Origin of the sequence: Luteimonas changyuni, from assembly GCF_039548395.1 — a bacterium.
Lineage (GTDB): Bacteria > Pseudomonadota > Gammaproteobacteria > Xanthomonadales > Xanthomonadaceae > Luteimonas.
The window spans coordinates 1-161,939 of the sequence record NZ_JBCLUZ010000005.1 but is presented as its reverse complement, the minus strand read 5'-3'; the positions used below and the strand labels follow the sequence as shown (position 1 = coordinate 161,939).

Here is a 161,939-nt window from a genome sequence, read left to right as displayed (position 1 = left end):
CAGGGGGGATGCCCAGAGCCGGCCATGGATGGCCGGCGGCCGGAACTGGGAGCAGGATGCGCATATTCCGGCTGGGCATCCCCCCTGCCTCCACGGCGGGCAGCGCGCAACCTCCCGGACTCCCTCCCGGAACAATCCACGGCTATAGCCGCGATTGCCCGCCCCTACGCCCGACTGTGCTGCTGTCTGGCCAAATCGATCGCGGCTATAGCCGCTCCCACAGAAGCCCGGAAGCCGGAAAGCCCAGAAGCCCGGAAGCCCGGAAGCCCGGAAGCCGGAAAGCCCGGAAGCCCGGGAGCCCCTCAGTCTTCGCCGGGGGCGTCGGGCAGATCGCGCAACAGGTTGTCGATGCGCTCGCCGCGGTCCACCGAATCGTCGTAATGGAAGTGCAGCTCCGGCACGTGGCGCATCTTCACCGCGCGCGCGAGCCGGTAGCGGATCTCGGGCGCCACCGCCTTCAGGCCCTTGAGCGCCTCGGCGGCGCGCTCGGACTGCAGGGCGGTCACGAACACCTTGGCGTGTGCCATGTCGCGCGTGACCTCGACGTCGGACACACTCACCGACGGCAGCCCGTGCTCGCCCACCGCTTCGCGAACCAGGGTGCCCAGCTCCCTGCGGAGCTGGGCGGAAACGCGATCGGTGCGGTGGAAGGTCTTCTGCGACATCAGAGCGTGCGCTGCACTTCGACGCGCTCGAAGCACTCGATCTTGTCGCCCGGCTTGATGTCGTTGTAGGCCTTCACGCCGATGCCGCACTCGGTGTTGACGCGCACCTCGTCGACGTTCTCCTTGAAGCGGCGCAGCGATTCCAGCTCGCCCTCGAAGATGACGACTTCGTCGCGCAGAACGCGGATCGGCTTGTTGCGACGGACCACGCCCTCGATGACCATGCTGCCGGCGACGGCACCGAACTTGGAGCTGCGGAAGACCTCGCGGACCTCGGCGGTGCCGATGATCTCTTCACGGATTTCAACGCCAAGGATGCCGGACGCGACCTGCTTCACCTGGTCGATGACGTCATAGATGATCGAGAAGTAGCGCAGGTCCAGACCGCTGCCTTCGATCACCTTGCGTGCCGATGCGTCGGCACGGACGTTGAAGCCGATGATCGTCGCCTTGGACGTGGCGGCGGAGTTGGCATCGGACTCGGTGATGCCGCCCACGCCCGAGCGGATGATGTTCACCCGGATGTCGTCGTTGGACAGCGCCGTGAGCGCCTGGCGCAGTGCTTCCACCGAACCCTGGACGTCGGCCTTGATGACCAGCGGCAGCTCGAGCTGCTGGCCGCCGCCCATCTGCGCCATGATGTCTTCCATGCGGTTGCCCGCGGCCTGCACCAGGCGCAGTTCACGGCGCTTGGACTCGCGCTGCTGCGCGACTTCCTTGGCCAGGCGCTCGTCGTCGACGACCACGAAATCGTCGCCGGCGTCGGGCACGCCCGACAGGCCGACCACCTGCACCGGAATGGATGGACCCGCCGAAGGCACCTGGCCACCGGTTTCGTCGAACAGTGCGCGCACGCGACCGTATTCCACGCCGCAGACCAGGAAGTCACCCTTGTTGAGCAGGCCCTGCTGAACCAGCACCGTCGCCACCGGGCCGCGGCCCTTGTCGAGCGAGGACTCGATGACCGTGCCGCTGGCACGTCCTTCGCCGATCGCCTTGAGCTCCAGCACTTCGGACTGCAGGTTGATCGCATCGAGCAGGTCGTCGACGCCGTCGCCGGTCTTGGCCGACAGCTCCACCATCTGCGTGTCGCCGCCGAACTCTTCGGCCACGACGTCATGGGACAGCAGTTCGTTCTTGATCCGCGAAGGATCGGCTTCGGACTTGTCGATCTTGTTGATCGCCACGATCAGGGGCACATTCGCCGCCTTCGCGTGCTGGATCGCCTCGATCGTCTGCGGCATCACGCCGTCGTCGGCGGCCACCACCAGCACCACGAGGTCGGTGATCTTGGCGCCGCGCGCGCGCATCGACGTGAACGCGGCGTGGCCCGGGGTGTCGAGGAAGCTGATGACGCCCTTGGGCGTTTCGACGTGGTACGCGCCGATGTGCTGGGTGATGCCGCCGGCCTCGCCCGTGGCGATCTTGGTGCGGCGGATGTAGTCGAGCAGCGAGGTCTTGCCGTGGTCGACGTGGCCCATGATGGTCACGACCGGCGGACGCGGCGTCTGGTCGCCGGTGATCTCTTCGACGTGTGCGAGCAGCTCGCTCTCGGCGTCGTCGGCATCGGCACGCACGGCCTGGTGGCCGAGCTCTTCGGTGACCAGTGCCGCGGTGTCGTGGTCGATGGACTGGGTGATGGTGGCCATCACGCCCATCTTGAACAGCGCTTTGACCACGTCGCCGCCCTTCATCGCCAGCTTCTGGGCCAGATCGGCGACGGTGATGGCCTCGCCGATCGCGACCTCGCGCACGACCGGCGCGGTCGGACGGGTGAAGCCGGTACCGGTGCGCGACTGGTCGCGCTGCTGGCCACGCTGCGCGCCACGCTTGGGGCGTGCGGTGCTGCGGCGCGCCCGGTCGGCGGGCGACAGGTGCATCTGCCCGGCAAAGCGTGCGGCGGCGCCTTCCTCGTCCTCGGGGCCGGCAGCCATTGCATGCGAACCCCGGTGCTTGCCCTTGGCCGCGCTGCGATCGTCGCGCGCGGGAGCCGGCTTGGGATGGCCATGGCCGTGCGCCTTGCGCGGAGCAGCCTCTTCGGTCGCGACCGCCGCCACCGCGGCCTCGGCCTCGGTGCGCACGCGCTCGGCCTCTTCAAGCTCGCGACGCTTGGCTTCCTCGGCCTCTTCCACGCGACGGCGGTCGGCGTCGGCAAGGCGCTGCTGCTCGTCGAGGTTGCGCTGGCGCGACTCCTCGAGCTTGCGCAGGATCTCGGCGCGCTCGTCGTCCTCTCCACCGCCCGCGGCACCGCCGGCCTCGGGCTTGACCAGGGTGACCTTCTTGCGCACGACCACGTCGACGGTCGGCTTGTTGCGACCGCCGCCCACGGTGAGCGTGCTCTTGCGCTGGAGGGTGATCTTCTTGGGTGCGACCGGATCCACGGCGCCCTTCTCGGCACGGCCATGGGTGCGGCGCAGGAAGCCCAGGAGCTTCACCTTTTCGGTACTGGTCACGACCTGGTCGGGATCGTTGAACGGCATGCCCGCTTCGGACAGCTGTTCAAGCAGTTTCTCGACCGGCGTGTTCACCAGTGCGGCCAGCTTGCGGATGGTGGTTTGCTGCGACATTCGGATTCCGGTTCCTCTGGCGTCGGCACATGCCGCGCTATGGATGGATCAATTCTGGGTGCTTGCCATGCTCGGGGGCCGTGACGGCCCCGGTCTGTCAGCCTTCGCTTTCCAGGCGCGCGATCTCACCCGCGCGCGCGGCAAGCACCAGCGCTGCGGCACGCGCTTGGTCAAGGCCCTCGATGCCGAACTCCAGCACCTCGTCGACCGCGAGGTCGGACAGGTCCTCGGCGGTGCACACGCCGTTGGCGGCGAGCGCGAAGGCGATTTCGTCATCCATGCCTTCAAGCGCGAGCATGTCGTCGGCCGGAACGTTGTCACCGAGGTCCTCTTCGACCGCCAGAGCGTCGTTGAGCAGCGCATCGCGGGCACGGGCGCGAAGTTCCTCGACGATGTCCTCGTCGAAGCCCTCGACAGCCAGCAGCTCGCCGACCGGCACGTAGGCGATTTCCTCGACCGTGCTGAAACCCTCGGCCACCAGGATGCCGGCGATTTCCTCGTCGACTTCGAGCTTGTCCTGGAACAGGGCGCGCGCCGTCGACTGCTCGGCCTCCGACTTCGCGGTGACCTGGTCCTGGGTCATCACGTTGAGCTGCCAGCCCGACAGGCGGCTGGCCAGGCGCACGTTCTGGCCGCCCTTGCCGATGGCCTGGGCCAGGCGGTCCTCGGCGACCGCGAGGTCCATCGAGTGCTTGTCCTCGTCGACCACGATCGACTGCACCTCGGCCGGCGCCATGGCGTTGATCACGAACTGCGCCGGATTGTCCGACCACAGCACGATGTCGACGCGCTCGCCGTTGAGCTCGTTGGACACCGCCTGCACGCGCGAACCGCGCATGCCGATGCAGGCGCCGATCGGATCGGTGCGGGTGTCGTAGGCGACCACGGCGATCTTGGCGCGGTCGCCCGGATCACGCGCGCAGGCCTTGATCTCGACCAGGCCCTGGCCGACTTCCGGCACTTCGAGCTTGAACAGTTCGATCATGAACTCCGGCGCCGCACGGCTGATGAAGAGCTGCGGGCCGCGCGGCTCGGTGCGCACGTCGTACAGGTAGCCGCGGATGCGGTCGCCGGCGCGAACGACGTCGCGCGGGATCGCCTTGTCCTTGGGGATGAAGGCTTCGGCGTTGCCACCGAGGTCGACGAAGACGTTGCCGCGCTCGACGCGCTTGACCACGCCGGTGACCAGCTCGCCCACGCGGTCTTTCCACGCATCGACGACCTGCTGGCGCTCGGCCTCGCGCACGCGCTGCACGATCACCTGCTTGGCGGCCTGGGCGGCGATGCGGCCGAAGTCGACGTTCTCGATCTGCTCTTCGATGTAGTCGCCGATCTCGACGCCCTCGGCTTCGTCGATCGCGTCCATCATGCGGATCTGGCGGTCCGGCGACTCCATCACCACGTCATCGGCCACGACCTCCCAGCGGCGGAAGGTCTCGTAGTTGCCGTCCTTGGAATCGATGGCAACGCGGGTCAGCACGTCCTGCTCGAGGTAGCGCTTCTTGGCCGCGGTGGCCAGGGCCGCTTCGAGGGCTTCGAGGATCACCGACTCCGGCACGCCCTTCTCATGGGCGACCGCATCGACGACCAGCAACAGTTCCTTGCTCATCTTCTCTATTACTCCGCACGGGACGGCTTCGACGCCGCCGGCTTGTTGTTGGTTGTTTGTTTGCCGCCAGGCTTGCTCTTGCCCTTGCCAGGGCGCGCATCGCGCCCGGAGGCGTCCTTCGCAGGCCCGTAGCCAAGCGCCACCCAGTCGGGCACCAGGCGCGCCTTGTCGATGTTGTCGGCGGCGACCGCGAACGGCCGGCCGTCGAGCTCGAACGTGACCGTGTCGCCCTCCACCGCGGCAATCCGCCCCAGCAGCCTGCGGCGGCCGTCCTGCGGCAGCTTCAGGCTGACCTTGGCCTGTTCGCCGAGGAAGCGTTCGAAGTGCGCCGGGGTGAACAGCATCCGGTCGACGCCGGGCGACGACACCTCGAGCGTGTAGTTGCTGCTGATCGGATCCTCGACGTCGAGCTGGGCGGAGACCTCGCGGCTGACCGCCTCGCAGTCCTCGATGCCGACACCCTGGCCATCAGCGGCCGGATCGGCGCCGGGACGGTCGATGTACAGGCGCAGCATCGCGCCGCCGCCGGGCGACGGCAGGTACTCCACGCCCAGCAGCTCCAGGCCGAGGGCGGCAACGGTCGGCGAAAGGAGATTCGCGATGTCGGTCGACTTGTCGGCCACGATGCCTCCTCTGTCCTGGTCCATTGCCTGCCGCGCCGGGCGCAAAAAATAAAAAAGGGCCCGGCGGGCCCCTTGTCCGATACTGCTGGATCCGGTGCCGGCGCGCCTCGTTGCGCACCGCGCGAGCCCGATTCCCGCAATCGAAAAAAGCCTCCTGGGAGGCTCTCCGTCGACCGCGAAAAGCTTGCAGCGGTGCCGGACCGGCGCCGATGGCGCCTGCGATGGTCCTGCAGGTTCCGCTGAGCCGCTGGAGTATATGCCCAGGCCCGGCGTATCGCAAGCCGGGAGTGCCCGCCCCGGTGCCGCGCTGCGGGGCCCGGCCGGGCGCTCATCGGTTAACCTTGCCGCAGTCCCCGCAACAGGTACAGGCTTGATGAAACGCTCCAGAAAGACCGCCCTCGTGCTGATGGGCTCGGCACCGCTGCTCCTGGTCGCCTGCGCGCAGCAGCCCGAGGTGCAGACGTCGGAAGGCCTGTTCACGTCGGTCGAAGCCTGCGCCACCGAAACCATGAACCCGTCGATGTGTCGCCAGGCCTTCGACCAGGCACAGTCACAGGCCGACGCCGTGGCACCGCGCTATGCCTCGACCGCCGAGTGCGAGGCCGAGTTCGGGGAAGGCCAGTGTGCGACCCGGCAGCAGGCCGGCGGCGGCAGCTTCGTCGGCCCGATGATGGCCGGCTTCTTCCTGTCGCAGATGATGAACACCCGCGGCGGTGCCATGGCGCCCGCGCCGGGCGCCGGCCCGGCGGCGGCAACGGCCGGCGCCACGCGCGCCGCACCCGCCTTCCTCTCCAACCAGTCGGGCTGGCTGCGCCCGCAGGCCGGGCCCGGCGGCGCCACCGCGCTGGCCCGCAGCAGCCTGCAGCCCGACCGCGCGCCGACCGTGCGCCGCGGCGGCTTCGGCCGCGCAGGCGCCGGCCGCAGCGCCGGCGGCTGATGCGCCGCGTTCCGATCGAGGCGCGCCCGGACTGGCGGCGGCGCGCCGAAGACTGCGGTTTCGCCTTCCACACCATCGACGGCGACGCCTACTGGGACGAGAGCGTGTACTACGCCTTCACCCTGCAACAGGTCGAGGACGACATCGAGGATCCCACCGCCGAGCTGCATGCGATGGCGATGGACCTGGCCGGTGAAGCCGCCGGGAGCCAGGAACTGATGGAGCGGCTCGCGATCCCCGCGCACGCGCAGGACCAGGTCGCCGAAAGCTGGCGGCGGCGCGATCCGCACCTCTACGGCAGGATCGACCTCGCCTACGACGGCCGAGGGCCTGCAAAGCTGTACGAGTTCAACTACGACACTCCGACATCGCTGTTCGAAGCCGCGTTCTTCCAGTGGGACTGGCTGGAGCGCCAGCGCGAGACCGGCGCCCTCGCCCCCGGTGCCGACCAGTTCAACGCGATCCACGAAGCGCTGGTCGCGCGCTTCATCGAGATCGGCAGCCGCCTTCCGCTGCCGCTGTACTTCGCCGCATCGCAGGGCAGCCCCGAGGACCAGGGCACCGTCGATTACCTGCGCGACTGCGCCGCCCAGGCCGGCATCGAATCCGGCTCGGTGGCAATGGAAGACATCGGCCTTTCCGCCGACGGGCGCTTCACCGCTGGCGACGACGTGCTGATCGCCAGCCTGTTCAAGCTGTATCCACTCGAAGACCTGTTCGCCGACGAGTTCGCGCAGGCCCTGCCAGGCTCCGGCCTCCGGCTGCTGGAGCCGGCGTGGAAGCTGCTGCTCAGCAACAAGGGCGCGCTGCCGCTGCTGTGGGACCGCCATCGTGGCCATCCCAACCTGCTGCCGGCGGAGTTCGACGACGGCGGCGCGCTGCCGCCGGGCTGGGTTCGCAAGCCGCTGTTCTCGCGCGAGGGCGCGAACATCGAGATGCACTTCGCCGACGGCCGCACCCTGCAGCAGCCCGGACCCTACGGTGGTCCCTCGATCCGCCAGGCGCTGCATCCACTGCCCGAACACGGCGCTGCGTATCCGCTGATCGGCAGCTGGGTGGTTGGCGACCTTGCCTGCGGCATGGGCATCCGCGAAGACGATTCACCGATCACGCGCGACAGCGCGCGCTTCGTCCCCCATGCGATCGTCGGCGAAGGTCGCGGACAGCGGATGGTGCTGGAAGCCTGAGACGCACAGCGCGAAACAAGGGGCGCACAAAAGCAAACGGCGCCCCTGTTTCCAGGAACGCCGCCGCAGGTATAAATGGTAGCGGGGGCAGGATTTGAACCTGCGACCTTCGGGTTATGAGCCCGACGAGCTGCCAGACTGCTCCACCCCGCACCAGAGCCGACTATTATGAAGCAGAGTCGGATTTCTTGCAAGCCATGATCGCACTTCGCGACATGGCCATGCCTTCGATCAGGCGAACGCCGCCTGGCACCACGCCATCACCGGGTTCCAGGCAATGCCCAGCACCAGCAGCGCAAGCGCATTGGCGCCGAACAGCAGCTTCAGCGGGCCGTTGTCACGTACTTCGATGGCCACGCCTTCGGGCTCGTCGAAGTACATCACCTTGATCACGCGCAGGTAGTAGAACGCACCCACCACCGCGAACACGATGCCGACGATCGCAAGCCACAGCATGTCGCCGCCGATCGCCGCGCGCAGCACCACCAGCTTCGCCCAGAAGCCGAGGAACGGCGGCACGCCGGCCAGCGAGGCCATGATCACAAGCACCATCGCCGCCATCCACGGGCTGCGGGCGTTGAGACCCTTGAAGTCGCTGATGCGGTCGGCTTCGAAGCCGCGCCTGGACAGCATCACGATGGCGCCGAAGCCGGCCGCGGCCATGATCGCGTAGCTGATGGCGTAGAACATCGCCGCCGCATAGCCCTCGGCGTCGCCGCCTGCCAGGCCCAGCAGCAGGAAGCCGACGTGCGACACCGTCGAGTACGCAAGCATGCGCTTGAGGTTCGTCTGGGCGATCGCGAACACGTTGCCGACCACCAGCGACAGCGCGGCAAGCAGGGCCACCATCACCTGCCACTGGTCCTGCAGCGGGCCAAGGCCGGACTCGAGCAGCCGGTATGCCATGCCGAACACGGCGAGCTTGGGCGCGGAGCCGATGAACAGGGTCATCGGCGTGGGCGCGCCGTGATACGCATCGGGAAGCCACATGTGGAACGGCGCTGCGCCGAATTTGAAGCAGACACCCACCACCAGGAACACGGTGCCGGTCAGCAGCAGGGTACGGGTACCGCCGTCGACGATGGCCGCAGCATTGCTGATCGTTGCCAGGTCCAGGCTGCCGGTGGCGCCGTAGACCAGCGACATGCCGAACAGCAGCAGGCCCGAGGCCAGCGAGCCGAGCACGAAGTACTTCATTGCGGCTTCCGAGCCGGTCGCGTTGTCGCGGTCGAAGGCGACCAGCGTGTACTGGCACAGCGCGAGCAGCTCGAGGCCGACGTAGATCGTGGTCAGGTTCGGCGCGGAAACCAACAGCATCATGCCGAGCGTGGCGAACAGCATGAGCACCGGCAGCTCGCCCTTGTACAGGCCGCGCTCGCGCATGAACGGCCAGGCATAGCCCAGGGCCATCGCGGTCAGCAGCAGGATGCACACCTTGAGCACGTCGGCAACGGTGTCGCGGACGAACATGTCGGCCAGCACCATGCCGTGGCCACCCACGCCCATCACGATCATCGCCGCGGCGCCAAGCAGCACCACCACGGCAAGGCCGTGGGTCACCACGCGGCGGCGCTCGCCCATGAACAGGTCCAGCATCAGCAGCGCGAACGCGCCGATCACCACCACGAACTCGGGCGCCAGCGGCGCGAGGTCGGCCAGCGTCCGGACGGGAGGGGTCATAGCTCCAGGCATCATCGCGTCGTGTTCCTCAAAGCTTGCTGTTGGCGAGCATGCCCGCCAGCTGCGCGATGGACGGTTCCATCAGGTCGGTCAGGGGCCTGGGCCAGAGGCCGATCAGCAGCACGCCGGCGGCAAACACGCCCAGCACCAGGGCTTCGCGGCCGGTGATGTCCTTCATCGCGGCAACGTGCGAGTTGCCGACCTCGCCGTACATCACGCGCTTCACCAGCCACAGCGTGTAGCCGGCGCCCAGGATCAGGGTCAGGGCGGCCACGAAGGCGATCAGGGGATGGCTCTGGAACGAGGCCAGGATGACCATGAATTCGCCAACAAAGCCCGAGGTACCCGGCAGGCCCGAGTTGGCGAAGGCGAACAGCACGAAGAACGCTGCAAACCAGGGCATGACGTTGGCCACGCCGCCGTAGTCGCTGATCCTGCGCGTGTGCATGCGGTCGTACAGCACGCCCACGCAGGTGAACATCGCGCCTGAAACAAAGCCGTGCGAAACCATCTGCACCATCGCGCCCTGCAAGCCGAGTCGCGCGGCCTCCGGGTTGCTGTCGCGCACCAGCGCGAAGGCGATGAAGATGCCCAGGGTGACGAAGCCCATATGCGAGACCGACGAGTAGGCGATCAGCTTCTTCATGTCCTGCTGGACCAGCGCCACCAGGCCGACGTAGATCACCGCCACCAGCGACAGCGCGATCACCAGCCATGCCCATTCGTGGCCGGCGTCGGGGACGATCGGCAGGCTGAAGCGCAGGAAGCCGTAGCCGCCGATCTTCAGCATGATCGCCGCCAGGATCACCGAGCCGCCGGTGGGCGCTTCGACGTGCGCGTCCGGAAGCCATGTGTGCACCGGGAACATCGGCACCTTGACCGCGAACGCGATTAGGAAGGCGAAGAACAGCCACATCTGCTCGGTGGCGTCGAGCGGCAGCGCGTACAGGTCGGAAAGCTGCCAGCTGCCGGCCTGCAGGTACAGATACACCAGCCCGACCAGCATGAACACAGAGCCGAGGAAGGTGTACAGGAAGAATTTCACCGACGCGTATACGCGCCGCGGGCCGCCCCAGACGCCGATGATGATGAACATCGGGATCAGCATGCCTTCGAAGAAGACATAGAAAAGCATCGCGTCCATCGCCGAGAACACGCCGATCATCAGGCCCTCGAGGATCAGCATCGCCGCGTAGTACTGGCTGACGCGCTTGTCGATCGAGGTCCAGGAACTGATGACCACCAGCGTGGTGACCAGGGTGGTCAGCAGGATCAGCGCGACCGAGATGCCGTCGGCACCCAGGTGGTACTGGATGTCATAGGCCGGGATCCACTCCCGGGCCTCGACGAACTGCATCGTGGCCGCCGCCGCCGAAGCGTCGTAGCCGGTGAGCAGCGGGATGCTGATCGCGAACGCCACCAGGGCGATCGCCAGCGACAGCCAGCGCGCGGCGCCGGCACGATTACCAAGAGCGAGCACCAGCGCGCCGCCGAAGATCGGCAGCCAGATGAGGATGCTGAGGAGAGGCCAGTTCGACACGTATCGTCTTCCGTCAGGTCCAGTAGTGGATGAGCACGGCCAGGAGCACGATCAGGCCGACGATCATCGCGAATGCATAGTCGTACAGGCGCCCCGACTGCAGGCGGCGGACAACGCCCGCAAGCAGGCCGACGCCGCCGGCGGTACCGTTCACGAGCACGCCGTCGACCACCTTGCTGTCGACCGCGTTCGACGCCTTGCCAAGCTGCAGGCTGCCGCCCGCCAGGCCACCGATCCAGAAATCGTCGGCCCAGTACTTGTTCTCCAGCACCTTCACCGGCAGCGCGAACACGCGGCGTGCCTTCGCAGCCAGCTCCGGGCGCCACCAGTACATGACGGTCGCGAGGGCGAAGCCGGCGAACGTCAGCCAGAACGCAGGCGTCATGAAGCCGTGCAGCGCGAATGCGACCGGACCATGCCAGAGGTCGGCGGCCACCGCTGCGAGGGTGTCGTTCTGCGGCAGAAGGTCGATGGCGCCGAGGAAGAACGGCATCACCTGCTCCGTACCCGACCAGTCGGTGCCGAACAGCATCGGGCCGGCGGTGAAGAAGCCGATCGCGATCGACGGGATCGCCAGCAGCACCAGCGGCAGGGTCACCACCCAGGGCGACTCGCGCGGTTCGTGCGCGCCGTGGTGGCCGTGGTCGTCATCAGGGCCGTGCCCGTGGTCATCGGCGTGCGCGTCGCGGAAGCGCTCGCGCCCGAAGAAGGTCATGTACAGCAGGCGGAAGCTGTAGAACGAGGTCACGAACGCGCCCAGCAGCACCGCCCAGTAGCCATAGGTACCGATCCAGCCCATGCCTTCGGCACCGTATTTGGCGGCCTCGATGATCGTGTCCTTGGAGTAGAAGCCGCTGAAGAACGGCGTCGCCACCAGGGCCAGGGTACCGATCAGCATGGTGATGAAGGTCACCGGCATGTACTTGCGCAGGCCGCCCATGCGGCGCATGTCCTGCTGGTGGTGCATGGCGATGATCACCGAGCCCGCGCCGAGGAACAGCAGCGCCTTGAAGAAGGCGTGGGTCATCAGGTGGAACACCGCGGCCGAGTACGCCGACACGCCCAGCGCCACGGTCATGTAGCCCAGCTGCGACAGCGTGGAGTACGCAACCACGCGCTTGATGTCGTTCTGCACGATGCCGATCAGGCCGGTGAAGAAGGCCGTGGTGGCGCCGATGAAGAGGATGAACTGCAGCGCGGTCTGGCTGAGTTCGAACAGCGGCGACATGCGCGCCACCATGAAGATGCCGGCGGTGACCATGGTCGCGGCGTGGATCAGCGCCGAGATCGGGGTCGGGCCTTCCATCGAGTCCGGGAGCCACACGTGCAGCGGCACCTGCGCCGACTTGCCCATGGCGCCCACGAACAGGCAGATGCAGATCACCGTCGCGACCGACCAGGCGTGGCCTTCGAAGATCTCGACCATCTGGCCGCCGCCGATCGTCGGGCCGGCGTTGGCGAACACGGTCGCGTAGTCGAGCGTGCCGAACCAGTACGCGACGCCGGCGATGCCCAGCAGCATGCCGAAATCGCCGACACGATTGACCAGGAAGGCCTTCAGGTTCGCGAACACCGCGGTCGGGCGCTTGAACCAGAAGCCGATCAGCAGGTACGACACCACGCCCACCGCTTCCCAGCCGAAGAACAGCTGCAGGAAGTTGTTGGCCATCACCAGCGCCAGCATCGAGAAGGTGAACAGGCTGATGTAGCTGAAGAAGCGCTGGTAGCCCGGGTCGTCGGCCATGTAGCCGATGGTGTAGATGTGCACCAGCAGCGACACGAAGGTCACCACCACCATCATCATCGCCGTCAGCCGGTCGACCAGGAAGCCGATGTGGATCTCGTAGCCGGCGACCTGGAACCAGGTGTAGAGGTTCTCGTTGAAGGGCGATGCGCCCTGCCCCATCAGCTGCCACAGCACGTAGCACGACAGCGCGCAGCTGATCGCCACGCCGAGGATGGTGACCGACTGTGCCCCGACGCGGCCCACCTGGCGGCCGAACAGGCCGGCGACGATGGCGCCGAACAGCGGCGCCAGGACGATCGCGAGCAGTACGCTCTTGGAGAGAACGATTTCCATGCCAGGCATTTCGTCAGCCCTTCAGCGTGTCGAGTTCGGCGACGTTGATGGTGCGCCGGTTGCGGAACAGGGTGACCAGGATCGCGAGGCCGATCGCGGCCTCGGCCGCGGCCACGGTGAGGATGAAGAACACGAACACCTGGCCGGCGGCGTCGCCGAACTCGCGCGAGAACGCGACGAAGTTGATGTTCACCGAGAGCAGCATCAGCTCGATGCACATCAGCAGGATGATCACGTTCTTGCGATTGAGGAAGATGCCCGCGACGCTGATGCAGAACAGCGCGGCGGCAAGCGCGAGGTAGTGTCCGAGGGCGAGGCCCTGGCCGAGGAACTCCATTACTTCTCCTCCCCGTCGGTGCCGGCATTGGCCGCCGGCGCGTCGTCGGCGACGTGCACGGAGCTGGGCATGTCGACCATGCGCAGGCGGTCGCCGGGACGCGTACGCACCTGCACGCCGGGAATCTGGTGTTTGGTGCCCTCGCGGCGGCGCAAGGTCAGCGTGACCGCGGCGATCACGGCCACGGTCAGGACCACCGCGGCGATCTCGAACGGCAGCAGGAAGTCCGTGAACAGCCGCCGGGCGATCCACACCGTGTTGGGCACGCCCTCGGCCTCGATCGGATCCGCCGCGAACGGCGTCTCGACGAAGGCCATGATCCCGATCAGCGACAGCAGCTCCAGCAGCATCACCACCGCCACGAGCAGGCCCACCGGCAGGTAGCGCACGTAGCCCTCGTTGATCGGCGCCAGGTCGACGTCGAGCATCATCACCACAAACAGGAACAGGACCATCACCGCGCCGACGTAGACCAGCACCAGGGCGACGCCCAGGAACTCGGCGCCGGCGATGATCCAGGTGACCGCCACGCTGAAGAAGGTCAGCACCAGGAACAGGGCCGAATGCACCGGGCTGCGCGAGCCGATCACGCCGACCGCGGCGGCCACCGCAACGGCCGCGAATGCAAGGAATGCGAGCTGTACGAAGTCCATGGCTTACCTGTATGCCGCGTCGGCGGCGCGACGCTCTGCGATTTCCGTTTCGAGGCGGTCGCCCAGCGCCAGCAGCTGCGACTTGGTGACGACGTTCTCGCCACGGTTCTCGAAATGGTATTCGTGGATGTGGGTCTCGACGATCGAGTCCACCGGGCACGACTCCTCGCAGAAGCCGCAGAAAATGCACTTGAACAGGTCGATTTCGTAGCGCGTGGTGCGCCGCGTGTTGTCCTCGCGCTGTTCGGAATCGATGGTGATGGCCAGCGCCGGACACACGGCCTCGCACAGCTTGCAGGCGATGCAGCGTTCTTCGCCGTTCGGGTAGCGGCGCAGCGCGTGCAGCCCGCGGAAGCGCGCGGACTGCGGGATCTTCTCCATCGGGTACATCATCGTGTACTTGGGGCGCCAGAGGTACTGGAACGTCAGCTTCAGGCCGCTGATGATCTCGATCAGCAGCAGGCTCCTGGCCCAGGAAACGAACTTGCCCATCACGCACCTGCCTCGAACACGCCGAAGTACGCCATCAACGCCGTCACCGCGATCCAGGCGATGGACAGCGGAATGAACACCTTCCAGCCCAGGCGCATGATCTGGTCGTAGCGGTAGCGCGGGAACGTCGCGCGGGACCAGACAAAGCAGCTGGCGAAGAAGAACATCTTGGCAAACAGCCACCACCAGCCGTCACCCAGCAGCACCGAGAGCACCGGGATGTCGGGGACCCAGGCCGCCGGGATCGGCGACAGCCAGCCGCCAAGGAAGAAGATCACCGTGAGAATGCTCACCAGCAGCATGTTCGCGTACTCGGCCAGGAAGAACAGCGCGAACACCGCGCCCGAGTATTCGACCATGTGGCCGGCGACGATCTCGCTCTCGCCCTCGACGACGTCGAAGGGCGCGCGGTTGGTCTCGGCCACGCCTGACACGAAATAGATGATGAACAGCGGCAGCAGCGGCACCCAGAACCACTCGAGGAAGCCGGAGTTGCCCGACTGCGCCATCACGATCTCGCTGAGGTTGAGGCTGCCTGCGGCAACCATCACGCCGACCAGGGCGAAGCCCATCGCGATCTCGTAGCTCACCACCTGCGCCGCCGATCGCATCGCGCCCAGGAAGGCGTACTTCGAGTTCGAGGCCCAGCCGGCGATGATCACGCCGTATACGCCCAGCGAGGTCATCGCCAGCAGGTACAGGATGCCGGCGTTGGCATTGGAGAGCACCAGCTGCGCATCGAACGGCACCACCGCCCAGGCCGCGAACGCCGGCGCCAGGGTGATCAGCGGCGCCAGGATGTACAGCACCTTGTGCGCTTGCGCCGGCTGGATGACTTCCTTGAACAGCAGCTTGAAGACGTCTGCGAAAGCCTGCAGCACGCCGAAGCCGACGTACATCGGCCCGTGGCGCACATGCATCCAGGCGATCAGCTTGCGCTCCCAGACCACGTAGAAGGCGACGGCGATGATCACCGGCATCGCGATCGCCAGGATCAGCAGCACCAGCCAGATGACGGTGCCGATGGCGCCGAGCGAATCGAGCCAGGCGCGGAAGGGTTCGAGCCAGCCGAGGAGCACGGTGCTCGTATTGGTCGTCGTCGTGCTCATGCGGCCTCCACCCGCACCGCGCCGGTGCCGAGCGCCGCGGTGGCGCCATAGCCGGATTCGATCAGGGCGGCGCCGCGGGCCACGCCGGTGCTGACGGCCACCTGCAGGGTTCCCGTTCCGGTGCCATTGGATACGCGCGCCATGGCGCCCTCACGCAGGCCTGCGGCGGATGCATCGTCGGGGTTGAGCGTGATGCGCGGACCAACCGTGAGCGGGTGCGCCTGGAGGGCAGCGGCGCGACGGGTCACGCCGTCGACGCGGTAGATCGCCTGCGACACCGCCAGCTCGAGGCCTTCGCCCGCGGCTGCAACGGCTTCACCGCGTGCGACGTCGACCTGGCGCGGCACCATCAGCGCACGCGCACCGGCGAAGTCGGTGAAATCGAAGCCGTCGAGGCCGAGGAGGCCGCCAAGCGCACGGAGTGCCTTCCAGCCCGGACGCGCTTCGCCCGGCAGCTTGCCGCCGGCGACGCTGCGCTGGTCGCGACCGTCGACGTTGGTCAGGGTGGCGTCGAGCTCGGGCAGCAGTCCGATCGGCAGGATCACATCGGCAACGCGGCGCGTGGATGCGCACGCGAAGTGGCTGAAGGCCACCACCTGCGCAGCACCCAGGGCCTGCATCGCCTTCGCCTGGTCGGCGAAGTCCAGCCCCGGCTCGATGCCGTAGAGGACGTAGCCGGCGCGCGGCTGGGCGAGCATGGCGCCGGCGTCACGCGAGGCCGGCAGCACGCCGTGGCGGGCAAGCCCGACCGCGTTCGCGCCCTGTGGCACGCGGCACAGCGCGGCGTTGATTCGACCGGCGAAACCGGCCGCGGCGGTGCGGATTGCGGCGGCGTGGATACCGCATTCGGCAACCGCGCCCACGATGACGACCGGCCGCGCAGCGCCCTGCAGCGCATCGGCCAGTTCGGCGGACGCCAGCGCATCGGCGATCTTCGACGGCGCCACGATCGCCTTGTGGCTGATATCGAAGGTGAAGTCGAAGTCCACCGGATTGACCACGTGCACCTTGGCACCCGCGCGCCATGCCTTGCGGACGCGCTGGTGGACCAGCGGCAGCTCATGGCGCAGGTTGCTGCCGACGATGACGATGGCGTCGGCCTTCTCGATGTCGTCGACCGGCATGCCGAAGACCTCGGCCACGGCGCCGTCGGAGAGGTCATGCTGGGCGATGCGGTGGTCGAGGTTGCCGGTGCCCAGGGCCTCGGCCAGGCGGGCGACCAGGGCACCCTCCTCGTTCGAGGTTGCCGGGTGCACCAGGATGCCGAGGTCGTCGGCGGCGTTGTCGCGCAGGATCTGCGCGGCCTTCGCCAGCGCTTCGTCCCAGCTCGCCTCGCGCCAGTCGGCATCGTCACCGTTGCTTGCTACGCGCAGCAGCGGACGCATCGCGCGATCCTCTGCGTACAGGCCCTGGTGCGAATAGCGGTCGCGGTCGGACAGCCAGCACTCGTTGACCGCTTCGTTGTCGCGCGGCACCGTGCGCATCACTTCGCCGCGGCGGGTGTGCAGGAACAGGTTGCTGCCGAGCGCGTCGTGGTAGCCCAGCGACTCGCGCGCGATCAGCTCCCAGGGACGGGCGCGGAAGCGGAACACCTTGTTGGTCAGCGCGCCCACCGGGCAGACGTCGATCACGTTGCCCGAGAGCTCGGTGGTCAGCGGCTTGCCGTCGTAGGTGCCGATTTCGAGGCTCTCGCCACGCTGCATGCCGCCCAGCTCGTAGGTCCCGGCGATTTCCGCGGTGACGCGGATGCAGCGCGTGCAGTGGATGCAGCGCGTCATCTCGGTGGCCACCAGCGGACCGAGGTCCTCGTCGGCGACCGAACGCTTGCGCTCGACAAAGCGGCTCACCGAGCGGCCGTAGCCCAGCGACAGGTCCTGCAGCTCGCACTCGCCACCCTGGTCACATACCGGGCAGTCGAGCGGATGGTTGATCAGCAGGAACTCCATCACGTTGCGCTGCGACCGCAGCGCCTTTTCGCTGCGCGTCTGCACGCGCATGCCGTCCATCACCGGCGTGGCGCAGGCCGGCGCAGGCTTGCCCATCTTCTCAACGTCGACCAGGCACATGCGGCAGTTCGCCGCGATGGCAAGCTTGTCGTGGTAGCAGAAGCGCGGGATCGGGATGCCGGCCTTGTCGGCGGCCTGGATGATCATCGAGCCCTTGGGCGCGGCCATCTCCACGTCGTCGATGAAGACGGTGACGTGGTCGGGCGGCAGGTTCGGGTTCACCGGCTGCGCGCTCATGCCGCGACCTCCGGGTTGGCGTCGACGATCGAGCGGCCGTGCTCGATGAAGTATTCGAATTCGTGCCAGAAGTGGCGCAGGAAGCCCTGCACCGGCCATGCGGCCGCTTCACCGAAGGCGCAGATGGTGTGGCCCTCGATCTGGCCGGCGGACTCGCGCAGCATCTCGACGTCGGCCATCGTGGCCTTGCCCTCGACCATGCGCGACACCATGCGGTACATCCAGCCCGTGCCTTCGCGGCAGGGCGTGCACTGGCCGCAGGATTCCTGCCAGTAGAAGCGCGAGATGCGCTGGCAGGCGCGGACCATGCAGGTGCTGTCGTCCATCACGATCACCGCACCCGAACCCAGTCCGGAACCCGCCTTCTGCAGCGCGTCGTAATCCATGGTCAGGCCCATCATGGTGTCGCCCGGCAGCACCGGCATCGACGAGCCGCCCGGGATCACGCCCTTGAGCGTGCGCCCCGGGCGCAGGCCGCCGGCCATTTCCAGCAGGTCGGCGAACGAGGTGCCGAGGCGGACTTCGTAGTTGCCCGGCTTCATCACGTGACCGGACACCGAGAAGATCTTGCAGCCGCCGTTGTTGGGCTTGCCCAGGCCGGCGAACCACTCGGGGCCGTTGCGGATGATCGCCGGCACCGAGGCATAGGTTTCGGTGTTGTTGATCGTGGTCGGCTTGCCGTACAGGCCGAAGTTGGCCGGGAACGGCGGCTTGTAGCGCGGCTGGCCCTTCTTGCCTTCCAGCGACTCCATCAGCGCGGTTTCTTCGCCGCAGATGTAGGCGCCGGCGCCCAGCGCGTTGTGGATGTCGATGTCCACGCCGCTGCCGAGGATGTCACGGCCCAGCCAGCCGTGCGCATAGGCCTCGGCCAGCGCCTCTTCAAGATGCTCGAAGGGCTCGTGGTGGAACTCGCCGCGCAGGTAGTTGTAGGCGACCGTGGACCCGGTGGCGTAGCAGGCGATCGCCATGCCCTCGATCACCGAATGCGGGTTGTAGCGCAGGATGTCGCGGTCCTTGCAGGTGCCCGGCTCCGACTCGTCGGAGTTGCAGAGGATGTACTTCTGCACGTCGCCCTTGGGCATGAAGCTCCACTTCAGGCCGGTCGGGAAGCCGGCGCCGCCGCGGCCGCGAAGGCCCGACTGCTTGACCATCTCGACGACGTCGGCCGGCGGGATCTTCTCGCTCAGCAGCTTGCGCAGCGCCTGGTAGCCGCCGGTCTTCAGGTAGTTTTCGTACGACCACGGCTTGTCGAAATGCAGCGTGGTGTAGACGGCCTGGTGCTCCTTCGGCGCGGGGCCGACGGGGCCGTAGCCTTCGGAGACGTGGGTGTTGTGATGCGCCATGCCTGCGTCCAGCCTCACTTCAATCCGTCGAGCAGCTCGTCCACCTTCGCGGTGTCCAGCTTCTCGTGGTAATGGCCGTTGATCACGACCACGGGGGCGCCGCAGCACGCGGCCACGCATTCTTCCTCGCGCTTGAGGTAGACGCGGCCATCGGCGGTGGATTCACCCACCTTGCAGCCGAGCTTCTTCTCGGCGTGCGCGACCAGGTCCTCGGCACCGTTCAGCCAGCAGCTGATGTTGGTGCAGAAGGCGACGTTGTGACGGCCGACTTCCTTCGTCTCGAACATCGAATAGAAGGTCGCGACCTCGTACGCCCACACCGGCGGGATGCCGATGTAACCGGCCACGCCGGCGATGAGCTCGTCGGTCAGGAAACCGCCGTTCTGCTGCTGGGTGGCGAACAGGCCCTGGATCACGGCCGAACGCTTGCGATCGGGCGGGAACTTGGCCACCCAATGGTCGATGTGCGCGCGCGTCTCGTCGCTGAGCACGACCATCGGGTCGACATTGCGCGCGTTCTCGAAGTTGCCGGTTGCTTTCATCGGTCCACTTCTCCGAAGACGAGGTCATAGGTGCCGACCATCGCCACCACGTCGGACAGCATGTGTCCCTTCACCACGGCATCCATCGACGACAGGTGCGCGAAGCCGGGCGCGCGCAGGTGCACGCGGAAGGGCTTGTTGGCACCGTCCGAGACCAGGTAGCAGCCGAACTCGCCCTTGGGCGCCTCGACGGCCTGGTAGGTCTGGCCGGCAGGTACGCAATAGCCTTCGGAGAACAGCTTGAAGTGGTGGATCAGGGCTTCCATGTCGTCCTTCATCTCCTCGCGGGAGGGAGGGGCGACCTTGAAATTGTCGACCATCACCAGGCCAGGATTGGCGCGCAGCCAGTCCACGCACTGGGCGATGATGCGGTTGGATTCGCGCATCTCGGCAACGCGCACCAGATACCGGTCGTAGCAATCGCCGTTGGTGCCCACCGGGATCCTGAAGTCGACCTGGTCGTACTTCGCGTAGGGCTGCTTCTTGCGCAGGTCCCACTCGATGCCCGATCCGCGCAGCATCACGCCCGACATGCCCAGGGCCATGGCCTGCTCCGGCGGAATCACGCCGATGCCGACGGTGCGCTGCTTCCAGATGCGGTTCTCGGTCAGCAGGGTCTCGTATTCGTCGATGCGCGACGGGAAGTCCTTGGTGAACGCTTCCAGGAAGTCGAGCATCGACCCTTCGCGCCACTCGTTGAAGCGCTTGAGCTTGGCGCCCTTGCGCCACGGCGACTCGCGGTACTTCGGCATGTGGTCGGGGAGGTCCCGGTACACGCCGCCGGGGCGGTAATAGGTCGCGTGCATGCGCGCGCCGCTGACCGCCTCGTAGACGTCCATCAGCTCTTCGCGCTCGCGGAACGAGTACAGCATCACCGCCATCGCGCCGAGGTCGAGGCCGTTGGAGCCGATCCACATCAGGTGGTTCAGCAGCCGCGTGATCTCGTCGAACATCGTGCGGATCCACTGCGCCCGCTCCGGTGCCTCGATGCCCAGCAGCTTCTCGATCGCGAGCACGTAGGCATGCTCGTTGCACATCATCGACACATAGTCGAGGCGGTCCATGTAGCCGATCGACTGGTTGAACGGCTTGGACTCCGCCAGCTTTTCCGTGCCGCGGTGGAGCAGGCCCACGTGCGGATCGACGCGCTGCACGACTTCGCCGTCCATTTCCAGGATCAGGCGCAGCACGCCATGGGCAGCCGGATGCTGGGGACCGAAGTTCAGCGTGTAGTTGCGGATCTCCTGGCGCGCCTCCGCCGGGTTGCTGGCCAGCAGTTCGCTTGGGGGCTGCATGCTCACTTGGCGTCTCCTGCCGGCGCGACGCCGCGCACGGGACCGACCTTCAGGTCGCGTGCCTCGCCGCGCGCGGTCGCGAGACGGGCGTCGTCGCGGATCACGCGAGGCACCAGCACGCGCGGCTCGACCGAAGTCACCGGCTCATAGATCACGCGCTGCTTTTCGGCGTCGTAGCGGACTTCGACGTTGCCGATCAGCGGGAAGTCCTTGCGGAACGGATGGCCGATGAAGCCGTAGTCGGTGAGCAGGCGCCGCAGGTCGGGATGGCCGGGGAACACGATGCCGAACATGTCGAACGCCTCGCGCTCGAACCAGTTCACGCCTTCCCAGACGTCGCACAGGGAGTCGACCATCGGCAGCACATCATCCGGCGCATGGCAGGTCACGCGCAGGCGGCGGTTGTTGGCGATCGAAAGCAGCTGCACCACGACCGAAAAGCGGTTCTCGGGCAGCGGGATCGCGCCAACGCCATCGGGATCATCAAGCTGCTGGCTGGGCGTCTCGCCGTAGCGGAAGCGGCCGGGACCCTTGCCCTCGACGCCGCGGCTGAAGCCCTCGGAGGAGGAATTGGTGTCCCACTCGTCGGTGCCGTAGCCCAGGTGGTCTACGCCACAGAGGTCGATCAGGACCTCGAAGCCGAACTCGTCGCGCAGCACGCGGCAGCCTTCGCGCCATTCGGCGGCGCCCAGCACCAGGCCGACTTCGCCGCGCGGCAGCGCGACCTCGACGAAGCCCTGCGGGAAGCGCGCGTGCAGGCGCGTGGCAAACGCCGTCGCGGACTCAGACATTGCGCTGTCCCGTCTTTACGTCGCCGAAGTTGGTGGAACGGCGGATCTTGCGCTGCAGCTGCAGGATGCCGTGCACCAGGGCCTCGGCCGTCGGCGGGCAGCCCGGCACGTAGATGTCGACCGGCACCACGCGGTCGCAGCCGCGCACCACCGCGTACGAGTAGTGGTAGTAGCCGCCGCCGTTGGCGCAGCTGCCCATGGAGATGACCCACTTGGGGTTGGGCATCTGGTCGTAGACCTTGCGCAGCGCCGGGGCCATCTTGTTGACCAGGGTGCCGGCCACGATCATCACGTCGGACTGGCGCGGCGACGGACGGAAGATCACGCCGTAGCGGTCCATGTCGATGCGCGCAGCGCCCGCGTGCATCATCTCCACCGCGCAGCAGGCCAGGCCGAAGGTCACCGGCCACATCGAACCGGTACGCGCCCAGTTGAGCAGGATGTCCGAACTGGTGGTGACAAAGCCCTGCTCGAGCAGCGGATTCTCGCCCTCCGGTCGCAGGATGTCGTCGACGCGCCCCTCGGGCAGCGGGTTGCTCGCCGCATTCGCAAGGCTGCGGGCCGCCTGGATCACTCCCATTCGAGCGCTCCCTTCTTCCAAACGTAAATGAAACCGATCAGCAGCATGCCGACGAAAATGCCCATCTCGATCAGGCCAAGCACGCCGAGTTCGCGGAACACGGTGGCCCAAGGCACGATGAAGATGATTTCCAGGTCGAAGACGATGAACTGGATGGCGATCAGGTAGTAGCGGATGTCGAACTGCATCCGCGAGTCTTCGAACGGGGCGAAGCCGCATTCGTAGGCCGTGAGCTTCTCGGCGTTGTAGAACTTCGGGCCCAGGGCATTGCCTATGACGACCAGGGCAATGCCGATTCCGGTGGCGACAAACAGAAACAGCAGGGTCGGCAGGTATTCGGCCAGCACGGTGTTCCCTCGGCTACGGGGTGCATGCGCGCCCCTTTGCTAGGTGCCAGGCGCGACCGTGACCGGCCGCGCCTGGCGCTTGTATGGTGCCCAAGGGGGGACTCGAACCCCCACGACCTAAGCCGCTACCACCTCAAGGTAGTGCGTCTACCAATTCCGCCACCTGGGCAAATTTTTACACTGTCTCCGCACGCTTGTACGAAGGCGCGATATTGTAATCGCTATCAGCCGCCCTGCGGGACTTCCTGCCCCGTTTCCCCCTGTGCGGGGGGCGGTACGGCGGGCGGCTGGGCCTCGGGCGCGGCCGGGACCGCGGAGCCGGGTGCCGCGGGCGCCGTGCCCGGAGCCGCAGGCACTTCGCCGGGGGCCGCGGGCGCGGAGGGGATTTCGGACATCACGCCCAGGTCCACCGCGGAAGGGCCCGCCTGGGTTGCCATCCTCGTGGCCTGCCAGGCCATGAACAGGGTCAGCGCGAAGAACACGATGGCCAGCCACTTGGTGGACTTGCTGAGGAAGTTGGAGGCGCCACGCGCACCGAAGACGGTGGCGGATGCACCGCCGCCGAAGCCCGACCCTGCCTGTGCGCCCGCGCCACGCTGCATGAGGATCAGCGCGATCAGCGAGAGGGCGACGAGCACGAAGGCGATATTGAGGATGAGTTGCAGCATGGTTCCGTTCTCTTGGGCCCGGCGGTCAGCGCGCCGCCGCGGCCACGATGGCCATGAAGTCCGTGGCCACCAGCGAGGCTCCGCCGATAAGGCCTCCATCGACGTCGGCCATGGCGAACAGCTCGGCGGCGTTGGCGGGCTTCACACTGCCGCCGTAGAGGATCGGCAGTGAATTTCCAATGGTAGCACCCCGTGCGGCAACCTCGCTACGGATGAACGCATGGACCTCCTGCGCCTGCTGCGGCGTGGCGGTCAGCCCGGTGCCGATGGCCCACACCGGCTCGTAGGCGACCACGGCGGTTTCGAAGCCTTCCGCGCCCACGAGATCGAGCACCGGGCGCAGCTGGCCGGCGATCACCGACTCGGTCGAGCCGCCTTCGCGGTCTTCGCGCGACTCGCCGACGCAGAGGATCGGGCGCAGGCCGGCAGCCAGCGCCGCGGCGAACTTGCGCGCGACCAGCGCGCTGTCCTCGGCGTGGTACTGGCGCCGCTCAGAATGACCGACCAGCGCGAAGCGCGCGCCGACGTCGGCCAGCATCGCGGCGGAGATTTCGCCGGTGTATGCGCCATCGGCATGGGCGCTCACGTCCTGCCCGCCGAAGCCGATGCCACGCGCGCCCCAGGCGGACACGAGGCCTTCCAGATGGGTCGCAGGCGGCAGCACCACGATGTCCACGCCAGCGGCCGGCAGGCCCGCGGCCATGTCGGCCAGCAGGGTTGCGGCGGAGCCGCGGCTGCCGTTGAGCTTCCAGTTGCCGGCGACGATGCGTGCGCGCATGTTCAGACCTCGGGATATGGCGGGGCCGCAGAGTCTAGGCCTTCGCGCACGTTCCTGCATGCGCGCGCAGCACCCGCGCTCAGGCCAGCTTGATCTCGCGCAGCCGCTCTTCCAGGTAGCCGTGGGCCGTGATCGGCTCCGGGTAGCGGCTGGGGTTGTCGGCGGTCACGCAGGAAGGCAGCACGTCGATCAGGAAGTCCGGGTTCGGATGCAGGAAGAACGGCACCGAATAGCGCGGCTGGCGCGCAAGTTCGCCCGGCGGATTGACCACGCGGTGGATCGTGGACGGATACACGTGGTTGGTCAGGCGCTGCAGCATGTCGCCGATATTGACCACGATGGTGTCGGCGTCGGCGGTGAACGGCACCCACTCGCCCTCGTGCGAACGCACCTCGAGGCCGGCGGCGCTGGCGCCGACCAGCAGCGTGATCAGGTTGATGTCGCCGTGGGCGCCGGCGCGCACGTTGGGGATGTCGTCGGCGGTGATCGGCGGGTAGTGGATCGGGCGCAGGATCGAATTGCCGAAGTCGGTCTTGTCGGCGAACCAGTGCTCCGGCAGGTCGATGTGCAGGGCCAGCGCGCGCAGCACCTGCGAGCCGAGCGCATCCAGCGCCTGGTAGAGCGCATAACCCTTGTCGCGGAACGTCGGCACCTCGGCCGGCCACTGGTTGGGCGGCATCACGTCGCGGTAGCCGGAGTCATCGGCGATCTCGCGGCCGATGTGCCAGAACTCCTTGAGGTCGAAGTGCTTCGAATCCTTCGCCGTCTCCACGCCAAAGGGCGTGTAGCCGCGGGCACCGCCGCCGCCGGGCACGTGGTAGGCCTTCTTGGCATCCTCGGGCAGCGCGAAGAAGGCCTTGAAGGCCTCGTAGGCTTCGGCGATCAAGTCCTGCGGGATGCCGTGGTTGCGGATGCCGGCAAAGCCCCACTCGCGGTACGCGGCGCCCAGCTCATCGACGAAGGCCTGGCGGTCTTCCGGGCTGGCGGGATGGGTGAAGCGGCGGATGTCGAGGGTGGGGATTCGCGGTGCCATGGTTCGCTCAGGAAGGCGCGCCCGGGGTGGGGACGCTGAAGGCCCATGATACCGCCCGCATTCGCCCGGTTGCGCCGTTCCTGCCCAGCCTTTCCGTCGCTGCATGGGAGCCACCCCAAGGTCGATCGCGGCCACGGCCGCTCGCACATGTGCATCGCCCAGGCGACCGGCTGCGGTCGCTCCCACATGCGCGCCACTCAGGCGACGGCGCGCACCGCGGCGGCAAGCTGCTCCAGGGTCGCTGTCACCAGCGCCTCGTCATCGGCTTCGACGGTCACGCGGACCACGGGCTCGGTGCCCGAAGGGCGCAGGAACGCCCTGCCCCGCCCTTCCACGGCGCGCTGGGCTTCGGCCAGCGCCGCCTTGACGCTGTCGACCTCCACCGGCCGCGAACCGCTGGCGACGCGCACGTTGATCGTGCGCTGGGGCACCTTGCGCAGGTCGCGCAGGGCATAGGCCAGGGACATGCCTCGCCGGTGCAGCACTTCCAGCACCTGCAGGGCGCTGACGATGCCGTCGCCGGTGGTGGAGCGGTCCAGGCACAGCAGGTGGCCGGACGCCTCGCCGCCCAGGACGCCGCCGCGCTCCACCAGGGCCTGGTGCACATAGCGGTCGCCCACCCTGGTGCGGATGAACTCGATGTCGCGGGCGGCCAGCGCCTGCTCAAGCGCGAAGTTCGTCATCAGCGTGCCGGCCACGGGGCCGCGCAGGCGGCCGCTTTCCTTCCAGTCGCAGGCCAGCAGGTAGACCAGGTCATCGCCGTCGCGCACCTGGCCGTCGCCATCGACGAACACCACCCGGTCGCCGTCGCCGTCGAAGGCGATGCCGAGCTCGGCCCCGGACTCGCGCACGCGCGCGGCCAGGCCTTCAGGCCAGGTGGAGCCGACGCCGTCGTTGATGTTGACGCCGTTGGGGTCGACGCCGATGGTTTCGACCCGCGCGCCCAGCTCGCGCAGCACCATCGGCCCGATCTGGTAGGTGGCGCCGTGCGCGCAGTCGACCACGATGCGCATGCCGTCGAGATCGAAGCTGCGCGGCACCGACCCTTTGCAGGCCTCGACATAGCGGCCAACGGCATCGCGGGTGCGGATCGCCTTGCCGAGCCTGTCGGAGGCCACGGTGCGAAAGGGCTGGTCCAGCGCCGATTCGATGGCAAGTTCGGTGGCGTCGTCGAGCTTCTCGCCCATGGCCGAGAAGAACTTGATGCCGTTGTCGTGGTGCGGGTTGTGCGACGCCGAGATCACGATGCCGCCGTCGGCCCGCATCGAGTGCGTGAGGTGCGCGACCGCCGGCGTCGGCATCGGCCCCATCAGCTGCACGTCGACGCCTGCAGCGACCAGGCCGGCCTCGAGCGCGGCCTCGAACATGTAGTTCGAGATCCGCGTGTCCTTGCCGATGATCACCACCGGCTTGCGCCACTCGCCGCCGTCCTTGACGCGTGCGGTCAGCGCGTGGCCGTAGGCGTTGCCCAGGCGCAGCATGAAGTCGGCCGAGATCGGGCCTTCGCCGACCCGTCCGCGGATGCCGTCGGTGCCGAACCAGCGGCGCGCGCCGCCGGCTGTCGCACTGCGCTGCGCGCTCATTGGGCGGCCTCGTCGGCCTGCTCGGCGGGCGGCGCCGGCTGGCGCATCAACATCGCCAGCAGCGAAGCAATGCGCGCGCGCAGCTCGCGGCGGTCGCAGATCTGGTCGATGGCGCCGTGCTCGACCAGGAACTCGGAGCGCTGGAAACCTTCCGGAAGCGTCTCGCGCACGGTCTGTTCGATCACGCGCGGGCCGGCGAAGCCGATCAGGGCCTTGGGTTCGGCGAGGTTGATGTCGCCGAGCATCGCGAACGACGCCGAGACGCCGCCGGTGGTCGGATGGGTCATCACCGAAACATAGGGAAGCCCCGCCGCGCGCAGGCGGCCGAGCGCGGCCGAGGTCTTGGCCATCTGCATCAGCGAAAACAGGCTCTCCTGCATGCGCGCGCCGCCGCTGGCGGAGAAGTTCACGAAGGGCGAGCCGATCTCGAGCGCGCGTTCGGCGCCCAGCGTAAAGCGCTCGCCCACGACCGAACCCATCGAGCCGCCCATGTAGGCGAAGTCGAATGCGCTGGCCACGATCGGGCTGCCTTTCAGCCGGCCTTCCATCGCGATCAGCGCGTCGCGCTCGCCGGTGGCTTTCTGCGCGGCCTTGATGCGGTCGGCATAGCGCTTCTGGTCACGGAAGCGGAGTACGTCGACCGGGCCGAGCGCGGCGCCGATCTCGCGGCCGCTGCCGGCGTCGAGGAAGGCGGCCAGCCGCGCGCGGGCGCGGATGGGCATGTGATGGGCGCACTTCGGACAGACCTCGAGGTTCTCCTCAAGCTCCGGGCGGTAAAGCACCGCGCCGCAGCTGTCGCACTTCTCCCACAGCCCCTCGGGCACGCTGCGCTTGCGTGCGGGGCCGCCCTCGGTGCGGATGCGGGCAGGCATGATTTTCTTCAGCCAGGACATGCGTTTGCTGTGATCCTTTGCGGACTGGGCCGCGAACCGGGGGAGTTTAGCCCACTGTCCCGCCGGCGCCCGCATCCAGCGCCCGGCGCAGCGGGGCCAGGAAATCCGCGGCGGCCGCGGCGGCGGCACCACTGCCGGCAGCGGCCATCACCTTGACCAGGGCGCTGCCGACCACCACGCCGTCGGCATCCACGGCCATGGCCGCGGCGCTGGCGGCATCGTGGATACCGAAGCCGGCCACCACCGGCACGGGGCTGAGGGCGCGGATGGCGCGCAGGTGCGCGGCCGCGGCAGCGGCGTCCAGGCGGGCGGAATCGCCGGTCACCCCGGCAAAGCTGACGTAGTACAGGTAGCCCTGCGCGAGCGAGCAGAGCATCTGGACGCGCTCCGGATCCGTGGTCGGCGATGCCAGCAGCACCAGGGCCACGCCGCGGGCGGAGAACGCATCGCGGAACCCGGCGGCCTCCTCCGGCGGGAGGTCGACCAGCAGCACGCCATCGACTCCGGCATCGGCGGCGGCAGCGGCAAAGGCCGCGGCACCGCGGATCTCCACCGGGTTCAGATAACCCATCAGCGTCACCGGAGTGTCGTCGTCGCGCTCGCGGAACTCGCGCACGCGCTCCAGCACCCAGGCCATGCCGGCGCCGCGCGCGAGCGCACGCTCCGAGCTGCGCTGGATGGTCGGGCCGTCCGCCATCGGATCGGAAAACGGCACGCCGAGTTCGATCGCATCGGCACCGGCCTCGACCATGGCGTGCATCACCGGCACCGTATCTTCCAGCGACGGATCACCCGCGGTGATGAAGGGCACCAGGGCCTTGCGTCCGGCGGCGCGCAGGGCGGCGAAGCGGCGCGCGATCCGCGGCGCGACTTCGACGACGCTCATACCTCCACTCCTTCGCGCGCGGCGATGGTGTGCACGTCCTTGTCGCCGCGCCCTGACAGGTTGCACAGCACCAGCGCGTCCTTCGGCATGTCGCGCGCGAGCTTGATCGCCTGCGCCACCGCGTGGCTGGATTCCAGCGCGGCGAGGATGCCTTCGGTGCGCGCCAGCAAATGGAATGCCTCCAGCGCCTCGTCGTCGCTCACGCCGACATAGGTGGCGCGGCCGGTATCGGCGAGGAAGGCGTGCTCGGGCCCGACGCCGGGATAGTCCAGCCCGGCGGAGACGGAGTGGGTTTCGATCACCTGGCCATCGTCGTCGCAGAGCACATAGGTGCGGTTGCCGTGCAGCACGCCCACGCGCCCGGCCGAAATGGACGCCGCGTGCCGGCCGCTGTCCATGCCCTCGCCCGCCGCCTCGGCGCCGACCAGGCGCACGTCGCGGTCGTTGAGGAAGGCGTGGAAGATGCCGATCGCGTTGCTGCCGCCGCCGACGCAGGCGGTGACCACGTCCGGCAGGCAGCCGTGCCGCTTCAGCATCTGTGCGCGCGCCTCCTTGCCGACCACCGCATTGAAGTCGCGCACCATGCGCGGGTACGGGTCGGGGCCGGCCACCGTGCCGATGATGTAGAAGGTGTCGCGGACGTTGGTCACCCAGTCGCGCATGGCCTCGTTGAGCGCATCCTTGAGCGTCGCCGAGCCGCTGGTCACCGGCACCACCGTCGCACCCAGCAGCTTCATGCGGTAGACATTGATCTTCTGGCGCTCGATGTCGGTCGCGCCCATGTAGACCACGCACTCCAGGCCCAGGCGCGCGGCGACCGTGGCGCTGGCCACGCCGTGCTGGCCGGCACCGGTCTCGGCGATGATCCGGGTCTTGCCCATGCGGCTGGCGAGCAGCGCCTGGCCGATCGTGTTGTTGATCTTGTGCGCGCCGGTGTGGTTCAGGTCCTCGCGCTTGAGCAGGATGCGCGCGCCGCCGACGTGGCGCGTGAGGCCCACGGCCTCGTAGATCGGACTCGGCCGGCCGACGTAATCGGCCAGGTCGGCTTCGAACGCGGCGACGAAGGCCGGATCGCCGCGCGCCGCGTCATAGGCCGCGGCCAGCTCCCGCAGCGGCCCGGCCAGGGTCTCGGCGACGAAGCGGCCGCCGTGGCGGCCGAAGTGGCCGCGGGCGTCGGGGAAGGCATGGAAATCGGCCGGCATGTCACTCATCACGCATCTCCAGAACTGCTTCTTCATCATCATCATCGGCGCGGCAATCGCTGCGACGCACCTCGGCCACGAATGCGCGCATCAGGTCCCCGTCCTTTTGACCGGGCGCGGACTCGATGCCGCTGCTTACATCCACGCCCCACGGCATGGTTGCGGCCACCGCATCATGGACGTTGCCGGGCGAAAGCCCACCGGACAGCAGCAGCGGCCGGGTCAGCGCGCGCGGCAGGGCCGACCAGTCGAAGGCGCGCCCGCTGCCGCCGTCATGGCCGCCGCCATGGCTGTCGAACAGGAACGCCGACGCACCCGGGAAGGCGGCCACCAGGGCCGGCCCTTCCACCGCGGTCCCGGCGCCCATGCCTACCGCCTTGAGATACGGCAGCCCGAAGCGGCGGCAGAAGGCATCGTCCTCATCGCCGTGGAACTGCAGCAGGCTTGGCTTCACCTGCTTCACCACCTCGCGGACCTCGTCGGCGGGGTTGTCACGGAACACCGCGACCGCGTCGACCAGCGGCGCCAGCGCCTCGCGCAGGGCGCGGGCCTCGGCGACGTGGAGCCTGCGCGTACTGCCGCGGGCGAAGACGAAGCCGATGGCGTCGACGCCGAGCTCGCTCGCGAGGCGGACGTCGCCGGCGCGGGTCAGGCCGCAGAATTTGATGCGCGTACGGAAGAGGGTGCGTGGCATGTCAGGGTCGTGGCAGGGGAAGGGGTCCCGGCACGGCGCCGGGGCCATCCAGCGTGACTTCCGGAGGGAGGCCGCAATCTGCCGGATAGAGGGGCCCGAGGAAGACCAGGCCGCCCGACGGCGCGGTCGGGCCGGCACGCCTGCGGTCACGCGCGTCCAGCACCTCCGCGATCCACTGCTCCGGACGGCGGCCGCCGCCCACTTCCAGCAGCGATCCGACGATGTTGCGGACCATATGATGCAGGAAGGCGTTGGCCTGGACGTCGACCACCACCACGTCGCCCTCGCGCGTCACGCTGATCCGCTGCAGGTCGCGGCGGGCGTGTGGCGCCTGGCAGTGCACCGTCCGGAAAGAAGTGAAGTCGAGCTCGCCGACCAGGGCCTGGGCGGCGCGATGCATGGCATCGGCGTCCAGCGGATGCCGGCTCCAGGCCAGGTACTGGTGGCCCAGCGCGGGCCGGACCGGACGGTTGAGGATGCTGTAGCGGTAGCGGCGGGCGCGTGCGGAGAAGCGCGCGCTGAAGTCGTCGCCAACCTCGCGGCACCAGCGCACCGCCATCGACGGCGGCAGCAGCGAGGTCGTACCCAGCATCCAGCTGCGCGGATCGCGCGCGGCTTCGCTGTCGAAATGCACGACCTGGCAGCGCGCGTGGACGCCGGAATCGGTGCGCCCGGAACAGATGGTCGCTACCGGCGCATCCGCCACTTTCGACAGCGCCGCCTCCAGCGTCGCCTGCAGGGTCCGCGCGCCGCCGGCACCGGCGTCACCCAGTCGCTGCCAGCCCAGGAAGTCGCTGCCGTCGTATTCGGTGCCCAGTGCGTAGCGCATGGTGTGCGATGACCGGCCGCGCCGCGCACAGTCGCGGCGGCGACACAGGCGTCAGGCGATTCCTTCCAGCAGGCGCGAGGCCTCCGCGCGCGCCGCGTGGTCGCCGGCATCGACGACTTCCTGCAGCAGGTCGCGGGCGGTGTCGACGTCGCCGAGGTCGAGGTAGGCGCGCGCCAGCTCGATGCGCTCCGCGCCGCCTGGTGACGGGTTGAGCGAGGCGATCACCGCGGCATCATCGGCGTCGCGGTCGCGGTCGATGTCGGTATCGGCGTCGGTGTCGGTGTCGGTGTCGGTGTCGGCATGCGTGGGGACGTGCTCTGGCACGAACTTGGCCACGGGCACAGCCTTGGCCACCGGCACGACTACATCGGTGCTTGCCGCCGCGTCCGCGTGCCATGCCGGCGTCGCCGGACGTGGCGCCGCGGGCACCTGCTGCGGGGCGTCGGCAGGCGACTCGCCTTCCGCCGGCGACGACGACGCGGCTGCCAGGGCGGCAGCGTCAAAGCGCGGCCGCGGCGTCGGCTTCGGCGCGCGACGGATCAGCATCCAGGCCACCGCGGCGACCAGCAGCAGGCCCAGGCCGATCCACGCCCACGGCAGGCCGCCAGCTTCGGCCGCAGCCGGCGGCGCCTCGGCAGCAGGCTCGGAGGTGGCCGAAAGGCGCTCCTGGACCGCGGCCAGCTCGCTGTCCTTCATCGTGATCAGCTGCGCCTGCTGCGCCTGCAGGCGCTCGAGGTCCGCGACGCGGGCCTTGAGTTCGTCCACCTCGGCCTCGCGTGCGGCCAGGGTTTCCTGGCTCTGGTGCAGTTCCTGTTGCATTTCCTGTCGCAGCATTTCGCCCTCGCCACCGGCCTGGATGCCGGATCGTATGCCTGCCTGCTGCCCGCCGGCCGCCGACGGCGGCACGATTTCCAGGCGCGCGTCCGCGGTACGTGCCACGGCGTCCGGCTGCGGGCCGGCTTCGCCTTCGCCCGCCGGCCCGGGCGCTGGGGCCTCGGGGGCCTCGGCGGCGGCGGGCGCGTCCATGACCGCTTCGGGCTGCGGTGCCGGACGCGTCATGTCGCGCCAGGCCGCCACCTGCTCGCGCATCAGCGCGCGTGACTCGCGCAGGTCCAGCCCGGCGATCTCGCTGCGGTCCGGGATGCGCAATACCGCGCCCTGGCGCACCAGGTTGAGGTTGCTGGCGATGAAGGCTTCGGGATTGGCGCGGAACAGCGCCACGATTGCCTGCTCGCGGGTGACGCCGTCGCCGACAAGCTGCGCGGCGATCGCGCCAAGCGTCTCGCCCGCCTGCACCGGGCCGTACTCGCCGGGAGGCGCGGATGCCTGCGCGGGCAGTGCCGCCGGCATCGGCGCCGGTGTTGCCACCGGTGCGGGCGCGATGGCGGGAGGGGTCGCAGCTTCGTCGGCCACGGCAGCGTCAGCGCGTTCGGCGGCAGCGGCGGCAGCGTCCGCAGCGGTTTCATCGACCGCGACGGCTTCATCCGTCGGTGCGATGTCGTCAGACCCGGGCGCCGCCGCAGCCTCCGGCGAACGCACGATGGTGTTCGCCGGCGCGGCGACCGGCGCTTCGATGGCCGGCTGTGCCGGCGCGGCCACGGTCTGCGGCGTATCGACCAGCGCGGAGTACTCGCGCACCAGGCGCCCCTGCCCCCAGTCGACCTCGACCAGGAAGGTCAGCATCGGCTGGGTGACGGGTTCGCGCGTGGTGACGCGGATCACCGGGTTGCCGCGGGCGTCGAGCGCCACCGCGAACTCCAGCCCCGCGACCACGCTGTCCGGCGCCGGGAGGCCGATGCGCCGGAACGTGTCCGGCGACGCCAGGCCCGCGCGCAGCTGGTCGAGTTCGCCGGAATCGCTGGAGATCACCTGGATCTCGGCCAGCAGCGGCTGGCCGGCGCGCGACTTGACCTCGATCCGGCCCAGGCCCAGCGCAAGCACCTGGCCCGCGAACAGCGCCAACAGCAGGCCGCACATGGCGGCCCAGCGGATTGCTCGCATCATTCGCGGTGTCGTGTGCACTCGTTCCCCCATTGCATCGCGTGGACTCTAGCGGCCCGCGGCCTTGGATGGCAACGCGGGAGCTGCATCAGCGCTCGCCGATCACCAGTTCCGCGACCTGCACCGCATTCAAGGCCGCGCCCTTGCGGATGTTGTCGGCCACCACCCACAGGTCGAGTCCACGCGGGTGCGAGAGATCCTCGCGGATGCGACCGACAAAGACCGGATCACTGCCCGACGCGTGCGTGACCGGCGTCGGATAGCCACCGGCAACGCGCTCATCGACCACCTCGACCCCGGGCGCCGCTTCCAGCAGCGCGCGCGCTTCGGCGGCGCTGATCTTTTCGCGGGTTTCAATATGCAGCGCCTCGGCGTGGCCGTAGAACACCGGCACCCGCACCGCGGTCGGGTTCACCTGGATGCTGTCGTCGCCCAGGATCCTGCGCGTCTCCCAGACCAGCTTCATCTCCTCGCGGGTGAAGCCGTTGTCCATGAATTCGTCGATCTGCGGGATCAGGTTGAAGGCGATCTGCACCGGGAAATGCGCCGGCTCGGCGCCGCGGAAGCCCAGCAGCGACGCGGTCTGTCGGCCGAGTTCCTCGAGCGCCACGCGGCCCGCGCCGGACACCGACTGGTAGGTCGCGACGTTGATGCGCTCGATGCCGACCTTGCGGTGGATCGGCGCAAGCGCCACCAGCATCTGCATGGTCGAACAGTTGGGGTTGGCGATGATGCCGCGCGGGCGAAGCCTGACGGCTTCGGGATTGACCTCGCTGACCACCAGCGGCACGTCCCCGTCCTGGCGGAACGCCGATGAATTGTCGATCACCACGGCGCCGGCGGCGGCGAATTTCGGCGCGTACTCCTTCGAAACCGCCGCGCCCGCGGAGAACAGGGCGATGTCGACGCCGGCAGGATCGAAAGTCGCCAGGTCGCGGACCACCACCTCGTCGTCGCCGAAAGCGACCGTTCCGCCGGCCGAGCGCTCGCTCGCCAGCGCCACCATCTCCCTGACCGGGAACCCGCGTTCGGCGAGGATCGAGAGCATCGCCTCGCCCACCGCGCCGGTTGCGCCGACCACGGCCACCTTGTATTGCCTGCCCATGGAGACTCCGTTCGTTGAGGGCGCGACGGGGGCCGCGCAGCCGGGCATTATCGCGCGCGGCCGGCGGAATGTGCGGAGCACCGGTCAGCCGCGGCGCGCAGGCCCGGATCCAGCGCGATGCGCTCGTCGAAAACGAAGCAGCGGCCTTCATATCCGGCGCCGCCCGTGGCTTCGAAGTAGCCGAGGATCCCGCCGTCGAGCTGCAGGGCGTGGCCGAAGCCCGCGTCGCGCATCCAGCGCACGGCCTTTTCGCAGCGGATGCCGCCGGTGCAGAACCCGACCACGATGGCATCGGCGAGCGCCTCGCGGTGCGGCACGAGGGCCGCCGGCAGGTCGGTGAAGTTGTCGATCGGCAGCGTGAGCGCGCCGGCGAACGTGCCGTGGCCGACTTCTTCGCGGTTGCGGGTGTCGAGCAGCACCAGCCGCCGACCGTCGTCGTCACGTCCGCGCGCGATCCAGCGCGCCAGGTCCGCAGGCGCCACCGCGGGCGCACGCCCGTCCAGTGGCGAGACCCCATCGCGGCGGAAGCTGATGATCTCGGGCTTGTGCTTGACCTTCAGGCGCGCGAACGGCTGCGTGTGGCTGCGGCTGGACTTGGCCTGCAGGCCAGCGAAGCGCGCATCGCCGCGCAGCAGCGCAAGGAAGGCGCCGATGCCGGCCTCGCTGCCGGCCAGGAACAGATTGATGCCCTCGTCCGCGACCAGCACGGTCCCGAGCAGATCCTGCGCTTCGGCCCAGGCACGGATACGCACGACCAGGGCGGCGGGATCGTCGACAACGACGAAATGATAGGCGGCGATGCTGGTGTACATCGGCTCATTCTACGGAATGCGTGCTGCGGCAGCCGCCACGCCCGGTTTCAGGCAGCGGCTGAAGTGACCGGATTCGGCGGCCGTCCGGCATCGGGGCCGACGCCCATCGCCGCGATCAGGTTGTCCACCGCAAGCGAGACCATCGCGCGCCGCGTGGGCAGGCTCGCACTGGCGATATGCGGCGTCAGCACCACGTTGCGGCAGGCGGTGAGCCGCGGGTTCACCACGGGCTCGCCCTCGAAGACGTCCAGCCCGGCAGCCGCCAGGCGCCCGTCCTGCAGCGCCTCGGCAAGCGCGTCCTCATCGATCAGGCCGCCGCGCGCGATGTTGGTCAGCGTGGCGCCGGGCTTCATCCGCGCCAACGCCGCGGCGTCGATGATGTGGCGGTTGGCCGCCGTGTACGGCAGCACCAGCACCAGGTGGTCGGCCGCCGCCAGCAGCGCGTCGCGCTCCACCCAGGTCGCGGCGCAGTCGCGTTCGACCGCCGCCGGCAGCCTGCTGCGGTTGTGGTACAGCACGCGCATGCCGAAGCCGCGCGCGCGCCGCGCGATGCCCTGCCCGATCCGGCCCATGCCAAGGATGCCCAGGGTGCTGCCGTGGATCTCCGCGCCAAGCAGCTCGTGGAAGCCCCAGCCCTGCCAGTTCCCTGCGCGCAGCCAGTGCTCGGCCTCGGTGATCCGCCGCGCCGCGGCCATCATCAGCGCGAAGCCGAAGTCCGCCGTGGTTTCGGTCAGCACGTCCGGCGTGTTGGTGGCGACGATGCCGCGGGCGGCCAGCGCCGCCACATCAAGGTTGTTGTAGCCCACGCCGACGTTGGCGATCGCGCGCAGCCTTGCCGCCCCAGCGACTTCGGCCGCGCCGATGCGGTCGTTCAGCGTGACCAGGGCGCCGTCGGCATCGGCCAACGCGGCCGCGATCGCTTCCGGCGCATGGTCGCTGATGTCAGGCGTGCGGCTGACGTCGAACCACTGCTCCAGCCGCGCCTCGATATCGCCGTACAGCGGCTGCGACACCCATACCCTGGGGCGGGCGTCAGCCATGGCCGTTCCCGTCCGGCGACCCCGGGATGCGCGGCGCCACCGCGCCGACATCGCCACACTGGGCGCGATGGCGCAGCGCCTGGTCCATCAGCTCCAGCGCCAGCATCGCCTCGCAGATCGGGGTCGCGCGGATGCCCACGCAGGGGTCGTGGCGGCCGGTGGTCACGATGTCCACGACCCCGCCTTCGACGTCCACGCCCGGCACCGGCAGGCGCAGGCTCGAGGTCGGCTTGAAGGCCACCGAGCACACGAGCTGCTGGCCGCTGCTGATGCCGCCCAGCACGCCGCCGGCGTGGTTGGACAGGAAGCCGTCCGGGGTCATTGCGTCCCGGTGCTCGCTGCCCTTCTGCGCCACGCAGGCGAAGCCGGCGCCGATCTCCACGCCCTTGACCGCGTTGATCGACATCATCGCCGCGGCGATGCCGGCATCGAGCTTGCCGTAGACCGGCTCGCCCCAGCCGGGCGGGACGCCGTCGGCGACCACGGCAACCCGCGCGCCGACGGAATCCCCGGACTTGCGCAGCGCATCCATGTACGCCTCGAGCTCTGCAACCTGCGCCGCATCGGGCCAGAAGAAGGCGTTGCCCTCGACCGCGTTCCAGTCATGGGCCTGCGGCTCGAGATCACCGATCTGCGCGAGATGGCCGCGCACGCCGACGCCGTGGCGCTCGGCCAGCCATTTCTTCGCGATCACGCCCGCGGCCACGCGCATCGTGGTCTCGCGCGCGGAGCTGCGTCCGCCGCCGCGCGGATCGCGGATGCCGTATTTCTGCCAGTAGGTGTAATCGGCGTGCCCGGGGCGGAACTGCGTCGCGATGCGCTCGTAATCGCGACTGCGCGCGTCCGAGTTGCGGATCAGCAGGGCGATCGGGGTGCCCGTCGTCAGGCCCCCGTACACGCCCGACAGGATCTCGACCACGTCGTCCTCGCGGCGCGCGGAGGTATGCCGCGACCGCCCGCTGGCGCGACGTTCCAGGTCGTGTGCGAAGTCGTCCGGTGCCAGCGCGATGCCCGGCGGGCAGCCATCGACCACGCAGCCGATCGCCGGCCCGTGGGATTCGCCGAAGGTGGTGACGCGCAGCAGTTGGCCGAAGGTGTTCAGGGACGTGCCCCGCAAGGATCCGGCTGGCCCGCTGGCATGTGCATCAGAACAGGCTGTCCGGCTCGCTGCCGGTGGCGCCTGCGCCCGCTGCGGTCGCGCCCGTCGCCATCGCAGGAGCCGCGGCCGCGCCGCGCTCCCGCTCCGCCGCCAGCGCGGTGATCCGCGCGCTGTGGCTGACCAGGTCATGGCGCTCGACCACGAACACGCCCATCTGCCCGACCTTGAACTCCACCCACATCAGCGGCAGCTCCGGCAGCAGCTTGGACAGCGCGCGCTCCGCCTCGCCGACCTCGCAGATCAGCACGCCCTCGTCGGACAGGTGCAGCGGCGCATCGCGCAGGATCTTCAGCACCAGGTCCAGGCCGTCGTCGCCGGCGCGCAGGCCCATCTCGGGCTCGTGCGAATATTCGCGCGGCAGCGCGTCGGTTTCGGCGTTGGTGACGTAGGGAGGATTGCTGACGATCAGGTCGTAGTGCTCGCCCTGTACTGCAGAGAACAGGTCAGACCTGAGCAGGCGGACGTTGTCGGTCATCAATCGGCGCTCGTTCTCGCGCGCCAGCGACAGGGCCTCGTCGCTGAGGTCGACGCCATCGACATGCCAGTCCGGGTTGTAATGCGCCATGGCAATGGCGATGCAGCCGGAGCCGGTGCACAGGTCCAGCGCGCGGCGCACTTCGCGGCCGGCGAGCCAGGGCTCGAAGCCCGATTCGATCAGCTCGGCGATCGGCGAACGCGGCACCAGGGCGCGGCTGTCGCTCTTGAAGCTCAGGCCCGCGAACCAGGCTTCGCCGCACAGGTAGGCCGCAGGCACGCGCTCCTCGATCCGACGGATGAACAGCGCGAGCACGTCTTCCTTCTCGGCTTCGGTCACCCGCGCGGTGCCGTAGACCGGGCTCAGGTCGTGCGGCAGGTGCAGCGCGTGCAGGGTGAGCTGGGTCGCTTCATCCAGGGCGTTGTCGTAGCTGTGGCCGAAGGTCAGCCCGGCCGCGTTGAAGCGGCTGGCACCGTAGCGGATCAGGTCGATGATGGTCTGGAGCTGTTGGGTGGTCATGGCGCGCGTTCACGGCGCTTTCGCCGGGGCGGGCAGTATAGCGAAGCGGCCGCGCCCTCCGGCGCGGCCCGTTATCATGTCCGGTCACTCCCGGCGTCCGAGGCACCATGTTCAACCGCACCGTCCTGATCGTGCTCGTGGCCGCGCTTGCCGCCGGCCTCGGCCTTGTCGCCTCGCAGAAGTGGTTTGGCGGCAACAGCGCCCCGGCCCATCCCGAACTCGAGACCGTGCGCCTGTTCCCGCAGGCCCGCGAGCTGCCGCCGTTCGCACTGCAGCAGTCCGACGGCACCCAGCTGGTTCCCGGCGAGCTGCACGGCCACTGGACCCTGGTGTTCCTCGGCTTCACCCACTGCCCGGACGTCTGCCCGACCACGCTGGCCGACCTGTCGCGGGCGCAGAAGGAATGGGAACCGCTGCCCGAGGCCAGGCGGCCGCGGGTGCTCTTCGTCTCGGTCGACCCCGAGCGCGACAGCCCCGACCGCATCGGCGAATACGCGGCCTTCTTCCATCGCGACACCCTCGCTGCAACCGCCGACATCCCCGCGCTGGAGGAGTTCGCGCGCTCGCTGTCGCTGGTGTTCATGAAGGTCCCGGCCGCCGACGGCGCTCCGGCCGACCAGTACACGATCGACCACTCGGCCGCGCTGGCCCTGCTTGATCCCGCCGGGCGGATGGCGGGCGTGATCCAGGGGCCGCTCGACCCGGCGGCCATCGCCGCCGACCTGACCACCCTCACCGGAGCATCGCCACAGTGAGCCTGGTCACCCGGCTGAGCTACGCCCTGCCCCACCGCCTGCTGTCGGGGGCCGCGCGCCGTCTCGCGTATTCGGACAATCCCAGGCTGCGCCGCTGGCTGATCGACACGGTGGTGCGCCGTTTCGGCGTGGACCTGTCCGAGGCGGCGAATGCCGATGCGGCCTCCTACCCCACCTTCAACGCGTTCTTCACCCGGGCGCTGCGTGCGGATGCGCGCGTGGCCGACCCCGATCCGGCCGCCATCCTGATGCCGGCCGACGGCCGCATCAGCCAGTGCGGCCCGATCCGCGGCGGGAGGATCTTCCAGGCCAAGGGCCAGTCCTTCACCGCGGCCGAATTGCTGGCCGACGAGGTCGCCGCCGCGCCCTATGCCGATGGCCTGTTCGCCACTGTCTACCTCTCGCCGCGCGACTACCACCGGGTGCACATGCCCTGGGACGGCCGCCTCCTGCGCACGGTCCACGTTCCCGGCCGCTTGTTCAGCGTCGGCCCGGCGGCCGTGGCCCGCGTGCCGCGGCTGTTCGCGCGCAACGAGCGCCTGGTCTGCCACTTCGCCACCGACTTCGGGCCGATGGCCGTGGTGATGGTCGGTGCGCTGTTGGTTTCAGGCGTGGAGACCGTCTGGAGCGGCGAGGAAATTCCCGCCTATGGCGACCGCGTGGCCAGCAAGGACTACGTGGGCGAGACGGTGGACCTCGCGCGTTTCGAGGAAATGGCGCGCTTCAACTACGGTTCCACCGTGATCGTGCTGCTGCCCCCGGGCGTCGCCGAACTGGCGCCCGGACTTGGCGCGGAAACCCCGGTGACGCTGGGCCAGCGGCTGGCCACGCGCACGAGCTGACGCCGCGAAGGCGCTGCGGAGCGTAGAATCCCACACCCCACCAGGCCATACGGCCCACCAGAGGCCGCTTGATGAGTTCCGAAGCCCCCACCGCGCTGTTCACCGATCTCGGCCTGCCGCAGCCGCTGCTGCAGGCATTGGCCGCCGTCGGCTACGAAGCCCCCTCGCCGATCCAGGCCGCGACCATCCCGCCCTTGATGGCCGGCCGCGACGTGCTCGGCCAGGCCCAGACCGGCACCGGCAAGACCGCCGCCTTCGCCCTGCCGGCGATGGCGCGCCTTGACCCCGCCGCGCGCAAGCCGCAGGTGCTGGTGCTGGCACCGACCCGCGAACTCGCGATCCAGGTCGCCGAAGCCTTCCAGACCTATGCCGCCTTCCTGCCCGGTTTCCAGGTGCTGCCGATCTACGGCGGCCAGGGCTACGGCCCGCAGCTGCAGGCCCTGCGCCGCGGCGTGCAGGTGATCGTGGGCACGCCGGGACGGGTGATCGACCACATGGAAAAGGGATCGCTGGACCTGTCCGAACTGCGCATGCTGGTCCTCGACGAGGCCGACGAGATGCTGCGCATGGGCTTCATCGACGACGTCGAGTCGGTGCTTGCGCGCACCCCGGAGACGCGCCAGGTGGCGCTGTTTTCGGCCACCATGCCGCCGCAGATCCGGCGAATCGCGCAGAAGTACCTGCGCGACCCGGTCGAAGTCGCGATCAAGTCCGCGACCAGCACCACGCTCAACACCCGCCAGCGCTACTGGATGGTCAGCGGCACCAACAAGCTCGACGCGCTGACCCGGATCCTCGAGGCCGAACCCTTCGACGGCATGATCGTGTTCGCGCGCACCAAGCTCGCCACCGAAGACCTGGCCTCGCGCCTGCAGGCGCGCGGCTTCTCCGCCGCCGCGATCAACGGCGACATCGTCCAGGCCCAGCGCGAGCGCACCATCGCGCAGCTGAAGGACGGCAAGATCGACATCCTGGTGGCGACCGACGTCGCCGCGCGCGGGCTCGACGTCGACCGCATCAGCCACGTGCTGAACTACGACGTGCCCTACGACACCGAGAGCTACGTCCACCGCATCGGCCGCACCGGCCGCGCCGGGCGCAGCGGCGAGGCGATCCTGTTCATCGCCCCGCGCGAACGCAACATGCTGCGTTCGATCGAGCGCGCCACGCGCCAGCCGATCGAGCAGATGGAACTGCCGAGCGTGGAGACCGTCAACGACGCCCGCATCGGCAAGTTCAAGCAGTCGATCACCGACACCCTGGCCGCCGGCGAGCTCGGCCTTTTCCAGTCGCTGGTCGAGGACTACGAGCGCGAATTCAACGTGCCCGCGATCGAAGTCGCCGCGGCGCTGGCGAAGATGGCGCGCGGCGACGTGCCGCTGCTGCTCGATCCGCCGCGCGCGAAGCCCGCGCCCTCCCCGACGGCCTTCGGCCAGGAGCGCGAATATCGCGAACGCCCTGCCCGCCACGAGCGCGCCGACCGCGGCGAGCGCCCCGCGTTCCCGAAGAAGGAGCGCGTGGCACGCGCAGCGTCGCCGGGCATGCAGACGTTCCGCGTCGAGGTCGGCTACGACCACGGCGTGAAGCCGGGCAACATCGTCGGTGCGATCGCCAACGAGGCCGCGCTCGAGTCCAAGCACATCGGCCGTATCGAGATCTTCGAGGACCACAGCCTGATCGAGCTGCCCGAGGGCATGCCCGAGCCGACCATGACCCACCTCAAGGGCGTCTGGTGCGCGGGCCAGCAGCTGCGCATCACCCGCGACGGCGAAGCGCCGGACACCGCCGGCGGCAAGGGCGCCGGCCGCAAGCCGTTCGAGAAGAAGCCCTTCGCGAAAAAGCCGTTCCCGCCGCGCAAGCCGCACCGCAAGGGCCCACAGCCCGAGTAACGCGGCCCGAGTCGCTGTGTCCGCCACAGCCTGCGCCGCTCGCTGCATTTGCCGCTGCATTTGCCGCTGTGGGAGCCGCTGTGGGAGCCGCTGTGGCGTACCGCCGTGGCAGCCGCTGCGGCGTACCGCTGCGGCAGCCGTTGTGGCGTGCCGCTGTAGCGTGGTGCCGCTATGGCAGCCGCTGTAGCGTGCCGTTGTGGGAGCCGCTATAGCGGCGATCGCGGCCATGGCCGCTCCCACGAAGGCAGGGGCTGGTCGCAATGCTGGCCGCTTCTGCCGACGAGAGCCGGGACCCTCAGGGGCCGAGGACGTGGATCACTTCCTCGAGCGGTGGCCAACCCAACATCGGCGCCAGCCACCAGTACGCGGCCACCACGATCAGCGCCCACAGGGCCAGCTTCAGCACCACGCCTGCGACCTTGAACGCGAGGTACAGGCCGATGACGACCGCGACGATTCCGAGCCAGGTCACGGTCGCATCCGGGCGCAAAGCGCGGCCTTGGACGGAAGACGGCGAGGATTGAGGGTCTGGTCGCGCATCCGCGCATTCTACGTGGCGGTGCGCTATCGCACGTACGCATGCGCGACCACACCCACCACGCAGCGCTCCGCCTCGGCGGGTTCGGGGCTCGCGGACGTTGGGCCGGCGACCTTCCACCAAACCCTCGACCATGGCGTGGAAGGTGCCCGTGCCACACCCCGCCGCACAACGCCCCCGGGCTATCCTGTCGCGATGACGATTTCCTGCGACGTGCTGGTCATCGGGGCCGGCGCCGCCGGGCTCATGTGTGCGATGACCGCGGGCCAGCGCGGCCGGCGCGTGCGAGTGCTCGAGCGCGCCAACAAGCCCGGCAAGAAAATCCTGATGTCCGGGGGCGGCCGCTGCAACTTCACCAATACCGGCACCGGGCCGGCGAATTTCATCTCGGCCAACCCGCACTTCTGCAAGTCCGCGCTGGCGCGCTATACGCCCGCCGACTTCGTGGAGCTGGTCGATCGCCACGGTATCGCCTGGCACGAGAAGGAGCTCGGCCAGCTGTTCTGCGACGACTCGGCCAAGCTCATCGTGCGCATGCTGCTGAACGAATGCACTTATGCCGGCGTCGACGTCGACATCGGCTGCGATGTACAGAGCGTCACGCGCACGGACAGCGGGTTCCTGGTCGCGACCACGCGCGGACAGGTGGCCGCCGGGTCGCTCGTGGTCGCCAGCGGCGGCCTCTCGATCCCCAGCCTGGGCGGCAGCGGCCTCGGCTACGGGCTGGCGCGGCAGTTCGGGCACGCGGTGCTGCCCACGCGCGCCGGCCTGGCGCCGCTGGTGCTCACCGGCAGCCATTCCGAGCGCCTTCAGGGCCTGAGCGGCGTCGCGCTGGAGGTCGAGGCTTCGAGTCGCGGACAGTCGTTCCGCAACGCCATGCTGGTTACCCATCGCGGCCTCAGCGGCCCGGCGATCCTGCAGGTCTCGTCGTACTGGGATGCCGGCGAACCGCTGTCGATCGACCTGCTTCCCGGCACCGATGCGCTGGCATTTCTGCGCGAACAGCGCGCGGCGCACCCGGCAACCGAGCTGCGCAACGTGCTCGCCGACCGCATGCCGCGCCGCTTCGCCCAGCGCCTGTGCGAACACTGGCTGGGCGACCGGCCGCTGCGGCAGTTCGATGAGCCTGCGCTCGCGCGCGCCGCGGCCGCGCTCTCGGCCTGGCCGGTCGTGGCCAGCGGCACCGAGGGCTATCGCACCGCCGAAGTCACCTTGGGCGGCGTCGACACCGACGGCCTGTCCTCGTCGACCATGATGTCGCGGCGGGTGCCGGGGCTGTTCTTCATCGGCGAAGTCGTGGACGTCACCGGCTGGCTGGGCGGGTACAACTTCCAGTGGGCCTGGGCATCGGGCCGCGCAGCCGGTGGCGTCGCCTGACAGGCTCTGCCGCCCGGGAGCCCGGGATCAGGCTTCGGCCTCGTAGCTGGCCGCAGCGCACAGCTGGGTGTCCTGGGCGGCGGCGGCCGGAATGCCGTCCCCCTGCAGGGCGATCAGCTTGACCACGCGCATGCCCTGCTCGACATAGCTCGCCAGCGCCAGGAAACCGGTCTTCATGCTGCCGCAGAACGCCTGGCCATCATCGGCGCGGGTTTCGTCCAGCACCCGGCGGAGCTCCACCGGATGCCGGGCGTCGACCATCATCACGTCCGCGTAGCGCTGCCCGGCGCTGAACTCGTCGCCGCCGTGGACGATGGCAACGCGCTCGGTCACGAAGACGGCGCCGCTGGCACCACTGATGCGGGCGTCGCCGATCTCGAGCGTACCGGTCATGGCAGCGCTGACACGGTCGGCGGCGACGAAGCGGCCGAGCGCCACCGGCTGCAGCGTGGGAGGTGCGGCGCGTTCGATGGGTGCGTTGGCGGTATCGGGTTCCAGCGATGCGCGGGGCGCCGGCGGCGGAGCGCTGGTCACCGGTGGCTGGGCGTCGCCGGGCGCCGCGGCAGCACCGTCATCCCGCGCGCAGCCGACGGCCGCGACGCCCACGGCGCAGGCAAACAGGATCCATGCGATGGCGGAGCGGCAGCTGCGAAGGTTCAATCGGGAATCCGGCGTCAAGAAGCACAGGCGCCAATGATAATCGTCCGGCGTTCAGTGCGCGTCAGGGGTTGACCCGAGGTCGGGTGGTGGAGACGGGAGCTCGGGCGTGGTCTCGCTGAGGATCCGCAGGCTCTCCTCTTCGCGGCGACGGCGCTCCGCGACAGCCTCGGGACCTTCCGCCTCCTGCGCGCCATAGGCGTCAGCCGGGGCGAGTGGCCGCATCGACGTGCCTGAAAACCAGCGCGGCTGCCCGGCTTCGCCCGTGGCCATGTCCCGCCTGCATTCAAGCTGTATCGAATCGGCGCCAACGCTGCCGCCGGCAACCTCCTGCACCCTCACGGCAAGCCCGGACACATCGCCGTGCGTGGCCAGCCGACGACAGGCCGCGGACACCGTGGACTGCCCCGCGCCGCGCGCCGACACCACCAGCAGCATGGTCATGCGATCGATCCAGCCCGCAGCATTCACGCCCGGCATCGCCGCCACATCGCGGCGCGCCGCCTCGCGGCGCACGGCGCTGCCGCGGTCTGCCAGCAGGATTTCGCGATGCACCTGGGCACCGAGATCCGCCAGCCGCGCAGCCGCACGCGCGCCGTCGCCGGCGCGTGCGTCGCGGCCGATGGCTTCGACCTCATCGGCCGCCGCCGCTTCTGCATGGCGGTCCGCGGCCGCTGGCGGAGCCGCCACCAGCGATCGCTGAGGCTGCTGCGGCACCATGGCGACGGCAGGCTCGGCTGCCGCTGCCGGCACCGCCGGTGCTCCGGTCGCCTGCGAACGCGCCGCGGACGGCCCAGCGTCCGGACCCAGCCAGTCGCGCACCTGCCGGTATCCGAACCAGGGCAACACCAGCACCAGCACCACCGCGATCCGGAAGGCGACACGGCCCTGGCGCGTCCTGCGATGTGCAGAACGATCCGGCCAGCGCGCCTTCGCGCGGCGCTCCGGATTCACTTCCAGGCTTGCCACAGCAGCACCACCGGCAGCGCCGCCAGTGCGAGCAGCAGCACGATGCCCACGGCCGCGCGCGCCACCCGACCCGGCTCGTTGCGCAGCACGTCGGCAAAGGTCTCGCCGCTGCCCGTGCGCAACGCCTCGGCGCGCTCGGCGCGGGCGCGGGCCTGGCGCGCGGCCTGGTATTCGTCCATCAGCCGGCGCGCGCGCGGATAGTCCGCGTCGTCGCTGACCCAGATGCCGCCGTATGAAATGCCCCAGCGGCTGGGCCGGGTCTCATGGAACCCGATGTCGTTGGCGTCCAGGAACCCGCGGACCTCGTCCGCCTCGTCCTCCGGGACCATCCTCATGTTGAGCAGCAGCTTGGCCATGGTGTCGAAGGATACCCGCCGCCCTTGACCGTGGTACGAAAACGATTTGCCGGCAGGCCGCCACGCCGGCGGCCCGCGGCTCAGCCGCCCGTGGCCAGGCGGCGGCGCAGGTTGGCGCGTGCCGCGGCATCAAGGCGCTGGTGGAAGTACGCGCTGAGGTAGATCCGATCGCGGCGCAGGAGGCCACGCAGGAAGCGCCGTCGATTGATGCGATACAACACGCCCGGGACGGCGTCGCGGTATTCCTCGTCGATGGCACGGTCGTAGGCGTCAAAGGCAGCGGCATCGGCCCCGAGGATGGCCATGTCGCAATCCAGGAAGTGACGGCGGTCATCGCCATCCGGGCCTTCGCCAAGCGCGTCCGGACGCAGGCTGCCGTGGCGGGCGGTCAGTTCGATCAGATCGACGACCCGTCCCGCGTCGATCGCGGCATCGGGCAGCCAGCGTGCAATTTCCTGCGCGGCCAGGCGTGCCGAACGGGCCTCGTTGTCCCGGCGGCCGGCGTCATGGATGGCGTCGTGGTAGAGCATGGCAAGCCAGGCTTCGCGCGGGCGCGCCCAGCCCGGTCCCGCGGCAACCTCATCGAAATGGCCAAGCAGCGCCTCGACGTGGCCGAAGTGGTGGTAGGCGCGCGGCGGAGTCGCATAGGCGGCACGCAGCCGTTCGAGCATCCCCGGAGGCAGCGCGATCAACTGGCGCACGCCATCTCCGAACCCAGCCGCAGTTCCCGTGCCACCTGCTCGAAGGCCGGGGCAAGTTCCCGCCAGGCCTCTTCGCCGAACACCGCGCGCGCGGCATCCAGGGTGGCGGCGTCGCCGCGCGGTTGATCGCCCGCCCACGCGAACACCACGCGGTTGCTCATCTCCGCTTCCTGCACCACCAGCACGCGGTCGACACCGAAGGCCTCCCGGAGCTGCATGATGTACGGCGCGCAGCCGTCGCCGTGCAAGTTTGCGGCCATCACGCCACCCGCGGCCAGGGCATCGCGGCAGGCGCGGAGGAACGCCGGCGTCGTCAGGGCCTCCGGAATGCCGGCGGCGTCGTAGCCATCGACCAGGAGCAGGTCGTAGCGCGCGGGCCGTGCAGCGATGAAGCGGGCGCCGTCGTCGAACGCAACCTCCAGGCGCGCATCGTCATCGGGAATCCCGAAGCTGCGACGCAGCGCGATCACCCCCGGATGGTTCTCCACCACTTCCAGCCGCGCTCCTTGCAAGTGGCGGTGGAGGAACTTCACCTGCGAGCCGCCGCCAAGGCCGACGATGCCGATGCGTCGCGGCCGCGGCTGCCACAGCAACGCTGCCAGCATGGTCCTGGTGTAGTCGATCAGCAGCCGGTCGGGCGAGTCGCCTAGCATCCGGCTCTGCGTCTGGCCGCGTCGGAAGTGCAGCGAAACATAGCCCTTGTACCGGTGCAGCCGCGCCGGCGGAAGCCGCGCGCCGTGGGGGTCGAGCGGACCTGTCCCGCGCAGCCGTGCAAACGCCTCCGCCAGCCTTCCGAACCAGCCACTGTCGCCTGCCACCCACACCTCCACCCGTGCATTGATCGTTGGAACCGTTTACAGCGTACGCCGCCTGAACAGCGATCGCCCGCGGACATCATTCTCAGAGCGCGTTAAGCATGTCCACCGTGAAGTGGAGGCGAACGACTCCAGGGAGCACCACAATGAGCTTGCATCCAGTCCCCATGTTCCTCGCGATCATGCTGTCGATCGGGATCGCGCTTCCGGCAACGGCCGAGGCACAGGAGCGTCCGCGACGCGACGCGCCCACCCATCAAAGCGATGACGACCGCCCGCGGAGGCAGGAGGCGGCTCGCGAGGCGCGCAAGCGCCCCGACCAGCAGCGCCAGCGCAACCAGGCCGCGCGCGGAAGCGATCGCGCTGGCAGGGGCCAGCGCGGTCCGGAACAGGCGCCCCGGCAGCGCCGTGACACCCAGGCACGACAGCGCGATGCCGGGCAGCGGAATGGGTCGCCTGCGCGCGGACAGCTGCAGCAGCGGCAGGCCGGGCAACGCCAGGCCGAGCAACGCCAGGCCGAGCAGCGCCAGGCGCAGCAACGCCAGGCGCAGCAACGCCGGGCACAGCAACACCAGCAGCAGCGCCAGGCACAGCAGCGCCAGGCGCAGCAGCGGGACGCCGCGGGCCGCCGCGAAGCAGCGCAAGACAGGGCCACCGACCGGCGCGACGATGCCACGCGAAGCCGCATTGTGGAGCAGCGTCGACGCATCGCCGAACAGCGTCCGGATGCCGGATCGCGTCGCACGGCGGACCAGCGTCGCACGGCGGAGCAGCGTCGCACGACGGACCAGCGCCGCACGCCGGACCAGCGTCGCACCCCGGACCAGCGCCGGAACGCCGACCAGCGACGCCAGGCCGAGCGGCGCCAGGGCCAAGGCGTTGACCAGCGCGAACGCGAACGACGCGTCGCCCAGCAGCGCCAGCGTGAAGCCCAGCACCAGCGTCATCGCCGCGAACTGCGTGATGCCCAGCGTCGCCACGAACAGCGCCTTGCCCAGCAACGCCGCGTCCACCAGCAGCGCTACCTGCGCAGTTACTACTCCCGCGTCCACGCCCGCGACCCGCGCTGGAGCAGCTACAACGCCGCCTGGTACAGCGCGCCCGCAAGCTATCGCTACCAGCGCGGAGGCCGCTACTACAGCGTGAACCACTACGCCGCCGACCTGCTGCAGCAGGCCGTCGACCTTGGCTACAGGGAAGGCCGCGAGGCCGGTCGCGCCGACTACGACGACGGCTGGCGGCCCGATTACCGCAACAGCCACGCCTGGGAGGACGCCAGCTACGGCTACAACGGCTGGTACGTCGACCGTTCGGAGTACATGCACTATTTCCGCGAGGGCTTCCAGCGCGGGTATGAAGACGGCTACCACGGACGCAGCCAGTACGGGCAGCGGAACGACCAGGGCGAGTATCTGATCCTGGCTGCCGTGCTGTCGGCAATCCTCGCCTTCCAGCACCTCTGATCCGGCTGCTTCAGCGCAGCTGGCTGTCCTTGCTGCCTCGCCGGTTGTAGCCGGCGAGGCCAGCTTCGCCGTCGTGCGCGGCCTGGCAGGGCATGCACAGGCGTACGCCGGGCACCGCCTGGCGTCGCGCTTCCGGAATCGGCTCACCACATTCTTCGCAGTCCTCGCGCCCGGGCCCCGTGCCCAGCCGGCTGCGTGCGCGCTCGATCGCGTCCTTCACGGTTGCGTCGATCTGGTCCTGTACGGCGCCGTCGCCGGCCCAGCCGGTGGCCATGCTGCTTCTCCGCGGATGCTGGATACAGCCTGTTATCGGGGTCCACCGCAGGCCTTGCAAGCCCTGCCGCGGGTCCACGCTCCCACACCATCGATCGTTCGCGCCGATTCGCGGCCTTGCGCCGGCTTCACCGCGCCGTGCGACCATTGCGGCATGCGCGTGAACACGACTGCCCCACTCGCCGCCCTGCTGTCGCTTTTGCTGTCGCTGGCAGCCGTCGCGGGCGCTCCGGCCTACGCCCAGGCAAGCGCGCCGGCCCCGACACCCACGGCGGCGGGGACCGGCACGACGCCCGATACCGCCGAAAGCGCCGACTCCGCGGACACCGCGGATACCGCGGATACCGGACGCGACCTGGCCGACAGCCGCCGCGTCGCCGAGCGCCTGCAGGAGACCGATGGGCTGGCCGACGTCACCGTGACCGTGCGCGACGGCGTGGCCGAGCTGCAGGGCGTGGTCCTCGCACCCGAGGACCGCGAACGCGCCGCACAGGTGGTTGAACAGCAGCCCGGGATCAGCCGGGTCGACAACCGCGTGATGCTGAGCACCCGCATATCCGACCGCATCGGCACCGCGTCCACGCTCGCGCTGGACAAGATCGTGCGCCTGGTGGCCGCCCTGCCGCTGCTCATCGTGGCGATGCTCGTGGTCGCCCTGGCATGGTCGCTGGGGAAATGGCTGGGACGGCGCTTCGGGCAGCGCATCCAGCGGCGCAACTGGCAGTCCGAGAACCCGTATTTCGCAAGCCTGGTGCAGCAGCTGGTGCAGTGGCTGGTGCTTCTGGGCGGGATCCTGGTGGCACTCGACCTGCTGGGTGCGACCGCCTTGGTAGGCGCGGTCATGGGTTCGGCAGGCGTGATCGGGCTCGCACTTGGCTTCGCGTTCAAGGACATCGCCGAAAACTACGTGGCCGGCGTGCTGCTGAGCATCCGCCGCCCGTTCGCACCCGGCGACTCCCTGCGCATCGACGGCAGCCATGAAGGCAAGGTCGCGGCACTGACGCCGCGAGCCACCGTCCTCGTGACCTTCGATGGCAACCGCCTCACCCTGCCCAACGCACTGGTATTCAAATCGGTGGTGCTGAACTTTTCCAGCAACGCGCGGCGGCGGCTGGATTTCACGATTCCTGTCGACGTTGCGGAATCCATCCGTTGCGTGCATGACCTCGCCCTGTCGGCGATTCGCGGGGTCGATGGCGTGCTTGCGGACCCCGGGCCCTCCTGGACGGTGGACGCCTATGACGCGTCGGCGATCACGCTGCGCTTCTTCGCCTGGATCGACCAGCGCAGCAGCGATCTTGGCAAGGTGCGCAGCGAGGCCATCCATTCGGTGCGTACGCGGCTGGCCGAGGCCGGGGTGAGCACGCCGCGCGTGATCCAGTATGCCGCCACGCTTCCGGAGGAAAGCTCCGCGGCCGGAGCGGCCGCGCGTGCCGTGCAGGCGCCCGCCGCCGAGGAGGCAGCGGCCGACACCTCGGTCAACCGCGACCTCGACGAGCACATTGCCGCCGAGCAGCAGGCGCACGCCAACGAAGATCTGCTTCCGGTGGAGTCCGAAGCGTCCCCGCCGCACGCGGCGCCCTGAAGGCGTTGCTGCGGTCCAGCTTGGCTCCGGCCAGCCGGGGTTTCAGATTTCCCCTACCCTGGAATCGCCAAGTCACTGACAGGCAGCCAAGCCATCCCCGCGCATGATGGCGGGGCCCCGGCAGCACGGCCCTGCACCGGTCACGGATGCCGCTCAGCAACGGAACTGGCCGCGACCTTGAGCAAGTCGTAAAGCTGGGCCGGGGCACACCTACACCACCAGGACGCGCCAATGGTCGAGATCAAAGAGGTCGCGGCGGGGTTCCAGGTTTCAGGGGCGAGCTTCGACGAGGTCTTCCACAGCCGCTTCAAGGCCACCATGGCGGCGCATGCCGTCGCACTCGGTGATGCCACCCTGTCCGGCCGGGCCGTCACCATCACCATGCCCACCGGCTGGGGCGATACGGTATTCGTGGAACCGGGGCCGGTGCTCCGCTCCACGCACGCCTGAGCCTCTACGCGGCCCAGCGGCCGGTCAAAGGCCCGACGGTGCGGGCGGCGGCGTGCCAGCGGGACGCGCGCAGCCGGAAACCGGCCCGATTCCATCGATGACCAGCTCGGCCACCTGGGGAAACACGGCACCCGACATGGAGTCCTCGCACGGTCCCGGCGTCAGCGTCACCGCGATCGTTCCGGCATCGTCGCTGGCGTGCACCAGCCTGGCGCCTTCAACCTCGTTGTCAGTCGCGATGGCGAGCCGCCGGCCTTCAAGGTCGGGCCCGCTGAGCACCACTGCGCCCGCTTCCACCCTCGCCTGCCAGAACGGCTCGTTGGTCAGGACCACGAACCCGGCCGGCAGAGTCCGGTTTGAAGCCGCGGCGCTCGTGTGGTCATCGGCAGCGACTGCTTCGGGTGGCGGCGCAGCGTGCTCGCAGGCCGCCAAAGGCAGGGCCAGCACGAGCAGCATCGAGATCAGTCTGGCATCCATCGTCAACCATGCTCCGGGGGCGTGAGGGCGTCAGCATGCCGCATGCGGGCAGCAGCGACGTTATCCAGCCAGCGCAGTGCGCCTTCGGCGGCCACGCGTCCACTGGCGAAGCAGGCGGTCAGGAGGTATCCGCCCGTCGGCGCTTCCCAGTCGAGCATCTCCCCCGCAGCGAAGACACCCGGCCGCGCCCGCAGCATCAGGCCGTCGTCCAGGGCCTCAAGGCGGACGCCACCGGCGCTGCTGATCGCCTCCGCCAGGGGTCGCGTCGCGACCAGCCGCAGAGGCAGGCGCTTGCTGGCGACTGCCACGGCGGCCGGGTCACGCATGGCGTCGGCACCGAGGACCTCGCGCAGCAGGCCGGCCCTGGCGCCGTCGAGCCCTGCTGCGCGCCGCAGGTGCTCCGACAGGCTGCGCTTGCCCCGCGGCCGCGACAGCTCGCGCTGCAGCCGCGCGGGCTCGCGCCCGGGCGCGAGGTCGAGCTCAAGCACCGCATGCCCGTCGCGTGCGATGAGCTCGCGCAGGTCGGCGGAGATCGCGTAGACCAGGCTGCCTTCGATCCCGTGCTCCGAAACCACGCACTCGCCCTGCAGTGCATGCACGCGCCCACCGGGATCGCGCCAATGCGCAACGACCGGCTTCAGCGGGGCACCCGCATGGCGCCCTGCGAAGTGCGCGGACCAGGCGATGTCGAAGCCGCAGTTGGACGATTGCAGCGGCGCGACCTCGATGCCGGCATCGCGCAGGAGGTCCTGCCATGCGCCGTCCGAGCCCAGCTGCGGCCAGCTGCCGCCGCCCAGCGCGAGCACCGTGGCGTCGGCATCGAATCCGGTTTCGCCATCCGGCGTCGCAAACCGCAACGCGCCCCTGTCGTCCCATCCAAGCCAGCGATGGTGGACGTGGATCTCCACGCCCTGCGCACGCAGCCTGCGGACCCAGCCACGCAGCAACGGGGCAGCCTTGAGGTCCACGGGAAACACCCGACCGGAGCTGCCGACGAAGGTCTCGACGCCAAGCCCGCGCGCCCATTCCCGCAGCGCATCGGCATCGAAGGCGGAGAGCCAGCGACCGACCTCGGCGCTGCGTTGGCGATAGCGGCCGGCAAACAGCGCCGGCGGATCGGAGTGGGTAAGGTTCAGGCCGCCCTTGCCCGCGACCAGGAACTTGCGCCCGACCGAGCCCTTGGCCTCGAAGACATGGACTTCGCAGCCGGCCGCGCGCAGCAGTTCGGCGGCGAACAAGCCGGCCGGGCCGCCGCCGACGACGGCGACGCGGCGGATGCCGGTCGCCAGGGTTCCAGCGGCGGACGCCGCGGTCATCGCCCCTCAGGCCTTGCGCAGGAAACAGGTCTTCAGCACGAGGTCGCGGATCCTGTCCGAATGGCCCTCGACGTGCTCCGCGTCGTCGTCGACCAGGCGGATGTTGCGGATCATCGTGCCCTGCTTGAGCGGGATCGATGAACCTTTGACCTTGAGATCCTTGATCACCACCACGGTGTCGCCCGCTGCCAGCTCATTGCCGTTGACGTCGCGCACCACGATGGCATCGCCTGCAGCCTCGCCATCGCCCACGGCCCATTCGTGGCCGCAGTCCGGGCATATGTACAGCGCGCCGTCGGGATAGGTGTTTTCCAGTCCGCATTGCGGGCAGGCGGGAATGCTGGACATCGGCGACTCCGGTGTGGCGTGGGCTGCATAGTGTAGCCAGCGGCCATCGAGCGGACCGCCCCACAGCGCCGCACCCGCGCCAGCGCGGCCGTGTCGCCACCCCGGCCGCGCTGGTGCCGATCGCGTCAGCGGGCGTCCGCGCCGTGCCCGCGGGCCGTCGGCTTCAGCAGCGCGACGCTCCGGCGCAGCCGCTGCAACGGGGACGGATCGACCGGGCCGTCGTCCAGCAGGGTGTCGGCCAGCGCGTGCCTGAGCGGCGGCAGCATCCTGCCGGCCTGGATGATCGCGCGCCGCAGCGGCTGCATCGGCCGGCGGTCATCGGTGAACATCCGGACCACCAGCGCGGTGCCGAGGAACAGCGGCAGGCAGCCAGCGCGATGGCGACGCTGGTAGCGCGCCAGCAGCGCGGGGTGGCCCGGGTCATGGTGCGCCGCGACCGCGTCGGCCACCGCCGACGCCAGGCGCTCGACGCTGGCCAGGCCGAGATTGAAGCCGTGCGCCGTGACCGGGTGCATGCCGACCGCGGCGTCACCAAGCAGCGCGAAGCGCGGGCCGACGAACCGCCGCGCCCAGGTCGCCACCAGCGGGTACGCATGCACCTCGCCTTCCAGCGCCATCGCGCCGAAGCGGTTGCCGTAGCGCGACTGCAGCTGGCGCGAAAACGCATCGGCGTCCAGCGACTTCAGCCGCTCCGCCTCCGCGCCGGTGACCGTGACCACCGCCGACGCCAGCTGCCCACGCAGCGGCAGCAGGGCCCGCGTCTGGCCGGCGCCGAACCATTCCAGGGCGATGCCTCCGTGCGGCTTCTCCAGCCGCACCCGGCACACCAGCATGGTCTTGCCGAAGTCATGCATGGCCACCGGGATCCCCATCGCACGGCGGGTCGAGGAGAAGCGGCTGTCGGCCGCGACCAGCAGCGGGGCCTGGAAACGGCGGCCGTCCTCCAGCACCACCTCGGCCTGTCGCGGGTCCGACGCCACCGAGGCGACCACGGCGTCGAAGTGGACGCGGATGCGCGGATCGCTTTCGACCAGCTCCCATGCGGCCGCGCGGATGTCGCGGTTCGCGACCAGGGCGCCCAGGGCCGGATGCCCGAGGGGCACGGCGTCGACTTCGAATCCGTGCCCGGCATCGCCGTCGGCCACGCGCGCGCCGACCAGCGGCGACACCGCGTCTTCCGGGATCCGCTGCCATGCGCCAAGTTCGCGCAGGATGCGCATCGACGCCCGGGTCAGCGCGATCTCGCGGCCGTCGAACGCGGGCCTGGCAACGGATTCACGCGACTGGCGCTCGAACACGTCGACGCACAGGCCACGCTGCGACAGCGCGCGCGCCAGGCACAGGCCCGCTGGACCGGCTCCGATGACGAGGACCGACGGCTCTGACATTGGATTTCCCAACTCGACTGGAACGCCAAGCCTGGGCTGTCCGGGCGTCGGGCGCCCTGACCGGGATCAAGCGCCGGAACGGCTCCGTGCCGCGGCGTGGACCGCCGGCTCCGCCAGGAAGCGCCCGACCTGGAACCAGACCAGCAGCGCGCCGCCGGCGATCAGCAGCGCGCACAGCCCGTTGCCCGGCTGTGCCAGGTGCAATACCACCGCCACTCCCATCGTCAGCGCGAGCCAGGCCCAGGCCTGCCAGCGCCCGACCAGCGCACGCCGTGTCTCACGCCCGATGATCTCCCGTGCCTGCGCCGGGGGAATTCCATACTCCTCGCTGATCACTTGCGGCTGCATTGCGTGCCTGGCTCCTGTGGACGTGCGGAATCGCGTACCTCGTGGATACATGGACGACGTGGGGTGCGTGGATTACGCCACGGATCGGCGCGCGAATAAAGAGGTTCTTCTCCCGACCGGGGGAGAGGCGCACGGCCGGCCCGGCGTTGTGGCTGGCTTTTCTCGAGGCTTCGGGGTGCTGACGCGACAGTTGCGGCGTTGTTGGGCCGGGAGCTTCACCACTGGGGTCCGCGCTGCCCGTCCCGCGCATTTCTCCGTTCTGGTCCGCGCTGTCCGTCCCGTGCATTTCTCCGTTGTGGTCCGCGCTGCCCGTCCCACGCATTTCTCCGTTCTGGTCCGCGCTGCACGTGCCGCGCATTTCTCCGTTCTGGTCCGCGCTGTCCGTGCCGTGCATTTCTCCGTTGTGGTCCGCGCTGCCCGTCCCGCACACAGGGGGTGTGCTCCCCCGGCCTGTCCGCGTCCTGCTCCCAAGGCCGGCCGCCGGCCATCCATGGCCGGCTGTACGCACACCCCCTGTGCACGGGACGGGCCGTGGAGTTTTCCTGCTTCGGGACGGAGATCAAGAGCGGGCGCGCGCTCGATCGTGGCCGTGGTGTGGCGTGGCGTGGCGTGGCTGTGCCGCTTGATCGGGTGACGATCCGCCCGGTTGCGACATCTGCGTCGACGTCGCCTCCGTCCACCACCGCGCAAAAGGTCCGGGCCCGCCGTGGAGGCAGGGGGGAAGCCCAGAGCCGGCCATGGATGGCCGGCGGCCGGAGCTGGGAGCAGGATGCGCATATTCGGGCTGGGCATCCCCCCTGCCTCCACGGCGGGCAGCGCACATCCTCCCGGAGCCTGCTCAATCAGGACAAGAACCAAAGGAAAAGGGGGCGGAAATCCGCCCCCTCCTTTTCTGCCTACCAGATGCGAACCCGGTCTTCGGGCGCGATCCAGAGCGCATCGGCGTCGGTGACGCCGAAGGCCTCGTACCAGGCATCGATGTTGCGCAGCGGGGCAAACGCCCGGATGTGGCCCGGCGAGTGCGTGCCATTGACCAGCTGCTGACGCAGCGCATCGTCGCGCCACAGCGTGCGCCAGACCTGCGACCAGCCCATGAAGAAGCGCTGCTCGCCGCTGAAGCCGTCGATCACCGGCGCCTCCTTGCCGTCGAGCGAGCGGCGATAGGCCTCAAGCGCGATGGTCAGGCCGCCAAGGTCGCCGATGTTCTCGCCCATCGCCACCTTGCCGTTGATGTGCATGCCCGGCAGCTGCGGGAACTCGTAGGCCTCGTACTGGGCACCGAGCTTCGCAGCCTGGACCTCGAACTGGGCGGCGTCGTCGGCGGTCCACCAGTCGCGCAGCAGGCCGGCGCCGTCGGACTTGCGGCCCTGGTCGTCGAAGCCGTGGATGATCTCGTGGCCGATCACGCCGCCGATGCCGCCGTAGTTCACCGCCGGATCCGCGTCGGGATCGAAGAACGGCGGCTGCAGGATCGCGGCCGGGAACACGATCTCGTTCTTCACCGAGGAGTAGTAGGCGTTGACCGTCTGCGGGGTCATGCCCCACTCGGCCTTGTCCACCGGCTTGCCGATGCGCGCGCGGTCGTAATCCCATTCGAACGCCGCCGAACGCAGGGCGTTGCCGAGCACGTCGCCGTCCTTGACCTCGAGCGCGGCGTAGTCGCGCCACTCGTCCGGGTGGCCGATCTTCAGGCCGAAGCCGGCCAGCTTGGCGCGGGCTTCCTTCTTGGTGTCCTCGCCCATCCATTCCAGCTGGTCCAGGCGCGCGCCCATGGCCGCCTTCACGTTGGCCACCAGGTCGTCCATCTTGGCCTTGGCGTCCGGCGGGAAGTACTGCGCCACGTAGTCGCGGCCGATCGCCTCGCCCATCGCGCCCTCGGCGTGGGCCACGCCGCGCTTCCAGCGCTCGCGCTGCTCGGGCTGGCCGGAGAGGAACTTCGAGCGGAAGTCGAAGTGCGCGTCGACGAAGTCCTTCGACAGCAGCGGCGCGGCCTGGTCGGTGACGTGGAAGGCCTGCCAGGCCTTGAGCGTATCGAGATCGGTACCGGCGAAGATGGCTGCCAGCTTCGGGATCGCCGTGTCCTGGCGGACCACGGCGCGCGGCGCTTCGCCGACGCCGGACGCGGCGAAATAGCGCTCCCAGGGGAAGCCCGGCGCGGTGGTCGCGAACGCGGCGCGCTCGACCGGATTGTAGGTGCGGCTGCGGTCGCGGCTTTCGGCGCGGGTCCAATGCGCTTCGGCCACCGACTTCTCGAAGTGGAACACGCGCTGCGCATTGGCCTGCGCTTCGTCCCAGCCGGCAAGCTCAAGCAGCTGTGCGATGTAGGCGACGTAGCGCTCGCGCTGCGGCTCGAACTTCTCGTCCAGGTACATCTGGCGATCGCCGAGGCCGAGTCCGGACTGGCTCATGTACAGGGTGTAGCGATCGGGATCGCGCTGGTCGTCGGAGACGCCCACGCGGAACAGGGTCGCGCCCGGACCGCCGGCGGCGCGGCCCATCAGGTCGGCCAGCGCGTCCTTGTCGGCCGCGGCGCGGATGATGTCCAGGTGCGGTGCCAGCGGGGCGGCGCCCAGGGCGTCGATCGCGGACTCGTCCATGAAGCTGCGGTAGAGGGTCGCGACCTTGGCCGCGTCGCCGGTAGCGGCGTCGCCAAGCGCGGCATAGCCGTCGACCAGGCCGCGCACGCGCGCCTCGGACAGGTCGCGCAGGACCAGGAACGAGCCGTACATCGACTTGTCCGACGGGATTTCGGTGTTGTCCGCCCAGGTCCCGCTGACGTAGCGGAAGAAGTCCGCACCCGGCTGCACGTGCCGGTCCATGCCCGCGGTGTCGATGCCCCAGCTGCCGTAGCGGGTGGCGGCCACGGTGCCGCCGGCGTCGGCGGTAGCGTCGTCCGCTGCGAAGAGCAGGCTGGCGTCGCAGGCGATGTCGATGCAGTCGCCCGCGGCGCGGACGTCATGGGCGGCTACGGGGGCGGCAAGCGACAGGGCAAGCGCGGTTGCCGCGGTGAGAAGGCTGATCTTCAAATGGAGTCTCCGGACTGGGTGCAGTGGACGGGCGCCGCGCGGGACGCCAACCCTGCAAGCATACCCAACAGGCGCCTGGGCGCCTCCGATCACGCTGCCGTGCCCGGTCACGGCAGCCATCGCCCTGCCCGCCCCGGCCGCGCGATCTGGGACAATCGCGGCCACGCCGGCGTGGTGCCGGCATGGAGCCGTGATGAGGGAGCATTTGCCCGAGTGGGTGCAGGAATGGCTGGGCGTGATCGTGCCGCTTGGCCAGGTGGCGCTGATCATCCTCGGGGCCTGGCTGCTGCGCCTGCTCGCACGCCGCGTTGGCGACCGGGTCTGGCAGCGCTACGACGCGCCGCAGGAACTGGTGATCGGCTCCCGGCGCGTGATCACCTTCCTGATCTGGGCCGCCGCCCTGCTGCTTGTGCTGCAGCGGCTGGGCGTGTCCGGGACGGTGCTGTGGACCGCGTTCACCGGTTTCGCCGCGGTGGCTGCGGTGGCCTTCTTCGCCGCATGGAGCGTGCTGTCGAACATCTTCTGCACCATGCTGATCCTGGCCACGCGTCCGTTCCGGCTGTACGACCACGTCGAACTCCTCGAGGGCGGCGACAAACCCGGGCTCGGCGGACGGGTCACCGACATCAACCTCGTCTACACCACGCTGCAGGAAATCGACGACGCCGGCGAACCCCGCGGCAGCGTGCTGCGCGTGCCCAACAGCCTGTTCTTCCAGCGCAGCGTGCGCCGCTGGCGCAGCGTCGAGGATCGCCATCGCGCGCTGAAAGCCGGCAAGCGGGGCGGATCCGGCCTCGACATCTGAAGCACTCAGGCGCGACCGGGCAGCCGCAGCTGCTCGCGTCGCGGTGCGGCGCAACGCATCGTTGCGTCCCGGCACGGGTTTCACAGGGCGCTCGAGCCCATATCCTGCGGGTCACCGCACTCGATTTCCACAAGGAACGCCCCCATGACCAGGTACCGCCTCGCCATCATCGTCGGCAGCAACCGCCGCGACTCCATCAACCGCAAACTCGCCGAGGCGATGGCGCGCCTGCTGCCCGATTCCTTCGAGGTCAGCTACCCGCGCATCGATGACCTGCCGATGTACAACATGGACCTTGAGGGCGGGCGTCCGGCGGAAGTGGTCCGCTTCACCGATGAGGTCGCCGCGGCCGATGCCATCGCCGTGGTCATGCCCGAACACAACCGCTCGCTGCCGGCGGTGCTGAAAAACGCGATCGACTGGGGCTCCAAGCCCATGGACAAGAACGTCTGGCGCGGCAAGCCGACGTCGATCACCGGCACAACGCCGGGCGCGATCGGTACCGCGGTCGGCCAGCAGCACCTGCGCCAGATCCTCGGCATCCTCGGCGCGGTGGTCCAGGGCGGCGAGGCCTATATCCAGTTCAAGCCCGACCTCATCGGCGCCGACGGTGATTTCACCAGCGCCGACACCCGTGCCTTCCTGCAGGCGTATGTTGATGGCTTCGCCGACCTGGTTGGTCGGCTGGTGTCGCGCTGAGACCTGTCCAGCGCCCGAATCGCCGCATCCCAGGAGCCCGCCATGAACCCCATCAAGCGCAGCATCGTCCTCGCCGCCCTCGCCCTGGCCTCGGCCTGTTCGTTCCAGGCGCAGGCCACCCTTCAGCCCGGCGACGCCGCGCCCGACTTCACCGCACCGGCCTGGCTTGCCGGCGAAGCCTTCGAGTATTCGCTCGCCGATGCCCTGCGCGACGGCCCGGTGGTGCTCTACTTCTTTCCCGCCGCGAACACGCCCGGCTGCAACATCGAGGCCGCGCTGTTCTCGCAGGCCATCGATGACTTCAAGGCGCGCGGCGTGTCGGTGATCGGGGTGACTGCGGGCAATACCGAACAGCTGCGCGAGTTCTCGGCCGACAAGGCGACCTGCGCCGGGAAATTCCCGGTGGCCGCCGACGAAGGCGCGAAGATCGCCACCAGCTACGCCGCGGCGCTCGAGCGCAAGCCGGAGATGTCCAGCCGCACCTCCTACCTGATCGGCAGCGACGGGCGCGTGCTTGCGGTGCATTCGGACATGAATCCCGCGCAGCACGTCAAGCACATGCTCCAGAGCATTCCCGGCGACGCCGGCGGCTGAGCACGCAGCGCGTTCACAGCAGCCGCACCACCGCGGCGGCGGCGGCGCCAATCACCACCACCAGCAGGAACGGGGCCCGAAGCGCCAGCGCAGCGGCCGCCGCAAGCAGCGCCGCCACGCGGGCATCAAAGGCCAGGGCCTGACCGTTTGCAAAGGTGTTGACCGCCGTCAGCGAGGCCAGCAGGCCGACGGTCAATGCCATGGCCGCGGCCCGCGCACGCGGCGCATCAAGCCAGTGCGGCGGCACCAGGAAGCCGGCGAACTTGGTCGCGAACGCGGCCGCGCAGGCCAGCAGGATCCAGCTCCACTGCGACATCAGGCCGTCCCCGCCTTGCCATGCCAGCCCCACGCCGCAGCCACCACCGCCGCGACCAGGATCGGCACGCCGGGCGGCACGAAGGGCACCGCCACCACCGTGGCCAGTGCACACATCACGGCGATCGCGACCGGCTCCCGGGCCGACAATCGCGGCCACAGCAGGCCAAGGAACGCGGCCACCGCCGCGCCATCGAGACCCCAGCGTCGCGGATCTCCGAGCGCATCGCCCAGCAAGGCGCCTGCCAGGGTGCAGAGATTCCAGAGCAGATAGATGCCGAGCCCGGCGGTCCAGAAGCCGCGCCGCTGTTCGTCCGGATCGTCCTGGCCCACTGCCGTCGCGGTGGACTCGTCGATGCACACCTGGGCGGCAAGCACCCGGCGCCACCCGCGCGGCCGCAGCATCCGGTTGATCTGCATGCCGTAGACCGCGTTGCGCACGCCCAGCAGCGTGGCCGCGCCAAAGGCGGCCGCACCGCCGCCGCCGCCCGCAAGCACGCCGATATAGGCGAACTGGGAGCCACCGGTGAACATCAGCGCGCTGAGCGCCACCACCTGCAGCACGTCAAGCCCCGCCGCCACTCCCAAGGCACCAAAGGACACGCCGTAGAGGCCCGTCGCAACGGCGACAGACAGGCCGATGCGGGTGGCAGGAGTCATCGTTGTTCGCATGCGGGGATCTTATATGCGCGCCCGGCTTCCCCAAACCGCGCGGCAACGTGCTAATAGTCAGCCACGGCCCATCGGATGGGGAAGGATGGAAACGTACGGCCAGCGCGGAAGACGGGGTTGCGCGTTACGGCAGGCGGTAGCGGCAGTGGCGCTGATGCTCGCGCTGGCCATCGCTGTCCCCGCTGCCGCCGATACCGCCACAAGTTCCGCCGAAGCCTCTCGCGACAGCCTGCGCTTTGGCGGCGACGCCAACTACCCGCCCTATCATTTCATCGACGCCAACGGCCGCGCCGACGGCTTTGACGTCGAACTCGCCCGCGGGATCGCCGCCGACCTTGGCCTTGATCCGGTGTTCGAACTCGGCGAGTGGGAAGCTGCGCTGGAACGGCTGGCGCGCGGCGAGCTCGACGTCGTGCCGATGTTCTGGTCGGCCGAGCGCGAGCGGCGATATGGACTCAGTGAGCCGATCCTGCTTCGCCACCATGCCCTGTTCGGGCACTACGAAACCCCGACCGTCGCCGCGCTGGAAGGACTTGCCAACGTCCGGGTGGCAGTGCAGCACGCCGGCCTGGCGTGGGAGACGATGCAGGAACTGGCCCGCCCCGGCGTCACGCTGGTGGAAATCGACAACGAATCCGAAACCCTTGAAATGGTCGCGCGTGGTGAGGCCGACTACGCCCTGGCGCCCACCGGCATCGGGTATTACGCGATCCAGCAGTCCGCCCTGCAGGACATCGTCGCGCTGAGCCCCCCACTCCTGGAGCGCAAGTACGTGTTCGCGGTCAGGCCCGGGCAGCCGGAGCTGGTGGCCGGGATCAACGCATCGCTTGAACGCCTGCGCAGGAACGGGGAGCAGAACCGCCTGTACATCGAATGGCTCGGCAATCCCGCCGCCACCGGCGTGGAACCGCGTCGACGTGCGGTGCCCGTCCCTGCCGTGGCCCCCGCGACGCCGCCCGCGCTGGCTGCAGTGGCCGTGCTTGCCGCGCTGCTGGTCGCCGGCATCGCGCTCTTCGCCCGGCGCCGCAGGCTGCGCCCGGCCGCAGGGCGCGCGACCACGCCCAGGGCCGCCGACGCGCCGGGCGCCGACGACGCCCTGATCCTTGCCGAGCTGCGCGAGGCGATCGCCAGGCAGGAGCTCGATTTCGCCCTGCAGCCAAAGATCGACCTTCGCAGCAGCCGGCTGCTTGGCGCCGAACTCCTGGTGCGCTGGCGGCACCCGCGCCTGGGAGCGCTGGAGCCCGATGACTTCGTGCCGATCCTGGAACGGGCGCAGGCCATCGGCGAAATGACCCTCTACCTGGTGCGCCACGGCGTCGCGAAGTGTCGCAGCTGGCCCGACAGCGCCGGCCCCCTGCACATCGCGATCAACGTCTCGGCCAACGACCTGGCCGACCCGCGCCTCGTCGATGCGATCATCGAGGCCAGTGGCGAACACGGCCACTGCCTCATGCTGGAAATCACCGAAACCGAAGTGATGCGCGAACCCGAACGCGTCGCCGAAGCCCTTCCGCGCCTCCGCAGGCACGGGATCGGGATCTCCGTCGACGACTTCGGCGCCGGCCATTCTTCGCTGGTGAACCTGCGCCGGCTGGCGCCTGAGGAGCTCAAGATCGATCGCTCCTTCGTGCACGCGCTGCTGGCGTCGCATTCCGACCGCGCGATCGTCCGCGCCACGATCGACCTCGGCCACGAACTCGGCGCCAGCGTGGCCGCCGAGGGCATCGAGGACGAAGCCACGCGGCGGTGGCTGCTCGAAGCCGGCTGCGACGTCGGCCAGGGCTTCGTCATCGCCCGCCCCATGCCGCCCGACGAGTTCCTGGCGCTGCTGCGCGCGCAGCACTGAGCACCGGAGGGCCTCCTTGCTGCTAGGCTGGGGAAGGCCCGCGGCCAGAACGCGTGTCCTGCGCGCATCGGCCCTGGCCCGTTCGCATCCTCCCACGCGCACTCCGCAAGGAGCGACGCCCCTCCCGGGAGGCCTCCGTGCCCGGCTATTCCACCCGCACCCTCACGGTGGCGATCGGCGCCCATCGCTATCGCCTGCGCGTGCTCAGCGATCGCCAGCAATTCGCGGACCCGGACGGCCACGGCGAGCGCCTGGGGATCTCCTCGGCCCAGTGGAGCCATTTCGGCCAGCTCTGGCCCTCGGGGCGCCTCCTTGCCACCGCCATGGACAGGCTCCCTGTCGAAGGCAGGCGCATCCTCGAGGCCGGCTGTGGCATCGGCCTCGCGAGCCTCGTGCTGCAGCGCCGCGGTGCCGACGTGGTGGCATCCGACATCCACCCGCTCGCCGAAGCCTTCCTGGCCTACAACTCGGCGCTCAACGAGCTGCCCGCCGTGCATTACCGGCAGCTGGACTGGGAGAATGAACTGCCGACCCTGGGCAGCTTCGACATGATTGTCGCCAGCGACGTCTTGTACGAGCGGGACCACGCGGCGCTCCTCGCCGGAGTCGTGCAGCGGCATGCACGCGAACGCGCCGAAGTCGTGGTCGCCGATCCAGGTCGCGGCAACAGCGCAGTGCTGGCCAGGCTGTTGGACGCCCTTGGCTTCACACTCTCGCGATCGCGCGGGGCGCTGGAAGGCGATGCGGCCGGCGTTCAGACCGGGCGTCTCCTGCACTTCCGGCGCTGAGGCATTGCACGGCGTTACAGGCGCGTCAAGTACCCGCAAACACTTTGTTAATGTGCGATTTGTATAATGCATGCAAGGACTCGCGTCCAGCCATGGCACGTCGCGTCCCGATCCGGCAGTCCTTTCTCCGTCGCGCGTGCACCAGCAGGCGCGTGGAGGTCGCCGTCCACTGCCCACGACCGCCCTCCGCCGGTCCACCGCCAAGCGCCGTCGGCGCTGGCCGGGCCACAAACGACAGGAGTCGAGATGTCTCGCAGCAGCACCCAGAAGACCACCGCCACCGCTTCCACCGCCGCCACTCCGGCGCGCGCCAGGACCTCCGCGCCCCTCCGCCGGACCTCCAGCGGCCGCGCCAACAGCACGACCGCACACCTGACCAGCCAGCGCATCGCTGCCGACCTTGCCTCGTTCAAGAAGTCCGGCGGGCGCATCGAGGTGCTGGGCAACACGCCACTGCGCCCCTACACCTCGCGCACGACCAGCCGCAAGACCACGGCAGCCGAGCCGGCAGCACCGGCGGCGAAGGCCAAGAAGGCCTGACCGGCCCTTCCGGCCTCCCGGACCGCCAGACCCTGCGGCGCGCGACAATGGCGCGCCGCTTTCATGTCACGCGCCCGGGCCGCTCCCCGGAACCGCGCCGCCAGCGGTGATCGCGGCCGGGTCGACCACGTCCCCGGCCACAACGTCCCGGCCCGAAGTCGCGTCGCAGGCCGCGGCGATGAACACTACGTCGGTGGAGGAATTCAGCGCCGTCTCCGCCGAATCCTGCACCACCCCCACGATGAAGCCGATCGCCACCACCTGCATCGCGATGTCGGGGCTGATCCCGAACAGCCCGCAGGCCAGTGGAATCAGCAGCAGTGAGCCACCCGGCACGCCCGAGGCGCCGCAGGCACCGGTCGCCGCGACCATGCTCAGCAGCAGCGCGGTTGGCAGATCCACGGGGATGCCCAGCGTGTGCACCGCGGCCAGCGACAGTACCGAAATCGTGATCGCCGCTCCGGCCATGTTGACCGTCGCGCCAAGCGGCACCGCCACCGAACAGGTTTCACGATGCAAGCCCAGCTTGCGGCAGAGCTCCAGGTTGATCGGGATGTTGGCCGCCGACGAACGGGTGAAGAACGCCGTGAGGCCGCTCTCGCGCAGGCAGCGCAGCACCAGGGGATAGGGATTGCGCCGCGTCACCGCGAACACGATCAGCGGATTGGCCACCAGGGCCATGAACAGCATCGCGCCCAGCAGCACCGCAAGCAGGTGCGCGTAATCGAGCAGCGCCACCAGTCCGCTTTCGGCGAGGATCGAAGCGACGATGCCGAACACGCCCAGCGGTGCCAGGCGGATCACCATGCGCACCACCTGCGCGATCGCCTCCGAGAAGTCGGACAGCACCTGCCTGGTGTTGTCGCCGGCGTGCCGCAGCGCCATGCCGGTGACCACGCCCCAGGCCAGCAGGCCGATGTAGTTGGCGTTGACCAGCGCATTGAAGGGGTTGTCGAACACCTGCAACACCAGCGTCCGCAGCACCTCGCCGATGCCGCCCGGCGCGCTGAGCGCGATGTCGGCAGGCACATCGAGCCTGAGCGTGGTCGGGAACAGGAAGCTGGCCACCACGCCCACCAGCGCCGCCATTGCCGTCCCGACCAGGTACAGCCCGAGAATGGGCCGCATGCGCGTGTCCTGCCCCTGGCGATGGTTGGCGATCGACGCGGCCACCAGCACCAGGACCAGCACCGGCGCCACGGCCTTCAGCGCGGAAATGAACACCGTTCCCAAAAGGCCCACCGCCGCGGCCGCGCCCGGTGAGACCAGGGCGAGCACGACGCCGGCCACGAGGCCGATCGCGATCTGGGTGACCAGGCCCGGACGGCGGATGAAAGACGGGAGGATGGACATGGACGAAAACTCCGGAGACGGCAGCGCGCCATGATAGGGGTCGCGCGGCACGGGCGCGCGGGCCTGACCCAGGTCAATGCGGCCGCCAGGTGCGAATGGGAACCTGACGGCCATTCCCGACGCATGGAGGACACCATGGGCGATGCCATATCCCTTCAGCTTGCCGAGCAGCCGGACATCGAAGTCGACGGCGCCATGGTGGCGCAAGGTCTTGGCCTGGGCGTGGAGCGCTTCCGTGAGCTGATGTCGACCCGCAGGATCCGCGTGCTCTGCGAGCGCGGAACCGGCGAGGACGCCGGCCTGTACCGCGCCAGCTTCTACCACGAAGGCAGGCGGATGCGCCTGGTGGTGGATGCGAAAGGGCGTCCCGTCGACCCGGCCTCGCCGACCCGCCTTCACGCACGCTGAAGGACACAGCGGTCCATCATTGACCAGATCCCACACAACGAGGTGCACGATGAAACTTCACGCTTCCCTGCTCGCGGCCGCCTGTGCCCTGGCCCTGTCCGCCTGCGGCGGCGAGTCTCCGCAATCACGGGACACCGCCGCCAGCACCCCGACCACGACCCCGGCGCCAGCGGCTTCCGCCGACGAAGACGCGAAGGTCGATCCGGCCTCGGTACCCGAAGCACCATGGGGCCAGGTGCCGGCGGACGGCTCGATGGCTGGCGCCGGCGACCCGGGCGATTCGGCCGGAAACGGCGGTGACGGCCAGGGTGCGGAGACCGGAAACGTCTCGACCCCCGCTGACAGCGCCACCGACGCTACCGCCGATGCCGGTGCCGCGGCTGCCGGTTCCGGCTGCGCAGTCGCCATCGAAGGCAACGACATGATGAAGTTCAACCTGTCGTCGATCAGCGTGCCGTCGACCTGCAGCGAGTTCACAATCAACCTCACCCATACCGGCCAGCTGCCCGAGGCCGCGATGGGCCACAACGTAGTCGTGACCGCATCCTCGGACATGGCGGGCGTCGCGGCCGACGGGATCTCGGCCGGCGCTTCAGCCGGCTACCTGAAGGCGGGCGACGACCGCGTCATCGCCGCGACTGAAATGATCGGCGGCGGTGAAAGCACGTCGGTCACCTTCGACGTCTCCAGGATCAAGGACGGCGGGCCCTACCAGTTCTTCTGCAGCTTCCCCGGCCATGCCGCGCTGATGAAGGGCACGATCAGCGTCAACTGAGGCACGCGCATTCGCGCCGGGCGTCGCGCCCGGCGCGTTGCCGGCGCCGACGGACGGCCGCGCGATCGACCACATGGCGATGCCACCAGGCGTATGTTCGAACCTCCAAAGGGCGGGCGCCGCCTGCCCTGCGACCCATGGAGGTGCCCATGTACTACACCGGTTTGATCGCAGCCGTTCCAACTGCCCGCAGGCAGGACTACATCGACCACGCCACGGCAACGTGGCCCGTATTCCGGAAGTACGGCGCCACCCGCATGATTGAAACCTGGGGCGTCGACGTGCCCAGGGGCAAGGTCACCGACTTCCATCGCGCAGTGGAGGCGAAGGACGACGAGAGCATCGTGTTCTCGTGGATCGCCTGGCCCGACCGCGCGACCTGCGATTCCGCGTGGCAGAAGATGGAAGCGGACGAGGCGATGCAGCAGACGGGCGAAATGCCCTTCGACGGCAGTCGCATGGTTTACGGCGGCTTCGCGCCCGTGTTCGAGCCGGGTGAGCCGGCCGGCGCTGGCTGGTACCAGGGCTTCGTGCTGGCGGTGCCGGCGGCAAACAGGGCCGCGTACATCGACATGGCGAAGCAGGGCTGGGAGATGTTCGCCAAGGGCGGCGCGCTGGGCATGGTCGAGGCCTGGGGCGAAGACGTCCCGCACGGCAAGCGCACCGACTTCTATCGCGCTGCCAAGGCGGTCGAGGGCGAGGTGCCGGTGTTCAGCTGGATCGCCTGGCCGGACCAGGCGACCTGTGACGCGGCGGCCAAGGCCATGGAGGCGGAGATGGCGGCAGCAGACGGGATGCCCGAGATGCCCTTCGACGGCATGCGGATGATGTGGGCGGGCTTCGAACCGGTCTTCGATTCCGGCGCCTGAAATACGCCTGCCGCAGCCCCGGGCCGTCACGACGGCCCGGGGTGCAAGGCGTCAGAGCATGCGCCGCAGGACGCCGTCCTTCTTGACGAAGTGATGCACCAGGGCCATGCCGCCATGGCCGACGATCATGAGCAGCAGCAGCCAGGCGATCGGCGGATGCAGGGTGCCGATGGTGGCGAGCCACGGAATCTCCTCGCCGCGCGCCGCGAACTCGATGCCGAACGCGGTCAGTCCATAGCCGTTGCCGATCATCAGGCTGATCCCGGTGAGCGGCATCAGCAGCATCGCCGCGTAAAGCAGCACGTGCCCGGCCTTGGCCACGAAGCCGAGCAGCGGCGGAGGCGGCGCTTCGGGACGGCTGCCGAAGTTGCGCGCCGTCCACACCATCCGCAGCAGCACCAGCAGAAGCAGCAGCGTGCCGATCGAGATATGCCATGGCACCAGCGTTTGCCCGACCCAGTGTTCGCCATCGTCGATGCGGTCGAACAGCTTGAGTGCCTGCCACAGGATCAGGACGGCCATCGTCCAGTGCAGCACCCGGGACACGGTGCCATAGCGCTCTTTGGTGTCTTTGCTCACGTGTTGCTCCTTGGCTGGCTGGACAGTATCGGCCGCTGTAATGACAGCCGGTCCGGATTCCGCTGGCGGCATGGTGATGACGACATGGTGCCAGCGGCTGCGCCAGGATGCGTGACCCGGAGTGGCCGGTGACGACTGTTCGCGTCAGCGGCCGGCGGCGTCCAGCTCCTTGAGCGCCGCTGGCGGAAGCGTAAGACCGGCGGCCGCGGCCAGTTCGTCGAGCTGCTCCACGCTGGTGGCGCTGGCGATCGGCGCAGTAACCGCCGGCTGCGCCATCAGCCACGCAAGCGCGACCTGCGCCGGCGTGGCGCGGACATCGGCGGCGACCTTGCGCAGCACGTCCAGCAGCTTCAGGCCGCGATCGTCGAAATAGCCCTCCAGGAAGCCCGCACGCGCCTTGCCCTGCAGGTCCTCGACTCGCTTGTACTTGCCGCTCAGGAAGCCGCTGGCCAGGGAGAAATAGCTCACCACGCCCAGCTGGTATTCGTCGGCGACGGCGGCCAGGTCCGATTCGAACGCAGCGCGGTCGGAGAGGTTGTAGAGCGGCTGCATCACCTCGTAGCGCGGCAGGCCCTGCGCCCCGGAGATCGCCAGCGCCTCGCGCAGGCGGCCGGCGTCGTAGTTGGATGCGCCCAGCGCGCGCACCTTGCCGGCCTCGACCAGCTTCGCGAACGCACCCACGGTTTCCTCCAGCGGTACGTCCCGGTCATCGAAGTGGGCGAAATAGACGTCGAGGTAATCGGTACCGAGCCGCTTGAGCGAATCGTCCACGGCCGCGGCGATGTTGTCCGCCGACAGCCCCTTGCGCGGCTCCCATTTGCCGACCTTGGTCATCAGCACCACGTCGTCGCGGCGACCGCGGCGGGCCAGCCATTTGCCGATGACGGTTTCGGATTCGCCGCCGGACAGACCCGGCCCCCAGGCCGAGTAGACGTCGGCGGTGTCGATGGCGTTGAAGCCCTGTTCGACGAAACGGTCGAGCAGCGCGAACGAGCGGGCCTCGTCGGCGGTCCAGCCAAAGACGTTGCCGCCGAAGACCAGCGGCGCGATTTCAATGCCGGAGCGGCCGAGCTGACGTTTTTTCATGATTCCTTCCTCCTGGAAGCCTGTTGGTTCTCTTGTTGGCTGCGATGGCGATCAGCGCACGGCGCCCCGCTCGGCACGCCCTCCACCGCCGTGGCCTGGCAATCGGTGACTCCGTCAGGCATCGGCGCAGAGCACGGGTCGCAGGCGCCGGGATCAGGTCGCCGGCCGCTATCGAACCCTCGTAAAACGCGTCGGGCCACTATGCTTCAAATCCACCGCGCTGGAGGCACGACGGAGGGATCACGCTGTTCCATCGCACGCAGGGCTCGACCACGCCTGCGCTTACAGCGTGGTTGTCACCTCGGCGCCGCGGCCTGCGAGGAATTCCCCGGCGCGCGCATGCTCTTCCCGGGACAGGGCGTGCACGACCACCGTGGTGCGTCGCGCATCCATGGCATCGTGGGTGGCCTGGATATAGCGGTCGTGATCGGGCCGGATCGACACCAGGCCGCCCAGCAGCAGTCCGCCAACCGCGCCAAAGGCGGTGGTCACCAGGCCGGCTGCCACCGGCGAGCGGGCCACGAAGGGGACGCCCATCCACATCATGATGCCGAACGCGAGCGCACCCGCGACCGCGCCGGCAATGCCCAGGCGCAGGTGCGCCACCAGAATCGTTCGCCAGATGCCGCGGCCTTCCGGCTCGAGCTTGATGTTGGCGTCCGGCTCGTCGGGCTCGATCAGCTTGACCTGCGACGGCTGCATGCCGGTCTCGGCGATCAGCGCCGCCGCCGCATCACGGGCCGCGACACCGGTGCTGAAGACCGCCGCGAGCTTGCTGTTGGATACTTCGCCGGTGAGTGGATTGTCGGACATGGTGCAGGCTCCAGATGGCCAGCACCGATCATTCCAGACCCGGCGTCCTTCGCACGTGAGCAACCGGCGCCCGGGCGTTCAGGCGTCCGGCCGCCCCATCCGCCAGCGCGGCCTGATCGCTACAGTGCCCCGACTGCCGAGCAGCTGCAGCTCGCCGTCCTCGATCATCGCCGTCAGGCTCATGCTGCGCTCCAGAAGATCGGCCGACGCCTCCACCGCAGCGGCATCCAGGTCCACCACGGCCAGGTTCTTCAGGCGCGACAGGGTGCTCCCGACCTTGCTCCACCAGACCTCGGCGGCGCCACCGGCATAGTTCACCACGGTGACCTCCCGGGCGCGGCCGCAGGCTTTGCGGATGCGGCTTTCATCGGGCTGGCCAAGGTCGATCCAGTGCTCGATGTCACCGGTATAGTCGCGCCGCCACAGGTCGGGCTCTTCCTCGTTGCTGAGGCCGCGGCCGAACTCCAGCTTCTCGTGCGCGTTCAGGGCAAACGCGATCACGCGCGCCATCAGCCGCACCGGCGTTTCCGAAGGATGCTGGGCAAGCGTCAGCGCGTGGCCGGCGTAATAGTGCCGGTCCATGTCGCTGACCTGGAGGTCGAGCCGGTAGATCGTGGCATTGGGGGCCATGTGCGCGCCATTTCAGGGAAGGCGCGATTGTAGACCCTGTGCTCAGCTGCACCCGCCGCAGCAGGTGCTGCCGCCGCTGACGTGGAGTTCGTGCACCGCCGGTTCCGCCTGGCAGCCGGCCTTGTCCAGGGCCTCCAGGATCTGTTCCCGGCTTGCGACCGACACCACGTCCAGGCGCCCGCTGGCGATGTCGATGGTGATCTTCGCGTCCGGATCGATCGGTCGAAGTGCGGCGGTGAGCGTGGTGGCGTCGAACGTTCCTGCGGACAGGTCGAACTGCATGGCGGTCTCCTTTGGACAGTGCCGGCAGGCCCGGCCGGACCATGATGTCGGCCGGCCGGGCCGCCTTCCTTGATGCGGGTCAAGCAGGCCCGGATTGCGGAGTATGGTGGTGGCACGCCGCCTTCCTCTTCGGGAAACCGCCAATGACACGCCTGACCGCCAAGGATTTCTCCCCCGAGCTGCTCGAGCTCTACGACGGCTACGTGCACGGCCGCATCAGCCGCCGGCAGTTCCTCGACCGCGCCGGCACGCTCGCCATCGGCAGCATGACCGCGGTGGGCATCCTCGCCGCGCTCAGCCCAAACTACGCGCTGGCGCAGCAGGTGCAGTTCACCGATCCCGACATCGTCGCCGAATACATCAGCTACCCCTCGCCCAAGGGGCATGGCGAGGTGCGCGCATACCTGGTGAGGCCCGCCAGGACCGGGGTTCCCGTCCCCGGCGTCGTGGTCGTGCACGAGAACCGCGGGCTCAACCCCTATATCGAGGATGTCGCGCGGCGCGTGGCCAAGGCCGGATACGCCGCCCTCGCACCCGATGGCCTGAGCTCCGTGGGCGGATACCCCGGCAACGACGAACGCGGTCGCGAGCTGCAGCGAACGGTCGACCCGGAGAAGCTCATGAACGACTTCTTCGCCGCCATCGAGTTCCTGCTGGGCGACGCACGCACGACGCAAAAAATCGGCATCACCGGATTCTGCTACGGCGGCGGCGTCTCGCACGCCGCAGCGGTGGCCTGGCCGGAGCTCGCCGCGGCGGTGCCCTTCTACGGCCGCCAGGCCAGCCCCGGGGACGTCCCGCGCATCAAGGCACCGCTGCTGATGCACTTCGCCGAGGAGGATGCCAACGTCAACGCCACCTGGCCCGCCTATGAGGCCGCGCTGCAGGCCGCCGGCACGACCTACGAGGCGCACTTCTACGCCGGCACCGGCCACGGCTTCCACAACGATTCCACGCCGCGCTATGACGAGGCCGCAGCCCGGCTGGCCTGGGAGCGCACCCTGGCCTGGTTCCACCGGCACCTGGCCTGAGCGCGGCCGCAGGCCCGGTATCGGCCGGCGATGTCGCCTGCCGGGGCGTGCGCGGCGCGGCTGTTCATGCGGCGCACGCTAAGCTGGAGTTCCCAGAGCGTGCGAATCATGCCCTCCAGTATCCCGACCGGGACGCCTGAACCCGCGCTCGAGGCGATCGACTGCGCCTCCTGCGACGCCGTCTGCTGTCGAATGACGGTCGTGCTGCAGCCGGATGACAGGGTCGCCGAACACCTCACCGACTACACCGCCGCCGGGCTCCACGTCATGGCGCGAGACGAGTTCGGCTGGTGCGTCGCGGTCGATCCGGCCGGCGGCGGCTGCTCGATCTACGCGTCGCGCCCGGACGTCTGCCGCCGCTTTCCGATGGGCGGCCCCTACTGCCGCGCGGTGCGTGAAGACTACGCCGACCGCAACGCGCGCGGGATCCCGCTGCAGATGTTCTGACCCGGGGCGGTACACTGGGGCTTCCATAACTGACCGGTGACCCATGGCCAAGCCCAATTATTCATTTGAAAAGCGCCAGCGCGAGCTCGCGAAAAAGAAGAAGCAGGACGAGAAGGACGCCAAAAAGCGCGCCGAGCGCGAAGCCGCCAAGGCCGTCGCCGAGCCTGAACCGCCGCCGGGCGAATAAGACCGCCTCAGCTGCGCCCGTCGGGCTCAAGCAGGCGCTGCATGTCGGCATCCTTGTCCTGCCATAGCCCGTTCATCCACTGCTGGAAGCGGGCGCGGACGGCGCGATCATCCTGGTAGCGCCCTCCCATCACCCCGGTCGGGATCGGCCGCTGCCGCACCAGTACGCGCACTTCGGGGATCCGCCCCGCCATCAGGTCGACCATGGTCGGGCGTCCGGCGGGATAGGCGATGGTGACGTCGAGCAGCGCATGCAGCGCATCCCCCATCGCATCGATCACGAATGCGACGCCCCCGGACTTCGGCTTGAGCAGGTGCTCGTAGGGCGATGACTGCGCGGCATGCTTCTCCAGCGTGAAGCGCGTGCCTTCGACGAAGTTCATCACTGCCACCGGCATCGCCAGGAACTTGTCGCAGGCGCGCCGCGTGGCTTCCATGTCGCGCCTGCCAAGCTCGGGATTCTTCGCGATCTCACGCCGCGTATAGCGGCCCATGAACGGGAAATCCAGGGCCCACCACGCCAGGCCCAGCACCGGCACCCAGAACAGCTGCCGCTTGAGGAAGAACCTCAGCAGCGGGATGCGCCGGTTGAACACCTTCTGCAACACCACGATGTCCACCCAGCTCTGGTGGTTGGCGAGCACCAGGTAGTGGCCGTCGGCATGCAGCGCCGCATCGCCCTGCAGCTGCAGATGGACGCGGGTACCGGTGAAGCGGTCGATCATCGCGGAGTTGGCACCGATCCAGCTTTCCGCCAGGACGGCAAGGATCCGGTTGCAGCCGCGCCGCACGCGATCGATGGGCAACAGCGCCTTGAACACTGCCACCAGCAGCAGCGGCAGCGCATGCAGCAGGGTGTTGAGGACGATCAGCGACAGGACCAGGCCCGCGCGCAGCATCTGGATCATCGGGACACCTTCCTGCCACCCGCGGCCGCGGGCAGCGCCACCCGCCCGGTGGCTTCCGATGCGCGAACCGCCTCCAATGCCACTGCCCTGCTGCCCGTCATTGTCCCATTCCCGTTCCGTTGGTCACGCCCGGACGGCCTGCTGTCCTGCAGTCCAGGTCGCTTCACCCGTGTGGTTTACCTATTCACCGGCGAAGTCTATCCTGCGTTCTGGCGTTCCACGCGCCAGGCAGGGCGTGGCATTCCAGCAAGATAGGTCCGCGATCCGACGCCGCCACGCACACGCGGGTGACAACAGGCAGACGCCACCGGACTGTCCAGCCACTTCAACTCGAGGATCGCTTCATGGTCAGCATGAATCGACGGCAGTTCCTCAAGGTCTCGGGCACCGGGCTCGCCGGCTCAAGCCTGGCGCTGCTCGGCGCCAGTCCGGCACCGGCAATGGCCGAGGTGCGCCAGTTCAAACTGGCGCGCATGACCGAGACCAGGAACACCTGTCCCTACTGTTCAGTCGCCTGCGGCATCCTCATGTACGGTCTGGGCGATGGCGCGAAGAACGCCGCCTCAAGCATCGTCCACATCGAGGGCGACCAGGACCATCCGGTCAACCGCGGCACGCTCTGCCCCAAGGGCGCCGGCCTGCTCGACTTCGTCAACAGCCCCAACCGGCTCAAGCAGCCGGAATACCGCGCGCCCGGCTCGGACAAATGGGAGGCGGTGTCCTGGGATGACGCCATCGACCGCGTCGCCCGGCTGATGAAGGACGACCGCGACGCCAACTTCGTCACCACCACCGAAGACGGCAAGACGGTCAACCGCTGGCTCACCACCGGCATGCTCGCGGCCTCGGCCAGCCCCAACGAAGTCGGCTACATCACCCACAAGGTGATCCGCAGCCTCGGCATCCTTCCATTCGACAATCAAGCCCGCGTTTGACACGGCCCGACGGTGGCAGGTCTTGCCCCGACGTTTGGCCGTGGAGCGATGACGAACCATTGGGTCGACATCAAGAACGCGGACGTTGTACTGATCATGGGCGGCAACGCAGCCGAGGCCCATCCCTGCGGGTTCAAGTGGGTCACTGAAGCCAAGGCGCACAACGCCGCCAAGCTGATCGTGGTCGATCCGCGCTTCAACCGCTCGGCATCGGTCGCGGACTATTACGCCCCGATCCGCACCGGCACCGACATCGTGTTCCTGGGCGCGGCGATCAAGTGGCTGATCGACAACGACCGCATCCAGCACGAGTACGTCCGCAACTACACGGACATGAGCTTCATAGTGCGCGAGGACTTCGCGTTCGACGAAGGCACGTACTCGGGCTACAACCCGGAAACGCGGACCTACGACAAGTCCAGCTGGGACTACGAGCGCGGCGCCGACGGCTTCGTCGCCACCGACCCGACGATGCAGCACCCGCGCTGCGTCTACCAGCTGCTGAAGAAGCACTACGAGCGCTACACGCCGGAGATGGTCGAGCGCGTCTGCGGCACCACCAAGGAAGAGTTCCTGACCGTGGTCGAGATGCTGGCGACCACCGCCACCCCCGACCGCGCCGGCACCATCCTGTATGCGCTGGGCTGGACGCAGCACTCCATCGGCTCGCAGATCATCCGCACCGGCGCCATGCTGCAGCTGCTGCTGGGCAACATCGGCATCGCCGGCGGCGGCATGAACGCATTGCGCGGGCATTCCAACATCCAGGGCCTGACCGACCTGGGCCTGATGACCAACCTGCTGCCGGGCTACCTGACCCTGCCCAACGAGGGCGAGCAGGATTACCAGGGCTATATCCAGGCGCGCACCCAGCACGCACTGCGACCCAACCAGCTCAGCTACTGGCAGCACTACTCCAGGTTCCACGTCAGCCTGATGAAGACCTGGTGGGGCGATGCCGCGACCGCCGAAAACGACTGGGCCTTCGACTACCTGCCCAAGCTCGACCGTCCCTACGACATGCTGCAGACCTATGAGCTGATGGATGCCGGCAAGGTCAACGGCTACATCTGCCAGGGCTTCAACCCGCTCGCGGCCGCGCCCAACAAGGCGAAGATGAACTCGTCACTGGCGAAGCTGAAGTACATGGTCGTCATGGATCCGCTGGTGACCGAGACCTCCGAGTTCTGGAAGAACTACGGCAAGCACAACGACGTCGACAGCGCCGCCATCCAGACCGAGGTCATCCGCCTGCCCACGACCTGCTTCGCCGAGGAGGAAGGCGCGCTGGTGAACTCGGGACGCTGGCTGCAGTGGCACTGGAAGGGCGCCGAACCGCCGGGCCAGGCCAAGAGCGACATCGAGATCATGGCCCTGATCCACATGCGGCTGCGCGAGCTGTATGAAACCGAGGGCGGCGCCTTCCCCGACCCGATCCTCAACCTGACCTGGGACTACGCCCGGCCCCGGCATCCCAGCGCGACCGAGCTGGCGATGGAGTACAACGGCCGCGCGCTCGACGACCTGCGGGCGGCAAACGACCCCTCGCGCATCACCCGCCGCGCGGGCGAGCAGCTGTCCGGCTTCGGCGAGCTGCGCGACGACGGCAGCACCGCCAGCGGCTGCTGGATCTATGCCGGTGCCTGGACCCAGGACGGCAACATGATGGCGCGTCGCGACAACAGCGACCCGACCGGCATCGGCCAGACCCTCAACTGGGCCTGGGCGTGGCCGGCCAACCGCCGCATCCTGTACAACCGCGCCTCCGCGGACACGGCCGGAAACCCCTTCGACCCGAAGCGGCCCCTGGTGTACTGGGACGGCGAGCGCTGGGGCGGTGCCGACGTGCCCGACTACAAGGGCGACGAGGACCCGGCCGACGGCATGGGGCCCTTCATCATGAACCCCGAAGGCGTGGCCCGCTTCTTCGCACGCGGCGCGATGGCAGAAGGCCCGTTCCCGACCCACTACGAGCCGTTCGAAACGCCGCTGGGCTACAACCCGGTCTACCCGGACTCGCAGCAGGCCACCAGCAACCCGGCCGCGCGCCTGTTCGACAGCGACCGGGCGACGATGGGCACGGTGGCGGACTACCCGTACGTGGGGACCACCTACCGGCTCACCGAGCACTTCCACTACTGGACCAAGCACGCGAAGCTCAATGCGATCCTGCAGCCGGAGCAGTTCGTGGAGATCGGCGAAGGCCTGGCGCACGAGATCGGCGTCGGCAACGGCGACCGGGTGCGGGTCTCGTCCAAGCGCGGCCACATCGAGGCCGTGGCGGTGGTGACCAAGCGCATCCGCGCGCTGAAGGTCGACGGCAAGACCGTGCACCACGTCGGCATCCCGATCCACTGGGGCTTCGTGGGCCTGGCCAAGCCGGGCTACCTGGCCAACACGCTCACGCCCTCGGTCGGCGACGGCAACTCGAACACACCCGAGTTCAAGTCGTTCCTCGTGAACGTGGAAAAGGCATAGGAGACGCGCAATGGCCCTGCAATCGCTCGACATCAAACGCGTTTCCGCCACCACCACCCAGCCGCCGGTCATCCGTGAACCGGTCACGGGCGGGGTCGCCAAGCTGATCGACGCCAGCAAGTGCATCGGCTGCAAGGCCTGCCAGGTGGCGTGCATGGAGTGGAACGACCTGCGCGACGAGGTCGGTGACAACGTCGGCGTGTACGACAACCCGGCCGACCTGACCCCGCACTCGTGGACGGTGATGCGCTTCGCCGAGCACGAGAACGAGGACGGCGGCCTGGAGTGGCTGATCCGCAAGGACGGCTGCATGCACTGCGAGGACCCGGGCTGCCTGAAGGCCTGCCCGTCCCCCGGTGCGATCGTGCAGTACACCAACGGCATCGTGGATTTCCACGAGGAGAACTGCATCGGCTGCGGCTACTGCGTCACCGGCTGCCCGTTCGACGTGCCGCGGATCTCGAAGAAGGACAACAAGGCCTACAAGTGCACGCTGTGCTCCGACCGCGTCGCGGTCGGCCAGGCGCCGGCCTGCGCCAAGGTCTGCCCGACCGGCGCGATCGAGTTCGGCACCAAGGAGCGGATGATCGAGCACGCCGAGCTTCGCATCACCGACCTGAAGTCGCGCGGCTTCGAGAATGCCGGGCTGTACGACCCGGCCGGGGTGGGCGGCACCCACGTCATGTACGTGCTGCACCACGCCGACAGGCCGGGGCTGTACAGCGGCCTGCCCGAGGACCCGAGGATCAGCCCGATGGTGGCGCTGTGGAAGGGTGCGGCAAAGCCCCTGGGCCTGGCCGCGATGGCGCTGACCGCCGTGGCCGGGTTCTTCCACTACGTCCGCGTCGGCCGCAACGTGGTCAGCGAAGACGAGGAGCGCGAGGCGGAAGCATCGCTGGCCGAGGGTCCGCCCGCGGGCAGCCGCGCAGAGGAGCATCGCCATGACTGAGCATCGGCCACCCCGCGAGATCCTCCGCTACAGCGCCAACGAGCGCACCAACCACTGGCTGGTGGCGATCAGCTTCGTGCTCGCCGGGCTGTCGGGGCTGGCGCTCTACCATCCGGCGATGAGCTGGCTGTCGGCGCTGTTCGGTGGCGGCCCGTGGACACGCATCCTGCATCCCTTCATCGGCGTGTTCATGTTCGTGGTGTTCTTCCTGTTCGCCGCGCGCATGTGGGGCTCCAACCGGATCGAGGCGCGCGACCGGCAATGGCTGCGCCAGATCGACGACGTGGCCGCCGGACGCGAGGACCGGCTGCCGGAGGTGGGACGCTACAACGCCGGGCAGAAGCTGCTGTTCTGGGCCCTGGTGGCCTGCATGCTCGGGCTGCTGGCCACGGGCGTGGTGATGTGGCAGCCCTGGTTCGCACCCGCCTTCCCGATCGGCTTCGTCCGTTTCGCGTCGGTGCTGCACGCCATCCTGGCCACGGTGATCATCTGCATGATCATCTTCCACGCGTACGCCGGCCTGTGGGTCAAGGGCTCGATGCGCGCGATGCTGCAAGGGCCCGTCACCCGCGGCTGGGCGTGGAAACACCACCGCGGATGGCTGCGCGAACTGGACCGCGACACCGACGGCAAGTAACGCCGGCCGCGGCGCGACCGCGGCTTTGCCCTCGCCGACGGCAATGACCTAACCTGCCCCTTCGGGGAGTCACCGGCGCGCCCCTGGCGCGCCGTCCTTTTATTGCTGCCCATGGAGGCACCGTGCCGCGCATCCTGCCGCGAGGCGAGATTGAAAACCTCGACCACACCCGCATTCCCCGCATGCGCATGCCGCAGCGCGCGGGCTTCTTCTCCGATCGCGCCGCGCGCCTGCGCAGCCTGGCCGAAACCAGTGCGGTCGGCGACTACCTCCGGCTGATGGCAAGCCTGGCGGAAGCCCAGCACCGCGCGCTGAAGGGCTTCACGCCGCCGGCGCCCGATCCGGACGCGGTCGCATTGGCGAAAACGCACGACATGCCACCGCTGCCGGCCACCAGCCTGGCGCGCGGCGCCGAGTGGCGCGTGCTGCTGGCGCTGCTGCTGGATGACGTCGGCGGCCATGCCGATACGCCCGCGCAGGCCGTCGAAGCCTGCACCGCCCTGCGCCGCACGCTCGAGTCCACCCCGCAGCGGGTCGAGGAGATGGCCGATGCGCTCCTTGCCGGCCGCGTCGAAGGCGCGGACGTGGCGCCTGCGCCCTTCGTCATGGCTGCGCTGCAGGTGTACTGGACGGCGATGGCGGTCGGATTCGAGGAGTCGCAGCTGCCCGTCGGCAGCTTCGGCCTTTGCCCCTGTTGCGGCACGCCACCGGTGGCCAGCGTGATCCGCGTCGGCGGCGCCCACGACGGCTACCGCTACCTGTGCTGCCCGCTGTGCAGCTGCGAATGGCACCTTGAGCGGGTGAAGTGCTCCCACTGCACCAGCACCAAGGGCATCGCCTACCACTTCATCGAGGATGGCCCGGAGGCGATCAGGGCCGAGTCCTGCGACGCCTGCAAGAGCTACCGCAAGATCTTCCACCAGAACAAGGACCTGTACGTGGAGCCGGTGGCAGACGACCTTGGCAGCCTGGCGCTGGACATGCTGATGGGCGAAGAAGGCTACGCCCGCCGCAGCGGCAACCCGCTGCTGTGGCAGGACACCGGGGACTGAGCGATGCACGCGGCTGGCGATGACGGCGCAGCGGCATCGGCGAGCGAAATCCCCTCGCTCGACCGGCTGCTGAAGGACGCAGGGCTGCGGGAGCTGCTGGCACGGCACGGACCGGGCCGCGTGACCGCCGTGCTGCGCACCCGGCTTGATGCCTTGCGCGAGACGGCGCTGGCCGGGACGCTGCCGCGGCACGCGCTGGAACCCGAGGCGCTGGCCGCGGACCTCGCGCAGGCGCTGCAGCGTGATTCGCAGCCGCGCCTGCGCACCGTATTCAACCTCACCGGCACCGTGCTGCACACCAACCTCGGCCGCGCGCTGCTGCCGGACGAGGCCGTGGCCTCGGTGGTGCGCGCGCTCACCGCGCCGGTGGCGCTCGAGTTCGACCTCGAGCGCGGCGGCCGCGGCGACCGCGACGCGCTGGTCGAAGGCCTGCTGTGCGAACTGACCGGCGCCGAAGCCGCCACCGTGGTCAACAACAACGCCGCCGCGGTGCTGCTGATGCTGAACTCGCTGGCCAACCGCCGCGACGTCGTCGTCTCGCGCGGCGAGCTTGTCGAGATCGGCGGCGCCTTCCGCATTCCCGACATCATGAAGCGCGCCGGCGCGCGCCTGGTCGAAGTCGGCACCACCAACCGCACCCATCCCGCCGACTACGCCGACGCCATCGGCCCGCGCACGGCGATGCTGATGAAGGTCCACTGCAGCAACTACGCGATCTCGGGCTTCACCCGCAGCGTGGCCACCGCCGAAGCCGCCGCGATCGCGCGCGGACACGGCCTGCCCCTGGGCGTGGACCTGGGCAGCGGCAGCCTGGTCGACCCCGCCCGCTGGGGCCTGCCGCACGAGCCTACGGTGCGCGAGACGCTGGCGGCCGGCGCCGACCTGGTCACCTTCAGCGGCGACAAGCTGCTTGGCGGTCCGCAGGCCGGGCTGCTGGTCGGCCGCGCCGATTTGATCGCGAAGATCCGCAGGAACCCGCTCAAGCGCGCTCTCCGCGTGGGCAAGCTGACCCTGGCCGCGCTGGAGCCGGTGCTGGCGCTGTATCGCAGCCCTGAATTCCTGCCCGAGCGCCTGACCACGCTGCGCCTGATGCTTCGGCCGCAGGCGGCGATGCAGGCGCAGGCGGCGCGGCTGTCGCCGCCGCTGCAGGATGCACTGGGCGAAACCTGGAGCGTTGCGGCCGCCCCCATGCACAGCCAGATCGGCAGCGGCGCGATGCCGGTCGAAGCCTTGCCGAGCTGGGGACTGTCGCTGCGGTTCATGGGCAAGGGCCGCCGCGGGCGCGCGCTCGGGTCCCTCGCGAAGGCGCTGAGGGAGCTGTCGCGGCCGGTTATCGGGCGTGTCTCCGACGATGCCCTGTGGCTGGACCTGCGCTGTCTGGAAGAACACGACGAAGCGGCTTTCGCCGCCCAGCTGGAGGAACTGCGCGCGTGATCGTCGGCACCGCCGGCCACATCGACCACGGCAAGACCAGCCTCGTGCGTGCGCTCACCGGCGTGGAGACCGACCGGCTGAAGGAAGAGAAGGCGCGCGGGATCTCCATCGAACTCGGTTATGCCTATACGCCCCTGCCCGACGGCGGCGTGCTCGGCTTCATCGACGTGCCCGGCCACGAGAAGCTGGTGCACACGATGGCTGCGGGCGCGTCGGGCATCGACTTCGGCCTGCTGGTGGTGGCCGCCGACGACGGCGTGATGCCGCAGACCCGCGAGCACCTGGCGATCCTCGGGCTGTTGGGCGTGACCCGCGGCGCCGTTGCGCTGACCAAGGCCGACCGCGCCGACGGCGCGCGGCTGGATGAGGTGCGCGCGCAGCTCCGGGCACTGCTGCAGGGCGGACCGCTGGCCGATGCACCGGTGTTCGCGGTCAACGCCACCAGCGGCAACGATCCCGGCGTCGACGCGCTGCGTACCCACCTGCAGCAGTGCGCGGCGAACCATCGCAGCCGCGACGCCGGCGGGCTGTTCCGACTGGCCGTGGATCGCGCCTTCACCCTCCCCGGCCACGGCACCGTCGTGACCGGCACCGTGTTCGGCGGCCGCACCAGCGCAGGCGATGACAGCGCCAACCTGGTGCTTGCGCCCGCCGGCCGACCCGTGCGCGTGCGCGCCATCCACGCCCAGAACCAGGCCAGCGCCGACGGCCACGCCGGCCAGCGCTGCGCGCTCAACCTCGCCGGCATCGACAAGGGCGCGATCGACCGCGGCGACTGGATCGCCGATGCGCGCGCCTTCCTGCCCACCCGCAACATCGACGTCGAACTGCGCCTTCTTGCCGACGCCGGCGGCGCGGTCGGCAACTGGGCGCCGCTGCACGTCCACCTGGGCACGGCGCGCAGGCTGGCGCACGCCGTGCCGCTGTCGATCGGCGAGATCACGCCCGGCGGCAGCGGCCGCGTGCAGCTGGTGTTTGACGAAGCGCTGTGCGCGACGCCCGGCGACCGGTTCATCGTGCGCGACGCCCAGGCCAGCCGCACCATCGGCGGCGGACGGGTGCTCGACCCCGACGCGCCTGCCCGACGCCGGCGCTCGCCGCAGCGCCTGGCCTGGCTGGACGGCATCGCGGCGATGCTTGATGGCGATGGCCTGGCCGCCGTGCTGGACCAGGCCCCGCACGGCGTGGACGAAGCTGCCCTGGTGCGCATGACCGGCATCCCGCCCGAACGCTTGCGGCTGCCCCACGGTGCGCACTGGCTCTCGCCAAGGCTCGCCGCGCGCGTCGCCATCGCCGATGGACACCTGCAGGCGCTGCAGGCCCGCATCGGCCAGGCGCTTGCCGACTTCCACCGTGACAGTCCCGACGAACCCGGTCCCGATGCAGCGCGCCTGCGTCGCATCGCCCTGCCCACGGCGCCCGCCGCGCTGTGGCACGCGCTGCTCGACGAGCTCACGACTGCCGGTCGCGTACGCCGCAACGGCCCCTGGCTGCACCTGCCCGGCCACAGCATCACCCTGGACCCGGCCGACACCGCCCTCGCCGGCCGCCTGCTGGCGCGACTCGCCGAAGGCGGCTTCGACCCGCCGTGGGTGCGCGACCTCGCCCGCATCGAGGACGTACCGGAAGAGCGCGTGCGCCGCCTGCTGCGCACGCTCGCACTGCAGGGCGAGGCCTACCAGGCGGTGCGGGACCTGTTCTACCACCGTGACCGCATGCGCGAGCTGGCCACGCTTGCCTGTGGCATCGCCAGGCGCGATGGCAGCATCGAAGCCGCCCGCTTCCGCGACGCCAGCGGCCTCGGCCGCAAGCGCGCGATCCAGCTCCTCGAATTCCTCGACCGTACCGGTCTCACCCGACGCGTGCGCGACGGCCACGTCGTGCGCGAGGACAGCGCTTGGCTGCAGTCATTGCGGGTGGATCCCGAAGGCCGTGCAAGGGAAGGCGCCATCGCCGACAATGCGCCCTCAGTCGGAGGCCACGACGCCTGAGGCGCCGCGACACGACAACTCACGTGGAAGGCAAGCGCGCCCGGTGGCGCGGCCGGGCTTCAAACCCGGTTGGGGGCGTCAGCCGCTCCCAGGCAGGTTCGACTCCTGTTGCCTTCCGCCACTCCCCGCGCCCGGCGCGGATGACCGACGCCAGAGAGCACGCCATGCCTGCAGATCCAGACGCACCCATGTCCGCCGGCACCGCGCCACGCCTCACCTCGCTCTCCCACGGTGGCGGCTGCGGCTGCAAGATCGCGCCGGGCGTGCTGGCCGACCTGCTCAGGCGCGCGGCGCCGGCGCCCGTCTGGCCACAGCTGATGGTCGGCAAGGACACCGCCGACGACGCCGCCGTCTACAGGCTCAACGACGGCCAGGCGCTGATCGCCACCACCGACTTCTTCATGCCGATCGTCGACGACCCCTACGACTTCGGCCGCATCGCCGCCACCAACGCGCTCTCGGACGTCTACGCCATGGGCGGCACGCCGGTCATGGCGCTGGCCATCGTCGGCATGCCGATCAACGTGCTGCCACACGCGGTGATCGCGGACATCCTGCGCGGCGGCGAGGATGCGTGCGCGGACGCAGGCATCCCGGTGGCCGGCGGCCACAGCATCGATTCGGTCGAACCGATCTACGGCCTTGCGGCGATGGGCATCGCGCATCCCGACCGCATCCGCCGCAACAGCGACGCGCGTCCCGGCGACCTGCTGGTGCTGGGCAAGCCGCTGGGCGTCGGCGTGCTGTCGGCGGCGCTCAAGCGCGGCGTGCTCGACGACGCCGGCTACAGGGCCATGATCGAGACCACCACGCGACTCAACCGTCCCGGCATCGCGCTGGCCGCCCTGCCCGGCGTGCACGCGATGACCGACGTCACCGGCTTCGGCCTGCTTGGCCACGCGCTGGAACTCGCGCGCGGCGCCGGGCTGACCGTGCGCCTGCGCTACGACGACCTGCCCTGGCTGCCGGGCGTGCAGGCACTGGCCGCCGACGGCGTGGTCACCGGCGCGTCCGGCCGCAACTGGACGGCCTACGGCGACGGCGTGAAGCAGGGCGACCGCATCGACAAGGCCGCCCGCGACCTGCTCACCGACCCGCAGACCTCCGGTGGCCTGCTGGTGTCATGCGCGCCGCAGGCGCTGCACCAGGTCCTGGACGCCTTCCATGCCGGCGGCTTCGACGAGGCCGCGATCATCGGGGAAACCCGCGCGGGGCCAGCGCAGGTCGAGGTGAGCTAGGCCCGCGGCCCGCTGCCGGCGACCGCGGCCACGATGTGGTCTTCGCAGTCCGCACCCTGGACGTCTCGCAGCTCGCCCAGCGGCGGGATGACCAGGGTGGTGTACTCCTCGTAACGCGCCCCCGGCAGGTCGGCCAGGCGCAGCCGCTCGATCCGCGGCTGTTCGATCGGCAGCCGGGCCGCTTCGTACAGCACCACCTCGTGATCGGCGGGGTACCAGCGCAGCAGCCTGTCGACCAGCGCCTGCAGCCCCTCGGGCTCCGCATGCAGGCGCGTGCAGCTGAGGTCACCGGACAGCGCCACCTGCCACAGCAGCACCAGGCCTGCGGTGTCGGGCCGGCGGTCGTAGACCAGGAAGTGGGTCGCCTCCAGTGACTGCACGCCGCGTTGGCCGGGGTCGATGCCGAGGTCGGCGTACAGGCAGGCCTCGGCGGACACACCCGGCTCCATGCGCGCCGGGATGCCCTCCGCGCGCGCCTTGCGGATCACCGCGTGCGGCACGTCGGCAAACACGCCGGGGTGGCCATAGAACACCGCGCACACCTGCTTGCCGGCGCGCACCTCGGCCATGATCGCAGCGTCGATCTCGCGGTAGATCTCGCGCCGGTCCCTGCCCGGCAGGTAGTGCGCTCCCAGGTTGATGGCGTCCGGGCGGAAGCTGGAGATCATCGCCAGCGCGAAGGGATCGGTCAGGCAGAACACCACCTGTGCTTCGCGGATCTCCGACAGGCAGCGTTCGCTGACGTGGCGCCCGAACTCGATGCCGCTGCCGACCACGACCAGGCCGGACGTGGACGACGTGGCCATGTCCCTGCGCACCACCCGGTCGCGGCCATCGTGCTTGGCGCGGTAGAGCGCCTGGTCGGCCTGGTGGATCAGCTGCTCCAGCGTATCGATGGAGCCGTCGTCCTGGCAGATGCCCGAGCTGAGCTTGAAGCGAAAGGTCTGGCCGAACACCGTGATCGGCTCGATGCGCTCGCCCAGGCGCTGCAGCAGCGCTTCGGCTTCGTTCGCGTCGGCGTCGAGCAGGACGGTGAACTCGTCGCCGCCACTGCGTCCGGCGATGCCCTGCCCGCCGACCACCTCGCTGATCCATGAACCCAGTGAACGCAGCGCCTCGTCACCGGCCGCGTGGCCGTGGCTGTCGTTGACCTGCTTGAACCTGTCGATGTCGGCGACGATCGCCGTGAATGGCCGCCTTGCGCTGCGGGCGGACGCGAACGCCGCCTCGCCGAGCCTGCGGATCTGCTGATAGTTGTACAGCCGGGTGAGGCTGTCGTGCTCCGACTGCCAGCGGTAGCGTCGGCGCTCGCGGGCGGAGCGGCGCAGCAGGCCCCACAGCAGGATGGCCGTGACCAGCAACCCGGCCACGCCCACGGCAAGCAGCAGCTGCGTGCGCTTGGTCGCGGTGACCTGTACCGCCGCAAGCTCCCTGCCGGCTTCGAGCAGGGCGATCTGATGCTCCTTCAGGCGGGTATCGAACTCCACCTGCAGGTAGGCCAGCCGGCGCTCGCGACCGTCGCGCTCCGCGGCTTCCGAGGCCCCCATCGCAGTCCTGAAGTGGGCAAGTGCCTCGGTGAGCTCACCGCGCCGTTCCGCCAGCCGGGCCAGCAGGCCCTCGGTCTCGGCGATCGCGAAGTGGGACTCCTGCGTCTGATAATAATCAAGAGCGTCCTCGAGCAGCGAACCTGCCTCGTCGAGCCCGCGGTCGGACTCGATCAGGCTTTCCGCCACCACGAGCCTGGCGCTCCATGCACCGGCGGCAAAGCCCGCTGCCTGGAACTCCGCCAGCGCCTCGCGCGCCCAGTCCAGTGCTTCATCGTGGCGGCCCTGGCCAGCCAGCATCTTGCCCACGCCATACTTGCCATTGGCCACGAACACAGGCTCGCCGGCGCGGGTGCAGGCGTCGATCTGGCGACGCCGCCAGGTTTCGGCTTCGCGGAAATTGTGCGCGTGGTCTTCGGCCAGGGCCATGTCGGCCAGGGCCAGGCACAGCGCGCGGGCGTCGGTCCCGGTTTCGACGAGTTCCAGCGCGCGCAGCGCCAACTCGCGCGCCTTGCCGGTTTCACCGACCAGGGTGTGCAGGTAGCTGGCGACGCCCAGCAGGCCGGCCGCCTCGCCGGGCGCCTCGGGCAGGGCCGACAGCCCCTCGCCCAACCAGGCGAATGCCCGCGGCCAGTCCTCGACGTTCGCCGCCATGCTGATGGCCGTGACATAGACGCGCATGCGCAATCGCGGCGCCAGCTGCTGCTGCAGCAGCTCGGCCAGTCCCGCGATCGCGGACGCCTGGTCGCCTGCCAGCCCGAGGTTGCGCAGGCGGACGAAGTCCAGGCGCTGGCGCTGATCCGGGGTGAGTTCGTCAATTCGCGGGGCAAGGCCCTCGATGCGCGCGTTGGACTGCTGCCAGTGGGCGGTGACCGCCAGCCGCTCGATCTCCGCGACTTCGGTCTCGAGCACATCGGAAAAGGCCGGCGCGCTCAAGGCCAGCCACAGGAACGCGATGAAGATCAGCCGGTACATGCACGGACGATCGACCAGGTGGGCTCGACTACTTTTCGTACGATTTGATGATGTGGTTGGTGGCGAATTGCCCGGCCTCCAGGCCGGTCAGCCGCTGCACCGCCGCATAGTCGCAGTCCAGCATCGCCTTGCACTCTTCATCGGACAGGCCGGCGCGCGTGACCACCCGACCGGGGTCCTTTGCATAGTCCGCGGCCAGCGCGGCATCGCTGCCAAGGTTCCTCATCAGTTCAAGCAGTTTGGACATGTCCCCTCTCCCTTTGAACAGTCACCACCCCGAAGCAACCAACATTAACACAGGGTCGTGGCACCACCCATGGGCGGACTGCTACCAGCCCCCACCGCCATACATCGACGGCAGCCTGCGCATGACCTGGTCCAGTTCACGCTCGGCCAGGCCGTGGCGGCGGTGCGCATGCCCGAGTTCATCCTCGGCACGCCGCGTGTCGTCGCGCAGCCGGCGCAGCTCCCGTTCCAGCTCCTTGCGATCCTCGGCGGAGATCCCGTCACGACCGATCCGCTCGCGCGTCCTGTCGGTGGCCTTGCGCAGCTGGCGGATCCTGTGTTCCTGCGTCGAGATCTCCGAGCGCGCCCGTTCGACGTACTGCCGGGCATCGTGGACCACGCGGCCATCGGCATAGCCGGCGAGGAAGTCCGCTTCGGCCCAGGCCGGACAGACGCCGGCATAGCTGCGGCCGTTGCTTCCGGCCTCGAAGCCGCGGTAGGGCGTGCAGTATTCCTCCAGCCCGCGTTCCCGCGCCGCCAGGTACAGGCGCGCGTCCACGCTGATGCCGTGGGCCATGCACGCCGCTTCGTGGTCGGCCAGGCGCGAGGGCGCATGACCGGCGGCACCGTCCTGGTAACCGGCCCGCTCCCAGTTGCCCGCCATGCACTGGTCCCGGCTCATCGTCGCGCAGCCCGCGAGCAGCGCCAGCAGCACGCACATCGCGACACATCCAATTCCCCGCATGTACCGCTCCGTATGATCGATGGGCCAGCCGCGGCTCGTCCCGTACATCACCCATTGACGATATGCGGGGTCCGAAGCGGACATCCATCACGGGCCGGTCATTGCGCGCTTGCGAGCATCGCTTCGCATGCAGACAGCCCCCCACCCCGCAGCATGGGACATCACGGCGAACGAGGGCCCCGTGATCGCGACCGCCATCCACGACGGCCATGCCATCCGCCCCGACCTGCAGCCGCTGCTGGCCCTGCCCGACGCCGAGCGGATGCGCGAGGAGGATCCGCTCACAGGCCTTCTGACCGCCGTTGGTGACGTGCGCATCCGGGTGCCGACCTCGCGTTTCGAAGTCGACCTCAACCGCCCGCGCGACGGCGCGGTCTATGCAAGGCCGGAGGATTGCTGGGGCTTGGACGTCTGGAATTCGCCGCTGCCCGAGGCTTCGATCGCCCGCTCGCTGGACGCCTGGGACCGCTTCTACGCCATGGTCACCGAGCGCATCGAACGCTTGCTGGAACGCTGGGAAGCGGTGCTCCTGATCGACCTGCACAGCTACAACCACCGCCGCGACGGGCCCGACGCCACGCCGGCGCCGCAGGCGGACAACCCCGACATCGAGCTTGGCCTGACCACCGCGGATCCCGACCGCTGGAGCGACGTCACCGCGCGCTTCGCCGACGCCCTGCGCGCAGCTCCGCTTGATGGCCGTGAGCTGGACGTACGCGCCAACGTGCGCTTTCCCACCGGCGGTCACTTCCCGGAATGGGTGTATGCGCGCTGGGGCTCGCGGGTGTGCACGATCTCGCCCGAGTACAAGAAGATCTTCATGGACGAGTGGACGGGCCAGGCCGACATCGCCGCCGTGTATGCGCTTCGCGACGGCCTGCAGGCGGCGGTCGATGCCGTTCGCCCCGCGTTCGAGGCGCGGCGATGAGCGCCGCGACACGCGCGACGAACGCGACTGCAAGGCCTGCGCTGCAGCCGCTGCCGCCGGTCGCCGCCGAGGTCGATGCCGCGCTTGTCGCGATCGATGCCGAGCTCGACTGGCTGCTTGCCCTGAACCCGCTCGACAGCGACGCGCTGTGGGACCACTTCGATGCCAGCGGTCGCACGGACGTGCCGTCGCTGCGCTATGCCGAGCCTGCGACCGACCTGGATGCGATGCGCAGGCAGCTGTTCGCGCTGCCCACGGAGCGGATCGAATCCCCGCTGCTGGCCGGCGTGCTGGAAGAAAAGCAGCGCGACCTCGACCGCACCATCGAGCTGGTGCGCCTGCGCGGCACCGACGGCTTCCTCGGCGCCAGCATCGAACTGTTCGGCAGCGTCGAGGCCGGGCTGCTGGAGCTTGCCAACGGCATCCTCGCCACGGTGGATGTGGGCGACCCGCTGCCGGGCGACATCGGCGTGGACACGGTGGTCGCGGCGGTCGAGGACGAAGTGGCCTGGTACTGCGAGCGGGCGCCGGACTTCGACCTGCAGGTCGTGGTCGATGCCGACGTCGGTTCGCTGATGATGGTTTCCCACGGCACGCTGTACCTCGACGCGCAGCTGCGCCTGCCCGAGGCGCGGCTGCAGCCGCTGGTGCAGCACGAAGTCGGTACCCACGTCGTCACCCGCTACAACGGCCTGCGCCAGCCGCTGCGGCAGCTCGCGGTCGGCCTGGCGCAGTACGACCCGCTGCAGGAAGGCCTGGGCGTGCTGGCCGAGTTCCTGACCGGCTACCTGCCCGGCGAGCGCCTGCGCATCCTCGCCGCGCGCGTGGTTGCCGCCGACATGGCCATCCATGGCGAGCACATCCCCGCGATCTTCGCCTGCCTGCACGGGCAGCACGACCTGCCCACCGACGACGCCTTCGACATCGCCGTGCGCGCGCGCCGCGGCGGCGGCCTGACCAAGGACGCGGTGTACCTGCGCGGCCTGCGCGACCTGCTCGACCATCTCCGCGGCGGCGGAGCCTTCGAGGCGCTGTTCGCCGGCAAGTTCGCGCTGTCGCACCTGCCGGTGCTCGAGCAGCTGGCCGATTCGGGCTGGGTCGCGCCGCCCGCGCTGCTGCCGCGATATGCCAGCGCCGACGGATTCGCCGACGCCCTTGCGCACTGCCGCACGCTCGGCGTCGAAGCCCTCTACCACCCCCACCTCCCCCCGAACTCCCTCCAGGAGCAAGCACCATGAGCGACCGGCCGATGCGCCTGGGCTTCGTCGTCAACGACGTTGCGACCGAAAAGAACAACTACACCACCATCCGCCTGGCGCGGCGGGCGGCGAACATGGGCCACCAGGTGGCGCTGATCGGCCTGGGCGAGTTTCTGTACGACGCCAACGGCACGGTGCGCGCGAAGGCGCATGTACCACGCGGCGACAGCTATGCCGACGACGACGCCCTGCTTGCGGAAATCCAGGGCGAAGACGCCGACACCGATCGCATCAACGTCGAAGAGCTCGACGTGCTGATGCTGCGCAGCGACCCGGCCGAAGAAGTCGTCGACCGCCCTTGGGCGCCGAACAGCGCCCTGCTGTTCGCGCAGCTGGTGACCCATCGCGGCGTGATCGTGCTCAACGACCCGACCCATCTCACCGACGCTTCCAACAAGACCTATTTCCAGCACTTTCCCGAGGCAGTGCGTCCGGTGACCTGCATCAGCCGCGACGCCGACGAGCTCAAATCCTTCATCACCTCGCACCAGGGCCGCGGCGTGATCAAGCCGCTGCAGGGATCCGGTGGGCAGGGCGTGTTCGTGCTCGACGGCGATGACGGCGCCAACCTCAACCAGATGATCGACGCGGTGATCCGCGACGGCTACGCGATCGCACAGGAGTACCTGCCCAAGGCCGCCGACGGCGACCTGCGGCTGATCACCCTCAACGGCCGCCCGCTGAAGGTCGAAGGCCAGTACGCCTGCTTCCGCCGCTACAACGACAGCGGCGACGCGCGCAGCAACATCAGCGCCGGCGGCAAGATTCAGCTGGTCGAACCCGACCCCGACGCCCTGCGGCTGGCGGAGCTGGTCGCGCCCAAGCTGATGCGCGACGGCATGTACATGACCGGCCTCGACATCGTCGGCGACAAGCTGATGGAGGTAAACGTCGACACGCCCGGCGGCATCAACATGGCCGAAGAGCTGACCGGCGTGGACTTCAGCGGCCACATCATCAGCGACCTCGCGCGCAAGGTGCGCCTGCGCGACCAGTACGGCGGCAGCCTGCGCAACGTCGAGCTCGCGATGCTGTAGCCGTATCTACTTCGCCGCGCAGCAGGATGGCCCGCCCGCGACCGGCACCGGGCAAGCGACCGCCTGGATGATCTCCGCCAGCAGCCCGTGCAGGGCGTCGCGGTGCCCGGTGCGCGCCGACGCCTCGGTGTCGTCCGAGGTCATCGCCACCGTCAGCTCCAGCGCCGGCACGATGTAGAGCATCTGCCCGCCATAGCCCCAGGCATAGCGCACCGGTTCGCCTGCGATGTCGCGCATGAACCAGCCATAGCCGTAATCGTCGCCGGTGAAGCGCGACTGCGTGCGCGGCTGCCAGGACGCGTCGATCCACGACTGCGACAGCAGCCGGCTTCCGTCGGCGGCAAGGCCGCCGTTTCGATACAGCTCGCCGAACACCAACAGTGAACGCGTCGACATCGCCATGTTGTTGCCGCCGAAGTAGACGCCCTGCTGATCGCGATCCCAGCCGGCAATGACGAAGCCCGCCTGCGGACCCAGCCACTCGCGCGCGAGCTCCAGCGTCGAGCGTCCGCTGACGCGGGTCAGGATCGCCGAAAGCAGGTGGGTCGATCCGGTCGAATACAGCATCGCCCCGCCGGGTTCGTCCACGAAGGGCCTGGCCAGTGCATCACGGACCCAGTGGTCGCTGGTGACCCAGCGCCCGTAGTACGGCCCCGACGTGCGCTCAAGCCCCGCCTGCATCGACAGCAGGTGGCCGATGGTCACCTGCGCCAGGCGCGGGTCCGGATCCGCTGGCAGGACGTCGTGCAGCAGGGGCGCGATCAGCTGGTCCGTGCCTTCCAGCACGCCCTTGTCGATGGCGATGCCCACCAGCGCCGACATCACGGTCTTGGACGCCGACTTGATGTTGGCCGGCGTGTCCGGGCGCGCGCCGCGGTAGCCGCGCTCCGCAATCACCGCACCGCCCTGTGCGATGACCACGGCCCTGAGCGGCTCGATCACACTCGCCTGATCAAGCAGCGCCGTCATGGCCTGCGCCGCATCGGCCGCGGAAGGCTGCGACAGGCAGCGCTCTTCGACGATGACCTCCGCCCCGGTCACCGCTGTTTCTGCCGTCGTCGACGCAGGCTGCGGCGCCTGTCCGCAGGCCGGACTCACCACCGCCGCCAGGATCAGCAAAAGAACTCGCCAGGACATGCCTGGATGGTCGCAGGCCCTGTGTCGCGATGACGTGCCCGCCTGGCGGGGGCTCCTCTTTGATTCCGGGATAGTCAGGTGTGGAGGATTACATGCCGCAGCCCGAACATGAGAAATCCCGCACCCGCCGCCGCGCCCAGCGCAGCCCCGGCCAGGACATCCCGGACGGTATGACGGTGCAGCGCCAGGCGTGACCACGACACGATTGCCGCCAGCGCCAGAAGGGCCCCGGCGACACATGCCAGGGGCCACGCCAGAAAGGCCGAGAACACGATGAGGCCGACGTGCAACGACGCCTTGAACCAGGCCCGCAGCAGGTGGCAGGCGCCGACCATGGCGGCCGCCATCGCGAAACCAGTGGAGACCTGCGCATCCTGCCCGGCAGCAAGCAAGGCCATCGCGGCGATCATGAGCGCGATGGCGAGCAGCGGATTGAGCTGGCTGCGCTCACTGGGAACGGACGCATCGATATGGATCCACTTCCCGGACCTCACCTGCGCGAAGCTGTATGCAAGGGCAGCGACCGCGATCGCCACTGCCGCGAACAGGATGACCCCGACCGCTGCGGGCGTGGCATCCCGCCGGGCCGCAGCCAGCGTGATGGTTGCCGGAACCACGATGGCCGGGTGGCCGGCAATGGACACCGCACGCGCCACCATGGTCCGTGACGCCTGGCTGTCGAAACGTTCAGATGGGCGCATGAAGAAACGCCGGCCCACATCCAGCTCGTGCTGCCGCAGGGGCCGGAGCATGGCGCCTGCGCAAAGACAGTCGGTGTCCGGAGCCGGCGAACAGCGCGGGCGATTCCTTGATTAGGTCAAGCGGGCTGGCCATGCCGCATGGATGTTAACGCGGACTCGGGCTGATGGGCGTGGGCGGCAAGGTCCGGTTGCCGCGCGCTGGATTCTGCGCGCTCGCGGAAGCCTTGCAGGCGCGCCAGCGAATCAGCGACCGGGGTGTTGATCGCCTCGAACGTCGACATCCACGCCCGCCGCTGCGCCGGATCATCCAGCCGCCCCTGCACCACGAACACGCGCTCGCCTGCGGCCCCTCCGGGCGCAGCGCCAAGAAGCACATGGTCGACCGACTGCAGCCGATGCCCCGCCGCGAGCCCCGCCAGTGAGTGCGCCATGCGTTCGCGCTGGCCGTCGGTGAGTGGAAGCCCATCGACGGCGTCGAGCGCGCCGACGCGCCCCCGGATCCGGTCCAACAGGCCATCCTTCGCAGTCGATTGGACGCCAGGCGGACCATCGACCACCGGCGGCGGAAGGGTCGGCTTGCCCAAGGTCAGGTCCAGCGCCTGGCGCCAGGTCGTGGCGTCGATATCACCGGACGGGTCAAGCCCATTGTCATGCTGGAACTGCAGCACGGCTCCTTGCATGGACAGGCGGTAGACGCCATCCACCGGAATCGCTGCGTCGTGCACGGCACGATAGCCGCCGGCCACCAGGGCGCGCTGCACCGCGGCCACCCGTGCACCCGCCTCACCGACGCGCTGTATTCCGTCGTCAACGACAGCGCGCGGCTCCACGCCTGCGCGATGCTCCGCCTGCACCGGCAGGCGCCCTTCGACCAGGTCCAGCATGTAGTGGTCGAATTGCTGGTGATAGCGCGTGTCCATTTCGATATGGACGTGCTTGCCGGCGGTTCGCTGCAGCCCGAGATTGCTCTGCGTGCCCAGCGACTGGCCATAAACCACGTCCTCGCCTGCCTCCACGGCAATCGGACCAAGATGCCGGATACGTGCCAACAGGCGGCCACCCGCGGGATCACAAATGTCGACGACGCCGTTTGGCGCATCGACACGGCCAATGACGCCTGCCATTGGAGCGGGAACATCCACCCGCCGCGTGTTGGCGGCGGTCATGTCGTCGAGGATGAAATCCTTGATCAGCAGGACCTGGTCGGGCTCGAGACCGCGGTATTTGTCAACGCGCTCGACCATCACCTCCTGGAACTCACCACCCACTACCGCGTATGCACGCGTGGTGATGTTCTCGGCACTTTTCGGCAAGCCTTCCACCAACGCTGCGTGATAATTCCGCTTCGGGTGATGCGTGAACAGGCTTTCGAGATCGCTCACTGCAGCGTTCGGAACAAAGGTCCCGGGTTCTGCCCTGCCGGATTGAGTGACTTGGTACGGGCTCGGATCTGACTGGGGCATCTGACTGTCCTTGTCGGTGCCATCGATTTATTTGCAGCGGATGTAGGTATACGACCGTTCACCGTTGGTAATCGTCATCACATCCCCGCGCAAGACGTAGATGTCTGCTTCACCCTGGATTTCGGTCGGCGCAGCGTCCGAAATCGTCACCATTCGCCAGGTCGCTGGATCTTCCGCAATCTTCTGAACCGATTTCAGCGCGTCGTTGGTCTCATAACCACCAAGCGTCCGGGCCTCGATCAGGATCCGCATATCGCTGTCGGAGGGACCGTCGTCTATACAAGACAAGGGATAGGCGTCCCAGACACCGAGGAGTTCGGCCGGGAAACGCAGTTCGCCAGCTTCGGAATCGGCCGCTGCCGCAACCGGCAGGAGACACAGCAGGGACAAGGCGACCACGATGGTGCAAATACGCATGACGTCCTCCATGACATTCGACAGCGCTCCGAGCCTAGCATCGCCCACGGCGCGATTGAAGTCGGGGATGGCCGCAGGCGTTGGCGGTTCCCGTCCCCCAGCTTCGATAGGTGCGGTGCCGCTCTGGAGCGAGATCGCCGGCCTGACCGCCGACCACGGCTAGCGCCTGCGCAGCAGCCGCCCCGGGCGTTGCTTGTGCACTTCGCCGTCCTCCAGCGCGGGCTGGCCGTTCACCATCACCAGATCGAAGCCTTGGGCCATGGCGGTCGGGTTCACGTAATCCGCATGCGCCCGCACGCGCGCCGGATCGAACAGCACCAGGTCGGCCTTTGCGCCGGTGCGGATGGTGCCGCGATCGGCAAGACCCAGGATCGAGGCCGGCAGCGAGGTCGCCCTGCGCACGGCTTCCTCCAGCGTGACGCGCGGCTGCCCGACCACGAAGTCCTCGATCCACTTGGCGAAGGTGCCCGCCCCGCGCGGGTGGCTGCCGCCCGGCGAGCCATCGCTCGCCACCGCCACCCGCGGATCCAGCAGCAGCCGGTCCTGCAGCGCGCGATCCATGACGAAGTGCGCGGCCTGGCCGCCGCCGGGGCCGATGTCGAGCAGGACATCGGCGAACGGCATGTCGCGGGCTTCGGCCACCTGCAACAGCGTCTTGCCGGCGTGCGGGCCCTCGCCGAACAGCAGGGCCCCGGGGCCGCCGCGCTGCGTCATGCGCTGCTGCAGGTATGCGCGCAGTTCGTCGCGCCTCTCCTCAAGCACGGCGGCGTAGTCGCCCGGGGGCAGCGCCCATTCCGGGAACAGGATCGACACGCCGGTGTAGCTGGCTTCGTAGGGATAGGCGTCGGCGGTCAGAGGCTGGCCGGGCCCGCGCAGCGACTCCAGGAACGCGAGCAGCTCTTCCGCAGCGGCCTCGCCTTTGCCATAGACCATCTTGAGGTGCGAAACGTGGGCGCGCGCAGGGCCGGCGGCGGCGACCAGCTCACGGATGGACGCACGCACGTCGTCGACGTCCTCGGAGCGCATATGGCTCATGGCAACGCCGTTGTAGCGGGCGATCACCGGGCCCAGGCCGGCGAGCTCGCGCTGTCCGGCATAGCGGCCGGGTACGTACTCGAGCCCGGTGGACATGCCGAAGGCACCGGCGCGCAGGTCGGCTTCAAGGATGGCCTGCATGCGCGCCAGCTGCGCGTCGGAAGGCTGGCGGGTGCCGTCGTCGATGCCGGCGCGGCGGCGCAGCGTGCCGTGGCCGGACAGGGTGGCGATGTTGATATCCGATGCCGCGCGCTCCACCGCGTCCATCCAGGATGGCAGGCTGCCGGCATCGTGGCGCGTGCCCGGCAGCGCCGGGCTGCCGCCGTCCTGGCCCAGCACCACGGTGGTCACGCCCATGGCGAGGAAGGGCGTGAACGCGGTCTTGAGCGGATCGCCGTGCGTATGCAGGTCGATGAAGCCCGGCGCCAGCACGCGGCCGCCGCCCTCGACCACCCGCAGGCCGCGCATGTCCGCGTCCGGCAGGCGGCCGATGTGGCCGATGCGATCGCCGCGAACCAGCACGTCGGTGCGCTGCGCCGGTGCGCCACTGCCGTCGACCAACAGCACGTCGCGCAGCACCCGACCCGGCGCCTGCCCGCCGGATCCCGCGCGCAGGTGATGCAGCGGCAACATCGCGCAGGCAGCGCCCGCCGCCATCGCGCCCAGGAACCTGCGCCGGGAGTCTTTCGATTCAAGCATGGTCATTCCAGTCGAGCATGGCGGCGGCCAACAGTACCCGGTCGGATCGCGCCCCGGCACCGACCGGTTGGATTACGCTATGCCGGCAGACCGGGGGGGTCTGGGGGGAGCAACGCATGAAGCATGCAATCAGGGCGACGATCGCAGTGGCAATGGGCCTGGCCGCAACATGTGTCCAGGCGGCCGAACCGGTCCCGATCGAAGCCTTCGCAGTGGCGGACAGGACCAGCGCGCCGCGCCTGTCCCCGGACGGACTGCACGTGGCGGCGACCGCCCACCTGGGTGAAGGCAGCTATGCCATCGAGGTGCGCCGGGTATCCGACCTGGTGCAGACGGCGCAGCTGACGCTGCCGCGGTACGAATTGCCGTCGCAGATTTACTGGGTCAGCAACAAGCGGCTTCTGGTGGCCAAGGGACGGTTGATCGGCGCGCGCGAGGCACCGATCCCCATGGGCGAGATCATCGCCACCGACTACGACGGCAGCAACCAGAAGTACGTGTACGGATACCGGCAGTCCACGCGCATGCCCGGCATCGACCGCGGCTACGGCTACATCGAAGGCCTGCCGCCGACGCCCAACGGCCACTTCTACATGCGCAGGCTGTCCAATGACACCAGCCGCTCGATGCTCTACGACGTGGATGCCGAGCGGGCGACGCACCGCTTGATCGCCGACATCGGCGTCAAGGACCTCGGCTTCGTGCTCGATCCCGCCGGCATGCCGCGCTTCGCCGGCGGCTACGACGACAACGACGACTACCGCCTGTACGAAGCCGATGCCCGCGGCAAGGACTGGCAGCCAGTGGCCACGGAACGCACCGGCGGCCACTTCCGGCCAATCGCCTTCACCGCCGACGCCGGCGGCGTGTTCGCGCGCCACACCATCGGCGACGGGCCTTCCACGGTGGTGAAGTCCGACCCGACCGGCGCCTCGCGCGTGACCCTTGCCAGCGACAGCTTCGGCAGCGTTGGCGGAATGGAATGGAACGCTTCCTGGCAGCCTTTTGCCGCCACCCTGGTGCATGGCCGGCCACGCGTGGTCTATTTCGACGAACACTCCAGCGATGCGCAGGAGCACCGCGCGCTCAGCGGCCTGTTCCCCGGGCACCACATGAGCTACGCCAACCACAGCGTGGACGGCCAGCTGTCACTGCTGCGCGTGGTCAGCGATCGCGATCCCGGCATGTGGTACCTGTACGACCGGACGCAGGCCACGGCCAAGCTGCTGTTCGCATCGCGCGAGGGAATCGACCCCGAACGCATGGGCGAGCGGCGCTACTTCCGCTTCAAGGCCAGCGATGGCATGGAGCTCGATGGCTACCTCACCATTCCCGCGGGGCAAGAGCCGGCCGGGCTGCCGATGGTGCTGCTGCCCCACGGCGGCCCGCACGCGGAGGGCGACGACTGGACCTTCGATACCGATGCCCAGTTCCTCGCCAGCCGCGGATACCTGGTGCTCCAGGTCAACTTCCGCGGCACCCTTGGCCGCGGCGACCGGTTCACGGCAGCCGGCTACCGCAACTGGGGCACGCGCATCCAGGACGACCTGATCGACGGCGTGCGCTGGGCGATCGCCCGGGGACATGCCGATCCGCAGCGCGTGTGCGCCTATGGCGCGAGCTTTGGAGCCTATTCGGCGATGATGAGTGCGATCCGCGCGCCAGAGCTCATCAAGTGCGTGGCGGGCCTGGCCGGCCTGTACGACCTGAAAGTCTTCGCCGGCAAGAGCGATGTCGCATCCAGGGCCTACGGGCGCAGGTACATTTCGCGTGTCATCGGCGACAGCGACGAGACCATGCGCGCCAACTCGCCGGTCGCGCTGGCGGCACGGATCAAGGCGCCGGTGTTCATGGCCCACGGCGAGATCGACGAACGCACGCCCTATTCGCAGGCGCTCGCGATGAAGCGCGCGCTCGAAGCCGCGGGGGCAGCACCGGAATGGATGTCGGTGCCCCGGGAAGGGCACGGCTTCTACAAGGATGAGAACAACATCGCCTTCTACCGTCGCCTGGAAGCATTCCTGGAGCGGCACATCGGAACCGAATAAGCACGGGGCGGGTGCCGCCTGCCGCATCGGCGGCGAAATCGTCTCGTTACTGCGCGCCGCGCCAATTGGCATGCGTGCGCCAGAATTCCACGCTTCGCCGATAGGCCTCGCGATCCACCGGCACGCCCGAGCCGCCCTCCTCCACGCCCAGCGCGTTGCGCATCATCGTGATCGGCGCCATCGGCGTTTCCTCGGGCTCCGCGGTGTACATGCAGCCGACTACACCCCAGTCGGCGTCGATCACCGTGCCTTCCTTTGCCAGCTGGTCGCGGCTGTAGAGGATCACGATCAGGTAGTCGGCCACAGGCGGCTCAAGGCCTTCGAACCAGCGCACCAGCACCGGCAGTTCGTCGCGGGTACGGGCCTCGTAGTCCGAACGCAGCAGGTGGCGGTTGGCGTCGGTGATGGGCACCGCCAGGCAGCGGGTCGAAGTCCAGTTGCGGTGCACGTGCAGCTTGCAGAACGGCGCGTAGCCGTCGAGCACCTTGAGCGGCGGCACCGCGTTCAGGTGCTGCTCGAAGGCCTCGGGCGTCACGTCCTGGATGGTGTTGCGGCGGCGTTCGCGGAACAGCCGGCTGCGAGCGAATCCGGTGAGGGCAACTGACATGGGGCGGCAGTCTAGCAGCGGTGCGTGCTGACGTAGCGGCGGCGGCTGCCGTCGATCGGATCATCGAATTCCAGCGCATGCGCGAAGAGCTGCAGCGCGCGTGCCGGATCATCAGCACCGCGTTCGCGCAGCTGCGGGTAGAAGGGATCGTTGAGGATCGGCGCGCCCAGCGCCGCCATGTGCACGCGCAGCTGGTGCTTGCGGCCGGTGACTGGCTGAAGGCGATAGCGCCACGCTGCGGCACCGCGCTCGACCACATCGATATGCGTTTCGCTGTTGGCCTCGCCCGGCGCTTCACGCATGCGGAAGAACGGCTCGCCGCGTTCAAGGCGGCTGCGGTGGACGTGCGGGAACGCCAGTCCGGGCAGCGGCGGTGCCAGGGCCAGGTATTGCTTGTGGATGCCGCGCTCGCGGAACAGCGCCTGGTAGCGGGCGCGGCTGTCGCGGCGCGCGGAGAACAGCACCAGCCCCGCCGTGTCACGGTCGATGCGGTGCAGCGGCACCAGGTCGGGCCTGTCCAGGCGTTCGACCAGGCGGGTCAGCAGCGTCTCGCGCACATAGGCCCCGGTGGGCGCAACGGGCAGGAAGTGCGGTTTGTCCGCGACCACCAGATGCTCGTCGGCGTAAATCACGGACTCGCGAAACGGAATGGGCGCTTCGCCGGCCACTTCGCGGAAGTAGTAGACCTCGGCACCGGGCCGGCAGGCGGCGCCGGCGTCAAGCGGGCGGCCATCGGCATCCAGCACCATGCCGCGCGCGAAGCGCTGCCGCCAGGTGTCGGGATCAATCGCCGGGAAGCGTGCGCACAGCGCGTCCAGCACCGTGGCCCAAGGGCCTGGCGGCAACTGCAGGCGGCTGGCGGGGATACCGTTGCGGACCGGGCGCGACATCCGGGTGCTGCGTCCGGTCAGGCCTGGAACACCGGTTCCAGCAGGCGGAACGTGCCGGCATCGGCGTCCATCTCGACCCGGCCTCCCACCGGCACGATGAACTGCTGCCGGATGTGCCCGATCATCGCGCCGCGATAGGCCGGGATGCCCAGCGGCCTGATGTAATCGTCGAGGATCTGCCCCAGCGTCAGCGACCCGTAGCCGCCACCCGGCTCGCAGTCGGTGCACTCGCCGAAGATGACGCCGGCGACCTTGTCCAGCGCGCCCATCAGCCGCAGCGTGCTGAACATGCGATCGACGCGGTACGGCGCTTCGGACACGTCCTCCAGGAACAGGATCCGGCCGCTGAAGTCCGGCAGGTAGGGCGAACCGGCCAGCGCGGTCAGCACCGCCAGGTTGCCGCCGACCAGATCGCCGCGGGCGGTGCCGCCGGCGATGGTGACCGTGCGGTTGCGGCGCTGCACCAGCTCGTCGCCGGCATCGGACACGTTGCGGTACTGCATCAGCTCACGGTCGAAGAACAGGCGCCTGAACTGGTCGGCATTGAAGCGGTTCCAGCTGCCGGAACCGTTGGGCCCGTGGAACGTGACCAGGCCGGTCTGCGCGTGGATGGCATTGTGCAGCGCGGTGATGTCGGAATAGCCGAGCAGCACCTTGGGATTGGCGCGAATGGCGTCGTAGTCCAGCAGCGGCAACAGGCGCGCGGCCCCGGAGCCGCCGCGCACCGCGATGATCGCCTTGACCTCGCTGTCGATGAACATCGCATTGAGGTCGCCGGCGCGCTCGTCGTCGGTGCCTGCCAGGTGGCCGCGCCGGGCCGCGTAGTGCGCCCCGGTCCGGACCTTGAAGCCAAGTGCTTCCATGACCTCCTGGGCCAACTGCAGGGTGAACCCGTCGTCGACCGGCGATGACGGGCTGACCAGCCCCACGGTGTCGCCGGCCTTGATCGCCATCGGCAGCAGGCGCCCGCCGGGGGCGGCCGCCATGGCCCCGCGGGCACCCGCCAGCGGAAGCAGCATGGCCATCAATGCGGCGCGTTCGATGAATGTCCGTCTGTCCACGGTGTCCTCCGGTCAACTAGCGCAGGGGCACCAGGCGGTGCGACGGGTCCTGGCAGACCACCAGGCGGCCCTCCCCGGCCGCGGCGCCCACCGCGCTCACGTGCATGCCCACGGCCAATGCGTCCACGTCCACGGGCGTCGCCTGGCACAGGTTCCAGCGCGCCGGCAGCTGCACGGCCACGCGGCCGCGGTCAGCCGTGTCGACCTCGATCACGGCGTTGCCGTCGTAGGTCCATGGCCGGGTGTCGATGGAGGCGATCGCACCTTCGATCGAAACCGCCCCCGTAGCGGAGGATGTCACCGGCACAGGAACACCGGCACAGCCGGCACTGGCCAGGGCCAGGCCCAAGACCACGGGCATCATCGAAAATCGCGGTCTGGACACGGTCACCTCGCTCTGATGGGGAATCACGGACGAAGGCGCGCGCGCAGTTGGCCGTGAGCCGTTATCGTAACGCCCGTCGCGACCATTCCGTACGAGGCGCAGCGTGAGCAAGCCAGCAACCGGGACCGATGCCCATGCCGCGCCGGCGCGGTGCGAGAACTGCGGTACTGAACTGCAGGGCGAGTTCTGCCACGCCTGCGGGCAGTCCGTGCACAACCCGATCCGCCACGCCGCGCACGCGGTGGAGGAATTCTTCGAGGCCTTCTGGCATCTCGACGGGCGCGTCTTCCGCACCTTGCGCGACCTGATGTCGCCCGGGCGGGTCGCGATCAACTACCTGGCCGGGCACCGTGCGCGCTACATCGCGCCGCTGCGGCTGTTCGTGATCCTGAGCCTGCTCACATTCTTCATCGGCGCGGCGGCGGTGCACGTGGAGGAAAGCCCGGTCAGCATCACCGGGCTCAGCGAGATCGCTGCAGCGAGCACGGTGGCCGAAGTCGAACGCATCCGCGACCAGGCGGTTGCCGACATCGAGCAGGCGCGTGCCGATGCCGGCAACACGCCCGGGGTTGATCCGACGCTGGTGGCGGCAGAAGTGCGGATACGCAGCGCCGCGGCCAATCGCGTGGTCGAATTGACCGGCAGGCCTGCAGCCGAGGGGACCGGTGACGCACCACCGCAGGCCGAGCGCAGGCGCATGCAGATCAACCTGTTCGGCCACAAGGGCGAATGGGACGCAGAGACCAACCCGCTGGTGATCGGCTGGTGGCCGCAGTTCGCCAATGACTGGCTCAACCGCAAGGTCGGCAACCTCGAGAACAACATGCAGTCCTTCAACGGCGCCGCCATCGACGCGTGGCTGCAGGGGGCGATGGCGGCCGCGCCCTCGGCGTTGTTCCTGCTGGTGCCCGTGTTCGCGCTGCTGCTGAAGCTGGCCTATCTGTTCACGCGGCGCCTGTACCTCGAGCACCTGGTGGTCGCCCTCTACAGCCACACCTTCCTGCTGATCATGCTGACGCTGGCATTCCTGCTGTCGGCGCTCGACGGCCTGGTCACGTCCAGGCCGCTTGGCATCCTGCTCGATCTCGCGTTCGCCGCCGTGCTGCTGTGGATGCCGGTCTACCTGCTGCTGATGCAGAAGCGCGTATACCGGCAGGCCTGGTGGCTGACCGTGCTCAAGTACCTGGTGATCGGCAACATCTATTTCGTGATGTTGACGTTCGCGACGGTGCTGGTGTTCCTGGCCAGGCTCACGTCGGCCTGACGCTCAACCCTGAAGTCGATCGGCTTGTAGCTGAAGTTGTTCGACTGTCCGGCCGAGCACGCCGTCATCGCCACCACCAGCGGCATCTCAGCGCGCAGGCGCACGAAGTCGCCGGCGCGGCTCAAGGGCGGAAGCACCGCGATCGCACCGGTCTGGCCGTCCACGGTCACGTTCATGAAAATATTGAAAGCAACCGGAATGCGGTCGATGCCGATGCCATAGGGCTCCAGCGCCGCGGCCAGGTTGCCCTCGCAGCCGGGCCGGCCCTCGGCCTCGCCATAGAGGATCTCGAACATCCGCTTCGAACACGGCGTGAGCGTGAAATCATGCCGTCCGCAGGTATCTTCGATGATGGTGAACATCGGGCGGCTGCGGTTGGAGTGCAGCACATCGCCGGTGCTCAGCCACAGCTTCGACGCATAGTCGATCGAGCGGCCCGACGAGAGGTATTCCGAGAGGTCGTCGCGCGCGAATGCCGTCAGGTCGCTGACCTGTTGGCCCATCGGGTCGATGACGACGAGTTCATCGCCCGTCTCCAGCTCGATCGCGTGCCCCGAGCACGGCGGGATGCGCCGGGTTGTGGGCGCGGCGCTCACCGCGACGCCTTCACGCGCAAGGGGCAGATCCAGTCCGCCTCGACCTTGCGACCGCTGTACTGCCGTGTCTCGGTCGCCATGCCGAAATCGGAGAGGTTGGGATTGATCGAGCCCTGCAGCGCGATATCGCGCTCGCGCGTGGCCGCCTGCATCTTGCGATAGCGGCCATCCGCACGCAGGCGCTCGAACTGGCGGTGGGAATTGAACACCAGAACAGGCCAGCCGAACCGGCGCGCGGTGCGCGACGCACCCGGATGCAGCCCGATCACGAAGAACGGATGGCCGGCCAGACTGAGGCTGAAATTGGCGCTCTCGGGGTTGCGGTCGACGTCATCGGCCCAACGCGCGCCACGACGGATGTCCAGGTCGTGCAGGCGCTGCAGCTGCGCCCACAGCAGCGCCTCGAAGCGACGCTCGTCGGTATCGCGTGGCCCGTCGAACACGGCCACGAACGAGTGGACCGTGGACTCCCCGGGATCCGCGGCGTCCAGCATCGCGGCGAACGCACCAAGCCCATCCAGCAGCGGCGCGTCATTGGCACGATCACCCAGCGGACCGAATTCCTGCGCCTGGATCGCATCGCGCCCCAACGCGGCCTTGGAACCGACGCAGGGGAACGAAGCATCGCCGACGTGCTCAAGGAACGCGGTAGCGAGAGGGCGGCCGTCGCCGTCAGGTGTTTGCGGGCAACAGGCAGCTGCCGGCAAAGCGTTTGCATCTGTGTAACGTCGCGCAGCGGCGAGGGACTTCATTGGACGGGGGTACTCCTGTCAGCAGGCGTCTCGGCCAGATCGGCCATGACGCAACGCTACAGATCCGCCCGACACGGCCGCGTGCAGGCCGGCCCCTGCGCTGCCGCGGGGCCGCACCCGCGGAACGGGGCCCGTCGCGGCTGCGAGCGACGGGCCGGCCTCGCTCAGAACCTGACTTCTGCGCCCAGCATCAGCGTGTCGGCGCGGTTGGCGTCGTAGTAGAAGTCGCCGTCGTACCAGCCGTAGGAGTCGAAATAAACGTAGTTGGTATAGACCAGGCTCATGTTGAAGTGGCGATTGAAGTCCACGCCCAGGCCGAGGCCGAGGTAGCCGCCGTCCATGTCTCCGTAGTCGGCTTCGTCGGCGGTGAAATAACCGGCGCGGACCAGCGCATACACCGGGCTGGTGTGGCCGAAGTTGAAGCGCGCATTGGCACCGATGCTGGCGTAATCGACCTTGGCATAGGGCCAGCCATCGTCGGTGGTGCTGTCGAGCTTGCCACCCGCGACTTCGATGCCCACCAGCGTCACCGCGCCCGCCTGCCAGCGATAGCCGGCGTTCACCGCAAGCGCGGACTGGCCGACGTCGTCATACACCCAGCCCTTGCCACCCTGCACGCCGATGAAGAAGCCGCCGCGGCCGTCCTCATACGAGGCGCCGGCCGGGGCTGCCGGGGCGTAGGGCTGCGGCGTCGCGTAGGGCTGGACCTGCGCAGCGGGCTGCGCCTGGACAGACTGCTGCCCGCTCGCCTGCGGCGCATGCTGGTGGGCGGCCGGCGGCGGCACGCGCTTGGCCGGATCCAGCTCGCGCGGCTGCGGCGGCGCGTTCTGCAGCGGCTTGCTCTGGGCGTGCACGGCGGTGGATGCCAGAACGGCGCTTGCGATCACGGCGGCCAGTGCGGCCTTCGACAGGGTCTTGCTCATGTGTCCTCCTTGATGGACATGACCGGTGCGCTCCTGCGCACCTTCGATCCGGATGAGGGTGAGCAGGTTGCGTGCCACGCCTGAAGGCGCCGCGGACGGGCGGGTGGAGCGGGCAGTCGTGCCATTCGCGACGCATGCTGACGCCACGCGTCGCAAGCGACCGCCTCCAGGCGCCAGTTGCCCTACCATCCGGCGTGCCCGTCGTCCTGGAGCGCCACCACCTTGCGCCACGTTCCCGCCCTCCCGCTGCTGTTCCTCCTCGCCACGCTCCTGGCGTCGGCCGCTTTGCCCGCCGCCCCTGCGATGCCGCCGCCCCCGGCATGGCTTGACGAACTGGACGCGCTCTACGACAGCCACATCCGCGTGGCTGGACTCGACGACCGAAGGTTCTCGCCGGAGCAGTGGTGGGACGTCGCCATGCCGCTGGCCTCCGGCGCCGCCGGCTTCCGGATCGAGGCCCTTGGCAACAGCGCGGAAGGGCGGCCCCTGCGCCACGTGTCATGGGGCAATGGCGACACCCGCGTGCTGCTGTGGTCGCAGATGCACGGCGACGAGAGCACCGCCTCGATGGCCCTCGCCGACCTGCTCCATTTCCTCGGCGGCCAGCCGGCGCACCCGCTGGTGCAGCGCCTGCGCGAACGCACCGCGCTCCACGTGTTCCCACTGGTGAACCCCGATGGCGCGGCCCGCTTCCAGCGCCGCAACGCGCAGGGCATCGACATCAACCGCGACGCACGCGCACTCGCCAGCCCGGAGGCTCGCGCCCTGCATGCACTGCGCGAGCGGGTGAAGCCCGCATACGGCTTCAACCTGCACGACCAGCAGGTCGGCTACCGCACCGGCGACTCCGACCGCGGCACCGCCATCGCGCTGCTCGCGCCTGCCTTCAACGCGTCCCGCGACGTGGACGCCAACCGCGCCCGCGCGATCGAAGTGACCGTCTCCATCCGCGCTGTGCTCGAGCCCTACATTTCCGGCCATATTGCCAAATGGGACGACACCTTCAACCCGCGCGCCTTCGGCGACCTGACGGCGGCGTCAGGCGTATCGACCGTACTGATCGAATCCGGCGGCATCGAAGGCGACCTGCAGAAACAGCAGCTGCGCAAGCTGAACTTCCTCGCCCTGGTCGGCGCGCTCGACGCCATCGCCACCGGCGCGCATGCCGGCCTGCCGCGCGAACGCTATGACGAACTGCCCGGGAACGGCAGGGTCTGGCCGGACCTGCTGGTCACGGGTGGCACGCTGGCGCTGCCCGGCCAGCCGCAGGCCCGGATGGACCTGCTGGTGGACTTCCAACAGCCGCTCCTCGAGCGCGGCGGCACCATCTCGGACATCGGCGACCTGGGCGAAGTGCAGGCGCGGCGGACCATTGATGCCTCCGGGCTGTACATCGTGCCGTTCAGCCCGCCGGGCGAGGCCGGGGGCGAGGCGCACGGGATCCTGGCCCCGGACATGCCGGCGTACTTCCACCTCAGCCGCGATCCGGCGGGCCGCGACGTGGTCTGGACGCTGGCGGGCGATGTGGATGCGGAAGGACCCTGAGCCCAGCGCCGCCCTATTCGCGGAACAGCGGAACCAGGCTCTCGCGCGACAGCGGCACGAACACGTGGCTGCGCTCGCCAAAGCGCAGCGTCACCTCATAGCGGTCCGGTTGCTGCCACAGGGCGTCGTCGATGGCGGCCCTGGCACCGGTATCGCGGTGGGCGACCGACACTTGCAGGGCCGGCGCGCCGGCCTGCTCGTTGCGGCGCAGGAACGCGATCACTTCATCGCGCTGCACCTGTGCATCGGACGCTTCGCGCACCCGCTCCCATGCGCTGTCGAACTCACTGGCTGTGGTCATGCTGCCTCCGGCTGCCTGGTTCCCGCAGGCTAGCAGCAGGGCCAGTGCGCAGGCGATTGCGATCAATTTCATGCGTTGCGTCCGCGACGTGCGTCAGGTGTTGTCCTCCACCCAGTCCTCAACGAGGTCAAGGTGGCGGTCACGCACTTCCATGCCCGAATTCATGATGCTGTTGTCGTCGTCCTGGTGTTCGTGCCCGTCATGGTATTCGTCGGGCAGGCCGATCATATGGCCGAACTCATGCGCGGTGCCTACCTGCGGCATGTCCGCGCCCTTGTTCACGGCGCGGTTGTCCTCGCTGTCGAGGTGCGAGATGTTGCCCGGGCCGACCGAGCTGCGATGGAAGTCGCCATCGGGGATCCGCAGCACGTTGATGTTGTAGTTCTCGCTCGGGTCCATCACGTCGCGGAAGCGGCCCATGAACCCGCCTTCTTGCTCGCTGACGTCGAGCTTCACGTCCAGGGTGACGTCCATGCCGTCATCGGTGGTGAAGGTGCGCCCGCTCCAGGCCTTCTCGACCTCGGCCACGTAGTCGTCCATGAAGGCCTGCTTTTCTTCGGGGGTCCAGTTCAGACCGTCCGCCCCATCCTCGAAGTTGAATTCGATCTTCATGTGCAGCTCGAGCGTGTAGCTGCCGTCCGACTCGCGGTACAGGTGCAGTTCGTATGCATCGCGATGCCCGCCGACGTCGACGCTGTCCTCGGTCGCCACGAGTTCGCGCTCACCGGACGCCTCGCCCTTGCCACCAGACCGCTCGGGGCCCAGGGCATCGGCGACAGCCTTGCCGGCCTCGCGGACCGTGTCGAACATGCGCTCGACGCCATCGGCCACCGGCGCGCGCTGCAAGGTGGTCTGCATCGCGTCCGGACGCCAGTTCGCCGCGTCAAGCGCGGCATGGGAGATGCGGCTGGAAATGTCGACGAAGGTCATGGCGGGCCACGCGGGTAAGGGGACGACCCGAAACTAGGGGGGACCGGAGGGGCGGACAATCCGGGGCCGACCCTAGCCCGCCCTGATTCTCATTCGCTTTGCGCAGCCTCTTCCGGACCCGCGTAGGTCCCCACCAGCACGCCCTTGTCCACCACGTGGCCCCGCATCGCTCCGAGCAGGGCATCACGGCCTGCACCGGGCTCGACCTCGAGCAGGGTGTCCAACGCGAAGACCTGGACGTGATAGCGGTGGATGCCGCTTCCAGCCGGCGGCCTGGGTCCGAAATAGCCGATCGACCCGCGGTCGTTGGTCCCCTGCAGCATGCCGTCCGGCTCGGCCAGGCGTGGACCAGCCGTGAGGCCTTCCGGCAGCGAGGTCACGCCAGCCGGGATATTCCACGCCAGCCAGTGCAGATAGGGCTCGGGCCGGTCGGCGTCGGGATCCTCCATCAGCAGCGCATATGATTTCGCGCCCGCCACCGGCTGCCAGGCCAGCGGCGGCGAGACGTCGTCGCCGTACGCGCTGTAGCGCAGCGGGATCGGCTGGCCATCGGCGAACGCCGCCGACTCCAGCGTCAGGGCTGCAGCTGCGGCTGCCGCGGTTTCAGCACGTTCGAAGGCGACCGGCCGGTCACCGGCGCGGCAGGCTGCGAGGTTCGCCGCGACAAGCGCGAGGGTGATGAGGAAGGCACTGCGCTGGAACATGGGAGCCATGACGTGATCCTCCGGAAACATGCAGGTTTGGCGCAACGCCATGGTGTCGGGATGCAGGCGCGCTGTCGACACGCCGGGCCCGCCGCGAACCTGAACCCGCAACCGGCCCGGAATGCCGCGGCTGGCGCATACTGCCCGCGCCGACTGCAGCCGCAGTCCAAGGCTGATGCGCCGAGGAGAACGAGATGAGCAAGGGACTGGACAAGAAGAAGGAACAGAAAAAGAAGCCGCTCAAGACGATGAAGGAAAAAAAGGCCGAGAAGCGCGACAAGAACGCTTCCAAGCCATTTTCACCGACGTGAGCGCGCGTCGCCCGACAGACGAAAAAAAGGCCCGGCATTGCCCGGGCCTTTTTTCATTGGCTGGCCAGTGCCACTGGCGGCGCTGGCCCGGCGCGCGCTTACGGCAGCAGCGCGGTCCACTCGGCGGTGGCGAACTTGTCGCGTGCCAGCGCCTCGGCGCGCGACAGCTCGTCCGCACGCAGTACGTCCGGCACCAGGCCGCCGTGGCGGCTGCGGAAGGTTGCGATCATGTGTTCGATCACGGCGCTGCGCGGCAGCCCCGTCTGCCGGCGCAGCGGATCCACGCGCTTCAGGGCGCTGGTCGTGCCCTTGTCGGACAGCTTCTCGCGGCCGATGCGCAGCACGTCGAGCATCCTGTTCGCATCGATGTCGTAGGCCATGGTGACGTGGTGCAGCACCGCCCCGCGGCGCCTGGTCTGGGCCGCCCCGGCGATCTTGCCGTCGCTTGAAGTGATGTCATTCAGCGGCTGGTACCAGGCCTTGACCCCCAGGCCGGCAAGCGCTTCGATCACCCACTGGTCCATGTGCGCATAGGCCTGCTCGAACGTCATGCCCGCCACCAGCGTGCCCGGCGCGATGATCGAGTAGGTGATGGTGTTGCCCGGCTCGATGAACATCGCACCGCCGCCGCTGATCCGGCGCACCACCTGGATGCCATGGCGATGCGCGGCCTCGGCGTCGACCTCGTTGCGCAGCGACTGGAAGCGGCCCATCACCACCGCGGATGCGCCCCACTCCCAGATCCGCAGCGTGGGCGGGCGGCGCCCGGCAGCCACGTCGTCCAACATCACATCGTCCAGCGCCATGTGCAGCGCTGGCGCCTGCGGCCCGGCATGGACCAGGTGCCAGGCATGCTGGCCCCAGCCGGTGCGCCCTGAGCCGTTCAAGACGCGCCGCCCTGGCCTGCGTCCAGGGCGCGGCGCACCGCGATCGCGACGCCCTCGGCCGTGATGCCGAACAGCTGCGGTTCCGGGCCCAGCGCTGCGGTCACCGCGGCGACAAGCGTCGCCTCGCCGGCATCGACGGGCTGGCCCTCGAGGGCCGCATCGATGTCGTCCAGCGCGCTGGCGGGTTCCAGGAAGAAATCGCCGCTGACCTGCACGGCCGTCATCCGGTCGTCGACGATGGCCAGGTCCACCACCACCAGCTTGCCGCCGGGGACCTTGTATTCGCCGTGCGCGCTGTTGCCGGTCTTGTCCATGCGCGCAGTCTATCCAAACTGCCGGCGACCACAGCAGCCAGCCGGCAAATCGAACGCGCCGAACACCGTAAACCGGGAGGCCGCGAAGGGCCAGGCGGTACACTGCAGCCCCTGTTTCCGCGGCACTGATGCATGTCCGATCCGATCCGCCTGGCCAAACGCGTCACCGACCTCGCCCGCTGCTCGCGCACCGACGCCGAGCAGTACATCAAGGGTGGCTGGGTCTCGGTCGACGGACGCGTGATCGAGGATCCGGCCTATCCGGTGTCGACCGAGGCGGTCGAAATCGACCCCGCCGCACGGCTGGAAACCGTCGAACCGGCCACCGTCCTGCTGCACAAGCCGGTCGGTTACGACACCATCAGCGGCCCCGGCCCCGCCGCGGACCTGGTGCATCCCGGCACGCGCTGGCCAGAGGACCCCTCGGGCGTGCGCATGCTGGAACGGCACTTCAACCGCCTGACGCCGCTGGTACCGCTGGACGCCGAGGCCAGCGGCCTGATGGTGCTGACCCAGGACGGCCGCGTGTGGCGCCGGCTGACCGAAGACCGCGACGAGATCGAGCAGGAATACGTGGTCGAGGTCAGCGGCGAGATCGCGCCCTATGGCCTGCAGAAGCTCAACCACGGCCTGTCGTATGGCGGCCGGGCCTTGCCGCCGTGCAAGGTCAGCTGGCAGAACGAGATCCGCCTGCGCTTCGCCCTCAAGGGTGTACAGGGCGGGCAGCTGCGCGACGTCTGCGCCCAGGTCGGCCTGGACGTGGTCGCGATCCGGCGCATCCGCATCGGCAAGGTGCCGCTGGCGAAGATGCCCGTCGGCAGCTGGCGCTATCTTCCGGTCGGCGAGCGCTTCTGAGTCCTGGACACCCGGCATGACCGCCCTTTTTGTGGAAGCGGCTGTTCTTGTGGGAGCTGCCATTTTTGTGGGAGCGGCGGGTTTTTGTGGGAGCGGCTATAGCCGCGATGGCGGATCACTATTCGCGGCTATAGCCGCTCCCACAAAGGCAGCAATAGGTGGTTGCTATTCGCGGCTATAGCCGCTCCCACAAGGGCAGCGATGGGTGGTTGCTGTTCGCGGCTATAGCCGCTCCTACAAGAACAGCCGCTCCCACAAAATGCCCGGTGATCTGTTTTTCACTTTGGCTGCGGCTGCGCGCTTGACCTGGCTCAAGCACACTCTCTTTCGTGCTGGAGCCTCGCGCTGCCATGGCGTATCTATGATGACCCATTCCCAGAGGTGCCCTGACCATGCGCTACACCGGCATTTCCAAGTCGATTCTCGACGCCATCGGCGACACGCCGCTGCTCGAGATCGACGGCGTATTCGCCAAGCTCGAGTTCATGAATCCCTCCGGTTCGATCAAGGCGCGCATCGCCTGGTATATGGTCGAGAAGGCCGAGCAGCAGGGCCTGCTCAAGCCCGGTGACACGATCGTCGAGGCCACCAGCGGCAACACCGGCAACGCGCTGTCGATGGTCGCCGCCGTGAAGGGCTACAAGATGCTGGTGGTGATGCCCGAGGGGCTGTCGAACGAGCGCGTGGCGATCTCGCGCGCCTACGGCGCCGAGGTGAAGTTCGTCGGCCACTTCCACGTCAACGGCGCGCTGGATGAGGCCAGGCGCCTGGGCGCGCAGCCGGGGTACTTCGCGCCCAGCCAGTTCGAGTCCGAATACAACGTCGAGGAGAACCGGGAGATCCTCGGCCCGGAGATCCTGGCGCAGCTGCAGGGTCGCGTCCCCGACGCGCTGGTGATGGGCGTGGGCACCGGCGGCACGCTGATCGGCGTCGGCCAGGCCTTCCGCGCGGTCAATCCGAAGGTTCGGCTGTTCGCGATGGAGCCCTCGGAGTCGCAGACCATCCTCTGCGGCGAGATCAGCACGCACCACATCGAAGGCATCTCCGACGGCTTCGTGCCCGGCATCTTCGCCCGCAATTCCGAACTCGTGGACTCGACGCTGTCGGTTTCAAGCGAAGACGCCATCGCCGAGATGCGCCGGCTGGCGCGCGGGCACGGCCTGCTCTGCGGCCCCAGCTCGGGCGCCCACCTGCTTGCGGCGCGCCGCGTACGCGAGCAGCATCCCGGGTTCGCCACCGTCGTCACCCTGTTCTGCGACGAGGGCGAGAAGTACCTGCAGGACCACTTCAGCCAGCCGTCACCGGACGTCGTCGGCGACGCGTTCAACTGACCAACCACCCCCGGGCCACACATGCGGACATTCGTACTGAGGGCGCGCGCGGCGCCCACCGACAGCCAGGCACTGCTGGCCTCGGTCGGCCAGGCCGCGCACACCGAAATCCTGGCGCACACGCTGATGAACGCCATCTTCGTGGCGCAGTCGCACCGGCCCGACGTGGTCGTGTACCTGGTGCTGGAAAGCACGCAGGACTTCTCGCGCACCATCCGCTTCGATGCCAACGCCATGACCGGCATCGGCGGCTTCGACGAGCGTGCCCTGCTGGGCAAGGTCGCGGCCGCGCTGGATGCGTCCCGGGGCATGGGCAAGGAAGAAACCAGGCCGGTGGAGCCTGGCGTCAGCGTGCAGACGCTGAGCTTCGAGCGCCTGGTGCAGGCGCTGTCCGGCGACCACCAGCTCTACATCATGGACAGGAAGGGCGCACCGATCCGCGAGCAGGCCTTCGAGGGCAATCCCTGCTTCCTGCTCACCGACCACATCCCGATGCCGAAGAAGGCCCTGCCCGGCCTCGAGCGCATGGGCGCGAAGAAGATCACCCTGGGCCGCACCATGCTGTTCGCATCGCAGTGCGTCGTGCTGATCCACCACGAACTCGACCAGCGCTGACGCATCGAGCCACTGTAGGAGCAGCTATAGCTGCGACCGCCCCCTCCATCGCAGCGACCACCCTCCATCGCAGCGGCCGACCAGCTATCGCGGCTATAGCCGCTCCTACAAAGTCGGGCGGCGGGGCTGCTGGGGTTCCACCAGGGCGCCCGCCTCAGCCAGCGCGCACCCGCAGCGTCAGCCCCTTCAGGAAATTGCGCAGCAGCTGGTCGCCGCAGGCGCGGAAGTTCTTGTGCCCCGGCTGCCGGAACAGCGCCGACAGCTCCGGCTTGGACACCGGGAAGCCCGCATCGGCGAACACCTGGTGCATGTCGAGATCCTTCAGCTCGAAGGCCACCCGCAGCTTCTTCAGCACCACGTTGTTGCTGATGCGCTTCTCCACCGGCCGCGACGGCACGCTCTCGTCCCTGCCGCGCAGGTGCACGATCAGCCCGTCCAGGAAATGCGCCAGCACGGTGTCGCTGCAAACCAGGTGGCCGGGTTCGTCCTCTTTCAGCAGGAAGGCGCGCACATCATCCTTCTCGAGGACGAAGGCCGGATCGGCCAGCTGGGCGATCTCGACCACCCTGTTGTCGCTCAGGTCGAGCATGTAGCGGATGCTGCGCAGGACGTCGTTGTTGATCATGGAGTTGCCAGGCGGCCATATCGGCCCCCGATTCTACCGGTGCCGCCGGCCTGGCTACCGCCTGATCGAGCGCTCGACGATGACGCGTTCCGCCAGCCACTGATTATTGCCCACCCGCCGCGCCTCTACCCGCACCAGGTCGCCGCGCTCCAGGTCCTCCGGGCGATAGCGGCGGCCCTGGTATTCGACCGTGGTGCGGCCGTCGTAGGCCAACTGCACGCTGCTTCCGTACCCGCCGCCGTCAAGGCGGATCAGCCGCGACCGGGTGTCGACATGGGCGACCGGACCGCGCAGGTCATTGCCGTAATCGTTGCCGTAGCCATTGCCGTAATCGTTTCCGTAGCCGTCTCCGTATCCGCCCTCGCGGACGTTGCGCACGACCTCGATCGAACGCGCCCAGAGTTCGCGCCCGGACTCCGCCACATCGATCCGGATCACGTCGCCACGCTCCAGGCCTTCCACCGCGCTCTCGCGCCCCTGGTAGAACAGGCGCGTGCGCTGGTCGTAACGCACCTCCGCCTGCTGCATGCGGCCGCTGCGGGGGGCGTCGACAACCAGGAAGATGCGGTTGTAGCCCGGATCAACGCTGTCGACGGTGCCCTGCAGCTGGCTGCCGTACTGCGCGGGGTAGCCCTGGTCGGGTTGCCCGTAGCCGCCGGGATAGCCGCCATAGCCGCCCGGGCTGACGCAGCCGGCGAGCAGCAGCAGAACGCTGGTGGCGAGCACGATTGCGATGCCGCGGATCGTGTAGTGCATGGGATGCTCCCAAGGTCGTTGGAGAGGTCCATATGCCTCCCGCGCCCGTGAACGCAGAGTACATCGCGCCGCACGCCCACCCCGGGATCCGTTGTACCTTGGCCGCCTCCATGAAGCCCACGCCGCCCATCCACGCACGCCCCGCCAAGACGCAGGCACGCCCGCAGCTGCACCCGCGCAACCGGCATCAGGGCCACTACGATTTCGCGCGCCTGACGCAGGCCTGCCCTGCCCTCTCTTCGCATTTGTTGACCACGCCGCGCGGCGAGACCAGCATCGATTTCAGCGACCCCGCCGCGGTACGCGAACTCAACCGCGCCATCCTCCGCTGCGATTACGGCGTCGCCCACTGGGACCTGCCCCACGGCGCGCTTTGCCCGCCGATTCCCGGGCGCGCCGACTACCTGCACGGACTGGCCGACCTGCTCGCCGAATCCGGCGACGGCGCGATCCCGCGCGGAACGTCGATCCGCGTGCTGGACGTGGGCGTCGGCGCCAGCTGCATCTATCCGCTGCTGGGACATGCCGAGTACGGCTGGCGCTTTGTCGGCTCGGACATCGACGCCACGTCGCTGCAGGTCGCCGCGACCATCGTCCACGCGAACAGGCTCGACAAGGCGATCGCACTGCGCCACCAGCCGCGCCCCGGCAACGTGTTCCGCGGCGTAGTGCGCGAAGACGACCGCTTCGAGCTGACGATGTGCAATCCACCCTTCCACGCCTCCGCACGCGAGGCCGCAGGCGCCAACCAGCGCAAGCTGCGCGAGCTCGGCGCGGCGTCCGCACCTGCCCCGCGACCGACGCCGGCACCAGAGCAAGCGCAAGCGTCCAACTTTGGCGGCCACGCCCACGAACTGTGGTGCCGGGGTGGCGAACCGGAATTCCTGCGCCGGATGGTCCGCGAAAGCGCCGAAGTCCAGCACCAGGTGCGCTGGTTCAGCAGCCTCGTCGCCCGATCAGAGCACCTGCCTGCGCTGCGCAGGCAACTGCGCCAGGTGGAGGCCGTCGAAGTCCGCGAAGTGCCCATGGCCCAGGGCAGCAAGCGCAGCCGGTTCGTCGCCTGGACGTTCCAACATGGCGCCCCGGACACCTGACGGACAGCGCGCGCTTGCTAGCTGCCGGTCGGCGGCTGCTTCTGCAGCGGTAATTTCAGATCGGCGAACGGATTCGATTTGGCCGAGGCGGGAGCATCTTCCGCGTCCAGGGCACTGACCCCGGTGTGGTCGAGCTGGCGCGAGTGCTCGTTGTCGTGGCAGTACACGCACAAGAGCTCCCAGTTGCTGCCATCGGCCGGATTGTCCGAGTGGTTGTGGTTGCGGTGGTGGACCGTCAACTCCTGCAGGTTGGCGCGGGTGAACTCGCGCGCACAGCGCCCACAGATCCACGGGTAAATCTTCAAGGCACGCTCGCGGTAGCCCTTGTCGCGCTGCTCGGCGCTGCGACGGGCATCGGCGACGATGCGGTCGAGTCGAGCGTTGTCTGGGGTGGTCATGGTCGGATTCCCCTGTTGCCAAGACTGTGGCGATCCCGATCGCCTGCGGGAAGCATAGCCCTGGAACCGTGGCCCTGGCAGCCCGGGGCCTCCGCCCGCAGCAGGATCGGGATCGGTCGCGGCGCATGGCCCCCCCGGGTTTCCCCCAGGTCAGGGTCACCCCCAATGGCCGGCACCACTCCATGGCGCCGAAAATGAGGCACCGTCCACAGATTCCAGGGCCGCGCATGTCCATCTCCCCTGCTTCCGGCTTCATGCCCTCCGCCTTCCGCTACGAGTTCGAGATCGGCTCCGGCGGTGCCAGCCGCACCGGCGCATGCTCCAGCAACGATCCCCAGGTCCAGGAGGCGCTTGACCGCACGATCGCGGTGAGCAGCGGCGGCCCGGAGCCGGACAAGGCCGTCGCCTACCAGATCAGCCAGACGATGAACGACCCGTCGCTCACGCAGGAGCAGAAGGACGAGTACATCGCCGCCCTGATCGGCATGGCGAACGGGTCCGACGGCTGCGAGACCATCTCGGACGACCAGGCGGGATCCATCAACCGCGCCTTCAACGGGATCGGCACTGCCAACAACGGCGACAACGGACTGCGCCAGCAGGTGACGGACTCCATCGCCCGGGCTGTCGCCGATGGGCGCCTGGGCAGCGACGAGATCTACGGCCTGGTCAGGGAGCCCGGCGCTGCCGGTGCGCGTGAGCTGCTGACGGGCATCGACGACGGCAACCTTCTTTCAGACGTCTCCCTGCGCCTGGTCGATGATGCGCGCGGCGAAGGCTACGAAATCAACAAGTACGAAAGGGGTCCGGCACTGCTGACCGCGGCGGCCGACATCGCGAACATGGCGGCCGCGCATGGTGACAGCCGCGCCGCCGACGCCGTGCTCACCGAGATCGACCGGGTCATGACGGCGGGGCCCGTGGCCGGCGACATGACCCTGGTGCAGGCGATGATGGCCACCAGCCTGGACGGCCAGGCCAACCTGTCCGGCCGCGACGGCTTCAGCGCCCTGGCCGCCCTGCTCAACTCCAGCAGCACCACCGCGGGCAACCAGGAAGCCCAGGACCGCCTGTTCGCCGCGCTCGTGCGCTCGGGCGACGACGCCTATGTCGGTGGGATCGACCAGCACGGCGAGCGCGCGGCGGCACTGGACGACATAGGCGAATATTTCGAGGACAACTTCTCCCGCCTGGCGGAAACCGACTGGCGCAAGGACAACACCGGCGATTTCCACCATGGCCTGGTCAAGGATTTCATGCGCCACGTGCTGCTTGATTCCCAATACGGTCGCGTTGACCAGACCAACGAGGTGATGGCGGAGGCGATGCACGAACTGGCGGTGGAGATCGGCAATACCGACTTGTCGTCGGAAGCGCGCGAGAACGCCGCCAGCACGCTGGGCACGATCATGGGGTCACTGCAGTGGGCCACCGCCGACTTCATCGCCAACGCCCAGGGCAGCGCCGCTGCCAAGACCGAATTCATCCGCTTCTTCACCGACAAGCTCACCGACAAGCTGATCAGCAGGGGCGCGGAAGGCCTGCCGCAGGGCGATGTCCGCAGCACGGGCACGCAGGCAGCGAAGAACTTCGTGGACCAGATCTGGGGCGAGATCACCGACTGGATGGCATCTGGCGAGCTTGCGCGCGGCGACGAGGTGACCGGCGGCACGCTCGACCTCAGCCGCATCTTCCGCAACGCCATGTCCGACGGTGACGCCTCGCTGCTCAACGCGTTCGATCTGCGGGTGGAGCTGTACTACGACCCGGATTGATGTCTGCCCCGGGGCGATAGCGCCGCACCCACCGCATGCGCGCCACGCGGCGGTTTGAGCGATGATGGCGGCACTTCGCCCGAGTTGCCGTCTGCGCCGTGCCCTCTTCCAACGCACTCAACCGTCGCGGCCTTGGCCGCAGGCCCTCGATCACCCGCGAGGACCTGATCGCGGCGGCGCTTGCGCTTCTTGGTCCCAACCGCAGCGTGTCCACCCTGGGCCTGCGCGAGGTCACCCGCGAGGCGGGCATCTCGCCCAATAGCTTCTATCGGCATTTCCGCGACATCGACGAGCTGGCGGTCACCCTCATCGACCGCGCGGGCAGTTCACTGCGCACCGTCATCGGCCAGGCGCGCCGCCGCGCAAGCAGCGGCCGCGGCGTGGTGCGCAGCTCGGTGGAGGCATTCTTCGACCGGCTGCGCGCCGACGACAAATTCCTGCACCTGCTGCTGCGGGAAGGCCTGGCCGGTTCGGATGCCTACAAGCAGGCGGTGGACGCGCAGCTCAGGTTCTTCGAGGAAGAACTGCAGGTGGACCTGGTCCGCCTTGCGGAGGCCACCGGCATCCCGCTGCATGCGCCCGAGCTGGTGGCGCGCGCGATCACGCGCCTGGTGTTCGCCGTCGGCGCCAGCGCGATGGACCTCCCGCCCGGGCATGACCGGCAGCAGATCGACGAACTGACCACGATGGTCAAGATGATCGTCGTGGGCGCGCGCGGGATGCACGCCAGCGCCGGCACCGGCGCCGCCGCGACCGTCGCCTGACCCCAAGGACAAACGGCGCCGGACTTCCGTCCAGCGCCGTCGCCCTGCACTCTCCCCCGGCACTTTCGACCGGTGGCCCCTCGCCCGTTACTGCGCGCTGCAGGTCGGCGCGTACGTCCAGCCCAGCCAATCGTTGCAGCGGCCGGAGTTGGCGGAATAGGCCTGTCCACGCACCGCCCTGACCTGGACCGACGAATCGTCGTGGCAGTTGTGGCGCCCGCCCATCGCGACCGCCCAGTAGCCCGTGGAGCAGGTGTGCCCGCCTGCGTCGGACCGGCGCGAAGGCACGCGGTAGTAGGTCAGGCGCGGCCCGGTGAACGTGCACTTGTGTGTCATCGGGCTCGACGCCGCACAGGTGCCGTGGTTGCAGTAGCTGGTCCAGCCCTGGTGGGTTTTCACGCTGGAGGTCGCGCTGTTGTAGCGCCACTTGCCCACCCGCGTGCCGGAGTGCTCGGCGATGACAACAAAGGGTTTGCGCCACACCTGGATGTAGGTCTGGTAGCGGCCGCCGGCCGCGCGCGTGACGTCCCTGTCTGCTGTCGCCTCGTCACGCACGGGCAGCAGATGCGTGGCCAGGCCCTGCGCCAGGCGCTGCATTGAAGCCTGCTCGTCATCCTGGCTGAGCGCCGTGCCTTCGCTCCTGGCGCCGTAGGCCAGCGCATTCAAGGCCGATGCCGCGCGGCCGAAGTCCGCGGCCAGCGCATGGTGCTCGCGGCGATTGTCGAGCTCCATGGCCTCCGACCAGCCCTGGGGAATCGAATCGCCGCCCAGCTCGGTCGCCATGACATAGCCATCGCCCGCCTTCACCATCGAATAGGTATCGAAGCGACCCATGCGGCCCTCGGCGTCGGGTTCGTCGGCGACGAACTGCTGCGAAGCCCGCAGCTCGATGCCGTTGCCGAGGTTTGCCACCAGTTCGCCGTTCTTCTGCCGGTCAAGGCCAACATCCCTGGCCGACTGCAGATAGAAGTCGGACACCTGCGCGGCATCGGGCGCGGCGTATGTCATGACGTCCACGTTTGCGCGCAGCGGGTAGCCCGACGCGCCGGCCGCCTGTCTGGCCAACGCCGCCAACGCGGACTTCTCGGCCGACAACGAGGCGTGCAGGTTGGACGCCCCCAGGGCATCGCCCAGCCCGGACAGCAGCTGTGTATAGGCGGAACCGTCCTTTGCCGTGAACTCGCCGGCCTGCGGCGCCCAGTGCTTCGCATACGGCTCGCCGCCCAGCGCCAGGGTACGTGCTTCGGCGTCGATGACGCGAACGCTCAATGCGCCGGGCGCACCGGTCTTCTCGTCCAGTGCCCTGCGCGCTTCGAAATACAGTTCGGTGCCGTTGACGTTGTAGACGCCAACCAGGCCCAGCTCCGGATCCGCCAGGAAGAACTTGACGTTCCCCTCCGAAGGTCCAGTGTTGACGCTGCCGGCTTTGCCGACGTTGCCGGCAACGGCGGAGCCGGCCAGGGCCATGCCCGTGGCCAGCGTGATGCAGATTGCGATCCTGCCAATACGATTCATGTCTGTTTCCCCAGAGTGTGTTGTTGGACCACTGGAACGCGGACAACCAAGCAGCAACTCGACCCGAGCTTCCCGACACATGACCCCGGACTGACGTCCCCCAAGGGATTTCCGGACAGCTCCTGAACGACTGTACACAAAATGCACAGTTGTGCATTTTGCATTGCAGCAGACGTCGAAAGCCGCTCCCGGTCCGGCGCCTGCCAGGACGGGCGCGTGGTGAACCGCTGCCGCTGCACCGCCTCCAGCCTGTCTACACTCGTGGAATGGGGAAGGAACCGGGCATGCATCGGAGCGGGGCGGATAGCGGCGGCGCGGGCGCGTCGACTGCATCTGAAGACAGCCTGCTGCTGCGCGGCATCCTGGTCCATGACATCCGCCGCGACCTGCGGCGCCACCTGCGTCCGATGCTGGCCTGGTACCTGCTGTTCACTGCCTTCGCGACCGTGGCAGCCGCGCCGCTGACCACCTGGTCACTGGCCGCGCTCCTGCACTGGATCGAACGGCCGCTCGCCGGCGACTTCGACGGCGTGCGCGACAACCTGCTGGCGCTCAGCTGGCTCATGCTGGCGGGCGCGCTCAGCTGGTACGTGGTCATGCTTCAGCAGGCCGGCATGCTGCTGGTCTCGGCAAGCCACGGCTGTCGCTACCGCACGGCCGCGGCGGCACTGGTCGGCATGCTGCGGCGCGCGGGTCCGCTCGCGGTGCTCGCGGCCTGCCAGGTCTTCGCCCATGCGCTGCTGGCCGTCCCCTGGCTTGCGATCGGCGTCGTGCTCTACCGGCTGCTGCTTGGCAGCTACGATCCCTATTTCGTGGTGACGGCGCGCCCGCCCGCGCTGTGGTGGTTCCTCGGCGGCTTCCTGCCCGTGCTTGCAATCGGCCTGCTGCTGCACGCGGCGCTCTACTTCCGATGGCTGCTCGCCACCCCGGCACTGGTGCTGGAAGGCCTGTCGCCGGTGGCCGCCCTGCTCCGCAGCCGCAGGCTCACCCGTGGCCGGCACCTGCGCATCGCGATGCTGGTGGTGGGCGTGGCGCTCACCGTCGCGGCCATGCCGCTGATCGTGACCGAGCTCTATGGCCGGGCGGCCACCCCGCTGCTGGACTGGATCCCGGAGCATCGCCTGCTGGTCAGTGCCGGAATGGTGGCCTACCTCACGCTCTACGCCGCCACCGTGCTGGGCGTGCTGCTGCTCGGCACCACCTTGAACACGCTGCTGGTGCGCGCGCTGTTCCATCGCCTGGGCGGTGCGCGCGGCGCCCGCGCGGTTCCCGCCACTCCACCCCGTCCAGCCCGGCTCGTGTGGGGCGCCGAAATGGCGTTCCTGGTCGTGGCGCTGGTGCAGGCGACGATCGCCGTGACGAGCATGAACCTGCGCAGGGATGTCTCGGTGACAGCGCATCGCGGCGCGGCCCTGATTGCGCCGGAGAACACGCTCGCGGCCTTCCGGGCGGCCATCGATGCCGGGGCGGACGCGATCGAACTCGACGTCCGGCTGAGCGCCGACGGCGCCGTGGTCGTGTTCCACGACAGAGACTTCCAGCGTATCGCCGGTGACCCACGTGCGGTGGGGGACACGCCGCTGTCGGCCATGCGCGACATCGACGTTGGCAGCTGGTTCGATCCGGCATTCGCAGGCGAGCGCATTGCAACGCTCGGCGAGGCCCTCGCCTTCATCGACCGGCGCGCGCTTGCCCTGGTCGAGCTCAAGCCCGACGCAGCCAACGCGCAGGCCCTGCTCGACGCCACCCTGTGTGAGCTCCGGCGCGGCGGCCACGAAGACGTGGTCATGCTCGCATCGCTGTCACCGGACCTTGTTCGCGCTGCGCGCGCCGCGGCCCCGCGGGCGCGGCTGGCCCTGCTCACGAATGCCGCGCTGCCGGGCACGGCGCGGCGGACCGACTTCGACATGCTGGGTCTCAACCATCTGCAGATCGACATCGAGGCCGTGGCAAACGCGCGGCGCCGCGGCTACCTGTTGCAGGCCTGGACCGTCAACGACCCGGTGCGCATGGCGCGCTACATGGACCTCGGCGTCGACGACATCAGCACCGATGCGCCGGCCGAGGCGGTGAGGCTGCGCGCGGAGCGCGCGGCGCTGACGGATTTCGAACTGCTGCTCGTGCGCCTGCACAGCTGGTTCCGGCGCTGACAGCGGAAACGCACTTTTTCCGCAGTGGCATGCGCCTTCGCACTTCGGCGCCGTGAACGCCACACGCCAAGGTAGCGACCATTGCGTCGAAGCCGATCAGAGACAGAAGTGACAGAGGGTCACGGTCTCGTCCGCGCTGAACCCCGGATAGTGGATTCCCATCTGGGCGAACAGTCCCTGCGGAGTGCGGCAGGCGGGATCGTGCTCGAATCGCAGCGCGTCTTCGCCGATATCGCGGAACACCTTCAGCTCGGTCTCCAGCGCAACCGGCGGCGAGAGGCGGCCATCCTCGAGCCGCAGCCGGGCAGCAGGTACGCCATGCCAGCGCGTTCCCCGGCGCACCGTGGTGTTGCGCCCTTCCAGAAAAACGGCATGGGCGAATTCGAGGATCGGGAAAGACTCCCGGTCACTCAACGCCAGCCGCTCCGGAGCGAGCGCACCGCTGCGATACGCCAGCTCGACCATCTCTTCGAAGAAGGTAGCCGTGCAGGATGACCGCCAGCCCGCCCGCCACGACGTAGTCCAGCTGGGCCTCGTTGAGTGCGGCGAAGATCTGGCGGACGTTGAAGGCCATGCCGGGCAGTTTAGCGTCAGCCGGCCAGGGCAACGCAACTCCAGGCCACAGGCGTTCAGAACATCGACAGTCCTGTCATTCGCGTGAAGCGATGCAGCGCATAGCGGCCCAGCAGCGAATTGCCCTTCTCGTCCAGGCCCGGCGACCACACGCACAGGCCCATCACCCGCGGCACCACGGCGACGATGCCGCCGCCGACCCCACTTTTCGCGGGCAGGCCGACATAGAAGGCGAAGTCGCCGGCGGCGTCGTACGTACCCGCCGTCATCATCACCGAATTGATGCGCGTGGCGCCCTCGGACGTGGTCACCTGCTCGCCCGATGCCCCGCAGCGCCCGCCATCGGCCAGGAACTGCACGCTGCGGGCCAGGTCCACGCAGTCCATGCACAGGGAGCACTGCAGGTAGTAGAAAGCCAGCACGTCCTCCACGCTGTTGTGCAGGTTGTCGTAGCTGCGGATGAAGTTGGCCATGGCCACGTTGCGATAGCCGCTTTCGCGCTCCGACTTCGCCACCACCTCATCGGTGCCGACCTCCGGATTGCCCGAGCGCGCGCGCATGAACGCAAGCAGCGTGGCTTCCGCTTCCGGATAGCCGGACAGCACCACGTCCGCAGTAACCAGGGCACCGGCATTCATGAACGGATTGCGCGGGATTCCTTTCTCCAGCTCGAGCTGGATCAGTGAATTGAACGAGTCGCCCGAAGGTTCACGATCAACCCGCGTCCACAGCTGGTCGCCGGCCGCTTGCAGCGCCAGCGTGAGCGTATGCACCTTGGACACGCTCTGGATCGAGAAGCGCTCGCGCGAATCCCCCACCTCGTGGACCCTGCCATCCAGCAACGCCAGCGCCATGCCGAAGCGGTCCTTTGGCACCTCGGCCAGCGGCGCGATGTAGTCCGCCACCTCGCCCTCGCCGAAGCGCTTGCGCACCTCTTCGTTGATCGTGCCGAGGATGTCGTCCAGGTCCAGGCGACCGAGCTCGTCGGGATTCGGTGGAAGCTTGCGCATGCGGCGTCCGGTGGCTGTGGGCCGACTAATGTACGGCAATCCGCCAGGCCGTTCGCGGCGTGGACAGGCGTGTCCCGAGTCCGCTGAAGACCACCGCCCCGCTGTCGGCATCCCATTCGAAGGGGGCCTGGTCGTAGGGACTGCGTAGCGACGCGTCGCGCACGGCGGCCGCCATATCGTCGCGCTGCGTGCCGGCGCCGCGCAGGGTCGCGGCCAGCAGCAGGGCGCGCCGTTCGCCTTCGAGATCGGCTGTCCGCGCGATGTAGTTCACATAGCCCGGCGGCTCCATGGACACCAGCGCGCTGCCGGCCAGGTTGTAAGGACGCAGCCGCGGCAGCGACTTGTCATGCTGCCCGGGCAGCCCATCCAGCGCCTGGGCGACGTCCGGGTACGGCAGCTCGGACATCGCGCCCAGCTCCACCAGGCGCGCGGCGAACAGGTTGAGCGTTGCCTGCTCCTGGAACAGGGGGCGCTGCAAGCGCTCGGCCAGCCCCCGGGCCGAACCGGCCTGCGCTTCGGGCGCCATGACCATGCGCAGCGAGGCAGCGATGACCTGCCACTCTCCGCCAAGGACGCGCGCAAGGGAGCGCTCGGCCAGGGTCAGCGGCTGTCGCCAGGACGGCGGCACGGCGGCGTTGGCAAGCTCCTGCGGAAGCTCGCACAGGGCCAGGTTGCCGAACGCGAAATTGCGCCTTGCCGCAGCCACCGCGACCATCTTCGAAATCAACAGGTCGGACGACGCCAGCACCTCGCGCCAGAACACAAGATCCTGCTCCAGTAGATCCCGCACCGCCGCGGGATCCCGCGCCTGCGCAGATTGCCACGCGGCGAGCAGGTGCAGCTTCTGGCCCTCCAGGGCGTGCAGGTAGTCGGCCAGCGGCGCGTTGGCATCGCCAGGAGTCGCCTCCCGCCAGGCCACGGTGGCGAGCATGCGGCGGTACCGGTCCAGCAACCACTGCTCCGACGCCAGCCAATGCGCCAGCGCGCCCGGATCGGCGTCCAGTGCCTTCGCGCATGCCCGGTCGTCCTCGCGGCATTCTGCAGCCAAGGCGACGACCCCCGGGCTGCGGGCGGCCCGGTAGTCCGCATTGCTTCCGGGCAGCGACGGATTCCCGTCCGCGGCCGATGTTGAAACGAAGGTTTCGATGTATGCATTGCGGGCGCCGCCCAGTGCCACCGGATCCACGTCCGCCCCGGCGGCCATGCCCAGCGCATGGATGTAGCCGTTGGCGGCATCGGCCAGCAGCGGGCGATCACGCGTCATGGCGACCAGCTGCCCGGCGTCTGCCGACGGCGGCTGGTCGTGCCGGTTGATGCCAAGCAGTGCCAGGTACGCGATCACGGGCAGCGCCACCAGCGCCGCCACCGCCCACGCAATCGACTGCATCATGCCTCTCGCTTTCATTGGCTGCTCCCTTGTGCCGCGCCCATGTCCATGACGCCGTCCGATCGCCATTGGTGACCCGCGGCTTGTATTTCTGTCCGGGGGTAACAGGAAAGGGGCTGCCTGGTCCTGCCTGTTGCGACGCGCCGTCCGGCGCTAGCCCGTGCCGGCGACCCGGGTCTGGTCGCGTCCCTCGCGCTTGGCCCTGTACAGGGCCGCATCGGCCCCGGCGACCGCCTGCGCGAGGTCGATCCCGTCCGGCCATGCTGCCACGCCGATGCTGGTGGTGACCCACAGCCGCGATTCGTCGAAGGCGAACGGCCTGTCGGCCACTGCCGCCCGCAGGCGCTCGGCCGCCGCGCCGGCCTGCGCCAGGCCCGAGGCATCCAGCAGCACCAGGAACTCCTCGCCGCCCCAGCGCGCCAGCGGTGTACCGGCGCGCAGCGTGCCAGCCAGGCGGCTGGATATCGCACGCAGCACCTCGTCGCCGCGCTCGTGGCCGTGGGTGTCGTTGATCGGCTTGAAATGGTCGACATCCAGCAGCAGCACCACCGGCCGGCGTCCGCACGCGAGCACGTCGGCCTGCCAGGCCGGCGCGCGTTGGAGCAGCGCGCGGCGCGTCATCAGGCGGGTGAGTTCGTCGGTATCGGCGTACCTGCGCAGCCGGTGGTACAGCCGCGCATTGGCAAGGTTGAAAACCAGCACGCCGACCAGCAGCGGCAGAAGCGCGTAAAGCACGGCGTAACCGGCCAGGAACGGCGGTTCGACGTACAGCAGGCTGCGGTGTTCGGGTCCGTCGTGGCGCAGCGCCGCGTACAACGCGAACATCCAGGTGCCGGCATAGGCCAGCAGCGTCACCGCCACCGCGGCCTCGGCCGCATTGCGCGGCGCCACCAGCGCCCGGCGCACTGTCCAGGCGATTCCAAGCGACACCCCCAGGCACAGCACATGGAAGGTGAGCGCGAAGCTGCGCGGCCCCGCCGTCCAGGCCAGCAGCAGCGCCGCGCACGGCGCGGCGACCTCCAGCAGCAGGCGCGGCATGCGGGTCGGCCGCGCGCCGACCAGCTGGCGCAGCGCGCGGTAGATCACCGCCGTGCCGACCACCGCCGCCAGTGCGAGCGTGAGGATGGGCCAGCGCAATGCGGGACTGGACAGTCCGTTGTTCACCAGGCCCGCCCCGAGCAGGCCAAAGCCCAGCGCGCAGCGCGACAGCGCACCGCGGTGCAGGTATTCGCCCTGTTCCGCGACCAGCATCATCAGCGCGGCAGCCCAGGCGCCGAATCCGCCGATGACGTAGCTGAACAGCATGTCGTTTACTTGCATGGTCCCCGGGTCCAAGGCGGCAGGGGCGTCGAACGCAGCGCCTGCCCGCAGGCCGGGGAAGTACCATGCAACAACCGTGCCAGCCGGCGCGACGCCGTGACCGACCGGCCTTGACGCTGTCTCCCGGACCGTCATCTAACCTCGGCAGCCGGCAGTCCGGAGACCGGCGAAAGCCACGACCGGCGCCCCGCTCCGGAGACCACGCACTGCGATGACGAAACCCCACATGTGGAAGGAAAGGATCAAGGCCGACTTCCACCTCGGCATCGTCCTGCTGTTCAGCACCATCACCATCCTGGCGGTGGTTCCGTTCTCGACCCGTCGTTTCCTGGTGGACGAGCCCGTGGCCGGCACGCTGGGGCTGCTCATCATGGCCTGCATCGCATCGGGCGCGGCCCATGCCTGGCGCACCGGCCGCACGCGTGGCGCCTCGAACTTCATCGCGGCAACGTACTGCCTTTTTTGCGTGGGCATCGTGGACGTGGTGCAGCAGCCGGCGGCCGTGCTGTGGGTGTTCCCGGTGCTGGTGGCCAATTTCCTGCTTGTCAGCCGCGTGCACGCCCTGATGCTGTCCTCGGCCGTGATCGCAGGCGTGCTGATCGGCGACGGCGACCTGGCCACCGGGGTCGACCAGCTGACCTTCCTCGCGACCGCGCTGATGGTCAGCCTGTTCTCGTTCGTGTTCGCCTCGCGCACCGAGGTCCAGCGCGCACAGCTCGAAGCCGCCGCCCTGCGCGATCCCCTGACCGGCGCCGGCAACCGCCGCGGGCTCGATGCCGAACTCGACATCGCCATGGCCGCAAGCATCCGCAGCGGCGAACCGCTCGGCTTCCTGGTCTTCGACATCGACCTGTTCAAGCGGGTAAACGACAGCTTCGGCCACGAGGCCGGCGACCAGGTCCTGCGCGCGACCGCGGCGCTGGTGCAGGCCAGGACGCGCACGCAGGACCGGTTCTACCGCCTTGGCGGCGAGGAGTTCGGGCTGCTGCTCCCCGGCGCCGGCCCCGAATCGCTCCGCGAGGTCGCTGAAAAGCTGCGCCAGGCGGTGGAATGCGAGGTGCAGTGCGGCGGGATCCCGGTCACCATTTCGCTTGGCGCAGCGCCCTTTCGCCCCGGCGAAACCGCCGCCGAGTGGCTGTCGCGCGCCGACGCCGCGATGTACGAGGCAAAGCGCAGCGGCCGCAACCGCACGGTGATGGCCGCGACGGCGCCGCTGCGGGCTCGTGCCGATGCCGGCCAGCGCTGAAGCACACCGTTCGCACCGCCCGCTCCACTGCCCCAGCTCCGGCAGGAGTCCGTGCTCACCGCTCTCCGGACTGCGGCGTCGTCAGCACCCGGTCCACCGGGTAGCCCATCGCGCGCGCCTGCGCGAGCAGGTCTTCGAGGACCGCCGGGTCCAACCGGGGCGAACGCGAGAGGATCCACAGGTAGTCCGCCTTCGGCGCGCCGACCATCGCCCACTGGTAGTCGGCCTCATCCAGCGCGATCACCCAGTAGTCGCCCCACACCGCGGGCAGCCACGACAGCCAGGCCGGCGCGAAGCGGACCTCGAGCGTGGACGTGCGGCCATCGACCATGCGCGCGATGCCCTCGGCCTCCTGCAGACCGCCGTCCTCGCGGCGGCAGCGATTGACCACGGCCACGGTCCCGTCGGCGTTGAGCTCATAGTTGGCGGTGGTGTCCGAGGCGCACTTGCGCTGGAAGTACATCGGCAGGCGCGCCTGCTCGTACCACGTGCCCGCGTAGCGTTCGAGGTCGACGCTGGCGACCGGCACGTTGGGCAGCGTGCCTGGACCGGGCGCGTCGGGCCGCGCCGGCGCACCGCCGGTGCAGGCAACGAGGGTGGCGGCCAACAGCAGGAAAGGAACCTTGCGCATGGGCGATGTCCGTGATGGAAGAGGCGGCATCGTACGGCCAGCGACATGACGACAGCATCGGCGACGGGGCCGAGGGCGCCGAGGGCGCCGGCAGGACCATCCGGGCGAGGACGGCGCCCCGCAAGCAGCCGTCAGGCGACCCCGCTGCGCTGCGAGACCCAGGCATGGATCAATCCGGCCTGGAAGAACCGGACCGGCGTGTCGAAGCCGCCGGACGCGATGATCGATTCCACCTCGGCCGGAGGCAGGACCGCCACGTCCCGGGTGTAGGCGACGCGCGCGCGTTCGATGGCCTCAGCCGGCACCTCGGCGGCGGACATCATCCGCAGCCAGGCCGGCAGCAGCACCCCGTACGCGGGCGAGGCCACATCGGAGGCGAGGTCCGAACTCGCCAGCAGGCCGCCGGCGCGCAGGCGTGCGGCGATGTCGGCGAAGAAGCGCACGCGCTGCACGCGGTCGACAAGGAACTGCGAGACCAGGAAACAGGTGGCGGCGTCGTAGTGCGCCCCGGCCGGCAGCGAGTCGACGAAGCCTTCGTGGAAGTGGCAGCGATCGGCGAACCCTTCCGCTTCGGCGCGCGCACGGCAGGCCTCGAGCATCCGCCCTGAGGGTTCCAGCGCGGTGAAGGTCCACGTCGGGAACGCCTGCGCCAGATGCGCCATTTCCACGCCCGTGCCCGCGCCCACGCACAGCACCCGCGCATCGGCAGGCAGCCCGGCGAGCAGTGGATCGAGCAGGAAGTAGAGGCAGTCGCGGATGGCGGCGGTGCGCGACCACTGCTGGTCGTACCCCGGTGCCATCTGGTCGAACAGTTCAACGATCTGGCTGGCATCCATGCGGGCGATGTTAACCGCACGCGAACTACAGTCGGAACCGATTTGGGGTTGGGCCGGGTGGGTGCGAATCTCCTGCGGGGCGCAGCATCCTCACCACCTCCATGAGGTCGATCCACGCCTGGATCGGATCGGCCGGCGCCGGCATGCGCTGCACACCGCCTTCGCCCACCAGGACCACGCGGTCGGTCAAGCAGGCTGGCCATGGGGGCATCGTAGCGCAGGCTGCATGGCCGATCCCATGGCCGGGATCGCCGATCCGGAGCGCCCTTGCCTCGCGTGCGACGTCGCGCGTTGCCGGACGCCGCGGGGTTTCGCGTTAAGGTCTGCTCACGCACCCGGGAGAACATCATGGAAGGATCCGCCGCTGCCTGCCTGGCCGCCCTGTTCGGCGTGGCCCTGGCCACCACAGCCTGCGCGCCTTCGGCCGACGAGGCCGCGACCGCCACCGCACCCACCGCGCCGTCCAACGCCACCAACGCGAAGGACAGCGCTGCCCGCCCAACCGCCCTGACCGACGCCAACCTCGACGCCTACGGCCGCGCACTCGCCAAGCAGGCCGAGATCATCCGTCGCCCCGGTCGCGGCACCCACTACGGCGTGACCCTAAGCATCCACGACCTCGATGGTGAAACCGGCGAAGTGCTGGAAGCCGCCGGCATGACGGTCGACGAGTACCGCGCCGTGGAGCAGCAGGTCGAACCGGTGTTCACCATCCTCAACTTCAAGGGCGAGATCGGCCCGCCGCGCTCGATCGACCTGGAGGCCGCGCCGGAGTGGAAGGCGAAGCTGGAAGGCGATCCCTTCGCCACCCTGCCGCCCGAATCGGCCGCCGCGCTCCGCCGCAGCATGGACACGCTGGTGCCGCTCTGGAGCGACGTGATCGGACTGACGGCGCAGCACGGGCGCTGACAACGCTGCACTGGGCCGCGCACGTCTCCTGCACACTTCTCGCATTCAACAACACCAGCCACCGCCATGCGCACATGGATGATCACCGCAGCTTCAAGTCCAGCCAGGAAGCCCGCCTGCGCGAAGACGCGCGGGCGCAGGCGGTGGCGGATGCCCGCGAGAAGGCGGGCGGCCTGGCCGCGGCCTTCGGCGGCCGACTCGGGCCGGTGTACAGCATCAACAGCCTGAATTCGATGCAGGCGGATGGCTACGGAAACACGACGCTGGATCGCATCCAGGTGACGGGCTCGCGCATGGACAGTGGGCGGTACCTCCAGCCGAGGATCGATTTCACCGAGCGGGTTTCGGCGGTGTTTGAAATCGTGCGGTAAGCCGGCGTCCCTGGTGCTGGCGAAGCGACCCTCGCAGCGCAGAGCCTCGGAGCATGCATTGAACTTCAATCCGGGAAGTCCCTACGCGGATTCGCGACCATGGCGAGGTTTCCGGACGCCAGAACAGACTAGGCTCGGCATTGCCCCAGGGGGCCATTGCACCAAGCGTTGATGCCCCCTCGTGGACGACCGGCGCGAACTCGATGCCGCACGCAATGGCCAGACTGAATGGCGTGGCCCCGCCGTGCGCGCCGTCAGCCGGATCGAAACCAGCCGGCCATACCCGGAACGCTATCCGGGCAACGCCGACAGCATCGGCATCGAAGTGGTCGGCCGCTATCACCCGGCGACGCAGCGCTGGGACGACCCGACGCCCGAACAGGCCGCCGCAATCAACCGCCTGATGGAATCCCTGCAGCGCAACTTTGGACTGACCGACGAGGATGTTTACGAACATGACGCCATTTCACGCAAGACACCCGGCGAAGGCGCCGGCCTTTACGCACCTGCCGCGCCTGGCGTTGTTCCTGATGCTGGCGATGCTGGTCGCGTGCCAGCCGCAGGCCCGCAACGATAGCGCCAACCCCCGCGCGCCCGACTCCCTGACAGACGTCAACGTGCTGGAAATTTCACCGGCCCGCTACCAATCCACAGACGCTTCCCGGGCATCCCAGGCCGAAGCGGACGCATGTGGTGCCTGGTCGCTCGACCATCATCAGGCAGAGGCCTTCTTTGGCCTGAGCGAGCAGCTTCCCGAAGGCCGGCTCCACGACTTCCACTGGCTGCCGTGCTCGATCAACGGCCGCCTGCAGGCCGAAGGCCGCGAGTGGACATTCGAGATCAACGGCGCGGGCACCAGCACCTGGCGCTCCGGTGAGGATGTCCGCCTGCTGGGGTGCTCGCGCAGCGCGTGCGAGCCACTGGTGATCCTCATGCCGGAAATCGTCTCCGAAAACTGAGCGGCGGCGGCGTCAAGACCAACTACCGGCTCTGCCAACCCATCTGCCGGTCGAATGACCCGCAACTTGAAATGTTACGCCAAACGTAATACGGTGCACGTAATGATCCAGTCCTTCCGCTGCCGGCACACGCAAGCGTTGTTCGCCGGGCGAAGCCCACGGCCGTTCCGCGCGATCCGCGAAGCGGCCGAGCGCAAGCTTCAGTTGCTGGACGCCGCGCAGACGCTTGACTTCCTGCGCAGCCCTCCGGGCAACCGTCTGGAAGCCCTGAGGGGAGATCGTGCCGGCCAGCACAGCATTCGCATCAACGACCAGTGGCGCGTGTGCTTTGTCTGGACAGGAACCGGTCCCACCGACGTCGAGATCGTCGATTACCACTGAGGTGCTGTCATGACCCGTCCCATCAATGCCATGCGTGCCATCCATCCCGGCGAGATCCTGCGCGAGGAGTTCCTGGCACCGCTGGGCCTGAGCGCCAATGCCCTGGCCATCGCCTTGGGCGTGCCGGCCACGCGCATCCACGAGATCGTCAACGAGCGCCGCAGCATCACCGCGGACACCGCCGCGCGCCTGGCGCGCCACTTCGGCGGCGATGCCGCCTCGTGGCTGGCACTGCAGAATGTCTACGACCTGAAAACGCTTGCCACGCTGGCCGAGATCGAGCGCACGGTGCGTCCGCGCGCGGCGTAGCCGGCGTAACACTGTGCCAAGCAGCACTTCCGAACCGATGGGCAGCACGTACTCGCTGGATGTCCGCACGCGCCAGCGCTAATGCGGCCTGCGTCGGCAAAGCCGCTGCTTCGCATATAGTTTTGAGGGGCGCCAGACGGCGCGAAGCATCAAGTTCCATCTCACTGACTGCGAGCCCGACATGCGCCCATGGATGATTGCCGCCCTCCTCCCCCTGCTGTCCGCCACCGCGCTGGCCGGCACCCCGCTCCCCAACGCCTCGCACGTTATCGTCCAGGGCGGAAACAGCCTTAACTCGATGCAGTCACACGGCTACGGCAACACCAGGCGGGCCACCATCGAGGTCACCGGCTCGCGCATGGACAGCGGGCGGTACCTGCAGCCCAGGATCGACTTCACCGAGCGGGTGTCGGCGGTGTTCGAGATCACGCGGTGAATCGACGGGTGCGCGACGAGCCGAGCATCGGCTCGGTCGACATGAGTGACATCGAGTTCCGCAGGCGGCGCCCCAGGTCGCAACCGGAAGACGCACACCCGTACGCGGGCCTGTGGTGGCGCATCGCACTTGGCATTTTCGTCGGCCTGCTGGCGCACAGCATCGTGACCGGCCTGTACGTGCGCTGGGAAATCTACAAAGGTCTCCAGGCTATCGGCGTGGAGTTCGACAAGTTCGAGAAAGAGATGAAGGACACGCTGGCAGCGCCACCTCCGGCGCGCCCGGCTACACCGCGCCGGCCACACCAGCGCACGCTCCGGCCGTTGGCTACCGGCGAACGCTGCGTCGATGGCAAGCGGTTCCGCGAAGTCCCGAATGGATGGGTGCAGCTGGACGAGCGTTGCCGCTGAAGTTGCGCGGGGCGACGATTTCAATCCTCAGCATCTCGATCCATCTTCCAGACCGCGCCATGCTCGATGCCCCAGATGGTGCCAGCAGGCGGCGTCATCACGAGCATCGGCTTACCGGCCCACAGGCTCCAGTGGACATGCGCTTCGGTGGGCACCGGATCCAGCAGGTGCGTGATCATGAGCGCACCAGGCTCTGGCCCCGTGGGAAGGCTGATGCAGGATCGCGTGAACGCGCGTTGCGATGTGACCGCCCCGCCCCGCACCTCCATCCGATACGTTCCGCCCACCGGCACCTCGTTGTCGCGCTTGGTGCCCGGCAGCAGATAGACGACCCAGTGCTCGATGGTATCGGGTGCTGAGGGAAGCACCACAGTGTTGTAATCCTTTGAACACGGCTCGAACGGCGCCGCCATCGCCGCATCGCGCGCAGCGACCGCGCCCGCCTCGTAGGGGCTGAGCGGCTCGGGAGCGTCGAACGCCGCAATGGGTCCCGGTTCGCCCGATGTGGACACCAGCACCCGGTACAGCGCGGCCGGCGTTTCGTCGACGAAGGTCACCGCGATGCCGTCGGCCCGCGCCTCGGTTACCCAACCCCTGACGCGACGGTCGCGCCTGGACTTGCGCTGTGCCATGAGGGCGTCGGTCGCCACTGCCGCTGCCCGGTCGTGCTCGAAAATTTCGCGACCAGTGCGTTCGGCGAACGCAATCGCGATGGCTTCCTCTTCCGGCGGGAGCGCCTGCGGCGGTGAGCAGCACCGCCCAGTGCGGCCCGAGGAAGTGCCTCATCAGATAACGCAGCGCGGCGGTGTCGCGCATGACCTCCTGCAGCGCGATCACGTCGAAGCAGCGGATCACTTCGGCAATGAGGGCCAGCGCCCGCAGGTTGCGCTTGGGGCTACCGGGGTTCTCCGACCAATCGGGATGGAAGCCACTGAACTTCTGGATGTTCCAAGTGCCAACGATGACGTTGGCATCGGTGCGGCGCGGCGGCAGCCCGGCCTGGGCGATGCGGCGGCGCAGGCGGACGATGTCTTCGGTGGTGGCGACGGAATACTGGGCATGGTCCATGGCCGACTCCCGTGCCTGCGGCGCTTCTGTCGGACAACGACGTCAGGTGGAGGGCACGGCCATTGCCGCACCCGCCGCATGTGAAGCCGGAGTCGCGTCAAGGCCTGAGCGGCGCCTGCGCGAATGCTTATACGGGTAAGCTACCGTGGCCGCGCGGGGAGCCGGTGGCCGACGCCGCGCGTCGGCATCGCATTGATGACAGGGGAATCCAGAATGTACAAGCAGATGGCAAGCGCCATGATCTTGTCGTGCGTGTGCGCGACCGCCATGGCCGATCATGGATTCGAACTGGTCTCCGCGATCGCTCCCGCGGCGATCGACGCCCAGGCGGTGGCGGTGGGCGACGTGACCGGTGACGGCCTCGACGACGTGATCGTGCTCGGCGGCGGCGAGTCCCACTTCCGGAACCGCGTCATCCTCTACGCCCAGACCGCGACCGGATTCGCGCCGCCTGTCGCGATCGACTACCACCCCGAGCCGACCGACTACTACGCCAGGGGCACCGGCCTTGCACTGGCCGATCTCGACGGCGACGACGACCTCGACATCCTCGTGCCTTACGGCGACTACCCGAGCGGCGAGTTGGCCGTGCTCCGCAATGACGGCGGCGCGTTCACGGTGGACGCATTTTTCACGACCGAGGTGCTGCGCGAAATGAGGTTCACCGATGTCAACGGTGATGGCCATGTGGACCTGGTGGGCAACGACAACTACGGCGGCATCGCCGTTCTTCATGGCGACGGCGAAGCCGGGTTCGGCCAGACTACCTGGCATGGATACAGCGCCTACCCTTCGATGTTCCAACTGACCGATATCGATGGCGACGGCAGGGAGGACCTCGTTTACCACGCCTGGGACGTGATCCAGGTCCGCCGCAACGAGGGCACGGGCTTTGCAGAGTCGCCCCGCACGCTGGCCGGGGCCAGCTTCGAAGACAGGTTTGCGGTGGCCGACTTCAGGGACAACGGCCGCATCGACATCGCACACGCCAAAGGCTCCTGGCCGACGTACTCGGTCTTCCTCCACCTGCAGGGCAGCGACGGCACGTACCGCTTGAAGCAGCCCCTTGGTGGCGGGAGACTGGTCACCGTCAACGAAGTGCTGGCCACTGACCTGAATGGCGATGGCCGCCAGGACCTGCTGGTCTTCACCCGGAGCTTCGACAGCGCACTGGTCGTCCGACTCGGGCGTCCGGGCGGTGGATTTTCTCCCGCAGTCGCACACGAGCTGGGCGACACCGCGAGCTACGCCCTTGGCGACGTCAACGGCGATGGCCACAAGGACATCGTGCTGCGCGAGGCCAATGGAAGCGTTTCCTACAGGGCCGGCCGCAACTCGTCGCTGGGGACCGACCTTGCGGTATTCACCGGCCTCAACGCAGGTGCGGCGGCGGTACGCGTGGAAAACCGCGGCACCTTGCAGGCCGGGGCCTACACGTTGACCTTCCGTCTCGAACCTCGCCTGGGGTCGGTCAGTGGTGGCACCCTCCCGGGCGACTGCACGTCCCAGGCTTGGAACGGCTACCTTGCGATCACCTGCCAGATGCCGGCGCTCGCACCTGGCGCGCACCACGAGCGCCAGTTTCCCTTCGTTCTCACCACGTCGGGCGCGCAGACCATGGTCACGGGCACCGCGCGCGTGCTCTACGACTGGCCGGAGCTCCGCGCGGACAACAACGTTGCGAGTAAGCGGGTGCTGATCGAAACGCCAGTCGCTCCGACAACGCGGCAGCCCAAGACGCGTATCCCAAGGCCCGGACTGCCGCCAGCCGCGCATAGGTGACCACGTCGCGCGAAACCACGGGAACGTGGCCCGTGAGGTGGCCGCGGCGTTGGTTACGCTTCAAGGGAGGCGTCGCTGCCGCCACGCCCTACCCTGAGGACTACACATGGATCGTCGCCGCTTCCTTGGCGTGAGTGGAGCTGCCGCCGCGGCGCCGATGTTGTCCGCACTGGGCACACCCGCCACGGCAAACGCCACCGCGAAATTGTTCAAGCACGTGAACTTTGCGTCCGACGGGCTTGGGCTCAGCCCCGCCGAGTACGCAACACTGCTCGGCGAGGTCGTGGCGCAGGACGGCTTCGAACCCGACTACTACTCACAGGGCGGCGTCATCCGCGACCTGGAGCGCAAGTTCGCCCGGCTGCTCGGCAAGGACGACGCGATCTACCTGCCCACCGGAACGCTGGCGAACCACCTCGCGGTGCGCAAGCTCGCCGGGGACGATCGTCGCGTGCTCGTGCAGGCGGAAAGCCACCTGTACAACGACAGCGGCGATTGCGCGCAGACCCTGAGCGGGCTGAACCTCGTGCCCCTGGCCGAAGGAGGCAGCACCCTTCCCATCGAGGACGTGGAGCACTGGCTGGCGCGCTCCGACACCGGCCGGGTCGAGACCCGCGTCGGCGTGATCGCGATCGAGTCGCCGGTGCGGCGGCGCCATCACGAAATGGCCGACTTCGATGAACTCACGCGCGTCAGCAGCCTTGCCCGCGAACGCGGGGTCCGCCTGCACCTGGACGGCGCGCGGATGTTCAACCTGCCGCTCCACTCGGGCAGGAGCCTGCACGAGTACAGCGCGCTGTTCGACACCGTGTACGTCTCGCTGTGGAAGCACTTCAACGCCGGGTCCGGCGCGATCCTCGCCGGGGATGCGGGCTTCATCGAGGGCCTGTACCACCAGCGGCGCATGTTTGGCGGCGCCCTGCCCCATGCCTGGCCGGCGGCCGCGGTGGCGTTGCGGTACGTCGACGGCTACCTGGAGGACTACGCGAAGTCCTGGCAGGTCGCTGACCGGTTGATCGCGCTGCTGCAGGAGGACCGCCGGTTCGCGTTCGAGAAGCTGCCGCAGGGCACCAGCCGCTTCTTCATGACCGTGACCGGAGTGGGGGCTGACCTGTTTCGCGACCGCCTCGCGCGCCAGGGCGTCGTGCTGTCGCATGGCCATCCGGACAGCGGCAGGTTCGCGATGCAGGTCAATCCGACGTTGCTGCGGGTATCGGCGGACAGCTTGGCTGGAACGCTCATCGAAGCAGCGGCGGGTTGATCTCGATCCGCGCAGATAGCCGTGCAGGATGACCGCCAGTCCGCCCACAACAACATCATCGACCCGTGCGTCATGGAGCGCGGCAAAGATCTGGCGGACGTCGAGGGCCATGCCTGGAAGCCGAGCCGGGCCGGGCTGACATCCGGCCAACAACCGCGCGCGTGGTCAGGCGTCGCTTCCATCGGACACGGAAAGCGCCATGAAGATCGTGACCGGCGCGAGCTGCCAGGGGCAAACGCCGCCGTGACCGCTCAAGGCGCGCTCACCCTCGCCGCTCCAGGTAGCGCGCCGCATCCTCCTCGTACAGATCGCCTCTCACACCGGCCTGATCTCGTCCAATCGGCCGTGGCGCCGATGCCAGTCCTCCAGGGATTCATCGGGAAAGCCGTCGAGGTGCACGTCACCCGGCCCGACGGGCACCTCCACCCAGTTCGCCTTCGACTGCAGCAGCATGTGCACGCGTTCCGTGGCACGTGGCAACGGAGTGTCGATGGCGGATGCATGCGGGTGCACCAGCTCCGGCCACTGTGGATCGAACAGCCACAGCGCGCTGCCGCAGAGCGTGCAGAAGTGCCGGCGCGCCGAGCTGACGCGGCAGCCGCCGGCGTCGTCATCGATCCGGGCCCGGTAGACGCCGACGTGCTCGCGGCCCTCGACCTCGAGCGTGTCGGCGCGCGCGCCGAGGTTCACCGCACAACCACCGCCTCCAGCGGTCTTGCGGCAGATCGAGCAATAGCAATGCAGGAACGGCGCCGGCGCGTACGCCTGGCAATGGAAGCGGACCTTGCCGCAGTGGCAGGAGCCTTCGAGGTCCATGACGGGCACTCCGGAACCGGGTCCGTCGACGCTAGTGCGACGTGCGTTCCAGCCCCGTGAGGCCGATGTCTTGGCTCAGCTGTACAACGCCGCGTACGCTGCCTCGTCCACTTGGCTCAGCCCCAGCCGGTCGAACTGCGCCCACATGCCGTGCCAGCGCGCGGCATCGCGCTGTACGGGGCTGACCAGCCGCGGGCAGGTGTCGGCGATGATCGCGTCCATCAGCGCCGAAGGCTGCGTGGCGCTGTAGCGGTACCACAGCGCCGCGGCCTGCGCCGGGTCGTCGCGGCACAGGCGCGCGCCCTGCCCGATCAGCCGGGTCACGGTGTCCACGACCGCCGGGTGCTCGGCCAGGAAGCCCTGCGAGGTGAAGAGCTCGAGCGCCGAGAAGTTGTGCAGGCCGACGTCGCCGGTGGTGATGAAGTGCGTGTCCATGCCCGCCAACCGCGCCTCGACGCCCTCGAAGTTGGCGAAGCACAGCCACGCGCCGTCGAAGCCCGCGCGCAGGTTGTCCAAGTGTTCGAAGCCGGCGCCTTCAATCTCGACCTGGGCATGATCGAACGCCGCACCCTGGCCCGTGCACCAGCGCGCGAGGATGTCCCGGGCGATCGTATCGGTGACACCACCGGCAACCGGCGATGCCAGCCGCACCGTGCCGCCATCCAGCAAGCGCCGGCCCGCGGCCCGCTGCAGCAGGATGCCGCCGTCGGTCTCGAAGAAGCAGCCCAGCGCCTTCAGCCCCGGGCGATGCGCGTCGATCATGTGCAAGGGCTCGTTGCACGCGAAGGCGACTTCGCCGCTGACGGTGGCGGCCAGGCCGTCGTAGTGGTCGTCGGGCACCAGCAGCTCGAGCTCGAGCCCAGTCTCGCGGTACCAGCCCAGATCGATGCCGGCGATCAGCGGCAGGTGATCGGGATTGAGGAACCATTCGAGGGAGAGCTGCAGTTTCATGGCCGGCCGGATGCGCGAAGGGGGCGACAGGGTAGCCGATGCGCGTCACCTTGACTGGCGTACCTGCGCCGACCAGACTTTGTCCACCGTAACGCCGTGCGTCGATGCCACCGGGAGGAATCCTCCCGGTATCCAGTCCGTCCACGTCGATCCTTGAGCCGTCCACAGCAGCGGTCACCTGGTTGCAGCGGGAGCCAATCGCTGCGCCGCGGCGGTGGCACCGCGAGGCAGTCCATGCGCAAGCAAGTCCAGCCCCCGTTCGTCGCAGGTGCCGATCCGCTGGCGCCCTTCAACACCGCCGACGCCGTTGAATACCTCAACCAGCTGGATGCCGCCGCCGCCGCGCAGCTCGTCGGCCAGGTGCCGGTCGCACGTGGCGTCGGCCTGCTCGAGCAGCCGGAACTTGTCCTGGCGCCTGCGATCCTCAAGCGCCTTCCGCAGGAACGCGCCAGCGCGCTGCTCGTTGCCATGGCCGACGACCGCGCCGCCGATCTCCTGCTGGCGCTGGACGCGCCGGACCGCACGCGCCTCATCGCCGCATTGCCGGAGTCGACGCAGCAGGCACTACGCGGCCTGATGAGCCACCCGGCCGGTACCGCCGGCAGCCTGATGACGACCGAATTCGTCAGCGTGCTGGCCGACCAGCGCGTCGAGGACGTGCTGCGGCACGTGCGCGAGGTTGAACACAGCCGTGAAACCATCTACGCGATCTACGTGCTCGACCCGGCAACGCGCGCACTGTTGCGCGTGGTCACCCTGCGCCGGCTGATCACCGGCGATCCCGGGGCGTCGATCCTCGACGTCGCCCAGGCCAATCCGCCCGTGGCCGTGGCACCCGACACGGACCAGGAGGAAGTCGCACGCCTCATCCGTCGCCACGACCTGCTGGCGATCCCGGTGCTCGACCCGCAGCGCCGCGTGGTCGGCATCGTCACCGTCGATGACGTGCTCGACGCGCTGATCGACGAATCCACCGAAGACGTGCAGCGGTTTGGCGGCGTGGAGGCGCTTGATCGCCCCTACCTCCAGATCGGCTTCGTGTCGATGATCCGCAAGCGCGCCGGCTGGCTGAGCGTGCTGTTCCTGGGCGAGATGCTGACCGCCAGTGCCATGCAGCATTACGAAGACGCGGTGGCGAAAGCGCTGGTGTTGACTCTGTTCATCCCGCTGATCATGAGTTCCGGCGGCAACTCGGGCTCGCAGTCCACGTCGCTGCTGATCCGCAGCCTCGCGTTGCAGGAGATCCGCCTGCGCGACTGGTGGCGCGTGGCACTGCGCGAAGTGCCGACCGGACTCACGCTCGGGAGCATCCTTGGCGTCCTGGGCTTCGCGCGCATCTTCATCTGGCAGACCGCGGGCCTCTACGACTACGGCCCGCACTGGATGCTGATCGCATTGACGATCGCCACGGCGCTGGTCGGCATCGTCACCTTCGGATCGCTCACCGGCTCCATGCTGCCCTTCATCCTGCAGCGCCTGGGCTTCGATCCGGCCAGCGCGTCGGCGCCCTTCGTTGCCACCCTTGTCGACGTCAGCGGCCTGGTCATCTACTTCAGCATCGCGTCCGTCATCCTCAGCGGGACGCTGCTGTAACGCCAGTGCGACACGTTCGATCAGAAGCGGTACGTCGCCGCCAGCCCGGACGTGGTCGGCATGCGCTCGGCAGGCACGATCACCACCTCGCCGCCCTTGCGCAGCACCAGTTCACCGAGGTCGTCCAGCATGTCGCCCGTGCCCGGGTCTGACATGTCGCCCGGCGTCACCGCTCCGGTCCCCGCATCGACCGTACCGGGCATGCGGTGCCCGGCCTGCAGGAGCAACGTGGCGATGCGGCCTTCCGCCGCCGCGCGTGCCGCATCGGAAAGATCACCGGTGGCCTGCTGCTTTGCCAGCGCCTCGCCGAACGCGTCCACCAGTCCGCCCAGCCGCTCGAGGTAGGTCGGCAGTACCTGCGACCACGCGCGTTCGCGCAGCTGCTCCGCACTCAGGTCGCTCGGATGGACATCGATGCCGGCCTCAAGCAGGTTCGGGTTATTGCTGACCTTGCGGAAAAGGTGATGGTGCTCAGGCAGGGCCGCGAGCAACAGCGGCATGCCGGTGGGTCGCGAATGGAGCTCGATGACGGCGCGGTCCACGGCACGGAAGAACCGCTCGGTGTCGGCCTCGATCGCGTCGCTCCTGACGTCGCTGCTGCCGTGGCGCCCCATCACGCCCGGGTCCGCGCGGCCGTGGGTCCGCGTGGCGCGGTCCCGTTCGGCGTCGATCCGGACGGCGTCCTCGAGGCTGCGCGGAACGCCTGCCGCCAGCGGAATCTCGTCCACCTGGTCGCGGTTGCCTTCGAACAGGCGCGCCTCGTTGCGGTCGATCGCAAGGATCTGGTAGCGGTCCGAGGATTGCATGATGCGCATCAGCGGCTTGGTGTGGAAGCTGTCCGCCACCACGGCGAACTCGGGAACCGCACGCTGCACCTTGTAGACGCGCACCCCATCCGCCGAGCCGAGAACGACCAGGCCGTCCAGGCTGTGCTCCCAGAACGCAGGGTCGTCGGCAAGTGCATGGAACGGCGCAAGGAGCGGTTCCACGTCCCGGTTCGGATACTCCCGACGCAGCGAATCCTCCATCGACTTGACGAGGTTCCGGAAGCGGATCGGGTCCTGTTGACGCTCGGGGAAGGCGCGATGGGTCGGCTGATACAGCGACAGGCACGGTCCCGACGTTTCACCCAGAATCAACTGCGGATAGTCATTTGCGAGTAGTTCCATCATTGCAAGCTCCTTGAGAATTGTCGGATGGCGGCGCAGCTCCAGATGGCGTGCGTACTGCGCGCGCGTTGAAAGTCGTGGGCATTGGAAGCGGAATGTCCAGTGACCCGTTTGGCATGGCGCCCACGCATGCCGGGGTCCGCCAGGCGGCGCGCAGGCGCCGGGCGCATGGGTCGGGTGTATCGCGTTGATCAAGCGGACCCTGGGCAAGGTGGGCGATCGGGCGCAGATATCGGCCGGCCTGCCAACCCGCAGGCTGCAATCTCGCCATGGCACATCCACATCTTAATGTGTAGCGACTGAAGCACTTGTTATCACACCTCCTGTGGCGTGATTCCGCGCGGAGCATTGGACTTGATCCATGGCCGGCAAGGTGGCCGCGGCGATGGTTATGCTTCATGGGAGGTGTCGCTGCCGCCACCCGCTGCCCTGAGGACTCCACATGGATCGTCGCCGCTTCCTTGGCGTGACTGCAGTTGCCGCAGCCTCGCCGGCATTGTCCGCGCGGGGCACGCCGGTCCCGGCTGGCACCGCCGCGACCTTGTTCAAGGGCTTGGACTTCGCGTCCGATGGCCTGGGGCTCACTCCCGCCGAGTACGCCGTGCTGCTGGGCGAGGTCGTGGCGGACCGCTTCGAACCTGACTACTACTCCCAGGGTGGCGTCATCCGTGAGCTGGAACGCAGGTTCGCGCGGCTGCTCGGCAAGGACGACGCCATCTACCTGCCCACCGGAACCCTGGCGAACCACCTCGCGGTGCGCAAGCTCGCCGGCGCCGACCGGCGCGTGCTCGTGCAGGCGGAGAGCCACCTCTACAACGACAGCGGCGATTGCGCCCAGACCCTGAGCGGACTGAACCTCGTGCCGCTGGCCGACGGCGCCAGCACCTTGCCCATCGATGAGGTGGAGCGTTGGCTACGGCGCTCCGACAGCGGCCGGGTCGAGACCCGCGTCGGCGTCATCGCCATCGAGTCGCCGGTGCGGCGGCGCCATCATGAGATGGCCGACTTCGATGAACTCACGCGCGTCAGCAGCCTTGCCCGCGAACGCGGGATCCGCCTGCACCTGGACGGCGCGCGGATGTTCAACCTGCCGCTCCACTCGGGCAGGAGCCTGCACGAGTACAGCGCGCTGTTCGACACCGTGTACGTCTCGCTGTGGAAGCACTTCAACGCCGGGTCCGGCGCGATCCTCGCCGGGGATGCGGGCTTCATCGAGGGCCTGTACCACCAGCGGCGCATGTTCGGCGGCGCCCTGCCCCATGCCTGGCCGGCGGCCGCGGTGGCGTTGCGTTACGTCGACGGCTATCTGGACGACTACGCGAAATCCTGGCAGGTCGCCGACCGGCTGATCGCACTGCTGCAGGACGACCGCCGGTTCTCGTTCGAGAAGCTCCCCCACGGCACCAGCCGGTTCTTCATGACAGCGACAGGGGTCGCGCCGGACCTCCTCCGCGAACGTCTTGCCAAGCAGGGCGTTGTGCTGTCTCGCGGCCATCCGGACATCGGCCGGTTCGCGATGGAGGTGAACGCGTCGCTGCTTCGGGTATCGGCGGAAACGCTGGCCGGGAAGTTCATCGCAGCGACTGTCGATGCCGGCATATAGCTTAATAACGCTTTGGCCTCCACCCGCCGACTACAGCAGGAAGCGGCCGCGGGTGGGGCCGGGCAGGCGCGCATCGCCGGCGGGGCGCAGCATCCTCACCACCTCCATGAGGTCGACCCACGCCTGGATCGGGTCTGCCGGCGCTGGCAGCCGCTGCACACCGCCCTCGCCCACCAGGACGACGCCGCGGCGATCAACCCCGGACTTCGTCGATGAGCGCTTCAAGCAGATCCTCCCGTTCGAACAGACGGAAATACGTCGTGAGTGCCTCGTGATCGAGCGATTCGTCGTGGGCGCGCAGCAGGGCGCGGATGTCGTCCAGGTCGCGGGTCCGGGTCGGATCATTCACGTACCCCTGGAGCTTGAACGCCACCAGACCCTCTGCGCTGATTACCCGCAGCCGTCCCATCGGGGTGTCCCGTTCACCGGCGGCCGCCAGCAACTCCCGGGCAATGGGACGGTGCGCGTACAACAGGTCGAGGCCTTCCTCTCCGCGCAGGTAATTGGCCGCGTCCACGCTGCGATGGACGCACTGGTAGCCCAGCTCCAGCAGGAGTCCGTGCAAGCGGTCGGCATCGTTGGCATCCACCAAAAAGTCGACGTCGCGCGTCGCACGGACGACATTGTGCGCGGCAAGCGCGAGCCCGCCGATCAGCGCCGGAGGCGTCTGCAGCCGAGTGAAGGCGACGAGGGCTTCCCTGATCTGGTCAAGCAGGCTGGCCATGCGGGCATCGTAGCGCAGCGGGCCGCCGCGGCGTCCAGCACGGTGGTGTCGCGCACATGCCAGGCCCGGCGTTGCAACCGTCCGTGATTTCGGGGTAGAACCCCCTCGCCCGCGCCAGCGCGTGCGGCTTGACCGGCCCCGGCAGCCGACCCCAGAATGCCCGCCGAAGGGGAGTAGCTCCCGACGTGCAGGCCGTCATTTCGAGCAGCGATGCTCCGGTCCCACGGCAGCCCAACGGGCTGTGAGCAAGACCTTCGCCGCAACGGCGAAGGTGCGTCCCCGGATCTCCGAGCAAGGGTTCCGTGCCGCCTGCGTCCGCGGCCGTCCTTTCCCCTGCCCGGAATATCTCGATGGAAACGATAGGCAATCCCTGGTTGTGGTCCGGCTTCGCCGGACTGGTGCTGGTCGCGCTGATGGTGGACCTGGTGCTGATGCGCCACGGCGGCGCGCACAAGGTCACGTTCAAGGAAGCGGCGTGGTGGAGCCTCGGCTGGGTCACCCTGGCGATGGCCTTCAATGCCGCCCTGTGGTGGTACCTGGGCCAGACCGCCGGCGCCGACGAGGCCCGCCGCGTGGGCCTGGAATTCCTCACCGGCTACCTGGTGGAGAAGGCGCTGGCGGTCGACAACATCTTCGTCTTCCTGATGCTGATGACCTACTTCGCGGTGCCCGAGGAGCAGCGCCAGCGCGTGCTGGTGATCGGCATCCTCGGCGCGATCGTGCTGCGCGCGATCCTGATCTTCGCCGGCGCCGCGTTGCTGGCCCACTTCCACTGGATGCTGTACGTGTTCGGCGCCTTCCTGCTGCTCACCGGCGTCAAGATGTGGTTCGCCGCGGGCAAGGAGCCGAACCTCGAAAAGAACCCGGTGCTGCGCTGGCTTACCGCGCACGTCCCCTTCGTGCGCCGCTACCACGGCAGCGCGCTGTGGCTGGGCAAAGGCCGCCGCCGCAAGTTCACCCCGCTGTTCATCGTGCTGGTGATGATCGGCATCACCGACGTGATCTTCGCGGTGGACTCGATCCCGGCGATCTTCGCCATCACCACCGACCCCTTCATCGTGCTGACCTCGAACGTGTTCGCGGTGCTGGGCCTGCGCGCGATGTTCTTCCTGCTGGCCGGCATGGCCGAGCGCTTCCACCTGCTGCCCTACGGGCTGGCGGTGGTGCTGGTGTTCATCGGCGCGAAGATGCTGCTGATCGACCTGTACAAGATCCCGGTGCTGTGGTCGCTGGGCGTGGTGGCGGCGGTCCTGGCCGGCACGGTCGCGCTGAGCCTGGCGCGCCCGCGGCAGCCGCATGCGTCGTGACGTCGCGACCGGACGCCCCGTCAAGGCGGCGCGGGGGCGTCCCGATCGACGCCGGTCGCGACCGGCGCCATCGCCTGGAACACGCCGTCGCGCAGCACCCAAGCGTGGCGCAGCGCGGCCGAAACGTGCACCAGGATGGTCGCGAACAGCGCATAGCCCAGCGCGCCATGCGCCCAGCGCAGCGCGGCATACAGCGCCGGATCCTGCACCGCGATCGGCGGCAGCACCCAGTCGCCGGCCATGCGCACCGGATCCCCGGCGGCCGACAGCATGGCCCAGCCCAGCAGCGGCATCGCCAGCATCAGCCCGTACAGCAGCCAGTGCGAAGCGTGCGCGGCCCACTGCTGCCAGCGGGGCAGCGAGGCCGGCAGCGGCGGCGGCGGGTGGCGCAGGCGGTGCACCAGCCGCAGCACCGCCAGCACGAGGATCGCGATGCCGAGTGGCCGGTGCAGGTCCAGCAGCCACGGCCGCCCCGACAGCGATGCGACCATCCCCGCGCCGACGAACAGCATGGCCAGGATCATCAGCGCCATCGCCCAGTGCAGCGTGCGCGCCAGCGGATCGAAGCGCCCGGAGGCGTGCGCGGCGTGCGCGGCTGGGGTGGTGTCGGACGGGGTCATGGGCGCGGCTCCGGACGCGTGGCCTGGTCGGCTTCGCCCAGCGCGATCTCGCGCTGGCGACGGTTGAACGAACGTGCGTACACCGCCGAGCGTGCCGAGAGGATCGGGTCGGCGGAAGGCTCCACGCCGGCCGGCAGCACCAGCGGGTCGAAGTTGATGTCGCGGCACGCCCCGGTGGCCTGCGGCGTGGCGGCATCGAGTTCCAGCACGCCCACCACCACCTGCTCGCGATCCTCCGGCCATGGCCGCGAGGCATCGTCGACGACATCGCCCGGTCCGGCCAGCGTGGCCACCATGTCCCAGCGCACGGGCCCGGCGGCCAGGCGGCGCTCGAACTCGGCGGCGAGGAAGTCGGGGCCGGACGCCACCCGCGCCTCCGCGTCCAGCGCCACGAACGGTGCCTGCGGCCGCATCGACCAGCGCACCGCGCGCCGCCGGCCGTCGGCGGCCACGAAATGGAAAGCATTGACGCTGTTGTACTGCGTGTTGGCCCAGCTGTCGGACCACGGCGCCGACTTCGCCCAGGCTTGGAACGCCTGCGCACGCGGATGGGCGTCGAGGAAGGCCGCCACCGCCGCCGGATCGGGCTTGCCGGTGGCCGGATCGGGCGCGTTGGCCACCACGTGGCGGTGGAACTCGCCCGGCGTGGCCACGGCCATGAATGGAAAGCTGTTCATCGCCATGCGCCACTGCGTCCCGCCGCGCCCGCCGATCTGCAGGGCCAGGCTGCGCACGCGGGCCGCGGCATCGTCGCCCTGAGGATCGCCGCCGCCGATGGACAGCCGCCCGGTCACGGCCACCGGTCCGCCCGCGAAGGCCTCGGCGCTCGACAGCGCGCGGCCCTCGGACGTGCCGGTGAAACGGCCGCTGACGCACACGCCCTTGGGGTGGGCGCGCCGGAACCCGGGGTGCGCCGGCCCGCCGGCTTCCAGGGTGTCGAGGAAGCGCTGCGACGTCAGCCGCTCCGGGCCGATCCAGCCCGCGGTCCAGGCAAAGGCCGCCGCCCCGACCAGGGCGATCGCGGCGATGCCGGCCAAGGCCGCGATCCGCCGCCCCGGCACGCCGCCCGCCTCCCGCGCCCCGGCGCGTTCGGGCCGCTCCGGGCCCGGTGGCCGTGGTTGCTGCGGATCGGTCATGTCCGGCTCCAGGATGCGTGCGCACGGATAGTATGCGCCCCCATCCGCTCCAGGTAGCGCGCCGCCTCTTCCTCGTACGGTTCCAGCCCCGGCGCCAGGTGCGGCAGCAGCAGGCGCAGCCAGGCCCGGGTCGCCAGCCGCGTCTCGCGCGGGCAGCCCTGCGCGCGCGCCGGCGTCAGGTCGCCCGCATCCACCATGCTGGCGAACGCGGCCGGGTCGGTGCCGTAGATCAGGCACTGCAGGTTGAAGTAGCGCTGTTCGCCCAGCGCATGCTCGTCGGCATAGGCGTCCAGGTTGTAGGCGCCGGTACTGCGTGACAGCAGCCAGTCCGCCGCCATGCGCAGGTTGCCGATCACCTGGTCGGAGGTTTCGTCCAGACCGGCGAAGCGCAGCATCAGGATCGCCGCCAGCTGGTCCACGGCATCCTCCTGGCGGCCGGTCACCGGCAGGTCCAGCAGGTCCACCAGCGCGTGCCCGGTTTCGTGCAGCACGATGAAGCGGATGTTGGCGCGTACATAGCGGAACGCGTACCCGTCATCCAGCCCACCCTGGTGCTGCTGGGCCCAACCACGCTCGTAGAGCGTGTGCAGGGTCTCGTAGCACAGCACCACCTCGGTGTCGTCCGGGCGGTAGAAGGAACCGAACTCGCCGCACTCGGCGGTGACATAGCGCAGGCGTCGCGGGAGCACGAACATGCCGTCCAGCGCCTGCACTTCCGGCAGGCGGCGCAGGAGGTCGGCGTCGCGCACGCGGACGTAGGTCTGTTGCAGGCCGGCCGACTGCGGCGGCGCGTAGGCGTACTCGAACGTCGGGGCCGCCGGTGCGGCCACGGAACCTGCCGCCCGCTCCTTCGCGCGTACCAGCGTGCGCGGCCAGACACCGGCACGTCGGGGCGGCGCCATCCGGTGCTGCGCCGTCTCGCGCGCGCCCTGGTCACCCGCCACGGGGCCGGGGCCGCCGGCACAGCCAGCGGCCACCGACAACGCCGCCAGCAGCAGCGCGATCATTCTCATCAGTCCGATCAGAGCATCCCCTCCGCGGTCCTCCCGCGAGTATGCCCGCCGCTCGAGGATCCTGGAAAGGAAGCCAACACAGCGACCGACGCCCCTTCGGGGCCGGTCGCGCGGCCCGCCAAGCCAGAACGGCCCTGCGCAGTGGGCTGTGCTCGCTACGTGATGCCCTGTCGGTTTCCAGCCGCGTTTTGCGGTAGATGACCGTCGGCCCACCGTGGGCGACCGCTCCCGCACCGCACACAACAAAAAGGAAATGCGATGAAAAGAAAGTTCGCTCTGATGACCGTCCTGTGGCTGGCGATCGGAGGCACCGCGATGGCCGCCCGGCCCGGCCCCCCGGGCATCGGGTTTCCCCCGACACAGGCTGAAACGGAAGCGCGGCTGCAGAACCTGGAATCGCTGGTGGACCAGCTGCAGCAGCGGGTCCAGTCCCTGGGCAGCGAGAACCAGATCCTGCGTTCGAACCTCGCCAACATGCTGGCGATCAACGATTACGACTTCGGCTGGGCCGCCGGCGGGAACTGAGTCGCCGCGCTGGCATTCACCGGGCTCGGCGCAAGCCGCGCCCGGGTGGGCCGCGTCGGGGTGGCGGGCGCAGGGTCTGGTGCCTACGGCTACCTTCAGCCTCCGTGGTGCGCCTACAGGATGATGACGGGCGAGAAGCGGACCTTCCCCAACAACACCACGCTGTAGCTCACCCGATGCAGCCAGGCGTCGGTGTCGCGGACGGCGACATCGACCTGTATGCCGCTGAACAGGCGGTCCAGCGGGACGTTGTTGAACCCGGTCGCGGGCGAGAACGGGTTGGGACGCCAGCGGTCGACGGCGAATCCGGAGTTGACCGACTGATGCTCGTTGAACATCGAGCCGAGCGCGGCGAAGGGGGCCCATTGCTCCACTTCGAACAGCAGGTTGTAGCTGCCATTCGATCGAAAGTGGATGCTTCGATCATGGGCTTGTCCTCGTGCTCGATGGTCCTGGAGCACACGCAATGGCCGGAATCGCCATCGTCCAGGCGCACGCCCGCCATTGGCGTGGGGCGCACGCTGGCATAGGGCCGTCCGTTGAACAGCAACTCGCGGTCGTGGATGGAGAAATGCAGGTGGTCGAGCACCGAATTCCCCGTATCGTCCATGTAGCCGAGCCGAGCCGGCTGCCGGCCTGGACCTGCATGCCCTGCGACACCGTGATCTTCCGCGGCGCACCTTCCATGTGCAGGTACTGGGAGCGGAACCGGGTCGTGTCGGCGCTGTTGTCCGGGTCTGCGTGATGGATGTAGACGGTGTTCGAGCTGCCGGAGTCACCGGTGTCCGCCAGGTCGTAGACGTAGTCGACGATGCCCGCCCGTGCCGCAAGCACCGGCGTTCCACCGCTCTCGTTGTCGTAGGGCACGTACTGGCGATAGCGGGTGAAATCGATGGCGAACGCATCGTCGTCCACGTGGGTGAACTGGTTGAAGTAAAAGCCGCGTATCCCGAACCCGCAGTCGCGGGTCGAAAAGAGGAACGTCAGCGCTGCCGCCGCGATGCCGCCGAAGATGAAGCCGCCGCCCGCGGCCGCGGCCAGGATCGCGGCCTGCTGCCCGATGTACTCGTTGAACCCTCCCGCCATGAAGCACTGGCCGTGCGGCCATGGCGCGGCCAGCTCGAACGGCAGCGCCTGGTTCTTCTGGAGCACGGCTGGACGCCAGCGCTCCAGCCACAGTGCGTTGCCGGCGGCAATGGCCACGCCGTCCCACTGCCAGCCGCGCGGCCCCCGCACAAGCAGGAAGATGAGCGGCCCGCTGAACCACTTGCCGCGCCAGCCCTCCGTCTGCAGATAGCGCTTGGCGCCCGAGCCGAGCAGCGTGCGACGCACCTTGACTTCGCTGGCCGCAAGATCGGTCCACAGCGCCTCGACCAGGTCGTCCGCCTCGAACCAGGTGTGTCCGCCGACGGTCCCGACGGCGAAATGGGTGCTCGTCAGCAACGCCTGCAGCCGTCGCACGTCGCCGCGCTCCAGCGCATCGGCCAGCATGTCGGCCAGTTGCCGCTCGTCTGCGATGAACGCCGTCGCCGGGGAGGCCATGCGCAGCAGTTCGCGCCGCGCCAGTTCGGCGGCATCGTCGGTCCGATGGGAGGCTTCGTGCCGCATCGCCCGCCGATAGAAGTCCGCGGCCTCGTCGATGCGTCCGGAACGGTGGGCGAGAAGCCCCGCCTGGAAGACGGCGTTGGTGTCCTCCGGCGCATACCGGGCCAGCTCCTGCCAGACGGCCAGCGCGGTATCGACATCGCCCAGCGAAGCCGCCGCGTGGGCCTTGTGCCGCAGCGCACCGGGCACCAGATCGCGCACCTCGACCAGGTGCCCGGTCGACTGAGCGTGTTCCAGGACCGCGTCGTAGGCGGCCAGTGCCTGCCTGAATTCGCCGTCTCGCAGCAGGTTGTCGGCCGCCCACAGGCGGAATACTGGCGCCACCGGGGATTCCAGATCGCGCCCGGCCGCGGAGTCCAGCGTGGCGTTGGCACGCGAGCAGAACGGATCCCGGCGGCACTCCAGGACCTGGGCCGACAACCGCGACCACTCATGCGCCGATTTTTCATCGAGCGCGGCCGGGCGTGGATCGGGATTGCCCCGGTCGGTCATCACGGCCTCCCCCGGCGAATCGCGGACGTTGACATGGGGATGTCCTGGTGGCGTTGCCAGATGCGCTACCAGATCAAGGCCGCTGCCCGTCCGGGGCGGACAACAGCGGTGCGCGCCGCTACCTCCACCTCGGATCTTCGCCCAGCTCCGGCGTCGACTCCCGCAGAATCTCCAGGAGGCTGGATCGTGGCGATGTTGCGGATCGCTCGCTGGGCCGAGGGCACGCCTCTCGGCCCGATCAGCCAGACCCGGCTTCGACTCCAGTCAACGGCTCATTCCTGTCCCACCGAATGGCAAACTCGTGGATCGGTGCTAACTGCGATCATGCGAAAGCGGCCTGATCGGGCTGTCACGCAGCGCCAGCCTTTCTGGTGCAAGCGCGCCGCTGCGCCAGGCCAGCTCCACCATTTCCTCGAAGAAGTCGATCTTCACGCCTGCGCTTAGACCCACCCATGCCATGAGCTGGGCGCGCTCGGCATCTGCGAAGCTGAATTGCAGCGAAGGCACGGGGTCAGGGGTCACGAACCACCTCCGTGTCCGGCGGCCAGGATCTGCTGGAGCTTGTCGATATCCTCCAGGTCGCGCGCACGTCCCGATCGGCGTTTCATCTCGATCAGGTGGGGAATCGACGCGATCCGGACCTCGAGTCCATCGAGGTCCTTCGCGACGGCATCGGCCAGGAGGTCGCCGAACCCGATCGGCTCGTCGATGAAGACGTCCACCGAGCGCAGTGGATTCGCAGGATCCCACAGCGGGAACACGACCATGTTGCGGTTGCGGAGCCAGTCCAGGCGCGTGTCCTCGTCCGCGAAGTCGTCCATGGCCACCGGCAACCGCGGCTGCAGGCCGATCGACGCGAGCGCGCGCATGCCACGCCCGGCGTTGTCCGGAGACAGGCCGATCGCAAGGTCCAGATCCGCCGTGGCGCGCAGATAGCCGTGCAGAATGACCGCCAGTCCGCCCACCACGACATAGTCGACCCGGGCGTCATTGAGCGCGGCAAAGATCTGGCGGACGTTGAAGGCCATGCCGCGAGTCTAGCCGGACCGCGGTGCGTCAGTCTCCCGCGGAGGCGCTGGCGCCACGCCTGCGCCCCGATCGTCCGGAACACCCTGCTCAAGGCATTAAGCTGCTCCCCGGCTGGATAGCACGTCACAATCGCGCCAAACCATGCCCAACGCGACGTCTCCAATGACCCGTCGCCCGCTCCGCCACGCCGCCACCCTGTCCGTCCTGTTGCTGCTCGCCGCCTGCGGCGGCCCTCCGCCCTACAGCGGCGGTGACGTGGCCGAACTGCAGCGCATCGAAGTGACGACGGGCGAAGGTACTGCCGCTGCTGACAGGCGCTGACTGAAGCGTGGCGAATCGCGATCCGAGCACGCGCCAAGCCGTGATCAGGCAATCGCGCTCGGACATCGCCACCGCAACGCCACCGCCTCGCCGTTCGGGCAGCTCGTTCGCGAGAAGTCGGCCGCGCTGTCGCTTCCCATGCACCGTGTGAAGAAAGCGGCGGATTACACCCTCACCCACCGGAAATACGAAGCGATTCAAACCCTTGTACCATCCGGCGCAAGGACGACTTACGCAGACACGGAGTTCCGCGATGAATGCGAACTACTCCAAAAGTGCATTTCTGCACAGGCAAGTCAGGCGGGCACTTCAATCGGGACGCTACTTGCCCGGCCAGCGGATTGATCCGGCCATGCTCGCCACGGAGTTCCGGACGAGTCCTACGCCTGTTCGATTCGCACTGTATCGGCTGGTCGGAGAGGGTCTGCTCTCCGACCACTCGCGTGGCGGCCTTTATGTCCCGCTGCCCACTGAAGTCGCTCTGCGCGACCTCTACGACTGGATGGAGCGCCTGTTGCTGATGGCGTGCGACATCGGTGTCGCCACATTCGCCCCGAAGACCGGAATCCTGGAGCTCTCATCTGCCAACGATGATGTGGTGAAGCTGACGTGGCAACTGTTCGATGACATCGCACGTGCGACAGCACACCGGCCCCTGCACCAGGCCGTAAAGCAGGCCAACGACCGGCTGGCACCGATACGACGCGCAAAGAAGGGACTGTTCGAGGACACCTTCGAAGAGCTGTCCGTACTGAACCGGCACTGGCAAGTGCGCGATATCCCGGCCCTGAGGTCTGCATTGCACGACTACCACGAGCGCCGCAAGCAGCTTGTTCCGTGCATCGTGGCGTTGCTGAGCGAGGGCCGTGACCACCTTCACTGAATCTTCCGCCTACCCGTTCTGCCTGCGCAATCGACAACGCAGGCGACTCGCTCCAACGCACACGGTGTGGCTCACGCCGAACCTGTATTCGGCCTTTCAGGATGACTGTCACAGTCCTGATTTAATCATCGAGCTACAGCGCAATAATCATTTGAGAATCAAGTTCCCCGGCCTCTAGGTTGTGCATGTCATGGGACGTCCATGACGCAATCCAAAGGAAGAAGTGATGAATACCAACGAAGACACCCGCGTCAACGCACCGGAAGAGGTCATCGCGCTGGGAATTGCCAGCGAAGAAACCAAGGGCGGGCCGCTCTCGGGAGAGTTCATCGGCGGTAACACCGCCTTGGGCATTTCCGAAGAGTGAGTGCCGACCATCAGTAACGCGAGGTCGTTCAGATCAGGAGATCCAGCATGGATACCACCAGAGAGCACGTTCCCCAGATCGACACAGCGGAGGAGCAGGTCATTCTTCTCGGTACCGCAAGTGTCGAGACCAAGGGCCTGCCAGGCATGGGCGAGGTCATTGGAAAGCCCGCCCCGCCAGGTATTTCGCAGGAGTGAATCAAAGGGACGCATCGACGCGGTGCGTCCCTCTTCCCTATCCGGGTACTGAGTATGTCCACGTATGTACTGCGCGACGACCTCTCATGCTGTCAGGTGGCCGAGCAACTTGTGCTCCTCGACGTCGGAAACGATCAATACTTTCGCCTGCCACATCAGATGGAACGGGCACTGGTCGCGCACTTGAGCGGCGATTCAGATGGGGACATAAGCGAGCTGATTGAACGGAGCATTCTGGTCGCCAAAGAGGATGCGTCGACTCAAGCGCGGCCAAGGGCAGAGCCTGTCGCACGTAGTGCCATGGAAGCGCCGCCGTCACAACAATCGACATCCGTCCGGGAAATTCTGGACGTCCTTGCGATCGTCATGACCAGCCGGGTGGAGCTGAAGTTCTCAGCACTCAAGACCATTCTTGACTCTCTCACCACGACTAGCCACATCAGGACGGCATTATCTGGGGTGCCGCGGGAGTTGCTGGAGAAACAAGTTTGGGACGCGGCTGCCACATTCCGGCAAGCACGCCTGTACGTACCGGTTGGGATGACTTGCCTGCTGGATGCCATTGCCATGACAAGGTTTCTTCGCAAACGGAAACTCCACTCGAACCTTGTCTTCGGAGTTGCACTTGATCCCTTTTCCGCGCACTGCTGGGTGCAAACAGCCGATACTGTCCTGAATGACACCGTCGGCAATGTCCACGCTCATACGCCCATACGGGTGGTGTGATGTACCGCTACATCGTCTTGTTCGGACGCAGCTGCAAGGGTGAACGCTCTGCCGTCGATGAGGCGCTGCAAAATATCGGGCTGCAGACACGACTGGACCACGGTGGCGGCATCCTGTACGTCACGCCGGACACGCCCGTATTCCGCCTCCCATCCAATGGCGGCACTCTCATCGGCCACGTCTTCTCGCACGATGGCCGAAGTCTCATGGACGACGCCGAACTGCTCGGCACCTCGTCTCGACGCAAGGTCGCGCATCACGTCCTCGACAAGTACTGGGGTGAGTACCTGCTCATTCAAGAACCAGCCGACGACACAGAGGCCACGATGATCATGCGCGATCCGTCTGGCGGCGTCGGTTGCGTTTACTCGCTACGCGACGGTTTCGCAACCTCTGACATCTCGGTCGCAAGCCGCGCAGGCCTTTACGCCAAAGTAGTCGACTGGGGGTCCATACACGGCAGCCTGCTCTATCCGCAGCTCAAAACAGGGCGGACCAGTCTTTCCGGTCTGCAAGAACTCTTGCCAGGGTGCCGACTTCACATACGGGAGCAGGCAGCGACTACGGAGGAGATGTGGTCCCCGTGGGAATTCGTGTCGCCGCAGCGGCGGCACATTGATCAGCGCGAGGCACAAGCCGACGTTCGACATGCGGTCTCGTCCACTGTGAAACGTTGGGCTGAAACGGACGAGTCCGTTCTTCTTGAACTATCTGGCGGACTCGACTCTTCAATCGTGGCGGCCTGCCTGCTCGAGGTAAACGCACGCGTGGCCTGCTGCAACCTAGTCTCACCTGTGCCGGGTGCCGATGAGCGGCGCTATGCCCGGCTGATGTCGGATCTGCTGCGCACTGAGCTTCATGTTGCGACACTTGGATTCGAGAACACGCGATTCCATTTCCCCCCACCGCCACATGCGTTTGCCCCAAGCACATGGTTCCTTCAGCACGCATCCGACGAGTTGAACGAGTCGATTGGCAGCCAGTTGGGCGTGAAGAGCTTCTACTCGGGAGGAGGTGGAGATACGGTTTTCGGCTACACCAGGACCGCAGCCCCTGCAGCGGATGCCTTCAGGGAGCTCGGAATGGTCGCCGGCATCAAGGCGATCCACGATCTCGCCGAGCTCCACCAATGTACGTTCTGGAAAGCAGGCAGGTTGACGCTGAAGAAACTGGCCCTCCCCCCAAAACCCCCGCGTAGCGCAGACCGGTCGTTCGTAGCAAAGATGCCAACTAAAGATGCGGTCGCACTTCACCCGTGGCTTGCAGCGCCCGATGACGCGCTGGCAGGAGATCGTGAGCGGATTTTCGATCTCGCCGGTAATCAGGTCTTTAGAGATGGAGTGTCGCGTGGGGCGAAGCGGCAGCTCCGAATGCCGCTACTGTCCCAGCCCGTCGTGGAGGCGTGCCTGAAGGTGCCGAGCTGGATGTGGATCACCGGCGGTCGGAACCGCGCCCTGGCACGCGACGCGTTTGCGGAGATCCTCCCCCCAGCAGTCCTGTACCGGCGCAGCAAAGGCACCTTCGTGAACTACTGTGGAGCAGTCTTCCGCCGCAACAGGAGCCAGCTGAGGGACTACCTGTTGGCCGGAGAGCTCGAAGGACATGGGCTTCTCGACGCCGATGAACTGCGGCGCTTCTTCCATCGCGACCTAGCGGCCCGCGACGAATCCTTCATGCGGATCTTCGACTTGTGCGCGGTCGAAAACTGGGTCCGCCACCAGCATTGAAGCTGCTTGACTACGTCATGGGGAAGTGTCCGCGAAGCTCCCCCTCATCTGCCTCCAACGCTCGTACTGCGCCTTCTTTGAAGCGTCCGGGTCCTCATGACCCTGGAGCCAGAACCTGAACCAGTCGACATTCCTCTCATACGCGGCAAGCTTGTGTCTGGGCTGAAATTTCTGGTGTGGCTCGTGCGGAAAGACATACAGATCAGCCCGGTCTGACCGCAGCAACGGAATCACGTAATCAAGCGCGTACATGTATTCCTGCTCCGAATGCTGGAAGAGGATCGGCGTCTTGATCCTGTCCAGCTTGAACACTGGCGAAAGTACCTGCCAGCGCTCCGGCGTATCGCTTGGTGCTCCAAGACCCCACATGTCCCGTAGTCCGGCAAGAAAACCCTCGCCCTTCAAGCTCCCGATCAGATAGTAGTGCGGTGACGCCACCGGGTTTGCAATCGATGCAACAGTGATCACGTCTGACTCGGTGACGGCCCAGAAGGTCGTTTCCCCGCCGAAGCTCAGCCCGCCCATCCCCACACGCGCCCGATCCACCTCCCCCTCTGCGGCCAGCAGGTCGATCACGCTCTCCACCGCTGCCAGCCCCTGCCCGTACCGCTCGAGCGGATCCATGGTGTAACCGGGGAACGCATTGATGCAGAGGGCCGAGATGCCCGCTTGCGCGAGGGAGGCCAATGGCCACTCATCCCCTACTCCACCACGCACAAACCCTGCACAGCTGTAGTAGGTCACGAAGAGCGGAGCCGGGCCGTCCTCTCGCCTTCGCGCCGAGTAGAACTGACCCGTGAACTGCCGCCCTTTTGCGTCCGCCCATCGCAACAGACGCGCTGGCGCGACTCGCGTCAGATCCATTCCGAGTGCCGCGTTGGGATTGAACAGGACGTGACGCTCTCCGGTCTCGAGATCGATCCTTTCCAACTGCGGCGGACGATCGGCCCCGGCCGCCACGCATACCAATGCAGTGGCCGACGCACCACAGTGCGACGAACTATCCCGCCCGCCGCTGAGCAATCCCTGGGACCGCAACACCGCAAGCACATCGCCTGTCTCGACATTCCAACGATGGATCGACTGTGCATGCCCCTGGGCAGGGTCGGTCACCGTGAACAAGACCTCATCGTGCCCGGGGCGCCACTGGATTCGGGTGATGGCCCTGCCCGTGCACAGCTCGGAGACGCATTTGACAGCTCGCCGCGCATCGGTGCCGGGGAGCATCGATAACCGGATGTCGGGCCGGTACATCTGCCCGGTGCCATCACCAACGCGCGTCAGCAGAGCGATCCTGCCGCCCTGCGGCTCGCGCTCGGACTTCCACGGATCACCTTCCACGACCCCCGTGCCTGGGGCCGCCGTGGCATTCGTCAGGGCGTCCGGACTGGGCAGTGCCCGCCTTTCACCCGTCGCAAGTTCGAGTTCCATCCACCGATCCGGCGTTCCGGCCATCAGCGCGGCGCGATCGAACCACACATTGCCGAAGCGCTGGGTCGCCAGGCGACCCTCGACGTTGCCGGAGCGGAAAAGGCCTTGGCCGACAGGGACGGTGTCGTCGATGCGGATTCCCTGGTCGTACTCGGCCTGCTCGGCTGCAATGACCGCCTCGCGACTCGCGCCAACGCTGTATCTGAGAACCCGACCGCCCTCAACCAGCGAGAAGTCGCGCACATCCGCTGCATCCAGCGTCATGGGCGCTGCGCCCGAGCCGTCCGCCGCCGCGCGCCAGACGTCGATCCTTCCGTCGATCAACGCGCGGTAGTAGATCCAGCGCCCGTCGGAGGACCAGGCCACGGGCGCCGGCAACGATCTTCCCGCCGAATCGCGCAGCGGAACACCACCGTCTGCGACCCGACGAGGCAACGGGTCGTCCAGGGCCTGCACGTACCACACGGTGTCGTAGGTGTTCCGCTCAACCGATGCCTGCTCGACCCGAAAGGCCACTCTGAGGCCGTCCGGCGACATCGTTGGACTGGCGATATCCACCACTTCCAGCAGTCGCCTGGGCGGGACGTCTTCTGCATGGGAAACAGCTGCTGAGACAATCAGGACAGTTGCTGCCAAGAGGCGCACAACGGCGCAATACGATATGGACACGATCATCTTCTCCGCTCCTTCCAGAAATGCCGGCTGCGACTGCAATCGCGAGTCATCACCAGCGCTTGGACACGGACAGACTCAGGAACCGGCCGATCGGCGAGTAGTTGGTCGAGTCATAGGGCGCTGCATAAAGCGGCGACGTCACCTGGTACGACGGCGGATCTCGATCGAGCACGTTGTCGGCCGAGAAGGCGAATTCGAGCCCGGACCAGCCATCACCACGCGTACCGGTGGCGTAGCGAAGCGCCGCATCGACAGTGGTTGACGAAGCGGATGTCACATCGTCGAGCCGATTCGTCACGCCATCCCGATGGTTGGCAAAGAGTGACGCAGTGAAGCCGCCTTGGCTCCACACGCCACCAATGCGGGCACTGATTCGGGGCGGGTTGAACAACGTGCCCGACAACGCATGCTCTTCCTGAGTGGGGATGGTCTGCTGCGTGCTGTCCAGCCAGCTCACCGAGCCCCGCAACGTCAGCGTCCCTGGCACCAGTGCCACCCGATACGACCCGGAGAGGTCGGCACCTTGAATGTCCTGCCGGGCCACGTTGACGTACTGCGTATAGATGATCGCCACCACGTCCGCAGGGTCGTATGGAACGCCGACGACGTTCTGGAAAGCCTCGGCACCTGCAATCACGTCCGCCTGCTGCTGCTCCGATGGCGAGAACTCGACGAACGGCGCATAGATCGCGCTGATCAACGCCTGACTGGGGTTGGTGATCGGCTGGATCACCCGATTGTGGTAACCCACCCGGAACCAGGTCAGCTCAAGCTCCAGGCCGCTCAGTGCCTCCGGGTGGTAGGCCAGCGACACCGAGCGGGTGCTGGCCCGCTCCGGCTCCAGATCCGGGTTGCCGCCGTCCATGACCAGCACGGTGGCCTCGGCCGGATACCCCACTCCGCCGAAGCTGTCCGGACGCATCAGCCACGCATAGGCGGGATAGTGGCGTTCCAGGAGCGTCGGCGCCTTGAATGACCTTCCCCACGACGCCTTGACAGTGACGTCAGGGGTGGGTCCATAGAGCACACCGAGTTTTGGCGTGGTGACACGCCCAAAGCTGCTGTAGTCCTCGCCACGCGCCGCGGCGGTCAATGACAGGCGCTGGACGCCATCAACCTGCTGCTCAGGCCCCACCAGCGGCAGGTTGACCTCCGCGTACGCAAATCGGGCACTCTCGCTTCCCCGTATCGGCTCCGTGCCGGAAATGCGATTGACGTTGCGGAACTCGTTGCTTCGGTAGCCGACGCCGGCGGCGAGGCGCGCATCGCCGCCAGGCAACTGGAACAGCGGCCCCTCGGCACCAATCTCGTAGGTCCGGCTGTCATTGCAATAGCAGTCGTACGTTTCGCTCGACCCGCCTGTGCCGCTCACCGTCCACAGCTGGCGCTGGTCGTGGCTGTCGCGGCCGGACGTACCAGCGAGCGACATGGTCCAGTCGTTCGGCAACCAGATCTCGATACTGGGCGAGACCAGCGTCGTGACCGTGTTCGACGTAACCCGGCTGTTGCGGCCACTCCAGTTGTACAGATGCGACTGATCGCGCTCGGAGCGAAGCGCATCCAGGCGCAGCTCGAAGGCATCGCCCAGTGACTGGTGTGCACTCAGCAGGCCGCTGCGCAAGTCGCTGCCCGGATAGAGCGTCGACGGGTCAACGAGCTGTTCGGTGTAGGACCGCTGGCTGCTGTAGATCGGATCGACCGAACCATCCTTGAAGGTCGCAATCAGCCCGCCACTGGTCCACGTGGTGCCGGCCGTGACGTTGTACTCGCGGGTGGTCAGTCCGCCCTGCGTCGCCGTTCCAAAGCGCGTACCCACGGCCACGCCGTCGTACTCGCGCTTCAGCAGCACGTTCCCCACGCCTCCTACCGCATCGGAGCCGTAGATCGCCGAAGCACCATCCGCGATGATCTCGATGCGCTCCACCGCCTCTACGGGGATCGCACTGATGTCCACGGACTGGGTGAAGCCGCCATATGCCATGCGGCGTCCATTGAGCAGCGTCAACGTCGCATCCGCACCCAGGCCACGCAGGTTCAGGCTGGATCCGCCGGTGAGGTTCTGGTTCGCGTTGCCGGCACCCGCCAGGTTTCCGCTCGTTACCCCGGGGTTCTGCCCGCCCGAGAAGTTCTGCGGGATGCTGCGAATCACCTCGCCTAGGTCGCTGAAATCCTCCTCCTGAATCCGGGCCGCGTCGATCGTGATCACCGGGGACGGTACGGTGCCGCCCTTGATACGTGTGCCGGTGACCTGGACCGCTTCGAGCTCGGTGGTGCTCGTATCGGCATCAGGCTCGCCCGACGGCGGAGCAGTCAGCTGTGCAGCCGCCACATCCGGCACTACCTGAGCCGCGGCGCCATACAGCGGCAGCAGCGACGCCACCGCAGCAGCAAGGACACTGCGCGTCAATGCCAGCCTGCAGCCGCTTGCGGCAATCTGTCCACGCCCCCTCGACTTCGCGCCCCGCCCCGGGGGCCGCAGCACACATCCCAGGTCTATCCCCTTCGTCGATTCGGTCACAACGGTCTCCCTGTCGTTCAACATGCGATGCCTCCGGTTGGGGTCGGCATTCCGTGCCGACCTGTGGCAGGTGTGGCCAGCCGAGCGATCCAACGTCCCAGGGCTGCGGCTGGCTTGCGCCTGGAATCGAATCAGTGCTTTCTCGCGGCACCGGCTTTCGCCCCCGGTGCTTCGTGCCCCTCGCCGTACCAGCGTGCTTTCATGCCCCATCCGGAGCGCATCTGGCGACAGCACTCCGCTACGTTTAACGTAGACATGGCCACACTACGTTTACCGTAGTATCGAAGTCAAGCTCTGTTCCGGAAGCTTCCGCATATGGGAATTCCGGACGAACGCGGCGTTGGCTGAGAAGCGACAACTACCCGTCTACAGCCGCAGGCTGCGCGAGGCGCGGGAGGCATACGACATCTCGCAGCGCAACCTGGGCATCAAGGTGGGGCTGGACGAGTTCGTCGCCAGCACCCGCATCAATCGCTACGAGAACGCCGTCCACCAGCCCGCTTTGCGGATCCAGCAGCAGCTGGCAGCGGCCCTCGACATGCCGCTGGCATACTTTTATGCCGAGGACGACCAGCTCGCGCGTCTGATCGCGGACTTCAAGCCCAGACGCAGACCGGCCAGGACGCGGCGGTAGGCGCGCTTCCCTCCTCCGGGGACTACGTTCAACGTAGTATCGAAGCTAAGCGGCCTTCCGGAAGCTTCCGTATATGGAACTCCGGGACGTGAATCCGCTTGCCTGACAAGAATCAGCTGCCCGTCTACAGCCGCAGGCTGCGCGAGGCGCGCGAGGCCTACGGCATTTCGCAGCGCATGCTGGGTATCGAGGCAGGCCTGGACGACTTCGTCGCCAGCACCCGCATCAACCGCTACGAGACCGGCGTCCACCAACCCGACCTGCAGACCCTGCAGCGACTGGCGGCGGTCCTCGGCCTGCCGGTCGCCTATTTTTACGCCGAAGACGACGAACTCGCGCGATTGATCCGCGAGTTCAAGGGCAAACGCAAGCGCTGACGAGCCCGCAAGCGGGGCCTCTCAGCCGCAAGACTTAACAATCCGACCTGTTGTTGACCATTGCCGCCGTAGAGTTTTATTACCCTGCCGCCGGTGAAATCGGGGCATCGCGTGCGCTCTTTAACAGCAAGCTGCACCCCTAACTACGCGCACCAAAAGGCGGCGTAATGCCGCCGTGACCGAGCCGAGTCCTGCAGCGAGCAAAGTTAAGAAGGTTCGTGGGCCGTCCGCTGGCGCGCGATCCGCTCCGCGACTTCCTCGCGATGCACCGGAACGTCCCGTGGCGCCTCGACGCCCAGTCGAACCCGGTCTCCCTCGACCGACACCACCGTGACCACGATATCCTTTCCGATCACCAGCGATTCGCTGGCTTGGCGCGATAGCACGAGCATGGGCCTCTCCTTGGGAGCTCTTGGCCAGTGTATGCGGCTGATAGCGCCAAGACCGCGTGCCACGTCACTGCTTTGAGAACAGCACCTGGACGAATCCAGGCCAGGCGACGTCCCCCCGATTTTGAGTAGCGCGGCGATCTGGAGTCCATTCCCCAAGGCGGGGGGGACCTCGATCCCACTAGGTTTCGTCACCTGCGGGGGAACTGAGTGACTCCTCTGGCCCCAGAAGCGATACTGGCCTGTCGCGCCCCGACTTAGCCGACTCGAGCAACTTGGGCTGTACGAGATCTTCCGCATCAAAACGATTGCCGTCTACGAAAACCTTGGCGCTACCATTGCTGATAGATTCTGCGTACAGGCGGGAAGCGACCACTACGGCTGTATTTAGGTTAGCTAGCGCCGTCGAGTCTTCCACCCCGAGCTTCTTCGCTAATGCTAAGGTTTCTAT

The 161,939-nt window shown here is 68.5% G+C and carries 166 protein-coding genes, 3 tRNA genes and 1 pseudogene; 65 read left to right on the top strand and 105 right to left on the bottom strand.

Going from position 1 to position 161,939, the window contains the following annotated elements; translation table 11 throughout:
• Nucleotides 1-302: 302 nt before the first annotated feature.
• The 4 genes from rbfA to WCD84_RS04000 all read right to left on the bottom strand — a co-directional run bounded on the left by rbfA (nt 303) and on the right by WCD84_RS04000 (nt 5,464).
• Nucleotides 303-665, bottom strand: a complete 363-nt coding sequence (rbfA, locus tag WCD84_RS04015) for a 30S ribosome-binding factor RbfA (RefSeq protein WP_343280510.1) — start codon at nt 663-665, stop codon at nt 303-305.
• Complete coding sequence (gene infB / locus WCD84_RS04010) at nt 665-3,232, bottom strand: translation initiation factor IF-2 (RefSeq protein ID WP_343255763.1); 2,568 nt, start codon at nt 3,230-3,232, stop codon at nt 665-667. Before infB ends, rbfA begins: the two co-directional genes overlap by 1 nt.
• Nucleotides 3,233-3,329: 97 nt before the next feature.
• Nucleotides 3,330-4,841, bottom strand: a complete 1,512-nt coding sequence (nusA, locus tag WCD84_RS04005; protein WP_343280509.1) for a transcription termination factor NusA — start codon at nt 4,839-4,841, stop codon at nt 3,330-3,332.
• 8 nt (nt 4,842-4,849) lie between these two features.
• Complete coding sequence (locus tag WCD84_RS04000) at nt 4,850-5,464, bottom strand: ribosome maturation factor RimP (protein WP_343280508.1); 615 nt, start codon at nt 5,462-5,464, stop codon at nt 4,850-4,852.
• 373 nt (nt 5,465-5,837) lie between these two features.
• On the opposite strand from WCD84_RS04000, the gene WCD84_RS03995 reads away from it, so the two are divergent.
• Both WCD84_RS03995 and WCD84_RS03990 read left to right on the top strand, forming a co-directional pair.
• A complete protein-coding gene (locus tag WCD84_RS03995) occupies nt 5,838-6,401 on the top strand; it encodes a DUF1190 domain-containing protein (protein ID WP_343255761.1) in 564 nt (187 codons plus the stop codon).
• Complete coding sequence (locus WCD84_RS03990; RefSeq protein ID WP_343280507.1) at nt 6,401-7,588, top strand: glutathionylspermidine synthase family protein; 1,188 nt, start codon at nt 6,401-6,403, stop codon at nt 7,586-7,588. The genes WCD84_RS03995 and WCD84_RS03990 overlap by 1 nt, the downstream gene beginning before the upstream one ends.
• 76 nt (nt 7,589-7,664) lie before the next feature.
• Here WCD84_RS03990 and WCD84_RS03985 read toward each other — a convergent pair.
• The 31 genes and pseudogenes from WCD84_RS03985 to prmB all read right to left on the bottom strand — a co-directional run.
• A tRNA-Met gene (locus WCD84_RS03985) sits at nt 7,665-7,741 on the bottom strand.
• A 78-nt stretch (nt 7,742-7,819) separates the two neighbouring features.
• Nucleotides 7,820-9,268: an NADH-quinone oxidoreductase subunit NuoN gene (gene nuoN / locus WCD84_RS03980; RefSeq protein ID WP_343280506.1), complete on the bottom strand. Its 1,449-nt coding sequence runs from the start codon at nt 9,266-9,268 to the stop codon at nt 7,820-7,822.
• A gap of 28 nt (nt 9,269-9,296) precedes the next feature.
• Nucleotides 9,297-10,808 carry an NADH-quinone oxidoreductase subunit M gene (locus WCD84_RS03975; RefSeq protein WP_343280505.1) on the bottom strand — a complete coding sequence of 504 codons (1,512 nt, stop codon included), beginning with the start codon at nt 10,806-10,808 and terminating at the stop codon, nt 9,297-9,299.
• Between the two features lie 13 nt (nt 10,809-10,821).
• Nucleotides 10,822-12,888 carry an NADH-quinone oxidoreductase subunit L gene (nuoL, locus tag WCD84_RS03970; protein ID WP_343280504.1) on the bottom strand — a complete coding sequence of 689 codons (2,067 nt, stop codon included), beginning with the start codon at nt 12,886-12,888 and terminating at the stop codon, nt 10,822-10,824.
• A 13-nt stretch (nt 12,889-12,901) separates the two neighbouring features.
• Nucleotides 12,902-13,225, bottom strand: a complete 324-nt coding sequence (nuoK, locus tag WCD84_RS03965; RefSeq protein ID WP_343255756.1) for an NADH-quinone oxidoreductase subunit NuoK — start codon at nt 13,223-13,225, stop codon at nt 12,902-12,904.
• Nucleotides 13,225-13,878 carry an NADH-quinone oxidoreductase subunit J gene (locus tag WCD84_RS03960; protein ID WP_343280503.1) on the bottom strand — a complete coding sequence of 218 codons (654 nt, stop codon included), beginning with the start codon at nt 13,876-13,878 and terminating at the stop codon, nt 13,225-13,227. Before WCD84_RS03960 ends, nuoK begins: the two co-directional genes overlap by 1 nt.
• A 3-nt stretch (nt 13,879-13,881) precedes the next feature.
• Nucleotides 13,882-14,370: an NADH-quinone oxidoreductase subunit NuoI gene (gene nuoI, locus WCD84_RS03955; RefSeq protein WP_343255754.1), complete on the bottom strand. Its 489-nt coding sequence runs from the start codon at nt 14,368-14,370 to the stop codon at nt 13,882-13,884.
• Nucleotides 14,370-15,479, bottom strand: coding sequence for an NADH-quinone oxidoreductase subunit NuoH (nuoH, locus tag WCD84_RS03950; protein ID WP_343278360.1), 1,110 nt, complete (start codon nt 15,477-15,479; stop codon nt 14,370-14,372). The genes nuoI and nuoH overlap by 1 nt, the downstream gene beginning before the upstream one ends.
• Complete coding sequence (gene nuoG / locus WCD84_RS03945; RefSeq protein WP_343280502.1) at nt 15,476-17,722, bottom strand: NADH-quinone oxidoreductase subunit NuoG; 2,247 nt, start codon at nt 17,720-17,722, stop codon at nt 15,476-15,478. Before nuoG ends, nuoH begins: the two co-directional genes overlap by 4 nt.
• Entirely contained in the window at nt 17,719-19,065 is a 1,347-nt protein-coding gene (gene nuoF, locus WCD84_RS03940; protein ID WP_343278362.1) for an NADH-quinone oxidoreductase subunit NuoF, read from the bottom strand. Before nuoF ends, nuoG begins: the two co-directional genes overlap by 4 nt.
• Nucleotides 19,066-19,079: 14 nt before the next feature.
• Nucleotides 19,080-19,607 (bottom strand): NADH-quinone oxidoreductase subunit NuoE, encoded by a 528-nt coding sequence (gene nuoE / locus WCD84_RS03935; RefSeq protein ID WP_343255750.1) that lies wholly within the window; start codon nt 19,605-19,607, stop codon nt 19,080-19,082.
• Nucleotides 19,604-20,902, bottom strand: coding sequence for an NADH-quinone oxidoreductase subunit D (locus WCD84_RS03930; protein WP_343280516.1), 1,299 nt, complete (start codon nt 20,900-20,902; stop codon nt 19,604-19,606). Before WCD84_RS03930 ends, nuoE begins: the two co-directional genes overlap by 4 nt.
• 2 nt (nt 20,903-20,904) lie before the next feature.
• Nucleotides 20,905-21,693: an NADH-quinone oxidoreductase subunit C gene (locus WCD84_RS03925; RefSeq protein ID WP_343280501.1), complete on the bottom strand. Its 789-nt coding sequence runs from the start codon at nt 21,691-21,693 to the stop codon at nt 20,905-20,907.
• Nucleotides 21,686-22,273, bottom strand: coding sequence for a NuoB/complex I 20 kDa subunit family protein (locus WCD84_RS03920; protein ID WP_343280500.1), 588 nt, complete (start codon nt 22,271-22,273; stop codon nt 21,686-21,688). Before WCD84_RS03920 ends, WCD84_RS03925 begins: the two co-directional genes overlap by 8 nt.
• Nucleotides 22,264-22,620, bottom strand: coding sequence for an NADH-quinone oxidoreductase subunit A (locus WCD84_RS03915; RefSeq protein ID WP_343255747.1), 357 nt, complete (start codon nt 22,618-22,620; stop codon nt 22,264-22,266). The genes WCD84_RS03920 and WCD84_RS03915 overlap by 10 nt, the downstream gene beginning before the upstream one ends.
• A gap of 84 nt (nt 22,621-22,704) precedes the next feature.
• A tRNA-Leu gene (locus WCD84_RS03910) sits at nt 22,705-22,789 on the bottom strand.
• A 55-nt stretch (nt 22,790-22,844) separates the two neighbouring features.
• Nucleotides 22,845-23,288, bottom strand: a complete 444-nt coding sequence (gene secG / locus WCD84_RS03905) for a preprotein translocase subunit SecG (protein ID WP_343280499.1) — start codon at nt 23,286-23,288, stop codon at nt 22,845-22,847.
• Nucleotides 23,289-23,313: 25 nt separating this feature from the next.
• Nucleotides 23,314-24,066 (bottom strand): triose-phosphate isomerase, encoded by a 753-nt coding sequence (tpiA, locus tag WCD84_RS03900; protein WP_343280498.1) that lies wholly within the window; start codon nt 24,064-24,066, stop codon nt 23,314-23,316.
• A 79-nt stretch (nt 24,067-24,145) separates the two neighbouring features.
• Nucleotides 24,146-25,099, bottom strand: coding sequence for an isopenicillin N synthase family dioxygenase (locus WCD84_RS03895; protein ID WP_343280497.1), 954 nt, complete (start codon nt 25,097-25,099; stop codon nt 24,146-24,148).
• Nucleotides 25,100-25,296: 197 nt separating this feature from the next.
• On the bottom strand, nt 25,297-26,682 hold the full coding sequence (gene glmM / locus WCD84_RS03890) for a phosphoglucosamine mutase (RefSeq protein WP_343255743.1): 1,386 nt from the start codon (nt 26,680-26,682) through the stop codon (nt 25,297-25,299).
• The gene (accD, locus tag WCD84_RS03885) at nt 26,679-27,575 is read right to left on the bottom strand and encodes an acetyl-CoA carboxylase, carboxyltransferase subunit beta (RefSeq protein ID WP_343255742.1); all 897 of its coding nucleotides are present in this window, start codon (nt 27,573-27,575) and stop codon (nt 26,679-26,681) included. The genes glmM and accD overlap by 4 nt, the downstream gene beginning before the upstream one ends.
• Nucleotides 27,576-27,621: 46 nt before the next feature.
• The gene (gene trpA, locus WCD84_RS03880; protein WP_343280496.1) at nt 27,622-28,461 is read right to left on the bottom strand and encodes a tryptophan synthase subunit alpha; all 840 of its coding nucleotides are present in this window, start codon (nt 28,459-28,461) and stop codon (nt 27,622-27,624) included.
• Nucleotides 28,458-29,672, bottom strand: coding sequence for a tryptophan synthase subunit beta (gene trpB / locus WCD84_RS03875; protein ID WP_343278368.1), 1,215 nt, complete (start codon nt 29,670-29,672; stop codon nt 28,458-28,460). Before trpB ends, trpA begins: the two co-directional genes overlap by 4 nt.
• Nucleotides 29,665-30,357: a phosphoribosylanthranilate isomerase gene (locus WCD84_RS03870; RefSeq protein WP_343280495.1), complete on the bottom strand. Its 693-nt coding sequence runs from the start codon at nt 30,355-30,357 to the stop codon at nt 29,665-29,667. Before WCD84_RS03870 ends, trpB begins: the two co-directional genes overlap by 8 nt.
• A gap of 1 nt (nt 30,358) precedes the next feature.
• On the bottom strand, nt 30,359-31,186 hold the full coding sequence (gene truA / locus WCD84_RS03865; RefSeq protein WP_343255738.1) for a tRNA pseudouridine(38-40) synthase TruA: 828 nt from the start codon (nt 31,184-31,186) through the stop codon (nt 30,359-30,361).
• Nucleotides 31,187-31,237: 51 nt separating this feature from the next.
• A complete protein-coding gene (locus WCD84_RS03860) occupies nt 31,238-33,190 on the bottom strand; it encodes a FimV/HubP family polar landmark protein (RefSeq protein WP_343280494.1) in 1,953 nt (650 codons plus the stop codon).
• A gap of 85 nt (nt 33,191-33,275) precedes the next feature.
• Complete coding sequence (locus WCD84_RS03855; RefSeq protein WP_343280493.1) at nt 33,276-34,292, bottom strand: aspartate-semialdehyde dehydrogenase; 1,017 nt, start codon at nt 34,290-34,292, stop codon at nt 33,276-33,278.
• A 47-nt stretch (nt 34,293-34,339) separates the two neighbouring features.
• A complete protein-coding gene (locus WCD84_RS03850; RefSeq protein ID WP_343280492.1) occupies nt 34,340-35,104 on the bottom strand; it encodes a sulfurtransferase in 765 nt (254 codons plus the stop codon).
• Nucleotides 35,105-35,151: 47 nt separating this feature from the next.
• The gene (locus WCD84_RS03845) at nt 35,152-36,144 is read right to left on the bottom strand and encodes a 2-hydroxyacid dehydrogenase (protein WP_343280491.1); all 993 of its coding nucleotides are present in this window, start codon (nt 36,142-36,144) and stop codon (nt 35,152-35,154) included.
• On the bottom strand, nt 36,137-37,261 hold the full coding sequence (aroC, locus tag WCD84_RS03840) for a chorismate synthase (RefSeq protein WP_449280057.1): 1,125 nt from the start codon (nt 37,259-37,261) through the stop codon (nt 36,137-36,139). The genes WCD84_RS03845 and aroC overlap by 8 nt, the downstream gene beginning before the upstream one ends.
• Nucleotides 37,262-37,382: 121 nt before the next feature.
• Nucleotides 37,383-38,297: pseudogene (gene prmB, locus WCD84_RS03835) on the bottom strand (50S ribosomal protein L3 N(5)-glutamine methyltransferase); the annotation flags it as partial.
• Between the two features lie 107 nt (nt 38,298-38,404).
• Here prmB and WCD84_RS03830 point away from each other — a divergent pair.
• From WCD84_RS03830 to WCD84_RS03820, 3 genes are all read left to right on the top strand, one after another.
• The gene (locus WCD84_RS03830; RefSeq protein WP_343255732.1) at nt 38,405-39,052 is read left to right on the top strand and encodes an SCO family protein; all 648 of its coding nucleotides are present in this window, start codon (nt 38,405-38,407) and stop codon (nt 39,050-39,052) included.
• Entirely contained in the window at nt 39,049-39,894 is an 846-nt protein-coding gene (gene asd / locus WCD84_RS03825; protein WP_343255731.1) for an archaetidylserine decarboxylase, read from the top strand. The genes WCD84_RS03830 and asd overlap by 4 nt, the downstream gene beginning before the upstream one ends.
• Before the next feature lie 71 nt (nt 39,895-39,965).
• The gene (locus tag WCD84_RS03820; RefSeq protein ID WP_343255730.1) at nt 39,966-41,783 is read left to right on the top strand and encodes a DEAD/DEAH box helicase; all 1,818 of its coding nucleotides are present in this window, start codon (nt 39,966-39,968) and stop codon (nt 41,781-41,783) included.
• Nucleotides 41,784-42,078: 295 nt separating this feature from the next.
• Here the strand turns inward: WCD84_RS03820 and WCD84_RS03815 are convergent, their stop codons facing one another.
• Nucleotides 42,079-42,255 carry a hypothetical protein gene (locus WCD84_RS03815; protein ID WP_343255729.1) on the bottom strand — a complete coding sequence of 59 codons (177 nt, stop codon included), beginning with the start codon at nt 42,253-42,255 and terminating at the stop codon, nt 42,079-42,081.
• Between the two features lie 261 nt (nt 42,256-42,516).
• Between WCD84_RS03815 and WCD84_RS03810 the strand changes: the two genes are divergently transcribed.
• Nucleotides 42,517-43,698: a BaiN/RdsA family NAD(P)/FAD-dependent oxidoreductase gene (locus tag WCD84_RS03810; RefSeq protein ID WP_343255728.1), complete on the top strand. Its 1,182-nt coding sequence runs from the start codon at nt 42,517-42,519 to the stop codon at nt 43,696-43,698.
• 27 nt (nt 43,699-43,725) lie between these two features.
• Here WCD84_RS03810 and WCD84_RS03805 read toward each other — a convergent pair whose 3' ends face one another.
• The 6 genes from WCD84_RS03805 to WCD84_RS03780 all read right to left on the bottom strand — a co-directional run bounded on the left by WCD84_RS03805 (nt 43,726) and on the right by WCD84_RS03780 (nt 48,248).
• A complete protein-coding gene (locus WCD84_RS03805; RefSeq protein WP_343255727.1) occupies nt 43,726-44,358 on the bottom strand; it encodes a hypothetical protein in 633 nt (210 codons plus the stop codon).
• Nucleotides 44,359-44,409: 51 nt separating this feature from the next.
• Nucleotides 44,410-45,324, bottom strand: a complete 915-nt coding sequence (locus WCD84_RS03800; RefSeq protein WP_343255726.1) for a hypothetical protein — start codon at nt 45,322-45,324, stop codon at nt 44,410-44,412.
• On the bottom strand, nt 45,306-45,680 hold the full coding sequence (locus WCD84_RS03795; RefSeq protein ID WP_343280490.1) for a DUF6164 family protein: 375 nt from the start codon (nt 45,678-45,680) through the stop codon (nt 45,306-45,308). Before WCD84_RS03795 ends, WCD84_RS03800 begins: the two co-directional genes overlap by 19 nt.
• Before the next feature lie 80 nt (nt 45,681-45,760).
• A complete protein-coding gene (locus WCD84_RS03790; RefSeq protein ID WP_343280514.1) occupies nt 45,761-46,351 on the bottom strand; it encodes a hypothetical protein in 591 nt (196 codons plus the stop codon).
• A gap of 17 nt (nt 46,352-46,368) precedes the next feature.
• Nucleotides 46,369-47,199 (bottom strand): spermine/spermidine synthase domain-containing protein, encoded by an 831-nt coding sequence (locus tag WCD84_RS03785; protein WP_343255724.1) that lies wholly within the window; start codon nt 47,197-47,199, stop codon nt 46,369-46,371.
• Between the two features lie 92 nt (nt 47,200-47,291).
• Nucleotides 47,292-48,248: a hypothetical protein gene (locus WCD84_RS03780; protein ID WP_343280489.1), complete on the bottom strand. Its 957-nt coding sequence runs from the start codon at nt 48,246-48,248 to the stop codon at nt 47,292-47,294.
• A 90-nt stretch (nt 48,249-48,338) separates the two neighbouring features.
• On the opposite strand from WCD84_RS03780, the gene WCD84_RS03775 reads away from it, so the two are divergent.
• Nucleotides 48,339-48,659, top strand: coding sequence for a hypothetical protein (locus tag WCD84_RS03775; RefSeq protein ID WP_343280488.1), 321 nt, complete (start codon nt 48,339-48,341; stop codon nt 48,657-48,659).
• Nucleotides 48,660-48,669: 10 nt separating this feature from the next.
• On the opposite strand, the gene WCD84_RS03770 is transcribed toward WCD84_RS03775, so the two are convergent.
• Entirely contained in the window at nt 48,670-48,933 is a 264-nt protein-coding gene (locus tag WCD84_RS03770; protein WP_343255721.1) for a DksA/TraR family C4-type zinc finger protein, read from the bottom strand.
• 159 nt (nt 48,934-49,092) lie between these two features.
• Here WCD84_RS03770 and WCD84_RS03765 point away from each other — a divergent pair, with 159 nt between their 5' ends.
• Nucleotides 49,093-50,517 (top strand): mechanosensitive ion channel domain-containing protein, encoded by a 1,425-nt coding sequence (locus WCD84_RS03765; RefSeq protein WP_343280487.1) that lies wholly within the window; start codon nt 49,093-49,095, stop codon nt 50,515-50,517.
• A 231-nt stretch (nt 50,518-50,748) separates the two neighbouring features.
• Entirely contained in the window at nt 50,749-50,967 is a 219-nt protein-coding gene (locus WCD84_RS03760) for a hypothetical protein (protein ID WP_343255719.1), read from the top strand.
• Between the two features lie 24 nt (nt 50,968-50,991).
• Here the strand turns inward: WCD84_RS03760 and WCD84_RS03755 are convergent, their stop codons facing one another.
• From WCD84_RS03755 to WCD84_RS03730, 6 genes are all read right to left on the bottom strand, one after another.
• Nucleotides 50,992-51,444, bottom strand: coding sequence for a hypothetical protein (locus WCD84_RS03755; protein WP_343280486.1), 453 nt, complete (start codon nt 51,442-51,444; stop codon nt 50,992-50,994).
• A gap of 2 nt (nt 51,445-51,446) precedes the next feature.
• The gene (locus WCD84_RS03750) at nt 51,447-52,760 is read right to left on the bottom strand and encodes a TIGR03862 family flavoprotein (protein WP_343280485.1); all 1,314 of its coding nucleotides are present in this window, start codon (nt 52,758-52,760) and stop codon (nt 51,447-51,449) included.
• A gap of 6 nt (nt 52,761-52,766) precedes the next feature.
• Nucleotides 52,767-53,108 (bottom strand): zinc ribbon domain-containing protein YjdM, encoded by a 342-nt coding sequence (locus WCD84_RS03745; protein WP_343255716.1) that lies wholly within the window; start codon nt 53,106-53,108, stop codon nt 52,767-52,769.
• A gap of 125 nt (nt 53,109-53,233) precedes the next feature.
• Nucleotides 53,234-54,496: a 5-demethoxyubiquinol-8 5-hydroxylase UbiM gene (gene ubiM, locus WCD84_RS03740; RefSeq protein WP_343280484.1), complete on the bottom strand. Its 1,263-nt coding sequence runs from the start codon at nt 54,494-54,496 to the stop codon at nt 53,234-53,236.
• Nucleotides 54,497-54,562: 66 nt separating this feature from the next.
• On the bottom strand, nt 54,563-54,844 hold the full coding sequence (locus WCD84_RS03735) for a hypothetical protein (protein WP_343255714.1): 282 nt from the start codon (nt 54,842-54,844) through the stop codon (nt 54,563-54,565).
• Nucleotides 54,845-55,740: 896 nt separating this feature from the next.
• Nucleotides 55,741-57,870 (bottom strand): M13 family metallopeptidase, encoded by a 2,130-nt coding sequence (locus WCD84_RS03730; protein ID WP_343280483.1) that lies wholly within the window; start codon nt 57,868-57,870, stop codon nt 55,741-55,743.
• A gap of 193 nt (nt 57,871-58,063) precedes the next feature.
• On the opposite strand from WCD84_RS03730, the gene WCD84_RS03725 reads away from it, so the two are divergent.
• From WCD84_RS03725 to WCD84_RS03715, 3 genes are all read left to right on the top strand, one after another.
• A complete protein-coding gene (locus WCD84_RS03725; RefSeq protein ID WP_343254202.1) occupies nt 58,064-58,675 on the top strand; it encodes a mechanosensitive ion channel family protein in 612 nt (203 codons plus the stop codon).
• A gap of 144 nt (nt 58,676-58,819) precedes the next feature.
• Nucleotides 58,820-59,374 (top strand): NADPH-dependent FMN reductase, encoded by a 555-nt coding sequence (locus tag WCD84_RS03720; RefSeq protein WP_343254201.1) that lies wholly within the window; start codon nt 58,820-58,822, stop codon nt 59,372-59,374.
• 42 nt (nt 59,375-59,416) lie between these two features.
• Nucleotides 59,417-59,968 (top strand): peroxiredoxin, encoded by a 552-nt coding sequence (locus tag WCD84_RS03715; protein ID WP_343254200.1) that lies wholly within the window; start codon nt 59,417-59,419, stop codon nt 59,966-59,968.
• A 13-nt stretch (nt 59,969-59,981) separates the two neighbouring features.
• Here the strand turns inward: WCD84_RS03715 and WCD84_RS03710 are convergent, their stop codons facing one another.
• Nucleotides 59,982-60,284, bottom strand: a complete 303-nt coding sequence (locus WCD84_RS03710; RefSeq protein WP_343280482.1) for an AzlD domain-containing protein — start codon at nt 60,282-60,284, stop codon at nt 59,982-59,984.
• Nucleotides 60,284-60,943 (bottom strand): AzlC family ABC transporter permease, encoded by a 660-nt coding sequence (locus WCD84_RS03705; RefSeq protein WP_343280481.1) that lies wholly within the window; start codon nt 60,941-60,943, stop codon nt 60,284-60,286. Before WCD84_RS03705 ends, WCD84_RS03710 begins: the two co-directional genes overlap by 1 nt.
• 166 nt (nt 60,944-61,109) lie before the next feature.
• Between WCD84_RS03705 and WCD84_RS03700 the strand changes: the two genes are divergently transcribed.
• The 3 genes from WCD84_RS03700 (at nt 61,110) to WCD84_RS03690 (ending at nt 64,129) form a co-directional block, all read left to right on the top strand.
• On the top strand, nt 61,110-62,801 hold the full coding sequence (locus WCD84_RS03700) for an EAL domain-containing protein (protein ID WP_343280513.1): 1,692 nt from the start codon (nt 61,110-61,112) through the stop codon (nt 62,799-62,801).
• A gap of 137 nt (nt 62,802-62,938) precedes the next feature.
• Nucleotides 62,939-63,589 (top strand): class I SAM-dependent methyltransferase, encoded by a 651-nt coding sequence (locus WCD84_RS03695; protein ID WP_343278398.1) that lies wholly within the window; start codon nt 62,939-62,941, stop codon nt 63,587-63,589.
• Between the two features lie 246 nt (nt 63,590-63,835).
• Entirely contained in the window at nt 63,836-64,129 is a 294-nt protein-coding gene (locus WCD84_RS03690; protein WP_343280480.1) for a hypothetical protein, read from the top strand.
• A 66-nt stretch (nt 64,130-64,195) separates the two neighbouring features.
• On the opposite strand, the gene sstT is transcribed toward WCD84_RS03690, so the two are convergent.
• Nucleotides 64,196-65,482, bottom strand: coding sequence for a serine/threonine transporter SstT (sstT, locus tag WCD84_RS03685; protein WP_343280479.1), 1,287 nt, complete (start codon nt 65,480-65,482; stop codon nt 64,196-64,198).
• A 135-nt stretch (nt 65,483-65,617) separates the two neighbouring features.
• Here sstT and WCD84_RS03680 point away from each other — a divergent pair, with 135 nt between their 5' ends.
• From WCD84_RS03680 to WCD84_RS03670, 3 genes are all read left to right on the top strand, one after another.
• Nucleotides 65,618-65,890, top strand: coding sequence for a DUF6522 family protein (locus WCD84_RS03680; protein ID WP_343278401.1), 273 nt, complete (start codon nt 65,618-65,620; stop codon nt 65,888-65,890).
• Between the two features lie 49 nt (nt 65,891-65,939).
• Nucleotides 65,940-66,665, top strand: coding sequence for an azurin (gene azu, locus WCD84_RS03675; RefSeq protein WP_343278402.1), 726 nt, complete (start codon nt 65,940-65,942; stop codon nt 66,663-66,665).
• Between the two features lie 149 nt (nt 66,666-66,814).
• Entirely contained in the window at nt 66,815-67,534 is a 720-nt protein-coding gene (locus WCD84_RS03670) for a DUF1428 domain-containing protein (RefSeq protein ID WP_343280478.1), read from the top strand.
• Between the two features lie 51 nt (nt 67,535-67,585).
• Here the strand turns inward: WCD84_RS03670 and WCD84_RS03665 are convergent, their stop codons facing one another.
• From WCD84_RS03665 to WCD84_RS03645, 5 genes are all read right to left on the bottom strand, one after another.
• Nucleotides 67,586-68,113, bottom strand: coding sequence for a cytochrome b (locus WCD84_RS03665; RefSeq protein WP_343254191.1), 528 nt, complete (start codon nt 68,111-68,113; stop codon nt 67,586-67,588).
• A 144-nt stretch (nt 68,114-68,257) separates the two neighbouring features.
• Entirely contained in the window at nt 68,258-69,202 is a 945-nt protein-coding gene (locus WCD84_RS03660; protein WP_343280512.1) for an aldo/keto reductase, read from the bottom strand.
• Between the two features lie 279 nt (nt 69,203-69,481).
• A complete protein-coding gene (locus WCD84_RS03655; protein ID WP_343280477.1) occupies nt 69,482-70,012 on the bottom strand; it encodes a hypothetical protein in 531 nt (176 codons plus the stop codon).
• A gap of 78 nt (nt 70,013-70,090) precedes the next feature.
• Complete coding sequence (locus WCD84_RS03650) at nt 70,091-70,642, bottom strand: YaeQ family protein (protein WP_343280476.1); 552 nt, start codon at nt 70,640-70,642, stop codon at nt 70,091-70,093.
• Between the two features lie 42 nt (nt 70,643-70,684).
• Nucleotides 70,685-70,924 carry a hypothetical protein gene (locus WCD84_RS03645; protein ID WP_343254186.1) on the bottom strand — a complete coding sequence of 80 codons (240 nt, stop codon included), beginning with the start codon at nt 70,922-70,924 and terminating at the stop codon, nt 70,685-70,687.
• 143 nt (nt 70,925-71,067) lie between these two features.
• On the opposite strand from WCD84_RS03645, the gene yghX reads away from it, so the two are divergent.
• From yghX to WCD84_RS03630, 3 genes are all read left to right on the top strand, one after another.
• Complete coding sequence (gene yghX, locus WCD84_RS03640) at nt 71,068-71,955, top strand: YghX family hydrolase (RefSeq protein ID WP_343254185.1); 888 nt, start codon at nt 71,068-71,070, stop codon at nt 71,953-71,955.
• 108 nt (nt 71,956-72,063) lie between these two features.
• The gene (locus tag WCD84_RS03635) at nt 72,064-72,402 is read left to right on the top strand and encodes a YkgJ family cysteine cluster protein (RefSeq protein WP_343280475.1); all 339 of its coding nucleotides are present in this window, start codon (nt 72,064-72,066) and stop codon (nt 72,400-72,402) included.
• A 43-nt stretch (nt 72,403-72,445) separates the two neighbouring features.
• On the top strand, nt 72,446-72,589 hold the full coding sequence (locus tag WCD84_RS03630) for a hypothetical protein (RefSeq protein WP_343280474.1): 144 nt from the start codon (nt 72,446-72,448) through the stop codon (nt 72,587-72,589).
• Nucleotides 72,590-72,596: 7 nt separating this feature from the next.
• On the opposite strand, the gene WCD84_RS03625 is transcribed toward WCD84_RS03630, so the two are convergent.
• Nucleotides 72,597-73,496, bottom strand: a complete 900-nt coding sequence (locus WCD84_RS03625; protein ID WP_343280473.1) for an acyltransferase — start codon at nt 73,494-73,496, stop codon at nt 72,597-72,599.
• Nucleotides 73,497-73,840: 344 nt separating this feature from the next.
• Between WCD84_RS03625 and fdnG the strand changes: the two genes are divergently transcribed.
• The 8 genes from fdnG (at nt 73,841) to selD (ending at nt 84,210) form a co-directional block, all read left to right on the top strand.
• Nucleotides 73,841-76,909, top strand: coding sequence for a formate dehydrogenase-N subunit alpha (gene fdnG / locus WCD84_RS03620; RefSeq protein ID WP_343280472.1), 3,069 nt, complete (start codon nt 73,841-73,843; stop codon nt 76,907-76,909).
• Nucleotides 76,910-76,919: 10 nt separating this feature from the next.
• Nucleotides 76,920-77,858, top strand: a complete 939-nt coding sequence (gene fdxH, locus WCD84_RS03615) for a formate dehydrogenase subunit beta (protein ID WP_343254180.1) — start codon at nt 76,920-76,922, stop codon at nt 77,856-77,858.
• On the top strand, nt 77,851-78,495 hold the full coding sequence (locus tag WCD84_RS03610) for a formate dehydrogenase subunit gamma (protein WP_343254179.1): 645 nt from the start codon (nt 77,851-77,853) through the stop codon (nt 78,493-78,495). Before fdxH ends, WCD84_RS03610 begins: the two co-directional genes overlap by 8 nt.
• A gap of 122 nt (nt 78,496-78,617) precedes the next feature.
• Nucleotides 78,618-79,547, top strand: coding sequence for a formate dehydrogenase accessory protein FdhE (fdhE, locus tag WCD84_RS03605; RefSeq protein ID WP_343280471.1), 930 nt, complete (start codon nt 78,618-78,620; stop codon nt 79,545-79,547).
• 3 nt (nt 79,548-79,550) lie between these two features.
• Complete coding sequence (gene selA / locus WCD84_RS03600) at nt 79,551-80,981, top strand: L-seryl-tRNA(Sec) selenium transferase (protein ID WP_343280470.1); 1,431 nt, start codon at nt 79,551-79,553, stop codon at nt 80,979-80,981.
• Nucleotides 80,978-82,972, top strand: a complete 1,995-nt coding sequence (gene selB, locus WCD84_RS03595; protein WP_343280469.1) for a selenocysteine-specific translation elongation factor — start codon at nt 80,978-80,980, stop codon at nt 82,970-82,972. Before selA ends, selB begins: the two co-directional genes overlap by 4 nt.
• A gap of 25 nt (nt 82,973-82,997) precedes the next feature.
• Nucleotides 82,998-83,093 (top strand) — tRNA-Sec (locus WCD84_RS03590).
• A 43-nt stretch (nt 83,094-83,136) separates the two neighbouring features.
• Complete coding sequence (selD, locus tag WCD84_RS03585; RefSeq protein WP_343254175.1) at nt 83,137-84,210, top strand: selenide, water dikinase SelD; 1,074 nt, start codon at nt 83,137-83,139, stop codon at nt 84,208-84,210.
• Here the strand turns inward: selD and WCD84_RS03580 are convergent.
• From WCD84_RS03580 to WCD84_RS03570, 3 genes are all read right to left on the bottom strand, one after another.
• Nucleotides 84,207-86,729 carry a diguanylate cyclase gene (locus WCD84_RS03580; protein WP_343280468.1) on the bottom strand — a complete coding sequence of 841 codons (2,523 nt, stop codon included), beginning with the start codon at nt 86,727-86,729 and terminating at the stop codon, nt 84,207-84,209. The two genes, selD and WCD84_RS03580, sit on opposite strands and share 4 nt — an antisense overlap.
• Before the next feature lie 28 nt (nt 86,730-86,757).
• Nucleotides 86,758-86,976: a hypothetical protein gene (locus WCD84_RS03575; RefSeq protein ID WP_343254173.1), complete on the bottom strand. Its 219-nt coding sequence runs from the start codon at nt 86,974-86,976 to the stop codon at nt 86,758-86,760.
• Nucleotides 86,977-87,057: 81 nt separating this feature from the next.
• Nucleotides 87,058-87,699, bottom strand: coding sequence for a DUF2799 domain-containing protein (locus WCD84_RS03570; protein ID WP_343280467.1), 642 nt, complete (start codon nt 87,697-87,699; stop codon nt 87,058-87,060).
• Between the two features lie 127 nt (nt 87,700-87,826).
• Between WCD84_RS03570 and WCD84_RS03565 the strand changes: the two genes are divergently transcribed.
• Genes WCD84_RS03565 through WCD84_RS03555 form a run of 3 tightly spaced genes read left to right on the top strand, consistent with a single transcriptional unit; the run spans nt 87,827 to nt 90,923 of the window.
• A complete protein-coding gene (locus tag WCD84_RS03565; RefSeq protein WP_343280466.1) occupies nt 87,827-88,627 on the top strand; it encodes an N-formylglutamate amidohydrolase in 801 nt (266 codons plus the stop codon).
• Entirely contained in the window at nt 88,624-89,865 is a 1,242-nt protein-coding gene (locus WCD84_RS03560; protein ID WP_343280465.1) for a flavohemoglobin expression-modulating QEGLA motif protein, read from the top strand. Before WCD84_RS03565 ends, WCD84_RS03560 begins: the two co-directional genes overlap by 4 nt.
• Nucleotides 89,862-90,923: an ATP-grasp domain-containing protein gene (locus WCD84_RS03555; RefSeq protein ID WP_343254169.1), complete on the top strand. Its 1,062-nt coding sequence runs from the start codon at nt 89,862-89,864 to the stop codon at nt 90,921-90,923. Before WCD84_RS03560 ends, WCD84_RS03555 begins: the two co-directional genes overlap by 4 nt.
• Nucleotides 90,924-90,929: 6 nt before the next feature.
• On the opposite strand, the gene WCD84_RS03550 is transcribed toward WCD84_RS03555, so the two are convergent.
• The 5 genes from WCD84_RS03550 to WCD84_RS03530 form a co-directional block, all read right to left on the bottom strand.
• Entirely contained in the window at nt 90,930-92,060 is a 1,131-nt protein-coding gene (locus WCD84_RS03550; protein WP_343254168.1) for a serine hydrolase domain-containing protein, read from the bottom strand.
• A gap of 74 nt (nt 92,061-92,134) precedes the next feature.
• Nucleotides 92,135-92,812 carry a phosphoesterase gene (locus WCD84_RS03545; protein ID WP_343254167.1) on the bottom strand — a complete coding sequence of 226 codons (678 nt, stop codon included), beginning with the start codon at nt 92,810-92,812 and terminating at the stop codon, nt 92,135-92,137.
• A 65-nt stretch (nt 92,813-92,877) separates the two neighbouring features.
• Nucleotides 92,878-94,143: a peptidoglycan-binding domain-containing protein gene (locus tag WCD84_RS03540; RefSeq protein ID WP_343280464.1), complete on the bottom strand. Its 1,266-nt coding sequence runs from the start codon at nt 94,141-94,143 to the stop codon at nt 92,878-92,880.
• 108 nt (nt 94,144-94,251) lie between these two features.
• The gene (locus tag WCD84_RS03535; RefSeq protein ID WP_343280463.1) at nt 94,252-94,653 is read right to left on the bottom strand and encodes a hypothetical protein; all 402 of its coding nucleotides are present in this window, start codon (nt 94,651-94,653) and stop codon (nt 94,252-94,254) included.
• Nucleotides 94,654-94,800: 147 nt separating this feature from the next.
• Nucleotides 94,801-96,375 (bottom strand): N-acyl-D-amino-acid deacylase family protein, encoded by a 1,575-nt coding sequence (locus WCD84_RS03530; protein ID WP_343280462.1) that lies wholly within the window; start codon nt 96,373-96,375, stop codon nt 94,801-94,803.
• Nucleotides 96,376-96,491: 116 nt separating this feature from the next.
• Between WCD84_RS03530 and WCD84_RS03525 the strand changes: the two genes are divergently transcribed.
• A complete protein-coding gene (locus tag WCD84_RS03525) occupies nt 96,492-98,423 on the top strand; it encodes an alpha/beta hydrolase family protein (protein ID WP_343280461.1) in 1,932 nt (643 codons plus the stop codon).
• Nucleotides 98,424-98,469: 46 nt separating this feature from the next.
• Here WCD84_RS03525 and WCD84_RS03520 read toward each other — a convergent pair whose 3' ends face one another.
• Genes WCD84_RS03520 through WCD84_RS03505 form a run of 4 tightly spaced genes read right to left on the bottom strand, consistent with a single transcriptional unit; the run spans nt 98,470 to nt 101,282 of the window.
• Nucleotides 98,470-99,030: a DUF3228 family protein gene (locus WCD84_RS03520; RefSeq protein WP_343280460.1), complete on the bottom strand. Its 561-nt coding sequence runs from the start codon at nt 99,028-99,030 to the stop codon at nt 98,470-98,472.
• A gap of 11 nt (nt 99,031-99,041) precedes the next feature.
• Nucleotides 99,042-99,920: a pseudouridine synthase gene (locus WCD84_RS03515; protein ID WP_343280459.1), complete on the bottom strand. Its 879-nt coding sequence runs from the start codon at nt 99,918-99,920 to the stop codon at nt 99,042-99,044.
• 17 nt (nt 99,921-99,937) lie between these two features.
• Nucleotides 99,938-100,981 carry a S66 peptidase family protein gene (locus WCD84_RS03510; protein ID WP_343280458.1) on the bottom strand — a complete coding sequence of 348 codons (1,044 nt, stop codon included), beginning with the start codon at nt 100,979-100,981 and terminating at the stop codon, nt 99,938-99,940.
• Nucleotides 100,982-100,997: 16 nt separating this feature from the next.
• A complete protein-coding gene (locus WCD84_RS03505; RefSeq protein WP_343280457.1) occupies nt 100,998-101,282 on the bottom strand; it encodes a hypothetical protein in 285 nt (94 codons plus the stop codon).
• A 187-nt stretch (nt 101,283-101,469) separates the two neighbouring features.
• On the opposite strand from WCD84_RS03505, the gene WCD84_RS03500 reads away from it, so the two are divergent.
• A complete protein-coding gene (locus WCD84_RS03500) occupies nt 101,470-102,630 on the top strand; it encodes a DUF3667 domain-containing protein (protein WP_343280456.1) in 1,161 nt (386 codons plus the stop codon).
• On the opposite strand, the gene WCD84_RS03495 is transcribed toward WCD84_RS03500, so the two are convergent.
• From WCD84_RS03495 to WCD84_RS03485, 3 genes are all read right to left on the bottom strand, one after another.
• Nucleotides 102,567-103,226, bottom strand: a complete 660-nt coding sequence (locus WCD84_RS03495; RefSeq protein ID WP_343280455.1) for an urea carboxylase-associated family protein — start codon at nt 103,224-103,226, stop codon at nt 102,567-102,569. The two genes, WCD84_RS03500 and WCD84_RS03495, sit on opposite strands and share 64 nt — an antisense overlap.
• Nucleotides 103,223-103,933, bottom strand: coding sequence for a guanitoxin biosynthesis heme-dependent pre-guanitoxin N-hydroxylase GntA (gntA, locus tag WCD84_RS03490; protein WP_343278665.1), 711 nt, complete (start codon nt 103,931-103,933; stop codon nt 103,223-103,225). Before gntA ends, WCD84_RS03495 begins: the two co-directional genes overlap by 4 nt.
• A 209-nt stretch (nt 103,934-104,142) precedes the next feature.
• Nucleotides 104,143-104,901 (bottom strand): outer membrane protein, encoded by a 759-nt coding sequence (locus tag WCD84_RS03485; protein WP_343280454.1) that lies wholly within the window; start codon nt 104,899-104,901, stop codon nt 104,143-104,145.
• Between the two features lie 222 nt (nt 104,902-105,123).
• Between WCD84_RS03485 and WCD84_RS03480 the strand changes: the two genes are divergently transcribed.
• Complete coding sequence (locus tag WCD84_RS03480; RefSeq protein ID WP_343280453.1) at nt 105,124-106,446, top strand: M14 family zinc carboxypeptidase; 1,323 nt, start codon at nt 105,124-105,126, stop codon at nt 106,444-106,446.
• Between the two features lie 13 nt (nt 106,447-106,459).
• On the opposite strand, the gene WCD84_RS03475 is transcribed toward WCD84_RS03480, so the two are convergent.
• From WCD84_RS03475 to WCD84_RS03455, 5 genes are all read right to left on the bottom strand, one after another.
• Nucleotides 106,460-106,747 (bottom strand): hypothetical protein, encoded by a 288-nt coding sequence (locus WCD84_RS03475; protein WP_343254154.1) that lies wholly within the window; start codon nt 106,745-106,747, stop codon nt 106,460-106,462.
• 93 nt (nt 106,748-106,840) lie between these two features.
• The gene (locus WCD84_RS03470; RefSeq protein WP_343280452.1) at nt 106,841-107,677 is read right to left on the bottom strand and encodes a hypothetical protein; all 837 of its coding nucleotides are present in this window, start codon (nt 107,675-107,677) and stop codon (nt 106,841-106,843) included.
• A gap of 89 nt (nt 107,678-107,766) precedes the next feature.
• On the bottom strand, nt 107,767-108,390 hold the full coding sequence (locus WCD84_RS03465; RefSeq protein ID WP_343280451.1) for a YbhB/YbcL family Raf kinase inhibitor-like protein: 624 nt from the start codon (nt 108,388-108,390) through the stop codon (nt 107,767-107,769).
• A 400-nt stretch (nt 108,391-108,790) separates the two neighbouring features.
• On the bottom strand, nt 108,791-109,579 hold the full coding sequence (locus WCD84_RS03460; protein ID WP_343280450.1) for a lipoate--protein ligase family protein: 789 nt from the start codon (nt 109,577-109,579) through the stop codon (nt 108,791-108,793).
• The gene (locus WCD84_RS03455) at nt 109,576-109,893 is read right to left on the bottom strand and encodes a biotin--protein ligase (RefSeq protein ID WP_343280449.1); all 318 of its coding nucleotides are present in this window, start codon (nt 109,891-109,893) and stop codon (nt 109,576-109,578) included. The genes WCD84_RS03460 and WCD84_RS03455 overlap by 4 nt, the downstream gene beginning before the upstream one ends.
• Nucleotides 109,894-110,025: 132 nt before the next feature.
• Between WCD84_RS03455 and WCD84_RS03450 the strand changes: the two genes are divergently transcribed.
• The 3 genes from WCD84_RS03450 to trmY all read left to right on the top strand — a co-directional run bounded on the left by WCD84_RS03450 (nt 110,026) and on the right by trmY (nt 112,694).
• Nucleotides 110,026-110,748: an rRNA pseudouridine synthase gene (locus WCD84_RS03450; RefSeq protein ID WP_343280448.1), complete on the top strand. Its 723-nt coding sequence runs from the start codon at nt 110,026-110,028 to the stop codon at nt 110,746-110,748.
• Between the two features lie 392 nt (nt 110,749-111,140).
• Entirely contained in the window at nt 111,141-112,079 is a 939-nt protein-coding gene (locus WCD84_RS03445; protein ID WP_343280447.1) for a PLP-dependent cysteine synthase family protein, read from the top strand.
• 21 nt (nt 112,080-112,100) lie between these two features.
• Complete coding sequence (gene trmY / locus WCD84_RS03440; protein WP_343280446.1) at nt 112,101-112,694, top strand: tRNA (pseudouridine(54)-N(1))-methyltransferase TrmY; 594 nt, start codon at nt 112,101-112,103, stop codon at nt 112,692-112,694.
• 154 nt (nt 112,695-112,848) lie between these two features.
• On the opposite strand, the gene WCD84_RS03435 is transcribed toward trmY, so the two are convergent.
• A complete protein-coding gene (locus WCD84_RS03435; RefSeq protein ID WP_343280445.1) occupies nt 112,849-113,319 on the bottom strand; it encodes a YehS family protein in 471 nt (156 codons plus the stop codon).
• 54 nt (nt 113,320-113,373) lie between these two features.
• On the bottom strand, nt 113,374-114,075 hold the full coding sequence (locus tag WCD84_RS03430) for a DUF5666 domain-containing protein (RefSeq protein ID WP_343280444.1): 702 nt from the start codon (nt 114,073-114,075) through the stop codon (nt 113,374-113,376).
• 110 nt (nt 114,076-114,185) lie between these two features.
• Between WCD84_RS03430 and rlmF the strand changes: the two genes are divergently transcribed.
• Entirely contained in the window at nt 114,186-115,169 is a 984-nt protein-coding gene (gene rlmF / locus WCD84_RS03425) for a 23S rRNA (adenine(1618)-N(6))-methyltransferase RlmF (protein WP_343280443.1), read from the top strand.
• A gap of 17 nt (nt 115,170-115,186) precedes the next feature.
• Here the strand turns inward: rlmF and WCD84_RS03420 are convergent, their stop codons facing one another.
• Entirely contained in the window at nt 115,187-115,567 is a 381-nt protein-coding gene (locus WCD84_RS03420; RefSeq protein ID WP_343280442.1) for a YajD family HNH nuclease, read from the bottom strand.
• A 227-nt stretch (nt 115,568-115,794) separates the two neighbouring features.
• Here WCD84_RS03420 and WCD84_RS03415 point away from each other — a divergent pair, with 227 nt between their 5' ends.
• Both WCD84_RS03415 and fabR read left to right on the top strand, forming a co-directional pair.
• A complete protein-coding gene (locus WCD84_RS03415; RefSeq protein WP_343254142.1) occupies nt 115,795-117,342 on the top strand; it encodes a hypothetical protein in 1,548 nt (515 codons plus the stop codon).
• Between the two features lie 98 nt (nt 117,343-117,440).
• The gene (gene fabR, locus WCD84_RS03410) at nt 117,441-118,106 is read left to right on the top strand and encodes an HTH-type transcriptional repressor FabR (RefSeq protein WP_343280441.1); all 666 of its coding nucleotides are present in this window, start codon (nt 117,441-117,443) and stop codon (nt 118,104-118,106) included.
• A gap of 87 nt (nt 118,107-118,193) precedes the next feature.
• Here fabR and WCD84_RS03405 read toward each other — a convergent pair whose 3' ends face one another.
• Nucleotides 118,194-119,621 carry a hypothetical protein gene (locus WCD84_RS03405; protein ID WP_343254140.1) on the bottom strand — a complete coding sequence of 476 codons (1,428 nt, stop codon included), beginning with the start codon at nt 119,619-119,621 and terminating at the stop codon, nt 118,194-118,196.
• 284 nt (nt 119,622-119,905) lie between these two features.
• Here WCD84_RS03405 and WCD84_RS03400 point away from each other — a divergent pair, with 284 nt between their 5' ends.
• Nucleotides 119,906-121,771, top strand: coding sequence for a glycerophosphodiester phosphodiesterase family protein (locus WCD84_RS03400; RefSeq protein WP_343254139.1), 1,866 nt, complete (start codon nt 119,906-119,908; stop codon nt 121,769-121,771).
• 96 nt (nt 121,772-121,867) lie between these two features.
• On the opposite strand, the gene WCD84_RS03395 is transcribed toward WCD84_RS03400, so the two are convergent.
• From WCD84_RS03395 to WCD84_RS03380, 4 genes are all read right to left on the bottom strand, one after another.
• Nucleotides 121,868-122,236 carry a hypothetical protein gene (locus WCD84_RS03395; protein ID WP_343254138.1) on the bottom strand — a complete coding sequence of 123 codons (369 nt, stop codon included), beginning with the start codon at nt 122,234-122,236 and terminating at the stop codon, nt 121,868-121,870.
• Between the two features lie 164 nt (nt 122,237-122,400).
• Complete coding sequence (locus tag WCD84_RS03390; protein WP_343280440.1) at nt 122,401-123,354, bottom strand: glutaminase; 954 nt, start codon at nt 123,352-123,354, stop codon at nt 122,401-122,403.
• A gap of 25 nt (nt 123,355-123,379) precedes the next feature.
• Nucleotides 123,380-124,759 (bottom strand): hypothetical protein, encoded by a 1,380-nt coding sequence (locus WCD84_RS03385; protein WP_343280439.1) that lies wholly within the window; start codon nt 124,757-124,759, stop codon nt 123,380-123,382.
• A gap of 135 nt (nt 124,760-124,894) precedes the next feature.
• Nucleotides 124,895-126,061, bottom strand: coding sequence for a GGDEF domain-containing protein (locus WCD84_RS03380; protein ID WP_343280438.1), 1,167 nt, complete (start codon nt 126,059-126,061; stop codon nt 124,895-124,897).
• 211 nt (nt 126,062-126,272) lie between these two features.
• Here WCD84_RS03380 and WCD84_RS03375 point away from each other — a divergent pair, with 211 nt between their 5' ends.
• The gene (locus tag WCD84_RS03375; RefSeq protein ID WP_343280437.1) at nt 126,273-127,307 is read left to right on the top strand and encodes a GGDEF domain-containing protein; all 1,035 of its coding nucleotides are present in this window, start codon (nt 126,273-126,275) and stop codon (nt 127,305-127,307) included.
• 55 nt (nt 127,308-127,362) lie between these two features.
• On the opposite strand, the gene WCD84_RS03370 is transcribed toward WCD84_RS03375, so the two are convergent.
• Nucleotides 127,363-127,938 carry a lipocalin family protein gene (locus WCD84_RS03370; RefSeq protein ID WP_343254133.1) on the bottom strand — a complete coding sequence of 192 codons (576 nt, stop codon included), beginning with the start codon at nt 127,936-127,938 and terminating at the stop codon, nt 127,363-127,365.
• Nucleotides 127,939-128,069: 131 nt separating this feature from the next.
• Nucleotides 128,070-128,774, bottom strand: a complete 705-nt coding sequence (locus tag WCD84_RS03365) for a class I SAM-dependent methyltransferase (RefSeq protein WP_343280436.1) — start codon at nt 128,772-128,774, stop codon at nt 128,070-128,072.
• A gap of 348 nt (nt 128,775-129,122) precedes the next feature.
• On the opposite strand from WCD84_RS03365, the gene WCD84_RS03360 reads away from it, so the two are divergent.
• The 8 genes from WCD84_RS03360 to WCD84_RS03325 all read left to right on the top strand — a co-directional run bounded on the left by WCD84_RS03360 (nt 129,123) and on the right by WCD84_RS03325 (nt 132,549).
• Nucleotides 129,123-129,683 (top strand): hypothetical protein, encoded by a 561-nt coding sequence (locus WCD84_RS03360; RefSeq protein ID WP_343280435.1) that lies wholly within the window; start codon nt 129,123-129,125, stop codon nt 129,681-129,683.
• A gap of 74 nt (nt 129,684-129,757) precedes the next feature.
• On the top strand, nt 129,758-130,054 hold the full coding sequence (locus WCD84_RS03355; RefSeq protein WP_343280434.1) for an SIMPL domain-containing protein: 297 nt from the start codon (nt 129,758-129,760) through the stop codon (nt 130,052-130,054).
• A gap of 181 nt (nt 130,055-130,235) precedes the next feature.
• Nucleotides 130,236-130,631: a peptidoglycan recognition protein family protein gene (locus WCD84_RS03350; protein WP_343280433.1), complete on the top strand. Its 396-nt coding sequence runs from the start codon at nt 130,236-130,238 to the stop codon at nt 130,629-130,631.
• Nucleotides 130,585-131,013 carry a hypothetical protein gene (locus tag WCD84_RS03345; protein WP_343280432.1) on the top strand — a complete coding sequence of 143 codons (429 nt, stop codon included), beginning with the start codon at nt 130,585-130,587 and terminating at the stop codon, nt 131,011-131,013. The genes WCD84_RS03350 and WCD84_RS03345 overlap by 47 nt, the downstream gene beginning before the upstream one ends.
• Nucleotides 131,014-131,115: 102 nt before the next feature.
• A complete protein-coding gene (locus WCD84_RS03340; RefSeq protein WP_132985004.1) occupies nt 131,116-131,394 on the top strand; it encodes a type II toxin-antitoxin system RelE/ParE family toxin in 279 nt (92 codons plus the stop codon).
• A gap of 9 nt (nt 131,395-131,403) precedes the next feature.
• Nucleotides 131,404-131,703, top strand: coding sequence for a HigA family addiction module antitoxin (locus WCD84_RS03335; RefSeq protein ID WP_132985034.1), 300 nt, complete (start codon nt 131,404-131,406; stop codon nt 131,701-131,703).
• Between the two features lie 193 nt (nt 131,704-131,896).
• Complete coding sequence (locus WCD84_RS03330; protein ID WP_343280431.1) at nt 131,897-132,139, top strand: hypothetical protein; 243 nt, start codon at nt 131,897-131,899, stop codon at nt 132,137-132,139.
• Between the two features lie 8 nt (nt 132,140-132,147).
• The gene (locus tag WCD84_RS03325; RefSeq protein WP_343280430.1) at nt 132,148-132,549 is read left to right on the top strand and encodes a hypothetical protein; all 402 of its coding nucleotides are present in this window, start codon (nt 132,148-132,150) and stop codon (nt 132,547-132,549) included.
• Between the two features lie 20 nt (nt 132,550-132,569).
• Here WCD84_RS03325 and WCD84_RS03320 read toward each other — a convergent pair whose 3' ends face one another.
• Nucleotides 132,570-133,106, bottom strand: coding sequence for a hypothetical protein (locus WCD84_RS03320; protein ID WP_343280429.1), 537 nt, complete (start codon nt 133,104-133,106; stop codon nt 132,570-132,572).
• Between the two features lie 724 nt (nt 133,107-133,830).
• On the opposite strand from WCD84_RS03320, the gene WCD84_RS03315 reads away from it, so the two are divergent.
• Both WCD84_RS03315 and WCD84_RS03310 read left to right on the top strand, forming a co-directional pair.
• Nucleotides 133,831-135,399 carry an FG-GAP repeat domain-containing protein gene (locus WCD84_RS03315; protein WP_343280428.1) on the top strand — a complete coding sequence of 523 codons (1,569 nt, stop codon included), beginning with the start codon at nt 133,831-133,833 and terminating at the stop codon, nt 135,397-135,399.
• Nucleotides 135,400-135,505: 106 nt separating this feature from the next.
• The gene (locus WCD84_RS03310; protein ID WP_343280427.1) at nt 135,506-136,660 is read left to right on the top strand and encodes a threonine aldolase family protein; all 1,155 of its coding nucleotides are present in this window, start codon (nt 135,506-135,508) and stop codon (nt 136,658-136,660) included.
• Between the two features lie 315 nt (nt 136,661-136,975).
• On the opposite strand, the gene WCD84_RS03305 is transcribed toward WCD84_RS03310, so the two are convergent.
• On the bottom strand, nt 136,976-137,476 hold the full coding sequence (locus WCD84_RS03305; RefSeq protein WP_343280426.1) for a GFA family protein: 501 nt from the start codon (nt 137,474-137,476) through the stop codon (nt 136,976-136,978).
• Between the two features lie 75 nt (nt 137,477-137,551).
• Nucleotides 137,552-138,427 carry an ABC transporter substrate-binding protein gene (locus WCD84_RS03300; protein ID WP_343280425.1) on the bottom strand — a complete coding sequence of 292 codons (876 nt, stop codon included), beginning with the start codon at nt 138,425-138,427 and terminating at the stop codon, nt 137,552-137,554.
• A gap of 234 nt (nt 138,428-138,661) precedes the next feature.
• Here WCD84_RS03300 and mgtE point away from each other — a divergent pair, with 234 nt between their 5' ends.
• On the top strand, nt 138,662-140,020 hold the full coding sequence (mgtE, locus tag WCD84_RS03295; protein WP_343280424.1) for a magnesium transporter: 1,359 nt from the start codon (nt 138,662-138,664) through the stop codon (nt 140,018-140,020).
• Between the two features lie 20 nt (nt 140,021-140,040).
• Here mgtE and WCD84_RS03290 read toward each other — a convergent pair whose 3' ends face one another.
• Complete coding sequence (locus WCD84_RS03290; protein ID WP_343280423.1) at nt 140,041-141,192, bottom strand: baeRF3 domain-containing protein; 1,152 nt, start codon at nt 141,190-141,192, stop codon at nt 140,041-140,043.
• A 439-nt stretch (nt 141,193-141,631) separates the two neighbouring features.
• Between WCD84_RS03290 and WCD84_RS03285 the strand changes: the two genes are divergently transcribed.
• Nucleotides 141,632-142,792, top strand: a complete 1,161-nt coding sequence (locus WCD84_RS03285) for a threonine aldolase family protein (RefSeq protein ID WP_343280422.1) — start codon at nt 141,632-141,634, stop codon at nt 142,790-142,792.
• Between the two features lie 30 nt (nt 142,793-142,822).
• Here WCD84_RS03285 and WCD84_RS03280 read toward each other — a convergent pair whose 3' ends face one another.
• Complete coding sequence (locus WCD84_RS03280; protein ID WP_343280421.1) at nt 142,823-143,017, bottom strand: hypothetical protein; 195 nt, start codon at nt 143,015-143,017, stop codon at nt 142,823-142,825.
• Nucleotides 142,986-143,516 (bottom strand): nucleotidyltransferase family protein, encoded by a 531-nt coding sequence (locus WCD84_RS03275; protein ID WP_343280420.1) that lies wholly within the window; start codon nt 143,514-143,516, stop codon nt 142,986-142,988. Before WCD84_RS03275 ends, WCD84_RS03280 begins: the two co-directional genes overlap by 32 nt.
• A 350-nt stretch (nt 143,517-143,866) precedes the next feature.
• Between WCD84_RS03275 and WCD84_RS03270 the strand changes: the two genes are divergently transcribed.
• A complete protein-coding gene (locus WCD84_RS03270; protein ID WP_343280419.1) occupies nt 143,867-144,823 on the top strand; it encodes a TerC family protein in 957 nt (318 codons plus the stop codon).
• 20 nt (nt 144,824-144,843) lie between these two features.
• Here the strand turns inward: WCD84_RS03270 and WCD84_RS03265 are convergent, their stop codons facing one another.
• The 3 genes from WCD84_RS03265 to WCD84_RS03255 form a co-directional block, all read right to left on the bottom strand.
• Complete coding sequence (locus tag WCD84_RS03265; RefSeq protein WP_343280418.1) at nt 144,844-145,443, bottom strand: cytochrome b; 600 nt, start codon at nt 145,441-145,443, stop codon at nt 144,844-144,846.
• Complete coding sequence (locus WCD84_RS03260; protein ID WP_343280511.1) at nt 145,440-146,489, bottom strand: catalase family peroxidase; 1,050 nt, start codon at nt 146,487-146,489, stop codon at nt 145,440-145,442. Before WCD84_RS03260 ends, WCD84_RS03265 begins: the two co-directional genes overlap by 4 nt.
• Nucleotides 146,490-146,575: 86 nt before the next feature.
• A complete protein-coding gene (locus WCD84_RS03255; protein ID WP_343280417.1) occupies nt 146,576-147,586 on the bottom strand; it encodes a DUF4344 domain-containing metallopeptidase in 1,011 nt (336 codons plus the stop codon).
• A 264-nt stretch (nt 147,587-147,850) separates the two neighbouring features.
• Here WCD84_RS03255 and WCD84_RS03250 point away from each other — a divergent pair, with 264 nt between their 5' ends.
• Nucleotides 147,851-148,117, top strand: a complete 267-nt coding sequence (locus WCD84_RS03250; protein WP_343280416.1) for a hypothetical protein — start codon at nt 147,851-147,853, stop codon at nt 148,115-148,117.
• Nucleotides 148,118-148,230: 113 nt separating this feature from the next.
• Here the strand turns inward: WCD84_RS03250 and WCD84_RS03245 are convergent, their stop codons facing one another.
• From WCD84_RS03245 to WCD84_RS03230, 4 genes are all read right to left on the bottom strand, one after another.
• Complete coding sequence (locus WCD84_RS03245) at nt 148,231-148,491, bottom strand: hypothetical protein (protein WP_343280415.1); 261 nt, start codon at nt 148,489-148,491, stop codon at nt 148,231-148,233.
• 49 nt (nt 148,492-148,540) lie between these two features.
• Nucleotides 148,541-150,214: a tetratricopeptide repeat protein gene (locus WCD84_RS03240; protein WP_343280414.1), complete on the bottom strand. Its 1,674-nt coding sequence runs from the start codon at nt 150,212-150,214 to the stop codon at nt 148,541-148,543.
• A 312-nt stretch (nt 150,215-150,526) separates the two neighbouring features.
• The gene (locus tag WCD84_RS03235; protein ID WP_343280413.1) at nt 150,527-150,736 is read right to left on the bottom strand and encodes a hypothetical protein; all 210 of its coding nucleotides are present in this window, start codon (nt 150,734-150,736) and stop codon (nt 150,527-150,529) included.
• Nucleotides 150,733-151,242 carry a hypothetical protein gene (locus WCD84_RS03230; protein WP_343280412.1) on the bottom strand — a complete coding sequence of 170 codons (510 nt, stop codon included), beginning with the start codon at nt 151,240-151,242 and terminating at the stop codon, nt 150,733-150,735. Before WCD84_RS03230 ends, WCD84_RS03235 begins: the two co-directional genes overlap by 4 nt.
• Nucleotides 151,243-151,405: 163 nt before the next feature.
• Between WCD84_RS03230 and WCD84_RS03225 the strand changes: the two genes are divergently transcribed.
• The 6 genes from WCD84_RS03225 (at nt 151,406) to WCD84_RS03200 (ending at nt 155,464) form a co-directional block, all read left to right on the top strand.
• The gene (locus WCD84_RS03225; protein ID WP_343280411.1) at nt 151,406-151,564 is read left to right on the top strand and encodes a hypothetical protein; all 159 of its coding nucleotides are present in this window, start codon (nt 151,406-151,408) and stop codon (nt 151,562-151,564) included.
• Between the two features lie 253 nt (nt 151,565-151,817).
• The gene (locus tag WCD84_RS03220) at nt 151,818-152,447 is read left to right on the top strand and encodes a GntR family transcriptional regulator (protein WP_343280410.1); all 630 of its coding nucleotides are present in this window, start codon (nt 151,818-151,820) and stop codon (nt 152,445-152,447) included.
• Nucleotides 152,448-152,673: 226 nt separating this feature from the next.
• On the top strand, nt 152,674-152,814 hold the full coding sequence (locus WCD84_RS03215; protein ID WP_343280409.1) for a benenodin family lasso peptide: 141 nt from the start codon (nt 152,674-152,676) through the stop codon (nt 152,812-152,814).
• A 47-nt stretch (nt 152,815-152,861) separates the two neighbouring features.
• Complete coding sequence (locus tag WCD84_RS03210; RefSeq protein ID WP_343280408.1) at nt 152,862-153,011, top strand: benenodin family lasso peptide; 150 nt, start codon at nt 152,862-152,864, stop codon at nt 153,009-153,011.
• Nucleotides 153,012-153,107: 96 nt separating this feature from the next.
• Nucleotides 153,108-153,737, top strand: coding sequence for a lasso peptide biosynthesis B2 protein (locus tag WCD84_RS03205; RefSeq protein WP_343280407.1), 630 nt, complete (start codon nt 153,108-153,110; stop codon nt 153,735-153,737).
• On the top strand, nt 153,737-155,464 hold the full coding sequence (locus WCD84_RS03200) for a lasso peptide isopeptide bond-forming cyclase (RefSeq protein ID WP_343280406.1): 1,728 nt from the start codon (nt 153,737-153,739) through the stop codon (nt 155,462-155,464). Before WCD84_RS03205 ends, WCD84_RS03200 begins: the two co-directional genes overlap by 1 nt.
• A 15-nt stretch (nt 155,465-155,479) precedes the next feature.
• Here the strand turns inward: WCD84_RS03200 and WCD84_RS03195 are convergent, their stop codons facing one another.
• Both WCD84_RS03195 and WCD84_RS03190 read right to left on the bottom strand, forming a co-directional pair.
• On the bottom strand, nt 155,480-157,570 hold the full coding sequence (locus WCD84_RS03195; RefSeq protein WP_343280405.1) for an Atxe2 family lasso peptide isopeptidase: 2,091 nt from the start codon (nt 157,568-157,570) through the stop codon (nt 155,480-155,482).
• Between the two features lie 49 nt (nt 157,571-157,619).
• Complete coding sequence (locus WCD84_RS03190) at nt 157,620-160,112, bottom strand: TonB-dependent receptor plug domain-containing protein (RefSeq protein WP_343280404.1); 2,493 nt, start codon at nt 160,110-160,112, stop codon at nt 157,620-157,622.
• Nucleotides 160,113-160,428: 316 nt separating this feature from the next.
• Here WCD84_RS03190 and WCD84_RS03185 point away from each other — a divergent pair, with 316 nt between their 5' ends.
• Complete coding sequence (locus WCD84_RS03185; protein WP_343280403.1) at nt 160,429-160,722, top strand: helix-turn-helix domain-containing protein; 294 nt, start codon at nt 160,429-160,431, stop codon at nt 160,720-160,722.
• A gap of 98 nt (nt 160,723-160,820) precedes the next feature.
• Complete coding sequence (locus WCD84_RS03180) at nt 160,821-161,099, top strand: helix-turn-helix domain-containing protein (protein WP_343280402.1); 279 nt, start codon at nt 160,821-160,823, stop codon at nt 161,097-161,099.
• Between the two features lie 206 nt (nt 161,100-161,305).
• Here WCD84_RS03180 and csrA read toward each other — a convergent pair whose 3' ends face one another.
• Both csrA and WCD84_RS03170 read right to left on the bottom strand, forming a co-directional pair.
• Nucleotides 161,306-161,491: a carbon storage regulator CsrA gene (gene csrA, locus WCD84_RS03175; protein WP_343280401.1), complete on the bottom strand. Its 186-nt coding sequence runs from the start codon at nt 161,489-161,491 to the stop codon at nt 161,306-161,308.
• A gap of 178 nt (nt 161,492-161,669) precedes the next feature.
• A partial coding sequence (locus WCD84_RS03170; protein WP_343280400.1) for a hypothetical protein occupies nt 161,670-161,939 on the bottom strand: 270 nt, incomplete at its 5' end.

Bases quoted from the DNA above. Each gene is read 5' to 3' on its own strand.
- WCD84_RS03285 (WP_343280422.1), top strand. From the start codon at position 141,632: ATGGATCGTCGCCGCTTCCTTGGCGTGACTGCAGTTGCCGCAGCCTCG.
- WCD84_RS03345 (WP_343280432.1), top strand. From the start codon at position 130,585: ATGCTGGCGATGCTGGTCGCGTGCCAGCCGCAGGCCCGCAACGATAGC.
- WCD84_RS03715 (WP_343254200.1), top strand. From the start codon at position 59,417: ATGAACCCCATCAAGCGCAGCATCGTCCTCGCCGCCCTCGCCCTGGCC.
- WCD84_RS03990 (WP_343280507.1), top strand. From the start codon at position 6,401: ATGCGCCGCGTTCCGATCGAGGCGCGCCCGGACTGGCGGCGGCGCGCC.
- secG (WP_343280499.1), bottom strand. From the start codon at position 23,288: ATGCTGCAACTCATCCTCAATATCGCCTTCGTGCTCGTCGCCCTCTCG.
- WCD84_RS03420 (WP_343280442.1), bottom strand. From the start codon at position 115,567: ATGACCACCCCAGACAACGCTCGACTCGACCGCATCGTCGCCGATGCC.
- WCD84_RS03610 (WP_343254179.1), top strand. From the start codon at position 77,851: ATGACTGAGCATCGGCCACCCCGCGAGATCCTCCGCTACAGCGCCAAC.
- selA (WP_343280470.1), top strand. From the start codon at position 79,551: ATGCACGCGGCTGGCGATGACGGCGCAGCGGCATCGGCGAGCGAAATC.
- WCD84_RS03920 (WP_343280500.1), bottom strand. From the start codon at position 22,273: ATGGGAGTGATCCAGGCGGCCCGCAGCCTTGCGAATGCGGCGAGCAAC.
- WCD84_RS03560 (WP_343280465.1), top strand. From the start codon at position 88,624: ATGAGCGCCGCGACACGCGCGACGAACGCGACTGCAAGGCCTGCGCTG.
- WCD84_RS03225 (WP_343280411.1), top strand. From the start codon at position 151,406: ATGACCCGTCGCCCGCTCCGCCACGCCGCCACCCTGTCCGTCCTGTTG.
- WCD84_RS03230 (WP_343280412.1), bottom strand. From the start codon at position 151,242: ATGGCCTTCAACGTCCGCCAGATCTTTGCCGCGCTCAATGACGCCCGG.
- WCD84_RS03565 (WP_343280466.1), top strand. From the start codon at position 87,827: ATGCAGACAGCCCCCCACCCCGCAGCATGGGACATCACGGCGAACGAG.
- WCD84_RS03210 (WP_343280408.1), top strand. From the start codon at position 152,862: ATGGATACCACCAGAGAGCACGTTCCCCAGATCGACACAGCGGAGGAG.
- WCD84_RS03455 (WP_343280449.1), bottom strand. From the start codon at position 109,893: ATGGACAAGACCGGCAACAGCGCGCACGGCGAATACAAGGTCCCCGGC.
- nuoN (WP_343280506.1), bottom strand. From the start codon at position 9,268: ATGACCCCTCCCGTCCGGACGCTGGCCGACCTCGCGCCGCTGGCGCCC.
- accD (WP_343255742.1), bottom strand. From the start codon at position 27,575: ATGTCCTGGCTGAAGAAAATCATGCCTGCCCGCATCCGCACCGAGGGC.
- WCD84_RS03750 (WP_343280485.1), bottom strand. From the start codon at position 52,760: ATGACCGCGGCGTCCGCCGCTGGAACCCTGGCGACCGGCATCCGCCGC.
- nuoE (WP_343255750.1), bottom strand. From the start codon at position 19,607: ATGAAAGCAACCGGCAACTTCGAGAACGCGCGCAATGTCGACCCGATG.
- WCD84_RS03845 (WP_343280491.1), bottom strand. From the start codon at position 36,144: ATGGCTGACGCCCGCCCCAGGGTATGGGTGTCGCAGCCGCTGTACGGC.
- truA (WP_343255738.1), bottom strand. From the start codon at position 31,186: ATGCGCTACGCACTGGGCACCGAATACGACGGCAGCGACTTCCTGGGC.
- WCD84_RS03355 (WP_343280434.1), top strand. From the start codon at position 129,758: ATGGATGATCACCGCAGCTTCAAGTCCAGCCAGGAAGCCCGCCTGCGC.
- WCD84_RS03195 (WP_343280405.1), bottom strand. From the start codon at position 157,570: ATGATCGTGTCCATATCGTATTGCGCCGTTGTGCGCCTCTTGGCAGCA.
- WCD84_RS03760 (WP_343255719.1), top strand. From the start codon at position 50,749: ATGGTCGAGATCAAAGAGGTCGCGGCGGGGTTCCAGGTTTCAGGGGCG.
- WCD84_RS03250 (WP_343280416.1), top strand. From the start codon at position 147,851: ATGAAAAGAAAGTTCGCTCTGATGACCGTCCTGTGGCTGGCGATCGGA.
- WCD84_RS03445 (WP_343280447.1), top strand. From the start codon at position 111,141: ATGCGCTACACCGGCATTTCCAAGTCGATTCTCGACGCCATCGGCGAC.
- WCD84_RS03960 (WP_343280503.1), bottom strand. From the start codon at position 13,878: ATGGACTTCGTACAGCTCGCATTCCTTGCATTCGCGGCCGTTGCGGTG.
- WCD84_RS03380 (WP_343280438.1), bottom strand. From the start codon at position 126,061: ATGCAAGTAAACGACATGCTGTTCAGCTACGTCATCGGCGGATTCGGC.
- WCD84_RS03645 (WP_343254186.1), bottom strand. From the start codon at position 70,924: ATGCAGTTCGACCTGTCCGCAGGAACGTTCGACGCCACCACGCTCACC.
- WCD84_RS03265 (WP_343280418.1), bottom strand. From the start codon at position 145,443: ATGACCCCGTCCGACACCACCCCAGCCGCGCACGCCGCGCACGCCTCC.
- WCD84_RS03550 (WP_343254168.1), bottom strand. From the start codon at position 92,060: ATGTCCTGGCGAGTTCTTTTGCTGATCCTGGCGGCGGTGGTGAGTCCG.
- WCD84_RS03680 (WP_343278401.1), top strand. From the start codon at position 65,618: ATGGGCGATGCCATATCCCTTCAGCTTGCCGAGCAGCCGGACATCGAA.
- WCD84_RS03465 (WP_343280451.1), bottom strand. From the start codon at position 108,390: ATGGCTCCCATGTTCCAGCGCAGTGCCTTCCTCATCACCCTCGCGCTT.
- nuoK (WP_343255756.1), bottom strand. From the start codon at position 13,225: ATGGAGTTCCTCGGCCAGGGCCTCGCCCTCGGACACTACCTCGCGCTT.
- WCD84_RS03745 (WP_343255716.1), bottom strand. From the start codon at position 53,108: ATGTCCAGCATTCCCGCCTGCCCGCAATGCGGACTGGAAAACACCTAT.
- nuoG (WP_343280502.1), bottom strand. From the start codon at position 17,722: ATGAGCGCGCAGCCGGTGAACCCGAACCTGCCGCCCGACCACGTCACC.
- csrA (WP_343280401.1), bottom strand. From the start codon at position 161,491: ATGCTCGTGCTATCGCGCCAAGCCAGCGAATCGCTGGTGATCGGAAAG.
- WCD84_RS03670 (WP_343280478.1), top strand. From the start codon at position 66,815: ATGTACTACACCGGTTTGATCGCAGCCGTTCCAACTGCCCGCAGGCAG.
- WCD84_RS03200 (WP_343280406.1), top strand. From the start codon at position 153,737: ATGTACCGCTACATCGTCTTGTTCGGACGCAGCTGCAAGGGTGAACGC.
- WCD84_RS03725 (WP_343254202.1), top strand. From the start codon at position 58,064: ATGAGGGAGCATTTGCCCGAGTGGGTGCAGGAATGGCTGGGCGTGATC.
- rbfA (WP_343280510.1), bottom strand. From the start codon at position 665: ATGTCGCAGAAGACCTTCCACCGCACCGATCGCGTTTCCGCCCAGCTC.
- WCD84_RS03720 (WP_343254201.1), top strand. From the start codon at position 58,820: ATGACCAGGTACCGCCTCGCCATCATCGTCGGCAGCAACCGCCGCGAC.
- WCD84_RS03930 (WP_343280516.1), bottom strand. From the start codon at position 20,902: ATGCAGCCCCCAAGCGAACTGCTGGCCAGCAACCCGGCGGAGGCGCGC.
- WCD84_RS03820 (WP_343255730.1), top strand. From the start codon at position 39,966: ATGAGTTCCGAAGCCCCCACCGCGCTGTTCACCGATCTCGGCCTGCCG.
- WCD84_RS03830 (WP_343255732.1), top strand. From the start codon at position 38,405: ATGTTCAACCGCACCGTCCTGATCGTGCTCGTGGCCGCGCTTGCCGCC.
- yghX (WP_343254185.1), top strand. From the start codon at position 71,068: ATGACACGCCTGACCGCCAAGGATTTCTCCCCCGAGCTGCTCGAGCTC.
- WCD84_RS03415 (WP_343254142.1), top strand. From the start codon at position 115,795: ATGTCCATCTCCCCTGCTTCCGGCTTCATGCCCTCCGCCTTCCGCTAC.
- WCD84_RS03255 (WP_343280417.1), bottom strand. From the start codon at position 147,586: ATGATCGCGCTGCTGCTGGCGGCGTTGTCGGTGGCCGCTGGCTGTGCC.
- WCD84_RS03795 (WP_343280490.1), bottom strand. From the start codon at position 45,680: ATGGCCAAGCTGCTGCTCAACATGAGGATGGTCCCGGAGGACGAGGCG.
- WCD84_RS03995 (WP_343255761.1), top strand. From the start codon at position 5,838: ATGAAACGCTCCAGAAAGACCGCCCTCGTGCTGATGGGCTCGGCACCG.
- WCD84_RS03860 (WP_343280494.1), bottom strand. From the start codon at position 33,190: ATGATGCGAGCAATCCGCTGGGCCGCCATGTGCGGCCTGCTGTTGGCG.
- WCD84_RS03335 (WP_132985034.1), top strand. From the start codon at position 131,404: ATGACCCGTCCCATCAATGCCATGCGTGCCATCCATCCCGGCGAGATC.
- WCD84_RS03275 (WP_343280420.1), bottom strand. From the start codon at position 143,516: ATGGCCAGCCTGCTTGACCAGATCAGGGAAGCCCTCGTCGCCTTCACT.
- WCD84_RS03530 (WP_343280462.1), bottom strand. From the start codon at position 96,375: ATGCTTGAATCGAAAGACTCCCGGCGCAGGTTCCTGGGCGCGATGGCG.
- nuoF (WP_343278362.1), bottom strand. From the start codon at position 19,065: ATGGCGCATCACAACACCCACGTCTCCGAAGGCTACGGCCCCGTCGGC.
- WCD84_RS03215 (WP_343280409.1), top strand. From the start codon at position 152,674: ATGAATACCAACGAAGACACCCGCGTCAACGCACCGGAAGAGGTCATC.
- WCD84_RS03520 (WP_343280460.1), bottom strand. From the start codon at position 99,030: ATGTCAGTTGCCCTCACCGGATTCGCTCGCAGCCGGCTGTTCCGCGAA.
- WCD84_RS03400 (WP_343254139.1), top strand. From the start codon at position 119,906: ATGCATCGGAGCGGGGCGGATAGCGGCGGCGCGGGCGCGTCGACTGCA.
- WCD84_RS03570 (WP_343280467.1), bottom strand. From the start codon at position 87,699: ATGCGGGGAATTGGATGTGTCGCGATGTGCGTGCTGCTGGCGCTGCTC.
- WCD84_RS03630 (WP_343280474.1), top strand. From the start codon at position 72,446: ATGGCCAAGCCCAATTATTCATTTGAAAAGCGCCAGCGCGAGCTCGCG.
- WCD84_RS03545 (WP_343254167.1), bottom strand. From the start codon at position 92,812: ATGCTCCGGCCCCTGCGGCAGCACGAGCTGGATGTGGGCCGGCGTTTC.
- WCD84_RS03220 (WP_343280410.1), top strand. From the start codon at position 151,818: ATGAATGCGAACTACTCCAAAAGTGCATTTCTGCACAGGCAAGTCAGG.
- WCD84_RS03710 (WP_343280482.1), bottom strand. From the start codon at position 60,284: ATGTCGCAGTGGAGCTGGATCCTGCTGGCCTGCGCGGCCGCGTTCGCG.
- WCD84_RS03470 (WP_343280452.1), bottom strand. From the start codon at position 107,677: ATGACCTTCGTCGACATTTCCAGCCGCATCTCCCATGCCGCGCTTGAC.
- WCD84_RS03300 (WP_343280425.1), bottom strand. From the start codon at position 138,427: ATGAAACTGCAGCTCTCCCTCGAATGGTTCCTCAATCCCGATCACCTG.
- WCD84_RS03190 (WP_343280404.1), bottom strand. From the start codon at position 160,112: ATGTTGAACGACAGGGAGACCGTTGTGACCGAATCGACGAAGGGGATA.
- WCD84_RS03895 (WP_343280497.1), bottom strand. From the start codon at position 25,099: ATGGCACCGCGAATCCCCACCCTCGACATCCGCCGCTTCACCCATCCC.
- WCD84_RS03580 (WP_343280468.1), bottom strand. From the start codon at position 86,729: ATGTACCGGCTGATCTTCATCGCGTTCCTGTGGCTGGCCTTGAGCGCG.
- WCD84_RS03655 (WP_343280477.1), bottom strand. From the start codon at position 70,012: ATGTCCGACAATCCACTCACCGGCGAAGTATCCAACAGCAAGCTCGCG.
- WCD84_RS03870 (WP_343280495.1), bottom strand. From the start codon at position 30,357: ATGCCACGCACCCTCTTCCGTACGCGCATCAAATTCTGCGGCCTGACC.
- WCD84_RS03525 (WP_343280461.1), top strand. From the start codon at position 96,492: ATGAAGCATGCAATCAGGGCGACGATCGCAGTGGCAATGGGCCTGGCC.
- glmM (WP_343255743.1), bottom strand. From the start codon at position 26,682: ATGAGCGCGCAGCGCAGTGCGACAGCCGGCGGCGCGCGCCGCTGGTTC.
- WCD84_RS03405 (WP_343254140.1), bottom strand. From the start codon at position 119,621: ATGAATCGTATTGGCAGGATCGCAATCTGCATCACGCTGGCCACGGGC.
- nuoH (WP_343278360.1), bottom strand. From the start codon at position 15,479: ATGAGCACGACGACGACCAATACGAGCACCGTGCTCCTCGGCTGGCTC.
- WCD84_RS03810 (WP_343255728.1), top strand. From the start codon at position 42,517: ATGACGATTTCCTGCGACGTGCTGGTCATCGGGGCCGGCGCCGCCGGG.
- fdxH (WP_343254180.1), top strand. From the start codon at position 76,920: ATGGCCCTGCAATCGCTCGACATCAAACGCGTTTCCGCCACCACCACC.
- WCD84_RS03360 (WP_343280435.1), top strand. From the start codon at position 129,123: ATGGAAGGATCCGCCGCTGCCTGCCTGGCCGCCCTGTTCGGCGTGGCC.
- trmY (WP_343280446.1), top strand. From the start codon at position 112,101: ATGCGGACATTCGTACTGAGGGCGCGCGCGGCGCCCACCGACAGCCAG.
- azu (WP_343278402.1), top strand. From the start codon at position 65,940: ATGAAACTTCACGCTTCCCTGCTCGCGGCCGCCTGTGCCCTGGCCCTG.
- WCD84_RS03575 (WP_343254173.1), bottom strand. From the start codon at position 86,976: ATGTCCAAACTGCTTGAACTGATGAGGAACCTTGGCAGCGATGCCGCG.
- WCD84_RS03365 (WP_343280436.1), bottom strand. From the start codon at position 128,774: ATGGATGCCAGCCAGATCGTTGAACTGTTCGACCAGATGGCACCGGGG.
- WCD84_RS03395 (WP_343254138.1), bottom strand. From the start codon at position 122,236: ATGGTCGAGCTGGCGTATCGCAGCGGTGCGCTCGCTCCGGAGCGGCTG.
- nuoI (WP_343255754.1), bottom strand. From the start codon at position 14,370: ATGGGCAAGTTCGTTTCCTGGGCCAGGAGCCTGCTGCTGATCGAGATC.
- WCD84_RS03770 (WP_343255721.1), bottom strand. From the start codon at position 48,933: ATGGCCACCGGCTGGGCCGGCGACGGCGCCGTACAGGACCAGATCGAC.
- WCD84_RS03315 (WP_343280428.1), top strand. From the start codon at position 133,831: ATGTACAAGCAGATGGCAAGCGCCATGATCTTGTCGTGCGTGTGCGCG.
- WCD84_RS03690 (WP_343280480.1), top strand. From the start codon at position 63,836: ATGTCTCGCAGCAGCACCCAGAAGACCACCGCCACCGCTTCCACCGCC.
- WCD84_RS03450 (WP_343280448.1), top strand. From the start codon at position 110,026: ATGTCCGATCCGATCCGCCTGGCCAAACGCGTCACCGACCTCGCCCGC.
- WCD84_RS03435 (WP_343280445.1), bottom strand. From the start codon at position 113,319: ATGATCAACAACGACGTCCTGCGCAGCATCCGCTACATGCTCGACCTG.
- WCD84_RS03330 (WP_343280431.1), top strand. From the start codon at position 131,897: ATGATTGCCGCCCTCCTCCCCCTGCTGTCCGCCACCGCGCTGGCCGGC.
- selD (WP_343254175.1), top strand. From the start codon at position 83,137: ATGCCTGCAGATCCAGACGCACCCATGTCCGCCGGCACCGCGCCACGC.
- WCD84_RS03475 (WP_343254154.1), bottom strand. From the start codon at position 106,747: ATGACCACAGCCAGTGAGTTCGACAGCGCATGGGAGCGGGTGCGCGAA.
- WCD84_RS03735 (WP_343255714.1), bottom strand. From the start codon at position 54,844: ATGCAGCCGCAAGTGATCAGCGAGGAGTATGGAATTCCCCCGGCGCAG.
- WCD84_RS03635 (WP_343280475.1), top strand. From the start codon at position 72,064: ATGCCCTCCAGTATCCCGACCGGGACGCCTGAACCCGCGCTCGAGGCG.
- nuoL (WP_343280504.1), bottom strand. From the start codon at position 12,888: ATGGAAATCGTTCTCTCCAAGAGCGTACTGCTCGCGATCGTCCTGGCG.
- WCD84_RS03790 (WP_343280514.1), bottom strand. From the start codon at position 46,351: ATGCTCGAACGGCTGCGTGCCGCCTATGCGACTCCGCCGCGCGCCTAC.
- trpB (WP_343278368.1), bottom strand. From the start codon at position 29,672: ATGAGTGACATGCCGGCCGATTTCCATGCCTTCCCCGACGCCCGCGGC.
- WCD84_RS03240 (WP_343280414.1), bottom strand. From the start codon at position 150,214: ATGACCGACCGGGGCAATCCCGATCCACGCCCGGCCGCGCTCGATGAA.
- infB (WP_343255763.1), bottom strand. From the start codon at position 3,232: ATGTCGCAGCAAACCACCATCCGCAAGCTGGCCGCACTGGTGAACACG.
- WCD84_RS03375 (WP_343280437.1), top strand. From the start codon at position 126,273: ATGACGAAACCCCACATGTGGAAGGAAAGGATCAAGGCCGACTTCCAC.
- WCD84_RS03625 (WP_343280473.1), bottom strand. From the start codon at position 73,496: ATGATCCAGATGCTGCGCGCGGGCCTGGTCCTGTCGCTGATCGTCCTC.
- WCD84_RS03370 (WP_343254133.1), bottom strand. From the start codon at position 127,938: ATGCGCAAGGTTCCTTTCCTGCTGTTGGCCGCCACCCTCGTTGCCTGC.
- ubiM (WP_343280484.1), bottom strand. From the start codon at position 54,496: ATGTCAGAGCCGTCGGTCCTCGTCATCGGAGCCGGTCCAGCGGGCCTG.
- nusA (WP_343280509.1), bottom strand. From the start codon at position 4,841: ATGAGCAAGGAACTGTTGCTGGTCGTCGATGCGGTCGCCCATGAGAAG.
- WCD84_RS03290 (WP_343280423.1), bottom strand. From the start codon at position 141,192: ATGATGGAACTACTCGCAAATGACTATCCGCAGTTGATTCTGGGTGAA.
- WCD84_RS03340 (WP_132985004.1), top strand. From the start codon at position 131,116: ATGATCCAGTCCTTCCGCTGCCGGCACACGCAAGCGTTGTTCGCCGGG.
- WCD84_RS03385 (WP_343280439.1), bottom strand. From the start codon at position 124,759: ATGAAAGCGAGAGGCATGATGCAGTCGATTGCGTGGGCGGTGGCGGCG.
- WCD84_RS03310 (WP_343280427.1), top strand. From the start codon at position 135,506: ATGGATCGTCGCCGCTTCCTTGGCGTGAGTGGAGCTGCCGCCGCGGCG.
- WCD84_RS03305 (WP_343280426.1), bottom strand. From the start codon at position 137,476: ATGGACCTCGAAGGCTCCTGCCACTGCGGCAAGGTCCGCTTCCATTGC.
- WCD84_RS03390 (WP_343280440.1), bottom strand. From the start codon at position 123,354: ATGCGCAAGCTTCCACCGAATCCCGACGAGCTCGGTCGCCTGGACCTG.
- WCD84_RS03700 (WP_343280513.1), top strand. From the start codon at position 61,110: ATGCTCGCGCTGGCCATCGCTGTCCCCGCTGCCGCCGATACCGCCACA.
- WCD84_RS03850 (WP_343280492.1), bottom strand. From the start codon at position 35,104: ATGTACACCAGCATCGCCGCCTATCATTTCGTCGTTGTCGACGATCCC.
- WCD84_RS03555 (WP_343254169.1), top strand. From the start codon at position 89,862: ATGAGCGACCGGCCGATGCGCCTGGGCTTCGTCGTCAACGACGTTGCG.
- WCD84_RS03485 (WP_343280454.1), bottom strand. From the start codon at position 104,901: ATGAGCAAGACCCTGTCGAAGGCCGCACTGGCCGCCGTGATCGCAAGC.
- WCD84_RS03515 (WP_343280459.1), bottom strand. From the start codon at position 99,920: ATGTCGCGCCCGGTCCGCAACGGTATCCCCGCCAGCCGCCTGCAGTTG.
- mgtE (WP_343280424.1), top strand. From the start codon at position 138,662: ATGCGCAAGCAAGTCCAGCCCCCGTTCGTCGCAGGTGCCGATCCGCTG.
- tpiA (WP_343280498.1), bottom strand. From the start codon at position 24,066: ATGCGCGCACGCATCGTCGCCGGCAACTGGAAGCTCAACGGCAGCCGC.
- WCD84_RS03755 (WP_343280486.1), bottom strand. From the start codon at position 51,444: ATGGATGCCAGACTGATCTCGATGCTGCTCGTGCTGGCCCTGCCTTTG.
- WCD84_RS03535 (WP_343280463.1), bottom strand. From the start codon at position 94,653: ATGGAGGACGTCATGCGTATTTGCACCATCGTGGTCGCCTTGTCCCTG.
- sstT (WP_343280479.1), bottom strand. From the start codon at position 65,482: ATGTCCATCCTCCCGTCTTTCATCCGCCGTCCGGGCCTGGTCACCCAG.
- WCD84_RS03650 (WP_343280476.1), bottom strand. From the start codon at position 70,642: ATGGCCCCCAATGCCACGATCTACCGGCTCGACCTCCAGGTCAGCGAC.
- WCD84_RS03270 (WP_343280419.1), top strand. From the start codon at position 143,867: ATGGAAACGATAGGCAATCCCTGGTTGTGGTCCGGCTTCGCCGGACTG.
- WCD84_RS03855 (WP_343280493.1), bottom strand. From the start codon at position 34,292: ATGGGCAGGCAATACAAGGTGGCCGTGGTCGGCGCAACCGGCGCGGTG.
- WCD84_RS03925 (WP_343280501.1), bottom strand. From the start codon at position 21,693: ATGTCTGAGTCCGCGACGGCGTTTGCCACGCGCCTGCACGCGCGCTTC.
- WCD84_RS03430 (WP_343280444.1), bottom strand. From the start codon at position 114,075: ATGCACTACACGATCCGCGGCATCGCAATCGTGCTCGCCACCAGCGTT.
- trpA (WP_343280496.1), bottom strand. From the start codon at position 28,461: ATGAGCGTCGTCGAAGTCGCGCCGCGGATCGCGCGCCGCTTCGCCGCC.
- WCD84_RS03705 (WP_343280481.1), bottom strand. From the start codon at position 60,943: ATGACTCCTGCCACCCGCATCGGCCTGTCTGTCGCCGTTGCGACGGGC.
- rlmF (WP_343280443.1), top strand. From the start codon at position 114,186: ATGAAGCCCACGCCGCCCATCCACGCACGCCCCGCCAAGACGCAGGCA.